Source organism: Aeromonas sp. 102P (assembly GCF_051920345.1).
Classification (GTDB): domain Bacteria; phylum Pseudomonadota; class Gammaproteobacteria; order Enterobacterales; family Aeromonadaceae; genus Aeromonas; species Aeromonas veronii.
In genome coordinates this window covers 3389900-3620585 of record NZ_JBQBCZ010000001.1, presented here as the reverse complement: position 1 = coordinate 3620585, position 230686 = coordinate 3389900, and the positions used below count along the sequence as shown (strand labels likewise).

Sequence of the window (230686 nt, the reverse complement as noted above, 5' to 3'; positions counted from 1 at the left end):
ATGCCCATGCCCGCTTTCAACAGGAGGTGGGTCAGGCGCTGCTGGAATGGATGCCGAGCAGTCCGGTTGGCACTGATCTGACGGTGAGCGGGCTGGATCTGGGCTGCGGCACCGGCTTTTTCTTGCCCCAACTGGCGAACCGTTGTCACCAGCTGGTGGGGCTGGATCTCGCCCCCGGCATGCTGGCGCAGGCCGCCTTGCGTGGCTGCGGCGCCCGCCTGCTCTGCGGCGATGCGGAGCAGCTTCCTTTCGCCGATAACGCGTTCGACTGGATTTTCTCCAGTCTGGCGCTGCAGTGGTGCGAGCGTCCGGCCCAGGCTTTCGGCGAGCTGCTGCGGGTGGTCAAACCGGGCGGCCAGATCTTTTTCTCGACCCTGCTCGATGAGTCGCTCTGGCAGTTGCGAGCCGCCTGGCAGCAGCTTGATGGTCGCGCCCATGTCAATCGCTTCCTCTGCCTGCCACAATTGGAGCAGGCGCTGGCTAGCGCTGGGGTATCTGCTCCCGAGCTGCGTTGTATCACCTGGGATCTCGCCTATCTTGAATTGCCGCAGTTGTTGCGCGATCTCAAGGGGATTGGGGCCAATCAGATCAATGACAATCAGGGGAGTGCCGCCCCGGCCGGTCTGAGCGGTCGCGCCAGATTGCAGCAGCTGGCGCAGGCGTATGAGGCGTTTCGCCAGCCCGATGGCAGGCTGGTCGCCAGTTATCGGGTGTGCCTCGGCCGCCTCAGCAAGCCTCGCTGAGCGCCGGGAATCGCATTGTGTGCAGGGTAGTCAACGGGCCCTGCCAAGGAGAGAACCGTATGAAATCATTCTTTATCACCGGCACCGATACCGATGTGGGCAAGACGCTGGTGGCGCGCACCCTGCTGCGCGAATTCAGCGCACAGGGAATCAAGTGCGCGGGTTACAAGCCGGTCTCGGCCGGATGTGCTCGCACTCCGGACGGGCTGCGCAACCTGGATGCCGTTCTGTTGCAGGAGGCGGCGAGTCTGCCGCTGCCCTATGAGGTGGTCAATCCGTTCGCCTATGAGCCGCCGATTGCGCCCCACATCGCCGCCAGCGAGGCGCGCCAGCCTATCACCATGCAGGGGTTGAGCGAGGGGCTACGCAAGATTGAACAGGCCGGGGCCGAACTGGCGGTAGTGGAAGGGGCAGGGGGCTGGTATCTGCCGCTCGATCGCAAGCATCTGCTGTCGGACTGGGTCAAGCAGGAGAACATGGCGGTGATCATGGTGGTGGGGGCCAAGCTGGGTTGCCTCAATCATGCGCTGCTCACCTTTGCCGCCATTCGCAATGATCAGCTGCCGGTGGCGGGGTGGGTAATTAATCGGCTCCATGGTTCCATGAGCCATTATCAGGAAAATCTGGACACCCTGAGGGGCTTGCTGCCAGCTCCCTTCCTCGGCGAAATTCCGTTTATAAACAATCCGCTTGAAGCCGATTTGCAGGGGCGTCTCGATATCTCGCCGCTACTTTGACGGCATATTCAGCGAACATTCATCGAATCTCCCTAGAATGTCGACATTAACATGATCAGGTGGGGATCCCGAGTGATCCCCGGTCATGTCCCTTATCTTCACAAGGAGTCTATATGAAGCGAATTATGCTATTCCTGGTGACCAACCTGGCCGTCATGCTGGTGCTGGGGGTGGTACTCAATATCCTGTTCTCGGTTCTGGGGATCAACAAGTCCAGCATTTCCGGGCTGTTGGTGTTCTGTGCCGTGTTCGGTTTTGGGGGTTCCTTTATCTCCTTGCTGATGTCCAAGTGGATGGCCAAGCGCAGCTATGGCGTCCAGGTCATCGAGCAACCCCGTAACGAGACCGAGCACTGGCTGGTGAGTACTGTGGCCCGTCAGGCCCGCGAAGCGGGTATCAAGATGCCGGAAGTGGGGATCTACGACTCTCCCGAGATGAACGCCTTTGCCACCGGCGCCCGCCGCGATGATTCGCTGGTGGCGGTCTCCTCCGGCCTGCTCTACAGCATGAGCCGTGACGAGGCGGAAGCGGTACTGGCTCACGAGGTGAGCCACGTGGCCAACGGCGACATGGTGACCCTGACCCTGATCCAGGGGGTGGTGAACACCTTCGTGATGTTCTTCGCCCGGATCGTGGCTGGCGTGATCAGCAACTTCTTCAGCTCCAACAACGAGGAAGAGAGCAGCAGCACCGGCGGTTTTGCCTACATGATCACCGTGTTCGTGCTGGAGATGCTGTTCGGTATTCTGGCCTCCATCATCGTCATGTGGTTCAGCCGTCAGCGCGAGTTCCGTGCCGATGCCGGTGCCGCCAAGCTGGCAGGTCGCGACAAGATGATTGCCGCCCTTGAGCGCCTCTCTCGCGGTGCCGAGCCGCAGCTGGAAGGCTCCATGATGGCTTTTGGCATCAACGGCAAGCGCTCCATGAGCGAGCTGTTCATGAGCCACCCGCCTATCGAGCAGCGCATCGCCGCCCTGCGTGGTTGATAGATACTGAATGACGGGGAATACCCCGAATAAAAAACGGCTGCCTTCGGGCAGCCGTTTTGCTTTTCAGCGTTCTTTAAAGCTTGAAGTGCCCCATCTCCTGGCGCAGTACCCGTGACAGCTGCTTGAGCTTGGCCGCCTCTTGGGACACGTGACGGGCGGCATCCCCCGATTGCTCGGAGAGGGAGGTGATGTTGCCGACGGTAGAGACTACCTCGTTGGCGGCGGTGGACTGCTCGCGCAGCGTGTGGCTGATCTCCCCCATCAGGCCGGTGAGGTTGGAGGCGTGGCTCTGGATGCTGGCGATCGCCTCGCCGGTCTGGTTGGCCAGCGTGACCCCACGGGAGACGTTGTTGACCGTGTTCTCCATGCTGCGGATGGAGGCATCGGCCCCGCTCTGGATCTTGCTGATCATCCCGGTGATCTGCTGGGTTGACGCCGCCGAGCGGCTGGCCAGATTGCGCACCTCGTCGGCGACCACCGCAAAGCCGCGACCCTGTTCACCGGCCCGCGCCGCCTCGATGGCCGCGTTGAGGGCCAGCAGGTTGGTCTGATCGGCGATGCCGCGGATCACCCCGATGATCTCCGAAATCTGCTGGGTATGGCCGTTGAGCTCGGAGATGGTGCTGGCTGCATCCCCCACCGTGGTGGAGATATTCTCGATGCTGCCAAGCGTCTCTTTAATGACCCCCGAACCCTCCTCCAGGGTATTGGCGGAGACCTTGCTCAGCTCGTCGGCATGGGTGGCGTTGTCGGAGAGGTGACTGATGCTCACCACCAGCTCCTCGATGGCGGCGGCCATGGTCTGGGTGCTGGTTTGCTGATCAGTGGCAAACTGGGCGGTCTGCTCGGCAATTTGGGCGATGCTGTCGGCAGAGTGGGACAACTCCTCGGTGGAGTGGGAGACCTTGGCGATGATCCCCTTGAGGGTGGTCTGCATACCGCCGAGCAGACCGATCAGGCTCTCTTTCGATCCTGGCGGCACCTTGATGGGGCGCGAGAAGTCCCCTTCCGCCATCATATGGAGATCGGTCTTGAGCTGTTCGACCGAGGTGCCCACCAGATCGAGCAGGGAGCGATAGGTGCGCCAGAGGAAGAACATCAACACCAGACCGAGGGCGATAAAGAGATAGCGCAGCATGTCGGTATTGGCGATGGCGCTCTCGACTGCCTCATGGTTGCGCTGCTCCATCATCACGTAGAAGTCATCGATAGGGGACATGATGCGTCCCTTGTTCTGGTGATAGGCTTTGTCATGCATCATGGCGATGGCTTTTTGCTGGTTGGCAACCGGGTCTCCATCGCTCTGCTGCACCAGTTTGAAGGCGGCGACCTCGGTGTTGACCAGCGCATCCGAGTTGTTTTTGGCCTCGTTCAGTTTGGCGAGTTCACCGTCGGTGAAACCGGCATCCTTCATCAGGTCGATCAGGCCACGGCGAACATTGCTGTCGGGGCGGGGATTCTGGCCGTTGGCGGCGACAAAGTCCCAGTAGATACGGTTGTAGCCATCCGGTCTCGGCTGTTCGCCGTTGCGAATGGCCAGGATCCGCATGTACTGCTGTTCGTAGGCTGGATCCTTGGTGATGACGTAGGTGCGCCCGAGTCGGGTCAGGTCATCGGAGGATTGGCGCAGTTCGTCGGCCAGCAGGTAGGAGACATATTGTTGTCGATAACTCTCTTCCAGTTGTTTACCCGCCCAGCTATAGGCGAAAAACACCAGTGACAGCAGGACCAGGGTGATGACGGATAGCAGCAGGTTGAGCTGAAAGGCGGGCTTGTTCTGTTCCATGGTATGGGCGTCCTTTCCCTATGGCTGAGTGTCGTATGGAGCATCGCCAAGTCAATGGCTGGCAAGGCTTTTTGCTCTGAGAGTATAGGAAGGGAAACTCACTGATGAAGGCCGTGGGGACAAATTAAGGGCGGATCAGGTGAACAAGTGTGGATAAAGATGACCGGGGTCAATTCCCCGGTCATCTGGGGTGGCGTGAGTTAATGCGGCCCGATCACCCGATCATAGGATTTCAAGGTCGGTGAGCGGCACGGCGCAGCAGGCAAGGATCTTGCCTTCGGCCCGCTCGGCGGCGGTGATGGCGGGGGCGTCGGGGTGATCCACCTCGCCCGAGAGCAGCGTCTGTTTGCAACTGCCGCAGATCCCGGCGCGGCAGCTCCATGGCAGCTCTACGCCTTGCTTGTTAGCCTGATCCAGCACTGTGCCCTGATTGTTGCCGGTAAAGGCTTGGGCGCCGATACGCAGTTGTACCGCCTCATGGGGGCGGGCCACCGAGAGAATAGCGCCGCCAAAACTCTCCTGTTTGATCCGTGCGGCCGGAACGCCGAGGGCTGCAACTTTGGCGGCAGCATCGGCCATAAAGCCGTGGGGGCCACAGATAAAGACCTCTTTTTCGGCCAGCTCTTTGACCAGTCGCAGATGCTCATCATTGAGTCGCCCTTGCAGCCCCTGCCAGTGATTGTCCGGCTGGCTCAGGATAATGGTGAGGGTCATCCCCTGCTGCGCCATGGCGTGCAGTTCGCTGGTGGCGGGAATGTCCGCTTCGCTGCGGCACAGGTGCATAAAGTGAACCTCTTCCAGCTCCCCGCGTAGCGCCAGGGTGCGGGCTATCGCCAGCATGGGGGTGACGCCGGAGCCTGCGGAGAGCAACAGTAGGTTGCGCTCGGACCCTAAGTGAAACTCACCAGCGGGGTTGGCGGCCAGCAGCCGGTCGCCCACCTGCAGTTGCTGGTGCAGCCAGTGGGAGATGCGACCACCCTCCACCTTCTTGACGCTGATGCTGTAACGCTCCGGATGATCTGGCGTAGAACTCAGGGTATAGCGTCGTTGAATCCGTTCATTTTTGATATCGAGGCTGATGGGCAGATGCTGGCCCGGCAGGTAGTCGGGCAGAGGCTCGCCATCGGCTGCTTCGAACCAGAAGGTCTCCAGATCCCGCGCCAGCGGTTCGCGGGCCACGCAGACCAGCTCGCGCTTCTTCGGTGCGGCGGCGGGATAGACCACCGGACGGGTGCGCTCCAGTACCTCGATCTCGCTGCCTGCCTCAATCCACCCTTCGTTCCGCGCCACCAGATTCTGGCCGAAGTAGACCTCGCCATCCTCGCCACGGCGGTAGCGGGTGAGGGTGGCCAGCGGCTCTTTCAGGGCGTTGAAGCGATCGGTGCCTGCTTCCACCGTGGTCATGATGCAGCGGCTGCAGGGCTTGACCACTTTAAATTCCACTTCGCCGATGCGGATACGCACCCAGCTGTCCTCCTCGAAGGGCTGGGTGTTACTTGCCACCAGATTGGTGCGGAATTGGCTCATCTGGTGCAGCGCATCGGAGCGCAGATTGAGATCCTCAAGGGAGGCTTGGCTTATCAGCAGCAGCGGATAACCGTCGGCAAAGCTGACCCGGGTGCCGGTCTTTTCACGAAAGCGATCAGAGGTTTCACCCAGCCAGAGCAGTTGCACCGTCTCCCCTGCCACCCGGCTCAGCCATCCATCGGCTTTGGGGTCGGTGTGCAGGGCGGTGAAGCGGTCGCTCCAGACTCCGGTAGCTTGCGGGGCGCGGCTGAAGTCGACCTCTTGCAGGGTGAGCGGTTCAAAGCCCGGATAGCGCAGTTGCAAGCCCCCTTCGATGGGGGTGGCCACGACCTGTTGCAGCTGGGGATGGGTACGGGCGGTGATAAAGGTGCCGTCCGGTTTGACCACCATGTAGCGTCGATCCCCTGCCAGTCCCTCTTCGGTCACCCGGGCGCGAGCCAGCGGCATGCCTGCAGTCGATTTGATGGGGTAGAGGTGAATGCTGTCTAGCCTGGGCATCTTCATATCCTTGTGACGCGGCGCAATCGCCTGGAAAAAGGGGAACATAACGGTTCCCCGGCGATCCGGCAATCCTTTCAAGGGGGCGGTCTATAGTTGGGAAAACAGAACAAGAGGGCATCGGGATGAAAATAAGCTGGTTGCTGGCGGGGAGCCTTTTTTGCCACGGGCTCTGGGCGCAGGAGCTGACCCTGACCACGGGAGAGTATCCCCCTTACTGCTCCGAGACGCTGAAATATCAGGGGCTTATCCCTCATGTGGTGAGCGAGGCATTCAGGAGTGAAGGGGTGAGCGTCAAGTTCCAGTTTCTTCCCTGGAAGCGGGCCTTTCGCTTGTCGGAGGAGGGAGTGGTGGATGGCACAGTCCACTGGTATGAGTCGAGCGAGCGGCGCAAAACCCATCTCTACAGCGATCCCATCCTGAGCGAAACCTACGTCTGGTTCTATCTCAAGTCCGATCCGCTGGAATGGCGCAGCTATCAGGATCTGGCGGATCGCAAGCTGGCTGCGGTCAGTGGCTATACCTACAATGCAGATTTTTTTGCAGCCATCGCGCAGGTGCCGCTGCAGGTGCAGTTCGTCACCCGGCTGCGCCAGAGCTTTGATCTGCTGCTCTCCGGCCGCGCCGACCTGACCCTGGAGAACATAGATGTCGGCTACTACTCCCTGCGTCAGTTCTACCCGGCCAGCACGGTCGATCTCTTTGCAACCCATTCAAAACCCGTGATGAAGGTCGAAGGTCACCTGCTGATCAGCCGCAAGCGTGCCAACGCTGACGAGCTGATCAAAACCTTCAATCGGGGCCTCGCCAAACTGAAAGCCAGCGGTCAGCTGGAGAAGATGTTACTTGAGTCACGTTCTGGTCTCTATGAACCATAAAGTGCAACATTTTTTGATCCTGATTCGCTAATCAGTACAAAAAAGCGGCCATTATCGACTCAGTTCCCAGTTTCTAACGCTTTCGCTTCTTCCCCATCCGGCCACCGTCCGCTTTGGCTACACGGTATCAAGCGCCATCGGGTGGGGCCTGTCACACAAAAAGAAGAAAGCAATGTATGAGCAAACAACTGGACATGACCCCATTGCCGGATCTTTCCCTGAAAACGGGAACAGGCCCGGTGCGTACTCGGCTACCCGTCTGGCGGCCGGCCCTGCCACCCTGCAATCACGCCTGCCCGGCCGGAGAAAATATCCAGGCCTGGCTCTCTTTGGCTCAGGCCGGCCGTTTTGAGGCGGCTTGGCAGACCCTGATCGAAGAGAACCCCTTGCCCGCCATCCATGGCCGGGTCTGCTATCACCCCTGCGAGAGCGCCTGCAACCGCGGTCAGGTGGATGAATCCGTCTCTATCCACGCCATCGAACGCTTCCTCGGCGACGAAGCGCTGGCCCGTGGTTGGCAGCCTGCGCCACCTGCCCCTGCCAGCGGCAAGAAGGTGCTGGTCATAGGCGCTGGTCCCTCCGGCCTCTCCTGCGCCTGGCATCTCAACCGGCTCGGTCATCAGGTGGAGATCCGCGAAGCGGGGCCGCTGGCGGGCGGCATGCTGCGTTTCGGTATTCCTGCCTACCGTCTGCCTCGCGATGTGCTGGATCGGGAGGTGGCCCGCATCGTGGCGGCCGGGGTGACGCTGACTCTCAACCACAAGGTGGAGGATGTGCTGCGTGAGCGCGATGAGGGGGGCTTTGATGCCGTCTTTATGGCCATCGGCGCCCATTTGGCCAAGCGGGTCGATATTCCGGCCCGGGAAGCGGGCAAGATCCTCGATGCGGTGAGCTTCCTCGAGCAGGCCAGTCTGGCCGAAGAACAAGGCTTACCGCCCCCCAAACTGGGACGGCGGGTAGCGATTTATGGGGGTGGCAATACCGCCATGGATGCGGCCCGTACCGCCCGCCGTTTGGGCGTTGAAGAGGCAATGATCATCTATCGCCGCGACCGGGACCATATGCCTGCCCACGCCTTTGAAGCCGACGAGGCCGAGGAGGAGGGGATCAAGATCAACTGGCTGCGCAGCATCCGCCAGCTCGACAACACCAATATCGAGGTGGAGGTGATGGCGCTGGATGCCGAGGGCAAGCCGGTGCCCACCGGCAAGTTTGAAACCCTCGAAGCGGACTCCCTTATTCTGGCGCTCGGTCAGGAGGTCGACCTCTCGGTGCTGGAGAGCATTCCCGGCGTGCGGGTCAACAAGGAGGGGGTCGTACAGGTGGCTGGCAACCTGATGACGGATGTGCCGGGTCTGTTTGCGGGCGGCGACATGGTGCCCTCCGAGCGCACCGTCACCATCGCCACCGGCCATGGCAAGAAGGCGGCGCGCCATATGGATGCCTGGCTGCGCGGTCGCCACTACCAAAAGATGGTCTCCTACCCGCTGGTGGGGCCGGAGCAGTTGCAACTCTGGTTCCAGACCCACGCGCCCGCCAGCAGTCAGCCGGTCAAACCGGCGTGGGCGCGGGATGACTTTGGCGAGATCATCGGCGGGCTGGATGAGGTGGCCGCCCGCTACGAGGCGGCGCGCTGCTACTCCTGCGGCAACTGCTTCGAGTGCGACGGCTGCTATGGCAGTTGCCCCGAACAGGCCATCGCCAAGTTGGGGCCGGGCAAAGGCTATCAGGTGGATGCCGAGCGCTGCACCGGCTGCGGTGCCTGTCACGACCAGTGCCCCTGTCACGCCATCGAGCTGCGCCAACCGGAGGAGTCCCAATGAAACATGAACTGATCATGGTCGACGGCAACGAAGCCGCGGCCCGGGTGGCGTACCAGCTGAGTGAAGTGTGTGCCATCTACCCCATCACCCCGAGCTCGACCATGGCCGAACTGGCCGATGCCTGGGCGGCGGAGGGGCAGACCAACCTGTGGGGCAACATTCCCACAGTGGTGGAGATGCAAAGCGAAGGAGGAGCAGCCGGTACGGTACACGGCGCCCTGCAGGCGGGGGCGCTGGCCACCACCTTCACCGCCAGTCAGGGGCTGATGCTGATGCTGCCCAACATGTACAAGATCGCCGGTGAATTGACCTCGGCGGTGTTCCATGTGGCGGCCCGCTCGCTGGCGGCGCAGGGGCTGTCGATTTTTGGCGACCATCAGGATGTGATGGCGGCGCGCAGCACCGGCTTTGCCATGCTCGCCTCTGGCTCGGTGCAGGAGGCGCAGGACCTGGCCTTGGTCGCCCACAGCGTCACCCTGCAGTGCCGGGTGTCCTTTATCCACTTCTTCGACGGGTTCCGTACCTCCCACGAGGTGAACAAGATCACCGCCCTGCATCGGGATGAAATTCGCGCCCTTATCGACAACGACTGGGTGCGGGCTCACCGTGCGCGGGCGCTCAACCCGGATCATCCGGTGATGCGTGGCACAGCCCAGAACCCGGATACCTACTTCCAGTCCCGCGAGAGCGTCAACCCCTTCTACGAAGCGGTACCGGCGCGAGTGCAGCAATGCATGGACAACCTCGGCGAGCTGACCGGTCGCCACTACCGGCTGGTGGAGTACCACGGCGCGCCCGATGCCACCGACGTCATCGTGCTGATGGGCTCGGGGGCGGCCACCGCCCGCACCACCGTGGATTGGCTCAACCAACAGGATCGCAAGACCGGGGTCTTGGTTGTGCGCCTCTATCGCCCCTTCCCGGTACAGGCGCTGCTCGACGCGCTGCCGCAGAGCGTGCGGCGCATGGCGGTGCTGGATCGCACCAAGGAGCCGGGGGCGGGCGGCGAGCCGCTGCTGCTGGATGTGCAGAGCGCGCTGATCGACGGCTTGCAGCGCGGCCTTATCAAGCGGTTGCCCTGGCTCAGTGGCGGCCGTTACGGCCTCTCTTCCAAAGAGTTCACCCCCGCCATGTGCGCGGCTGTGTTCGAGGAGCTGGCATCCGATGCGCCACGCCCGCGCTTTACCGTGGGGATAGTGGACGATGTGTCGGGCCTCAGTCTGGCCTGGCACCCCATCGGCGATCTGGAGCCCGCCAGCCGGGTGCGGGCGCTCTTCTTCGGCCTCGGCGCCGACGGCACAGTCGGCGCCAACAAGAACAGCATCAAGATCATCGGCGAGCTGGAGGGGTTCCACGCCCAAGGCTACTTCGTCTACGACTCCAAGAAGTCGGGATCGCGCACCGTCTCCCACCTGCGCTTTGGCCCCGAGCCCATCGACGCCCCCTGGCTTATCGAGCAGGCGAGTTTTATTGGCTGCCACCAGTGGGGCTTTGTTGAATCGGTCGATCTGCTGGAGCACGCTGCGGAAGGGGCAACCCTGCTGCTCAATGCCCCCTATGAGGCTGATAAGGTGTGGGGCCAGCTGCCCGAGCGGCTGCGAGCCCGTATCCGTGCCCTCAATATCCAGCTCTACTGCATCGATGGGGATCGGGTGGCCGAGCAAAACGGCATGGGCAATCGCATCAACACCATTATGCAGACCTGCTTCTTTGCGCTGGCCGGGGTGCTGCCACGGGACGAGGCGATAGCGCTGATCAAGGAGAGCATCGAGAAGAGCTATGCCCGCAAGGGGCCCGAGGTGGTGGCGCGCAACTTCGCGGCGGTGGACGATACCCTTGCTCACTTAAGCAAGGTGGCGATCCCTGCCGGTGACGAGCAGATCAGTGACTATCCGCTGCCACTGGCACCGGGCGGCAGCGAGTTTGTCCAGCGGGTCACCGGCGAGATGCTGGCGGGGCGTGGCGATCTCATTCCCGTCTCCATGCTGCCGGTGGATGGTACTTACCCCACCGCCACCAGCCGCTTCGAGAAGCGGGATATCGCCCGCGAGATCCCGATCTGGCAGTCCGATATCTGCATCCAGTGCGGCAACTGCGTCTTTGTCTGCCCCCACGCGGCGCTGCGGGCCAAGTTCTACCATCAGGACTGGCTGGCGACCGCCCCCGAAGCGGCCCAGTCGGTGCCCGTCACCGCCAAGGGTTTCCCCGATAGCCGCTACACCTTGCAGCTCTATCCGGAGGATTGCACCGGCTGCGGTCAGTGCGTGCAGGCTTGTCCGGTGCGGGCTGGGGCCGATGAGAGCCATGAAGGCGAGCGAGCCATCGCCATGATGGACAAGGCGCCGCATCTGGCTGGCCAGAAACAGGCGCTGCGCTGGTTCGAGAGTCTGCCGTGGCCTGCCCGCGAGCGGGTGGACTTCTCCACTGTGCGCGGTGCCCAGTTCCTCGAACCCCTGTTCGAGTTCTCCGGCGCCTGCGCCGGTTGTGGTGAGACCCCCTATCTCAAGCTGCTGACCCAGCTGTTTGGCGATCGCATGCTGGTGGCCAATGCCACCGGTTGCTCCTCCATCTATGGCGGCAACCTGCCGACTACCCCGTGGGCCAAGAACGGCGAAGGGAAGGGGCCGGCCTGGTCGAACTCCCTGTTCGAGGACAACGCCGAGTTTGGCTTTGGTTTTCGTCTCACCGCCGATCAGCATCACGGTCAGGCGGTGGCGGCCTTGCAGGCGATGAAGGGGGAACTGGGTGAGGCATTGGTCGAGTCGCTTATCAGCGCCCCGCAGCGGCTGGAGTCGGAGATCCGCGCCCAGCGTACCCGAGTGGCCCAAGTGCGCGAGCGGCTGGAAGAGGTGAAATCCGGCAAGGCCCGCGAGCTGCTGTCACTCATCGATCAGCTGGTGCGTCGTTCGGTCTGGATCATCGGCGGCGATGGCTGGGCTTATGACATCGGCTCATCGGGGCTCGATCACGTGCTCGCCTCTGGGCGCGATGTGAACGTGCTGGTGATGGATACCGAGGTCTACTCCAACACCGGCGGCCAGATGTCGAAATCGACGCCGCTCGGTGCCGTCGCCAAGTTCGCGGCGGGAGGCAAGACGCTGGCCAAGAAGGATGTAGCGTTGCAGGCCATCTCCTACGGCAACGTCTATGTTGCCCGCATCGCCTTTGGTGCCAACCCGCAGCAGGCGCTGCAGGCCTTGCGTGAAGCCGAAGCCTATCCGGGGCCGTCGCTTATCATCGCTTACAGCCACTGTATCGCCCACGGCATCGATATGGAGTTTGGTCTGACTCAGCAAAAACGCGCTGTGGCCTCTGGTCACTGGCCGCTGATGCGCTACAACCCGGTACTGCGTAGCGCGGGGCAGAACCCCTTTAGCCTCGACAGCCTACGCCCCTCCATTCCCCTTGCTGAATATCGGCAGGAGGAGACCCGTTATCGGGTGCTGGCCCAGAGCCATCCGGAGGAGGCCGAACGGCTGATGCAGGTGGCACAAAAAGTGGCGTGGCAGAAGTGGGCCACCTACGAGGAGATGGCCACCCGCGAAGCCAGCCATTTCCATCCGCCGGTGTGAGAATGGGTGAGTGAAATATAACCAAGCGGGCCATTGGCCCGCTTTTTATTAGCAGGTCATGGATGCCTATTTCTGCAATCTGATCACCATAATAATATGTGTAGTGAAGAAAGGTGTTGATATGTTGGAAGAAGCTGGGCAGGATACTTTTAATAAAATCTAATGGCTTTGTTTTATGTAATTAATTCAAAACTGGAAAAGAGGTTGGTATGCAAAACACTTATACGCTATATGTTGCGACTGCTGCATTAGCCGCAGCATGGCTTACTGCTGCGTTTGCTTTTTTCTCTCAATTAAACTCCAAGCATTCAAAAATATCTGATTTTCGACAGGATTGGATAAACAATTTACGCTCTGAAGTTTCTAACTTTATTAGCAATTTTAATAAATGTGTATTTCTTCAGAAAAAAAGAGACAGAAGCAGAGCTCAGAATGAGGAAGCCATGAGAAAGGAGTTAGATCAGCAGTTTTACGATACGTATGGATTGTTGTTGCAGAATAAAATTATGATTCATTTAAGACTTAACAAGAATGACTCTGACAAAAGATTGAAAAAGTTGAATTGCGAATTGTTAAAGTCACTGGATGACGCTGTGTTAGCGTTGAACGAAAATAGATGTCCGAATCATGATGCCATGAATGATAAAATAATTAACCCTGCTGGAGATATATTAAAATTGGAGTGGTGTAGAGTTAAGAGGGGTGAGATTGGATTTATTGTCACATATATTATGTGTTCTTTGATTTTAATCTTAGGTGTTGTTGGTTTGGCCGCAATTTACCGAACGTTACCTCAAGTACTTTATTGAAAGCATTAGGACCGTTTTCATTCAACTTCTAATGGGAGGTTGAACAACGAAGTAAAAGTAGGCACTGGCTTTTTAAGTTCAGTAGAGAGGCTTCCTTTTTATACTGTGGCAGGTAAGCTGCGGGGCAAATAGCGTCAAGCAGGAGAAGGGACGATGACAGAACAACATATCGCTGGGACGATCGGCATTCTGGGGGCGGGGTGGCTGGGGCTGCCGCTGGCGCGGACCCTGCTGGCGGCAGGCAAGCAGGTGGCGGTGACGGTCAGCAGCGCCGAGAAGGCGGCCCGTCTGCAGGGGGAGGGGATCAACGCCTATCCGCTGACGATTTCTGCCCATATGTCGGATGCGTGGCCCATCCCCTGCGAATCGTTGGTTATCTGCGTACCGCCCAGCAAGACCGATGACTACCCGCAGGCGGTGGCAAGGGCTTGCGCGTTGGCCAAAGCGAATGGCACCCGGCGGGTGCTGTTTGTCAGCGCCACCTCGGTATGGGGCGCGGGGCAGCAGGAGGGTGAACAGCCCAAACCGCGCCATGCCCGTGGTGAGCGGATGCTGGCGGCGGAGCAGGCGGTGCTGGCGGCCGGTTTCGAGTCGGTGATGATAGTGCGCCCCTCCGGCCTTTATGGCCCGGATCGCCATCCCGGCCGTTTCCTCGCGGGCAAGACGCTGGATGGTGGCGCCCAGTCGGTCAATCTGGTCCATCTGGACGATGTGGTGGCGGCTTGCATGCTGCTGCTGGATCGGGGCAAGGACGGGGATGTGTTCAACCTGAGCGCGCCGGTGCATCCGCGCCGCGAGCAGTTCTATCCCTTTGCGGCGCGCCAGCAGGGGCTGCCTGCGCCGGTCTTTATCGAGCCTGCCGGTGAATTTCAGCCCATCGACGGTCAGCTGATTTGTCAGCAGATGGGATTCAACTATCGCTGGCCCGATCCGGCCCACTGGTTTGCCGAGCTCGCCGCCTCGGGCAATTGAGGTTTGCCAAGGGGGTGATCGCCCCCTATCATGCCGCCATCCATGAGAGAGAGGCGGTAATGATGGTAGATACAAAACGTCACCCCGATGGGGAGTTGTTGCTGAGAACCCTGGCAATGCCAGCCGATACCAACCCCAATGGCGACATCTTTGGTGGCTGGATCATGTCCCAGATGGATATAGGTGGGGGCATCATGGCCAAGGAGCTGGCAAAAGGACGTATTTGTACCGTATCCGTCGAAGGCATGACCTTTCACAGTCCGGTCAAGGTGGGCGATGTGGTTTGCTGCTACGGCCGCTGCATGAAGATCGGCCGCAGCTCCATGAAGCTCAAGCTGGAGGTGTGGGTCAAGCCGGTACTGCGGGAAAACGACGCCCAGCGTTACTGTGTGACCGAGGGGATCTTCACCTATGTCGCCATCGACGAACAGGGCAAATCCCGCCCGGTTCCGGTGAGTGCCTGATTAAATCAGCCGGGCATTGATGATGGATATTTCCTGCTCAAGCCCGGTTTTTTGCCGTATCATGCGTTCCAGCATCTCTTCCGAGCCCACATATTGCAGGGTGTCAAACAGGCAGAGATCGCATTGAGGGTCCCGTCTTATCTGATAGACGGTGGCCAGCTCCACTTGATGACAATTTCCTTGTTGATCATAAAACGTCACGTTATACCGAAGTTCTTTCGCCATGAGACAAGGTCCTTCTGGTTGGGTGGAACAGGGACTATCAGCTTAGTCGGCGTGGATGACGTTTGTGATGGTCGCAACAAAAAGCAAAGGCGGGTGGTTGTTAGCCAATGAAAAATAGTTATCGCATTCTTGGCACCTCCCTGCTGACCCTGGGGTTGGTAGGCTGTTTTGAGGTGCCGGATCAGAACCATCTGGTCACAGCTCAAGGGATTGTGCCGGGACTCGACTGCCAGCGTCCGCCGCTGGTAGCGTTGGCGACCACGGCGCTGCCCCGTGAATTCGGGGTGACGGTGTGGAATCTCTACAAGGGCCAGCGTAAGAACTGGCGTGAAGGGATGGACAGTTATGCCAAGGGGCAGGATCTGGTGCTGCTGCAAGAGTCGGCCACTCGTCCCGATATGCTCGACTGGCTGCGCGCCGGTGATTTCCAGTGGCAACAGCTGCAAGCCTTCACCCAGGGCGGCGTGTCGTTCGGGGTTATGACGGTGGCCAAGACTCCGCAGGCGTTCGTCTGTGGCGTGCGCTCCCCCGAGCCTTTGCTGCGCATCCCCAAATCCGGACTGGTGAGCCTCTATCCGCTGCAGGGCGATCCTGACGGCGTCATGGTCATCAATATCCATGCGGTCAATTTCGAGCTGGGGATGGCTACCTTCCGCGAGCAGCTCAACGATCTGACTGCGCTGGTGCGCCGCCATCAGGGGCCGGTTATTCTGGCCGGTGATTTCAACACCTGGAGCGACAAGCGTCAGTTCTGGTTAAGCAAATTGGTGGACGAGCTGGGTCTGCAAGAGGCCGTGCCGGTGCCTGATCTGCGCCGCACCGCCTTTGGTCGCCCGCTGGATCACCTCTACTACCGCAATCTGGATCTGGTCGAGGTGAGTTCACCGGCCACCGACAGCTCGGATCACAACCCCATCATTGCGCGCTTTGCCGCCCAGTCGGTGACCCCCTGATCGGGGATGATGTGCGCGTGTTGCCCATAAAAAAATCCGGCGCCTGATAGCGCCGGATTTTTTTATACGATCTGGCGGTCAACCCGCTCGGGATGACCCGCTGGCATTACTGGTAGAGACCCAGATTCGCTTTGGCGTAGGCTTCGAAATCGGTGCAGCCACCGATGTGCTGCTCATCCAGGAAGATCTGCGGCACGGTATTGACCGGCTTGCCGGCGCTCTTGGCCAGATCTTCTTTGGTGATGCCTTCGGCATGGATATCCACGTAGCGGAATTTGAAGTCATCGCGCTGTTCGGTCAGCTGCTCGGCGATCTGTACGGCACGGACACAGTAGGGGCAACCCGGGCGACCAAAAATCACTGCAAACATATTTTCTCTCCGTTTTTTAAGCCGTTTATGTATGGCCGTTGATATGAGGCAGGCAACAGCATAGCCCTGCCTCGTGGCGACTTGAAGCCGAAATTATCGATACCCTGATTCGAGTGGGCCTATTGGCTCAGCTCTCATCGGCGATCTGGATCGGCTGCTGCTGATAGATGCTCTCCAGCACCCCCTTCTCGAATACGGTCCAGGGCCACGGCGCCTTGCTGGCACGGTAGCGCTCATGGGTGGCCGGATCTTGGGACAGGCCACGCTGGAACATCACGAACGCCTTGCGCTGGCCGCCTGCCGTGTCGATGAAGCCCACCAGATTGGAGGTGCCGGTGATGGTCCCTGTCTTGGCGTGCACCTTGTTCTTCATCATGGGTGCGGTGACGCTGCGGCGCCACGCCAGGGTGCCATCCACCTGAGAGCTCGGCAGCAGCTTGATGAGGCCAAGTTCGGCATCATTTTTCTGGATGAAGTTCAGCACCGACATCATCTGACGGGCGCTGATGAGATTGTGAGCGGAGAGACCGGAGCCGTCAGCCAGGGTGGCATTGCCCAGATCGATACCGTTCTTGGTCAGGATGGCGCGCACCGCCATGGTGCCGCTGCGATAGCTGCCCGGCTTGTTGTAGTAGTGACGGCCCACGGTTTTGAGGAAGGTATCGGCATAGAGGTTGTCCGATTTCTTCAGCATCTTGGCGAGCATTACCGGCAGGGAGACCGAGTAGTGGGTGCCGAGGGTCTCTGCCCCTTCCGGGGCCTTGTGGGTGACCCGCAGCAGGCCATCATGCTTGATACCGGCACGGTTCATCGCCCAGCGGATGTTGTCCCAACCCCAGGCTTCCACGTCGTGGATGGCGAAACGCAGTCCCTGCGGCTCCTTGTTCGGAGTAATGCAGCCCTTGAGCTCGTAGAAGTTGCCCTTGGCCATGTCCACTTCCAGTGCGCAGAACTGGCGCGCCATATCGCCATAGCTCATCACTTCCACGTTGTCGGCACCGATGCCGATGGGGACGCCGGTGGCCACGTTGCCCACCGCCGGTTTGCCAATCTGGGTGGCAGTGATGGTGCCGTAGGCGCAGTTCTTGTCGATGATGACCGAGGAGACGGGCGCTGCGAAGCAGAGGGTCTGATCCCCCCACGACCAGCCGTTGCCGCGCTCGTAGCCGTTGTAGGCGCCGGTGTTGACGTAGACATTGCCCTTGATGCTGGTGACGCCGAGCTGTTTGAACAGGGCCAGCAGATCCATGCGGGAGAGGGTGGGGTCGCCGACGAAGTTGATCCAGATATCGCCGTTGATGGTGTCACCCTGTTTGGCACCGGGTTGGGCCTGAATGTCAGTGGCGAAGCGGAAATCGGCACCCAGCTCGAGGCGGGCTGCCAGCGCAGTGAGCACCTTCATGGTGGAGGCGGGGGCGATCATCTGATCCGCGTGGCGGGCGAACTCGACGCCGTTATTGCCCTGCACCATGATGGCGTACTGGCCACCCTGAGGGGGCGTCAGCGGGGCGGCATGAGCCGCCAGAGAAGAAAAGAGAGCACAAAAACCAATCAACAGCCGCTGCATAACATCCTCTAACGTGACGAAGGGCCCGGCAGTGGTGCCGACCCTGATAATTCAACCAGCCGATGCGGGATCGACGGGATAACGCAATTCATGCCATGTATGCCGGTCGCCATCATGTCATCGAGTTGGCGGTACGATAGCGACCCTCATAATCAAAAATTTTCTCTTTTATCTGCCAGAAGCGACCCGATTTGCGGGCGATAACAAAATCCGGATGACGGAACTGGCTTTGCGCGGCCAGCACGCTCGCCAGGGTGGCAAATTCGGGCTCCAGCCCCGGGGCGGGCCAATGATGACGCACAAAGTGCTGTTGAAACAAGCGCCGTGCGCCCGGGGAGTGAAATCCGAAGTACTCATTGAGGGTGAGACCATCCTCATCGTGATAGATCACCTCCAGCCGATCCCCCTGTTTGCCGCGCCCTGCGGTGAAGGTGAGCCCGGCGCAGCGGATCACCATGCAATCCTTGAGATTGAGCGCCTCTTTGAGCTTGTCGTCAGGGTCCACCAGCAGCTGATCGCAGCTCTGGCAGCGGCGGGCGGCGATGTCGTTCTCCGCACCGCAGCTGGGGCAGATCTTGGCGCGAAAGCGGTAGTCACACTCTTCGCGGTTGCCCTCGTCATCTTCAAACAGCCCCTGACAGCGGCGACCGTAGTGCTCGATCACCTTGCCATCCTCATCGGTCTTGCCCCAGAAGGTGTTGGCAAAGCCGCAGGCGGGGCAGGGCACCTGCACCGGCTCGGTACCGGCGTGGGGGCGAGGTTCCCCCACTTCGGGGGCGAACAGGTTGAAGTTGTTGCCCGCATAGTCGAGTACCAGACAATCCTCCTTGCCTGGCGAGAGGCGCAGGCCCCGCCCGACGATCTGCTGATAGAGGGAGACCGACTCGGTAGGTCTGAGCATCACGATAAGATCGACATGAGGGGCATCGAAACCGGTGGTGAGCACCGCCACGTTGACCAGAAACTTGAGCTCGCGCGCCTTGAAGGCGTTGATGAGGGCATCGCGCTCCGGCCCCGGCGTTTCGCCGGTAATAAGGGCTGCCTGCTGGCCTCTGGCGCCAAGCAGGCCGTGAATTTCGCGGGCGTGTTCGACGGTGGCGGCGAAGATCATCACCCCTTGCCGGTCGGCGGCATACTCCAGCACTTGGCTCAGGATATGGGGTGTAACCCGCTCCTGACGCTTGAGCTCGCCGTTGAGATCCGCCTCGCTAAAGAGGCCGCTCTCCCTCGCCACCAGCTTGCTGAAGTCGTAGTGGACGATGGGGGCATCCACCATGCGCGGCGGCGTCAGGTAGCCGTTTTTGACCATAAAACGCAAGGGCAGCTCGAACACGCAGTCGCCAAACAGCCGTTCGCCGTGGCTCTTGACCATGCCGTGATAGTGGCGCCGGTAGATCCAGCCCAGCCCGAGCCGATAGGGAGTGGCGGTGAGACCGAGGATCTTGAGGGCCGGATTGGCGGCCTTGAGGTGGTCGATCACCTGATGGTACTGGCTGTCATCATCGAGCGAGACCCGATGGCACTCATCGATGATCAGCAGCGAAAACGCTCCGTCAAAGGCATCCAGATTGCGGGCAACCGACTGCACCGAGCCGAACACCACCTGGGCGCTCGCCTCCTTGCGATCCAGACCGGCAGCGAAGATATCGGCCTTGAGCCCCCACGCCTCGTACTTGGCATGGTTCTGCTCCACCAGCTCCTTGACGTGGGCCAGCACCAGCACCCGGCCGCGCGCTTTGCGGGCCAGCTCGGCGATCACCAGACTCTTGCCTGCCCCGGTGGGCAGCACCACCACGGCGGGATCCGGGTGTTTGCGAAAGTGGTTGATCACGGCGTTGACGGCGTCGGTCTGATAGGGTCTGAGAACGAACATGAGGGCGTGGCGTTTGGGCATGGAGCGGCGCAGGGTGGCGCCATTATAGGGTGCTTGCCGCCACAAAAACAGCGGGCCGGCATGATGCCGACCCGCAGGGTGCTTGGTTGCTGATCAATGGAACGGGAAGATGTAGTTCATCCAGCTTGCCATGCGCAGCAGTACTTTGCGCATCACAGATACATGGTGGAAGTAGTGGGTATAGATGGCAGCCTGCCCGCTGGAGCCTGCTATTACCTGATACTTGGCCCACTCGGGGTCGGTAATGGAGATGACTACCGGCAGGCGACCCGGACGCACCGCCGTGGTCTGATCCAGCAGACCGGCGTTAGCCTGCACGTTACCGGCGGCAATGGCCGGAACCACGGCTGTCACCTTGCCTTTGAAGATTTTGCCGGGTACGCCATCGATCACCACTTCGGCCTCATCACCCACCGCCAGTCGCTGCATGCTGTTCTGCCAGAACCAGCCGACGTAGGCAGTGTCATCCTTGTGGATGAAGGTCATCACCGGACGATACATGAAGGGGGTGGCGATCATTCCGGGGCGCAGGGCCAGCTGCACCACATGACCATCGCTCGGGGCATAGACCACGGTTTGGGACTGCTGGTACTTGGCTTCCATCAGCTGGGCTTGCAGATCGTTCAGGGTGGCTTTCTGCTGGTCAATCTGGGCCACGATGTCATCCACGTTGGCCTGGGTGACGTCGAGGTCGCGCTGCTTGCCCACGCCACGGCGCATCAGGTCGCTGGCACGATCCCGATCCAGCCTGGCGGAGCGCAGTCTTGCCTCAATGGACTTGAGGTGCTCGCGGTTGGATTCGACCCGTGCGGTGAGGCTATCCACTTTCAGACGGAACGGCTCATCATCAAGGCGAAACAGCACGTCGCCTTTTTTCACCGGCTGGTTGGCTTGTACCGGCACCTCAACGACCCGGCCCTTGACCAGCGGCACTATGGGGGTGGAGACGTAGTAGTTGCGCGCCATCTCGGAGTAGGGATGGTTGTAGTTCATCAGCATGATCAGGGTGCCGATGAGCAGCACGCCACCCAGTGCTGCGGTGGGGACGGTCCACTTGTTGAGCGGGATGCGGAAGATTTTGAATATGGCGACACACAGCGCCGTGTAGGTCAGGATCAGTAGCAGGTCCATGGTTTATCCCTGTTGCTCACTCTGTTCGATAGTGTTGATACGGCTCTTCAGATCCGCCAACTCCTGCTTGAGGGCCGCCAGCTCCTCTTCATCTTTTTGCAGCCGCTGGCTAAAGCCCCAGCCGCGATCGGGGCGATAGATGGTTGCCCAGATCCAGAGGAAGGGCCACAGCACATGCAGGGTAAACAGGCTGACCCAACCTGCCACGTGAATGGCATCCTGATGAGGGTGATTCCGATGTTTGGCAATCTCGTAAGGAATATCGTGGATAACGATGACTCCATAAAAAATGACCAGCCCGACAAAGACGAGCAGACCAAGTGCAAAATAATCAAGGGCCATTTATAACCTCCACTGGCATGACGCACAGCTTAATCATTGGTTCCAACAAGCACTAAAGCAATTAAGAATCACACATTTATCGTCAGTTAGCCCGGAATCTTAAAGCTATTCGCTGTATTGAAGCTGAAGCCGTCCAATAGTTGTCTTATTAGTCTTTTTGTCATTAAAAAAGGCGCCATCAGGCGCCTTTTTGTGCTGCTTTCGCTGCATTTTTTGCTGTTTTTACCCTTCGCTGGTACTGCTGACCAGCGGCTGGCGGAACTTCATCAGGAAGGCCACGGTAATGGCCGCCGTTGCAGTCAGGCCGATGATGGTGGAGGTCCCCATCTCCAGCCCGAACCCGATGGGGGCGTTGGCCAGATAGGTGATCACCACAGCGGTCATGAACATGGCGGGAATGGTGCAGATCCAGTGCAGCTTGCCCTCTTTGATAAGGTAGGCAGCCGCAGCCCACAACATGATGACGGCGGTGGTCTGGTTGGCCCAGCCGAAGTAGCGCCAGATCACCCCGAACTCAGCCTTGGAGATGATGAAGCCAAGGATAAACATGGGGATGGCGATCAGCAGACGCTTGGCCAGCGGCTTCTGGGTCATCTTCAGGAAGTCCGCCACGATCAGGCGAGCACTGCGAAACGCGGTGTCACCAGAGGTGATGGGCAGGATCACCACGCCGAGGATGGCCAGAATGCCGCCCACGGTGCCGAGCAGGCTGGTGGAGACTTCGTGTACCACGGCTGCCGGGCCGCCGTTGGCTATAGTAGCGTTGAGCGCTTCGGTGCTGTCGTAGAAGGAGAGACCCAGGGTGCACCAGATCAGGGCGATGATCCCTTCACCGATCATTGCACCGTAGAAGATGAAACGGCCGGATTTTTCGTTCTGCATGCAGCGCGCCATCAGTGGTGACTGGGTGGCGTGGAAGCCTGATACCGCGCCACAGGCGATGGTGATGAACAGCAGCGGCCAGAGCGGCAGCTCGGTCGGGTGCAGGTTGGAGAAGTCCATCCCGGTGTTGTAGAAGCCTTTGCCGGAGGCGATCAGGCCAACGATGAGGCCGACCGACATGAAGACCAGCAGGGCGCCGAAGATGGGGTAGAAGCGGCCGATGATCTTGTCGATGGGGACTATGGTCGCGAGGATGTAGTAAGCAAAAATCGCCACAATCCAGTAGACCAGATCGGTGGAGGTGAGGTTGGCGAGCAGCCCTGCCGGGCTCAGCACGAATACCACGCCCACCAGCATCAGCAGCACCACGGCAAACAGGTTCATGAAGTGCTTGGCGGCGGTGCCCAGATGCTCACCGACCACGGTTGGCACCGAGGCACCCTTGGCGCGCACCGACAGCATGCCGGAGAAGTAGTCATGTACCGCACCGGCGAAGATGCAGCCAAAGACGATCCAGAGCATGGCGACCGGGCCGTAGAGGGCACCCAGGATGGGGCCGAAGATGGGGCCGACGCCAGCGATGTTGAGCAGTTGAACCAGATAGACTTTCTTGTCCGACATCGGGACATAGTCCACCCCGTCAGCCATGGTGATGGCGGGGGTTTTCAGCTCGGGTTTCGGGCTGAATATCCGTTCGATGAATTTGCCGTATATGAAGTAGCCGGCCACAAGTAAGCCGACACAGAGGAAGAACCAGATCATTGCTACGCTCCTGCATTGTTATTTTTTAGTGTGCAGAGCGAGTCTAAAACGGTTGCGCCTGGCTGGCAGGTTAAACTCCCCGAGCGGCGCTTTGACGCGCCGAACGGTCGGCGGCTGTGATCAGGCGCACACTCCGCGGCTCAGTCCAGCCCCAGCTGATCTTTGAGCTCCTTGAGATAGCGACGACTGACCGGCACCCGGGCGCCGCTCGGGGTGACAATCTCTGCCAGCTGGTTATCCAGCAGCCGGATCTCGAAGATGGCGTTGGGGGAGACCAGATACTGGCGGTGGCAGCGCAGCAGCGGGCTCTTCTCCTCCAGCGATTTGAGGGTGAGCTGGGTGTGGAACAGCTCGCCCTGGCAGGCCACATGGACCCCGCCCAGATCGGAGAAGGCATACTCCACCTGCGCGATGGGCAGCAGCCTGACCCGATTGTGCAGATAGCCCGGAATGTGTTCGATGGTGGGGGCCAGCCGCTCGATGGGCTGCGGGGAGATATCCTGCTTGAGGCGAGCCAGCGTCTTGGCGAGCCGGGCAGGCTCCACCGGCTTGAGCAGGTAGTCGAAGGCGTTCTCTTCAAAGGCCTGAATGGCATATTCGTCAAAGGCGGTGACAAAGACGATGCGGGGCAGGGGGTCGAGCATGGCGACCAGCTCCATGCCGCTCAGCTTGGGCATCTGGATATCGAGGAACACCACGTCGGGCTTGAGGCGCTGAATAAGCGGCAGCGCCTCGATAGCGTTGGCCGCTTCCCCCACGATCTCGATGGCAGGATCGCTGGCCAGCTGCTGCCTCAGCTCTTCGCGGGCGTAGTGTTCGTCATCGACAATCAGGGTGCGGATCATGGTTGCTCCTTGGGGATGGTGAACGAGACCCGGGTCCACTGCTCAGGCTCGCAGGCAATAGTCACACCATAGCGTTCGCCAAAGGTGCTTTTCAGTCGCCGATCGACAATGGTCATGCCCAGACCGTCGCCAGCGGGATGCGCTTGCCAAGTGCCTGCATTATCTTCCACATGGATGGTGACGCAGGTGGGATGCTCTTCGGTCCAGAGGCGAATGCGCCCCTGCTCCAGCAGAGTCGAGATGCCGTGCTTGATGGCATTCTCGATCAGCGGTTGCAGGGTGAAGCTGGGCAGTCGCAGTGTGGCCAGATGGGGCGGGATTTCGTTTATCACCGTCAGCCGATCGCCAAAGCGGGCCAGCTCGATCTCCAGATAGGATTGGCAGTGCTCCTGCTCCTCCAGCAGGGTCGCAAGGCCGCTCTGGCGTTTGAGGTTCTTGCGAAAGAACAGCGACAGATGCAGCAGCAGAACCCGCGCCTTGTCCGGATCGCGCCGGGTGATGGCACTGATGGTGTTGAGGGTGTTGAACAGAAAGTGGGGGTTGATCTGGGCCTGGATAAGTTTCAGTTCGGACTGTACCAGCAGCCGCTGATGTTGCTCCAGCCGACCGGCCAGCAATTGCTGTGACAGCAGGTTGGCAATCCCTTCCCCCAGGGTGTGGTTGATCTTGAGAAACAGCCGCTTCTTTGGCTCGTAGAGCTTGATGGTGCCGATCACTCCCTTGTCCCCCTGCAGCGGGATCACCAGCACCGAGCCCAGTTGGCAAGCGGGTGAAAGGCTGCAGCGATAGGGCTGGCTGTTGCCATCGGCAAACAGCACCTTGTTCTGGGCGATGGCCTGCATGGTGATGGCTGACGTGATGGGGGTACCCGGCAGATGGTGATCTTCGCCGGTGCCGATAAAGGCGAGGATCTGCTCGGTGTCCGTGATGGCGACCGCCCCCACGCCGGTTTCCTCCTGAATGATGCGGGCAATCTTGTTGCTCGCCTCCGGGGTAAAGCCCTGACTCATGATCCCCACTGTGCGGTTGGCAATATTGAGCGCCTTGGCGGAGAAGACCCGGGAGAACTTCTCATACATCCGCTGCTGGTCGCGGATCATGCTGATAAAGAGCGCCGCGCCGCAGGAGTTGGCCAGAATCATCGGGGTGGCGATGGTGCGCACCAGCAGCAGGGATTTGTCGAACGGGGTCGCCACCAGCAGGATGATAACCATCTGCATGATCTCGGCGTAGAGGGTGGTAAAGAAGGCTATACGTGGTTCAAACAGGGCATCCGTTCGCCCCGAGCGCATCAGTCTCCAGTGCACTATGCCCCCGAGCAACCCCTCGCAGGTGGTGGAGATGGCGCAGGCGAGATCGGTAAATCCCCCCAGCGTATAGCGGTGCAGGCCGCCGGTCAGCCCCACCAGAAAGCCCACCAGCGGCCCCCCCAATAATCCCCCCAAGACGGCGCCGACCGCCCGGGTGTTGGCGATGGCATCGTCGATATCGAGGCCCACATAGGTGCCGAGGATACAAAAGCTGGAAAAGATGATGTATATCAGTATCTTGTGAGGTAGTCTCACGGAATAGTTGGCAAGCGGGCGCAGCAGCGGGCTTTTCGAGAAGAGATAGGCGATCACCAGGCTGACGCTCATCTGTTGCAGCAAGGAGAGGACCAACTGCATAAAAAACGCTCCTCATAAGCCAGCTGAAAAAATAGCCAGCCCGTGAATAAGTGTGATCAGGATCTTGTTCTGTTGGCCCAACTGGGCGCAACGGGCCGTCAGTTTGCCAGAACAAGTGGATAAAACCATATTAAATCAGCATGTTAAATTGATATTTGTGTAAGCGGCAGCGGGTTGATATTGATGGATGGAGCATGAATGTATCCGCTGGATACGCCACACGGAGGTGGCATGCTCCGCCCGGCCCCTTGGCTGGGCGTTTTTTATACATGGTCAGTTGGCAACCTTCTGATGGGGGTTTGAGCAATTATTCCGGTTTGTCCAATGAGTTATCCCCAGCTTCTGGGGATAACTCAGAATGCAAAGTAGTAGCAGAAGCGTCGGGTCAGGTTGAAGAACTGCCGTTGTCCCTCATCCAGCTCTTCCTGTTTGATAAAAGCAGTGATTGTGCGTTCATCTTCCCGCAGATCGATCATGGCGACGGCTTCCGGCCGCTGGGCCTTGATATAGGGCAGGATCTTCGGCTTGAGGGGCATGGTGGGTTCGGTAGAGAGCACCAACGCAATGCTCTCGTCCGAGAGTTTCACCAGTGATCCTGGTGGATAGACCCCCAGCACCTTGACCAGCAACTTGACCAGATTCTGGTCGAACTTCTTCTGGGATAACTTGTAGAGCTGGCTGATGGCCTGACTCGGCGCGGCCGGGTTACCGCTGTTGCGGGGATGGAGCAGCTCGTCGTAGAAGTCGACCAGCCCGATCAACCGCGCCAGCGGCGGGATCTCCCCGCCCTTGATCCCGAGCGGATAACCGCTGCCGTCGAGCCGCTCGTGGTGCAGATGGGCGACCTGACGGATTTTCGGTTCAAAGGCGTTGAGCTGGGTCAGCATCTCCAGCCCGTACTGGGGATGCATATTGAGGAAGTTCTGCTCGGCCTTGCTGAGATCCCCGCGTTTTTGGGTGATCTGGCTCGGGATCTTCAGTTCACCGATATCGTGGATAAGTCCCGCAAGCCCCGTCTCTTCCAGTTCGATGGGATTCATCCCCAGCTCGCGCGCCATCAGCATGGCAATAAAAGCCACATTGAGGCTGTGTTGCAGCAGGATATCGGTGTGGGGGCTGCGAATAAGGTGGAGCCCGAGAGGCCCTTCATGCTGACTGAGGGTGAAGGCGGCATTGCGGACGATCTGGGCTGTATTGGCCAGCCCTTCATCCGGTTTGAGGTTGAGTGCCCCGAGTGCATCACGCAGCTCGCTCATGGATTGGCCAAAGGCTTTGTCGGCGGCGCGCATGGAGCGGCGAAAGGCTTTCTCATCAAAGGGGGGCGGGCCCGAGGCAATCAGCTCTTCCAGTTCATCAAGATCAGGCCCGGCATCCGGGATATCGCCGCGCAGCAGTGGCTCGATGGGCAGATCGCTCTTGTCGGGGTCGACCATCAGCAGGGTGAGATCAAGATGACGGAGAATGTCGAGTTGCTGCTGATCCTTGATCTTGAAGGTATTGAACATAAACGGGTGGTTGGTCCATCCCGTGGGGAGATGGATATAGTGGCCTACTCTCAATTGCTCTATCGAGGCTTGGATCAGTGCCATCGGTTAACCTGCATTTCGTGAATGCCTACTCAACAAGCTAGCAAAATCCGATGGATAGACAACTAAAAATCCATTTCGGGGCCACGGAACACCCCCTGCTGTGATGGGGCGCACGAGCGCCATGCTTCTCCTCTTAATTCGCGCTTAAGTTTTACTTCCTACGCTGGCCCCGTCGTTTTTGTTGGCTTGGCCGGCCCGCTGCACTGCAGGCCGGTATGTAGGAGTTGTTTATGCGTGTAACTCTCGGTGTACTGCAGACCAATCTGTTGCTGGTACTCTTTTTCGCCCTGGTACTGAATTGGCCAATCTTTTTGCATTTCTATACGGTGCTCAGCGCCCTGACCCATGTCAAAGCCGGATTTGCCATCTCGATCCCGCTGGTGCTGATCGCGGCGCTCAATGCCGTGTTTATTCCCTTCACGTTCCGGTTTGTGCTCAAGCCCTTTTTTACCGTGCTCATTCTGACTGGCTCCATCGTCAGCTACGCCATGCTCAAATACGGCGTCATCTTTGATGCTGGCATGATCCAGAACATAGTGGAGACCAACAGTGGTGAGGCGGGGGCCTATTTGAATGGCTCGGTTGCGCTCTGGTTTCTGCTGACTGGGCTGCTGCCTGTTCTGGTGCTCTGGTCACTGCGGATCCACTATCCGGCTCGCTGGTATCAGGGGTTGGCGTTGCGGGCTGGTGCACTGGCTATCTCTCTGCTGTTTATCGGGGGCGTCGCGTCACTTTACTATCAGGATTACGCCTCGGTCGGGCGCAACAACAAGTCTCTGGCCAAAGAGATTGTGCCTGCCAACTATGTGCACGGCCTCTACAAATATGGGCGGGATGTGCTGTTTGCCACGCCGATCCCCTACCAGCATCTGGGGACAGATGCCAGGGTGGTGGCACGGGGAAGCAAGCCGACTTTGATGTTCCTGGTAGTGGGGGAGACGGCGCGCAGCCAGAACTACTCCCTTAACGGGTATGGCAAGGCGACCAACAGCTTTACGGCAAAAGAGCAGGGGGTGGTGTCGTTCAAAGATGTTCGCTCCTGCGGCACGGCCACTGCGGTTTCGGTGCCCTGCATGTTCTCCAACCTCACGCGCCGCGGCTACGATGACCAGCTTGCCAGCTCCCGTGACGGCCTGCTCGATGTGCTGCAACATGCCGGAGTCTCGGTGTTGTGGAAAGAGAACGATGGCGGTTGCAAAGGGGTGTGCCGCAATGTGCCGACCATCGAGATCCTCCCCAAATCCTATCCTGCGCTCTGTCAGGGGGAGTCTTGCTATGACGAGGTGCTGCTGGAGGGGCTGGATCAGCAGATTGCCGGCATGAAGGGCAACAAGCTGGTGGCTTTTCACCTGATGGGCAGCCATGGCCCGACCTATTTTCGTCGTTACCCTGCCAGCGAGCGCGTCTTTATGCCGGACTGTCCGCGCAGCGACATTGAAAACTGCAGCAACGAAGAGCTGGTCAACACCTATGACAACACCATCCGCTACACCGACAAGGTGGTGGGGCTGCTGATAGACAAGCTCAAGTCGCTGGAGAGCCAGTATGATGTGGGACTGGTCTATCTCTCCGATCACGGCGAATCCCTCGGGGCCATGGGGCTCTATCTGCACGGCACGCCCTACAAGTTTGCGCCGGATGATCAGACCCGGGTGCCGTTGCTGACCTGGTTCTCGCCTCAGTTACAGGCCGATCGCCAGCTTGATATGGGTTGCCTGGCGGCGGAGGCGAGCAGCCAGCGTTTCTCCCACGATAATTTGTTTCACTCCATGCTGGGGATCATGGATGTGCAGACGAGTGTTTACGACAACAAGCTGGATCTGTTCAAGCCGTGTCGGGCGGGCTAAACCGCCAGCAAGCACACAATAGAAAACGGCAGCCAGTGGCTGCCGTTTTGTTATCTCGCAAGATCAGTGTCTTACTTCTGCTCCATGATGATCTGCAGCAGATCCCCTTCCAGCAGGGCGCGCTTGACCAGTGCAAAGCCGCCATAGGTTGGCTGGTTCTGGAAGCGGGCTTTCACAATAGGCAGGCCACGGTGGAAGCTCGGCAGGGATTGATGCTCGACACAGCGACGGATGGCCGGGAAGAGGATCTCTTCGGCGGCGGTGATTTCACCGGCGATCAGCACCTTCTGCGGGTTGAACAGGTTGACCGTGATGGCCACTGCCCGTCCCAGATGCTCACCCACGTTCTCGATCACGCTGCGGGCCAGTTCATCGCCCGCCAGCGCCGCCTTGCACACCTCCTGGATGGTGATGTGCTTCTCCTGAAGCGAGCTCTGGTGGCCGCGGCTGATGAGCTCCTTCACCTTGTCGATGATCGCTTCGTTGGAGGCGATAGTTTCGAGGCAGCCGAAGTTGCCGCAGTGACAGCGCTTGCCGAGCGGCTCGACCTGGATATGGCCGATCTCGCCGACGTTGCGGTTCTGACCGAGGAACACCTGACCCTTGGTGATGATCCCGGAGCCCGTTCCCTGGTGGACACTCACCAAAATGGAGTCCATGCAGTCGCGGGACTCGCCGAAGAAGTGTTCGGCCAGCGCCAGCGAGCGGGTGTCGTTACCCACGTAGCAGGGGAGGTTGAAGTGGTTCTCAAGCAGCTTCGCCAGTCCCAGATTGCGGATCTGGTACTTGGGGGTGTAGATGACCATGCCGGATTCCGGGTTGACCAGACCCGGCATGGTCAGCGCGATGCTGATGAGGTTGCGACAACGTTCGCGGTTGGCATCGATAAAGGCGCCAATCTCTCGCAGCAGCATGTCGACCACGGGTTGCTGGTCGATCTCGGTCACCTGAATGACGTGCTGGTCGAGCTCCTTGCCATCGAGGTCATAGAGACTCAGTTGCAGGTAGCCGCGGCCAAGCTTGGCAGAGACAAACTGAAAGCGATGTTTGATGGTGGTCAGGGAGATGGCACGCCGCCCGCCGGTTGAGGCTTGCGGAGAGGTCTCCTTGATCAGGCCATGCTCGATCAGTTGCCGGGTTATTTTGGTCACGCTGGCCGGGGCCAGCTGACTCAACTCGGCAATCTTGACCCGGGAGATGGGGCCTTGCAGGTCGATGAGCCGATACACGGCTGCACTGTTGACCTGCTTGATAAGATCTACGTTTGCTATTTGTCCGCCAGTCATGATGTCACTGTTGTGTGTAGTGTCCGTTAACCACGGTCCCACGGACCGTGAAGTCCTGATCGAAGACAGTGAGGTTGGCTACTTTACCGACCTGGATACTACCGAGACGTGAGTCCCATCCAATGGCGCGAGCGGGGTAGAGGCTGGCCATTCTCAGTGCTTCATCGAGCGGTAATCCGACCTGCTTGACCAGATTTTCCACCCCCTCAATCATGGTGAGGGAGGAACCGCCGAGTGTACCATTCTCGTCGACACACTGACCATCGCGTAAAAAGACGGTGGTGCCACAAAAATCAAATTTCTCAAAGCCTTCCGGCGCTCCGGCTGCCGCGGTGGCATCGGTGACCAGCACCAGTCGCTCCCCCAGCGCCTTGTGAGCCAGACGCACGTTGGCCCAGTGCACATGGTGGCCATCGACGATGATGCCCGCATAGACATCCTTGCGATCGTAGATGGCGCCCACGACGCCCGGCTCGCGACCGTTGAGGGTCGGAGTCATGGCGTTGTAGAGGTGGGTCGCAAAGCGAATACCGTTATCGAACCCGGCCATCGCCTGATCGTAACTGGCGGCAGTGTGACCGGCCGAGACCAGAATGCCCGCTTCCACCAGACGGCGGATATGGGCCGGCTCGTTGCGCTCTGGAGCCAGGGTGATTTTGGTGATGGCATCCGCGTTGGCACAGAAGAAGTCGATCATTTCGTCCGCTGGCTGGCGAATTTGCGCGGCAGGGTGGATCCCCTTGCGCTTGAGGTTGGTGTAAGGCCCTTCCAGATGGACGCCCAGCACCTCGTTGGGGTTGGCAGCCATGTAGTCACGGGTCACCGCAACGGCCTGCTTCATATCAGCATCCGGACTGGTGATCAGGGTCGGCAGGAAGCTGGTGGTACCGGATTTGAGGTTGGCCGCCTGCATGGTTGCCAGGGTCTCGACCGTGATGTCTGTGTTGAACATCACCCCGCCACAGCCGTTGAGCTGCACATCGATAAAACCGGCGGTCAGGTTGGCGCCTTTGAGGTCAATCTGCTCGATGCCCGCAGGCAGTTCGGCCAGGTGAGAGATGGCGACAATCTTGTCGCCCTCGATAAGCACCCCGTAGCCGGTCAGCACGCAGCTACCGGTGTAGAGGGTGCAGTTGGTCAATGCGTACATGGCGACTCCTTACAGACGGCCGATGTTGGCGGCTTCCAGTTGCTGGAAGTAGCGAACGGTCTTGACCTTGAGCTCCATGGTAGAGGGCTCGTCGCACACCATCATTCCCTTCGGATGCAGTTGCAGGGTGGAGATGGTCCACATGTGGTTGACGCTGCCTTCCACGGCGGCCTGCAGGGCCAGTGCCTTGCCGTGACCGGTGACCAGGATCATGATCTCTTCCGCATCCATCAGGGTGCCGACACCCACGGTCAGGGCCAGTTTGGGCACCTGCTCCATGTCGCCACCGAAGAAGCGGGAGTTGGCGATACGGGTATCTTCGGTCAGGGTCTTGACCCGGGTGCGGGAGGAGAGGGAAGAGGCCGGCTCGTTGAATGCGATGTGGCCGTCGTTACCCACGCCACCCATGAACAGGTGGATCTTGCCGTAGGACTTGATTTTGTCTTCGTAGCGCTTGCACTCGGCCACCAGATCCTCGGCATTGCCGTTGAGGATGTTGATGTTCTCGGGACGAATGTCGATGTGGCTGAAGAAGTTGTTGTGCATGAAGCTGTGGTAGCTCTCCGGGTGATCTTCCGGCAGGCCGACGTACTCGTCCATGTTGAAGGTGACCACATTCTGGAAGCTCACTTCACCGGCTTTGTGCAACTCGATCAGGCGCTTGTAGGTGTTGAGCGGGGTGCCACCGGTGGGCAGGCCCAGTACGAAAGGGCGATCGCTGGTCGGCTTGAACGCGTTGATGCGGTCAACGATGTAACGAGCAGACCACAGGCCTACTTGGCTGGCAGATTTCAACGGGATCAGGCGCATATGGGATACCTCTGTGTCGGGTTGCGACCGGTTTGGCGGTGGCAATTGGCTAAGACGGATTTAAGTTGTTTTATAGCGTAAATAAAGATTGCGAACTAAGCCACATCTATCCACCACCTTTATCTTGTTTGGGTGATAACGATCACGATTATCGGTTTATTAATTTGCGCAGCGAAATAAAAGCCCTAGACTGCCAATCAAGCCTTGATGGCTTATGCGTCAAACGTGATAAGCACTTAATTTCTAGAAAAACATTAACTAAGGAGAGGAACCGTGAACATTCTCGGTTATTTGCAAAAGATCGGCCGTGCCCTGATGGTGCCGGTAGCGGTATTGCCTGCCGCAGCGATCCTGATGGGGGTTGGCTACTGGATTGACCCGAATGGTTGGGGTGGTGACAGCGCGCTGGCTGCCTTCCTGATTAAGGCGGGCGCAGCCATTATCGATAACATGTCCGTACTGTTCGCAGTCGGTGTCGCTTACGGTATGTCCAAGGATAAAGACGGTTCTGCTGCTCTGGCAGGTCTGGTCGGCTTCCTGGTCGTTACCACCCTGCTGAGCCCGGGCGCTGTGGCCCAGATCAAGAGCATCCCGGTGGAGCAGGTTCCTGCCGCGTTTGCCAAGATCAGCAACCAGTTCGTGGGTATCCTGTGTGGTGTTATCGCCGCTGAGCTGTACAACCGCTTCAGCAGCGTTGAGCTGCACAAGGCACTCTCCTTCTTCTCCGGTCGTCGTCTGGTACCGATCGTAACCTCCGTGGTGATGATCGTTGTATCCTTCATCCTGATGGCCGTATGGCCGGCAATCTACGGTGGTCTGGTCTCCTTCGGTGAGTCCATCGTGAGCTTGGGCTCTACCGGTGCCGGTATCTACGCCTTCTTCAACCGTCTGCTGATCCCGATCGGTCTGCACCACGCCCTGAACTCCGTGTTCTGGTTCAACGTTGCCGGTATCAACGACATCCCGAACTTCCTGGGTGGTCAGGCTACCATCGATGCCGCTCTGGCCGCTGGCAAGAGCCTGGATCAGGTGAAAGGCGTGGTCGGTATGTACCAGGCTGGCTTCTTCCCCATCATGATGTTCGGTCTGCCGGGTGCCGCTCTGGCCATCTACCACTCCGCCAAGAAAGAGAACAAAGAGAAAGTTGCTTCCATCATGATCGCAGCTGCCTTTGCCTCCTTCTTCACCGGTGTTACCGAGCCGCTCGAGTTCTCCTTCATGTTCGTGGCGCCGGTACTGTATGTCATCCACGCCGTACTGACCGGTATCTCCGTGTTCATCGCTGCCTCCATGCAGTGGATGGCCGGTTTCGGTTTCAGTGCCGGTCTGGTGGATATGGTGCTCTCCAGCCGTAACCCGCTGGCGACCAACTGGTACATGCTGATCCCTCAGGGTCTGGTCTTCTTCGGCCTCTACTACACCGTGTTCCGCGTAGTGATTGCCAAGCTGAACCTGAAAACCCCGGGTCGTGAAGATGACGAAGAGAGTGCTCCGGCTGCCGCTCAATCTACCAACCGTACCGAGCTGGCCAAGCAATACCTGGAAGTGCTGGGTGGTCAAGAGAACCTGGTCTCCATCGATGCCTGCATCACCCGTCTGCGTCTGACTCTGAAAGACCGCAGCATCGTCGATGAGCGCAAGCTGAAAGCCCTGGGTGCGGCCGGTGTGGTCAAACTCGGTGAGCAGAACCTGCAGGTGATTCTGGGCCCATTGGCCGAAATCATCGCCGGTGAGATGAAAGCCCTGCGTTAATCGAGCGACTCGCTCACCTCAAGTCTAAGTCCATTGTTGACATAACTAAGGGCCCCGCTCAGGGGCCCCATATAAAAAAGCCAAGAAAATCCAACCTTTACTTCAAATGAGAGCAGCAGTTATGAACTTGAAACATTCTCTGTTAGCCATTGCCATGTCTACCGTTTTTGTCAGCCAGGTCCAGGCAGCCGATGCCGCCAAGCAGGCCGTGGTCGACTCCCTCGCCAACAACCTGGTGGTCAAGTATGAAGTGGTCACCAACGACGGTGCTGGTGCCGGCCTCGATTGCCAGGCACTCGGTTCCGAGTGGGCGAGCTGTGGCGTTGCCAAGCTGCACCTGACCAATACCGGTGCGGACGTCACCTCCAAAGACTGGAGCATCTACGTCTCCTCCATCCGTCGTATCCAGCGTGTGGATAACGACCAGTTCACCATCACTCACCTGACCGGCGATCTCTATCGTTTGACGCCAACCGAGAAGTTCCAGGGCTTTGCCAAGGATGCCACGGTCGAAGTGCCGCTGGTGGTGGAATACTGGGTACTGTTCGAATCTGACATCATGCCGAACTGGTATGTCGCCAGCGAAGGTGCCGAGCCGAAAGTACTGGCCAGCATGAGCAACATCAATGATGCCAGCACCTACGAGAAGCCGATGCCGGCTGATGGCTGGAAGCGTACCAAGGATGACAAGAACATCCTGATGAACAGCGAGACCCGTTTCGCGGCCAACCAGACCAGCACCCTGCTGCCGGCTGGCAAGATTGACAACCAGATCCTGCCGACCCCGATGAAGCAGGTAGTCAAAGCGGGTCCGCAGGTTGACTTCTCCACCATCAAACTCAATGCCCTGGACTTGCCGAGCGATCGCGCCGAGGCCCTGAAGGCTCAACTGACCAAGCTGGGTGTTACCCTCTCCGACACCGGCTACCCGGTGACCATCAAGCTCGGCAGCAAGCTCAAGCAGGCTGAAGGCTATGACATGACCATCGGTCAGAAGGGCACCGTGATCCAGGGTCGCGACATCGACGGGGCATTCTGGGGTGCACAATCCCTGATCTCCCTGCTGGGTGTTGATGACAAGCTGGTGAGCCCGATGACCGTCGAGGATGCGCCGCGCTTTGAATACCGTGGTATGCAGACCGACGTGGCCCGTCACTTCCGCAGTCTGGATACCATGAAGAAGCTGGTTGACCAGATGTCTGCCATGAAGCTCAACGTGCTGCACCTTGGCCTGACCAACGATGAAGGCTGGCGTCTGGAGATCCCGGGTCTGCCGGAGCTGACCCAGGTCGGTAGCCAGCGTTGCCACGACGAGTCCGAAACCAAGTGCCTGATGCCGCAACTGGGTTCCGGCCCGACCAGCGATAACCAGGGTTCCGGTTTCTACAGCAAGTCTGACTACGTGGATCTGGTGCGTTATGCCAAGGCCCGCGGTGTGACCGTGATCCCCGAGATCAACATGCCGGCCCACGCCCGTGCTGCCGTGGTCTCCATGGAAGCGCGCTACAAGCGTCTGATGGCGGAAGGCAAAGAAGCGGAAGCCAACCAGTTCCGTCTGACTGATCCGGCTGACACCTCCAACGTCACCTCGGTCCAGTTCTACGACAAGATGTCCTTCATCAACCCTTGCCAGCCGGGTGCTGCCACCTTCGTGGCCAAGGTAATGGATGAAGTTGCCCAGATGCACCAGGCCGCCGGTCAGCCGCTGACCGCATGGCACTACGGTGGTGATGAGGCGAAGAACATCATGCAGGGCGGTGGCTATCAGGATCCGGCCGTCACCAAGAAAGAAGAGCTGGTCGCCTGGAAAGGCAACGTCGATTCCAGCAAGCAGGACAAGCCGTTTGGCAAGTCCCCGATGTGCCAGAAGATGATCGATGAAGGCAAGATCAAGGAAGTGGGCGAGCTGCCGGTTTACTTCGCCAAGGAAGTGGGCCAGATGGTCAAAGACCGCGGCTTCTCTACCCTGCAGGCGTGGGAAGACGGTCTGAAGTACGCCAGCGGTGCCAAAGACTTCGCCACCGACAACACCCGTGTCAACTTCTGGGAAACCCTCTACTGGGGTGGCTTCAACGAAGCGATGAAGTGGGCCCACAAGGGTTACCAAGTGGTGCTGTCCAACCCGGATTACCTCTACTTCGACTTCCCGAACGAAGTACACCCGGCCGAGCGTGGCTACTACTGGGCAACCCGTTTCAACGACACCCGCAAGGTGTTCGCCTTCGCCCCGGAAAACCTGCCGCAGAACGCCGAGACCTCGGTTGACCGCGACGGCAACGCCTTCGTGGCCAAGGGTGACCAGGATCCGGTCAAGTTCAAGGGGATCTCCGGTCAGCAGTGGAGTGAAACCGTACGTACCGACGCTCAGTACGAGTACATGGTTTACCCGCGTATCTTCTCCATGGCCGAGCGCGCATGGCACAAGGGTGGCTTTGAGCTGAACTATGTGAAAGGTCGCGAGTTCTCCGGCGAGACCAAGCATGTCAACAAGGCCACTCTGAACAAAGAGTGGAACCAGTTTGCCAACGTACTGGGTCAGCGCGTCCTGCCGAAACTGGATCAGGCCGGTGTTGAATACCGCCTCTCCGTACCGGGTGCCAAAGTGGTGAACGGTGTGCTGGAAGCGAACGTGGATCTGCCGGGCCTGCCCATCCAGTACAGCCTGGACGGTACCAACTGGAGTGCCTATGACGCCGCGGCCAAGCCGAGCGTGAATGGCAAGGTCTACCTGCGTACCACCAGCTTCGATGGCAAGCGCACCAGCCGCGTCACCGAACTGAACTGATAGCAGTCAACCGTTAACATGAGGTGGGTCGCAAGACCCGCCTTTCCCAAGGGCGATGGCGCATCGGGTTTGGGAAAGGTTGACTGTGCGTGTGAGCCTTTGTTGTGTGTAATTGTCTGTTTTGTGTTTTTCATCACTTTCAGCCCCGCCCAGTGCGGGGCTTTTTTATGCATTTGGTGTGCAATGTGCCAAGCCACGCCGTTTTTAGCGGTGCAATGGTCGGGAAATGGCCCGGAAGTGCCAAATTCAGGTTGAGACAGCGCCCGTAATAAGGGATCATACCCGGCTTGACGGCGGGGGGATGAGGGTGCCAGCCGGCACAACTTCCGCCAGTGACGCTTTTTTGAGGTGAGCCATGAGTCAGGCGAACAGCCCAACTAACTTTATTCGTCAGATCATTGATGAAGATCTGGCCAGCGGTAAGCACAGCAGCGTGCATACCCGTTTTCCGCCCGAGCCGAACGGTTATCTCCATATCGGCCACGCCAAATCCATCTGCCTGAACTTCGGCATCGCCCGCGACTATCAGGGCCAGTGCAACCTGCGTTTCGATGACACCAACCCGGTGAAGGAAGATATCGAGTACGTAGAGTCCATCAAGCAGGACGTACAGTGGCTCGGCTTCCAGTGGAACGGCGAGATCTGCTACTCCTCCGACTATTTCGACAAGCTGCACGGCTACGCCATCGAGCTGATTGAAAAGGGTTTGGCCTATGTAGACGAGCTGACGCCCGAGCAGATGCGCGAGTACCGTGGCACCCTGACTGAAGCTGGCAAGAACAGCCCGTTCCGCGATCGCAGCGTGGAAGAGAACCTGGCGCTGTTTGCCAAGATGAAGAACGGCGAGTTCGCCGAAGGCACCGCCTGCCTGCGCGCCAAGATCGACATGGCATCCCCCTTCATGGTGATGCGTGATCCGGTTATCTACCGCATCAAGTTTGCCCACCATCACCAGACCGGTGACAAGTGGTGCATCTACCCGATGTATGACTTCACCCACTGCATCTCGGACGCGCTGGAAGGGATCACCCACTCCATCTGCACCCTGGAGTTCCAGGACAACCGTCGTCTGTACGACTGGGTGCTGGACAACATCACCATCGACTGCCACCCGCGTCAGTACGAGTTCTCTCGTCTGAACCTCGAATACACCGTCATGTCCAAGCGCAAGCTGAACCTGCTGGTGACCGAGAAGCACGTCGATGGTTGGGATGACCCACGCATGCTGACCGTCTCCGGTCTGCGTCGTCGTGGTTACACCCCGGCCTCCATCCGCGAGTTCTGCAAGCGCATTGGCGTCACCAAGCAGGACAACATCGTCGAGATGAGCATGCTGGAAGCCTGCATCCGTGAAGACCTCAACGAGCATGCACCGCGCGCCATGGCCGTGCTGCATCCGGTGAAGGTGGTCATCGAGAACCTGGCTGCCGACGAAGTGCTGACTGCCCCGGCCCACCCGAGCAATGCCGAGATGGGTACCCGCGAGCTGAACTTTACCCGCGAAATCTTCATCGACGAAGCGGACTTCAAAGAAGAGGCGAACAAGCAGTTCAAGCGTCTGGTGCTGGGCAAGGAAGTGCGTCTGCGCAACGCCTATGTGATCAAGGCCGAGCGCATCGAGAAAGATGCCGACGGCAAGGTCACCTGCATCTACTGCTCCTACGACCCCGAGACTCTGGGCAAGGATCCGGCCGATGGCCGCAAGGTGAAAGGGGTGATCCACTGGGTCAGCGCCACTCACTCTCTGCCAGCGGAAGTGCGTCTCTACGACCGTCTGTTCAAGGTACCGAACCCGGGCGCCGAGGATGACTTCGAAGCTGCCCTGAATCCGGAATCCCTGGTGATCATCGAGGGGGCCCGTGTCGAGGCATCCCTGAAGAACGCCAAGCCGGAGCAGGCTTACCAGTTCGAGCGTGAAGGTTACTTCTGCGCCGACAACAAGCTCTCCAGCCCGGAGCATCTGGTGTTCAACCGCACCGTTGCCCTGCGTGACTCCTGGGGCAAAGTTGAAGGCTAACTCAGTAGGGCAGGGGAGACCCTGCCCGGTGTGATGCCAAACGGCCTGCGCCTGACAATAAAAAAGCCAGCATCAGCTGGCTTTTTTATTGTCCGTTATCTGCAAGTCACGGGCGACTTATTCGTCGTGCTTGCACTCACCAGTAGCACAGTGACCGTAGAGGTAGAGGCTGTGGTTGGTGAGACGGATATTGAATTTCTTGGCGATCTCGCGCTGGCGCTGTTCGATCACTTCGTCGGAGAACTCGATCACCTTGCCGCAGTCGAGGCAAACCAGGTGGTCGTGGTGCTCCTGAGTGGCCAGCTCGAATACCGACTTGCCACCTTCGAAGTGGTGACGGGTAACGATACCGGCATCATCAAACTGGTTGAGAACGCGATAGACGGTAGCGAGACCAATCTCTTCACCCAGGTCGATCAGTCGTTTATAGAGATCTTCGGCGCTGGTGTGCTGGCAGTCCGGCTGTTGCAGGATTTCCAGGATTTTGACCCGGGGCAAGGTGATCTTGAGCCCGGCCTTTTTTAACGCTTGGTTGTTGTCTGCCATATTCTACTTATTCGCATTCTCGAAGGTGGGGTTATTCTGATGGACTGCCGCAGGAATGGCAACCTTGAACTCGCTTGGCCTGTCATTATAGGTCGTAGCCCCCCTAAAAATAAACCCAGCAATTCAAGGGGTTTAGCCATAAATGGCCGGTTGGATTGAAATAATCAATCGTGTCGTCCGACTTGCTGGCATGGCAGATGTTGATAAGATGTAACTTTCATATTTCTGGTCGGATGAGATCCATGGATTGGCTTTTTGACAATGCGGCCTGGGTGCGCCGCGCACTCAACGCCTGGCCCCCTTTCTGGGGTGCCGGTATCAAGATAGAGACCCTGAGCGATGACTTTCGCTACTGCCGGGTGACCCTCAAATCCCGCTGGTGGAACAAGAACGCCAACCGCACCCAGTTTGGCGGCAGCATGTTTGCCATGACTGACCCCATCTATCCGCTGATGCTGATGGGCTACTTCAAGAATCGCTACTACGTCTGGGACAAGGCGGGCAGCATCAACTACATCAAGCCGGGCAAGGGCAAGCTGGTGGCCGAGTTTAACCTGACCGAGGGCAAGCTGGCCGAAATCGTGGCGGCGACTGAAGGTGGCAACAAACACTTCCCCGAATTCGAGGTGACGGTACAAGACAAGAGCGGCGAGCTGGTGGCGCAGGTCAAGCGCACCCTCTATGTGCGGGCCAAACCGGAGCACAGAGGTGAATAACAGGGGAGAATGAAGGCAGGCATCGCAACAAGCAGATACAACAAGGGCCCCGTCGGGGCCCTTGTTGTCAGAGGTATGAGGGGAAGCGGATTACTCCAGCTCGCCCAGGCACATCTCTTCGTGCAGCTGCTTGCACCAGCCCTTGACGCGCTCGGCGGTCAGCTCCGGCTGGCGATCTTCATCGATACCCAGACCGACAAAGTGCTTGTCATCGACCAGTGCCTTGGAGGCTTCGAACTCGTAGCCGGCAGTCGGCCAGTGACCGATGATGATGGCGCCTTTGGCTTCGACGATGTCACGCAGGGTGCCCATGGCGTCGAGGAAGTACTCGGAATAGTCTTCCTGATCACCGCAACCGAAGATGGCGACCAGCTTGTTGGTGAAGTCGATTTCGCCCAGATCGGGGAAGAAGTCGTCCCAGTCGGCCTGGGCTTCGCCGTAGTACCAAGTCGGGATGCCGAACATCAGCAGATCAAAGCTCTCGATGTCGGCCTTGCTGCTCTTGGCGATGTCACGGACTTCAATCAGGTTTTTGCCCAGCTCTTTCTGGATCATCTTGGCGACAGCTTCGGTGTTACCGGTATCGCTGCCAAAAAACAGACCTACACTTGCCATAGTGTTTAGTTACCCGTATTTGGTGTTAATGCTCAACGCTCAGACTGCAATGTCCACCGCAAAGGCGGACTCAATCTGTTGTTTCAGGATAGATTGGATCAGCTCGGCTCGGCTGATGTTCTGTTGTAACGCAAGTTGGTTCAGGCGCTCCAGCAACTCGGCCTCCACCTTTAACTCTACCCGCTTCAGCCCATTTTCCCGATCGCGCTTAAGCTGGTTACGCTTGTTGATCTTGAGCTGGGTCTCGCGGGGGAGTGGATTGGTCTTTGGCCTGCCGGGGCGCTTCTCATTTGCGAACAGATCCAGTGTTGTTCGATCAGTTTGCTGTTTGGCCATACATCACAGATGAAAATAAGTTAGCCGAGTCCTGAGCCTTCCCAGCCCAGTTCGATCAGCCCCTTGGCGACAAAACCCGCACAACCCAGAAACAGTACCAACCAGACGATAAAACGACCGAAACGGGGCACGTTGCCGCGCTTGAGCACGTCCTGAATGGCTAGGCCAATCAATATGAAAATGGCCACAAAGAATAACTTGAGGCCCAAACTTTCGATCAGGTCGATATGTTCACTTAGCATGGATTGCGCACACTCCTTATGACCGGCGCACTATATCACAAAGGATTTGAAACTGTTAACCGCCTGTCGACAGGAAATCCACAACCAATTTGTTGAACAGAGCCGGTTTTTCCGCATGCAGCCAGTGGCCGGTACCCGCGATGACACGCACCTTTGCCGCCGGGAATTGGGCCAGTGCAGTCTCGCTGTATTGGGGCTGCATATAGTCAGAATCCCCCCCTTTGATAAAGAGCACAGGCCCCTCGAAGCGGCGTTCATCCTCTGGCCAGCCCATGATGTTGGCGTAGTTTTGCTCAAGGGCGGGCACATTGAAGCGCCACCCCCAGCCATGCTCGCCTCTGGCGAAGGATTTGAGCAGGAACTGGCGCACCCCGGCGATCTCGATGTGCAGCGCCAGCATGGCTTCTGCTTCACTGCGGCTTTGCGGCGGCGTGCGCAGCGTGGCGTTGAGTCCGGCGAACACATTCTGGTGGCGGGAGTGGGGATAGGCGACCGGCGCCATGTCGGCTACCACCAGCCGGCTGACCCGCGCGGGCGCCAGCTTGGCGACCTGCATCGCCACCTTACCACCCATCGAGTGGCCAATCAGGGTCGCTTCGGCAATCTCCAGCCGATCCATCAGGGCTAGGATATCGGCTGCCTGGGCCGGATAGCTCATTTCGCTGCTATGAAAGGAGGCTCCGTGGTTGCGCAGATCGACGCTGACCACCCGATAGTGCTCGCAGAGGGCACGGGCAAGCAGGCCGAGGTTGTCGAGGCTGCCAAACAGGCCGTGGATCAGAATGACCGCTGGGCCCTGACCCTGCTCCTTGAAGTTCAATATGCTGTTTTGTTGCAAAATGACACCTTGTCGGTCGTGGGTGCGTATCGCTGTTTTATTTAACGCACTGGAAAGAAAAGGATTTCGTCCAATGGATTGGGATTTTATGTGGTTTTTTTTCTAAAAAATCCTGTCCGGATCGGCTATCAGTGCGGCTGATCACACACTTGGCCCGCTATTATGCCGTATTCTCGATGAGATTCATGTACATCTGCCAGCCCCTTGCTTGGGCTGTCGGGTTTGCCTATGTATAATCGCCGCATCCGAATTTCGACGAGTCCAGCGCATCCCTATGAAAACCATCGAGCTTGATGACGATCTCTACTTCTATATCGCCAGCCAGACCCGGCACATTGGTGAGAGTGCCTCCGATATCCTGCGCCGTCTGCTGGAACAGCCTGCTCACCAACGTGTGCCGGTTGCCGAGCCCGTTGCCGTCGCGCAGCCCAGTACGGTAGCCACCCAACAAGGGCTGCAAGCCTTGCTCGATTCTGGTGAGCTGCAAAAAGAAGAGAAGTCCATCAACCGCTTCATGCTGGTGCTGAGTACCCTCTACCGGGATAACCCGGAAGGCTTTACCCAGGCCACCGAAATCAAGGGGCGCAAGCGCGTCTATTTCTCGCAGGATGAGGCTCTGCGCGCCAGTGGCAGCACCACCAAGCCCAAGCCGGTACCGGAGACCCCGTTCTGGGTGATCACCAATACCAATACCAGCCGCAAGCAGAATATGGTGGCCCAGCTGATGGCCAGCATGGGCTATGGCGAAGAGGTGATCGCGCAGGTTTGTGGCGCCATTTAACGATTCTTCAAGACTCAGGCCTTGCCCGGCAAGGCCGCCATTACGCAAGGAAAACGCCATGGCTCAGCATTCCCACGCCGGTCAGCCGGCCCGTTTAAGCGACCTGACCAACATCCCCCGTCTGGTCAGTGCCTACTACCTCAACAAGCCGGACATGAGCCGCCCCGAGCAGCGAGTTGCCTTTGGTACTTCCGGCCACCGCGGCAGCGCCCTGCACAGCGCCTTTACCGAATCCCATATTCTGGCGGTGACCCAGGCGCTGGTGGAGTATCGCCAGCAGGCCGGTATCACTGGCCCGCTGTTTGTCGGCATGGATACCCACGCCCTGTCCGAATCCGCCTTTGCCAGCGCCGTCGAAGTGCTGGCGGCCAACGGCGTCGAGACCCGCATTCAGGCTGGCCTCAGTTTTACCCCGACCCCGGTCATCTCCCACGCCATCCTGCGCTACAACTCTGGCAAAGAAGGGGCCAGCAAGCCTGCTGCTCGTGCTGACGGCGTGGTGATCACCCCGTCCCACAACCCGCCGGAGGATGGTGGCTTCAAGTACAACCCGCCCCACGGTGGCCCTGCCGAAGGGGAGATCACCAAGTGGGTGGAGGACCGCGCCAACGCCATTCTGGAAGCGGGTCTGGCCGGCGTGAAACGGATGCCGTTCGCCGAGGCGCTCAAGAGCCCGTTTGTAGTCGAGCACGACTATGTCACCCCCTATGTGGATGATCTGAAGAACGTGCTGGATATGGATGCCATCAAGAACGCGGGCATCAAGATCGGTGTCGATCCGCTGGGTGGCTCCGGCGTTGCCTACTGGGACGTCATCGCCAAGACCTATGGCCTGAATATCGAGGTGGTGAACTACAAGGTCGACCCGACCTTCTCCTTCATGACCCTGGATAAAGATGGCAAGATCCGGATGGACTGCTCCAGCCCGTTCGCCATGGCGAGCCTGATTGCCCTCAAAGACAAGTTCGACATCGCCCTTGGCAACGACCCTGACTACGACCGTCACGGTATCGTCACCAAGTCCGGCCTGATGAACCCGAACCACTATCTGGCGGTGGCGATCCAGTATCTGTTTACCCATCGCACTGGCTGGTCTGCCGATGCAGCCGTCGGCAAGACGCTGGTCTCTTCTTCGATGATTGACCGGGTTGCCGGCGAGATTGGCCGTACCCTCAAAGAGGTGCCGGTCGGCTTCAAGTGGTTCGTGGATGGCCTCTACAGCGGCGAGTTCGGCTTTGGCGGCGAGGAGAGCGCGGGCGCCTCCTTCCTGCGCAAAGATGGCACCGTCTGGACCACCGACAAGGATGGTTTCATTCTGGCGCTGCTGGCGGCGGAAATTCTGGCGGTGACCGGCAAGGATCCGCAGGCTCACTACGACGCACTGGAAGCCAAGTTTGGCCGCTCCAGCTATCGCCGTATCGACGCCCCGGCCAACAGCGCCCAGAAAGCGGTGCTCTCCAAGCTGGATCCGGCACTGGTAGAAGCCTCAACTCTGGCTGGTGAGCCCATCATCGCCAAGCTGACCAAGGCGCCGGGCAACGATGCTGCCATCGGCGGCCTCAAGGTGGTGACCGAGAACGGCTGGTTCGCGGCGCGCCCCTCCGGCACCGAGTCTATCTACAAGATCTACATGGAGAGCTTCAAGGGCGACACGCACCTCGACCTCATCCAGCAGGAAGCCCAGCAGATCGTCTCTGCTGCGCTGGCCAAGGCAGGCGTCTAAATCAGGTAGCCATCCTTGAGCCCCTGATGGGGTGGAACGTTGGATATAACAAAGGAGCCATGATGGCTCCTTTTTCATTATCTGTTTTATGCCAGCGAGTTGTCAGCGCGCCGCCTTCACCGCAAGCCCCAGCTGCCATACCGCCATGGCGTAGTGGGTGCTGTGGTTGTAGCGGGTGATGGTGTAGAAGTTGGGCAGGCCGTACCAGTATTGGTAGCCGGTGCCGACATCGAGGCGCAGCAGGCTCGACTCGCTGTGGTTGCCGAGGGTGCTGGTGGGGGTGAGCCCTGCGCGGCGCAGGGAGGCGACCGGGTAGCGGGTCTGGAAGCCGTGCTCATAGCCGGGCAGTTGGCCCTGACCACGCACCGCCACCGGTTGCCCCTTCTCCCAGCCGTGGGCCTTGAAGTAGTTGGCGACGCTGCCGATGGCATCCACCGGATCCCACAGGTTGGTGTGGCCGTTGCCATCAAAGTCCACCGCATAGCGCTGGAAGCTGGAGGGCATAAACTGGCCGTAGCCCATGGCGCCTGCATAGGAGCCCTTGGGTTCGGTGGGGTCCATCCCCTCGTCGCGGGTCATCACCAGGAAGGCTTCCAGCTCGCTGGTGAAGAATTCGGCGCGACGCGGATAATCAAACGCCAGGGTGGCCAGCGCATCCAGAATGCGGGTCTTGCCCATCACCCGGCCCCAGCGGGTCTCGACCCCGATAATGCCGACGATGATCTCAGGCGGCACCCCGTAGACCTGCTCCGCCCGGTTCAGCTCGCTTGCGTATTCACGCCAGAAGTTGACGCCGTTCTGTACGTTGTCGGGGGTGATGAACTTGGCGCGATAGCGGTTCCAGGCACCGGTCGGGCCGGTGGGCTTGGCGGTGGTCGGCGCCTGGGCATCCATCAGGCGGATGATCCAGTCGTAACGCTCTGCCTGTGCCAGCACCTGATGCAGCTGGGCGTTGTCAAAACCGTGCTTCTCGACCATTTTCTGGACGAACCGGTCCACGTTGGGGCGATTGGCGAAGTCCCCCTTGCTAACCCCTTGTGTATAAACGGGTTTGCTCGATGGAGCCTGATTGATAAAGGCGCTCTTGGGCTGGGGGACGACCACGGGCTTTGGCGCTGGGGCGCTGCTGCAGCCACCGAGCAGGGGGAATAATGACAGAGTGAGAAGAGAGGCAAGGCGACGCATAGGGTTCTCAAAGAGACTGATAAAGTGTCGCAATGGTAAAACATTGTCATCCCCGTGCAAGTGTTCCGTGCGCCTTGTTTGCCGCCAATTCATCGTGCGATGGATTAGCCCTCCGGTGAGGGCTGTGTTGTTTATGGCTGGGGGGGACGCAGGGTGTGGTAACCGCTCCAGAGCCGGGTCAGGGTGGTGATGGCGCAGAGCATTGCAAAGCCGTAGGCGAGCGGGGCGAAGGCGGCGGGCCACAGGCACATCAGCACAAAGAGGGCGATGGTCTCGCTCCCCTCGGTGAGGCCACCCAGATAGTAGAGGGATTTGTGGTGGTAGACCGGATTGTCGATCCCCCGCTTGCCCGCCATGATGGCAAACGCCAGAAAGCTCGAGCCGGTACCCATAAAGGCAAATAGCAGGGTGGCGGCGGGCAGCGCATTGGCGGGGGCGGCGAGGGCAAAGCCCAGCACCACGGCGGCGTAGAAAATAAAGTCGAGGGTGATGTCGAGAAAGCCGCCGCAGTCGGTGATGCCGGTTTCCCGCGCCACGGCGCCATCGAGCCCGTCCAGCAGCCGGTTGAGCAGGATGGCCGCCAGTGCCCATGAATAACAGCCAAAGGCCAGCAGCGGCAGCGCCAGCATGCCGATGGCAAAGCCGGTGAGGCTCACCTGATTGGCACTGATCCCGGCACGGCAGAGCGGTTTGGCAAGCTGGGTGAGAGGGCTGCGGATCACGGGGATCAGATGGCGATCAAACAAGGTGAACACTCCTCGGTTAACAGTGGCATTCGGTGAGGTTGAGTATGGTGCCCGGCGCGTCTTCCGCATCGTGGGTCACCAGGATGGCGGGGATGGCCAGCGCCTTGATCTGCGCGAACACCAGCTCGCGAAAGGCTGCCCGCAGCGGCTTGTCGAGGCGGGAGAAGGGCTCGTCCAGCAGCAGGGCGTCGGGTTCGGCCAACAGTGCCCGCAGCAGGCTGACCCGCGCCCGCTGCCCCCCTGACAGCAGCAGTGGCAGCTTGTCAGCCTGATCCGCCAGCGCGACCAGAGCCAATGCGGTTACCGCCTTTTCCCGCCGCGCGCGTTTTCCCTTGATGGTCGCTGGCATGCCGAACATCAGGTTCTCCGCCACCGTCAGATGGTCGAACAGCAGGTCATCCTGAAACAGCATGCCGATGCGCCGCGCTTGCGCAGGTAAGGCGTTGAGTGGCCGCTCGCCGAGCCTTATCTCCCCCTCCAGCCGGATCGGGCCATTTTCTGTCTGCGCGCCGGGCAGTACCCCCGCCAGCCCTGCCAGCAGGGAGCTTTTACCGCAGCCGCTTGGCCCCATCAGGGTCAACACCTCGCCGGGGGCCACCTGCAGGGCGGGCAGCGAGAGCAGCAGATTTTCATCAAGGTAAAGCCGAAGAGGCGTGGTGCTCAGCACATGGCTATTTCCATCATCAGAGTTCATCGTGAGCCGCCCCCCTTGAGCGCCGGATTGATCCGCGCCGGCAGCCAGAGTGCCAGCAGGTAGATAACGAGTGGCAACAGCAGTTGCAGCAGGCCGTAGAGCCCCGCCAGCCGCCGGTTGAGGCCGCTGCCGATAGCCACCGCTTCGGTGGTGATGGTGACCACTCTACCAGCGCCAAACAGCAGGGTCGGCAGATACTGGGCCAAACTCACCGCCGCCCCGACGCCGAAGGCAAACAGCAGCGGGCGCGCCAGCAGCGGTGCTTTGACTTGCCACCAGGCTCGCCATGGCGTAGCCCCCAGCAGCAGGGCGCTCTGGGTGATCCGCTGATCGAACTGGCGATAGGGGCCGTGCAGGCAGAGATAGACATAGGGAAAGACAAACAGCAGCTGACTCCAGAGCACCCAGCCCCAGCCAACGCCGCTGCTTATCGAGCCATGTGCAAGCCAGTCCACCCCGAGCCGGATGCCAAACAGCAGGCTTGCCTGCGGCAGCAGCAGCGGCAGGCAGATAAGCCAGAGCGGCCAGGGGCGGCGGCCGGCTTGTGCCTCCAGACTGCACACCGCCATTCCCAGTGCCAGCAAGCCGCTCACCAGCGCCAGCAGTGCGCTGGTTGTCAGCAGCGGCAGCAGGGTTGGCAGCAGATCCAGCCAGTAATGACTGCTCCACTGGCTGGGCCAGAGGGCGGGAAAGGGCCAGCGGCGCGCCAGCGACCAGAGCTGCAGGGCCACCAGCACCGCCAGATTGAGGGTGATCAGAGTGAAGGCAGAGCCTGCAGCGAGCCGGTTGGCAAAGGAGTGGGGCGCCGCCCGTTTGCCATTGAGCCAGCAGCCTTTGCCCACCTCTTGATGAAGCCACTCCAGTAATCTGAACAGGGCGATGAGCAGTGCCGTGATGGCGAGCAGCAGCAGGGCGCCGCTGGCGGTGGCGCCGCGCCAGAGCAGATCCGGATCCTGATACCAAAGCCACAGCCGTACCGCCAGCGGGGCGGGGGTGTCAGGCCCGAGCAGCTGGGCGAGATCCACCACCGCCACTCCGTAGGCCGCCACCGCATAGATGGGCAAGCGCAGGGCGGGCCAGAGTGCCGGTAGCAGCAGACGCCACCAGATCTGGGGGACACTGAAACCGAGGCTTGCCCCCAGCCACTGCTGGCGTGCCAGCTTGATGGGTTGCTGTGCGGCCATGGCCATCAGCAGCAAAAAGGGGGTCTCCTTGAAAACGAGCAGTGCAATCAGCCCGAGCCCCCAAGGGTCACGAATGGTCTGCCAGTCGGGGGGGAGATCAAAACCCGTCAGCGCTGGCGAGACGAGCCGCAGCAGCCAGCCGGAGGGGGCGAGCAGAAAGGCAAAACCGATGGCAAAGGCGACGTGAGGCATAGCCAGCATGGGCGAGAGCAGACGACGGAGCAGCCCGAAAGCCCGGCTGTCGCTGTGGGCCAGCAGCAGGGCGGTCAACAGCAGACTACCGAGGGTTGAGGCGGCGCCAATCCACAGACTCAGCGCAGCTGAGTGCCATAGGCCAGGCTGCGCCAGCAGCAAGGCGAGATGAGAGGCGGTCATCCCCTCCGCCAGCAGTTGCCATAGCCCTGCCAGCAGAGGGATGACGAAGAGCGCCAGATAAATGACCGCCATCCCCGTACTCATACTGGGGTGGCGTGTCAACCGGCGCCATGGTCGGGAGAGGGCAAGTTGGTGACCAGCAGCACTCATCAGTGACCGTAACGCTCGGCCCAGGCCGCTTCCAGCTTGAGCTGCCAGCTGGGGTGAGGCTCGGCCACGGCTTTGAAGCGCAGTGCCGGTTGCCCTTTGGCGGGATCAGGCAGGGCATCGGCCCGCAGCACGCTGGGATCACCCCAGAAGGCCGGATTGGCCTTGCGCGCCTGCGCCGCCGGGCTCAGCAGGAAGTTGGCCACCACCTTGGCACCCGCACGGGCACTGGCGTTGAAGGGGATGGCGAGAAAATGGCTGTTGGTGAGCGCCCCTTTCTCCATGGCTACCGCTTCCACGCTGGGGGGCAGGGCGCCAATCTGGGCGGCGCTCTGCGCCTCCTGCGGATTGAAGCTGATAGCCATGGCCAGTTCGCCATCATCGAGCAGTTGGCGGGTTTCGGCGGCGCTGCTGGGGAACAGTTTGCCCTTGCGCCAGAGCGCCGGATGCAGCTCATCGAGCCAGGCCCAGAGCGGGGCGGTGATCCTGATGAACTCGGCATCTGTCGCCTCCCGATAGAGGGGTGCGGGGTCTGGCGTCAACTCCAGCAGGATCTGCTTGAGAAAGCTGGAGCCATGGAATTGGGGCGGCTTGGGATAGGTGAAGCGGCCGGGATGGGCCTTGGCCCACGCCAGCAGGGCTGCTGCCGAGGTGGGCGCTCTGGCGACTTCTTCGGTGTCGACCATCAGATTGAGCTGGCCGATGCCCCAGGGGGCTTCCAGCCCTTCTACCGGCAGGGTGAAGTCCTCACTCACCGGCAGGCTGCTGTCTACCAACGCCATGTTGGGGAGCTCGGTGGTAAAGGGCGCGCCGAGCAGCCCCTGCTCCTTGAGCGCCTTGAAGTTCTCGCCGTTGACCCAGAGCAGGTCGATGGGGCCGCCAGCTTGCTTGCCCGCCTGCTTGTTGGCCAGCAGCTGGCTGACGCTCTGGGCAATGTCATCCACCTTCACCTGCACCAGTTTGACCTGATAGTCGCGCGCCAGCTCCTGCCCGGCCCACACCAGATAGGCGTTGATCTCCGGGCTGCCGCCCCAGGCGTTGAAGTAGACGGTCTGCCCCTTCGCCTCCTCAAGGGTCCGTTGCCAGTTGTCATCAGGGCTGGCTAACAGAGGGCCGCTGGCCAGCAGTGGCAGGGCGCACAGCAGGGCGTTTAGCTGCTGTTTGAGCCAAGAGTTGCGGTGCGAGTTGAGGTGTGAGCCGAGCAGTGAGAATGGCTTGATCATAAACGTTTCCCTGGTTGTCAGGCGCCACGGCGCCAGCGGTGATAACGGGCCAGCAACGCCAGCACCCGGGTGGGCTGATGGGCCCGTTTCCATTCACCCGCCACATATTTGTTTCCCTCCATCAGGGTGGGATAGGCGTGAATGGTGCCGAGGATCTTGCCAAGGCCGAGGCGGTGACGCATGGCGAGTACGAACTCGGCAATCCGCTCACCGGCGTGAGTGCCCACTATGGTGGCGCCAAGGATAGTATCCTTGCCCGGCACGGTCAGCACCTCGACAAAACCCTGGCGCTCCCCATCGGCAATCGCTCTGTCCAGCTCGGCCAGCTCAAAGCGGGTCGCCTCGAAGGGAATCCCCTGCGCCTCGGCTTCCTTGCGATTGAGGCCGACCCGGGCAATCTCCGGCGTGGTGTAGGTGGCCGCCGGAATGACCCGATAGTCGGCCCGAAAGCGCTTGAACTGACCAAACAGGGCATTGACCGCCGCATACCAGGCCTGATGGGCGGCGAAGTGGGTGAATTGGTAAGGGCCCGCTACGTCTCCCACCGCCAGTATGCTGGGGAAGTTGGTGGCAAGAAAGCCATCGACTGCTAGGGTGCCGCGGGGGGCAAGCTCGACCCCCAACGCTTCGAGCCCGAAGCCGCTGACGTTGGCGACCCGACCCAGTGCCAGCAGCAGTTGATCCCCTGCAACCACCTGTGTCTCATCGCCACGGCGCAGTTGTAGCCGGATGGGGAGATCCCCATCGGCTGCGGGCAGATAGTCGGCTCGTTCGGCACGCCAGCCGGTGAGTAGCTGTACGCCATCGCGGCTCATCTGCCCGGCCAGGGCGTCGGCTACCTCTCTCTCTTCGCGGGGCAGCAGTTGCTCCGAGAGTTCCACCAAGGTCACGGGAATGCCGAGCAGGGTGAAGCTCTGGGCCAGTTCGCAGCCGATAGGGCCGCCGCCCAGTACCAGCAGCCGGCGCGGCGGGGTGCGTAGTTGCCAGAGGCTATCCGAGGTGAGGTAAGGCACCTGATCCAGCCCCGGCAGCTTGGGCACCAACGGTCGGGCGCCGGTGGCGATAACGATATGGCGGCTGGCAAGGCGCTGGCCGTTCACCTCCACCTCCCAGGGGGAGACCAGCCGCGCCTCCCCTTCTATGCACTCCACTCCAAGCCCCTGATAGCGTTCGATGGAGTCGTGGGGCTCGACCTCCTTGATAACCTCAGCCACCCGCTCCATCACGGCGGCAAAATTGGCGCGGGAGTGGCTTTGGCTAAAGCCCAGCTCGTCGGCTTTACGCTGCTCTGCGGCAAAGCGGGCGCTTCGGATCAGCGCCTTGGAGGGGACACAGCCGCTGTTGAGGCAATCGCCCCCCATCTTGTGCTTTTCTATGAGCGCCACCTTGGCCTTCACCGCTGCCGCGATATAGCTGGTGACCAACCCACCTGCACCTGCACCGATCACCAGCAGGTTGTAGTCATAGCGAGCGGGTTTACGGTAAGGGGCGAGCAGGCGCCGTTGGGCAAGGTGTGTGGTCAATTTCTTGACCAGCCAGGGCATCAGGCCGAGCAGGGTCAACGCGACCATCAGGCCGGGGGAGAGGATATTGCCGGTGCTGGTTAACTGGCCAAGCTCGCTGCCCGCCAGTACATAGACGAAGGTGCCGGGCAGCATGCCAAGCTGGCTGACCCAGTAGTAGGTGCTGACTCTGATGGGGGTGAGCCCCATCAGCAGATTGACCAGAAAGAAGGGGAAGATGGGGATGAGGCGCAGGCTCAGCAGATAGAAGGCCCCCTCCTTCGCCATGCCGGACTGAAAGGTGGCCAGCTTGTCGCCAAAGCGCTGCTCGACCCAGTCACGCAGTAGAAAACGAGCGCTGAGAAAGGCGATGGTTGCGCCTAGGGTGCTGGCAAAGGAGACCAGCAGCAGCCCCCAGGCGACGCCGAACACCGCGCTGCCACCCAGGGTGAGCAAGCTGGCGCCGGGCAGGGAGAGGGCAGTGCTCAGCACATAGATAAGCACGAACAGCAGGCTGGCCGAGACAAAGTGGCTGTCGACCCATTGCGCCACTGCCGCCTGCTGGGCCTGCAAGGCGTCCAGAGTGAGGTAACGGCCGAGATCGAGGGCAAAAAAGGTGCCGATAAGGCTCCCCATCACCAGTGCAAGCAGCAGGCGGGTCCGGTTCATCAGGCGTCCTTGCTGTCTGGCTGGGCAGGGCGTTCCGGTTGCACCGGCAGCTGGCAGAAGCCCTGCGGCGCGATATCGAGGGCGGCGTTGAACTTGGCCGACATGTTCTGAAAGGCGATAAGACCGGTCAGCTCCACCATGGCATCGTCGTCGAACCAGGGTTTGAGGCGGACCGCCTGCTCATCGCTCACCCCATCCAGCCCGGTCATCGCCTCGGTATAGTCGAGCACCGCTTTTTCCCGCTCGTCAAACAAGGGGCTTTCGCGCCAGTTGGCTAGCGCCTCCACCTTCTCGCTTGAACCTGCTCTCTTTACCAGGGTCATGGCGTTGATGTCGACGCAAAAACGACACCAGTTGAGCTGGGAGACCCGCACCGTCACCAGCGAGCGCAGCACGGGATCGATGGGGGAGCGCTTGCGGTTGATGACGCCATAGAGGGTGGCGACGGCGGCAAAGAGGCGCGGCGAGCGGCCCCAGCATTTGCCCGGAATAAGCACCTGACCATAGTTGCGTTTTTGCAGCCAGAAAAAGGGGCGGATAAACCAGGCATATTCCCGGTCGGGTTTGACCTCAACGCGCATCAGTTACCTTCTTGTTGTTTCACACTTACGGTTTCAAATTGGGTTTGTAGGCCTGGCCGAGGCGCTCATTCAGGCGGGTCAGGAAATCCTCGATCCGCGCCCGGTTGGTGCCCAGATCGCTTTGCCCCTGACGGGAGGCTGATCGCATATCGATGCGGGTCTCTTTGGGGCCAGCAAAGACCCGCAGCGCCACATCATCCTGAAAGCCGAACCAGCCGGTGGTAACCACCGCATCCAGACCGTCGGGGCTGGGTCGTACCTGCCAGCCCAGCTCCAGCATCAGTTCGTTGGCTTCAATCAGCACTTCGGCAGGAGAGGCCCTGGTAAAGAGAGGACCGGGTTTTGCCTCAACTGCTTTCAGCGGTGCGCTATTTATTGGCAGATCCTGCGCCGTTCTGAGCTCTGCCGCCCAGCGTAGCTGGGGGGGATTATAGGGATCTGTGCTCACATCGTTGATCAGCGGCATGCGCAGCGCCTGTGCCACAAATGTCAGGGGCAGCAGTAGCGGCAAGGCGCCAAGGCCGCTGGCGTAGCGGTTACGGCTCCAGGGCAGGCGTACCAGCAAGATCAGGGAAACAAGGGCTCCGATGAGACAGATCGCAAAACCGATCCACCAGGGCCAGAGATGAAGGCGGCTGCCGAGGGCGCCAGCGAGCGGGAGTAACCAGGCCAGCAGGGGCCACAAGCAAGAGCGGGGCATAGCACGGGATCCATCGTCGAATGTGGACAATGCCGAGAAGGATAAACTTAATTGCCTGATAACGTTAGTAAATTGATGAGAGTTTGCGTGGTTTTGGTCAGTTTTGCGAGGGAGATGCAGAGGTCGATGAAGCCCGCCTGACGGGAGCTTCACCGAGAAAATGGTCAGTTGCGATGACTTAGTTGCGATAGAGCACTTTGATCAGATGGAAGCCGAACTTGGTGCGCACCGGCCCCAGCAACTTGAGCAGTTCGCCCTTGAATACCGCATCGTCAAAGGGCTTGACCATATCCCCTTTGTTGAACTCCCCCAGATCGCCGCTGCGTTTTGAGGAGGCGCAGGTAGAGAAGCGCTTGGCCATCTGGCCGAAGTCGGCTCCCTTCTCGATCTTCTCCTTGATCTCCAGACACTGCTTTTCGGTCTTGACCAGAATGTGCTGGGCACAGGCTTTTTTCATCGGGGCGCTCCTGGGAGTGATGGCGAAGGTTGTTAACGCCAAGGGTGGTAGCAAATCGGGGCGCAAGAGTACCCCAATTTGCCACTGGCGTCAGCCATCACAGCCCGCCCTTTATCGGCCGTATTATTGGCGAGCGCGGGTGGCCAGCATGGCGCGGGGACGCGCTTGCCAGATGATCTCCAGCCCGAGCAGGGCGTAGAGGCTCCAGATGGCCAGCGGATTGAGCCACTCCCCCCCAGTTGCATGGTCATCAGGGCGCAGCCTGCCAGCAGCAAGGTGATGCCCGGCAGCCGCCAGTGGACGGGCAGGGGGGCCAGCAGTGCCATCGCCAGCAAAATGCCGAGGCCAAACGGCAGGTTGAGGGCGGTAAAGGCCAGCGCCTGCTGGCCACTCATGCCGGTCAGCAGGGCCAGCAGGGCGCTGCAACAGGCGAGGAAGGTGATGAACTCGAGACGATCGGCAATATAGTCAGCCATCTGTTCGCTACGTGCATGCATGATGTGTCTCCTTCAGTTGATGGTTCAAGTGTGAGGGAGGGACGTCTGCAAAGGCAGCGGGATAATTCGATTGCGCTGAACGAGCAATTCTTAATCACCCGCTACGTCGGGCTTTGGCGTGTGCCGGGCCTGTTAAACGGTGAGGGTGGGGTGATGCCGACAAACTCTGTCGTGGTGGGTTTCTGGTTGCAAAGAGAGGAGGAGAGGTGACAAATGGTGCCTGATGGTGGGGTGAGCCTTATTCAGGGCAGGTCAATTCGCTCCCATCGGGAAAGCGGGCGGCGTCATTGTCACCAAAATGTGTGATTTGTGGTCAACCTCTTAAAAGATATGGCGAATTTGCCAATGGCGCCGCGCTGTCGCTGGCCGATGCCTATGTTAGGATAAGGTTCGCCATTTTTCTGGCGCGCATTTTTGTGTCACGGCCATGCACGGCATGGCGTGCTGCGCCGCATTCGGGGTTGGCCCGAAAGGGCGCCGGTTTCCTTCACCACAGATTCAGGAATATTGACCTTTGACAGGATGCATTTCATCCCTGCTGGCAGGGCGTTCACTGTCTGGCTCTGCCTTTCGCCGCGGCCTGCGGGTTCTGGGGGTGGGCCTGTTGCTGTCGCTGCTGGCTTCGCCCGCGTTTGCCGCCAAGCTCACCTATCAGGTCAAGGGGTTGAAAGGGGAGAACAAGGATAACGTTGAAGCCTACCTCAATGCCCTGCCTGTTTATCAGGAGCGGCAATACCGCCCGGCTCGAGCCAAAATCACCGAGAGCGTGCAAAAGGCGCTGCAGGTATATGGCTACTACCAGCCGAAAATCACCCTGAGTCGCGACAAGAAGACTCCGTCCAAAGTGGTGATTGAGGTAGACAAAGGGGAGCCGGTCATCGTCTCCCGCCTCGATATTCTGCTGGAGGGGGATGCGGGCAGCGACGAGCTCTACAGCGCCCTGCTGGACAAGTTGCCCCTCAAAGAAGGTGAGCCCCTCAATCACGCCAAATATGAATCCATCAAGGCGGATCTGGGCAGCCTCGGGCTGGCCCGTGGTTACTTTGATGCCAAGCTGAGCAAGAGTCAGGTCAAGGTGTTCCCGGACAAGGGGACGGCGGAGATCTTTATTCTGTTCGAATCGGGCCATCGCTACCGTTTTGGCGAGATCCGCTACGATGCCACTCCCGAAGCGCTTCACCTTATTCGCCCGCTTATCAACATCAAGAGCGGCGATCCCTATCTCGCCATCCGTCTGGCCGAGATGTCGCAGGATGTCTCCTCCACCAAGCTGTTCCGTCAGGTCGATATCAAGCCGGTATTGAGCGAGGCGAGCAACTATCGGGTGCCCATCGCGGTGACGCTGGATAACCGGGTTGATCACGAAATCGAGACAGGTATCGGTTACGCCACCGACGTGGGGCCGCGGATGAGTGCCACCTGGGAGAAGCCCTGGGTCAACCGCTACGGCCACCGCCTGTTTGCCACCGCCAAGGTGTCGGCGCCGGAGGCCGAGCTCAGCTTCGACTACCAGATCCCGGTGGGTAACCCGCTGCGGGACTACTACTCCATCCAGACCGGCTACCAGTACAAGGACAACAACGATACCCGCTCCGATCTCACCACTATCGGTGTGCACCGCTGGACGCGGCGGCCGGAGAGCTGGGATCGGGACGTCTTTATCCGGCTGGAGAACGAGATCTATACCCAGGGTGCCGACGAGGGGAACCGCTTGCTGCTGATCCCCGGGGTCTCCTGGTCCCGACTGCGGGTGCGCGGCACCCTGGTGCCCGACTGGGGGGATCGCCAGCAGTTGACGCTGGAGTTCTCCGACCCCAGATGGGGCTCCGACATCAGCTTTATGCGGGTGTGGGGGCGCAGCAAGTGGCTGCGAACTCTTGGCGATAACCACAGATTCCTGATGCGGGCAGAGCAGGGGGCCATCATAGGTGACAGCTTCTCGTTGGTGCCGCCGTCTTTGCGCTTCTTTACCGGTGGTGATCAGACGGTGCGCGGCTTTGGTTACGAGAGCATCTCCCCCACCGGGCCGGATGGCAAGCTGACTGGTGGCCGCTACACCAGCGTGGCCAGTCTGGAATACAACTACCGCTTCAGCGAGAAGTGGCTGGGGGCCATGTTTGTGGATGGCGGCACCTCCACCACCGATTACAGCGAACCCTGGAAAATAGGTACCGGCGTCGGTGTGCGCTGGGTCACCCCCATCGGTCAGGTCAGGTTGGATCTGGCGGTCGGGGTATCGGAAGAGGACAAGCCCTTGCGGCTGCATTTCGCATTGGGGCCTGAATTATGATGTTGTCTAAACGCTTTTTTCTTTGGCCGCTGCGGCTGTATCTTGCGCGGGGGTCTGCATTGTGATCTGGCTAAAACGCATTTTTCTCTGGCTGATGGGGCTGGTGTTCCTGCTGCTCATCGGCGTCAGCCTGCTGGGCTTTACCCATCAGGGCAACAAGTGGCTGTGGCAACAGGCCAAGGGGGCGCAGCCCTCCCTCAAGGGGGAGCTGGTGGCCGGTCAGCTTGGTTATGGCTGGACCCTGGAAGGGGTCGGCTGGCAGGATGAGCTGGTGGATGTAACGGTGGATCGCGCCGTGCTCGACTGGGATCTCGGCAAGTTGCTGCAGGGCAAGCTCTGGATAAAATCCCTGGCGGTGACCCATCCGGTGGTCAAGGTAGCCGACTCCGAGCCCGCACCGGAAGAACCATCCGAACCCTTTGTCTGGCGCCCGCTGCCACTCAAAATTCAGGTCGACAGCCTCAAGGTCGCGGATCTCGATCTGGCGGTGCCCGGCGTGGCCGTGACCCTGGGGTCCCTCGATATCGGCGCCACCCTCAACCGCAAGGGGCTGATTGTACGTGGCCCGGTGCTCGATAACCTGACGGTGATGCTGGATGACGTGGCACCCTCCAACACAGCCAAATCTGCCAAGCAGCCGGCCGCTAGCGAGAAACAAGCCGGAGCTGCGGTGGCGCGCAACGACAAGGCCAGCGCCAATACCCCCAAACAGGGCAAAAGGGCGCCAGCTCCAAATACGGCAAAGGCTGCCCCCATTCTCCTACCCGCCATTCATCTTCCTTTCCCCATCCAGCTGGAAGGGGTCAGCGCGACCCGGGTGCAATATAAGCAGGGCGAGCTGACCGAAGGGCTCGACAAGCTGCTACTGTCGGCCACCGCCGTCGATGATCGTATCGAGGTGCGCGAGCTCTCGCTGCGCCACGCCATGGCTGACCTAGCGCTCAAGGGACACATCCAGCTTAGTGACGACTACCCGCTGGCGGTGACGCTGGATGCCAAGGCCCGCAAGGGGCTGCTGGATGGCGAGCTGCAGGGTGAGCAGGCCACGCTGGCGCTGAACGGTTCGGTCGGCAAGCTGGGGCTGGTGTTGTCGGCCAAGGGGCCGGTCGCCGCCAATCTCAAGGGCTCGCTGGCAGCCCTCGACCCGGATCTCCCTTTTGATCTGGCCCTCGACTGGAAGAGCCTCGGCTGGCCTCTTCACAAGCCTGCCAAAGATGAGCCGAGCTATCGGCTGGACAAGGGGAGCCTGACCGCCAAGGGCAAGCTCTCCGGCTACCAGTTTGCCCTCAATACCTCCGGCAAGGGGACCGATGTCCCCCCCTTCAAGCTTGCGCTGGACGGGAAGGGGGATCTGGAGCGGCTCAGCAAGATCGCCTTGCAGCTCAATGCCCTCAAGGGGGAGCTCAAGCTCGATGGCAAGCTCGCCTGGAACAAGGGGGTTGAGTGGCAGGGGACCACACTGTTCAAGGGGATCAATCCGGCCGAGCTGCTGCCCGAGCTGAAAGGGACGCTGGCCGGTGAGCTGGAGAGCCATTTCGTGATGAACGAAGCGGGCCACTGGGAGCTGAAACTGCCCAAGCTCAAGGTGGATGGCAAGCTCAACCAGTACCCGCTGGCCCTCAAGGGGGAGCTTAGCGGCAACGACAAGATGGAGTGGCTGATCCCGGCGCTCTCGCTGCAAAGTGGCCCCAACCAGTTGCAGGCCAAGGGCAGTATCAGCAGCGCCCAGTGGAAGCTCGATGCCAACCTGCAGGCTCCCCAGCTGGGGGGCATCTATCCCGGCCTGAAAGGGGATATCAAGGGACAGGTGAAGGTCAGTGGCAATCAGCAGACGCCAAAAATCGATGCGGATCTCGCCTCCGAGCGGCTCTACTACGCCGGCACCGACCTGAAGGGTATTAGTCTCAAGGGCAATGCGGTGATCGGCGCCAAACCGGCCGGTGAGCTCGCGTTGTTGGTGGCGCAGCTGAAACAGGGGGAAACCAAGCTCAGCCAGCTGGCCCTGAACCTCAGCGGCGATATCAGTCAGCATCTGTTGACCCTGACCATGAAGGGTGACCCTGTTGCGGCCAATCTCAAACTGGGTGGCGGCGTGCGCGGGGATCACTGGCGCGGGGCGCTCTCCGAGTTGCAGCTGAAAACCCCGCTGCGCCGTTGGGACTTGAGCTCCCCTTGGGCACTGGATCTCGATCTGCCGCGTCAGCGGCTGGCGATGGGGGATCTCTGCCTCGGCTCCCAGGGGGCCAGCCTCTGCGTCAAGGGGAGTCAGGTTTCCGCTGCACAGGGGACTCTGGAGTTTGCCCTGAGCGAGTTTGATCTCAAGCGGCTGCGCCCCTGGTTGCCGGACAACTTCCGCTGGCAGGCGATGCTCTCCGCCGATGGGCGTGCCAGCTGGCGTGGCAATCAGCCGACCCTGCATGCGGTGGTGCGAACCACGCCGGGCACTTTTGTGGCAGATGGCCTCAAGACCGACTATCAGCAACTGGCTCTGGCCCTGGATTTCGAGCGGCAGCAGGCGGCCATTCGCCTCGATTTTGCCTCCAAGCAGATCGGCAATATCGATACCGATCTGCTGATCAGGGAGCCTGCCGGTCGCGGTCTGCTCGGTGGTCAGCTCAAGTTTGACGATCTCAAGCTCAATACCTTCGCGCCGCTCATCCCTGAGGTGCGCTCCCTGCAAGGGATCATCTCCGCCGATGCCCGCTTCGACGGCACGCTGGCGGCACCCCTGCTGTTTGGCCAGCTCAACCTGCGTGACGGTGAAGTGCAGACCCACTCCGATATGGTGACCCTGACCAAGCTGGTGACCCGCCTCAAGATCGAGGGCAACCGCGCCGAGCTCGATGGCTCCATGCTTGTGGGCAAGGGGCCGCTGGCGTTGGGCGGCTGGCTCAGTTGGGCCAAGATGCCGGTCAGCGGCAGCCTCACCATTCAGGGTAAGGATCTGGAGGCACAATATCCGGGCATGGGCCGGGTCAGAGTCTCTCCCGATATCGCGGTGTCGCTGGGTGAGGAGACCCGGATTACCGGTCAGGTGGATATTCCCTGGGCGCGCATTCTGGTCAAGAGCTTGCCGGATTCGGCGGTGGCGGTCTCCGACGATGTGACTGTGGTCTATGACGATCTGCCCCCGGCTCCCAAGCAGGCAAGCCTGCCGCTGGCGATGAAGGTGGCGATCCGCCTTGGCAACGATGTGAAGCTTGATGCCATGGGGCTCAAGACCGATGTCTCCGGTGGCCTCAATATCCGTCAGGATCCCGAGAAACCGCTGGCTGGCAATGGCCAGCTGGTGCTGACCAACGGCCGCTTCAAGGCTTACGGTCAGAACCTCATCATCAAGGAGGGGCGGATCCTCTTCTCCGGTCCGCTGGATCGGCCCTTCCTCAACATCGAGGCCAACCGGGATCCCGATACCATCGAAGGTCAGGTGACGGTCGGGGTGCGGGTGACCGGCCCTGCCAGCAAGCCTGAAATCACTGTCTATTCCGAACCGCAGATGGCGCAGTCGGAACAGCTCTCCTATCTGCTGCGTGGCAAAGGGTTGCAGACTGGCGGTGAGGATGGCGGTTTCAACGGTCTGCTGGTGGCCGGCGCGGTGAGTCAGGCCAATGGCGTGGTGTCGAGTATCGGCGAGTCGCTGGGGATGAGCGATGTCTCCCTTGATACGGCGGGCAGTGGCGACAACACCCAGGTGACTTTATCGGCCTATCTGCTGCCGGGTTTGCAGTTCCAGTACGGGGTCGGGGTCTTCAGCCCCATCGCCGAGTTCAAGCTGCGCTACGAGGTATTGCCACGGCTCTATCTGCAGGCGATGAGCGGGGTGGCTCAGGCGGTCGATATCTTCTATCGCTTTACTCTGTAACGCTTCATCCCGTAACAGGGCTGATATGAACGTAAACGGGAGGCGCAGACCTCCCGTTTTTTTATTGCGCGATCGGCTGCAGGTAAATGACGATAAGGGACTGGAGTGCAGAGGGAGAATGGATTGCGGCGGGCTATAAATGTGAAAACCCGGCGCCAGGCCGGGTTTTCTGAATGATGGTGGAGGGAGAAGGATTCGAACCTTCGAAGGCAGAGCCGTCAGATTTACAGTCTGATCCCTTTGGCCGCTCGGGAACCCCTCCACGGGGTATTGCTTTCAACTTGTCGCACTTGAAATGGTGGAGGGAGAAGGATTCGAACCTTCGAAGGCAGAGCCGTCAGATTTACAGTCTGATCCCTTTGGCCGCTCGGGAACCCCTCCACAAGTGCGAGGCGCATACTAACAGATCTTCCGGTTTTGTGAACCCCCAAGCAGGATTTTTCCATTAAAAGAATTGGATTTATGGCCGATAACCAGTGAAATCGCCATTTTCGAGAGTTATCTCATGCTGCCCAGTTCAATCCGTAATCACCTGCTCGTTGATGAGGGCCAGTTGGGGCAGCGCCTCAACCGTGACCTGCAGCATGGGGATCGGGCTGATTTCCGGTTGCATCTGGCCCTGCTGACCGACGCGGTGGAGGAGCAGCCCTGGTTTGATGCCAAACCGGCGGCCACTCCCCAGAGCCGTGACTGGCGTCTGCACTTTGCGCTGAGACCGGCAGAGGTGCTGGTGGCTGAAGGGGCGGGGAGTGACTGCAGTGCCATCAATGAGCGGTTGCAGCAAGGGGGAAGCATGGTGGATGTGCGGCTCTGGCTGGCGCTGCAAACACCGCCGCTGGCGGTCAAACAGCCGCTGCTGGATGAGGCTGTCTACGACAACCTGTCACCGCTGGCGCGGGAGCGGTTGCAAGGAAAGCTGGCCGATATGCCACGCCAGGAGGATCCGCTGGTATTGCTGCCGATCCTCGACCGTTTGCAACAGGGAGTGGATACCCGGTTGCACTGGCTCAGTTGATGGCGCCTGTTCACTGACGTAACGCGATGCTTGTCGGCAAATCACAGGCAACAAAAAGGCGGGTGACCCCGCCTTTATGCTCTTTGGAATTTTTAGCCTTGCGGCATGCTATCAAGCGTCAGCTTCATCCGGTTGCGGCTGCTCTTTGAGCGCTGCATTGGCACGACGGGCAATCGGCTTTTCGGTGTGACGGTTGAGTTGGCGCTCCAGTTTTTGCCCCAGTTCGTTGATGGCGGCGTAGAGATCCTCATGCTCTGCCTGGGCAAACAGTTTGCCGTTGGGGATGCCAGCACTGGCTTCGACAGTGAACATCAGACGCTCTTTGGAAACAATCACATGGGGTGTGATGAGAGGCACCTGAAGACGTTCGAGCTTTTCAAAACGGGATTCGATGCGCTCGCGGATAGCCGGGGTGATGTCGATGATTTTGCTGGTAATTTCGATTTTCATATTGGCCCCCTTCGGGTCGTCTTGCTTGTGTCTTCACCTTCAGATTACTCATTGGTAAAGATTGAAATGTGATCTATGTCACATAACCTTCCCTTGGCTATTCGGCAACTTATAAATTGTGATCTTTTCCGGTTTCGTGCCAAAAACAGCTTGAGCTCCATGAAACTGGCAGGCAGTATGACGGGAATAGGATCGTTTCTGTCCCTTCTTGGCAGCACTTCGTGTCGACCTCATGTCCGGTTTCCACTGCTTGATATCGCATGTTTGTACTCTTCCCTCGCAACCTCTGATCTGATGAGCGGATGCTGGGGGCGTTGCTATGCCTGATTGGACATCAAACGTGGTTGGTTGTTGTGTTGGAGTGGTAAATGAAGCAGCAGGCCACGCAAGTCATGTGGTTTTTCGATCGGCAACATGATCAGTGGAGTCTCTCTGATCAGGGGGCCTACCAGCAGTGGCAAGGAGAGGGCAATCATCCCTGGGCCGCTCGCCTGTTACCGGAAGATGAGGCAGGCTTTGCCGATTTTCTTGTCCGGCTTCATGAATCACATCTGCCTGAACAGTTCATCGGTCATCTGAAAGATGATCAGGGGCAGCTCAACCATGTGCTCTGGAGTGGCCAGTTTGTGCCCACCCAGCAGATCTGCTGTGGCTGGCTGGCCCCTCTTGATACCGCCAACAGTGCGGTCTCCTCCCTCAATCTCTCTTTGCCGTTGCTGCAAACCACCCTGCTCACCCAGTTGGCGCAGGCGCTCTCTGCCCGCACCGGGCTCGATTTCTTCAATACCCTGGTCAGCCAGCTGGCCCATATCCTCAAGGTGGATGCGGTCTGGGTGGGTGAGTTGTGCGGTGCCGACCGGGTCAAAGTGCTGGCCGCCGACGGGCTGGCGCAGAAGGACTATCCGCTGGCGGGCTCCCCCTGTCAGGAGCTCTATAAGCAGGGGGCCATCTGTTTCGAGGTGATCGACGAGTCGCAGGAGTATCAACCCTGGCTGGCGGCCGGGCAGACTTATTATGGTCAGCCGCTGTTTGATGCCAGAGGCCAACTTCTGGGCCATCTGGCGCTGCTCTATTCGGCTCCGGCAGATACCAGCAACCTCACCTCGGTGCTCAATACCTTCTCGGTACGGATGGTGGCCGAGCTGGAGCGCCTGCAATCCGATGCACAAATGCGCCTCTCTGCCGTCGCATTCGAGACCCACGAAGGGATCATCATCACGGATCCTGGGTTCAAGATCCTGCGGGTCAACAACGCCTTCAGCCAGATCACCGGCTTTGACAGCCAATCGGTGCTGGGCCTGCATCTGGAAGAGGATCTCTGGCCCAATCTGGGTGGGCTCGGCTACGAGCTCAATACCCTCAGCCGCTGGCAGGGGGAGACCCAGCGTCGCCATGTCGATGGTCACACCTATCCCCAGTGGGAGATAGTGACGCCGGTGCAGGACGAGAAGGGGGTGATCAGCCACTTTGTCATCTGCTTCGAGGATATCTCCGAGCGCAAGGCGGCCGAGCGACGCATTCAGGATCTCGCCTATTACGACGAGCTGACCGGATTGCCCAATCGCCGTCAGCTCCACGAGACTCTGGTGCAGACCTTCAACGAGGCGACCCGCGATGGCTTGATTGGCGCGCTGCTCTTTATCGATCTCGACCACTTCAAGACCATCAACGACTCCCTCGGCCACGCCACCGGTGACTGGCTGCTCAAGGAGGTCGCCGCCCGTCTCAAACGGTTGGTGCGACAGGGGGATTGTCTGGCCCGCCTCGGTGGTGACGAGTTTGTTCTGTTGCTGCCATCGCTCTCGGCCAGCCCGCCCCAGGCGGAGATGCAGGCCGATATCATTGCCGAGCGGCTCATCACCGAGATTGCCGCTCCTTATACCTATGTGGGGCAGGTGCTGCACATCGGTGCCAGCGTCGGCATTACCCTGTTTCCGGATCGGGAGCAGGGGGTCGATGATCTGCTCAAGCAGGCGGATACCGCCATGTATCAGGCCAAGTCCGCTGGCCGCAAGACCCGTCGCTTCTTCGATGCCTCGATGCAGCAGCAGGCGGATCGCCGTCTGCTCATTCACAACGAATTGCGCAACGCCCTCAGCCAGCAAGAGCTGACCCTCTACTATCAGCCCCAGCATATGGTCGATGGCGGCGATATCATCGGTGTCGAGGCGCTCATTCGCTGGCAGCCGGCCGGTCGCTCGCTGGTCTCGCCGGCCGAGTTTATACCCATCGCCGAGGAGACGGACCTGATTGTCGATATCGGCAACTGGGTGCTGCACGAGGCGTGCGCCCAGTATGTGCTGTGGGAGGAGAACGGCATCCACATTCCGCAGATCTCGGTCAACGTCAGTGCCAAGCAGTTCCATGCCACCGATTTTGTCGAGCGGATCCACGATGTGTTGGCGCAAACCGGCATGGATCCGGCCTGCCTCAATCTGGAGATCACCGAGTCCGTGGTGCTGGGCCATGCCGAGGACACCATCAGCAAGATGACCGAGCTCAAGGAGCTCGGCATCAGCTTTGCCATCGACGATTTTGGTGCCGGTTACTCCTCTCTGAGCTACCTCAAGCGGCTGCCTGCCGATGAGCTCAAGATCGACCGCTCCTTCATTCAGGACATCCCGAAAGATGGCGATAACATGGCCATCGTCGAGGCGGTGATCGCCATGGCGCGACATATGGGGTTCAACGTCACGGCGGAAGGGGTGGAGTCCCGTCAGCAACTGGAGTTTCTCAAGGCGCAGGGGTGCAGTTTCTATCAGGGCTATCTCGCTTCCAAGCCGCTGCCGGTGCCCTATCTGGAGAAATATGTACAGCGGCTGACCAGACCGGAGCAACTGCGTGAAATGCAGCTGAGCGAGTCAGAAAAATAGTCCCTGCTCCCTGCTGTAGCGCTGCCCGGCAATGGGTAGAATGAGAGGCAGTAGACCCACCGCCACCGGGCGGTGTATTGCCCTCAATGGAGATGTTCAGTGAAAGCTGTATGGGGAATTGTTTTGTCGGCGCTGTTTGTGCCGACCCTGATGGCGCAGACTGCCGACCAGACGCTCTACCGTCAGGCGTATGACGCCGTACGGGCCAATGATCAGGCCCGTTTCCAGCAAATTCGTGCCCGGTTGACCCATTACCCCCTGCTCCCTTACCTCGATTACTATCAACTCGCCTTTCGGCCCGGGGCGGCCGACTACAACGATGTGACCCGCTTTATCCGCCAGCATGGAGATACCCCCCAGTCCAACCGGCTGGAGCGCAGCTATCTGACCTATCTGGCCCAGAGCCAGCAGTGGTCGCAGTTCCTGCGCTTCTATCCGGCCAAGCCGAGCTCCACCGATCTGCTCTGCATGCACTATCAGGCGCTCTATTACACCGGCAAGCCGAAAGAGGCGTTGCAGGGGGCTGGCAAGATCTGGATGAGCGGTCAATCCCGTCCGGATGCCTGCTCACCGCTGTTCCAGCTGTGGCAGGCATCCGGTCAGCGAACCCAGGAGAAGATCTGGCAGCGGATGACGCTGGCGTTCGAGGCGGAAAACCCCAATCTGATCCGCCACCTTGGCGCGACCCTGGGTAGCGGCTTGCAGAGCTATGGCGATCAGATGGTGACCCTGTTCGAGCAGCCCGCCAAGGCGATGAACCCGGCCTATTTCAGCAGCAACCCCTATTCCCGCAAGCTGCTCTCCCTCGGTTTGACCCGCTATGCCAATCAGGAGCCGGAGTCGGTGCTGCGCCAGCTTGCTCTGTTTCGCAGCCGTTTCGGCCTGACCCAGGCCGAGGTGAAACCGGTAGAGCGTGCCATTGCCCGCCGCCTGCTGCTGGATCGCTCCATAGCCCAGCGCAGCTGGGTCGACAGCACGGTGAAAAAGCTGGCGGATCCCGACATTACCGAGCTGCGGGCGCGACTGGCTATCTGGGAGCAGGATTGGCGTGGCCTCTCGGGTTGGGTGAAGATGATGCCGATGGCCCGTCAGAAAGAGGATCGCTGGCGCTACTGGATGGCGCGCTCCCTTGAGGTGCAGGGGCAGCAAAAACCGGCGCGGGATCTCTATCTGGAGACTGCCAACCTGCGCGGTTTCTACGGCTTTATGGCCGCCCAGCGCACCGGGGTGCCTTATCGCATCAAGAACCAGAGCGTCAAGCATGTACCGGACTGGCGCACGGCCAGCCAGCGCTGGCCCTTCCTGTTGCGGGTCCGCGAGCTGCTGTCGATGAACGAGATTGCGGCGGCCCGTTCGGAGTGGATCCACAATATGGATCGCAATCCGGTGGCCCAGCGCATCGAGTTTGGTCATATCGCCCTCAATCAGGGCTGGCACGAGCTGGCCATTCTCGCTAGTATTCGCGCCGAGGCGTGGGATGCCCTCGACCTGCGCTTCCCGCTGCCGCTCAAGCGCACCTTCTCCCAGATGGCGCAAGAGCGCACCATGAACACCAGTTTGCTCTATGCCATATCCCGTCAGGAGAGTGCCCTCTATCCGCTGGCCCAGTCGCCGGTGGGGGCGCGCGGTCTGATGCAGCTGATGCCGGCCACTGCCAAAGAGACAGCCGGCAAGCTGGGGGTGCCCTATCGCAACGAGCAGCAACTGTTTGATCCGACGATGAATATTCGTCTGGGAAGCGCCTATCTCAAACGCTTGCTGGATGTCTATGATGGCAACCGGATCCTGGCGGCGGCCGCCTACAACGCCGGGCCGGGACGGGTAAAACGCTGGCGAGAGCAGAGTGACAACAAGCCGATGGACGTGTGGGTCGAGAGCATCCCCTACAAGGAGACCCGCAACTACGTGCAAAACGTGTTGTCGTTCGATCTCATCTATCAGCACAAGCTGCAGCAGCCGCTGCGCTTCATGTCAGAGCGGGAGCTCAATCACGCCTATTGAGTCGGGGGCCGCCAGCCGGCCCCTGTTTTCAAATTTCCCTGCTGCCGGGTATCATCGGGTAAGGTTTTGTTACCAAAGGAAACATGCCTGGTGACCTGGCTCCGGGAATTGCATTAGGCCGCAGGGTATACTCGGGCGTCGGCACCGACAGGTTCCCCCACAATAAAGGAATGGATAGTGGCAACGATTAAAGACGTTTCTCAGCTGGCAAATGTGTCTATCTCCACCGTGTCGCGGGTTATCAACAACACGGCACAGGTAGCACCGGAAAAGCGTGAGGCCGTACTGGCGGCCATGAAGGAACTGAATTTTCGACCCAACAGTTTTGCCCAGGCACTGGTCAGCAAGCGTTCCAACTGCATTGGCGTGCTGGTTGGCGACCTCTGCGGCGGCCCCTTCTTTGCCCAGATGATGCGTGGCATCGAAACCATGGTCGATCAGGCCAACAAGTTCACCATCGTCATGTCTGGCAACCACGATATCGCGCGCGAGCGTCACGCCATTCAGGCGCTGCTGCAGCGCCAGTGCGATGCGCTGATCCTCCACAGCAAGGCGCTTCCGGACGAGGAGCTGAGCGAGCTGGCGGCTGGCTCTACCCCCATCGTTTTCATCAACCGTCAGGTGCCGGGCGCGGAAGATCGCTGCGTCTGGCTCGATAACCAGGCGGGGATCACCACCGCGTGCCAGCACTTGCTGGATGCCGGTCATCGCAACATCGCCTTTATCACCTCCGATGATGAAGAGTTTGTCGATGGTCAGCAGCGGATGGCCGGTTACACCCAAACTCTGGCGAGAGCCGGGATCGCCTTTGATCCTGCTCTCGTCAGCCGCGCCTATGCCGACGAAAATGGCGGCTATGTGGCGATGAGTGAATTGCTGGCCCGTGGTGTCGAGTTCACTGCCGTGCTCGGTTTCAACGACGGTATGGTGGCCGGCGCCATCTCTTGCCTGCTGGAGCGGGGTTACAAGATCCCGCAGCAGGTGTCGGTGGTGGGGTTCGACGATATCCCCTACGCCCGCTACATCTATCCCAAGCTCACCACGGTGCGCTACCCCATCGAGGAGATGGGTAGCCGTGCAGCCGAGCTGGCGCTGCGTCTGCTCGATCACAAGCCGGTGGACGGCCTGGCGCTCAAGTTTGAAGCCCAGCTGGTTGAGCGTGAGTCAGTCGCCTGACGTGCGGCGAGAGGTTCAGAGCAATATGGCCCCGTCGGGGCCATATCTTTATCTGCCACAGGCAAGTTCCGGTTTACCCCGCCAGGGCAATGCGCTGCTGGCGGCGCGCTTCCACCCCTTCGGCAAGGGTATCGAGCACTACCCGCGTCTGCTCCCAGCTGATGCAGCTATCGGTGATCGACTGGCCGTAGCGCAGCGGTTTGCTGCCGATATCCTGACGCCCTTCGCAGATAAAACTTTCCACCATGATGGCGGCGATGGCATGGCTACCAGCACCCAGCTGGTCGGCAATGTCACGGGCAACCAGCAGCTGGCGGGCATGTTGTTTCTGGCTGTTGCCGTGGCTGCAATCGATCATCAGCCGGGGTGACAGATGATGCTGGCGCAGCAAGTCGCCAGCCTCTGTCACATGATTGCTCTGATAGTTGGGTTGGCGGCCACCGCGCAGGATCAGATGACAGTCGGGGTTGCCATGGCTGCGCACCAGTGCCAGCTGGCCATCACCGGAAGGCTGGGTATAGAGGTGGGCCGCCCGGCTGGCGAGGATCGCCTCGACCGCGATCCGGATATTGCCGTCGGTACCATTTTTAAAACCGATGGGGCAGGGGAGAGCGGAGGCTAGCTGGCGGTGGAGCTGGGATTCGGTGGTGCGAGCACCGATGGCACCCCAGCTGATGAGATCCCCCAGATAGAGCATGCTGGTGAGATCGAGAAATTCGGTGGCACAGGCGAGCCCTTCCTGTCCAAGGGCCAACAGTAACTCCCGGGCCTGGGTTAGTCCCTTTTCCAGTTGATCGCTGCCATCGAGGTCGGGATCGAAGATAAATCCTTTCCAGCCGAGCGTCGTGCGCGGCTTTTCGAAATAGGTGCGCATCACCAGTTGCAGTTGCTCCCCGTATTGGCCCTGCAGTTCAGCGAGCCGGCCACCATAGTCGCGGGCGGCTGCCGGATCGTGAATGGAGCAGGGGCCGATCACCAGCAGCAGGCGCTCATCCTCTCCTTGCAGAATATGGCGGGCTTGCTGGCGGCTGCGTGCGATTTGGCGAGTAAGCCGTGCCGGACAGGGTCTGGCCTTTAACATCTCGTCAGGGGTGGGCAATGTGGCAAGGGGTGAAGCATTCAGAAGTGAGGTGAACATGAGCGATCCTGATGACAAATGGAAATCTGCATGCTCTTTGCTGTCCAGTGGGGATCTTCCCCTTATTCTCTTGGTTAATAGAGCGCGGGCATGGGCCCGCGCTCTGTTATATCGGCCTTGGCTACCTTAGAAGCGGGCTGAGCCGCTGACGTAGTAGCTGCGACCCGGTTCGACGTTCTGGAAGACGGTGTCTTTCTCTTGCAGACGCACGTCGGTCAGGTTGTTGATCCCCAGTCGCAGGTCAAAGTTCTCGGTGACCTTGAAGCCGGTGCCGAGATCGAAGGTCTGATAGCTGGGCAGCTTGTGCAGTACGACAACCTTGTTGACGGTCTGCTCGGCAAACTGGGTGCCGGTGTAGGTGGTGCCGACAAAGGCATTGACCCGCTCGGTGGCCTGCCAGGTGATCTTGGCGTTGGCCTTGTGCTCCGGCCGCTCGGGCAGAGCCTGACCCTGATCGCCTTCCGCCTTGAGGTAGGTGTAGTTGGCGCCAAGGTTGATATTGTCGGTCAGATCGAGCTTGCCGGTCAGCTCCAACCCCTTGGTGGTGGCTTTCTCCAGGTTGTACCAGGTGCGGTCAGTGGAGTTCGGCAGCTGTTTGAAGGTGAGCATGTCGTCGATGTCGGAGTAGAACAGGGTGGCGCTGGTTTCCCAGATCCCTTCTCCTGCGATGACACCCAGCTCGTAGTTGGTGCTGGTTTCCGGCTTGACCTTGTCACTGCCATAGATGCGGCAGCTGCCGCCGCAGCTCTCGATGCTGTAACCGTTGGAGTACTGGTGTGGTGCCGGTGCCTTGAAGGCCTGGCTGACACCGCCTTTCACTGTCACCACATCGTTCATCTCATAGACCAGATAGCCGCGCGGGGTGAAGTGGCTGCCGTAGATCTCGTGGTGATCGTAACGGCCGCCCAGCGTGAAGGTCAGGCTGTCGGTCAGGCCAATTTCATCCTGGGCGAACAGCGCCTCCTGAGAGTGACTCTCCTTGCCGCCGATATCCTTGTAGCTCACCGCATCCACCAGCTCCCGGTCCAGATATTCACCACCCAGGGTCAGGTAGTGGTTGGCCAGCGCCAGGTTGGTATAGCCCTTGAGGGTCAAGGTGTTCTCTTCCAGCTCCCGCTGCTGTGGGGCAGAGTAGCTGGTGTTGAAGTCGTCGATCTGGGAGCTCTCGTAGTTGGCCATGACGGTGGTGTCACCCCAGCTCCAGTTCCCCTTGTGAGTCAGACCAAACAGGTTGCGATCGTTTTGCTGCTGGCGGCTGTGCACCTTGTTGCCGGTTTTGCGGAAGATATCGAGAGGCCGCTCATCCTGGTTGTAGAGGTAATCCAACTCGAAGCGCTGCTGCTCATCCACCAGCCAGCTGAGGGTGGAGGCGAAGTTGCGGGTCTGTTTGGCTTCGATAAGGGGGATGCCGTCAGCAGCTTCGGTGGGGGTCCAGGCTTGACGATCATACACCTCGCCGTTCATCCGGATCAGCAGGTTGTCGGTCAGCGGGCCGGTAAAGCCCAGGTTGGTTCTGTGCTGATCGCCGCCATCCTTGCCCTCGATGGCTTTGAAGTCGGCATCGGCCGCCCCTTGCCAGGTTTTGCCCGGCTGCTTGGTGATGATGTTGATGACACCACCGATGGCATCGGAGCCGTAAAGTGCCGACATGGGGCCACGGATCACCTCGACCCGCTGGATCATGCCAAGGGGCACGGGAGTGTTGTCGAAGTTGCCGCCGCGCCACAGGGCATTGGAGGAGGAGAGGCGTTTGCCATCGACCAGTACCAGGGTGTATTTGCCGGACATGCCGCGAATGCCGATATCGCTGCGGCCATTGGTGTCAGCTTCAGCCTGAATGCCCACTTCGTGGCGCAGCAGGTCGGCAAGGTCATTGACCGGCGCGGCGGCGATCTGTTCGGCCGTGATGACAGAGATAGAGGCCGGTGCCGAGCGGGTATTGTGCGCCGTGGTGGTGACGGTGATCACCTCATCGGCTTGAGGGGCGTTGCTGGCGGCGATCGCTTGCTGGGTCAGCAGAGTGACGATGGTGGTGGCCAGCAGGCTGGGAGCAATAAAACTGGAGGTTGAGGATTTCATTATTTACATCTTCCATAATATACAAATGATAAGCGTTATCATTATCAAGTTGAATTTGCTCCGATCGCAACTCTTTTTTATCGGCGAAGTTCAGTTTCGTTCGTCACCTGCTTTTGACTAAAAAGAAGTTGATGAAATTGATTCTCATTTGTATTGATCGTTTTTTCGCTCCTTGTTAGGATGCCGTTCACCCTGACATCTGGTGAGTCAAATGACTCACTTTAAGTCGTGTCAGGCAGTGATTCATTCCAAGGAGTAGCACCGTCATGTGTGACCATGCACTGGAAGGAGAGTGGCCCGCCACAGCGGTCGGGCTGGATAAAGTGTGCTGTTTTGCCAGCGGTGACAGGGTTCTGGTCGCTTCCGGTATCCACGACAGTTTTAGCGGCATCCCACCGGAGAAGCTGCTCGCTCATCTGCGTCAGTTGCGTCAGCAGGGGATGGCCAATCCCATCGCCATCGGCGCCATTCCGTTTGATACCCAATCCCCCTGGCATCTGGTGATCCCGGCGCAATCGCAGTGGGTCAAACGAGATGCGTTGTTACCCGCCCGCTGTTGCCAGCTCCATGGCGAGGTGAGCGAAGTGACCGGCTCCGCCCACTATCAGGGGGCGGTGCGGGCAGCGTTGCAGCAGTTCAGCGAGGGGCAACTAGAGAAAGTGGTGTTGTCGCGCGCCATTGATGTGCAGAGCGCAGAGCAGACCTCCCCCGCACACGCCTATGGCTCTCTGCTGGCCCAGAACCCGGGCGCCTATGTGTTCCAGATCCCGCTGCCGGATGGGGAGACCCTGCTTGGTGCGAGTCCCGAGCTGCTGGTGTCACGCAGCGAGATGGAAGTGGTGAGCAATCCGCTGGCGGGTTCCCGTCCGCGCCACGCGTTTTCCGATCAACAGGCGGCCTGTGTCGAACTGTTGGGGGCGCAGAAGGATCGCTATGAACATGCGCTGGTGGCCGATGCGGTCGCTGCCGCCCTCGCTCCCTTCTGTCGCGAGCTGGACGTCCCTCTGGAGCCGCAGGTGATCGCCACTCCTACCATGTGGCACCTCTCGACCCGCATTGCCGGACGGCTCCATGAGCCTTCTCCCGTTCTGGCACTGGCGCTGGCACTGCACCCGACACCGGCGGTATGCGGCACGCCGCTCTCGGCTGCACGTCAGGCCATCGCCCGGCTTGAGGGATACGATCGCCGCTTCTACTGCGGCGCCGTCGGCTGGATGGATGCTGATGGCAATGGCGAGTGGGTGGTCACCATCCGCTGTGGCGTGCTGGCTGGCAGGCAACTGCGGCTCTATGCCGGCGCCGGGGTGGTGGTGGGCTCTTCGCCGGAAGCGGAGTGGCAGGAGACAGCCGCCAAGCTCGGCACCATGCTGCGCGCCTTCGGCCTCGAAAGCCGGGAGCCGGAGGTAACCGCATGAAGCTGCTGGTGCCCTTTACCCCCTGGCCCGCCGAGCTGGCAGCCCACTACCGGGCACAAGGGTGGTGGCGCGGACAACCGCTCACCGCCCTGCTCGATGACTCTGCCGAACGTTATCCCGAGCGCACGGCCCTGATCTGTGGCGAACGCACCCTCAGTTATGGCCAGTTAAAGCGTGAGGTCGATGCACTGGCGGCGCGGCTGGCCGCGCGCGGGCTGGGTCATGGCGATACCGCGCTGGTGCAGTTGCCCAACTGCGCCGAGTTCTATATCTGCTGGTTTGCCCTGATCCGCTGCGGCGTGGTGGCGGTGTATGCCCTCTACAGCCATCAACGGCGCGAGCTGGTGGCCTTTGCCCGCCAGATTGAGCCCGCCTTGCTGGTACTAAGCCCCTCTCACCCCGGCTTTGCCGGTGAAGCGGGAAGCCTCGTGGCCCTTGATGAGCTGGTATCTCCTTCCTGCCAGACACTGCAGTTCGAGCAGGCTGAAGGCTCCGATCTTCAGTCGGGATTTGCATGGCATCAGCCTGACCCCATAGCCCGTGCTGATGGTTCGCCGCCGGCGGCCACTGCACCAACCCCTACACCGACTCCAGCCGATCAGGTCGCTTTTTTCCAGCTCTCCGGCGGCAGCACCGGCACCCCCAAACTGATCCCCCGTACCCACGATGACTATGGCTACAGCGTGCGCCAGAGCGTAGAGGTGTGCGGCTGGGATGAGCGGGTGATCTATCTCTGCGCTCTGCCAGCGCCCCACAACTTTCCCCTGAGCTCCCCCGGGGCACTCGGGGTGTTTTATGCCGGTGGCTGCGTGGTGCTGGCAAAGGATCCTTCCGCCGCAACCTGTCTGCCGCTGGTGCAGCGCCATCAGGTCAACTGGGCGGCGCTGGTGCCACCGGCTCTGGCGCTCTGGCTGGAGGCGGCCAGCCACTATCCGCAGACCTCTCTGGAGTGTGTGCAGGTGGGCGGTGCGCGCCTCAGCCCGGCTCACGCCGAGGCGGTGGCGAGCCGCCTCGGCTGCCGCTTGCAGCAGGTGTTCGGCATGGCCGAGGGGCTGGTCAACTACACCCGCACCGAGGATGACCAGTGGCACATCGTCAATACCCAGGGTTGCCCGATGAGCCCGGGCGACGAGGTCGAGGTGCGGGATAGCGACGGGCGCCCCTTGCCCGATGGTGAGTGCGGCGAGCTCTGGACGCGTGGCCCCTACACCTTTCGTGGTTACTTCAAGGCCGATGCCCACAATCAGCGTGCCTTCGACCGGGACGGTTTCTACTGCACCGGCGATCTGGTCTGCCGCTTGCCCGACGGCCATCTGATGGTGGTGGGGCGCAACAAGGATCAGATCAACCGGGGCGGAGAGAAGATCGACGCCCTCGAGATTGAAGAGCTGTTGCTGACCCACCCGGAGGTACGGCAGGCGGCGCTGGTCGCCATGCCGGATCCCATGCTCGGGGAGCGCAGCTGCGCCTTTTTGATGTGCCGCGAGCCCCTCAATCTGCCCCGCTTGCGCCGTTTCCTGCGCGAGCAGGGGGTGGCCGATTACAAACTGCCCGATCGCCTGGTGCTGGTGGAGCAACTGCCCCACACCCCGGTCGGCAAGATAGACAAACAGAGGCTGCGCGAGCAGCTCGCCAAGGAGTGTGCATGACCATTCAATCCCTCGCCGCCTATCCGCTGCCCACCGCTGAGGAGCTGCCTACCGGGCGGGTGAACTGGCCTTTCGAACCGGGCCGCGCCGCCTTGCTGGTCCACGATATGCAGCACTATTTCGTCGATTTCTACGGGGTGGACAATCCGCTGATCAATCAGGTCATCGACCATATCGCCACCTTGATCCGTCAGGCGCGAGCTCTTGGCATGCCGGTGGTCTATACCGCCCAGCCCGCCGAGCAGAGTCAGGCCGATCGGGCGCTGCTCAACGACATGTGGGGGCCGGGGTTGACCCGAGCGCCGGAGCGTCAGCCGATTGTTTCGGCGCTGGCGCCCGAGCCGCAGGATACGGTGCTGACCAAGTGGCGCTACAGCGCTTTTTGCCGCTCACCGCTGGTGGAGCTGATGGCCGGATGGGGGCGGGATCAGCTGGTGATCTGCGGCATCTACGGCCATATCGGGGTGATGCAGACGGCGGTCGATGCCTTTATGCGCGATATCCGCCCCTTCCTGGTGGCTGATGCCATCGCCGATTTTTCCCGCGAAGATCATCTGCTGGCGCTCTCCTACGTCAGCCGCAATGCCGGTCGGGTGATTACCGTGGCCGAGGTGATGGCGGCCAGCAAACGCCCTCTGACTCGCGAGTCACTACGTGCTCAGGTGTTGGCACGGCTGCCCGCCGAGATGCAGCAGGAGCAGCCCACCGAGGATGACAACCTGCTCGACTACGGTCTCGACTCGCTGGCGGTGATGGGACTGGTGGAAGAGTGGCGTCAGCAGGAGCTGGTGGTGGATCTGGCCGAGCTGGCCCGCACGCCGACCCTGGCCCATTGGTGGGCGCTCCTCTCCCGTCAGCTTAATGTCAGTCAGAACACGGCTTATCAGGTTAACGAAGAGCACATCAGCGAACCGGAGTGCACCCCATGAGCGAGTGGCAAGGCAGAACCGTCTGGGTGACCGGCGCGGCGCAGGGAATTGGCCATGCGGTGGCTCGCACCTTTGCCGAGGCGGGGGCCAGCGTGGTGGCGTTCGATCTGCAACTGGCCGAGGCACTGCCCGGCAACGTGAAGGGGGTGGTGATCGATGTGAGCGACAGCGAGGCTGTGACCCGCTGCTGCGAACAGCTGCTGGACGAGGGGCTGGGGCCCGATGTGCTGGTCAATGTCGCTGGCGTATTGGCGACCGGCAGGCTCGATGAGGTGGATGACGCCCTCTTGCAGCGCACCTTCGCCATCAACACCTTCGCCCCCTTCTACCTGATGCGGGCCCTGACCCCCTGGTTTCAGGGACGGCGCAGGGGTGCCATCGTCAATGTCTCTTCCAATGCCGGTCGGGTGCCGCGAGTGGGGATGGGCATCTATGGCGCCTCCAAGGCGGCGCTGACCAGCCTCACCCAAACGGCAGGGCTGGAACTCGCCCCCTATGGGGTGCGCTGCAATCTGGTGTCGCCGGGCTCGACCCGTACCCCCATGCTGTACGGCATGTGGCAGGAGGGGGAACAGCGCGAAGGAGAGCAGCGAACCATCGCGGGTCTGCCCGGGCAATTCAAGCTGGGGATCCCCCTTGGCAAATTGGGAACTCCAGACGAGGTTGCAGCCTGCGTGCTGTTTCTCGCCTCCGATGCGGCCAGCCATATCACCCTGCAGGATCTGGTGGTCGATGGCGGTGCCACCCTGGGGGTCTAGCTGTGATCTCTCTGTAGGTTGTTCACTCGGGGCATTCCCGGAGAATTGGAGGCACCAACCAAACCAATCATCCGAGGTGCCCGAGTGAACAATCATAAAAATGCCCGATTAACCGTCTTTGGTCGACAGCTTCTTGTCCAGCGTATCCTTGAGCAGGGCCTGCGCGTTGAAGAGGCCGCTCACGCTGCCGGGGTCAGTATCCGCACCGCTTACAAGTGGCTCACTCGATATCGCCAGGAGGGACCTGATGGTTTGTACAATCGCTCTTCTCGACCCGCATCTTGCCCTCATGCCATTGATGACCAGCGCCAGCAGAGGATTATCGAACTGCGCAAGCAGCGACGGACCTATCGGCACATCAGCCAATATCTGGGCATAGGGCACAGTACTGTCGCCCGCATCTTGCAGCGCATGGGACTTCATCGATTGGCCAATCTGGCCCCAGCTGTTCCAGTACAACGCTATGAACATGAGAAACCGGGTGACTTGCTGCATCTGGACATCAAAAAGTTGGGGCGTTTCCACCGTCCCGGCCATCGTATCACCGGCGACCGCAGCAAGGACTCACGCGGCGCAGGGTGGGAGTGTGTTCATGTGGCGATTGATGACCACTCCCGTGTGGCGTTCAGCGCTCTGCATCCTGATGAAACGGGACGCAGTGCCTGCCTGGCGCTGTTACAGGCACTTCGCTACTACGCCGGGCTCGGCATTTGTTTCAGTCGGCTACTCACGGACAATGGAGCCTGTTACCGGTCGAAACGCTTCCAGAAGCTGTGTCGTCGGCTGGGGCTCAAGCATCTGCGCACCAAGCCTTACACACCACAAACCAATGGCAAAGCAGAGCGCTTCATTCAGACCGCCCTGCGTGAGTGGGCTTATGCACGGAGCTATGACTCGTCAGAGCAACGGGCAGAGCACTTGCAACCGTGGTTGCATGAGTACAACTGGCATCGTCCTCATGCCAGTCTGGGCTACCAGCCCCCCATCAGTCGTCTTCAATCTGTGAACAACCTGGTGGGTTTACACATCTAGCCCACGTGCTGCCGATCTGGCAGGCGTGACACTCTCTTTATGCAGGAGGCTTTGCCTCCTCGCTTTTCAGCCATGCGGGCAGGGGCAAGCCGCTGCCCGCCCGATGTTTGCGCAAGGACATTCCCATGGAACAGACAATGGCGATGCGCGCCACCCACCAGCGCGGTGAGCACCCGCGCTGGCCGCTAACCACAGCTCAGGCTGGCATCTGGTTTGCCCAGCAAAAATACCCGCAGAGCCCCGCCTGCAATACCGGCGAGTACTGGCTGCTGGAGGGGGCGCTGGCTCCCCATCACTTCACCCGCGCGGTGCGCCAGACTATCGACGAGATCCCCGGTCTGCACTGCGCCTTTGTGGCCACTGCTGATGGCCCTCAGATGGTGGCCAACCCCGCTTGCTGGCAGCTGGCGGAGCGGGATCTGCGCAGCGAAGCCGATCCGCTTGCGGCCGCGCAGGTCGAGATGCGTGCGCAGCTGGCCGTCCCCTTCAATCTGGCCGGGGGGCCGTTGTTTGCCACCACCCTCTATCGCCTTGGCGAGGGGCGGTGGGCCTGGTTTATTACCGTGCACCATATCGCCATCGATGGCTTTGGCCTGAGCCTGCTCTGCCAGCGGGTGGCGAGCTGGTATGAGGCGCTCTGCGCCGGCGAGCAGCCAGCCCCCTGCCGTTATGCGACCCAGCAGGAACTGTTGGCAGAAGAGGCGGCCTATCAGGATTCGCCGCGCGCCGCGCGGGATCGCGATTTCTTCGTGCAGCAGCTGGCCGGGGTGGAGAGTCCTGCGTCGCTCTCCCGCCGTCCGGCGCAAGGGCCTGGCCCCACATATCGTCTTGAACAGCGGCTTGCTGGCCACCAGTGGCAGGCACTGGTAGAGCGTGCGAGTCGCTCGGCCTGCCACCCCTACAGCCTGCTGCTGGCGGCAGTGGCCAGCTATGTGCAGCGAATGAGCGGCGCTGGCGAGGTGGTGCTAGGTATTCCGCTGATGGGGAGGCTAGGCTCAGTGGCGGCCGATACCCCCTGCATGAAGGTCAATGTGGTGCCCCTGCGCATCGAGCTGAGCGGCACCAGCCGGGTAGGGGAGTTGCTAGCACAGGTCGAGCGGCAATTTGCCGCCCTGCGCCGTCATCAGCGCTGCCGTCAGGAGTGGTTGCAACAGCGTCAGCCGGGCCAGCCGCTGTTTGGCCCTCAGGTCAATTTGATGCCCTTTGCCCGCACCCTCAGCTTTGGTGAAGGGCACAACCAGGTTCGTGGCGAGGTAGAGGTGCTGGCGGCGGGGCCGGTGGAGGAGTGCGCCTTCTACTTTGCCGAGGAGGCTGGCGCTATGACCCTGACCCTCGAAGCACATCAGGGGCGCTTCAGCCAACAGGAGAGTGAACGTCATCTGGCCCGGCTGGTAGCTTATCTGGCGGCCTGGAGTCAGGCGGGTGACGAGGCCCTGGCAGTGCGTTTGCCGCTGCTGCTGCCCTGCGAGCAGGCTGAGCTGGCGCGCTGGAACCAGACCGACCATCCGTTGCCGACCACCACCCTGAGCGCACTGCTGGCCGAGGGGCTGGCGGCGGCAGATCAGAGCGCCATCGCGCTGGAGTGTGGCGCCGAGCGCTGGAGTGTGGCCGAGCTGCGCCAGCGTACCCGTCAGCTAGCCTGCTATCTGGCGGGGAGGGGCGTGGGCCCCGGTTGTCGGGTGGCGGTAGTGATCCCGCGCTCTCCCGAGCTGATTCTCGCCCAGCAGGCCATCATGGCGGTAGGTGCCGTCTATGTGCCCGTTGACCCGGACTATCCGGCGGAGCGGATCGGCTACATTCTCGCCAGCAGCGATCCTGCGCTGGTGTTGACCAGCCGTACGCTTCAGATGCCGCTCGACGTGGCCGCGCCACTTGTCTGCCTCGATGCCCCCGGTGTGGCAGAGCAGCTGGCGGCGGTAGAGTTGGCAACGACAGCACCTTGTGAGCTGCCAGCCCCCAAACCGGAAGATGCGGCCTACATCATCTACACCTCCGGCTCGACCGGTCGGCCCAAAGGGGTGGTGGTGAGCCATGGCGCCATCGTCAATCGGCTGCTCTGGATGCAGCATATGTATCCCATCGGCCCGGCGGATCGGGTGCTGCAAAAGACCCCGGCCGGTTTCGATGTCTCCATTTGGGAGTTTTTCTGGCCCTTTATGACCGGGGCGCGGCTGGTGCTCGCCAAACCGGGCGGCCACAAGGATCCCGCCTACCTTGCCGAGCTGATTGAGCAGGCCGGGATCACCACCTTGCACTTTGTCCCCTCCATGCTGCAGATCTTCGTCGCGCAAGCCGAGCCTGCACGTTGCCGCGCCCTGCGCCAGGTTTTCTGCTCCGGCGAGGCGCTGCCTGCCGATCTGGTGCAGCGCTGGTATGGAACATTTTCAGCCCCCCTGCACAACCTCTATGGCCCGACCGAAGCTGCGGTGGATGTCACCTGGTATCCCTGCCGGGCAGACGAGGTGGTGACCAGCGTGCCCATCGGCTATCCGGTCTGGAATACCAGCATCCACATTCTCGACCCCTGGTTGCAGCCGGTGCCGCCCGGGGTGGCGGGGGAGCTCTGGATCGGCGGCGTACAGGTGGCGGAGGGCTACTTTGGCCAGCCCGAACTCACCGCCGAGCGCTTTATTGTCAACCCCTTCGGAGCGGGACGACTCTATCGCAGCGGCGATCTGGCCGCTTGGCGCGAGGATGGCGCCATCGAGTATCTGGGGCGCCTCGATTTTCAGGTGAAGATCCGTGGTCAACGCATCGAACTGGAGGAGATCGAGCAGGTGCTGCTGCGCCATCCCCGGGTGGCGCAGGCGGTGGTGCTGGCCCCCGAATTTTCCCTCGGCGATCGCCGTCTGGTGGCCTACGTGGTGGCCGCAGATAGCAGCGAGTTGACGCTGGCCGAGTTGGTACCCATCCTTGGCGCTGCCTTGCCTGACTACATGGTGCCGGGGCTCCTGGTAAACCTGGCCGAACTGCCGCTTACCCCCAATGGCAAGCTGGATCGCAAGGGGCTGCCGCTGCCCGACATGGAGTCGGCGGTGGGTCAGTCACTGCCGAAAACCCTGCTGGAGGAGCGGCTCTGTCGCCTCTTCGCCGAGATACTGGGGCTGGCGCGGGTCGGCGCCGACGATAACTTCTTTGCCCTCGGTGGCCACTCCCTGCTGGCGGCGCAGCTGGTGGTGCGTATTGAGGAATCAATAGGACAGGGTCTCACTCTGGCCAGTCTGTTCGAAGCTCCGAGCCCTGCCCAGCTGGCGCGTCGTCTTGGCGGCGAGCGGGAGGCGATGCCCATGCTGTTGCCCCTGCGGGCGCATGGTGCGCAGTCTGGCACATCGTGCCCCACTCTCTTTTGCGTCCACCCCGCAGGGGGGCTCGGCTGGTGTTATGCGCCACTGGTGCCCCATCTGCCGACCGACATGGCGGTCTATGCCCTGCAGGCGCGGGCGCTTTGTCAGCCGGATGCCCCGCTGCCCGCCAGTTTCGACGAGCTGGCACTCGACTATGTGACCGAGCTGCGTCGTCAGCAGAGCGAGGGGCCCTACTGGCTGCTCGGCTGGTCGCTCGGGGGCATGCTGGTGCACCGGATGGCCGCCATGCTGCAAGAGCAGGGACAAGAGGTGGCCATGGTGCTGCTGCTCGACGCCTACCCCTGCCTGCAGTGGCAGACCCAGCCGCTGCCCGACGAGCAGCGGATGCTCGATGCGCTGCTGCGAATGGGGGGGATTGCGGTTGCGGACGATGCGCTCGATTCCCTTACTCGTGACGAGGTGGTGGCCCGACTGGGGGCGGAGGGGAGTGCGCTGGCCATGCTCGACGAGCAGGTGGTGAGCGCCATGATTGAGCTGGTGGGCCACAACAACCGGCTGATCCGTGAGCCGGTCGACTACTGCTACCACGGGGAGGTGATCTTTATCGAGGCGTCAGCTTCTCGCCAGCCCTGGCTGGATGGGCGCGGCTGGGAGTCGCTGACAAAAGGGGAGATCCGCTATGAGCGCTTCCCCTGTCTGCATCAGGAGATGGTGCATCCCGACTGGTTGGCGAAGATCGGCGCCCTTATTTGTGAGCGGGTCGATGGGGTTGGGCAACAACCGCACATCCGGCAGGAGGGGGACGCATGACTCCGGTTGCCGCCATCCGGGAAGCCTTGCAGGCGGGCAAGCTGGTGGGGCTGGGGGAGCCGCACTGGCACCCAGATTTTATCCGGCGCCAGCACGCCTGGTTGTGTGATCCGGCGCTCTGGGGAGTCATGACCGATCTGGTGCTGGAGTGCGGCAACCGCCGCCATCAGGGCTTGCTCGATGCCTGGCTGACGGGGCAGGAGAGCTGGCAGGGGGAGCCGCTGACGCTGGCACGGCTCTATCCGGTCTGGCTTGACTCTTGCGCCTTTCCTGCCTGGATGGCCCCCGAGTTTCCGGCTCTCTTTTCCGCTCTGCGCCAGAGCAATCTGGTGCGCCCTGAACATATGCGGCTGCGGGTGCATCTCTGCGAGCCCTCATTCGAGTGGCAGGAGATGAGCCCGGAGCGGTGGCAGCAACACAACAGGGGGCGGGATCAGGCGCTGGCCGACTATCTTCTTGCACTTCCCGCCCGCGGCGTGGTGGTGCTGGCGGGGGCGCGCCATCTGCTCAAAGCCGCAGGGGATCCCCACTTTGCGCAGCCGACGCTGGGCCAGTTGCTGGAGGTGGCACGGCCGGGCTGGCTGCATGTCCTTCACCCCTGGCCAATGGTTGCTGGGAAGGGAGATGAGAAAGAGGAGCGGGTGTGCGAGTTGGCCGATATCACAACTGCTGACCTCTATCCTCACTGGCCGGTGCATCCGCCGCTGGAGACCCTCATCGATCGGTTGGTGCGCGTGGCTGACCGGGGACGGGAGATACGAATTTGCCCGACCTTGCTGGCCGAGCCCTGGCGCAGCCACTTGCTAAGCCGCGTTCACTTGCTGCCAGTTGGCATGGCCCGCCAGCTGCAACACTGGCTGGCGTAACTGCTGGTTGGAGTCACCCCTGACAGAAGTAACAGCTAACTGAAACAACCCAATGGGGGGAGCCAGGCTCCCCTTTTTCACATTTGGCATCCTGCGTTCAGCGCTGCAAAGTTGCACCATTTACGGCATACCTTGCCACTCATCGCCGAAAATTCAGCTCCTTCGCTACTTTAAAGAAGTTTCTACTGGTCTTACCTGACTAAATCCCTTTGCTTTTTATTTAACAAGGTATTTACATCTAGGTGTCACCAGCATCGGTGACGCTCACAACGGCAAGGAGCCAGTTATGACCCATGTCGACATCCCTTTCCTTCGTTACCTCGATGCGGAAGGGTGCCCGGTCGCCACCTTACCGACCTGGCTGGACAAGGCGATACTGCACACCTTCTACCGCAATATGGTGATGGTGCGCAGCTATGACAAAAAAGCGATAGCGCTGCAACGAACCGGCAAACTCGGTACTTTTCCCTCTCATCTCGGCGCAGAAGCCGTGGGGATTGGCATTGGTCTGGCCATGCAGCCGCAGGATGTCTACGTCCCCTACTATCGGGACATGCCCACCCTCTATGTGCGGGGCGTACCGATGGAGAAAAACCTGCAATATTGGGGCGGTGACGAGCGGGGGAGTTATTTTCTCAAACCCGATGGGACCCCCTCTGAAGATCTCCCCATCTGTGTCCCCATCGCCACCCAGATCACTCACGCCTGCGGCATTGCCTCTGCCTTCAAACTGCGTAATCAACCGCGCGTCGCTGTAGTCACTATCGGCGATGGCGGCACCTCCAAGGGGGATTTTCTGGAGGGGCTCAACTGCGCCGGTGTCTGGCACCTGCCGATGGTCATCATCGTCAACAACAACCAGTGGGCCATCTCGGTGCCACGCAAACTGCAATCGAGCGCTCCTACGCTGGCCCAGAAGGGGATTGGCGCCGGGGTGCGCAGTCTGCAGGTGGATGGCAATGATGTGGTGGCGGTCTACGATGCTGCCCGCAGTGCCGTCGAACGGGCCCGCAGCGGCAAGGGGCCGACCCTGATAGAAGCGGTCAGTTATCGTCTAGGCGATCACACCACGGCCGATGATGCCACTCGCTATCGCGACGGGGCCGAGGTCGAGGCCGCCTGGGCGAAAGAGCCGGTCAAGCGGCTGCGCCAGTTTATGCATAGCAAAGGGTGGTGGGATGAAGAGCAGGAGCAGAGCCTGCTGGCGGAAGCCACCCGAGAGGTGGAGCAAGCGGTCGCCCGTTATGAGGCGATGGCGCCCCAGCCGCCGGAGGCGATGCTCGATTATCACTACGCCAGCCTGCCCGCCGAACTCTTGCCCCAGCGCGAGCGAGTCATTGCCAAGGGGATGAAGCAGGAGGTTGGCCATGAGTGAGATCAGTTTGCTGGAAGCGGTCAACATGGCCCTTCACTACGAGATGGAGCACGACCCTGATGTGGTGGTACTCGGCGAGGATGTGGGAGTCAACGGCGGGGTGTTTCGCGCCACAGTGGGACTGCGCGATAAGTTCGGTTTCAAGCGGGTGATCGACACGCCGCTGGCCGAGGGATTGATCGCCGGGGTGGCGGTTGGCATGGCCACTCAGGGGCTCAAGCCGGTGGCTGAGTTCCAGTTTCAGGGTTTCATCTTCCCCGGGATGGAGCAGATCATCTGTCAGGCGGCGCGGATGCGAAACCGTACCCGTGGCCGTCTCTCCTGTCCCCTTGTCTATCGCTCCCCTTATGGCGCGGGCATTCACTCGCCGGAACACCACAGCGAGAGTGTCGAGGCGCTGTTTGCCCATATTCCGGGGTTGCGGGTGGTGATCCCCTCCAGCCCGAGGCGCGCTTATGGTTTGCTGCTCTCGGCCATCCGTAATCCGGATCCCGTGATGTTTTTCGAACCTGACCGCATCTATCGCTCGATGAAATCCGAGGTGGTGGATGACGGTGTCGGCCTGCCGCTGGATGTCTGCTTCACCCTGCGCCCGGGCCGGGATATCACGGTAGTGGCTTGGGGGGCCTGCATTCAGGAGGTGATGCGGGCGGCGAACCTGCTGGCCGAGCAGGATATCCAGTGCGAGGTGCTGGATCTGGCCACCATCAAGCCTCTGGATATGGAGACCATCCTCACCTCGGTACGCAAGACCGGCCGGTTGCTGGTGGTACACGAGGCGTGTGGCAGCTTCGGGGTCGGGGCCGAAATTGTAGCGCGTGTGACCGAGCAGGCACTTCCCTGCCTCAAGGCGCCACCCAAACGGTTGACCGGGGTGGATGCCGCCGTCCCCTACTATCGCAACGAAGCGTATTACCTCATCACCGAGCAGGATATCGCCGATGCCGCTCACCAGCTGATGGAGAACCAGTGGCTATGAAATTTTTCAAATTACCGGATCTGGGTGAAGGGTTGGCCGAAGCCGAGATCGTCGAATGGAAGGTGAGTGCCGGTGATACCGTTGCTGTCGATCAGGTGCTCTTGTCGGTGGAAACGGCCAAGGCGCTGGTGGATGTGCCCTCTCCGGTGGCCGGGGTGATTGCCCGTCTCTGCGGCGCCGAGGGAGATATCCTCCATATCGGTGCGCCGCTGGTGGAGTTCGAGGGGGGCGAAGATGATGGCACCGTAGTAGGCAAGGTGAGCGCCCATCAGCAACATATCGAGGATCACTTTGTGGTAGGGGCCATTACCCCGGGGGGATCGCTGGTGCAAGCTATGCCTGCCGTGCGCCTGCTGGCGCAGAAGCTGGGTCTGGAAATCGACCGGATCAAGGGAAGTGGCAGCGGCGGCATGGTGACCGAGCTGGATGTGCAGCAGGCATTCGAGGCCCAGCAGAGCAGTGGCAACGAATTCCTCAAAGGGTCGCGGAGGGCCATGGCCAAGGCGATGGAGCTCTCTCATCAGACTGTGGTACCGGTCAGCATCACCGACGAGGTGGATTTGCGTCACTGGCGGCCTGATGAGGATGTGACGGTGCGCCTTATCAAGGCCATTGGCGTGGCGTGCCGCGCCGAGCCCTCGATGAACGCCTGGTTCGATGGCGACACCCTGTCACGGCGTCTGTTTAAAGAGGTCAATGTGGCCATCGCGGTGGATTCAAAGCATGGCCTCTATGTGCCGGTGATGGAGAACGTGGCCGAGCGGGAGGGGGCAGATATCCGGCAGGGGCTGGATCGGATGATCGCCGATGTGAAGGCGCGCGCCGTGCCGCGCGAGATGTTGCAGGGGGCGACCATTACGCTCACCAACTTCGGTGCCATTGCAGGCCGTTATGCCAGCCCCATCGTCACGCCGCCGCAGGTGGCCATCATAGGGGCAGGCAAACTGTTCGAAAAAGTGGTGTTCATCCATGGGGAGGCTCGCCCCGTCAGGGCATTGCCGCTGTCGATGACATTTGACCACAGAGCCTGTACTGGCGGGGAGGCGGCTCGTTTTCTCAGAGCGCTGGTCGAAGCGTTGGAAGCGGCCACCTTATAACGGTTTGTGCCCTGTCATTGGCAGGGCACAAATTTGTTTGCGTAATCTACAAAGCCACGTATAATCAAAATCAGCTTGAAAGGGCGATAGTTATGTCAATGAATACGATGTTTCACATCTTGTCCTGTTGTTCATAAGTTAATCCCGTTTTTTGAGCTTTACCCGCTGAAAAGCATAAGTAATTATTTTGAATACAGGTTTAAAAGATATGTCTAACATGATCACCGGTACCGTTAAGTTTTTCAACGAAACCAAAGGTTTTGGCTTCATCCAGCAAGAAAACGGCCCGGACGTTTTCGTTCACTTCAGCGCCATTCAAGGTAACGGTTTCCGTACCCTGGCTGAAGGTCAGCGCGTACAGTTCTCTGTGACCCAAGGTCAGAAAGGCCCGCAGGCTGAGAACGTAACCGCTCTGTAATTCTTACAGAATTTAAGAAAGCCGTGGTACCTCTGGTGCCACGGCTTTTTGTTTATATGGCTTTTGCTACTAATTCCTATGTGCTGAATCATGCTGCTATCGCTCCTGCTTGCTGCCACCTTGACTCCGACGTCCGATGCGCCGGTACCGGTTCAATCCGCGATGGAAGCGCAGGTGATCTGCCAGCAATTTGTCCAGGTCCGGGTGGGCACTGCACAGCAACCCGATGAGGTAAATGCGCGACTGGTGCCTGAAAGGGAAGGGGAGTGGCTGGTGGATGGCAAAGTAAAAGGACCCGAAGGTCCTTTGCTGTTTGCCTGTCATCTGCACCAAGGGGAGCGCTGGGAGCTACTCAACTTTTCACTTTGGGCACCACAGCCGGTCAAAGCGGTTTGAGTGCGACCAGCAGATGTTGCAGGTGTTCAACCATGGTCATGCCAAACGGGGTGAGATAGCCGCCATCTTCTGCGCTGATGAGGCCCTGTTGATGCAGACGGGCTGCCGCTTGGCACAACTCTTCAGACATATCGCTGCGTAATTTAATCCCCAGGCTCATGTTGGCCGGATCAAAGCATGCCAGTATTTTCAAATCGTTCACGAATTCGTTAGAAACCTGGTCGATCCCAATCATGGATTTACTCCTTACGCTAAAGATGTATGCAAACTAGCATCCCCGGATCCACTTTAGTGGGCGCTGGCTCAAATTATTGACCTTTGACTGGATGCTGCGTTTCAAATGCTGTTTTTTTCGGCGTAATCAGATGGTTGGCTGACAGCTTCGCCAAGGGCCGAGCCGGACCAAACGTGGTAGGATAGGGCACTTCTTTATATCGGACGGTCTATTGGTGGCTGTTCGCCCTGTTCAAGGTATCGCTCATGGTCAAGATCACTCTGGTATCCCTGCTGCATTCACTTTGTACCCGCTTTCCGGTTTACCCCGCTGCTTCGTTGACGTCCCTGCTGGATGCCCATCAGGGCGAGGTGTGGTTACCTGCACGCCAGGGGGCCGACATTGCGCTGTTACGCAAGCATGCCAAGGGGGCTCATGAGCTGGCGTCACTCGATGCGGGCTGGTGCGATTTTGCCGCCAGCGATAGCGGTGATACACCCGAGCTGGATGCACTGGCCAACTACGACAGCGAGATGATGGACAACCTGCTGATGTACTGGCACACCGCCGCCAAGATCAACAGCCCGATCACCGATAACCTGTTCGAGTTGCGCCGCGAAGTGGTGGATGAGGCCCATGGTGCCAAACTCGCTGCCGCCTGGGAGCAGCAACAACAGCTGCGTTTTGAGCAGCTGATGGCGATGGCGGCCAATGGCCGGGATCTGCTCTGCTTTGTCGAGGTGGAGTCCGCCTACTGGCTGCGGCAAAAGCTGAGCGAGCAGCCTGATGTGGAGCTGATCACCCCTGCCTTGTAAAAGGGGCAATATGATGGCTGGCGGCCTCGCTATCGAGGAGGCTGCTCTATCCTTATTTGCGTCATTGTCCTCCCCATCCGGTGCCAAGGGGCTGCAAGCTGGACAAGCTGACGACAAGATGTGAACATGGCGCCCTTTATCGAGAGAGAGACTTGGCCAATGAGCTATGAACTGAGCGACACCGAGCGCAATGCTGCGCTGCAACTGAACGCTGATTACCGTTACGATCACTTCATCAGCAAGCTGGTCGAGCATGAAGAGCTGTTCGTCCTGACAGACGAGCATGGCGTCATGATGCTGACCACCGACGATGAAGATTGCATCCCGGTATGGCCGCACCCGGAGTACGCCAAGGCGTGGGCCGAAGGCGAATGGGCCGATTGCAAGCCGCAGTCCATCACCCTGAAGGTATGGCTGGAGCGCTGGGTTGACGGTATGGAGCAGGACGAGCTGTGTGTTGCCGTGTTCCCGACCCCGGATCAGGAAGGCATCGTACTGGAGCCGGCTGACGTGGCTGACGCCATTGCCGAGAAGCAGGCCAAGCGCGGCTGATCACCGAGCTATTCGCAACACCGGTTGCCAACAAAGACCCCGCTATCTGGCGGGGTCTTTGTTTTTGGTCTGTTTGCCAAACGAGTTGTGGCTATCAGGGCTGGCGATAGGTGGTGTCGATGATGGGCTCGGCCGGGAAGGTCTTGCCGCTCTTGATGGCTGCCCTGGTCTCGGATTTTAGCTCTTCATCAATCCACAGCAGACCGCCATAGCTGTAACCGCTGTTGTCGCCACCGAGGGGCCAGTAGAGTTGCTCGCTCTTGGGGGTTGCTGGTACTTTTGGCAGTTTGATCCAGCGCCATGCCCCTTCCCGGGTGTAGGGCACCTGATACGCAGGCACGAAGCTGGCCAGCTCATAGAGCCGCTGCTGGATCTGCCGTGACAGGGCAGCTTTTTTGGCAAAGTCGAACTCCTTGTCATACTGCTCCACCAAGGCCGTGATGGCATCGTCATCGATGTTCATGATGTTGTTGGTCTGGGGCTTGTTGGCGTTGACCTTGTGGAAGAACTCCCAATAGGCAGGATAGCGGCTGCCCGCCCAGGCCATCCAGGCGCTCTGGTGCTTTTTCTCCAGCATCGATTTGAAACCGGCCGATGCATCCATCAGGTTGAGCTCCAGATTAAGCCCCGCCTTCTTGGCCTCTTCCCGCAACAGCGTGAGCCGCTGGGCATGCTCTGCGGTGGTGTAGGTGATGGCGAGGGTCAGTGACTGCCCCTTGTCGTTTTGCAAAATCCCCTGCGGCCCCACTTTGTTAAAGCCTGCCTTGGCAAAGTATTCCCGCGCCAGTTTGGGATCGAACGGACGGGCCTTGATCTCGCTGTTGGTAAACTCACCCTGACCTGAGCCATAACTGTTGAGTCGCTGGTAATCCCCCCGCAGCAGGGTGGTGAGCATCTTGTCGAGGTTGAGGGCATGCTGGACCCCGAGCCGCACATCGAGATTATTCAGCTGTGGATCGGCGGTGTTGAGATAGAGCCCCATCGGCGATTGCGGAGTCTGGTTGTAGAACCAGGTGCGCGCGATATACCCCTTCTCGAACTCGGCGGTTTTGGTCTTGTCGTGCCACCAGTTGGGCATCACCAGCGGGAAGGTGTCGAGATCGCCGCGCAGGAAGTGCTGCCAGGCGATGTTCAGATCCCTGAGCACCTTGATCTCGATCCGCGCAGGATTGAAGCGATGCTGGAAGTAGCGCTCGTCATCCCCCCACCAGTGTTCAACCCGTTTGAAGGTGACCGATTTGCCCTTTTTCACCTGATCGATCTGATAGGGGCCGGTGACTGGCAACACCTTCCAGTTGTACTCCTTGACCCAGTTGGCGGTGAGCTTGATGGCGTGGCTCGGCTCCGGGCTGATGGGCAGTGACTCGAGCAGATCCTGGCGGCTCTTTTCGGTGCCGCTGGTGATGGCCAGGGTGTGATCATCAAACTTGGTGATGTCTGCTATCTGGGTGCTGTAGTAGTTGTTGTACCAGGGGTCGTTGATCTCTTTGCTGCGCATCATCTTGAGGGTAAATAGCCAGTCATCGGCGGTGACCGGCTGGCCGTCTGACCAGCGCGCCTTGGGATTGATGCGAAAATAGAGGGTCTTGTTGTCGGCGCCGAAGGCCCACTCGTTTGCCAGCATCGGCATGGGGTTGCCGGTGACGGGATGAGTGCTCAGCAGTGGCAGGTTGGTTTCCCGCACGTAACCGGCAAAGCCGCCGTTGGAGTCGGGGCCATATTTGCGCAGGGTCAGGGGGAAGCTGGTCATAAAGGTGCGAAAGGTGCCGCCGCGCTTGGCGGCCGGATCGGCATAGAGAGGATCCTGGTTGTTGCTCTCCCACTTCAAGTCGGCGGGCAGCGTGGCACTCCAGCCAAACGGGCTCCAGCACAGGGTCAGGGTGATGGCGGTGGCGCGAATGATAGGGGAGAGTCGGCGCTCCCCGGCTGTGATGGTCGATGGCATGTCCTTGCTCTCCTGAAGTCTGCTTCCTGCAGATCACACACTGGTGATGTCAGTCCCGATGGGGACTGGCTCATCATGAAAATTTTATCCTGTCAGGTCAATGAAGTAGCGTGAATTAGCGGGTGGCTTAGGCCGCAACGCAGTGCAGGGTGATCCCCTTGGCCGCGATGGCTGCCCGCATGGGGGCGGGCAGGGCATCGTCGGTAACCAGCACGTTGATCTGGCCCGGCGCGCCAAGCTGGCTCGGGTGGATGGCGCCAAATTTGCTGCTGTCGGTGATCACCACATTGGTCATCCCCTTGGCCAGCACGCTGTTGACCACGTCGGCCCGCATCATGTCGCGGCCGGTAAAGCCCATCTCGGGATGAAAACCGTCGACCCCGATAAAGGCCTTGGAGAAGTGCACCTGCTCGATGCAGAGGCGCGTGAGCGGCCCCACCACGCTCTCGCTCTGATGCTGGAACAGCCCGCCGAGCAGCACCACCTGAGCCGGGGTATCTTTGAGCAGATGGGCGATATAGCTGCTGATGGTGATGATGGTGACCCGTTTGTGCAGGGCCAGATGGCGCGCCAGCATGGCGTTGGCACTGCCCCCTTCGATAAAGACCGTTTCGCCATCTTCCACCAGCTGGGCGGCCCGCTCGGCGAGGCGCTCCTTGAGCAGGTAGTTGATGTTCATCCGGGCATCGGGGTCATCGGTCTCCAGCGCCATGGCCGAGCCGTGTACCCGTCTGAGCAGTCCCTGTTTCTCCAGCGCGGTGAGGTCGTTGCGCACCGTCACCTCAGACACACCTGTGTGTCGGGAGAGTTCACTCACGCTCATCTTGCGAGCCTGATGGACCAGAGTGAGGATCAGTTGGTGGCGTGGATTCATGGTGCGCTCGCATGCAAGGTGGTGGATAGCGGAAAGCCACCCGAGGGTGGCTTGCCAATCATATGACGTCACAGGCGCCATGGGGAGCGCCCCGTCAGAGACTGTGCTCGGTGCGGGCGATGATATCATCTTGCGCATCCGGGGATAAGGCGGTGAAGAAGGCTGAATAGCCCGCCACCCGTACCACCAGATCCCGGTATTGATCCGGATTGGCCTTGGCTGCCAGCAGGGTTTCCCGCGAGACGATGTTGTACTGCACGTGCCACCCCTTGTGCACCTCGAAGAAGGTGCGCAGCAGGCTCATCAGCTTGGCCTTGTCCCGCTCGTTCTCAAGGCTCGCCGGACTCAGCTTCTGGTTGAGCAGCACCCCGCCGAGGATGGCCGCCGTGGGCAGCTTGCCGATGGAGTTGAACACCGCCGTCGGGCCGAGACGATCCGAACCCGACGAGGGGCTGGCCCCTTCCGCCAGCGGCGTGCGGGCGTGGCGGCCATCCGGGGTGGCCATGGTGGCGGCACCGAAGGGGACGTTGGCCGAGATGGAGGAGGTGCCGGCATAGTAGGTGCCGCCGATGGGGCCACGGCCGAAGCGGGTGTTGTGCAACCCCTTAAGCTCGTCGATGTAGCTCTGGTAAGCCTGCACCAGCAGCAGGTCCACCTCGTCCAGATCGTTGCCATATTTGGGGGCTGCATTGGTGAGGCGCTGGCGCAGCTGCTCCCCCGCCAGTCCTGAAAAATCTTGCTCGAGTGCTTCGGCCAGCTCTTGCTGATCCACTATCCCCTGTTCGAACACCAGTTTCTTCAGGGCCGCCAGACTGTTGCCCAGGTTGGCGATCCCCACCTGCAGACCTGAGACCCAGTCATAGACAGCGCCCCCCTCCTTGATGGTCTTGCCGCGCTCGATGCAGTCATCCACCAGGGCGCTGCAGAGGATGTCGTGGGCCTGAGCCTCCAGCACGCTGTCGACCACACAATCGATCTCGATGGATTTGCGGGTGAAGTAGCGCACCTGATCGTTCCAGCGGGCCATCACCTCGTCAAAGTTGCCAAAGCTCCCGTCTCGCAGCGACTGGGGCTGGGGCAGGAATACCTTGCCGGTGGTGGCATCGCGGCCGCCATCAAGGGAGGCCAGCAGGATGCGGGCGAAGTTGATAAAGCTCATGCCGGTGCAGCGATAGCCCCACTTGCCGGGCACGGCGGTCTCGATGCAACCGATGGCGGCGTAGTGGTGGGCATCCTCCACGCTCACCCCGAGCTTGATGAACTCGGGGATCACCACCTCGTCGTTGTTGAAGGCGGGCATGCCAAAGCCGCAGCGGATCACCTGAATGCAGGCGTCGAGGAAATCCTCGCTCATCCCGGCATGGTAGCGCACCGAGAGGTTGGGCTGGGTGGATCTCAGCTGGCCGCAGGACTCCAGAATCGCGTAGGAGAGGCCGTTGACCGCGTCATGGGCACTGCCATCCCGCCAGTTCTGGCCGCCGATGGTGACGTTTTGATAGAGCGGGCTGCCGGCGGATGCCTTGGAGTGGGTGCCGGAGCGGATCTTGTTCACCTCCAGCAACTTGAGCCAGCACCCTTGCAGCAGCTCGATGGCGCGCGTCCGAGGCAGGGATTCCGACAATTCCACCTCGCGGCGATACCAGGGGTAGAGGTACTGATCCATCCGGCCAAACGACACCGAGTGACCGTTGGATTCGATCTGCAGGATGAGCTGGATAAAGTAGCAGAGCTGCAGCGCCTGCCAGAAGGTCTCGGGGGGCTGGTGGGCGATGTGGGCGCAGTTGAGCCCGATGGTCTCAAGCTCGTTTCGGCGCTCGGGGCGAGATTCTTGTGCTGCCATATCATGGGCAAGGGCGGCGTAGCGCGAGATGTGAGCGCTGACCGCATCCAGAGTGATGGCGACGGCGTGCAGGAACTGCTCGCGCTGCAGATCGGCCCAATCCGCCAAATCCAGCCGACTGCGCCGCTCGGCCACCTTGGCCTTGAAGCCATCGAGACCCAGCGTGAGCAGCTCCTCATAGTTGACCGCGAGGTGGGCATCCCCCGAGGTCATGTTGCCCTCGGCCTTGATGATGCCGCTCTCCAGCAGCGCTTTCTGCTCGTCGGTAAAGAGGCCGAAGCAGCGATCCTGCACCGTCTGGCCGCGCCAGAAGGGGGTGAGGGCGTGGATGATCTCCTTGTCGGTTTCGCTGACTGCAAAACCGGCGCCGGGACGGTCTGCCAGCTCGTCGATCTCCTTCTCAATCCAGCTCACCGTGTATTCGGGAAAGAGCGGCGCCGCCCGCACCTGACTGGCCTGATTGCCGACGATCAGCTCGTCGTGCTTGATCCAGATAGTGCGCTCCTTGAGGTGATGAGCCAGCGCAAGAGCGCGGCGCACCGGCAGCGGCCGGGCGAGATGAGCCTGATAGGCCGCGGTGTAGTGGCGGGCACGCTCGGTGCAGACCGGCGGCTGAACGATGTGGATCAGGCTCTCTTTGTGGGCGCGGATCCGTGGGCTCAGGGTATTGAGGTCGAGCTGGGTCATGATCTTATCCTCTGGTCACAGGGGTCAGCCCCTGACGTTGGGCGTATGCATGGGCAAAGTGGAGTAAATCGGGGTCGTCGAGCGGTGTCTCCGGCGCCTGATAGGGCAGATCCAGCAGGGCATATTTGCCCACGCCTAAGGTGTGGTAGGGGAGGAAGTGGATCTCCTGCACGGTGCCGAGACTGGCGGCGGTGTCGGTGATGGCTTCGATCGATGCGCGGTCGGCATTGAAGCCGGGAATGAGCGGCACCCGGATCTGCATCGGCACGCCGTGCTCGGCGAGGCGTTTGAGGTTCGCGATGGGCAGATCCACCTTGCCGCGGGTCCAGTGGAAGAAACGTTCTTTATCCACGTGTTTGAGATCCGCCAGCACCAGATCCAGTGAGGGGAGACTTGGCTCAATCTGGTGCCAGGGCACATGGAGGCAGCTCTCAACCGCTGTGTGCAGCCCTTCGGCATTGCAGCGGGCCAGCAGGGACGCGGCAAAGTCGGGCTGCATAAACGGCTCGCCACCGGAGAGGGTGATGCCACCGCCGCTGCGCTCGAAGAAGGGGCGATCCCGCAAGATGGTGTCCATCAGGGTGTCCAGGGTTTCATCGCGGCCGCACACCTGCAGCGCTTCGCTTGGGCAGAGGCCGCGCAGCCGTTCCATATCGCCGGCCTTGAGGGCAGAACGGCTGAGCTGGATGCCCTCGCTGTCACGCAAGATTGCCGGACAAGCCTGGCTGCAGAGCTGGCATCCCTCGATGCACTGGCGCCGGTCGAGTAGTATGTCCGGCTTGGGAGAGCGGCTTTCCGGGTTTTGACACCACAGACAGGCCAGCGAGCACCCCTTGAGAAACACCAGGGTGCGAATGCCGGGGCCATCGTGAGTTGAATATCGTTGCAGGTCAAAAATCATACCGCCTCCTTTTGTATTTGCATTCTATTTGCTTTCGTTCGAAAGTTGATTTGATTTCGATCAAGCTATTTGCAGATGTTTTATCGCTAGAATGGTGACATATTGAACATCCCGTTAAGGAGTTAGAGATGGAGCTGTATCTCGATACCGCCGATGTGGCGGCAGTGCGTCGCTGGTCACGGATCCTGCCGTTGGCCGGTGTCACCACCAATCCTTCCATTACCGCCGCCGGGGGATTGCCGCTCTGTGAGCTGCTGCCCGCCCTGCGCGACGTGCTGGGCCCCAAGGCGCGCCTGTTTGCCCAGGTGATGGCCAAAACCGAAACCGAGATGGTGCGCGAGGCATTTGCCCTGCGTGAGCTGGACCCGGATCTGGTGATCAAAATCCCGGTGTGCTCAGAGGGGCTGGCGGCCATCAAGAGCCTGACCGCCAACGGTGTGCCGACTTTGGGCACCGCTGTCTATACCCCGCTGCAGGGTTGGCTGGCGGCGGTGGCGGGGGCGGAATATGTCGCGCCCTACGTTAACCGGCTGGATGCTCAGGGGGGCGATGGCATCGCCACCGTGCAGGAGCTGCAACAGCTGCTTGCGCTGCACGCACCGAACAGCAAGGTGCTGGCGGCGTCATTCCGCACTCCCCGTCAGGCGCTTGACTGCCTGCTGGCGGGTTGCCAATCGATTACCTTGCCGCTCGATGTGGCGGAGCAGCTGCTGAACGTGCCTGCGGTGGATGCGGCGCTGGTGAAGTTCGATCAGGATTGGCTGCGCGCTTTCGGTCGCTGATCCCGGTGGCAAGCTGATTGCCGTGATTGAGGGGGGAGGGTGAAGAAGCGCGGGTGATGGGGATTGACCGACTAGACTTGAAACAGGTGGCTACATTCGCTGGCCGCCTTGCTGTCTACCGGAGGTATCCCATGAGCGACCATCTGCTACTCCCCCATGGTGAAGATTTGCGTCGTGCGGTGCTTTGGCTCAGCGAGCATCATCAGCACGATATCGCCGCCATTGAAGAGGCCAGCCTGCGTTTTGATCTCTCGCCGCTGGATGAGGAGTTTCTGATCCGGCACTGGCTCGACAGCCAGCGCCAATCATGAAGATCCGAGGTGAGGGATTAGAAGAAGTTGGCGAGGTTGATGCCAAACTCTTTGGGGTCGACCGTGTTTTCGATGCTCTCCTGCACCCCTGACTTGGCCAGATCCAGCCACTGTACGTCGAGGTAGTGACGCTGGGTGGCGTGATAGATCACCTTGACCACCGGCTTGAGCGGCTGCTGCTCGTTGCGCTGCATCACGATAGCCAGGCGCTGGTTTGAGAGCTGTACCAGGGTTCCCACCGGATAGACTCCCATGCACTTGATGAACTTGGTGACCAGTTCGGCATCAAAGTGCTGATTGATTCCCTTGAGCAGAATGCGGAAGGCCTGGGTCGGCTGCATACCCGCTTTGTAGACCCGATCCGCTGTGATGGCATCATAGACATCGACGATGCCGCTCATCCGGGTATAGAGGGAGAGCTGCTCCCCCTTGAGCCGCTGCGGGTAGCCGGAGCCATCGAGCCGCTCGTGGTGGTTGGCGGCCACCTCCAGCATGGTGGGGGTAATGCCAGGGGTATTGCTGAGGATCTCGTAACTGTGCACCACATGCTGACGCATGATGGCGAACTCCTCATCGGTCAGCTTGCCCGGTTTGTGGAGCACCTCGTCCGGGGTCATGATCTTGCCCACGTCGTGCAGCAGGCCACCCAGGGTCAGCTCTTTGAGCACGCTGCGCTCCAGTCCCAGATAGCGGCCGAAGTTGGCCAGCAGAATGGCCACATTCATGGAGTGCTCCATCAGGTAGGCATCCTTGGCGCGAATACGGGCCAGACAGAGCATGGCATCGCCGTGGGTGAACATGGTGTCCACCATCTCTTCGGCGACTTCGGCCAGCGGGGTGATGTCGATGGGCTCACCCGCTTTGAGGTGGCGAATGAACTTGCCTTGCAGCTCGCGCGCTTCCTGATAGAGGCGGCGGATTTTAAGCTCCCGCCCTTCACCGTTGGCACTGGCTCGGCGCCCTACCTGGGCGCTGTTGGCATTGAGATCGGGGGAGGTAACGGCGTCACTCTCGGCACTGCCCAGCTTGCTGCGAGCCAGATCGATGCGTACCGTGAGCACCCCCTGACGCACCAGATTGGCAATTTGCGCCACGCTGGTCACCAAGCCCATCTGGGCGATCTCCATCCCACCTGTCTGGCTGGCGATAGCAATGACATACATGCCGGGTTTCAGCTGGTTGACGGGAATGACGGGATAGGATGCTTGAGACTTCATGAGGGCTTCCTGACTCTTATTATTATGAGTATCGTTCGGATGGGTCACACCGGAGAAGTGTAACATCGGATGACCAGTTCGTCATAATTGGCACCCCTTAACAGTGGCGTTGTCGCCCCCGCCCGATATAATGACGCCCCTTTACTTGTTGGACTCCGAGGTTGTGAATGCGGCTTGATAAATTTCTGTGCGATTGTTCGGATTTGACCCGCTCGCTGGCAGGCAAACTGATCCGTCAGGGTGAGGTCATGGTGGATGGCATTGTGGTCAAGCAGCCCGCCTTTCATATCAATGAGCAGAGCCAGATCGAGTTTGACGGCGTGCTGCTGACGCTGGAGCAGCGCAACCGCTATTTCATGCTGCACAAGCCGGAAGGTTACGTCTGCTCCAACGAGGATCCGGATCACCCGACCGTCTTCTTCCTGATGGATGAACCGGCGATGGGCAAGCTGCATGTAGTGGGGCGCCTCGACCTCGATACCACGGGTCTGGTGCTGGTGACCGACGACGGTCAATGGTCCCACCGCATCACCTCGCCGCGCCACGAGTGTGCCAAGACCTATCACGTCTGGCTGGCCGATCCGGTGAGCCCGGATGCGATCGCGCTGTTCGCCGAAGGGGTCTACCTGCGTAACGAGACCGATAAAACCCGTCCTGCCCAGCTGGAAATTCTCGGCGAGTGCGAGGCCCGACTGACCATTCACGAAGGCAAGTACCATCAGGTCAAGCGGATGTTTGCCTCCATCGGCAACAAGGTCGTTGGCTTGCATCGCGAGCGGGTGGGCGGTCTGACGCTGGACGAAGATCTGGCCCCCGGTGAATACCGCGAGCTGACCGCTGAGGAGATTGCCCTGTTCTGATCAGGGATGGTGCCGGGTGTCAGTGAGTGCTGAAACCCAGCACTAGCGCCGTGCCCAGGGTGGCAATCAGTGCCCCCGCCCAGGCGGCAATGGATGGCCGCTCCCCCGAGTGCCACCACAACAGCGGCAGCAGCAGTACCGGCGTGGTAGAGGAGAGAATGGCCACCATGCCCACCTCGCCCTGCCGCAGCGCCATCAGGATCAGCGTCATCCCCAGCCCCATCGCCAGAAAACCGTTGGTGGCAATCATGGCGAGGATATGGCGATTGACCGGTTTGAGCGGCATGGCCAGCGGCAAGCGCCCCAGCCGCAGGACGCAGTGGGCCAGCAGGGCACTGCCCATCCGGATGCCCGATGCACTCACCGCATCCACCTCACCACTCATCATCACCGGCTTGGCGATGATGGCTCCCACGCTTTGACACAGTGCCGCCGTCAGGCCAAGGCCAATTCCCAGCGCCAGATTGCCACGGATCTGCTCCCACTCGTTGCTGCTACTGCGTCTGCCAAACAGGATCGCCAGCATCACGCCAGCAAAGACCAGCATGGCCCCCAGCAGTCGCCAGCCTGTCAGCTGTTCATTAAAGAGCCACAGCCCAAGCAGGGCGGAAAACAGCGCATGGCAGGAGAAGAGCAGGGCACTGCGTCTTGGCCCCAGCCGATTCATGCAGGCAAACAGCGCGGTATCGCCCACGAAGATGCCGACCAGCCCCGAGATGGCGAGCAGGGGCAGGGCGCTTGCGGTGAGGGTTTGCCAGCCACCGGTGAGCAGACTCATGGTGCCGAGCATCAGGCTGACCAGAAACATGCGCCAGCGGCTGTAGGCAAATGCGCCGAGATGACGGGCCGGTTTGACCGAAATAAGCGCTGCAACTGCCCATAAACTGGCCGACGCGAGGGCCAGCCACTCATAACCCATAAAAACTCCTGAAAAAATTAACCCGAAAGACTCCATCTCCCGGGCAAGCCCGATACAATAAGGGGCGTTTTCGGGGATAACAAGAGCGGCATCAGGCATTCATCAGGCGCGCCGTCGGCCTTCCCCTCCTGCAGTGGTGTTATTTGAGGTTTTGTCATGAGGTATGGTTTCTTCCCCAAGCTGGCACAGCGCTGGCTCTCCCCGCTATTGCTTGCCGTGCTGGCTGGGCCCCTGGCCCATGCCACCACCGTTGAGCAGCAGCCTCTGCTTGCCGATCGGCAAACCCTGGTCAAGGGCAACGGTGCCGAGCCGGAGTCACTGGATCCGGCACTGGTGCGCTCCGGTTTTCCGGGGGAGGCCGTGCTGGTCGATCTGTTTGAAGGGCTGGTCAGCGAAGATGGTCAGGGGCATATCGTTCCTGCTCAGGCCCAGCGCTGGGAGGTGAGTGACGATGGGCTGGAGTGGCGATTCTTCCTGCGACCCCAACTGAAATGGTCCAATGGCGAGCCGCTGGTGGCCGCTGATTTTGTCTATGCCTGGCGCCGTCTGCTCGATCCGGCCATCAACTCCCCTTCTGCCGGATTGCTGCTGGCCACGGGGATCAACAATGCGCAATCCATCTATGCCGGTGCGCTGGAGCTCGGCAATCTGGGCATTGAAGCGCAAAGCGATCAGATCCTGAAAATCACCCTGGAGCGGCCGGCTCCCTATTTCCTGCAGCTCATCAGTCAGCGCCCCTTTGTGCCAGTCAATCAGAAGGCGATAGCCAAATTAGGCAAACAGTGGACCGAGCCCGGCAAGCTGGTGAGCAATGGTGCTTACCGGTTGGCAAGTTGGACGCCAAACGAGCGGATAGAAGCCGAGCGCAATATCCACTACTGGGATGACCTTCACACCCGTATCGGACGGGTCACCTATCTGCCTATCACCTCGCAACATGCGGAGCGGCTGCGCTATGAGGCCGGTGAAATCCAGCTCACCAACAAGGTCTCCCTCGGCTATTACCAGAAGATGAAGCGCGAATCTCCGGAGCGGCTGTGGGGGTTGCCGCTGTTTGGCACCTATCTCTATGCGTTCAATTTGAAGCGCCCGGAACTGCAGGATGTGCGGGTGCGTCAGGCGCTCTCCATGGCGGTTGATCGACAGTTGCTCATTGGATCGGTGAGCGGGCAGGATGAACAGGCGGCATGGTCGCTGTTGCCGGAGATGCCGGGTTACCCCCGGGTGATATTGCCTGTGGCGCTTGAAGATATGCCAACCCGCCAGGCCAAAGCAGCAGCCCTGCTGTCAGCGGCCGGGTATAACAGTGCCAATCCACTCAAGCTGAGCATTACCTACAACAGCGCAGAAACCCACAAGCAGATGGCGATGGCCATTGCTGCCATGTGGCAGAAGCTGGGGGTGCAGGTCACCCTCAACAGTCTGGAGTGGGGCGCCTATCAGGTGGCCAAGGATAGCGGTGATTTTCAGGTGGCCAGAAGCTTCCTGTTTGGCGATTACGTGGAGCCGTCAGCCATGCTGGGCAGCTTCCGTTGTCAGGATCTGCGCAACGAGAGCGGCTACTGCAATCCCGACTTTGATCTGCTGCTGGAGCAGGCGGCCAATACGCTGGACAGCGCGAGCCGGGTTGAACTCTACCGGCATGCCGAACAGTTGCTGCTTGAGGAGGCGCCGATCCTCCCCGTGTATCATTACAATCAGATGAGACTGGTCGATCCCACCCTGCGGGGACTGCCCAGCCAGAATTTGAAAGGGACGATTGCCACCAAGGATCTCTATTTCAGCCCGCAGTGAGGAGCATTTCATGAAACTTGCCATCATTTCCGACATCCACGGCAGCATCATTGCGCTGGAGCGGGTGCTGACCCAACTTGAGCCCTGGCAGCCGGATCACTATCTGCTGCTCGGCGATCTGCTCAACCATGGCCCGCGCAATCCTCTGCCGGAAGGGTATAACCCGGCCGCCGTGGCTGATCGGCTCAACGAGCTGGCACCGCAGATCATCGCGGTGCGGGGCAATTGTGATTCCGAAGTGGATCAGATGCTGTTGCGCTTTCCCATCACCGCCTCCTACAACCAGTTGCTGGTCGATGAGCGGCGCTGGTTTGTAAGCCATGGCCATCTTTATCGCCCGGACGAGGTACAGCTACCGCCGGGCAGTCTGTTCCTGAGCGGTCACACCCATGTGCCGGTGCTGGAGTGGCAGGGGGAGCGGGTATTGATGAACCCGGGGTCGATCTGTTTCCCGCGCGGCGAGTTGCCTGCCAGTTACGGGTGCTATGAGGACGGGGTACTGCGTGTCAATGCGTGTGAGGACGGGCGAGAGTTGTTGCGACTGGTGCTTTAAAACGGAGTGCAAAAATGCAAGGCCTGATAAGAGATGTCAGGCCTTGATACCGTAGGAGCGGGTGCCAGAGCGAGTGTTACCCTTGGCGTCATAGGTCAGGCTGTTGCGATCGCGCAGCTGACTCAGAAAGGTTGCCAGACGACGGTTTGAGACGATGCTCAATTCTAGCAAGCGACCGTTGATATCATTTTGTGCCTGGCAAGCATCCAGTTTCGCACGAAGCTGTGCCATCTCGTCGGGATAGGCTGCCAGCTGCAGTGCCAGTTCCGGCATCTCTGCCAGTGTCTTGTCCAGCGTTTCTATCGCAGCAAGCAACTGCTGTTTGCGCTCGGTCAGTGCGGGCAGGGCCAGTGCCTGATGCTGTTCGAGCAAGCTGAACTCCTCTTCCAGAATGCCTTGCATCTGGCTGAGGTAATCATCTTGGGTGTACAGTAACGAAGGTAAATCCATCATCCCAGAACTTTGTCCAGATTGGCCTCGAAACTGAACATCTTCTTGGCCACAGCATCGCTGTTAACCTGATATTCGCCACTCGAGACGGTTTTTTTCAGCCGTTCGACCTTGCTCTCATTGCCGGTCGAGGCGGTATTGAGGTTTTGTTGCATCTTTTGCAATTGTTGCGCCTCACTGGTCAAGGAGACGGAGTCCAGCTTGACAGTAGCCGCTTTGTTTTCGGGCGATGAGGTGACTGACTTGCTGCCTGTCCCCTGGCTATTAGCGGTATTTTGCAACCGATTATTCGCCAAGTTGTTGATATTGTTGATGGCCATTTTAGTTACCTTCGTCTGCTTTAAGGTTTGCTTACCTGTTTATCGGTGCGGCAGATCAAAACTTTAGAAAAAAAGTTGTCAAGGATCCGGATTTAAAAAGTGACCGATACGGCACCTACTGCACTGACTTTACCCTCAACGGTTTTGCCGGAGCGAATATTCACGAGTTTGATGATCTCTCCGAAGCTGCCATCTTGCAAGGCTCGGGCCATGGTTTTGATCTGGAAGTTGCTATTTTCTGCCGTCAGGGTGACCTGATCCCCTTTGCACACGACACAAACCTGGCTCAAACGGATGGGTTGCCCAGGTTTTAGCTCCCGCTTGCTGCGTACTCCGACAAGAGGGGCTGTGTCAGTCAGGTAGTCGCCGCGGATCAGGGTCTGATCCTGATAGGCCAACACCAGCTGGCTTTCACTCAGCAGGTCCCCCTTGGCGATGGGGTTGGTCACAGTGACATAGGGCTTTTGAATGCTGACCCGCACCGGGAGATAGACGTCCCAGGGCCTCTCCTCCTCACACTTAAGGTAAACTGTTGTATTACGGCGAATTTCCATTTTTGCTGGTAAGCTGATAGTGAGCAGATCTTCGCAGCGGGTCAGTGGGAGCCGTTCATCCAGCGTGGCAGAGGTGACCTCGGCTCTGGCATCCAACGGAATATCCAGCTGGCTGTAAACGAACTCTTGTGCCTTTTCTTGCAGATAAGTAGTGACGTCCGAGGCGTAGCTGGAAGATATGCTGCCAAAAAAGAGGCTGATGAGTAAAAGTCGGTTAATCATTTTCGCTCGTTGGTCGATAAGTTGTTCACGCATATCACCATATTTAACTATGATTGCTTCAGAATCTGTTCGTTGTCACATCGATAGTCTGACGCAATCCATCACGCATGCATGATTAATGCCAAGCGTTTTTAGGGAGTGTTTATGGCCAGTATCCTGGACTCGGTCAACCAACGTACCCAGCTAGTGGGGCAAAACCGGCTGGAGTTGTTGTTGTTTCGTCTCAATGGACGTCAAAGATTTGGCATCAACGTATTCAAAGTGCGTGAAGTGTTGCAGTGTCCCCCCTTGACCGTGATGCCCAAACTGAACTCCTGCATCCGCGGGGTTGCACATATTCGTGGCCAGACTATCTCGGTTATCGACCTCAGCATGGCGGTTGGCAAACGCCCGATTGATGATTTGAGCAAATGCTTCATTATCATCTCCGAGTACAACCGCTCTATTCAGGGATTTCTGGTGCATTCGGTCGAGCGCATCATCAATATGAACTGGGAATCCATCCTGCCTCCGCCCAAAGGTGCGGGTCGCATCAACTACATGACAGCCGTGACTGAAGTCGATGGCGAGTTGGTCGAAATCCTTGATGTTGAGCGGATATTGAACGAAATTTCGCCGGTTGCAACGGATGTTAGTGAGGAGCTGGTTCAGGCCAGTGTCGACCACCCGACTCTGGGGCGTCCTGTTCTTGTTGCGGATGACTCATCAGTGGCACGCAAACAGGTACAACGTGCGCTTGAGGCTATCGGTGTCGAATGCGTGTTGGCAAAAGATGGCCGCGAAGCATTGAACATGCTGCTGGAAATGACCAAAAATGGTCCTATCAAGGATCAGGTTGCGCTGGTTATTTCGGATATCGAAATGCCGGAAATGGATGGCTATACCTTCACTGCCGAGATCCGGAATAATCCCAATCTCAAGGATTTGCATGTTATTCTGCATACATCGCTCAGTGGAGTATTCAACCAGGCAATGGTGCAGAAAGTTGGTGCGAACAATTTTATCGCCAAGTTCCAGCCTGATGAATTGGCCAAGGCCGTACAAAACGCACTCTAATAAAGAAGAACAGCTGCATGAAGACACTTTCGGACGACTTATACAAACAGTTCAGCAACTTTCTGGCGGTACAGAGCGGAATTGTGCTGGGGGATAACAAACAGTATCTGGTGAAGAGCCGTCTTTCACCTTTGATGGCTCAGTTTGGCATCGAGAGTCTGTCTGATCTGGTTACCCGTGCAATGAGTGTGCGAGAGCGTGACCTGAAAATGGCCGTGGTGGATGCCATGACGACCAACGAGACCCTCTGGTTTCGTGATACCTATCCGTTTCAGCTTCTTACTGACAAGATTTTCCCCGAGTTGGGGAAAAGTGGCCGCCCCATCAAGATCTGGTCGGCTGCATCCTCGTCAGGTCAGGAGCCCTATTCCATTGCCATGACGGCACTGGAGCAGCAGATGAAAAAGCCGGGGACCTTGCCTGGTGGCGTGCAGATTGTCGGGACGGATATTTCGACGACCATGCTCAATCAGTGTAAGGAAGGCGTTTACGATAGCCTTGCTCTGGCGCGCGGTTTGTCACCGGAGCGCAAGAAGATGTTTTTTGAGCCCTACGGTGACAACAAGATGCGGGTCGCTGAGCGAGTCAGAAAATTGACCACCTTCCGGCCACTCAACTTGTTGGAGAGTTATAGTCTGCTCGGCAAGTTTGACATTATCTTTTGCCGTAACGTGCTCATCTATTTTGCGCCGGAAGTGAAGTCGAAGATCCTCAACCAGTTTGCTGCCAGTCTCAATCCCGGTGGATATCTGATGCTGGGCGCGTCGGAGTCACTGGCCGGGTTAACCGATCGGTTCGAGATGATCCGCTGCAATCCGGGGATTGTCTACAAGGTCAAATAGGCCTGATGGCCTTGATATTCGGGGTCTGCCGAATATTGCCAGTACATGCAAAGAGGGAAGCTACGAGCTTCCCTCTTTCTTAATCTACAGCTCAGTCTTTCTATTTACCTACCATATCTCGCCACTGCAAAAGTGGTTGCAACCTTAAGGTGGCCAAATGATGCCGTGTGACTCAAGGCACGAGATGCTCCTGCCGTTTTCGGTCTGAAATGTACTCATACCCAAACCATCGAACTGAGTGATTTGCTTATGGCACACCTCTTGCAAACAAAATAAACCAAGCAGGAGGTGTGCTATGGCTCTTTCATTTGACAAGGCATTCGGTGTGCATCAACACACCATAAGCGTTCGCGCCAAGCGTGCTGAGGTGCTTTCCAGCAATATTGCCAACGCAGATACCCCGGGCTTCAAAGCCAGGGATATCAATTTTGCTCAGGCATTGCAGGAGGCCCAGTCGCATCAGGGGTTTGGTTTGGCAACGACCAGCGAAAAGCACTTTGCCTTGAATATGGACGCCCCAGGTACCGTGCAATATCGCAACCCGCTGCAACCGGATACCGGTGACGGCAATACAGTCGATGTGCAGCAGGAGCGCAGCGAATTTCTGCGCAATAGCCTCGAGTATCAAACCTCCCTTGAATTTATGAATAGCAAGATCAGTGGCCTGCTCAAGGCCCTGAAAGGAGAGCAGTGATGAGTTTGTTCAAGGTCTTTGACATAGCAGGCTCGGCTATGAGCGCACAGTCAGTGCGCCTCAACACGGTTGCCAGCAACATGGCCAATGCGGACAGCGTCAGCTCCAGTGTGGAAAATACTTACCACGCCAGGCGGCCAGTCTTTGCCGCCCAGCTCGATCAGGCGATGTCTGACAAGCAGGGCTCGGTCGGGGTTGAGGTGAAGGGGATTGTCGAGAGCAAGGCGCCACTGCTCAAGGAGTACAACCCCAACCACCCGATGGCGGATAAAGACGGTTTTATCTTCAAGCCAAACGTCAACATGGTTGAAGAGATGGCCGACATGATCAACGCCTCGCGCAGCTACCAGACCAACGTACAGGTTGCAGATTCGGCCAAGAAGATGCTGCAGCAGACGCTCCAGCTTGGCAAGTCCTGATAGGAGGGATGCAGCATGGTCGATACAACCAGTAATGTGAACGGCATCAGCCGTACCACGACCCAGACGACAGGCAGCACAACGGCGCCGAAGAAAGAGCTGGATCAGGCTTCTTTTCTGAAGCTGCTGACCATGCAGCTGTCGTATCAGGATCCCTTCAAGCCTGTTGATAACGCCCAGATGCTCTCCCAGATGACATCCATGTCGACCTCGGAGGGGATCAATAGCTTGTCCACCCAGATGGGCAATCTTAATACTCTGATGACATCTAGTCAGGCGCTGCAAGCCTCCGCACTGGTCGGACAAAATGTGCTGCTCCCTAGCAATATCGGTTATTTGGAGAAAGAGGGGTCCATCTCCGGGGTTGTGGCTGTCGGTGTCGAGAACAAGTATTCGAATGTGAAAATTACGGTGGAAGATGAAAAGGGCCAAGTGATCAAGGAGTTTCCTCTGGAAGGTGATTTGCGCGGCAATGTTGAATTTGCTTGGGATGGTAAAGACAAGAGTGGCAATCCGGCCAAGCCTGGAAAATACGTGATTAAAGCTAACGGCACCATGGATGGAAAGTCGGAGAGCATCTCGGCCCTGACCTATGGCAAGGTTGATAGTGTGGTCCTGGGGAACGGAACCAACCCGACTCAACTCAATCTGAGAGGTCTAGGCACTACAACGCTTAACAGTATCCTGCAAATTTCAGGATCTAATCAGAACAAACCAACAACTCAGTCAAAAACCACGTCGACAGCATCGATCTAAGGAGCTGGATATGTCATTTAACAATGCCTTGAGCGGTGTCAACGCGGCACAAAAAGACTTGAACGTCACCGCCAACAACATTGCCAACGTTAATACCATGGGCTTTAAAGAGTCCCGAGCGGAGTTTGCGGATGTTTACGCCAACTCCATCTTTGTCAATGCCAAGACCCAGGTCGGTAATGGTGTGGCGACCGGTGCGGTTGCCCAGCAGTTCCACCAGGGTGCGCTGCAATTTACCAATAACGCACTGGATTTGGCGATTCAGGGGAATGGATTCTTTGTGACCTCCGATGGCCTGACCAACCTGGATCGCACCTATACTCGTGCCGGTGCCTTCAAGCTCAATGAAAACAGTTATATGGTCAACAATCAGGGGCATTACCTGCAAGGTTATGAAATTAACGCCGATGGCACCCCGAAGGCGGTCAGCATCAATGCTACCAAGCCGATCCAGATACCGGATCGGGCGGGCGAGCCAATCAAGACCAGCAAGATTGAGGCAAGCTTCAATTTGCCGTCCAAGGCGACCCCGTTATCGGCGGGCACAATGCCGGATCCTCTTGCTGTACCTCCAATAGTTGGTAGCCTGTCGAGCTTTGATCCAAAGGACTCGAAAACGTACTCGTCCTCCACCTCTGTTGTCGTGTATGACTCTTTAGGTGAGCCCCATACCATCACTAAATATTTCGTTAAAGAAGCCAGCGATGCCGACCCGACCAAACCGGCAGATCCTACAGCATGGCGTATGTATTTATATGAGGGTGAAAAGCCTATTGATATAGCCACGGGGGTTCAGACTCAAATGGCTGCAGGTGTGCCCCAGGCACCTTTGGCTGCGCGTTTTACCTTTGGTGCCGATGGTAAAATGATTACCCCAACCACCCCTGCAACAATCCAAACGGAGCAATTGGGTGCCGCTGGTGCGGGTATTATCACTAATGGTGCTGACCCCACTCAGACTTTTGAGATTTCACTGGGCACAATAACCCAATATGCCTCACCATTTGAAGTCAATAAGTTGTCGCAGGATGGCTCCACTGTCGGCCGTTTGACCAAGGTCGAGATCACTCCGGATGGCATTGTGTCCGCGACTTACAGTAACGCCACCACCATCAAGGTGGCCATGGTCGCCATGGCAAAATTTGCCAACTCGCAAGGATTGACTCAGGTTGGCGATACCTCCTGGCGACAGTCCCTGCTCTCTGGCGATGCCTTGCCGGGGACGCCCAATTCGGGCACTTTCGGGACCATCAAATCATCGGCGCTGGAGCAGTCCAACGTGGATTTGACCTCCGAGCTTGTGGACCTGATCACTGCTCAACGTAACTTCCAGGCCAACTCCCGTTCTCTGGAGGTCAACAGTTCGCTGCAGCAAACCATCCTGCAGATCCGTTAATCTCGCAATAAATGATAATGAGAGGGGGCTTGGCCCCCTCTCTGTTTCTGTCGTATTCCCATCCTCCTTATCCCCCCATATTTCTGCTGTTGGCACTCTAATTGCATTTCTCCTGTCAGAGTCATCTGTTTGACGGAGAATTCCATGGATCACCTGCTTTATATCGCCATGTCCGGGGCCAAAGAGACCATGAACAGCCTGGCTGTTCGGGGCAACAACCTCGCCAATGCCAATACCACCGGTTTCAAGTCCGATTTCGAGCAGGCCAGAAGCATGCAGGCGTTCGGAGAGGGCTTGCCAAGCCGAGTGTTTGCCATGGCTGAGCGCCCGGGTCAGAACCTGCAGCATGGCATGCTGATGACCACCGGAAGGGATCTGGACGTGGCGGTGGATGGGCCGGGCTGGATTGCCGTGCAGGATCCCAAGGGCGGCGAGGCCTATACCCGCATGGGGAATTTGCAGGTCAATGCGACCGGCAATTTGCAGACCTCGACGGGCCTGAATGTGGTGGATGACGGTGGTCAGCCCATCGTGCTGCCGATGCCGATGGAGAAACTCGAGATCAATCGGGATGGCACCATCAGCGGTCGTCCGGAGGGGGCTGCCGCCAACTTGCCGGAAGATTTTCAGCGGATCAAGCTGGTCAACCCGGCCGCCGATGCGGTGGAGAAGGGGCAAGATGGTCTGTTTCGCCGCAAGGATGGCCAGAATGAACCCGCCTCTGCCAATGTCGGCCTGATTGCCGGCTCCCTTGAGGGGAGCAACGTCAATGTGGTGGATGAGATGACCAACCTGATCCGGCTGCAACGCCAGTTCGAAACCCAGGTCAAAATCATGAAGACGGCCGAAGAGAATGATGAAGCTCAAACCCAACTACTGCGAATCAGCTAATCAAGGAGTTACCTATGAATCCCGCACTCTGGATCAGCAAGACCGGGTTGGATGCACAGCAGACCAATATTTCGGTCACCTCGAACAACTTGGCGAACGCCAGCACCGTGGGCTTTAAAAAGTCACGGGCCATCTTTGAAGATCTGCTGTATCAAAATATCAACCAGCCCGGTGGCCGCTCTTCTGCCGATACCGAGCTCCCCTCCGGCTTGATGCTGGGGGCGGGTGCCAAGGTGGTGGCGACCCAGAAAAACCACAGCCAGGGCAACGTACAAACCACTGACAACTCGCTCGATTTGATGATCAGTGGTCGTGGTTACTTTGAAATTCAGCTGCCGGATGGTAGTGCGGCCTATACCCGCAACGGTCAGTTCACCCTTAACGATGAAGGGACCATAGTGACGCCGGGTAATGGTTACCCGCTGCAACCGGAAATCCAGATCCCGGAAAACGCCCAGAGCGTTACGGTGGGTGAAGATGGCCAGGTCTCGGTGCAGCTCAAGGGCGATGGCGCTTCTCAGGTCGTCGGTCAGATCAACATCTCCGACTTCGTCAACGCCAGCGGCTTGCAGCCGATGGGGGAGAACATGTTCGTCGAGACCCAATCCAGTGGTGCTGCCGCCCAGGGGACTGCCGGTGCCGATGGCTTGGGGGTGATCAAGCAGGGGATGCTGGAGACTTCCAACGTCAACGTGACCGAAGAACTGGTGAATCTCATTCAGGCTCAGCGGGTCTACGAGATGAACTCCAAGGTGCTCTCCGCCGTGGACGGCATGATGTCCTTCCTGATCCAGCGTACCTAATTAGGAGGTGCATGATGAAAGCCGTATGGATGCTGGGATTGTTGGTGCTGGGTGGGTGTAGCAGCACTCCCAATACGCCCAAGCCTGATGATCCCGAGTTTTCCCCCGTCTACGGGGAGTCGGAGCCGGTGTCGGTGCGGCCGACAGGGGCGATTTTCCAGCCGGATCAGGTCAATGGCATCTATTCGGATATCAAGGCGCACAAGGTAGGCGACATCATTACCATCGAGTTGTCGGAGTCGACCTCAGCCTCGAAAAAGGCCAATACCCAGAGTGGCAAGGACAATAAATTCAATCTGGATCCAGTCAAGCTGGGTGGTGTGCCGGTCACCGCCAGTCCCTATGATCTCTCTGCCTCCATTGGACAAAACAGCGCGTTCAAGGGCCAGGCCAAAGCGGACCAGAGCAACAGCTTGCAGGGTAATATTTCGGTCAGCGTGGCCAAGGTGCTGCCCAACGGCAATCTGCTGGTGCGTGGTGAGAAGTGGATCATGCTCAACAATGGCAATGAATATATCCGGATCACCGGCCTTATTCGCCCGGAGGATGTGACATCTGATAACAGCGTTTCGTCCCAGAAAGTGGCCAATGCCCGCATTTACTACGGCGGTACCGGCGATCTGGCCAATAGCCAGGAGCAAGGGTGGCTTACCAGCTTTTTCAATGGTCCCTGGTGGCCGCTCTAGGAGATGTTATGAAGTCACTCCGTCTTGTCACTCTGTTTTGCTGTCTGCTGCCCTTGGGTGTGGCCAATGCGGCCCGGATCAAGGACATCAGCTCGGTTGAAGGGGTGCGTAACAACCAGCTGATTGGTTACGGTCTGGTGGTGGGGTTGCCCGGCACTGGCGAGAAGAACAACGCCTTCACCGAGCAGACCTTCCGTACCATGCTCAACAACTTTGGCATCAAGGTGCCGGATAACATCAAGCCCAAGATCAAGGATGTGGCGCCGGTGGCGATACATGCCGACCTGCCCCCCTTCTCCAAGCCGGGCCAGACCATCGATGTGACGGTCTCTGCCATTGGCGAGGCCAAGAGCCTGCGGGGCGGCACTCTGCTGCAGAGCTTTCTGAAAGGGCTCGATGGCCGGGTTTATGCGGTCGCCCAGGGCAGTCTGGTGGTCGGTGGTCTGGGGGCCGAGGGGGCTGATGGTTCCAAGGTAGTGATCAATACCCCGACTGTCGGGCGGATTGCCAACGGTGCGACCGTGGAGCGGGAGGTGCCCAACTCCTTCAGTCAGGGGGACACCATCACCTTCAACCTTAACCGCCCCGACTTTACTACGGCGCGCCGTCTGGCCGATGTGGTCAACGATCTGGTGGGGCCCAATACCGCTCAGGCGCTCGATGCCACCTCTGTCAAGGTCTATGCCCCGCGAGATCCGGGTCAGCGCGTCTCCTATCTCGCCACCATCGAGAATCTGGAGGTGGATCCGGCCAACGAGGCGGCCAAGATCATCGTTAACTCCCGCACCGGCACCATAGTGATCGGCAGTCAGGTCAAGCTCAAACCGGCGGCCATCAGCCATGGCGGGTTGACGGTGACCATCGCCGAAAACCAGCAGGTCTCCCAGCCCAACCCGCTGGCAGGAGGAGAGACAACGGTGACCAACAACTCGACCATCAATGTCCAGCAGGAGCCGGGGCGGATGTTCAAATTTGATACCGGTGCGACCCTGGACGATCTGGTCCGGGCGGTCAATCAGGTTGGGGTCGCCCCGGGTGATTTGATGGCCATCCTTGAGGCGCTGCAGCAGGCAGGCGCCATCGAAGGGCAACTGGTCATATTGTAACAAGCGGCAAGTGGTTGCCACGGGTGGCAATGAGGTAAGCAAAATGGCGGAGTTTGACAGCAACAGCGGCATGAATCTCGGGATGGTACAGGACATCAAGAACCTGGACCGTCTGCGCCAGATGAGCCAAAGCAAAGAGGGACAGGCCGAAGCGCTCAAGAGTGCGTCACGCCAGTTCGAGTCAATCTTTACCCAGATGCTGTTTCAGAGCATGCGTCAGGCCAACGGGGTGTTGACTCAGGACAACCCGATGAATAGCAGCTATACCCAGTTCTATGAAGGGATGCTGGATGAGCAGCGGGTTGCCGACATGTCCAGCAAGGGTGGGCTGGGATTGGCTGACATGGTGGCCAAGCAGCTCTCTCCCGAGACCTTTACCCATCAGGATGGACGGGTGCTCAAGATGCCGCAGCGCACCGAACGGACCTACAAACCCTATCAGCCACCGACGGCCGCTGCCGATGATTTGATCGCGGCATCAAAAGTTGGCAAAGATTTTGCTGAAAAAGAGATGACCGAGGGGGTCAAGGAGAGCCACGCACTCACTATGCCCCGTCGAGCGCACCGCAGCATTCCGCCCATGGGGCGCATGGCCAGCGAAGAGGGCAGTGCCACCGGTAGTGGAGGCAAAGAGTTCGATACGCCGGAAGAGTTTGTCAATCGTCTGATGCCGCTGGCCAAGAAAGCGGCCGACAAGCTGGGGTTAAGCCCGGCGGTACTGGTCGCCCAGGCGGCACTGGAGAGCGGTTGGGGCAAGCGGGTGATCAAGGATGGTGAGGGGCAGGTGACCCATAACCTGTTTGGTATCAAGGCCGATCCGCGCTGGGAAGGGCCAAAGGCGGTGGTCAGCACGCTCGAGTATGAGCAAGGTGTTGCCTCCCGTCAGAAAGCGGCATTTCGCTCCTATGAGTCGTTTGAAGAGAGCTTCAACGACTATGTGGACTTCCTCACTTCCGGCTCTCGCTACAAGGGAGCCCTGGCGAAGGTGGATAGTCCTGATCGCTACTTTGAGGCGCTGCAACAGGCGGGTTATGCCACCGACCCGCACTACGCCAGAAAATTGAAACAGGTATTGCGCAGTGATGCCATTGCCCAATACAACGAGATGGAGCTGTAACGTATGGCAAGCGACCTGCTTGGGATTGGTTCATCGGGCGTGCTGGCACAGCAACGCCTGCTGCAGACCACCAGTAACAACATAGTGAACGTCAATAGCCAGGGCTATGTGCGTGAGCGTACGCTGGTGTATACCAATACCATCGGTCTGGGGACCGGTGACATCAAGACCCAGCGGGTAATCAACGACTATATGCAGGGGGAGGTGCGCCGTGATACCTCCGCCTATCATGCCTCCCTGACCCATTATGAACAGCTGGCTGGCGTTGACAGCTTGCTTGGGGATACCAGCAACAGCGTGGGGGCGGCCATCACCTCCTACTTCAAGTCATTTCACTCTGCCAATGAATCGCCTGCCGAGATCGGTGGGCGCAAGGTGGTGATGACTGAGTTGAGTGGCATGGTCAACCGTTTTCATACCCTCTCGGCGCAGCTCGACAAGCAGAACGATACCCTCAATACCCGCATTGAAGATGAAACCAAGCAGGTCAACAGCCTGCTCACCAGCATCAATGATCTTAATCAGGCCATCATCCGCACCCAGGGGTCACCCGAAGAGAACCTGATGCTGTTTGATCAGCGGGATGAGGCGATCCGCCAGCTGTCGGAGAAGATGGATATTCGCACCGTAGCCCAACCCAACGGCAGCATGCTGGTCAATATGAGCACCGGCCATTCGCTGATCCTCGATGGGGGCGTCGCCCAGTTCAAGGTGATTGCAGGAGATCCTGACTCCCGGGATCAGGAGCTGCAACTGACTCTGGGGGATAATCAGGCAACCATCGACCACGATACGTTTGGTGGCGCCATGGGGGGGCTGTTCAAGGCGCGTACCGACCTTGAGCCTACCAAGCGCGAACTGGGGCAGCTGGCCGTGGCGATGGCCGATGCGATGAACCAGCAGAACCGCCTCGGGATGGATCTGGATAACGAGATTGGCGGTGACATCTTCACCCTGCCTACCAGCAAGGGCTTACCCTACGGTAATAACACCGGGACGGTCGGGGCGAATGTTAGCTTCGTGCCGGGCAAGGGGACATCAGTGACCCCGTTTGATTACGAAGTGCGCTTTAGCAGCGCCACCGGTTATGAGGTGTTCTCGCTGGACAAGTCTGGTAATCGAACCTCTGTGGCGATTGGCACGACCCCTCCTGCAACGTTTGAACTCACGGGTCACGGCATTTCAATCGATCTCACCGGTGCGCCAGCTGCGGGTGACAGACTGTTGCTGCAACCGACCAAAAGTGCGGCCGCCGGTTTGGGTCAGCTGATCACCCGACCGGAAGATCTGGCCTTGGCCTCTCCGCTTAAAGCGGAAAAGACCACCAATAATGGTGGCGGGGCTGATATCAAACTGGGTGGTGTATTCAATACAGGTGCAGGGTCAGGTTTTGGTACCAATAGTCTGAGCCCGACAGCGCCTCAGGTCGTCAAGATTGACGCCAACGGTAACTATCAGGTGTTTCAAGCCGATGGCACTACCCTGATTGGCACTGCCCCTGCGAGCAGCAAAGGGCAAAACCTGATGTCTGCGATCGTCAACCCTTTCCCCGCCGGAGCCGCAGTCTATGCCAACCCGAAACAGGCCCCCGGCTACGAGTTCAGCATCACCGGAACGGTGAATGCTAACGACAGCTTCAAGCTCAGTTACAACAGCAATGGCTTTGCCGATAACAGCAATGGCCTGGTTCTGGCCGAGCTGCAAAACAAGGATCTGGTGCGCAAGAGCACCAATGGTGGGACGACCAACGACAAGATGACCTTCAATCAGGCCTATTCCGGGTTGGTGATGGAAGTGGGTAACAATACCAGTCAGGCAAAAACGCTGCTCAAGGCCAATGAGTCCAAGCTTATCCAGAGCACCGGCATCTTTGAAAGCGTGTCTGGGGTCAATCTGGAGGAGGAGGCGGCCAATCTGATCCGCTTCCAGCAATCCTATGCGGCATCGGCGCAAATCGTCAGCACGGCCAAAACTATTTTCGATACACTGCTCTCTTCCGTGAGGTAACGTCATGCGCATCACCACCAACATGATCTACGACCGGAATATCTATTCCCTCAACAGTGCCAACGAGCGGTTGAATACTGCCTATCAACAGCTGCAAACCGGCAATAAATTTCAGACTGCCGGCGAAGATCCTGCGGGGATGAGCCAGAAGATGGCACTGACCAAGGAGATTGACCTGTTCAAGCAGTACAGTGTCAATGGCAGCTTGCTGGAAAACAGCCTGGGGCATGAGGAGACGGTATTAACGTCGATTAACAATGCAATGCTTAGTGCCCAGACCCTGATCCAGAAGTCAAATAATGGCGCTATCAGCATGGATGATCGCAAGGCCATAGCCAGCGAGCTGGAAGGGTTGCAGCAGCAAATGTTTGATCTGATGAATAGCAAAAACTCTTCGGGTGAATTTATATTTGGCGGCAATCAGAGCAAGACCCAGCCATATATCAAAGATGCCAACGGAAAGTATATCTATCAGGGGGACCCAGGTCAGCGAAATATTCAGGTCTCACCCACAGTACAAATTGCTGCCAATGATTCCGGGCAGGATCTGTTTGAAATCGTGGCGACCAGAAGAACTGCCAGTGCAACCACCGCAAATATCAAGGTCGGAGTCGGCGATCAGGGCAACTTTGATAATTTCTATAAGTCCAATTATAACTCGGCACTGCCCAGCAACACCTATACCGTATCAACCACCATAGGCCCGCCTGATACCTATGATATCAAGGATGCCGGTGGTACTACCCTGCAAACGGGTAACTACACTGCTGGCACCAAGATCCCCTTCAATGGTCTGGAGTTGACCCTTGATTTGCCTGCAGGTGGTGCGGCTCAGCAGTTTGACCTTAATCCACCGAAGAATGACAACATATTGAATGGTATGTCGGATTTTATTACCGCCTTGCGTGATCCCGCTATTACCGCTGACAACTTTGCGCTGGAAGTAGCCGATGCTACCGTCCATATGAAAAATGCTCACCTGAATATCGATCATGGATTGGGGGAGTTGGGTGGCAGGATGAACAGTCTCGAGGCTGTCATGGATTCTAACGAGGGGTTGAGTACCCTCAACGCCGAGGCGAGAGCCAAGGTATCGGAAGCGGACCTCTATGAAGTGATTTCCGCGTTGTCAAAAGAGGATGCGGCATTGAGTGCCTCGCAACTCTCGTTCAGCAAAATAAGCCGTCTGACACTGTTTGACTATATTCGCTAATAAATAAGGGGCCCTTTGGGGCCTTTTCTTTTATCCAGGTTCTGTAAATTGGTTCCGTGTCATCTCCTGCCAATTGTAACAAGCTGTTGCCGTTGCCAACTTAATGGTGGTTGCGGGGTTGACCTCCCAGCGGGATTGGATAATCATGCCGCCCGCACAACAGAGGGTTGTGCGAATTATTTGCAGCATCTCGTTAGGCGAGGCTCCTGTATAAACACAGGCCACTGATCTCACGACGTCCAGAGACGCCCAAGATCAGGACAGTTTTCATCGGATTAAGGTGTAAACCCAAGTGGCTTCCGGCATGCCGGATACGTTATACAGTGCTAAAGCTGGTACGTGGGGATGATGACACGCCGAACGGCGTCATTTCCTGCCTATTACTCGTCAATCAAATTGCTGTTTTCTTGTCGTTGCCTCCGGCTATTTCCGGAGGCATTCAGGCTCGCCTGAAATCACATGAGGATATCTGTGATGAAGAAAACACATACCATTCTTAACCGTCACCAACTGCTCGATCTGGCCGCCCTGCAGGGTTGGCTGGAACATAATCTGGATCCGGTTCAGCGCGCCGATCAACTGCTGACCCTGCGTCCGGAAGAGCTCAACTGCATCTTTGATACCCTGCCAATTCCGCAAGGTGCCGAACTGCTCGGCTCACTCTCGGCCGAGAGTGCCGGGCGCCTGTTGCAGCGGCTCCATGGCAGCATCGTCAGCGTGTTGCAGGAGGCCATTCCCCGCCGTGATATGGTCGCCATCCTGCGCAAACTGAGTCGTCAGGATCGCACCATGTTGCTGGCTCGCTTCCCGACCCAGGCGCAGGCCATGTATTACTCCCTGCTGGATTGGCCCACCGAGTCGGTGGGGGCCAACATGCGCCACGAATATCTGGCGGTGCGGGAGGAGGACACGGTCGGTCACGCCAAACAGCTGATCCACGATGCCTGGGACAATGCCCAGCTGTTTCGCCATATCTATGTGGTCAACGGGGATGGTCGTCTGCAAGGGAGCCTCTCCCTCAAGACCTTGCTGATCGCTGACCCGCTGGCCAGTGTCGCGACCCTGATGGATCGGGAGACGGTGCGGATCAATGCCCGTGCGGATCAGGAGCTGGCAGCGCGTCTGCTGATCGACCGCGACCTGTCGGTATTGCCGGTCGAGGATCAGGGGCGACTGGTCGGTATTTTCCACGTCGATGATGCGGCGGATATTCTGGAGCTCGAATCCACCGAGGATGCCGAGATGCAAGGGGGCTCATCACCGCTCGACACCCCTTACTTGCAGGCGACGCCCTGGCAGCTGTGGCGCAAACGGGTGGGCTGGCTGCTTATCCTGTTTGTGGCGGAAGCCTACACCGGCACCGTGCTGCGGGCATTTGAGGAGCAGCTGGAAGCGGCCATCGCGCTGGCTTTCTTTATCCCCTTGCTGATCGGTACTGGTGGTAACAGCGGCACCCAGATCACCACCACCATAGTACGAGCCATGGCGGTCGGGGAGGTGAGTCTGCGCAATCTCGGCACAGTGCTGAAAAAGGAGCTCTCCACCGGTCTGCTCATCTCGGGTGCCATTGCCATGGCGGCCTGGGTACGGGCATGGAGTCTCGGCGTCGGTCCCCAGATTGGCATGGTGGTGACCTTTACCATCATCGCCATCGTGCTCTGGAGTGCCACGGTCGCGTCCATTATTCCCATGGTGCTGCGTCGTTTCCGCATCGATCCGGCGGTGGTCTCTGCGCCATTCATCGCGACACTGGTGGATGGCACCGGCCTTATCATCTACTTCGAGATGGCCAAGTGGTTGTTGCCCGAGTTGCAGTAACCGGGAGATTGAGATGAAAAAGGCAGCCAGTGGGCTGCCTTTTGTATTTATCTTTCCGGTTTAGCCGAGCTGGAACAACAGTGGCCAGCCCTGCTCCTGGCAATAACGATGCTCTTTCTCCAGATTCTGCATCAGGAGACGGTTCTCTTCGCACCAGTCGATCGGCAGGGTCACGACCAACTGATCGCCTTGCACTGCGACTTTCCACTCAGGCAGCAGGTTGTCCTGGCGCTTGTGGTGAGCGGCGACTGCGAGGCGCAGGATGCGGATGCAGCGCAGCACCGTCTGCATGTCGTGGTTGGGCAGGGGCGGCAGCTCGGAGAGTTTTAGCCCCTTGCGCTGAAAGCGTACTAGCGCGGCCAGCAGGGCCTGATCGTCCTGGTTGAAGCCGGGCAGGTCGGTGTGTTGCAGGATATAGGCGGAGTGGCGATGAATGCCGCTGTAGTTGATGGCAAGGCCAATTTCGTGCAGCCGCGCCGCCCAGCCTAGGATGGCGCGATAGGGCTCTACCTCCATCTGCCAGGGCTCTTGCAAGGCATCGAACAACGTCAGCACGCTCTGCTCCACCCGGGCGGCTTGTTTGCGGTCCATCCGGTAGTGGGTACCGAGCGCCTGTGCGGTACGCTCGCGAATATCGTGGTGCTGCAAGCGCTCCTCGAACTCATACAGCAATCCTTCGCGCAGAGCACCATCGGAGTAGTCGAGCCGCTCGATGGGCAATGAGGTAAACAGGCCAAGCAGGATGGCGACCGCAGCGGCAAACACCTCCTGACGCTCCTCGGTAAGCCCGACCAGCTTGAGGTTATCCACTCGCTTGCGCTCAATCATCAGCGCCTTGAGCCGCTCCAACCCCTCCAGCGTAATGCTGCCGTCAGTCAGCCCTTCGCCTTGCAGTACATCCCGTACCGTACGAATGGAGCCTGAGCTGCCAAGGCAGCTCTGCCAGCCCAGCTTGCGGTACTGGTTGACGATGGGGGCGAGCTGGTGCTGCGCCTCCAGCACGGCATTGGTGAAGTGCTTGTCGCTCAGCTTGCCGCTGGCAAAGAAGCTTTGGGTAAAGCTGACGCAGCCCATCTTGCGACTGGTGAGGGCCTTGTGTTCAAACCCTTCACCGATGATGAGTTCGGTGCTGCCGCCGCCGATATCGATCACCAGTACCTGGCCCTCGATATGCTGGGTATGGGCAACCCCCTGATAGATGAGCCGTGCTTCTTCCTGCCCGCTGATGATCTCGATGGGGTGGTTGAGCACCTTGGCTGCTTCACTCACAAATTCGCGCGCGTTGCTGGCACGGCGCAATGTGTAGGTACCGGCGATGCGGATCTGATCCGGCTTGATATTGGTGAGGCGCTCGGCAAACAGCGACAGGCAGGCGAGACCGCGTTCCATCGCCTCCGGGCTCATGCGTTTTTGCTCATCCATCCCTTCCGCCAGCCGCACTCGCTCCTTGATGCGATCGACGATGCGAAAACGCCCTTCGCTCAGATGGGCGATCACCATATGAAAACTGTTGGAGCCGAGATCCACGGCGGCATAGAGACTATTGTCCATTGTTTGACTCGATACGTTTGAGATAGTCGTAAATCGCCACCTGAGAGCGGATCTTGCGGCGGTTGCCCCGCTTCACATATTCGTTCTGCTGGTCGGCATCGATGACCCGCGCCTTGCAGGTATCACTCAGTTGTAGCTCGAGAATGTCCATGATGCGCTGCTTGAGCCGCTCGTCATAAATGGGGGTGCCCACCTCGATCCGGCCGTCGATATTGCGGCTCATCCAGTCGGCGCTGGAGATATAGAGCTGGGGGTTGCCCTTGTTGTGGAACACCATCACCCGCGGGTGCTCGAGGAAGCGGTCGATGATGCTGATCACCTTGATGTTGTCACTGAGGCCCGGTACGCCCGGACGCAGGGCGCACATGCCACGGATGATCATCTGGATCGGCACCCCGGCCTGCCCAGCGGCATAGAGCCGGTTGATGAGATCCTTGTCCACCAGATTGTTGATCTTGAGGATGATACCGCTCGGCTGGCCCGCCTTGGCGTTGGAGAGCTCGTTGTCGATGAGGCGATAGAGCTGACGGCGGCTGTTGATGGGGGAGACCAGCAGGTGGTTGAATTTGTAACGCTTATAGGGGTACTCGATGTATTCAAATACCCCTTCCACTTCGGCGGTGATATCCGGATTGCGGGTGAGCAGCGAGAAGTCGGTGTAGATCTTGGCGGTCTTCTCGTTGAAGTTGCCGGTACCGATATGGGCATAGCGCACCGCCTCGCCATTTTCGTGGCGGGTGATGAGGCAGAGCTTGGAGTGGATCTTGAGGCTCGGCACCCCGAACACAACCTTGACCCCGGCATCGGTGAGAATATTGGCCCAGTCGATGTTGGCCGCTTCGTCGAAACGGGCGCGCAGCTCGACCACCACGGTCACCTTCTTGCCGTTGTTGGCGGCATCGATGAGGGAGTGGATGATCCGCGACTTCTTGGCCACCCGGTAGATATTGATGCGAATGGCGCTGACCGCCGGGTCGAACGCCGCCTGGCGCACCAGCTCGGTGAAGTGGTGGAACTTGTGATACGGGTAGTAGAGCAGGATATCCTGCTTGGTAATCGCATCGAAGGCGTTGACGAAGCCGTCAAAATCGCGGCAATCGAGGGCCGGCAGCTTGGGGTTTTCCAGATAGTCACGGCCCACGTTGGGGAAGCCGATGAAATCCTTGAAGTTGTGATAGCGTCCGCCCGGCATGATGGCGTCGTAGGAGCTGATCTGCAGCTTGAGCTTGAGGAAGCTTATCATGGCAGCGGGCATCTCCCGCTCGTAGACGAAGCGCACCGGCATGGCGGTGAGGCGCTGCTTCAAGCCGTCACTCATCTTGTCCACCAGGCTCAAGTCCAGCTGGTCGGAGAGATCATATTCGGCATCCCGGGTCAGCTTCACCGCATAGGCGGCAATCTCGTCGTAGTCGAAGAAGCCTTTGAAGATCTCGTCGAGGCAGAAGCGGATGACGTTATCCAGAATGATGATCTGCTTCTTGCGGCGGGTCCCTTCCGGCGGCAGCTGGAAGAAGCGGGGCAGGTCGTCGGTCGGCACTTCCACTAGGGCGTACTGGATCACCTGACCGTTCTTCTTCATCTCGATGGCCAGATAGGTGTACTCATCCTTGAGGAATTTGACCGGATTGACCTCTTTGTTGAGCAGGATCGGGATGATGTGACGCAGCACCTTCTCCTTGAAGAAGACCCGCAGCCACTTCTGAATGGCATCGGAGAGCTGGTTCTCGTTGACCAGAAAGATGTTGTGGCGGGCCAGCGCAATCAACAGTTCTTTATAGGTGTTGTCGAACGCTTCACCGAGCGCCATCACTTTTTGCTGGATGGCGCGCAGCAGCACTTTCGCTTCATCGTCGCCACCATGTACTTCATTGATGAGGATGCGACGCTTGACGTCCGATACCCGTACCTTGAAGAACTCATCCTGGTTGGAGGAGAAGATCCCCAGAAAACGAACCCGCTCGATGAGGGGCACCGTCTTGTCCATTGCCTCTTGCAACACCCGTTCATTGAATGAGAGCCAGCTCAGCTCTTTCTCTTCATACTGCTTGTCGGTGCTCATCTTGTGCCTCTGTTTCAGGTCGCGTCTGCGCGGCAGTTATGGTGTTAATATATGACAAATAAATGACAGTATTGTTACTGCTCGCTGAACGCTTCGTCGATGTCGACCACCAGATCGTCGGAGAGGGATTCCAGCGCGGTGATAAGCGTATCCATCGCGAGCCCGTCGGGCAGAGCAACCAGCGCATGGGCATAGAAGAGCGGGGCGCCGGAGTGGGGAGCCGGTTCACAGCCAGTGGTGAGATCGGCCACGTTGATCTCGAGCTAGCGCAGGATGCTGGCTACTTCATGGACGATACCGGGGCGGTCGTTGCCGGTCACCGTCATCATGACTTGATGGGCTGGCTCGGTGGTCGGTGTCCCTTCGGCAAAGCTGATGGTCAGACCCGGTAGCAGGGCCAGTGCTTCGCACAGGCTGCGATAGTGCTCATCGGGGACAGAGACATGGAGGATACCGGCAAACTGTCCCGCCAGTTCGCTCATGGCGCTGCCCAGCCAGTTGCCCTGCTCGCGGCTGATGACTGCAGCCAGACTCTCGACGATCCCGGGTTTGTCTGCACCGATCACGGTGACCACCAATTGCTTTTGCATCCTGCTCTCCTTGAAATGGGATTTCTTGCTCTATCCCTATTGTGCCTGCTGGGGCTGGTCATATGAACCCCCGCCTGCTGACAAATAGATAAAAAGACGGGACTTTTCACTTTCTATACACGGGTCTGCTGCCTTGCTCCGTGGCGGCTGTGGTAAAGTAATTCCCCTTTCGTGTCGTGAACTGGATCGTGCTCTCATGAATACCCTTGTCCTATCGGGATTGTTGTTGCTGGCGCTGCTTGTGCTGGCGATCTTCTGGAGCAGAGGCAGACAGCAAAAGCGCCTGCCCTATGATGTGCAGGAGACCCTGTTCAGTCCCGCCGAGCGATCCTTCCTCGGGGTGCTGGATCTGGCGGTGGGTGACAAGGCCCGGGTCTTTGCCAAGGTGCGGGTGGCCGATGTGCTGACGCCGCAGGCCGGGATCGGCAAAAGCAAATGGCAGCAGCATTTCAACAAGATCAGCGCCAAGCATTTCGACTATCTGCTTTGCCACCCTGCGGATCTCTCCTTTATCTGCGCCATCGAACTCGATGACAGCTCCCATCGTCACCAGAAGCGCAAGGCGCGGGATCTCTTTCTGAAAACTGCCTGTGACAGCGCCGGTCTGCCGTTGCTGCAGATCCCGGCAAGTGCCAGCTATCTGGTGGAAGAACTGCGCGAACAGATCCTGCCGCTGCTGGTCAAAACCAGCGAACCGGTGATCGACGATCTGCCGCACGGGGCGCGCCGCGAGCCGACGTTCAACCCTCTGTTGCTGGACGGCGTGGATGTTGGTGCCGGGATGCGTGGCCGCACTCCCCATGCCGAGGCGATCTCGCCCGCGCCATTTCACGAGCCCGTCATCCAGTCCAAGGGGGGGGGTGAGGCGCCACAGAGTGAGGGTGAGCTGGTCGATAGCCTGTTCGCCGATGTAGAGGATGACGAGGAGCATGAAGTGCACCACTGCCCTCGTTGTGATGCGCCGCTGGTGGAGCGGGAGGCGAAAAAAGGCCCCCACGCCGGTCGACTCTTTCTGGCTTGCAGCCGTTTTCCCGAGTGTCGTTACGCGGCGCCGCACCACCATAATCGCCACTGAGAGCGCTTCACTGTGTCCCATGCTGCCCTCTGACGAGGGCAGTTTTCTTTCCGCTTTTGGCTGCGTTTGTTAACGGCGCCAATGCAGAAAATTCCTCGGCAAAATTTATCTAATCTCCCGTTTCTGTCGATACACTTAGCCTGAATACGACAATTTTTGACAATGTGTCGGAATTTTGGCACTTTGTGTGCCAGCAAAAAGACAGTCGGTAGCTGTTTTATCATCAAATAAAACAATAAGTTAGTTCAGGACATCGCGAGGAATGGATATGGTGGAGATGGGCGTGTTGATTGTTGATGCCGATGCGCAGCGGCGCCAACAGTTGGGAACCGTGCTCTCGTTTATGGGGATCCCGTGGCAGGAGGTGGCAGAAAGCGATCTGGATGTAGCCATCGAATCCTCCGGTCCGCTGCAAGGGGTGCTGGTGGGTGAGCTGACCGACCGTCCCTTGTCAGAGCTGCTGACCGCTTTCCCCCGTACTCCCTTCCTCTCGCTGGTTGAGGCCGATCTGCCCAACAGCAACTTTATCGGGGTCGCGCTCTCGCCCTTTACCTATGAATCCCTCACCCGTCATCTGCACTTCTGTCAGGCCTTTGTATCCTTGCATCCCCGTCAGCAGACCCATGACAAGGGGCAGGCCCTGCTGCGTTTGCTGGTGGGCAAAGGGAAGGGGATCCAGGAGGTACGCCGCCTCATCAGCCAGGTGGCCGAGACCGATGCCAACGTGCTGATCCTCGGCGAGTCCGGCACCGGTAAAGAGGTGGTGGCTCGCGCTATCCACGAACTCTCTTCCCGCAGCAGTGGCCCCTTCGTGCCCATCAACTGCGGCGCTATTCCGGCCGAATTGCTGGAGAGCGAACTGTTTGGCCATGAGAAGGGGGCGTTTACCGGCGCCATCGCAGCCCGTCGCGGTCGCTTCGAGCTGGCGCAGGGGGGCACCCTGTTCCTCGACGAGATCGGCGACATGCCGATGCCGATGCAGGTCAAACTGCTGCGGGTATTGCAGGAGCGGTTGTTCGACCGGGTCGGTGGCGGCAAGCCCATTCAGGCCGATGTGCGCATCATAGCGGCGACCCACCGGGATCTGGAGGCGATGATCCGCACTCAGGGTTTTCGTGAAGATCTCTACTACCGCCTCAACGTTTTCCCCATAGAGACGCCGCCGCTGCGGGATCGCATCGATGACATCCCGCTGCTGCTGCAGGAGCTGCTCAACCGCCATGCCGAGCAGCACCACGGTTTTATTCGGCTGACTCAGCGGGCGCTGGAGTCGTTGATGCAGTACCCCTGGCCCGGCAACGTGCGCGAGCTCTCTAACCTGCTGGAGCGACTGCTGATCCTCTACCCGCACCAGATCGTCGATGTGGCCGATCTGCCGAGCCGTTATCGCCTGCTGCCGAGCGAGCCGCGGGATGAGCGGCTGACCGAGATGGATGAACGGGATGCGCTGGCGGCGGTGTTTCAGGATCCGCCCGAGCTGGATCACGCCCTCGCCTCCTCAGAGATCCCCTCATTTTTAGAGACTCAAATAATTCCAAGTGTGCGGGTATATAAGCGGTGTTGCTTCAGGTAGTAGATAAATTTATCCATCAACAAGACCGCATTGGCTTCTTTCATTTTAGGTAGCAACTGGTAATAGATGACCCCTTGCCGAAAGAACGAATAGGTTCGGCTCTTGCTGGTATTGACCTTGATCGTTCTCTCTAGACCGACACTGTCTCCAGCCTTACCCAGCAGCGTCAGCAAGACGATGGCCAGGGCACTGAATAAAAACAGTCGGTCGCGCCGGACCGGATTACTGATGTGCACATCTCCCATACCCATGCCGAATTTGTAATCTTTGATATCACGAAAACTGGTCTCGATACCCCAGCGCTGGCCGTATAGTTGCAACGCCTTGGCGGCGCTCAGGTCGGTCCGGTTACTGGCCAGAAACCACGCGTCTTTCATGCCACTCTTATGACAACAATAGACCCGTTCGACAGGCTGTCGCTGCCCAGTTAGCTCCACCGCTTTGAGGGTTCGGGTGCGCCCGGTCGGCGTTAGCCAGTCCCGAGCTGGAACCTGCTCTACACCAGGGTAACCAACCAAAACATTTCCTTTAAATCTAATGAGATAAGCAAAGCCTAGCTCTTGCTCCAGGCGTTCGAACAGCTCCATGTAACCAAAGCCGCGGTCAGCTACTACCGTCACGAAGATACCCTCTGGCAACGTCTGCTTGAGCTTGGTGAGCAGCTCTTTCTCATGGGCATTGCGTTGCCCTTTGAGCAACGATTTCCGATGGGTTTTCCACAGCAGCGGAGTACTGCGACCGTGGTTGGTTTGCAGGCTGATAACCAAGGTACTGTGATCATCGGCATCGAATTCGGTCCAGTCCATGGAGACTACGATCTCGGTACGTTCACCGACCACATAGGGCACCCAATCGTCAAAGAGGCTCCAGACATTGAGCTTGGTGTTAGTGAGCAGGCGATCCACCTGTTTAACCGCATGTTTACGTTCGAGACCGTTGGCCAAGGAGAGGCCACTACCGATGGCGTGGATGGCCAGTGAACCTGACTCGATAACCCCGAGGGTAGCATTGGCGAGGGAAAGAACACGCTTAGCATGCATGTCCTGTCCAAATATATCGTCGATGTGGTTGAGGATTAGTTCGTGGTTAAACATGGGGATAGTCTGTTGGGTATTAGCTGGTCAAGGATGGCGATCATACCTCAGAAGCCGCGCCACGCCTCGCTCATATGAGGGGATGGTTAAGCCTCGCCTCGGCTCGCACCATGCAGCTGCCGGAGGAGGGGGTCAACCTCAAAGAGATGCTGGCCGACCTCGAAGTGGAGCTGATCCGTCAGGCGCTGGAGTCTCAGGACGGGGTGGTGGCCCGCGCCGCCGATCTGCTCGGCATGCGCCGTACCACCTTGGTGGAGAAGATGAAAAAGTACGGGATGAGCAAGGACGTCTGAGGGTCAAAGCCTTGACGCTCATGCGCAATTCATTGTTTTAATTCATATAATTTAGTGGCATGGAAATTGAATAACCTGACCCAATAGCCAGTTTGAGGTCAGGTTTATGACAATCCAGCAGCAGGACATGCCACTCCAGTCCCACGAAGTGAGCCAGCTCTATGCCATCTTCAAGGCGCTCCCCACAGGGGTGTTGCTGCTTGACGGGGCTGGGGTGGTCACGCGCGCGAATCCGGCTGCCATCTCCCTGCTGGGGGAGCCGCTGGAAGGGGAGCTCTGGCGTCATATCATTGCCCGCTGCTTCGAGCCGCGCGAGGATGATGGCCACGAGATCTCCCTGCGTGACGGGCGCCGGGTCCAGCTCTCTACCCAACCGCTGCCGGATCAGCCCGGCCAGCTGGTTTTTATCAATGACCTGACCGAAACCCGTAAACTGCAAGACCGCATCAACCACATGAAGCGGCTGTCGGCGCTGGGCAATATGGCGGCCTCGCTCGCCCACCAGATCCGCACGCCGCTCTCCGCTGCCATGCTTTATGCCGCAAACCTGGCCAACCGCACCCTCAAGCCGGAATCCCGCACTCAGTTTCAGCAAAAGCTGATGGCCCGTTTGCAGGATCTGGAGAAGCAGATCAACGACATCCTACTGTTCGCCCGCAACGGTGACAATCAGGTGGTCACTCCCATCTCGGTACAAGGGCTGCTGGCCGAAGTGCAGGCCGGAGCCGAGGCCTTCTGCCAGCAGCAGGGCTGCGAGCTGCACATGGAGGCGCCGGAGCCCGATCTCTGCCTGCTGGCTAACAGCAGTGCGCTGGCGGGGGCCATCAACAACTTGATTGCCAATGCCCAGCAGGCAGGGGCCACCTCACTCTTGGTCAGCGCGGTGCGCAGCGGTGCCCGGGTGGAGATGCGGGTCATTGATAATGGCAAGGGGATCCCTTCCCATCAGCTCGGTCAGGTATTCGAACCCTTCTTTACCACTCGCTCCCAAGGCACTGGTCTCGGGCTGGCGGTGGTGCAATCTGTAGTGCGTGCCCATCAGGGGGAGGTCGGTGTGGCCTCGGTTCCCGGTGAGGGCACCTGCTTTACTCTGTCGTTCCCCCTGCATCAGCAACCGGTGCAGCTTGGAGGTGTAGCATGACACAGGCCAGGATCCTGGTAGTTGAAGATGACAATGGTCTGCGCGAAGCGCTGGTGGATACCCTTTTGCTCGGCGGTTATGAGTGCCGTGAAGCGGACAGCGGCGAGCGGGCTCTGCTGGCCCTCTCCCGTCAGCCATTTGACATGGTGATCTCCGATATCCAGATGGGGGGGATGGACGGTCTCACTCTGCTGGCTACTATCCGCCAGCAATATCCGCAGATACCTGTGCTGCTGATGACCGCCTACGCCAATATCGACGGCGCGGTGCGCGCCATGCGTGAAGGGGCCATCGACTATCTGGCCAAGCCGTTCTCGCCGGAGGTGCTGCTTAATCAGGTCAGCCGCTATGTGCCCGCCCAGAAGGTGGAGAAACGCGCTGTGGTCTACGGGGATCCCAAAACTGCCGAGCTGTTCCAGCTGGCGACCCGGGTGGCCAGAAGCGAAGCGACCGTGATGGTGACCGGCCCGAGCGGGACGGGGAAAGAGGTGCTGGCCCGTTACATTCACGATAACTCCAGCCGCGCCGAGCAGCCCTTCGTCGCCATCAACTGCGCCGCCATTCCGGAAAACATGCTGGAGGCGACCCTGTTTGGCTACGAGAAGGGCGCCTTCACCGGTGCGGTACAGGGGTGCCCGGGCAAGTTCGAACAGGCGCAGGGGGGCACCCTGCTGCTTGACGAGATCACCGAGATGGATCAGGGGCTGCAAGCCAAATTGCTGCGGGTGTTGCAGGAGAAAGAGGTGGAGCGGCTCGGCAGTCGCAAGATGATCCCGCTGGATGTGCGGGTCATCGCCACCAGCAACCGGGATTTGAAAAAAGCGGTGCAGGATGGCCTGTTCCGCGAAGATCTCTACTATCGCCTCAACGTCTTTCCGCTGCGCTGGTCTGCCCTGTGCGAGCGGCCCGGCGACATTCTGCCGCTGGCGGAACATCTGCTGGCGCTTCATGCCAGTCAGCAGGGGCTGCCGACACCACAGTTGACGGATGCCTCGAGGGTACGGCTGCTGGCTCACCCCTGGCCCGGCAACGTGCGGGAGTTGGACAACGTGGTACAGCGTGCCCTGATCCTCAGCCCCGACGGGGTCATTGATTGTGACCACCTCATTCTGGAGGAGCTGGATGAGCAGGAGATGGAGTTTGTCAGCGTGGAGCGCAGCTATGGTGGCGATCGCCTCGGCAGCGAGCTCAAGCAGCAGGAGCACCAGATCATCCTCGACACCCTGCAAGATTGTAACGGCAGCCGCAAGGCGGTGGCCGACCGACTCGGCATCAGCCCGCGCACCCTGCGCTACAAGCTGGCCCAGATGCGGGAGGCGGGGATCGACCTGCCAGCCTGAGGCCGAGAGGGAAACCGCACTGTGTGGGGGCTGTCATGGTCTTGACGGCCCGGCTCGATTATCATGGGGCCCTTGGCGTTTTGAGCCTGGGCCCTGTTTTTATTGGTAAAGCAGGGGACCGAGCCTTAATAAGGGACCCCTATGATCTCTCATCGAAAACTCGAAACCGTACTGAACCATCTGCTCGAACCGCACGCCATCAAGGATTACTGCCCTAACGGCATGCAAGTGGAGGGGCGCGAGCGCATTCGCAAGGTGGTGACCGGTGTCACAGCCAGTCAGGCGCTGATTGACGCGGCGGTGGCTGCCGAAGCCGATGCCATTCTGGTTCATCACGGCTACTTCTGGAGCGGTGAACCGGCCCAGATCACCGGCATGAAGCAGCGTCGGCTCAAGACCCTGCTGACCCACGATATCAACCTGTTTGCCTACCATTTGCCGCTGGATGTCCACCCCGAGGTGGGTAACAACGCCCAGCTCGCCAAGCTGCTCGACATCAAGGTGCGTCGCGGTCTGGAGCCGTGGAACAGCAAGAGCGTCGCCATGGTGGGCAAGCTGGAAGAGCCGATGAGCGGCAGCGATTTTGCCAAGCTGATTGCCGAGCGCCTTGGCCGTGAACCACTCTATTGTGGCGACAGCGGCCCCGAGCTTATCCGTTCCGTGGCCTGGTGCACCGGTGGCGGTCAGAGCTACATCAATCTGGCGGCGGAGCAGGGCATCGATGCCTTTATCTCCGGTGAAGCCTCCGAGCAGACCATTCACACCGCTCGCGAGATGGGGATGCACTTCTACGCTGCGGGCCATCACGCTACCGAGCGTTACGGCGTCAAGGCGCTGGGGGAGTGGCTGGCGACTGTGCATGGGCTGGATGTGACCTTTATCGATATCGACAATCCTGTCTAAACCTATCCACGATCTGGCTATGAAACCGTGATCAAGGCTCATGTGCTGCTCGCTTATGTATACAGCAAAGAGTGCTCACGTATGTCCATACGCTCCGGTTCCTGGGCAGCTTGTAACCTTGTTGACGGTTTCTCGCTGCAGGTCGTGAACAGGTTTAAGCCTGTGCCTGTGGTGGGAAAATTCAGGAAACAAAAAGGAGGCCATCGGCCTCCTTTTTCACATTTCGACAAGGCGTCTGCTTACTCGCATGCGTAACCAGCGGGGCCCAGCAGGGCGCCATCCAGTTGCACAGCGCCGTCCACCATCTGCAGCCTGCCTTCGCAGAACCAGCGCACCACCAGCGGGTAGATGCTGTGCTCCTGCGCCTGTACCCGTGCCGCTACCTCGTCCGCAGTGTCCCCTTCAAAGATGGGCACGCGGGCCTGCAGGATAACCGGGCCACCATCCAGCTCTTCGGTGACGAAGTGGACGCTGGCGCCATGCTCACTATCACCGGCATCGATAGCGCGCTGGTGGGTGTGCAGGCCCTGATACTTGGGCAGCAGGGAGGGGTGGATATTGATCATTCTGCCGGCGAAATGGCGCACCAGATCGCCGCTCAATATCCGCATAAACCCGGCCAGCACCACCAGATCCGGCTGATAGTCTGCCATCAGCGCCAGCAGGGCGGCGTCATACTCCTCCCGGCTGGCAAACTGCTGCTGGGCCAGAATGGAGGTCGCCACGCCAGCTTCTTTGGCGCGAACCAGACCATAGGCATCGGCCTTGTTGCTGATAACGCCGACCACTTCACCGGCAATCTTGCCGCTGGCGCAGTGGTCGAGGATCGCCTGCAGGTTGCTGCCGCTGCCAGAGATTAGGACGAGGATCCGCATCATTTGATGACGACCTGCTCCTCACCGTCTGCTGCCTTGGCGATATGACCGATGTGCCATGCGTTCTCGCCTTCTGCCTTGAGCAGGGTCAGCGCCTTCTCCAGCTGGTTGGCGGGCAGGGCGATGATCATGCCGACGCCGCAGTTGAAGGTGCGATACATCTCGTGACGGGTGACGTTGCCAGCCTGCTGCAGCCAGCTGAACACCGCCGGCCACTGCCAGCTCTGCTCATCGATCACCGCTTGGGTGTTGGCGGGCAGGACACGGGGGATGTTCTCCCAGAAGCCACCGCCGGTGATGTGGGAGAGGGCGTGGATCTCGCACTCCTTGATGAGCTTGAGCACAGGTTTCACATAGATGCGGGTCGGCTCCAGCAGGGCGTTGGCCAGAGTGGTGTCACCCAGCGGCTGATGCACGTCGGCTTTGGAGACTTCCAGAATTTTACGGATCAGGGAGAAGCCGTTGGAGTGAGGGCCGCTGGCAGCCAGCGCGATCAGGGCATCCCCTTCACCGACCTTGCTGCCGTCGATGATTTCGCTCTTCTCCACCACACCGACGCAGAAACCGGCGATGTCGTAGTCTTCCCCTTCATACATACCCGGCATCTCGGCGGTCTCGCCGCCCACCAGGGCACAGCCTGATTGCTCGCAACCGGCACCGATCCCGGTGACCACCGCGGCTGCGGTGTCCACGTCCAGCTTGCCGGTTGCATAGTAGTCGAGGAAGAACAGCGGCTCGGCGCCCTGTACGATCAGGTCATTGACGCACATGGCCACCAGATCGATGCCCACGGTGTCGTGCTTCTTCAGGTCGATGGCCAGCCGCAGCTTGGTGCCCACACCATCGGTTCCGGAGACCAGGACCGGCTCCTTGTAGCCCGCAGGGATTTGACACAAGGCCCCAAAGCCGCCAAGACCACCAAGGACTTCAGGACGACGAGTGCGCTTTGACACGCCCTTGATACGTTCAACCAGTGCATTGCCGGCATCGATATCTACGCCAGCATCCTTGTAGCTCAGTGAGGTTTTGTCAGTCACGAGTATTCCCCGTCATGTAAAGAAGTGGAGGGTAAAATTCGGGGCGTATTCTAACAGTGGCGGTGAAAAACCAGAAAGGAAATCGTTTGCGCGTTTTTGCGCGGAAATGCTCTACAAGCGGTGGCTTTTGTTGTATGATTCCGCGATTTTTTTGCGGCAGGTTAGAGGAGATAATAATGAAAGTCGTTGAAGTCAAACACCCCCTGGTCAAACACAAGATCGGTCTGATGCGTGAAGGCGATATCAGCACCAAGCGTTTCCGTGAACTGGCCAAAGAAGTGGGCAGTTTGTTGACCTATGAAGCGACCTCTGACTTCGAAACCGAGAAGGTTATCATCGATGGCTGGAATGGGCCAGTAGAAGTTGACCAGATCAAAGGCAAGAAGGTAACCGTCGTACCTATCCTGCGTGCCGGCCTTGGCATGATGGATGGCGTGCTGGAGCACATGCCGAGCGCCCGCGTCAGCGTGGTCGGTATCTACCGCGATGAAGAGACCCTGCAACCGGTTCCCTATTTCGAGAAGATCGTCAGCAACATCGAAGAGCGTCTGGCGCTGGTCATCGATCCGATGCTGGCCACCGGCGGCTCCATGATCGCCACCATCGATCTGCTGAAGAAGAAAGGCTGCCAATCCATCAAGGTGCTGGTACTGGTTGCCGCGCCGGAAGGGATCAAGGCGCTGGAAGCGGCTCACCCTGACGTAGAGCTCTACTGCGCTTCTGTCGACCAGGGGCTGAACGAGAAAGGCTACATCGTGCCGGGTCTGGGCGATGCAGGCGACAAGATCTTCGGTACCAAATAAGTTTATGCCTTGACCTGCTTCCCATGTGGAAGGGGTGATCGGAGCCGGCGCATCGCCGGCTCTGCTGTTTGTGGCCGCTTGTGCCAGCCTTGCCGCAGGATGCGCCTTGCCGCTACCATAAGCACACTCTCCCATTTCGAGACTCTGTTCATGTTCAAACGTGTTGTGACCGCCCTCTGCTGCGGCTTGTCATTCATGGCCTCGGCCGCTCAGGTGACCGACCTCTATCAGGGCAAGGCACCGACCAGTGGTGACATGGTGGCCGCTCAAGGGCAGGCACTGGGTCAGGTGCTGATCAAGGTGACCGGCAAGCGCGACATCCTCACCCAGCCGGTGGTGGTCAAGGCGCTGGCGGCCCCGGGCGACTATGTCAAAAGCTATGGCTATCAGGATCAGGACTCCGTCAAGTATCTGAAAGCCGAGTTCAAGAGTGACAAGGTCAACAGCCTGGTCTCCGAGAGCCAGTTTGCCCTGCTTGGCCCAGCTCGTCCCCAAATGGCCATCTGGCTGGTGGTGGATCAGGGTGAGCGTCGCTTGCTGGCGGATCAATCCAGCGATGGTTGGGCGCAAGCCTTGCGCGAGCAGGCCCAGATGCTGGGGCTGCCCATCAGCATTCCGCTGATGGATCTCGATGACAACATGGCGGTCAGTGCCACCGACGTCTGGGGACGCTTTGCCGACCCGATTTTGCATGCGAGCCAGCGCTATGGCGCCGAGATGGTGGTGTTGGGCAAGCTGACACCGGAAGGTGACAAGTGGAGCATCGATTGGGGACTCTATGGCCCCAAAGCGGCCGGTGAAGTGGCCGAGTTGACCCGTGGCAATAACACCGGCACTCAGGCCGAAGTGGCGCAAGGGTTTGCCGATACCCTGGCGGCCTGGCTGGTGAAAAACTACGGTGCCCGCATTTCTGGTCCGGCAACCAGCCAGACCCTGGTGGTGGATGGCCTCTCCGAAGTGGACAGCATGATCGCCGTGCAGAAGATGCTGCAGGGGATGGCCAACGTCAGCAAGGTGGCGATCGGCAAGCTGGAGGGGGACCAGGTCACCTTCAACTTTACTCTGCAAGGGGATCAGGCCGAATTGGTGCGGGCGCTGCAACTTGAGAGTCGTTTGCGCAAGGTTGACGATAATGGCAGCGGTTTGCGTTACCAATGGTCGCAGCCCTGATTTTATAAGGCTTTTGTAGACCGCCCGGCTTGTCCGGGCGGTTCTCTATCAGCCTTTGCGATGATACACTTAGCCACAAATGTCACAGTCAAAGCTCAACGAGTGAAGCAACCGGCCCAACTGTCTTTAGCCGTACAACTACCGGATGATGAAACCTTCGTCAGTTTTTATCCCGGCACCAATGCTCATCTGATCACCGCCCTCAAGAATGCGGCCATCGGTCAGGGGTCGCCTTTCCTCTATTTCTGGGGAGCCAAGGGATCCGGACGCTCTCATCTGCTCCACGCCACCTGTGCCGAGGTCAACGCCCGCGATGCGGCGGCGGCCTATCTCTCCCTCGATCAGTTTGAACAGCTCGATCCCAGCATGCTCGATGCCCTCGAAAGCCTGCCGCTGGTCTGTCTCGACAGCCTTGAGGCGATCGCCGGCAATGCCGTGTGGGAGCGGGCGCTGTTCGATTTCTACAACCGCTGGCAGGAGAAGGGCGAGGGGACGCTGGTGGTCACCGGCTGCAGCGCACCGCGCAAACTGGGGCTGCAACTGCCGGATCTCGCTTCGCGCCTCGACTGGGGGGTGAGTTTCCATCTCGAAGAGCTGGATGACGAAGGCAAGCTCAGTGCCCTGCAGCTGCGTGCCGAGCTGCGGGGCTTCAAATTGCCCATCGATGTGGGCCGCTTCCTGCTCAACCGACTCTCCCGCGATATGCGCACCCTGCTCACCACTCTCAATCAGCTCGACAACGCCTCATTTCGCGCCAAGCGCAAGCTGACCATTCCCTTTGTCAAAGAGATCCTCGAGCTCTGAGCCTCTCGACTGTGTGCGGTTGTGCGCCTGACTTTCGTTTGAATTACAGATAAAAAGAAACCCCGGCTTCAGGCCGGGGTTTTGCTATTTCAAGACAGCTCTGCCTATCAGTGGAACTGATCTTCTTCGGTGGAACCGGTCAGCGCGGTGACCGAGGATTGGCCACCCTGAATGACGGTAGTCACCTTGTCGAAGTAACCGGTACCGACCTCCTGCTGGTGTGCCACGAAGGTGTAGCCACGGCTGGCGGCGGCAAATTCCGGCTCCTGCACCATCTCGACGTAGTGCTTCATCCCTTCGCCACGGGCGTACTGGTAGGCCAGCTCGTACATGTGGAACCACATGTTGTGGATACCCGCGAGGGTGATGAACTGGTACTTGTAGCCCATGTCGGAGAGCTCCTGCTGGAAGCGGGCGATGGTGGCATCGTCCAGATTCTTCTTCCAGTTGAAGCTCGGGGAGCAGTTGTAGGCCAGGATGCGATCCGGGAACTTGGCCTTGATTGCTTCGGCAAATTTACGCGCTTCGTCCAGATCCGGCTTGGCGGTTTCACACCACACCATGTCTGCGTAGGGGGCGTAAGCCAGACCGCGAGCGATGGCCTGATCGATTCCGGCACGTACCTTGTAGAACCCTTCGGCAGTGCGCTCGCCAGTCAGGAAGTCTGCATCGTACGGGTCAGCGTCGGTGGTCAACAGGTCAGCGGCGTTGGCGTCGGTACGGGCGATCACCAGAGTTGTGGTGCCGCACACATCGGCTGCCAGACGGGCGGCAACCAGTTTCTGTACCGCTTCCTGAGTCGGTACCAGCACCTTGCCACCCATATGACCGCACTTCTTGACCGAAGCGAGCTGATCTTCGAAGTGCACGCCAGCGGCGCCCGCTTCAATCATCCCCTTCATCAGTTCGAAGGCGTTAAGCACACCGCCGAAACCGGCTTCCGCATCCGCCACGATGGGCAGGAAGTAGTCGATAAAGCCCTCATCCTGCGGTCCAACCTTGTTGGCCCACTGGATCTGGTCGGCACGGGCGAAGGAGTTGTTGATGCGCTCCACCACGGACGGTACCGAGTTGGCCGGGTAGAGGGACTGATCCGGATACATGGTGGAGGACAAGTTGTTGTCCGCCGCCACCTGCCAGCCGGAGAGGTAGATCGCTTCGATCCCCGCCTTGGCCTGCTGCACCGCCTGACCACCGGTCAGGGCGCCGAGGCAGTTGACGTAGCCTTTCTTGGCGTCGCCGTGGATCAGACCCCACAGCTTGTCGGCACCACGCTGGGCCAGAGTGTGCACCGGCTGCAAGCTGCCGCGCAGGTTCACCACATCTTCGGCGCTGTAGCCGCGCTTGATCCCTTTCCAGCGGGGGTTTTCCGCCCAGTCTTTCTCGATAGCCTGGATCTGTTGCTCACGGGTCAGTGCCATATCAGTTCCCTCTTTCATTGATTTCACGTTTCCATTGACTTGTTATTGGCGAGCCCCGCTGGGGGCCCGTGATTCAGAGCCGCTCGTAACCGGGCAGCGTCAGAAAATCGATCAGGGTATCGGCGCAGGTGATCTCTTCCATCAGCTCGCCTGCCTCGGCAAAGCGTCCTGCCTGCCAGCGCGCGGCGCCCACCTCGGCTTTGACCACCTCCTGCTCCTCGGCCAGCATCTGGCGGAACAGATCCTTGGTCACTACCTTGCCATTAGACAGGCTCTTGCCGTGGCGGATCCACTGCCAGATGGAGGTGCGGGAGATCTCGGCTGTGGCGGCATCTTCCATCAGACCGTAGATGGGCACGCAGCCGTTCCCGTTGATCCAGGCCTCCAGATATTGCAGGGCGACCCGGATATTGGTGCGCATCCCTGCCTCGGTGCGCTCGCCCTCACAGGGGGCCAGCAGGTCGGCGGCGGTGATTGGGGCATCCTGCTCACGCAGCACGCCAATCTGGTTCTTGGCACCAGCCGCAATGGTGGCGTTGAACACCGCCATGGCGGTATCAGCGAGGCCAGGGTGGGCGACCCAGGTACCGTCGTGGCCGTTGTTGGCTTCGCGCTCCTTGTCGGCCTTGACCTTGGCGAAGACCTGCTCGTTGACGGCCGCGTCCTTGGCCGGAATAAAGGCGGCCATACCCCCCATCGCCAGCGCACCGCGCTTGTGACAGGTCTTGATCAGCAGCCGCGAGTAGGCGGAGAGGAACGGCTTGTCCATGGTCACCACCTGGCGGTCGGGCAGTACCCGATCCGGATGGCTCTTCAAGGTTTTGATATAGCTGAAGATGTAGTCCCAGCGGCCGCAGTTGAGGGCGACGATGTGATCCTTCATCTGATAGAGCAGCTCATCCATCTCGAATACGGCTGGCAGGGTTTCAATCAGCACGGTGGCCTTAATGGTGCCACGGGGCAGACCGAACTTGTCCTCGGTCCAGGCGAACACCTCGCTCCACCAACGCCCTTCCAGATGGCTCTGCAACTTGGGCACGTAGAAGTAGGGGCCCGAGCCTTTGGCCAGCAGCGCCTGATAGTTGTGCAGGAAGTAGAGGGCAAAATCGAACAGGCCGCCGGGGATGGGTTCGCCATCGAAGGTGACATGTTTTTCCGGCAGGTGCAGACCGCGCACCCGGCAAATGAGGACGGCCGGATTGGGGTTCAGGGTATAAGCCTTACCTTCCGGACTGGTGTAAGAAATGGTGCCGTTGACCGCATCGCGCAGGTTGATTTGGCCCTCGATCACCTTGTTCCAGGCGGGTGCCAGTGAATCCTCGAAATCCGCCATGAACACCTTGACGTTGGCGTTGAGGGCGTTGATCACCATCTTGCGCTCGACCGGGCCTGTGATCTCCACACGGCGGTCTTGCAGGTCGGCAGGAATGCCGCGAATGGTCCAGTCACCTTCACGGATGTGGGCGGTTTCCGGCAGGAAGTCCGGCAGCTCGCCACCATCGATACGGGCCTGACGTGCCACACGTTGTTTCAGCAATTCCCCTCTTTGGGGAGCAAAACGTTCCACCAGTTCGGAGACCAGAGCCACCGCGTCCGGCGTCAGAATTTGCGCGTATTCGGGCAGCATCTCGCCCTGGATGCGAAGGCGGGCGCTGCAGTGGGTCTGAGCCGGTGCCGACATAAGGTTCACTCCTTTGAGAATTACATTTTGAACTTACTAACTACGACTAAAGTCGAATCCCTGTTCCTGAAACGTTCCCGCAACAACGGGATAACACGATTGATAAGGTGCGAAATATTGTTGAGTACGTCAACAGTTTTTTTTAAACACTTGTTTTTTGGATATGGTTAAGTTGATGTTTTTTATTGCTTTATTTGGTTGGTATAAAAACTCTACGCAGATGGTTATGCTCCTGCTTTTTCCCATCGGACAACGGCTAATTTGGGCCGTTACCCTGCCCCTCATTTTGTAACTTGTTACGTAATAAAATTACAAATGCAAAAACAAATCCCGACCTAACTCCAGGCTTTGCCAAAACAGCCGTATAAAGCGCGTTTGAATGTGGCAATGAATGTTTTGCTAATGCTAGACCTGATTGGTGAACGTGCGTTTTAAACTTGGTGTGGTGACGCAGGCTCTGTTGGCACCAGCGGTTGCAACGATGGAAAGTGAAGCGCAATAACGTAGGTTTGTATCAATTGTCGGGGGGAATGCTGGAGAGGGAAGGGGGAGACGCATTAGTCAATAATACTGCCATCCTTGATAGAATTAGCAGTTTGTCGTTTTTTGCAGATTTCTCGCCAAGGGTGTGAAACTGAGTGTGTTGAACAGGCGATGCCCCAGTGATTGAGCGGCCATCTGGCCGGGCTCAATAGTCATCATCCGGTTCGGCAAGATCGATCACATCCAGCTGGATGACCTGTTCATTTTCGCTTTCGGTGTGGCAAGGGGTGTCGTGAGGAACGGAGTAAAGCGTAATGGCGGGTGCGAAATCGGTGTTCTGGTTCATGCCTGGTCCTGTGTTGCACGCAAGCCGGACAGTGATCCCTTCACTCGTGTTTCCACCTCCTTGTGTTGTCTACCGGCGGAAAGTTGCGCATCTTAATGAGTTCGGAAAAAAGATTCAAGTGGTTCTGAGTGTTTTTTGTTCTTGGTAGGCTGACGTTGTCAGGAGGATAAATCGGAGGCAAAAAAATAGCCCAGTCGTTTGACTGGGCTATTCTCGGGGAAAATGGTCGGTGTGAGAGGATTCGAACCTCCGACCCTCTACACCCCATGCAGATGCGCTACCTGGCTGCGCTACACACCGACGGAGTCAGACTCGGCTGACGGGGAGGAAGTCTAATAGCATGGCCAAACGGGTGCAACTCCTTTTTTATCATAGAGATGCCGATTGCTTCTTTATTGCTCAGTCGGGATGCGGCTTGGGTCTGACGTGCAGATTTGGCATAATCGCCGCCCTGTCACCGCGAGCTATCATGCCTGCTATCTATGGAATTATCTGACAGATGTGGATAGCTGGAATGCAAACAGCACAATTGAACAATATAAAGAGGGGATGGGCGTGAAACCATCAGAGATCCCAGAGACACCGTGTCAAACCGAGCAGGACGAACAGTGGATGCGCCATGCCATGGCATTGGCCGCCCGGGCCGAAGGGATTGGCGAGATCCCGGTTGGTGCCGTACTGGTGCTGGATGGTCAGGTGGTGGGAGAGGGGTGGAACCGCTCCATCAGCGAACACGATGCCTGTGCCCATGCCGAGGTCATGGCAATCCGGGCGGCGGGCAAACAGCTGGCGAACTACCGCCTGCTCGACACCACTCTTTATGTGACGCTGGAGCCCTGCTGTATGTGTGCCGGTGCGCTGATCCATAGCCGGGTCAAGCGGGTGGTTTACGGCGCCCGAGATCTCAAGACCGGTGCCGCTGGGTCGGTGTTCGAGATCTTGCAGGACCCGCGCCACAACCACAGTGTCGAGCTGACCGGCGGTGTGCTGGCTGATGCCTGCTCGGCCCAGTTGTCGGCCTTCTTCAAGCGCCGCCGTGCCGAGAAAAAGGCGGCCAAACTGGCGCTGCAACAATCAAACGATACCCTTTCCTGAATTATTCGGGGGCAGCGCAGGCTGCCCTTGCTGATTATCCTCATAAATATCCCTTTATAAACAATATATTGCGTTCATCTTCCTTCGAAGGGGTCCCCGCTCATTTTTCCGCTAACAACCTCGGTTAAAGCGTTCTCGATGTAACAAAACTGTCATGCAACCGCCATATAATGCCGCGAAGCCTAGCTTACATTGAGGTCTTGCATGTCATCGGAATCGTTAAACCTGGTCATGGCGGGCAGTAGAAAACGCCGGATCAAGGATAAATTGGCCAAATATGGCGTCACCACAGGCGGAGCCCTGGTACTGGTGGCGCTGCTGCTTATCTTCTTTTATCTGCTCTATGTGGTGAAACCCATCTTCAATGGCGCCTCCATGGAGCCGACCGCCTCGTTTACCCTGCCTGCCGCAGGGAAGACCGCCTGGCTCGGCGTGGAAGAGCAGAACGAGATCGGCTATCGCTTCAGCGATAAAGGGCAGGTCAACTTCTTTGCGGTGCAGGGAGATGACAAGATCAAGGTCGGCCAGTCACTGGGTCAGGCCCAGGTTGCTGGTGACATCACCACGGTAGCGACCCCAGCACCGGGTCAGCGGCTGATCGCTTACGGCTTTGCCGATGGCAAGGCGCAGGTTGTCCAGCCAGCGTTCAAGGTCTCCTATCCCAACGATGTGCGGGTGATTGAACCCAGCCTGCAATATCCCTTCGGCGAAGAGCCTGTGGTGATCGACCCGCAAGGGAAGGCACTGCAACTGATGGTGTTCGAAGCCACCAAGGACAAGATGGCGACCGCCGCCGTGACCGAAGATGGTCGTGGCGTGATGACGGTGATGAACGGTGAGGAGAACTTCATCTCCGGGGAGATTGAGTGGAGCAGTGAAAACTACACGATTCCCTCCCTGCCGCGCCATGTGGATCAGATGTTGCTGACCCCCAATCTGCGGATCCTGTTCGTGCGCGAGGGCAATCGCCTCTCCGTCTATGACATTCATAACCTGAGCGAAATCTCCCTGCGCAACGTGTTGGAGATCAATGCCCCCAACGCCAATGTGACCCGGGTTCAGCTGCTCTCCGGCGCCTCTTCACTGCTGGTGGGTAATGACAACGGCGTGATTTCCCAGTGGTTCGAAGTGGCGAAGGATGGCAAACGCCAGTTCACCCAAATTCGTGACTTCAAGGGTGATGGCGCAGTGGATCTGCTGACTCCCGAGCACTTTCGCAAAGGCTTCATCAGTGCCGACAAGGACGGCATCATCAGCTTCTTCCACGCCACCGGCGAGACCAAGCTGCTGACCGAGACGGTGGAAGGGGGCGAACTCTCTGCCCTGGCCATCTCCCCCCGTCACAACCTGTTGCTGATGCAGCAAGGGAACAGCTTCAAGCTCTTCTCGGTGGAGAACGAACACCCCGAAGTGACCTGGTCTGCCCTCTGGCAACAGGTGTGGTACGAAGGCTATCCGGAGCCCCAGTATGTGTGGCAATCCACCTCCGCCAGCAACGACTTTGAAGCCAAGCTGAGTTTGGTGCCGCTGGTATTCGGTACGCTGAAAGCCTCTTTCTACGCCATGGTGTTTGCTGTACCGCTCGGCGTGGCCGGTGCCATCTATACCGCCTACTTCATGTCGGCGGGGCTGCGCAAATACGTCAAGCCGACGGTCGAGATCATGGCGGCGCTGCCGACTGTTATCCTGGGTTTCCTGGCGGGTCTGTGGCTGGCGCCGATCATCGAGGGGGCGCTGCCCGGGGTGATCCTGCTGCTGATATTGCTGCCGATGGGGATGCTGCTGACTGCATTGCTCTGGAACTATCTGCCGGAGCGCGGCAAGTCCTGGCTGCCGGAGGGGTGGCACGCCATCCTGCTGATCCCGGTGCTACTGCTGATTGGCTGGGGGGCCTTCGCCCTGAGCCCGCTCATCGAGAATGCTTTTATGCACGGCGATTCGCGCATCTGGCTGACTCACGAAATGGGCATCAAGTTTGACCAGCGCAACTCGCTGGTGGTCGGTATCGCCATGGGCTTTGCGGTCATCCCCACCATCTTCTCTATCGCTGAAGATGCGGTCTTCTCGGTGCCCAAGCACCTGACCCAGGGCTCGTTGGCGCTGGGGGCCACCCCGTGGCAGACCCTGAGCCGGGTGGTGATCCTCACCGCGAGCCCGGGCATCTTCTCTGCGGTGATGATGGGCCTTGGCCGCGCCGTGGGCGAGACCATGATCGTGCTGATGGCTACCGGCAACACCCCCATCATGGACTTCTCCATGTTCCAGGGGCTGCGCACCCTCGCCGCCAACATCGCGGTAGAGATGCCGGAATCGGAAGTGGGCAGCTCCCACTATCGGGTACTGTTCCTCGCGGCCTTCGTCCTGTTTGTGTTCACCTTTTTGTTCAACACCCTGGCCGAGTTTGTCCGTCAGCGGTTGCGTGAAAAATACAGCTCGATGTAAGGGGCGACTCTGTAATGGACAAGGAATCGACAATGGGTAAGTGGTTTAAATCAGGGGCCCCCTGGATCTGGATGACCGGCGGTGCCGTCAGCCTGAGTCTGGTGGCGGTACTGGGTCTGCTGCTGCTGATCGGCTGGCGTGGTCTGGTCTACTTCTGGCCGCACCCCATCTATGAGTGGCAGCTTGAAGACGCAAATGGCAACAAGAGCGTACTGATCGGCGAAATCAACGATCGCGAGCAGGTTCCGGTGGAGCGACTGCGCGCCGCAGGGCTGCCATTGGAAGGGGAAGAGCGCGAGCTGCTGACCCGCTATCTGGTCAAGACCGGCAACCGCGAGTTTGTTGACCTCGATTTTCGCTGGGTGCTGGAGACGGACATCAAGTCCCAGAGCCAGCCGGCTGAGCTGGCCATGGTTGAGCGTGCCACCAACGGCAACTTCTATGGCTATATCGTCGGGGTGAAAGAGGATGGCCGCGAGCTCACCTCTGATCTGCATCCTGCCCTGCAGCGGGTGCTGGCGCGAGCCAATGCCCTTTCAGAACAGGCCAACGATCTGCAAAAAGGGGACATCGGCAGCATCAACTATCAACTGGAGCGGCTGCGCCTGAAAGAGCGCAAGGCCGAGCTGGATGACAAGCTGACCGATCAGCTCAAAGCGGAGCTGGCCAGTGAGCGTCAGGCCCTCAACGATCGTTATCAGGTGCTGGAAAAAGAGCTCTTCTCTCTGCGTAGCCAAGCCGATCGCGACGCCATCACCGTCAAGGATATGCGTGGCGAGCTGGTGACCATGCCGATGTCCAAGGTACTGGACGTGGTATGGCCCAACGACATGAGCCTGCTGGCCAAGGTGGGTCACTGGTTCCATCAGATTGGCAAGTTTGTTTCCGGTGAGCCTCGCGAAGCCAACACCGAGGGCGGGGTGTTCCCGGCCATCTTCGGTACCGTCTTCATGGTGTTCCTGATGGCGATCATCGTGACCCCGCTGGGGGTGGTAGCGGCAGTCTACCTGCACGAATATGCGGGCAAGAACAGCCTGACCAAGATCATCCGCATTGCGGTGATCAACCTGGCGGGCGTGCCCTCCATCGTCTACGGCGTGTTTGGTCTGGGCTTCTTCGTCTACACGCTCGGTGGTTCGCTGGATCAGCTGTTCTACCCGGAAGCGCTGCCGAGCCCGACCTTTGGCTCACCCGGCGTGATCTGGTCGGCGCTGACCCTGGCTATCCTGACCCTGCCGGTGGTGATTGTCTCCACCGAAGAGGGGTTGGCGCGGATCCCGAGCACCATCCGTCAGGGCTCGTTGGCACTGGGTGCCACCCAGGCCGAGACCCTGTGGCGCATCGTGCTGCCGATGGCGAGCCCGGCCATCATGACCGGCCTTATTCTGGCGATTGCCCGTGCAGCCGGTGAAGTGGCGCCGCTGATGCTGGTGGGGGTGGTAAAACTGGCACCGACCCTGCCGATGGATGGCAACTTCCCGTATCTGCATGTGGAGCGCAAGTTCATGCACCTGGGCTTCCACATCTATGACGTCGGCTTCCAGAGCCCCAACGTCGAGGCGGCCCGCCCGCTGGTCTACGCCACCTCCTTCCTGCTGGTGACGGTGATCGTGGGTCTGAACCTGACCGCTATCGGTATTCGTAACCACTTGCGCGAGAAATTCCGGTCGCTGGAGCATTAATCCGGCGCCGCTTGAGTGATACAAGAGTGAGATAACAGAGGGGCGGCCGAGCGCGAGCCGCCATCTCTCTGCACCAATACGTGAGGGGCGCCGGCAGCAGTCCGGCCACTCCAGATTGATTTTGAGGTAACAGATGATCAACGTAACGACCACGTCTACCCAGCACACCGCGCTGGACCTGCTCAACCTTACTCCGGAGCAGACCGCGCTGGAGGTGAAGGATCTCAACCTGTACTACGGCAGCAAGCAGGCGTTGTTCAACGTCAACATGAAGATCCCCAAAGGGCAGGTGACCGCCTTTATCGGCCCGTCAGGCTGTGGCAAATCGACCCTGCTGCGCTGCATCAACCGGATGAACGATCTGGTGGAGATCTGCCGCATCGAGGGGGAAATTCAGCTGCACGGCCACAACATCTATGACAAGAGCGTTGATGTTTCCGCCCTGCGCCGTCAGGTGGGCATGGTGTTCCAGCGCCCGAACCCGTTTCCCAAGTCCATCTACGAGAACGTGGTCTATGGTCTGCGCCTGCAGGGGATCAACGATCGTCGCACTCTGGATGAGGCCGCCGAGCGCTCCCTACGCGGTGCGGCCCTGTGGGACGAGGTGAAGGATCGTCTGCATGACAACGCCTTCGGTCTCTCCGGTGGTCAGCAGCAGCGTCTGGTGATTGCCCGAGCCATCGCTATTGAGCCGGAAGTGTTGCTGCTCGATGAACCGACCTCGGCGCTCGACCCCATCTCCACCCTCACCATTGAGGAGCTGATCAACGAGCTCAAGAGCCAGTTCACCGTGGTGATCGTGACCCACAACATGCAACAGGCTGCGCGAGTGTCGGATCAGACCGCTTTCATGTATATGGGCGAGCTTATCGAGTACTCGGATACCAACACCATTTTCACCACCCCGGCCAAGAAAAAGACCGAAGATTACATTACCGGTCGTTACGGCTAAGGAGAGGAGAGGATGAATCTCAGCAAACAGATTGGCAGTCGGTTCAACGGCTAAGGCATAATCGGAGCAATCAAGGATTATTTGTATGGACAATATGAACCTCAATAAACACATCTCCGGTCAGTTCAATGCCGAGCTAGAGAGCGTGCGCAACCAGGTGCTGGTGATGGGCGGTTTGGTGGAGCAGCAGCTCACCGACGCCATCGCGGCGATCCACGATCAGGATCTCGATGCGGCGCGCAAGATCGTGGCCAACGACCATAAGGTCAACGCCATGGAAGTGGCGATCGACGAGGAGTGCACCCGCATCATCGCCAAGCGTCAGCCGACAGCCTCCGACCTGCGACTGGTGATGGCCATCATCAAGACCATCACCGATCTGGAGCGCATTGGCGACGTGGCCGACAAGATCGCCCGCATGCTGACCGACAACGCCAACAAGCCGCAGCCGCCGCTGGTGTCGCTGGAGAACATGGGCCGTCGTACCATCAAGATGCTGCACGATGTGCTCGACGCCTTCGCCCGCATGGATCTGGATGCGGCGCTGGCGGTCTACAAAGAAGATGACAAGGTAGACCGCGAGTACGAGTCCATCATCCGCGAGCTGATGACCTATATGATGGAAGATCCCCGCACCATCCCCCAGGTTCTCAACGTGCTGTGGGCGGCGCGAGCCATCGAGCGGGTCGGCGATCGCTGCCAGCACATCTGCGAGTACATCGTCTACTACGTGAAAGGCAAGGATGTGCGCCATACCAAGGCGGACGATCTGGGCACCCTGCTGGGCAAGGGCTAACCGGAAGTGAATAAAAAGGCGCGTGAAGCGCCTTTTTTGTTGCATAACTGGTCGGAGTAAGATAAAGCCCCCAACTGGCTGTTTTCTGATAGAATACTCCCCCTGTGTGAGTCCCGGATGGGCTCACGGTCCGGTCTCCCGGGCCCAGTTTGCCGTCTTGTGCTAAGGCGGGTGTAGCAATAGGTTAATCATGAGTTTTGCCGATAGTTTGTTCTTTTTAATGCTGCTGGTTGGCGGCAGTGTGTTCTTCTCCCTCTCCGAGATCTCTCTCGCCGCGTCTCGCAAAATCAAATTGCAGGTGATGGCGGATGAAGGTAATCGCCAGGCCGAAAAGGTGCTGGCCCTGCAGGCCCAGCCGGGCAACTTTTTCACCGTGGTGCAGATTGGCCTCAATACCGTCGCCATTCTGGGCGGTATCCTGGGTGAGTCTGCCCTCAACCCCGCCATCAAGGGGATTGTCTCCCAGTTCTACCAGGGCCCCTGGCTTGGCGAGATCAGCTCCGGTGCCTCCTTCGTGTTTGTCACCGGCATGTTTATCCTGATCGCTGATCTGATGCCCAAGCGTCTGGCCATGACCATGCCCGAGCAGATTGCCGTGGTGGTGGTGCGCCCGATGCTCTTCTTCGTCACCGTGTTGATGCCGCTGGTGTGGGTCTTCAACGGATTGGCGAACTCCCTGTTCCGTCTGATGCGTGTCTCCACGGTGCGCAACGACGAGATCACCTCCGACGATATCTATGCGGTGATGGATGCCGGTGCCGAGGCGGGGGTTATCCAGCGCGAGGAGCATCAGCTCATCGAGAACGTGTTCGAGTTGCAGTCCCTTGGTGTCACCTCTGCCATGACGGCCCGCGAGAGCCTTATCTACTTCACCCTGCAAGAGAGTGAAGAGAGCATCAAGGCGAAGATCGCCGAGCATCCCCATAACAAGTTTCTGGTCTGTGACCACAACCTCGACAGCATCAAGGGCTTTGTCGATGCCAAAGAGCTGCTGATCCGCGTTATCGGTGGCCAGAGCATCGACCTTATCGGTGGCAACCTAGTGCAGAACGTCATCATCATCCCCGATACCCTGAACCTCTATGAGGCGATGGAGTACTTCAAGAATCATCGTGGTGACTTTGCCGTGGTGATGAACGAGTACGCGCTGGTGGTGGGGATTGTCACCATGAACGACCTGATGAGTACCGTCATGGGCGAGTGGGCGACCCACGTGGTGGAAGAGCAGATCGTCCAGCGCGACGAGAACTCCTGGCTGGTGGACGGGGTCACCCCCATCTCCGACGTGATGCGCGCCTTCGATATCGAAGAGTTCCCCGAGAACCAGAACTACGAGACCATCGCCGGCTTTATCATGTATATGCTGCGCAAGATCCCCAAGCGCACTGACTCGGTCAAATATGCCGGTTACAAGTTCGAAGTGGTCGATATCGACAGTTACAAGATTGACCAGCTGCTGGTTACCCGGGTCGAACCGGCTGTGGCCGAGAAGCCAGCTCAGGAATCGTAAAAGGAGCGATATAAGAGTCATGAAGATGCAGTCTCATTCCCGTGCGCTGGCCTGTATCGCGCTCGCCCTGGCACTGGGTGCCTGTAGCCAGAGTGCGCCGCGCAAAGCCACAGTGGCAGCCAAGCCGGTAACCCCCAAGCCTGCCGTGGTCGTGCCGCAGCCGGATCCCGACGCGGTGGTACAAAGCGGCATGGCCGAGCCGAGCCCGGTCTTTGACGAGCAGTACCATGGCCCGGATCAGGGATCGCTGGAGTCGGTGACCGCTCTGTTTGCCCGTGGCTACATCGAGTCCGCCATGCGCGAGACCATGCTGGCGGCGGTGCACAACGACTATCCGCTGCTCGGCATGCGGGATGTGCGGTTGACCGATCCGGTCTCCAAATTCCTCACCTCCGAGCATGCGGCCACCACGGCCCATGACTACCTCTATGCAGGCGTGCAGCGTCGCCTCGGTCGTCCGCTCAGCCCTGCCCAGTGGGAGCAGATCTGGCGCGGTTTGCCGCAGCAGGGTCGGGTCTCCGACTGGGTCAAACAGATCAAGCGAGTGCTGGCCGGGCGTTAAGTTACCAGCGGATCAAGATTGTGATGAGGCCACCTTAGGGTGGCCTCTTGCATTTCTGCGTTTGCCTCGCCGTTTGCACGCTGATTTCTGCTGATACTGATTGCCGCCCGTGGCACTTTGTTTTATCTTGCTTTGGCCATCTAAACATCTATATGTTTTTATGGCTACCTAATAAAAGGGCTTCCCAGGATGAAGCAGGACGATCTGCAGCGATTCGATGCGAAACCGCAGATCAACAAAACAAACAGATAAATACGCAAATAAACAACGCACATAACAAAGAGACACGACAGATGGAAACCAGGGAATTGTGGGTGCTGGATGGGGGCATGGGGCGCGAGCTGGCACGGCGGGGGCACCGTTTCGTCAACCCGAGTGGTCGGCGCTGGCCTTGATGGAGGCGCCAGAGACGGTGCGTGACGTGCATCAGGCCTATGTGGCGAGCGGGGCCAGGGTCATTACTACCAACAGCTATGCACTGGTGCCGTTTCATATCGGCGATGAGCGTTTCTTTGCCGAAGGGGAGGGGTTGGCGGCGCTGGCCGGTCAGCTGGCCCGCGAAGTGGCTGACGAGCAGAAGGGCGCCGTGCAGGTGGCGGGTTCTCTGCCACCGTTGTTTGGCTCCTACCGTGCCGATTTGTTCAAGGCGGACAGGGTGAGCGAGCTGGCGACGCCGCTTATCCGGGCGCTATCCCCTTATGTGGATATCTGGTTGGCCGAGACCATGAGCCTGATTGCCGAGCCACTGGCCTTGAAAGCGCTATTGCCTGATGACGGCAAGCCGTTCTGGGTCTCCTTCACGCTGGAAGATGAGGCGCCGGGCAACGAGCCGCGACTGCGTTCCGGCGAGCGGGTGGCTGATGCGGTGACCACGTTAGTGGCGGCCGGGGTCGATGCCATCCTGTTCAACTGCTGTCAGCCCGAGGTGATCGAGGGGGCGCTCAAGGTGGCAAGTGCTGCGTTGCAGGCAGAGGGTCGCAGCGACATCCGCCTCGGAGCCTATGCCAACGCTTTCCCGCCGCAGCCCAAAGAGGCCACCGCCAACGACGGACTGGACGAAATCCGCGCCGATCTGGGGCCGCTGGATTATCTCGGCTGGGCCGAGCGCTGGCGCGCGGCCGGGGCGAATTTGATCGGCGGTTGCTGCGGTATCGGTCCCGAGCATATTCAGGCGCTGAGCCGCCGGTTGCGCTAAGGAGCTTCCATGAAAGAGAGCAAGATTGGGCTCTGGTCACTCACCGCGCTGGTGTTCAGCTCCATGGTGGGGGCGGGGATTTTTAGCCTGCCCCAGAACATGGCCGAGGTGGCTGGCGCCCGCGCCGTGCTGATCGGTTGGGGCGTGACGGGTGTGGGCATCCTGGCGCTCGCCATGAGTTTTCTCTATCTGTCGCGACTCAGGCCCGATCTCGACGGCGGCATCTACAGCTATGCCCGCGCCGGTTTTGGCGATCTGGTGGGCTTCTTCTCCGTCTGGGGTTATTGGCTCTGTGCCACCATCGGCGTGGTGGGTTATCTGGTCATTGCCTTTGCGGCGCTGGGCAGCTTCGTCGATACGCCGGAGCAGATCTGGTTTGGTGACGGCAATACCCTGGCGGCGTTTGTCGGCGAGTCCTGCATCCTCTGGGCTGTGCACCTGCTGGTGGCCCGCGGCGTGCAGCAGGCGGCGTTGTTCAATCTGGTGGCGACCCTGGCCAAGAGCCTGCCGCTGCTGCTGTTTATTCTGTTTGCCTGCTACTGGTTCGATCCGGTCACCTTCGTGGCGGATCAGCAGGGCAGCACCCTGGCGGTGCCGGTCTCCGAGCAGGTGCGCAACACCATGCTCATCACCCTCTGGGTCTTCACCGGTATCGAGGGGGCAGCGGTGCTGTCGGCCCGCGCTCGAAACCGGCAGGATGTGGGCACTGCCACCGTGCTTGGGGTGGTGCTGGCGCTGCTGCTCTATGTGCTTATCTCGGTGCTGGCGCTGGGGATATTGAGTCGGCCCGAGCTGGCGGCGCTACCCAACCCCTCCATGGCAGGGCTGATGGCCCAGATGACCGGCTCCTGGGGCAAGCTGCTCATCAGCGTCGGCCTGATTGTCTCGGTGCTTGCCTCCTACGTGAGCTGGACCCTCTTCTCGGCGGAGGTACCGTTCAGCGCGGCCCGCCACGGTGCGTTTCCTGCTATCTTCCGGCGCCAGAACCGCAACGGGACGCCTATCGCATCGCTCTGGCTCACCAGCCTGACGGTGCAGACTTGCCTGCTGCTGGTATGGCTGCTCGGCAAGGGCTACACCAGTCTGCTGCTTATATCGACCTCGATGATTTTGGTGCCTTACCTGCTGATCGGCCTGTTCTTGCTCAAGCTTTCGTTCAGCAAGGAGGAGGAGAGTGGGCAGGGGCGAGGCCTGATGCGGGCAGTGGCGCTGGTGTCGAGCGGTTACGGCTTCTGGCTGCTCTATGCTGCCGGGGTGGAGTATCTGTTGCTGTCGTTGTTGCTGTACGGGCCGGGTCTGCTGCTGTTTCTCTACAGCCGCCGTCAGCTGGGCACAGATCTTTGCCTGAGTGGCCGCGAGCGGCTGTTGGCCGGAGTGACCTTGCTGAGCCTGATCCCCGCCGTCTGGTCGTTCGCCCATCTCTGACATCGAAGATGTGACTGATCATAAAAGAGAGCGCCGCCGTGGCGCTCTCTTGTTATCAGGGACTGGTTATCAGGGGCTTGCTATCCGGGAGTTGCTATTCGGGGCGAAGGCTCAGCGGCTGGCAGGTCCGGCCGGTTTGCCAAACAGCACCGCGAGTTTTTGTCGCCACGGCAAGCCACGGGCGTCATGCAGCATGTCGCGCCACTCGTGGAAGGTGAGAGTGAGGGGGTTGAAGCTGTGGATCGGCTTGGTGATGCCAAAGCGACACGGCTCGGCCGGGTCCTCCTCGACAAAGGTGCCAAACAGCCGATCCCAGATGATCAGCACCCCGGCAAAGTTGCGGTCTATGTACTTGGCGTTGCTGGCGTGATGCACCCTGTGGTGGGAGGGGGTGTTGAAGATCCACTCAAGCCAGCCGAGTTTGCCTACCACCTGGGTGTGGACGAAAAACTGGAAGCCCAGACTCAATAGCACGGTGGCGACCACCGCCTCGGGCGGAAAGCCGATGACAATCATCGGGATCCAGAACAGCCACATGCCGGAGATGGGATACATCAGGCTCTGGCGAAAGGCAGTGGAGAGATTGAGCCGCTCCGAGCTGTGGTGCACCACGTGGGAGGCCCACAGCCAGCGAACATGGTGGCTGGTGAAGTGGAACAGCCAGTAGCAGAGATCCTGCAACAGGAACAGCAGCAATACGCTCCAGAAGGTGATCTCGATGTCGAACAGTCGCCAGCCCCAGAGGGTGTCATACAGATAAGCAATGGCGATGGCCGCCAGCGCGTCGCCCCCTTGGTGCATCAGGGCCAGCGTGGCGTTGGCGAACAGATCCCGCCACTGGTAGGTGGCGGTGGGAAAGGCCGCGCCATGTTTGCGCAGGTAGAGCATCTCCCAGCCGATAAAGGCCAGAAAAATCGGGGAGAGGTAGAGCAGAAGCAGTTGCACATCCATATGCGGCCATCCATTCAGAGCAATTGCTCCCCAGCATAAAGGATGGCTTTAATATTTCATTAACATTTTTCAACCAACGAAGAGATGGCATGAAATATGGCGCGGCAGCAGAGGAAGGCGCGCTGGATGGCTATGCTTGATGGAGGCTTTTTCAGGAGGTGCTGGCTTATGCGCGTCTGGTGTTGCTTGTTGTTGGGGTTGTGCATGATGGCGCACGCCAAGACCCGGGTCGAGATCCTGGCGGATGCCGCCTATCCCCCCTACTCCTGGCAGGAGGGGGAGGAGGTCAGGGGGATCTATGCCGACATCATCCGCGAGGTGACCTCTGCCATGCCTGACTATGAGGTGGTGCTCAAGCCCATGCCGTGGCGGCGCGGTCTGAGCATGGTGGAACAGGGGACAGCCTTCGCCATTTTTCCACCCTACTACATGCCCGATACCCGCCCTTACATGTGGCCCTACTCCCAGCCGATGCTGGATGAAGAGCTGGTGGTGATGTGCGGTGCCAGTGTGGCGGCCAATACCCCGCAGGCCAGGTTTCCGCTCGACTATCACGGTTTACGCTTTGGCATGAACGCCGGTTTTGCCGTCGGCGGCGATGCCTTTTGGCAGGCGGTAAAAGAGAAGCAGATCGACGTGGAGGAGGTGAAAAGCAATCGGGAGAACCTGCTCAAGATTGTCCGCGGCCGGGTCGATTGCACCATCAATGATCGCCTCTCCCTGCTCTATGAGTTGCTCAACATGATAAAGGCCGATCAGCTGGCGGTGGCCGATATGTCCCTGCTCAAACAGGGGCCGGTGCTCAGCAAGGAGCAGGGGTTTCTCGGCTATAGCCGCAAGGGGGAGTACCCCTACAAACAGGCCTTTATCGACCAGTTTGACAAGGAGCTCTATCAGCTCAAAAAACGTGACGGGGTGAAAGTGATCGTGGAGCGCTATCTGGGAAAGTCCCCGCGCTGAGCCGATGAGATGGGCACTCGGGTTCAGCTGGGTTGAGTCTGCTCAGCGTGATGCACAAAAAGAGAGCTGAGGTATCCTGATTTTCACAGACAGTTCCGATTGTTACGATGAGACAATCGGGGGTATTGAATGAAATAGAGAGAACACAATTCACCAGAGTTTCGGGCAGAGTCGGTTCGACTGGTGTTGGAGCAAGGCCTTGGCCAAGCTGAAGCCGCCAGAAGGTTGGGTATAGCCAAGGGCACACTGAGCAACTGGGTGGTCGCAGCCAAAGAAGGAAAGGATACACATCGGCCCGCGTTCTGCCAGCCGAGCTGGAGGCTGAAGTGGCCCGGCTACGCAAAGCTCTCGCACAAGCCAACATGGAGCGCGACATCATAAAAAAGGCCGCCGCGTACTTTGCTCAGGAGTCACTGCCAAGTACGCGTGGATAGCCAACCAGCAGGACTTCTATCCCGTTTCCATGATCTGGAGGTATCTCGTGCGGGCTTCTACCACTGGCTCCAGCGTCCACCGTCACAGCGCCAACAAGAAAATGAACGACTCAAGGTCGCCATTCGGGCTGCTCACAGCAAGATACGGCAGACCTATGGCGAAGCGCGTTTACAAGCTGAGTTGGCCGCCGAAGGATTTTACGCCGGACGGGACCGGATTGGGCGATTGCGCCGTGAAATGGGGTTGTCTTGCAAACAAAAGCGCAAATTCAAGGCGACAACCCATTCTTCTCATTCCCTGCCGGTGGCGGAGAATCTCCTTGGTCAGGTTTTTGCGCCGACGAAGCCCAACGAAGTCTGGACCGGTGATATCACCTATATCGCTACCGACGAAGGCTGGCTTTATCTGGCTGGTCTCAAGGATGTGTTTACCTGTGAGATAGTGGGTTATGCGATGGAAGAACGAATGACCACCGGGTTGGTCAGTCAGGCGCTGTTTCGGGCTGTGCAGCAGAAGAGGCCGCCCGTAGGGCTTATCCATCACACAGACTGGGGCAGTCAGCACTGTGCCAAGGCTTACCGGGCTCTCTAGGTACAATTTGGCATGCAGACCTCCATGTCACGCAAGGGGAACTGCTTCGATAATGCCCTGATAGAAAGCTTCTGGGGGTCTCTTAAAAATGAACTGGTTCACCACCATAGATTCAAGACGAGAGCAGAGGCCAAGGCAGCGATCCAGGAATACATAGAGATTTTTTACAACCGCCAACGTCGGCATTCACGACTTGGCAATGTCAGCCCGGCGGAGTTTAACAAGAGGTATTGGAGAACAGCTCAGGCTGCTTGATCCGAGACTGTCCGATCTTGCCAGGACACCCCAGCTCGACCAGCGCCAGTTTAAAAGTCAGCGAGTAATCGCGCTGTGTCCGTTTCACACCTTGTCCCATCGGATTCTCCATTTATTGGGGGGAAAGGTGTAAACCATATTTAGGACGGGACCGTAACAAACAAAAAAGGAAGATGCCTGAGTATCTTCCCTTGAGCGTTGCTACTTTTGCAGGATTAGCCGTGTTGGCGGCGGTCGTTGGCCTGGGCCAGTAGCATGCGGCTTTCACGCAGGAACTGGTCGGCATGCTCGCCGAAGAAACCGGAGACTTGCGAGAAGGCATCGATGAAACCGTCCCTGTCCCCCCGTTCCAGCAGCCCCAGCGCTTCGCCGAAGTTTTGGTAGTAGCGACGGATCATCGCCAGATTCTGCGGTGACGACAAAATGATGTCGGCATAGAGGTGGGGATCCTGAGCGAACAGCCGCCCCACCATGGCGAGTTCCAGCCGGTAGATGGGGGAGCTCAAACTCAGCAGACGATCCAGATTGGCCTGCTCCCGGGAGAGGTGCCAGCCATAGGCAAAGGTGGCGAAGTGACGCAGTGCCTGAATGAGGGTCATCGCCTCATCGTGGGCCTTGGCTTCCACCTGTTGCAAGCGGGCGCCCCAGATGGTCATCTGATCCAGCAGCCATTGGCTGGCGGCGGGGTCACGACCCTGGCAGCAGACGATCACCTGCTTGGCGAGACTCGCCACATCCGGCCCGAACATGGGGTGCAGTCCCAGTACCGGCCCTTGGTGCACCGCCAGCATATGTTCGAGCGGCGCCGCTTTCACGCTGGTGACATCGACCAGCAGGCAGTGGGCGGGCAGGTTGCCGAGGCGGTCGATGATCTGGCAGGTGATATCGATGGGCACCGCCACCATCACCAGACCTACTCCGGCGAGGATCTGGTCAGCGCGCGGCCAGTCGGCTTGTTCCAGCGTCTCGACCCGATAGCCTGAGAGGCTGAACATATGACCGAACAGCCGACCAAGCTGGCCTTCACCGCCGATGATGACCACCTTGCCAAGATCCGGCTTTATGCATTTGAAGCCTGTATCTTTCTCGCTGGCATAAGATTCACGCATCACCCGGCGCAGCACGTCTTCGATGAGATCGCCGGGCACCCCCAACTGCTCGGCCTCGGCGCGGCGGCGGGCCAGCATGCTCGCTTCCCGATCCGGTGCATAGATGGGCAGGCCGTGGCGGCTCTTTACTTCACCCACTTCTCCCACCAGGGCCAGACGGGCGGCCAGCAGATCGATCAGCTGCTTGTCCACCGCATCTATCTTGTCCCTGAGTACATTCAACTCTTCAGCCATATCCAGTCCCTGCTAGCGCCGCAGCGGCGGCGCCCTGAAAATCAAGATGCAACAAGGTATCACGGCATGAGCGGTTTGATGCCACCAGCGGTGATACCTCGATTGTTCAATAGGTTACGACAAGATACCACGGCTTATCGTGCAGTTCTGCCCTTGAGGGGGTCAGCCAGCTGGTTGTGGCAGCGGGCCAGCAGGGTAGCGGTGGTGTCCCAGTCGATGCAGGCATCTGTGATGGAGACCCCGTAGCGCATCTGCTCCTTGGGCTGCTCGCTGGACTGGTTTCCCTCGAACAGGTTGGATTCGAGCATCACCCCGATGATGGAGCGGTTGCCCTCCTGGATCTGGTGGATGACGTTGTCGGCCACCTTGGGCTGCAAACGGTGATCCTTGCTGGAGTTGCCGTGGCTGCAATCTACCACCAGACCGGGCAGCAGGCCCGCCTTTTCCAGTGCCTCTTCCGCCAGCGACACGTTGACCGAGTCATAGTTGGGATGTTTGCCGCCGCGCAGGATCACGTGGCCATCCGGGTTGCCCTGGGTCTGCAGCAGCGCAACCTGGCCCTGCTGGTTGATCCCCATAAAGGCGTGAGGGGAGGAGGCCGCCTGCAGCGCATTGATGGCAGTCCCCAAGTTGCCGTCGGTGCCGTTCTTGAAGCCGACCGGCATGGAGAGGCCGGACGCCATCTCCCTGTGGGTCTGGGATTCGGTGGTGCGGGCGCCGATGGCTGACCAGGAGAAGAGCTCGGCCAGGTATTGCGGGCTGATGGGATCGAGCGCTTCTGTGGCCAGCGGCAACTCCAGCTCCGCCAGCCAGCAGAGCAGCTCGCGGGCACGGTGCAGCCCCAGCTCCACATCGAAGGTGCCATCCAGATTGGGGTCGTTGATAAAGCCTTTCCAGCCTACCGTGGTGCGCGGCTTCTCAAAGTAGACCCGCATGACAATGTAGAGAGAGTCCTGATAGGCATCATGCAGCGCTTTGAGTCTGGTTGCGTACTCTTTGGCGGCGTCCATGTCGTGGATGGAGCAGGGACCACAGATCACCAGCAAGCGGTGATCGCGACGGTGAATGATGTCGGCGATGGTATTGCGGGCCCCTTGCACGAATGCCAGCGCCTTGTCGGAGATGGGTAACTTCTCCTTGAGCTGGGCAGGCGTGATCATCACTTGTTCGGACTGGATGTGGATGTTGTTCAGGGGGTCTCTTTGCATGATTTCATTCTCTCTACTGTATTAAGCCAAAAGCGATTGTACCGATATGTTTACGTTGGTACCTGCCTTGTTACGCAACCGCCCTCACCTTACCAAGGAAAAACAAACAATCAAGTGAAACTAGCGGATTTACCGCTAAAAAGTCAGATAAAGGAGCTGCTATATAGTGCGAACAGGAATAATACAGAGAGGTTTTCGGAGGGTTAATGGTTATTTTGTAATTTAATGTTTACAGTTTGAGGGTGTGAAGGCTGCGTTGCCCAGCTGTTTACCCACAGTAAATGGTATCTCTGGGAGACTGCAACGCGATGGCAATGATGGTGTGAGGTGGCTATCTGGTCAGCCATAGAAAGAGGGAGCCATAATGGCTCCCTTTGCGGTAGGAAGGGGGATCCCGTCTGGCTGCGGATCAGCGCTTTTGTTTTCCCTGCAGCTCTTTGTTCAGGCGAGTGAGCATCCCCTGGGTGACCAGCACTATGCCCTGCTCGGAGCGGTGGAAGCGACGTGCATCTTCATCGGCGTTTTCACCTATCACCGTGCCTTCCGGCAGTTTGCACCCCTTGTCGATCACCACCCGGCGCAGTCGGCAACCGGCACCTATCTCAACTCCCGGGAAGATAACGGCCTGATCCAGGGTGCAGAAGGAGTCGACCCGCACATTGGTAAAGAGCACCGAACTCAGGATGAAAGAGCCACTGACGATGGTGCCCCCGGCAAACATGGAGTTGATGGTCATGCCGTGCTGGCCGTTTCGGTCCTGCACGAACTTGGCGGGAGGAGTCATGTTCTGACTGGTCCAGATGGGCCAGTCCTGATCGTAGATATCCAGCTCAGGCGTGACGGAAGCGAGATCCATATTGGCTTCCCAAAAGGAGTCCACGGTGCCCACATCGCGCCAGTAGGGGCGGCGATCCGGACAGCAGCCGACACAGGACATGCCAAACGGGTGAGCGAATGCGGTGCCCTCTTTCACCACGCGGGGGATCACGTCCATGCCGAAATCGTGATGGGACTGCTCGTTGGCAATGTCCTCTTCCAGCAGCTGATAGAGATACTCCGCATCGAAGATATAGACGCCCATGGAGGCCAGCGCGGTGTCGGCCTTGCCCGGCATGGCGGGCGGGTTGGCGGGCTTTTCGACGAAGGCATTGATCTTGCGATCATCATCCACCGCCATTACCCCGAAGGCGCTTGCTTCACTGCGTGGCACCTCGATGCAGGCAACGGTCACCTTGGCGCCCATATTGACGTGATCGAGCAGCATGGCGGCGTAATCCATCTTGTAGATGTGGTCGCCTGCCAGCACCACCACATATTTGGGGGCGTGATCGCGGATGATATCCAGATTCTGGTAGACCGCATCGGCGGTACCCCGATACCAGTTCACCTCATCCACCCGCTGCTGGGCAGGGAGCAGATCGATAAACTCGTTCATCTGGTAGCGCAGGAAAGACCAGCCCGATTGGAGATGGCGCAACAGGCTGTGGGATTTGTACTGGGTCACGACACCGACCCGACGGATGCCGGAGTTGATGCAGTTGGAGAGCACGAAATCGATGATGCGGAATTTGCCGCCGAAATGAACGGCAGGTTTTGCACGGTTGTCGGTTAACTGTTTGAGGCGACTACCCCGCCCTCCTGCGAGTACCAAAGCCATGGTCTCGTTCAGCAACTGTCTGGATTTTGCTGTATTGGCAGGTTGTAACAACATCTCATATCCCTTTGTAGATAAATCACTACAATGTTGCCTCCTTTGAGCCCTCAAGAAAGTGCTTTCAGTCACATTTTATGGTTTCTGACGTAATAAAATGACCTTTTTGTTATTAAAAATGACGGGTTGATCCGTCATTGCTTTCAATATGGTCAGTTGTCAATTGAAGCGAGCCGAGCAACAAAAGGGACGGCGAGAGACCGAGAGGAGGGATGAAAAAGCCCCTGCCAATGGTTGGCAGGGGCCCGGTTTGTTGAGACCCGGTAAGCCGGGCCTGGTTAACAAGGTTCAGGCTGCGTTGGCCAGTGGCTCCTCGCTCTTCTTCTGGTAGGCCTGAGGGGTGAGCCCAAGCAGCTCCTGCACGGTCGAGGCGACGGTAATGGAGGAGACGGTGCCCACCAGGATCCCGGCAAACAGGGTGAAGGAGAAGCCGTAGAGGGCGTCACCGCCAAACAGCAACAGAGCGCCCACGGTAAACAGGGTGGTGCCCGAGGTGATCATGGTGCGACTGAAGGTCGCCTTGATGGCCACATCGGAGCACTCGTGGATGCCCATCTGGGTACGCGAGCTCAGCAGATCCCGCAGCCTGTCCGAGATGACGATGCTGTCGTTGAGGGAGTAGCCGATCACCGCCATCAAACCGGCGATGATGTTCAGATCGAATTCGATCTGAAAGAGTGACAGCAGCCCCAGCGCCACGATGGCGTCATGGACCACCGAGAGCAGGATGCCGATGGCCTGACGCCACTCAAAGCGAAACGCCAGATAGGCCGACATCGCCAGCGAAGCCACCAGTACCGCCAGCATCCCCTGCTGGAACAGCTCGGCACCCACCTGAGGACCGACGATGGTGGTGCGCAGCAACTCGACCGGCATCCCCAACTGCTGGGTCAGCATGGTGGTGAGATCTGCCGCGGGCCAGGGCAGTTCGTGGGGGGGCAGCTTGATCAGCCACTCGCCGGGAATACCGGCCGAGCTCAGCTCAACGGCTCCCGCCAGCGGGGAGACCAGCATGGCATTGAGCTCATGGGCCTCTTTCAGGGTCTGGATATGAAACTCCAGCAGGATCCCGCCGGTAAAATCGAGCCCCAGAGTGAGGCCGTTCACCAGCAAGATGGCAACGCTGGCCACGGTCAGCAGGATGGAAGCCCACAGGCCAATATAACGCCAACGGGTCAGCCCCATGGCAACGATCATTCTCAACATAATTATCTCCTTGGCCAGCCAGCACCAGGCTGTTGGCCCATCACGACGTGTCGCGACACGCCGGGAAAATAGTGTTCTGCTTTGGCCGCTCCGGCCATATCCATAGCCGATGGCGCAGCCAAAGCCGCTCATCAGAGGGACGGCTGTCCCGTTACACCTTCAGCGTGCGCTCGCTGCTGCGTCCCCACAGGGGGTTGATGATGGCGCGTGTCCCCCAGATCCCGGTGATCATGCTGGAGAGCAGACCCAGGATGAGGGTGATGGAGAAGCCCTGCAGCGGCCCGGAGCCGATGGAGTAGAGCACCACGGCGCAGATGAGCGTAGTGATGTTGGCATCGAAAATGGTGTGGAAGGCCGAGCGATAGCCAAAGTCGATGGCGTTGGCCAGTGAGCCACCCTCTCGCAGACGGTCCCTGATCCGCTCGAAGATCAGCACATGGGTATCCACCGCCATGCCCACCGTCAGCACCAGACCGGCGATCCCCGGCAGGGTCAGCACGGCGCCCGGCAGCACTGCCAGCATGCCGACCTGCATCAACAGGTTGGCGACCAGCGCCGTGATGGCAACCCAGCCGAATTTGCGGTACCAGGCCATCATGAACAGCATCATGCCTGCCATGCCGAAGGCCAGCGCGGTGAAGCCCGCCTCGATATTCTGCATCCCCAGCGTCGGGCCAATGGAGCGCTCCTCCAGGATCTTGAGCGGGGCGGTGAGGGCGCCGGCACGCAGCAGCATGGCCAGCTCTTGCGCCTCCGGCAGACTGCCAATGCCGGTGATGCGGAACTGGTTGCCAAGGGCGGTCTGGATGGTGGCGACGTTGATCACCTCGCTCTGGGCGCGCAGTTTGCCCTGGGCGTTGGTCTTGTACTCGGTGAAGACGGTCGCCATCGGCTTGCCCACATGCTGGCGGCTGAACTGGTTCATCTTGCTGCCACCCAGGGTGTCGAGCACGATATTGACCTGGGGTTGACCCATTTCGCCCATGTTGGCGCGGGCATCGACGATGTGCTCGCCGGTGAGTACCGGCTTGCGCGCCATGCCAACAGCCTGACCGTTGCGATCGGCGATATAGAAATGGCTGTCGGCTTTGGCCTCGTAGAAGGCCAGCGAGGCGGTGGCGCCGATCACCTCTTTCGCCTGCTTGGGGTTATGTACCCCAGGCAGTTCGATACGGATACCATCCTGCCCCTGGCGCACCACCGAGGCCTCGACGATGCCGAGCTCGTTGATCCGTTTTTTCAGGATCGACAGGTTCTGGGTCACGGCGTTGTTGACCAGCAGGGTACGCTCCGCCTCGCTCAGCACCAGTTTCAGATCATTGCCGGAGCGGGTCAGCTTCCACTGATCCTGACGGGTACCGGCACTCTCTTTGATGATAGAGAGCCAGCTCTCCTGTTCGGCGACCTCCGGCAGGGTGACGGTTACGGCGCCCTGTGCCGTGCGCGTGACGCTGGCGCCGCGCAGGTTGGCTTCACGGAAACGGGTGCGCAGGGTGTCCACCAGATTCTTGGTCTGATTGTCGATGACAAAGTCCACGTCCACCCCGATCAGCAGCTGGGAGCCGCCACGCAGGTCGAGCCCCAGCTTGATGGGATCGGCGCCGAGGCGAGTGATCCATGCCGGCGCGTTGGAGTGAAACTCCAGGGTCAGGGCGGCACTGTCGACCCCTTGCTGCTCCAGCAACTGCTTGGCGCGCTGCTGTTCGCCCTGGCTGGCAAAGACCAGCTCGACTCGCTCAGGTTGCTCGATCACCTTGACCGGTGCTAGGTGCTTGTCGCTCAGCAGCATCTGTTGCTGGGTGGTCAGGCGCTGCTGTCCGTGCAGGCCGAGGGAGGGCTGCTCACCGAAAAAGGTGGGCAGGGAGTAAAAGGTAAAGGTCAACAGCATCAACAGCAGCAGTGCGTACTGCCACTTGCTCATGCGGTTGAGAACGGTGCGATTGCTCTTTCTCATGGCAAACAAGCCTCTGTCAGGAGAATGGTGCCCGGGCCGATAGCAACAAGGCTCGGCAAGGCGCAAAAAATGGGATGCATCAGATGCGGATCAGGCGGCCGCCGGATCCGTCAGGAAGAGGAGATGAGCAAACAGTGGATGTGCCAACCCCCCCGGGGTCAGGCGCTCAGATAGCTCTGGGTGAAGCGGTATTGCAGATGTTGGCGCTGTAGATGGCGCCGGTGGATCGCGCCAAAGCGATCGCGAAAACTCTGTTTGTGATAGAGCTCGGGTGCCAGCATTAGCCAGCCGAGCAGCAACAGCAGGATGGCTTGGGCCGACCAGCTCTGGATCAGCTCGTAGACCACACTCTTGGGCTGGTTGTCACTGCGCAGGGATTGTTCGAGACGCAGCAGGTGATTCTGATGGCTGCCGACAAACTTGATGATGCCATCATCGCTGTCGCTAAGCTGATTGAACACCTGAGTCTGCTGCTGTTCACTGTGGGGAGATGCGGGTAGCAGCGAGCCTTCCATTCGGGCGATGGAACAAAGCAGGGTGAGGGCGATAACCAGAGTTACCAGCACCAGTTTTACTTTGTCGATAAGGCGCAAAAGTTAATTCCCGATAAATAGGAAGGGCAAACTACCATAAGCGCCCGGTTTGAACAAGGTTGCTCGGGCGCACGGCACCATTCGGTGCCGTTTGTCAGCTGCCGCTCATCTGCTTGAAGTCGCGGGCGTAGCCCTTGAGCAGGGAGTAGAGATGGGCCCGCTGGGAGATATCCAGCGACTGGCTCATGGTGCTCAGCCAGTTGACGGTACGCTGGCGCGACTGTTCGGTATAGCCGGTAAAGCGGCCATCCATCAGCCCATCCCCCTCAGCCAGCAGGTCAGTCAGCTCGCGGGTAAAGTCGGGACTCTGGCGCTGCTTCATCAGCCTGTCCAGCTCCTGGGTCCAGGACTCCTGAAACTCGAGCCAGGGGGGCATCAGCTCGTATTGCCATTCGGCCCACTGGGCCACCAGTGGTGCCTGTGCCGGTTTCACCTCGCCAATCCAGAACTCGAGCCGCTTGTTCATCTTGTCGCGAAACTCCGCCAGCATCTGCTCTTTGGGCTCAGTGGCAAAGTCCTTTTGTCGCTCCTGTTGCCGCTTGACCCGATCGGTCATAAAGCGGGCTACCTGCTCGTCGGTCAGGGTGCGCGCCAGCCTGACCGCGCGGGGGATAGTGTTTTCAAGGGTACGGGTCAGACTCTGCTGCACCGCATCGAGATTGGTCGAGATCTGCTCCGGCGTCATGGGGCTGGCCACCGCCTTGGCCAGTGCATCGAGATCCCTGGCGTAGCGAGGCAGCTCGTGCTGGCGGTGCCAGGCCATCAGCCCCTTCACTTCGCGGCTGAGCAGATCCTTCTGCGAATAGGAGAGGGCAAAGTAGTCATCCAGCTGCCAGATGATGGCGGTATCGAGCCAGTAGTAGATCACCCGGGTGGAGCAGCCGGTCAGCAGCAGGCCGATCAGCAGCAGACCCCAGGTTTTCGGCTTGTGCCAGCGCACCTTGTTTATCATCTGTTACTCCAGTCGTTGCCGGTTGATGGCGATCAGGGTGTCATAGTCGAGTGAGGGCTGTTGCTCTGCCATCAGCAGGGCCCAGAGCAGGCCGATATAGTCGACCCAGGGTAAAAATGCCTCGCTCTGAAAATCGGGCCACTGGTGGCGCGGCACGGCCTGCAGATAGTGCGCTTCCAGCTCGTCACGCCGCTCGGCGGGCCACTCATGGGTGCGCTGGATGCTGGCGAGCTCAAAGCCGGGGTGACCTGCCGCGCCATACTCCCAGTCGATGACCCAGGGTTTGCTTCCCAACAAGTTAGCCGGATTGAGATCATGGTGGCAAGGGCGCCAGCAATCATTTGGCTCACTGCTGGCGAGCAAGCCCCGCTCCAGGGCGGGCAGCCAGGAGGGAATGTGGGCCAGTCGGGCGCGATAGCCCGCGGCGTGGGCTCGCACCGCCATCACCACCTCAGGCAGCGGCAGGCGATGGAGCTTGCGCAGCACCTCAGCCAGCAGACGGGGCTGATCGGCTGCCGGTGGTGCCGCGAGCACCCAGTTTGGCTCATCGCACCATTCGAGCAGCATCAGACCGCTGGCGGGATCGCCATAGTGGCAAGACAGTGCCAACCCTTCGGCCATCGCCCCCTGATAAAGCTGCCACTCGGTGGGACGGTCGATACCAAGGCGCACCGGGTCGGAGTGGCCCTGACGCAAAAAGTAACTGCGCCCCGAGGGGAGGCGCAGTCGATAGTTGCAGTTGGTCAGGCCTAACCCAAGTGGTTCCAGCTGCCCCTCCCGCCAGGGGGCGGGCAGGCTGGCCAGTAGCGGATCACAGTTGCCTGTCTGCGGGAGCCTGTTACCAGCCAAAGGTGGATTTCTTCGCCTGTTTGCGGATCTCTTTCTGATCGGCCCACAGCAGTTCGCCGTTTTGCAGATCCATCAGGTTCATGGTCATCTGGTAGTAGACATCCTTCACCTTGCCATTGTCTTTGACGATGCTGGCGAGGTTGCCATAGACCATGTAGCGGGCACCGGTCTGCTTGCCCAGACGCACCATGGAGGCAGGATCCACCATGCCGCTGCTCTGCTGGTATTCGAGCTGCTGCTTGACGGCGGCCACCTTGCTCATGTCGACGAAGCGGAACTTGCCGGCCCGCAGCAACTTGGTGCGGATGGTATCGGTGATGGCTTCGGTATCGATGTGCTCGGAGGTCTTGTTGCGGATAGAGTCCATAAACATCACCGGACGACCGCCTGCGGTGATCTCGCTGGTGGCTGGCGACGCCAGCATGGAGTCCGCCATCTTGTCGGCGATGGCCTGCAGGTCGCTTGAGCCGTAATCGACGGTGACGGTTTCGGTTTCGGTCGGATCGCCATAGCTGACGGTGGTGCTGGAGCAGCCGCCCAAGAGCAATGCAGAGGTCAATATCAGCAGGGCATGATTCATTTTCATCAGTTGGATTCCTCAATCACTTCGCGTACGTAAATCCGGTAACCCTGCGCCGCCGGGCTGGGCGCCAGGGCCGAGAGGGTGCGGGTCTGATAGCCATGCAGCTTGATGGGGGTCCAGCCGCGGCCATCGCTGGCGACCTCCTGACCGGCCTCATCATACCAATAGAAGATATATTGCAGCTTGTTATCGCCGCGCTGGGTGCTGGCGGCGGCCACATTGACCTGCAGCAGGCCATTTTGCTGGCGGCGGCTCAGCTCGGTCAGGGTGACGTTGACGTTTTGATGCTGCTCCAGCGTGGGTGCACCGCCCGCCGGGCCATAGAGCGCCACGCCTGAGGTGTTGGTGGCGCAGCCGGTCAGCAGCAGCGCGAGCCCGAGGGCCAACCCGTATGCTTTCATCTTGCTCTCCTTAATCGGGGTGAGTGGGGCCGCGTGTGTGCCTGCCCGGTTAATTGTCTTGCTCATCTCTCTTCGCCGTCTGCTCAGAGCGGCATCACCCGGGTGGTCAGACCGGCGCCGAGGCGCTGTACCCAGACCAGGGTGATGCGTCCCTTGTGGATGGTGAGCGGCAATTGCCGCTGGGCTGCCCCCGCGCCCAGGGTGAGATTGATGTCACCTGCCGGCACTATTCCCTGCCAGCTCGATGCCTGAGCTGGCAGCGTCAGCCAGCTGCGGGTATCGGCCCGCTCCGAGAGGGTGTTGAAGATCCCCACCAGAATATTGCCCACATCCCCTCCCTCTTTGGCTGCGGTGCGGCGCATCTGCTCCTTGGCCACCAGCCGCAGCGCCTGGCGGGTCAGCATGCCGGGCAGCCGCTCTTGCAGATCTTTGGCGGCCAGCGCTTCCAGCCTGACCAGCTCGCTGGTCTGCCAGGCCCGCTTGCCGACTTCCACCGTCAGCGGGCCGGTGTTGCTGGCCCGATTATCGTAATAGGGGATGGCGACGGTAAAGGTGCGAAAATCGCCGCGGGAGGTGGAGATGGGGAGCGGCAGGAACAGTTCGCGCCGTGCCGGGATCAAACCATCTTCAAACAGCACCACCAGTTGGCCTTGATCTTTTGCAAGCGGCGGTGCTTTGCGGCCTATCTTTTTCTCGGTCTCGCGGATCTCGTCCGGTGAGCCACGCAGCCGCGCCAGACGCAGCAAGGCATCTTGCAGGCTACGGTTGTCCGGCGCTATCTGGTAGCCGCGCTGATAGTCGACCCAGGCATCGTTGAGATCCCCGGCCGCCTCATAAAGCACGGCGGAAAAATAGAAGGTGTAGGCGTTCTGAAAACCGTTTTTGACCTTGCCGATCAACCGGTTGAGATCCGGTGCGCCGCGCGACATCAGTTGGCGCATCTCACCTTCAGCCCTGGCCTCTTCGCTCTCATCCTTCGCCTTGCGCACCTCATCGGCTCGCCGTTTCAGAGCCTGCTCCTGTACCTGATTGGCCCGGCGTACCTCCACCAGGGCGCCATCGGCATCACCCCGTTGCAGATAGTTGAGGGCCAGATAGTGATGCAGCATGGTGCGTTCGTAATCGGGAGTACGATAGGCCATCGACTGGTCGTTGGTGAGCAGACTGCCCACCTGATCCAGACCGTGGCTCAGCCGGTATTCGGCCTGATTGTCCTCCCACTGAAGGCGGCTGTCGGCGGCGGTGAACGCCTGCTTGCTGCCCGCATCCTGACCGGCGAGCCAGGCAATTCGCCCCTGTTCGAGCCGATCCAGTACAAAGGTGTCATCCCCAAGGGTGGAGTCGCGCACCTCGGGCAGCGCCTCGGCGGCATGGCCCAGCAGCAGCTGGTTGCGCAGGGGCACCATCTGATCGGAGTAGGAGACGAACATATCCTGCCAGCGGGAGGCGCAGCCTCCCAGCAACAGCAGGGCGCCGCAGAGCAACAGGGCGCTGCGGCAGGTAGAGGCGTGGCGATTCATTACAGGCTGAGCAGCGGTCCCAGCGGCTGGCCACCGACCAGATGCATGTGGATGTGGTAGACCTCCTGCCCGCCGTGGCGGTTGCAGTTCATGATGAGGCGGTAGCCATCTTCGGCGATGCCAGCCTCAGCGGCCAGTTTGCGGGCCACGGTGAACATCCGGCCAAGGGCCAGTTCATGTTCGGCTTCCACGTCATTGACGGTGGGGATCAGCACATTGGGGATGATCAGAATATGGGTTTTGGCCTTGGGCTGGATATCCCGGAATGCGGTGACCAGATCGTCTTGATAAAGGATGTCGGCGGGGATCTCTTTACGGATGATTTTGCTGAAAATGGTTTCTTGCGCCATGGCTAACTCCCTTATATGAAACAGAAAATTGAACTAGAACCCCAAGCGGCTCCCGAAAGGGGGGCGAGCAGCACGCCAAGTGTGACACAAGCCGACATTTGACACAGCTGATGTCCCATTCCCTTCATTTATTGTTAAAAATACCGATAGCCAGAGGGACGTCATCTGCAACGCCTGTTCAGGGTGGTCTGCAGGGTATCAAAAGGACGGGGTACTCAGGCAAGGGACTTTTGCATATACAGCGGGACAATAATGAAACAAACAATGTCGGATCTCTCCATCTTGCAGCGAGTCTACCTTGGCTTCGCGATCCTGGTGGCCGTGATGGTGGCCAGTTCACTGCTCACATTTCGTAGTCAGGAGACCCTGGGGAACGCACTGGAGCAGGTTACCCAGCAGTCTATGCCGCTGGTGATTGCCAGCAGCCAGACCCAGATCACCCTGCTCAGCGCCAACAAGTGGCTGGGGGATGTGCTCACCGAGCAGGACCCCAAACAGCTGCCGGCCGAAGTGGCCGAACTGAAACAAGCCAAGGCCGCGGTGGGCAAGAGCCTCGACGTCTTGCGCCAGCAGGTCGCCCACCACCCCGAACTGCAAGGGGAGATGAGCAACCTCAGCCAGCAGGTCGACAGCTACCTGCAACTGACCGATACCCTGCCCGGCGAACACGAGGCGCTGCTCACCCGACTGCACAAGGTCAATCTGGCCAAGGGGCAGTTTCAGGTCAGTCTGCCCCAGTTCAAGAAGAGTCTGGGTGACATGATGGTCACCATCGACGACAGCTTTATCAAGATGCTCTCCGAGACCCTGACCACCAAGCTCTCCGCCATTGAACTCTCCACCATGGACGCCCTCAATCAGACTATTCCGGCTCCCATCGAAGGGGCGCTCAAGCGCAACAAGATGCAGATCGAGGGGTTCAACAGCACCATCAAGGATCTCCAGGGGGAGCTCAAGAACTTCGAGAACGACATGGGCCACTATGTTCACGGCTTCGTGCGCGACACCACCGCAAGCGAAGGGGTGCTCTCCCAGTATCTGGCGCTGATGAAGCAGCAGGAACAGATGCGGGAGAAGAGCAAGCAGGCCAGCGCCCTGATCGTCGAGATCCAGAACCGGCTTGAGCGGATCACCGGCCAGAGTCAGCAGCTGATGAGTCAAAGCATTCAGCACGCCAAAGCCACTCAGAGCCAGAGCACTCTGACCCAGGGAACCAGCATCGTCGTCGCCATCCTGATCGCCATGCTGGTGGCTTATACCCTGGGCAAGGCCATTCGCCGTCCGCTCAGGGAGTTGCTGCGGGTGCTGACCGAAGTGACCCAGGGCGACATGACCCAGCGCATCGGTTTTCGCAGCAAGAACGAATTTGGTCAGCTGGGCAGCCAGATCAACCTGCTGATTGCCCAGATGGGGGAGGTGCTGGCACAGCTTTCACAAGCGTCGGCCCAGCTTAACGATGCCGCCCACGGCAATCGCCACACCACCGAATCGGTGCGGGCGGATCTGGAGAAACAGCGGCAGGAGACCGCCTCGGTTGCCGCCGCCATGACCCAGATGGAGGCCTCGGTGCGGGAGGTGGCGCAGGCTGCCAACCAGACTCTGGAGCGGGTGCAGGATGTGGAGAAGGCCTCCGAGATGGGACGCAAGGTGATGGCAGGCAATATCACCACCACTCATCAACTGGCGGGCAAGCTGCAACAGACCGGCAAGGTGATTGGTGATGTGAGCGCCATGAGCAGCCAGATCGGCAATATCCTCGATGTCATTCGCGGCATCGCCGAGCAGACCAATCTGCTGGCCCTCAACGCTGCCATCGAAGCGGCGCGGGCCGGCGAGCAGGGGCGCGGTTTTGCGGTGGTGGCCGATGAGGTGCGCAGTCTGGCGGGGCGCACCGCCCAGTCCACCAGCGAAATCCAGACCATGATCGAGAACCTGCAGCAGGGGGTTGCCAAGGCGGTGACCGTAATGCAGGAGTGCTCTCGCGAGATGGATAGCTGCGTGGATCAGAGCTCTCACGCCAACAACGCCATGGAGGAGGTGCAGGGGATTGTGGTGCTCATCAGCGACATGTCGAGCCAGATCGCCTCTGCCGCCGAGCAGCAGCAGGCCACCAGCGCCGATATCGCCACCAACCTCAACCGCATCTCCGATATCTCGGATCTCAACTATCAGGGGATCGAGCGGGTAGCCGAGACCAGCCAGCAGCTGGACTCCCTTGCCGAGCAGCAGGAGAGCCTGGTCAAGCGCTTCCGTCTCAGCGCCTGATGGTCGAGAGTTGAAACAACAAGGCCCCGCAGATGCGGGGCCTTCTCTTTATTGCTGCAGCGACAAGGGGATCAGGCGTAGGCAATCGCACCCTTGCCGACCCCTTCATAGGCGACAATCTTGACGAACTTGTCGCCCACTATCTTCTTCACTTCGCGAGCAATGTAGCAGGCCAGCAGCTCGACCGTGGTGTCGGTGTCGATCATCTCCACCTCGGCGGTGGGGATGGCCAGCTGGAACAGCCCTTGCGGCGCCACATATTTGAAGCCGGTGTGATGCTCGCCAAGCAGGGCATTGGCGCGAGGGCTCAAAGCGAGCTCGGTCAGCGCCACCTTGTCCTCCTCGGTGCCGAGGTAGATATCCCCCCAGCGTTCGGCCCAGTTGAGCTCCAGCTCCTGGTCGCGCTCGCCATCGACGTGGATCTCGATGGGGGAGCGGTGGCCGTGGGCGATACGCTGGCAGTTGCCATCATGCTTCTTCAGACCGTGGCTGTAGTGGTAGAAGGCTCCGGTGATCGCCTCCTGACGCAGGGTCAGGGAGAGATCCTTGATATTGCCCGGCAGCCGTTTGGCCAGTACCGCCAGCAGGTAGCGGGTCACCGACTCTTTATCGACTTGCGGGGCAGGGATAAAGGCAAAGCCCTGGGATGGGCAGCGCAGATGGATGGAGCGACCCGGGCGCAGCAGATCCACTGTGCTTTCGTCACCATCCAGTGTCTCGACGTGGATCAGCGGGCACCCGGTCGGCACCAGCAGCTTGTGGTCCACCTCTTCATCGATGATCGACTTGATCAGCTTCTTTACCCGGCCAAAGTCCAGCAGCATGCTCATTTCGTTGAGCTCACCGCTCATTTCGATATCTACCAGCCAGCTCTCCCCCACCATGCCGCGGCGTTCGCAGAGGTAGCTGGAGTCGATCACGGTCAAATCTCTTACAAATAACTTCATCAGTCAGGCCTTGCTACAGAGAAAGGGCAGTTTTGCGCTATTATGACCCGCGATTATCGGCAAAGGAACTGGAACCCCCCATGAACAAACTGCTTATCAAGAATGCCACCTTGGTCAACGAAGGCCGTATCTATGCCTCCGATGTGTTGATCGAGGGGGAACGGATTGCCCGCATCGCCCCGGATATCGAGGCGCCCGATGCGCTGGTTATCGATGCCGCAGGTCGCCATCTCATCCCCGGAATGATCGATGATCAGGTCCACTTCCGGGAGCCGGGATTGACCCACAAGGGGACTATCGCCAGCGAATCCCGCGCCGCCGTCGCCGGTGGCACCACCAGTTTCATGGAAATGCCCAACGTCAATCCCCAGACCACCACCCTCGACGCCCTCGAAGCCAAATACCAGATCGCCGCCAACTCCTCCGTCGCCAACTACAGCTTCTATCTCGGCGCCACCAACGACAACCTTGAAGAGATCAAGCGTCTCGACCCCAAGCAATCCTGCGGGGTCAAGGTGTTTATGGGCTCCTCGACCGGCAACATGCTGGTGGACAATCAGGAGACCCTGGCGGCCATCTTCCGCGAGAGCCCGGTGATGATCGTGACCCACTGCGAAGACACCCCGACCATCGCCAAGGCGGAAGAGGCAGCACGGGCCAAGTGGGGCGAGAATGTGCCGATGGGCGAGCACGGCCGCATTCGCAGCGACGAAGCGTGCTACAAATCCTCCAGCATGGCGGTGGCGTTGGCCAAGCAGTACGGTGCCAAGCTGCACGTGCTGCATCTGACCTCGGCCAAGGAGCTGTCGCTGTTTACCGCCAGCCACGACCTGAGCGAGCTGAAGGACAAGAACATCACCGCCGAGGTGTGTGTTCACCACCTCTTCTTCAATGAAGCCGATTACGAGACCCAGGGCAGCCTGATCAAGTGCAACCCTGCGGTGAAGAGTGCCGCCGACCAGCAGGCACTGCTGGATGCGGTACGCAACGACGTGCTCGACATCATCGCCACCGACCACGCGCCCCACACCTGGGAAGAGAAGCAGAACAGCTACTTCAAGGCGCCGTCCGGTGTGCCGCTGGTGCAGCACTCTTTGCAGGCGCTGCTGGAGCTCTACCACAACGGCGTGTTTACCCTGGAGACCATCGTCAAGAAGACCTCCCACGCGGTAGCCGAGCGCTTCCAGGTGCAGGATCGCGGTTATATCCGCGAGGGGTATTTCGCCGATCTGGTGCTGCTGGATCTGGGCAAGCCCTATGTGGTCAACGATGACAACATCCTCTACCACTGTGGCTGGTCGCCCTTCAACGGCTACCGCTTCCACAGCACGGTGGAGATGACGCTGGTGAACGGCCAGATCGCCTGGCAAAACGGGCAGGTGACTGACCAGATCCTGGGCAAGCGGCTGACCTTTAACCGCTGATTGTTCGTAAAGCAGGCGAACGCACCGTGGCCGAGGAATTGACGGTGTTTCCCTGTTGACAGGGCAGGGTCATCTCCATAAACTCTGCCCCCGTCAGCCGAGCTGACTCCGTCGGTGTGTAGCGCAGCCAGGTAGCGCATCTGCATGGGGTGTAGAGGGTCGGAGGTTCGAATCCTCTCACACCGACCAAATTCCCCGGAAAAGGCCTTGTCAAACGACAAGGCCTTTTCTTTTGCCTGCAATTTGCCGCACAGGCGCGAAGCCAGTGGTGATGGCTTGCGTGAGCAGATTGTGGAGCCACCGCGCTTTATGGTGTAGTAACAACTCTGTTGCTCATTTGCCTGTCGAGGCCTCTCGTGTCTGCATCCGTATCTAAACCCTGTTGTCTGCTGATGCTCACCCTGCTGCTGGTGGGCTGCGCCACCCCTTACGAGAGTGAAAAGTCATTCTGGAACGGCCAGACCGGTTTCTCCCAGACCCGGCTTGGCCCGGACAAGTGGCAACTGGAGTTTGTCGGCAACGATCTGGTGGACAGGGAGACCGCCCGCAAATATGTGCTCAAGCGGGCAGGGGAGCTGGCATTGGCAGAGGGTTACTCCTGGCTCAAGGTCGATGAGCTGACCATTAACCGTGATGCCGTCAGGGTGACCCCATCACGGCCGATCTTCGGCTTTGACGAGGATGAACCGGATCTCTTTATGGCCCAGATGCAGGTGCAGCATACCATCTCGGCGCTGCTCACTTTTCGCCTGTTGCCACGGGCACTCGATGAGCGAACTCTGAATGCGAAATATCTCGCCGAAATCAAAATAAACAGTGATTAATATTGGTGGTTTGCAAGATCCATATCACATACACCTAATGGCAGGATAAAATTCTGGATAAAGCCTCTAGATTTACCCCCTGCTTTTAGCAAATGCCCCGTAAACCCTCGCCCAATCGGGCGGGGATATAAGGGGAGCTAATCTGGTGTTTTCTGCGATGCCACATACGCCTTCAGCGTTTCGATAGTGGCCCCTCCTGCGCTACAGGCAAAGTAAGAGCGTGACCACAGCATCCCACTATTGCTCTGTTTCCGTAGATGCGTATTCAAAATCCGCACATGGCGGCTGCTGATTGACTTTAAATTGTTGACCAGCACGCTGATGGACAGCTTGGGCGGATAAGCAACGAGAAGATGAACGTGATCGGCTTCTCCATCCATCTCCAAAATCTCCACCTCCAACTTCTCGGCTGCGGACAAAAACGCGTGGCGCATCTGTTCGATCATGGTGCCGTCGAGCAGTTTGCGGCGGTACTTTGTGGTGAAGATTAAATGCACAACCAGCTTGCTGACGGAATGACGTTTGCGCAGATAGCCAGTGAAATCAATGTTGTGCTCACTCATTTGAAATGTCTCGAATTAAAGCATATAGTGCCTGAACTTTATCAGTGAGCAGTGACCGTGAAAAGAGCTACTAAAGTACGCCTTTACCCAACAAACGAACAGGCTACATTTTTAAATGCCCAGTTCGGAGCTGTGCGGTTTGCGTACAACAAGGCTCTTCGTATTCAACGGCACATGTTCAAGCGCCGTGGTGTATCCCTGAAGCCCAAGCGTGACTTGAAACCGCTACTAGCGGTGGCAAAAAAATCGCGCAAATATGCCTGGCTCAAAGAGTACGATTCCCTCGCCTTGCAACAGGCAGTGATCAATCTGGACAAAGCATTTGCCAACTTTTTCAACCCTAAGCTCAAGGCTCGGATGCCGACTTTCAAGAGCAAACGGGGCAGGCAATCGAGCTACCACCCCAACGGGAAGGTACTGGCCGATGCTATCCAGCTACCGAAGATGACGCCGATCAAAGCAGTGCTCCACAGGGACATCAAAGGAACAATCTCTAGCATCACGATCAGCCGTGGCCCGACAGGGAAATACTACGCGTCAATTCTCAGTGATGATGGCTGCGAAGCGCCCGCCAAGCCGACACTCATCACAGATGTGACAGGCTGCGACATGGGGCTGTCTCACTATCTCATCGCGTCCAACGGCAAGAAGATCGACAACCCGCGTCACCTTATCAATGCCAGCCGCAATCTGCGGCGCAAGCAAAAATCGTTATCTCGCAAAAAAAGAGGCAGCGCCAACCGAGCGAAGGCACGGATACAGCTGGCCGCCCTGCACGAACGTGTAGCCAACGCCCGCGCCGATTTTCAGCACAAACTCTCCCGAACGATGGTTGACGAAAACCAAGCGGTCATCGTAGAGACATTGAAATCAGCGAACATGATGAAGAATCACAACCTAGCCAGAGCCATAGGAGATGCGGGCTGGCATGGATTTATCATGAAGCTGGAGTACAAAGCAGAGGCGCAGGGGAGACACGTGGTCAAGCTAGACCAATGGTTTGCCAGCTCGAAACTGTGCAGCTGCTGCGGGCACAAGATGCCTGAAATGCCATTGCATCAGCGCAGTTGGGCTTGCCCAGCATGTAATGCGGAGCATGACCGGGATATCAACGCGGCCATGAACATCCGACAGCAAGGCATATTGGAATTAAAAGCGGCGGGACACGTCGTTTCTACCCATGGAGGCCAGCGTAAATCTGCCAATTCGGCAGTAGCGGCCTAAGAAGTGGGAAGCCTCGCCGCTTGCGGCGGGGAGCAGTCACGCATTCTCCCAGCATACCAGCCGCCAGGAATCAACGGCTCGGATCACAAAAACGGACTGTAGTGGCTCCCACGCCACTGTTTACGGCTTGCACCAATCAAAACCGGGACTCCCCCATGAAAATGAATAAACTGACGGTCGCCATCCTCATCTCCATGATGTTTGGCATCCTCACCGGCCAGGGCTATCGGATGTTTGCCGCAGATCAGGCTGCGGATTTCGCCAATAACATCACGATCCTGACCGATATCTTCCTGCGCTTGATCAAGATGATCATCGCTCCCTTGGTCTTCACTACCCTGGTGGTCGGTATCGCCAAGATGGGCGACACCCGCACCGTGGGTCGTATCGGTGCCAAGACCCTCGGCTGGTTCATGCTGGCCTCCCTGATGTCCCTGAGCCTGGGTCTGGTGATGGTGACCCTGATGCAGCCGGGTGTGGGTCTCTCGCTCTCCCTGCCCAATGACACCGCCAGCTCGGGCATTGCTGCCGGTGCCATTACCCTGAAAGATTTTGTGACCCACGCCATCCCCAAGAGTGTGGTCGAGGCGATGGCCACCAACGAGATCCTGCAGATCGTGGTCTTCTCCCTCTTCTTCGGTCTGGCTGCCGCCGCGCTCGGCGATCTGGCCAAGCCGGTAGTGGTGCTGATGGCCAGCGCTGCCGAGATCATGCTGAAAGTGACCGGCTATGTGATGAACTTTGCGCCGTTCGCGGTGTTTGGCGCCATCGCCGCCATGGTGGCCAAAGAGGGGCTGGGTATTCTGGTTACCTACGGCAGCTTTATGGCCCAGTTCTATATTGCGCTGGCCTGTCTCTGGCTGCTGCTGATCGCCATGGGCAGCGTCTTCCTGCGTGGTCGCGTCATCAAGCTGTTGGCGATGATCCGCGAACCCATCCTGCTGGCCTTCTCGACCGCCAGCTCCGAAGCGGCCTATCCGAAGACCCTGGATCGTCTGGAGAAGTTCGGTTGTGACAAGCGCATTGCCAGCTTCGTGTTGCCGATGGGTTACTCCTTCAACCTCGACGGCTCCATGATGTACTGCACCTTCGCGGTGATGTTCATCGCCCAGGCGTATGGCATCGAGCTCTCCATGGCCCAGCAGATCACCATGCTGCTGCTGCTGATGGTCACCTCCAAGGGGATGGCCGGGGTACCGCGCGCCTCTCTGGTGGTGATTGCCGCCACCCTGAACCAGTTCCATATTCCGGAAGCGGGTATCCTGCTGCTGCTGGGGATCGACCACTTCCTCGACATGGGCCGCTCTGCCACCAACGTGCTGGGCAACGCCATCGCCGCCAGCGTGGTGGCCAAGACCGAAGACAGTCTGGGTGAAACCGTCGCGCTGGGCGAGAGTGAGCCAGCCAAAGCCTGATCACAACGCCATGAAAAATAAACAACAACGGCCCGCCAATGCGGGCCGTTGTTGTTTATGGCTCGTCTACACTGCTAGATAGTTTTCATCTGGAGTGTACGGTTATGAACATTGCTCGTCGGCTTCAACTGATAGCGCTGCTGGTTATGCTGGCGCTTGTTTTCCTCAGCTGGTTCAGTATCAACCGCCTTGGGGCTGGCAATCGAGACTTGAGCTATGTGACGGACAATACGGTGCCCAGTATTTCGCTGATTAAGGAAGTGCAGGCCGATTTCTATGAATTGCACTCGCTGGTACAAACGCATGTGCTCAATACCGACTCAAGCAGGATGCAGCAGATTGAAACGGGTATCACCGAGATACGGGGACAAATCAATTCGCTGCTCGACAAATATAAGGCAGAGATGCTCTCCAATGATGAAGATCGGCGCCTGACTGACGATGATCAACGCATTGTCGCGCAATATTATCAGGAGATAGACAAGGTTCTGCAGCTCTCTCGCCAAAACAAGAATGATGAAGCCAGAGACATGCTGGCGGGAGAGGCATACGGACTGTTCAAGCAATTTGCCAAGGCAATCGAGCTTCACGTCAACTTCAATATGGATTTGGGACTGGCGCTCAAGAAGCAGGGTCAGGAGAACTACGACAACAGCCTGCAAACCCTGTTGTTGATCGCCGGTGGTGCCACCGTGCTGACGATGGGGCTGTTTGTCTGGTTGTTCAATCAGGTGGCCAATCCCCTTCGCACCGCCATGGATACCCTGACCCGGATCCAGCGCGACCTCAACTTTACCCTGAGAGCTGATGTGAAACAGCAGGATGAGATTGGCCTGACCCTCAATGCGGTCAACCGGCTGCTCGATACGCTGCAACAGACATTTACCGAATTTTCCGTCGGCAGCTTGCAGATCAAGAGCACTGCCGAATCCCTCTCTCAGGCAGCGCAACACTTGGCCAGCTCGGCTAATCAGGCCAATGATGCCACCAGTCAGATAGCCGCCGGTGTGGAAGAGATGACGGTCAGCATCACAGATATCTCCCAGCGCACTCAGGAGACGAGCCGCATCACCAACGAGTCGGGGCAACTGGCGACCGAGGGGGGCCGGACCATCGAGCGCACCGTTCATGCCATCAACGAGATCGCCGACTCCATTCGGCAGGCCTCGGCCGAGGTCATTGCGCTGGGTGAGGGCATTTCGCGCATTGGCGGTGTGGTCAACGTGATCCGTGATGTGGCGGGGCAGACCAACTTGCTGGCCTTGAACGCGGCCATTGAGGCGGCGAGGGCCGGAGAGTCCGGCCGTGGCTTTGCGGTGGTGGCAGATGAAGTGCGCAAACTGGCTGAGCGCACAGCCCAATCCACCCAGGAGATCTCCGCCACCGTAGAGGCGATCCAGCAGGAGTCGAACAATACGGTCTCCCGCATGCATCTGGTGGAGGAGAAGGTGAGCCAGGGGGTCACTATGGCGACAGAGAGTGGGGCCATTATTGCCGAGATCCGCAGTGCGTCGCACCGGGTGATGGAGCAGGTGGGCGAGATCACCAATGCCATCCGCGAGCAGAGTTCGGCCGCCGAGTCGATCGCTCATCAGGTAGAGCAGATTGCTCAGGTCGTGCAGCAAACCAGCAGCACAGCGGAGGAGACCTCAGCCGCAGCCGAGGAGCTCAATGTCACCACCGAGAGCATCCACCAGCAGATATCCCGCTATCGCATTCAGTAACGCCGAGAGTTGTTATCCATACGCTATCCCCGCCAGCCAGCTGGCGGGGATTTTTTTATATGGCTTGCTTAGAAGCCTGAGCCCGGTTGCTGCAAAAATGCCGCCTCTTCCGGTGTGCTGGTGCGACCGAGTATGTCGTTGCGGTGGGGGAAGCGGTCAAAGCGTTCGATGATCACCTGATGGCGGCGGGCAAAGTCGGCAAATCCGGCAAAGGTGGCCTGCGCCGGTGTGCCAGCCTGCTCGGCAGCGAGTGCCTCGAACAGCGCCACACTTCTGGCCTGTTGTTCGCGGGATTCGGCATGTTCCAGCGGCAGATAGAAGAAGACCCGCTCCAGTGGCGAGAGGGATTTGTCCGCCCCGATGGATAGCCCTTTCAGGCAGAGATCCCTTGCCAGCGGATCCCGGGCAAAGGCCGCAGGCGTGCCGCGATGGATATTGCGGGGCAGCTGGTCGAGCAGCAGGATCAGCGCCAGCCTGCCGTGGTGCAGATCGGCCCAGTCGGCCAGCTCCCCGTTGGCGGCCGCCTCTGCTTGCGCGCCAAATTGCTTGGCCAGCAGGGCATCCATTTCGCTGCTTTTCCCCCACCAGAGCGGGGCTTGCCGTGTGGCCCGCAGGACATCATCGGCCTCGTCGCCAAACCAGAAATCGATCAGAGGTTGCCAGGGTTGCATGGGAACTCCTTGAGGTGATTCAGAGGGAACCAGGAACAAATGGCTCAGGGGTGCTGCCGAAACGGCGGCTTCTCGTTACACTGTGCCATCTTTTGCCCGAAAGACGTAACCCCCGATGGCGAGCGCCGGATTTTTGGCTCGGCCGATGATGTCCTGCGATCGCCATGAGGTGGTCCTGTTGACCTTGGTGGTTATCGGGACGTACACCTCTCTCCCGGGGGTTGTTCTCACTGATATAAGGAATCTTTGATATGGCCGGAACCAGTTTATTGGCCCTGCTCGATGATATTGCCAGCGTGCTTGATGACGTGGCGCTGATGACCAAGATGGCGGCCAAGAAGACCGCCGGGGTGTTGGGTGATGATCTGGCCCTCAACGCGGAGCAGGTCTCCGGGGTGCGCGCCGAGCGGGAGTTGCCGGTGGTGTGGGCGGTGGCCAAGGGGTCATTTCGCAACAAGCTGATTCTGGTGCCCGCCGCCATCGCCATCAGTGCCCTGGTGCCCTGGCTTATCACGCCTCTCTTGATGCTGGGAGGCGCTTACCTCTGCTTTGAGGGGGCCGAGAAGCTGGCCCACAAGTTTCTGCCCCATGAGGCGAGTGAGGGGGAGGCACACACTGCTCCTATTCCCGATGATTTGGCCGCGTTTGAGCAGCAGAAGGTGAAGGGAGCGATCCGCACCGATTTTATTCTCTCTGCCGAGATCATCGTCATCGCCCTTGGCACGGTACAGGGAGCAAGCCTCGCGCTGCAGCTCTCGGTAGTGGCGGGCATCGCCCTGCTGATGACCATCGGGGTCTACGGGTTGGTGGGGCTGATCGTCAAGCTCGATGACATCGGTCTGCATCTGCTGCAAAAAACCGATGGCAGCGCCCTGCGCCGCGCGGTGGGGCAGGGACTGCTGGTGACGGCGCCCCGCCTGATGCACCTGCTGGCACTGGTCGGCACCATTGCCATGTTTATGGTGGGTGGTGGCATTCTGGTGCATGGCTGGCCTTTTGCCCATCACCTGATTGAAGGCGCAGCCGCTGTTGTCGCCACCCTGCCAACAGTAGGGGCCGTACTGGCGGCGGTGACGCCGACGCTGCTCAACGCCGTGGCCGGTGTGGTGGCGGGTCTGCTGCTGGTTGCCGTGATGACGCTGGTGAGCCGTCTTGCCCCGGCCAAGGGATAAGCGAGCTTGCGGGCCATTTTCTCTTTTTCCTCTCTTCATTTTTTGGCCCTCGGGTTGCACGGTCTCTGACTTGCTGCCCGCAGGTCTATTGCGCCTCCCGATAAAGGCCTTTGCGAGAAGCTATGTATCAACAACAGTGGAATAACGACCATATCTACCCGGGCCTCGACAGCACCGAGCTGGAAGCGGACATGCGCGCAGCCCGCCACGCGCTGGAAGAGCTGGCCAGCTATATGGCGGGTCTGGACGGGGTGCGCGACGATGACGCAGCGCTGCTGGATTTCTTGCGGGAAGTGCGGCTGCGCGCCCGTGATATTCGCCATATCGGCTGGAACGTCGCCATTCTGGCCGCATGCCGCGGCAGTCAGGATGCGCGGGATCCGCAGGCCAAACAGCTGGCGTCCCGTGCCCGCGCCCTCAACGCCGATCTGTTCAAGATCCTGGCGCCGGTGGAAGATCTGATGCTGGCGTTGCCGGAAGAGAAATTCGCCGCGCTGATGAGTGATCCACTGCTCGGTGAGGAGGCGTACCGCCTGCGCCACGAGCGTCGTTTGCAGGATCAGCGCCTGCCGGTGGCGGCGGAGCAACTGGTGATCGGTCTGGGCACCGATGGCCTGCACGCCTGGGGCAACCTCTACAACGATCTGGTGGGCAAGATCCGCTTGACCATTGATGGCCGCGAGATGGGGCTGGCCGAGGCGAGCAATCTGCTCTCCAGCCCGATACGTGCGCTGCGTTTAGAAGCCTTTGATGCCATCAGCGCCGGTTGGGAAGGGGAGCAGGAGACGGTTGCCGCTATCCTCAATGCCCTCAACGGCTGGCGGCTGGAGCTGGCCCGTCAGCGTGGCAACACCCGTGTGCTCGATGCGCTGGATCTCTCTTGCCACCAGAGCCATATCGAGCGTGCCACCCTCGATGCCCTGATGAGCGAAACCTGGCGAGCCCGTGGGTTGGGTCAGCGCGCCCTGGGGCTGATGGCTGAGCGCCTTGGTCTCGACGATCTGGGGCCGGAGGATCTCTTTGCGCCGCCGCCAGCTTCCAGCAGCCGTGACATTCCTTTTGATGAGGCGATCGAGTTGATTGCCGATGCCTTTAGCCGATTCGATCCCGAGATGGGGGCGTTTGCCCGCATGATGGCCGAGAAGGGGTGGATTGATGCGGCGCCCACGCCAAATCGCCGCACCGGCGCCTACTGCACCAAGTTTGCCGAACCGGTCGAACCGCGGGTCTTCGTTACCTATGCCGGTACCATGGACAACGTCATTACGCTAGCCCATGAGCTGGGCCACGCCTGGCACAACTGGGTGATCCGCGATCTGCCGATGAGTCAGCGCAGCTACCCCATGACGCTGGCGGAGACCGCCTCCATCTTCGCCGAAACCCTGGTGCGCAGCGCCCTGTTCGAGCAGGCGCAAAGCCCGGAAGAGCAGCTGGCCATCACCTGGGCCGAGGCCGACGGCGCGGCCACCTTCCTGGTCAATATCCCGGCTCGCTTCGATTTCGAGCAGGCCTTGGTGGCCGAGCGGGCGCAGGGTTATGTGTCGGCAGAGCGGCTCAAGGCGTTGACCGACGAGGCGTGGGGACGCTGGTATGAGGGGAGCCTGACCCGCTATCACCCCATGTTCTGGGCGGCCAAGGCGCACTTCTCCATCGCGGGGCTGGGCTTTTACAACTATCCCTATCTGTTCGGTTATCTGTTCAGCCTCGGGGTCTATCAGCAGTTGATGAGCCGCAAGCCGGCGGGGAAAGAGGGCATTGCCGAGGCGTATCGTGCCTTGTTGCGCGATACCGGCCGGATGAGCGCCGAAGATCTGGTAGCCAAGCATCTGGGGCAGGATATCCGTGAGGCCGCCTTCTGGCAGGGGAGTCTGGCACAAGTAGCGCAGGCGATAGAACGCTTCGCACAGTTGCCTGCCTGATTGGGTCAGCGGTGATATGAACAACAGGCCCCCGGACAGTCTCTCTGTCCGGGGGCCTGTTTGTTATGCCTGTTCTTGCTGCGGTTTGATGGGGCCAACGAACAGGGGGCGGGTCTGGTGAGTCAGATCCGGCTGATAGCCGTTGAAGAAGAGGTTGAGCAGCACCGAGCTGATGGTGGCCAACAGAATACCGCTATGAAAAAGCGGTTGTAGCTGCGCCGGAAGTTGTTGGAAAAAATTCCCGGAGACCGTCGGGATCATGCCAATTCCGAGACTGATGGCGACGATATAGAGGTTGTGACGGTTGCTGTTGTAATCGGTGCGCGCCAGGATGCGAATGCCGGTGGCCAGCACCATGCCGAACATCACGATACCGGCGCCCCCCAGCACGAAGGGCGGGATGGAGGCGACCAGCACCGACATCTTGGGGATGAGGCCAAAGGCGAGCAGGATCCCCCCCGACATCACGCAGACCCAGCGACTCGATACCCCGGTCACGCTCACCAGACCGATATTCTGGGAGAACGAGGTGTGGGGGAAGCTGTTGAATATTCCACCAATAATGGTGCCGATGCCATCCACCCGCAGCCCGCGTACGATATCACCGCGCCTGGCCGGATGGCCGACGATGTCGCCAAGGGCCAGAAACATCCCCATGGATTCGATAAAGGTGATGAGCATGATCACCGTCAGGGTGGCGATGGAGATGGGATCGAAGGTGGGCCAGCCGAAGGCGAAGGGCACTATGGGGGCAAACCAGGCTGCCTCGCCGAGGCCATCGAGGCTCACTTCGCCCATGGCGATGGCCACCACGAAACCGAAGATGATCCCCAGCAGCACCGAGATATTGCTGAAAAAGCCCTTGGTGAAGCGGGTCACCAGCAGGATAAAGACGAGCACCAGAAAGCTGGTGCCGATGTAGCGCAGGCTGCCATATTCCGGATTGCCCTTGCCTCCCGCCATCCAGTCGATCCCCACCTGCATGATGCTGATCCCGATGGAGGTGATAACCACCCCGGTCACTACGGTGGGGAAGAGCGGCATCAGCCGACCTATCAGCGGCACCAGCAGGGTCGAGATGATACCGGCGGCGATGGTGGCACCGAAGATGCCCGTCAGCCCCAGATCCGGGTTGGCTCCGATGGCCAGCATGGGCATCACGGCGGCAAAGGTGACCGACATGATGACCGGCAGCCGGATCCCGGCAAAGCGGCCAATCCCGACACATTGCAGCAGGGTGACGATGCCGCAGCAGAAGAGATCCGAACTGATAAGGTAGGAGATTTGATCCTTGGGCAGCCCCAGACTGCCGCCAATCACCAATGGCACCGCCACGGCGCCGGCGTACATCACCAGCACATGTTGCAGGCCCAGGGTAAAGAGTTGGCCCATGGGGAGCATGCGCTCCACTTCATCCACCGGGCGCTTGCGCGCACCTGGTTGGGGGGAGGGGGGATTGGTCTCGTTCATGAACAGATCACTCCTTGAAGCCCGCGCAACTGCTACAGGCAAGATAGTGAAAGCCGCAGCTTTCCCGGTCATTGATCTCGTGTATTGACAGAGGAGCCAGATCCCTCGGCAGTAGTGAGAGGGATCCGGGGCAGCACGGGTCAGTGCACAAAACATGCACAACGCTGCTCACGAGAGAAAACGTTTGGCGATAACGCCTTGTTTTTGCGGGATGAGTCACATACCGGCCAGATAAGTGTCCGGCTGCTGGCAGGGGAAGGAGGTGAGGGCATCTCAGATTGGTAAGGGGTTTATCATTATTGGTCTGGCGATCTCACTTTGATAGTCGGGCACCATAACGTTGCTCGCAATGCGCCCCTCTGCATGTGACGGCACTCGCGGGCCGCAGGGCGCAATCGGGGGCGGGGGCGTGATCCAAAGCAAGAAAGTTAGATGTTTTGGTGGCGCACGGGGCCGCCGCTGGGGTAGTTTCGATAAAACCGACACAGATCCTGAGGTCTTATCCATGATCATCTATCTGCATGGCTTTGATGCCACCAGCCCAGGCAATCACGAGAAAGTGCTGCAGTTGCAGTTTATTGATGATGATGTGCGTTTCGTGCACTACAGCACGGTTCACCCCCGTCATGATATGAGCCATCTGCTCAAGGAAGTGAAAAAACAGCTCGATATGAGTACCGATCCCAAACCGCTGATCTGCGGCGTGGGTCTTGGTGGCTACTGGAGCGAGCGGATCGGCTTTCTGTGCGGCATTCGCCAGGTGATCTTCAACCCCAACCTCCATCCGGAAGAGAACATGCAGGGCAAGATCGACCGGCCGGAAGAATATGACGATATCGGTACCAAGTGTGTAACTGAATTTCGTAAGAAAAATTCAGGAAACTGCCTGTGTATCCTTTCCGTTCAGGATGAAGTGCGCGATAATCGGGACACTGAACGTGAATTGAAGAACTATTACGACATCGTGTGGGATGAGCGCGAGACTCATAAGTTCAAAAATATCTCGCATCATCTGCAGCGGATGAAGGCCTTCAAAGAAGCCTGATCCATCACGTCGACCGATTTCGTTTTAGGGAGCCAATGGCTCCCTTTCGTTTTGAGGAACCGAGGAAAATCATCATGATGAATATTGTCGTTGTAGGCGGCGGCGCCGGTGGCCTGGAGCTGGCCACCAGTCTGGGTCGCAAGCTTGGCAAGAAGAACAAGGCCAAGATCACTCTGGTCGATCGCAACCGCACCCACCTGTGGAAACCCCTGCTGCACGAAGTGGCCACCGGCTCCATGGATGCGGGCATCGATGCCCTGAGCTACCAGTCTCACGCCAAGAACCACGGTTTCGACTTCCAGCTCGGCACCCTGACCGACATCAAGCGTGACGATAAACGCATCGTGCTGGCCCCGATCCACGACGACAATGGCGACATCGTGGTCAACGAGCGCGAGCTGCCCTACGACTATCTGGTGATGGCCATCGGTTCTGTCTCCAACGACTTCAACACCAAGGGCATCAAGGATAACTGTATTTTCCTCGATAGCCCCTCCCAGGCGCACCGTTTCCACAACAGCATGATGAACCGCTTCTTGCAGTTCGCCACCGAATATAAGCCGGGCGATAAGGTGAAGATTGCCATCGTCGGCGGCGGCGCCACCGGCGTCGAGCTCTCTGCCGAGCTCTACAACGCGGTCGAGCAGCTCTACGCCTACGGCTTCAAGAACCTCACCACCGACAGCCTGAAGGTGACCCTGGTGGAAGCGGGCCCGCGCATTCTGCCGGCTCTGCCGGAGCGCATCAGCGGCGCCGCCCATCAGGAGCTGGTCAAGCTGGGTGTGGACGTGCGTACCGCCACCATGATCACCGAAGCGACCAGCGACGGTCTGCACACCAAGGATGGCGAGCTGATTGAAGCGGATCTGATGGTGTGGGCGGCCGGTATCAAGGCACCTGACTTCATGAAGGATATCGCTGGTCTTGAGACGAACCGCATCAACCAGCTGGTGGTGAAAGAGACCCTGCAGACTACCCGTGACGAGAGCATCTTCGTTATCGGTGACTGCGCTGCCTGCCCGCAGCCGGATGGCAAGTTTGTGCCGCCGCGCGCCCAGTCTGCCCACCAGATGGCCAGCCAGGCGTTCAAGAACATTCTGGCCAAGATGAACGGCGGCGAGATGAAGCCCTACCTCTACCACGACCACGGTTCGCTGGTCTCCCTCAGCCGCTTCTCCACCGTGGGCAGCCTGATGGGCAACCTGATGCGTGGATCCATGATGGTCGAGGGCTACATTGCCCGTCTGGTCTACATCTCCCTCTACCGGATGCACCAGATCGCCCTGCACGGCTATGTCAAGACCGGCCTCATCATGCTGGTGGGTCGCATCAACCGTGTGCTGCGTCCGACCCTGAAGCTGCACTAAGCCAAGGTTTGACAGAATTCGGAATACCAAAAGGAGAGGCGATGGCCTCTCCTTTTTTATGGGCGCAGATCAGGAAAGAGAGCGTTACTTGCCCAGATAGGTACGGTCGAAGAAGGTATTGACCCAGTGAGGGCGGTAGATGGCCAGCACCGTCATCGCCATGCCGTTGAGCAGGGCTTCGGGGAACAACAGCAGTGGCCAGATGGAGAGGTAATCCGCCGTGATGGTGTGCCAGGGGTAGCTGTCACTCAGCCCCATCAGCAACGCACTGGCGGCCACCTTGACCGAGATGGTGATGGCGCCGCCGAGAAAGGCGGCCACGAAGATATAGACAAAGAGATGGCGCGGCAGCCAGGCCCAGCTGGCCAGAAACAGCAGCCAGCTGGTGGCTACCGGCAGGGCGATGCCAACCAGTGCCTGCCAGCCAAAATCGGCCAGATTGGTGACACCGAAGTAACCGAGCACCAGCAGGGTCAGGCAGGGGGCGAGCAACGCCAGTCGCCAGCCCAGCAGCAGGGTGAGGGAGGTGAGCCCGAGAAAATGGACCTCCAGCCCCTCATGCAGACCGGCCCTTAGATACCAGAGCGGCACCAGCGCGATGGCACTCCCCAGCAGCAGGTGCTGATAGAGGGGGTTGTCATAGAGGGTTTGCCACAGGGAGCGGCGCAGGCTGAAGGCCAGCAGTACCAGCCAGATCAGGAGGGCGGCGAGTTGTCCTTCACTCATCTTGTCGTCCATTTATGCAGTAGAGTCCGGGCGGTCTTCCCGACCGCCCATAGCAGAGCAGGCTGACGAGTCAGCCTGCTTTTACCATCAATATTTGACGTTGTTGTGGTACTTGCCGAGGATGCCCTTGACCCGTTCCATGGTCTCCTTGCTGGGGGGCTTGATCCCGCTCAGCTCGTACGGATCGCCCAGCACGTCCCACTTGTGTTTGCCCAGCTCATGGTAGGGGAGCAGCTCCACCTTCTCCACGCTCTCGCCCAGCTCGGCGATGAACTGGCCCAGCCCTTCGGCGCTCTCGTCGTCATCGCTCCAGGTCGGTACCACCACGTAGCGGATCCACATGGTCTTGCCTTTGGCCGCCAGATAGCGGGCAAACTCCAGGGTGTATCTGTTGCTGACGTGAGTCAGCGGAATGTGTTTCTCGTCATTGATCTGTTTGATGTCGAGCAGCACCAGATCGGTCTGGTCGAGTAGCTTGTCCACCTGTTCGTCGAGATGACGGACGAAGCCGTTGGTGTCGAGACAGGTGTGGATCCCTTTCTCTTTGCAGGCGGTAAAAAGTTCGGTAATGAAAGCCGGTTGCAGCATGGCTTCACCGCCGGACGCTGTCACGCCACCGCCGGAGGCATTCATGAAGTGGCGATAGCTGGTGATGTCACTCATCAACTCCGGTACGGTCACTTCGCGGCCACCTTCGGTATCCCAGGTATCGCGGTTGTGGCAGTACTTGCAGCGCATCAGGCAGCCTTGCATGAATACGATAAAGCGTATTCCCGGGCCATCGACAGTGCCGCAGGTTTCGACGGAATGGATCCGGCCAACGGTGCCGTGAGCTCCGGCTGGCTGGCTGATTTCAACGGCAGGGATCCGATTAATGACAGACATAAACAACTCCAACGATTCGAGCAGGCCGTTATTTTATTACATAAACCCCTATTGATCCTACACCTTTAGTCCGGCGCCCGGCTGCCAAGCAGCTGCTCCAGCCCCTTGACGGTGAGCGGCCGACTGGTGAGAAACCCTTGATAATGCTGGCATCCCAGTGCTTTGAGGATGGTCAGCTGCGCTTCCTCTTCCACCCCTTCGGCGGTGACGGTAAAACGGAAGACCTGGGCCAGATCGAGTATCGCCTTGACGATGGCTCTGTCCTGTTCGCTGTGTACCAGGGTTTGAATGAAGCTTCTGTCCAGCTTCACCTCGTCTGCGGGCAGATCCCGCAGATAGGCCAGAGACGAGTAGCCGGTGCCGAAGTCATCGATGGAGATGAGGATGCCGAGCTCCTTGAGCTGGCGCATTCTGGCAATACTCTCCTGCCGATTCTCCAAGACTACCGATTCGGTCACCTCCAGCAGCAGGCGGGAGGGGGGCACACCGGTGTCGCGCAAGATGTACTCCACCTGTTGCACGAAGCCCTGGGTGTGGAACTGGCGGGCACTGACGTTGACCGACAGATGGGGGATCTGCAGGCCACGGTTGAGCCAGAAGCTGTATTGGGCGCAGGCGGTCTTCATCACCCAGTAGCCGATCTCGAGGATCAGGCTGGTCTCTTCGGCGATGGGGATAAACTCCCCGGGTGGCACCATGGTGCCGTCGCTGCGCTGCCAGCGCAGCAGCGCCTCGATACCCGACAGCGAGCCATTGTCGACCCGGTATTGCGGTTGATAGTGGAGTTGCAGCTCGTGGTGACGCAGGGCATCGCGCAGCTCATTGGTGAGGGTCAGCCGGTTCTTCTCATGCTGGGCCATCGCCTCGGTAAAAAAGACGTAGTGGCCCTGACCGGCGCGCTTTGCCATGTGGGTCGCGGTGTCGGCCTGTTGCATCAGGACCAGATGATCCATCTCGTTGCCGGAGAAGAGGCTGATCCCCACCGAGGCGCTGCAGTGCAGCTTGTGATCGCCGATGTCAAACGGGGTGCGAAACAGCCCCATCAGCTCGCGGGCGAAGTGCTCTGCCAGAATTTTGGCGGTGACCTCGCCTTGTCCGAGCTGGGTAAAGAGCAGGGCAAACTCATCCCCCGAGATGCGCGCCTGCACCAGATTGTCCTGGGGCAGCTCCCTGAAACGTTGCACCACGGCCTGCAGCAGCAGATCGCCGCAGGCGTGACCAAGGGAGTCGTTGATCGACTTGAAGTTGTCGAGATCCACCAGCAGCAGGGCGCCCCACTGGCCGTTGGGGGCGCTCAGGGTCTGCTGCAAAATATGGTTGAGGCTGCGCCGGTTGTGCAGACCGCAGAGATCGTCGTAGTAGGCGAGCTGCTCGATATGTCTGGCCGCCTCTTTTTCCTGTGTGATGTCGTAGAAGCTGCAGATGAAGTGGCTGAGCTCCCCCTGCTCATCCTTGACGCCGTTCACCATCAAGCGCACCGGAAAGAGGTGACCATCCTTGTGCAGGCAGCGCTCTTCCCCAAGCCAGAACTCCTGCTCGTTGACGGTGCGGCTGACATCCTCCTTGAGATGATCCCCGTAGTAGGTGGGGCGCAGCTTGCGAATGGAGTGACCGATAACCTCTACCTCGCCAAATCCGGTGATCCGGCTGAAGGAGTGGTTGACCTTGAGGATGATGCCGTTGTGATCCATCACGATCAGCCCATCGTGGGTATTAAAGGCTACCTCGGCCAGTCGCAGGGCATCGTCGGTGGCGAGGCGCTTGAGTTCGATGGCGGCCCGCTCGTGCTGGCTGCTCAACAGATCCAGCAGGGGCTCGGGCTCCTCAAGGGGGGTATCGAGCAGCAGGGTGATCTGGCCAATGGGGGCGCCGCTCTGGCCATGGAGTGGAATGCCGATGTAGGCGCTGGCATTGAGGGCCAGCAGCCGGGTCGCCTTGGGATAGCGCACGGGCAGATCTTCCACATAGATGGCCTGACCATGCTGGAACAGCTCCTGAGCGGGGCCGGGGTCGAGCTGGATGGGCTTGAGGGTGGAGCAGATCTCCTCGTTGATGACGCAGCGGGGGATGATCCAGAGATCCTGACCGCGGGGCTGGAACTCGCCGATCCAGCCCACCCGGGCACCGCTGGCGCTCATGGCCCAGCTTACCAGCGTCTTGCAGTAGTCGATGCCGGTCTGCTGGTGCAGCTCGGGCGGGAGGGCCAGCTCGGCGCAGCGCTCTTCCGGTTGCGGTTGCCAGTGGCCGAGCAGCTGGGCACTGCTGCGCACCAGCTGCAACATCTCCTCGCTAAGCGGGGTGGGATCGAGATACTCCAGACTCAGCACCCCGAACAGCTTGTCCTGCTCCAGCAGGGCACCATCAAGGCGTGAGCGCACACCGGCACTGGTCAGATAGAGGTGATTGCTCAGCATCGGCTGGTGGGTGGCCTCCGAGAAACTCAACGCTTTGCGGGTACGCAGGGCGCGGATATAGCGGCTGTCACCACGAATGGGGTAGAGCGCCTCGACCCCCAGGGTGAACACAGGGGTGAGTTGTTCGCTGCCGAGATCGCCGTTGGCCTGATAGTGCCAGAGGATGAGCCGATCGGCCCCCAAGCTCTCTTTAAGGGCCTCGAGCAGGGGCGCATACTGTTGCTGGCTCGCCATCTGGCTGAGGCGCGGCAGTTGCAATGCCAGATCGGCGATGGGCTCCTGACGAAGGTTCTGCAGACAGATGAGCCAGAAGCCATCCTGCTCGTGAGCGAGGGCGATGTGCCAGAGCTGGCTGGCAAAGCGCACGGTGATCTTGCCGCCATGGCCGTTGGCCAGCAGTTGTTCGATGGGCAGGCGCAGGGCATCGGGCAGCTGGGCAGGCCAGGGAGCACGCGGCTCGTCGAGCCAGTAGAGCGGGGTTTGCATCACGTCGGTCAGGGCGACCAGCCGTTGACTGCGCAGGTCCAGACGGAAAAAGAGCGGCGTCTGGAGGGCAGGAGGAAGATGACTGAGTGCGGTAGACGACATGAACAAACAACATCCTGTTAAGCAACCGTCGGGGTTGCAAGAATACTGCAAAATGGTGTGAAACAAAATTTCATTGAATTCTAAATTAGAAAAGTCTAATTTATTGCCCATTATCATGTATGAGGAGTCTTGCAGATGAAACGGATCCTGATTATCGGTGGTGTCGCGGGGGGCGCATCGGCGGCGGCTCGTGCTCGTCGTTTGAGTGAAGAGGCAGAGATCGTGATGTTCGAGCGGGGCGAGTTTGTCAGCTTCGCCAACTGCGGTCTGCCCTATCACATCGGGGGCGATATCCCCGACCGGGATGCCTTGCTGCTGCAGACTCCCCAGAGTTTCAAGCGCCGTTTCAACGTCGATGTGCGGGTCTTCCACGATGTGATTGAGATCGACAAGGCGGGCAAGACCTTGCTGGTGCGCAACCTGCAAACCGGTGAAGAGCAGCGCGAGCATTACGATGTGCTGCTGCTGAGCCCGGGGGCGGCGCCGATCCGTCCTCCCTTCCCCGGTATCGACAGCCCCCATGTCTATACCCTGCGCAACATCCCGGACATGGATCGCATTCTGGCGGCCCTGCATCACGATCAGCCGCGCCACGTTACCGTGGTGGGTGGCGGCTTTATCGGGCTGGAGATGATGGAGGCGCTGCATCAGCGCAAGCTGGATGTCACCCTGCTGGAGCTGGCCGATCAGGTGATGGCTCCGGTGGACAAGGAGATGGCCAACATGCTCCATGCCCGCATCCGGGAAGAGGGGATCGACCTTCGCCTGCGCACCGGCCTCACCGCCATCGAGAGTCTGGATCTGCCTGCCGAGAAGACCTCCGCCGTACCGACCGCCAAAAGCGGTGGCCTGCGCCTGACCCTCAATGACGGTTCCCATCTTGATACCGGTCTCTTGATCCTCGCCATCGGCGTCAAGCCGGAAACCCTGCTCGCCGCCAAGGCGGGGCTGGAGCTGGGCCCACGGGGCGGCATCAAGGTGGATGCCGGGATGCGTACCTCGGATCCCTTCATCTACGCGGTGGGGGATGCGGTGGAAGAGATTGACTTCGTCACAGGCGAATCTGTGCTGATCCCGCTGGCGGGCCCCGCCAACCGGCAGGGGCGCATCGCTGCCGACAACATGCTGGGCCGAAGCGAAACCTACAAGAAGACCCAAGGCACCGCCATCTGCAAGCTGTTCGATCTGGCGGTGGCCAGCACCGGCCTCAACGAGAAGCGACTGGTGCAACTGGGATTGCCGTTCGAGAAGGTTTATGTCCACCCGGGCAGCCACGCCGGTTACTACCCGGGCGCCCATCCGGTCAGCCTCAAGCTGCTGTTTGCCCCGGATGGCAAGATTTATGGCGCCCAGGCCATCGGCAAGGATGGCATCGACAAGCGCATCGACGTGCTGGCGGTGGCCCAGCGTGCCGGTCTCACCGTGTTTGATCTGCAGGATCTGGAGCTCACCTATGCGCCGCCCTTTGGATCGGCCAAGGATGTGATCAACATGGCGGGCTTCGTGGCAAGCAACCACCTGAAGGGGGACACCCTGCTCTGCCACGTGGCCGAGGTACAGGCTCGTAACCCCCATCAGCTGGTGGTGGATGTGCGCAATGGCCCCGAGCTCGACAAGCTGGGCCGCATTCCGGGGGCGCTGCATATCCCCCTCGACGAGTTGCGTGGCCGCCTCCATGAGCTGCCCAAAGAGAAAGAGCTGCTGATCAGCTGTCAGGTCGGGCTGCGTGGTCACGTCGCTTGCCGCCTGCTGAGTCAGCACGGCTTTAAAGTGAAGAATCTCTCCGGCGGCTTCAAAACCTGGCAGATGGCCACCGCCGAGTAACCGTTTTATTTCTGTGCCTGTTTGCCCCTCTCCCTTGTGCGTGCAAGATGAGGGGCTTTTTGTTTCTGCTTTTCGCCCTTCTTGCATTCCCCTCGTTGCTGCAATATTTCGACACACTTTATTTCCTGTGCCGGACAAAATTAACGTTTTGTTCAGGGGATGGGTGCTATAACCCCTGCCTCGTTCATGATGAACCGTGTAGTAGGGAGAGTGACATGCTGGATATGCTGATGGCCATTTGGCATCAGGATTTTGACGCCCTGGTTCAGATGCAGGCGGTACCCCTGCTGAACAGTTGTCTGATGCTGGTACTGCTGCTGGAGTCCGCATTCGTCTTCCTGCCCCTGCCGGGGGACAGCCTGGTACTGCTGGCCGGTGGGTTGGTGGGCATGGGGGTGTTTGGCCCCGAAGTGACTCTTGTCTATCTGCCGTTGGCTGCTGGCATAGGTTCCGTGCTCGCCTACTGGCAGGGACGGGCCCTGCAGCGCACCTGCTTTATGGATCATATCGAACGGATGTTGCCTCCCGACAGCCTGCCCAAGGCGACCCGGCTGCTGAAAAAGTACGGTTTTCTGGCGATGTTCTCCTCCCGTTTTATCCCGTTCGTGCGGGTGCTGACCCCCATGCTGATGGGGATTGGCCGCTTGAGCGTGCTGCGGATGTGCGTGGCCAGCTTTGCCAGTGCCTTTATGTGGGCGCTCTGCCTCAGTTTGGTGGGCAAGCTGGCGATGAATACCCCCTTCTTCCTCCACCACAGCGAACTGTTGACCCGGGCCCTGCTGATTACCTCGCTGGTGCTGTTTCTGGCGGCCGTCATGGCCATCCTGTTTCGCTGGTTCAAAGGCGGAGCGAAAAATGAGACCAGCCATGACTAGATGACAACTCTTGCCGCACTGGATCAGTGGGCAAGGGGGTTCTCGTGCTGCAGGGGGGCGGAATTGTGCCCATTCGGGTAATGAGCTTTGTGTCGGGTGAGCAGGATGCCTTATCCTGTTTCCAGCCACGCTGCGTTTGCAGCGCTCCAACTCGGGATGGAACCTATGCGCCTCTTCGACTCTCCCTCTGCTTCTCACCGCTCTACCGCTGAAACTGGCGCTCTGCGCCGCCGCTGGTCAACCCTGCTGCTTTGCGGGGTGGTCGGTTTGCTGTCTGGCTGCGGCCCTGCCAAGCCCACCAGCCAAATATCGACCACAGAATCCACAGCCCAGCAGGAGGCCGGGGCGCCAACTTCTGTAGTGCAGGCCAATGCCCGCCAATATCGGGATGCCCCGGCGCTGGCGCTGGTCTTCTCCGGCCCCCTGTCGCCCAAGGCCAATTGGCAGAGCTGGCTCGGGGTCAGTGAGGGGGGCAAGCAGGTGCAGGGGGAGTGGATCCTCGCCGACGATGGTCGCACCCTCTATTTCCCGAACGTGCAGCCCGATAAAAGCTATGAAGTGAGCCTCAAGGCGGGGCTGGGCCCATCCCCTCAGAGCTGGACCCTCAAGACCCGGCCGCTGGAGGCGGGAGCCTCCTTTACCGCCAGTGGCATGGTATTGCCGCTGCGCCAAGAGCTGCGCCTGCCCATCAGCGCGGTCAATGTGGATGAGGTCAATATCGACTTCTTTCGGGTCGATGCCGAATACCTGCCCCGTTTCCTGGCCGAGTATCGTCCCGGTTCCGGCATGGGCAACTGGGAGCTTGAGCAGATCACCCAGCGGGCCAAGCGGGTATTCAGCGGCCGCTATGCGCTGGAGCTCGATGCCAACCGGCGCGAGACCCGCCTCATCAATGTGAAGGAGCCGCAGCTGGCTGAGGCTGGCGTCTACTTTGCGGTGATGTCGCCCCTTGGCAACTACGACTGGCGCAAGGAGACCACCTATTTTGCGGTGAGCGACATGGGGCTCAGTGCCCGCCGTTACCGCGATCAGCTGGAGGTGTTCGTGAGTTCCCTGGCCAGCGCCGACCCGCTCAAGGATGTGCAGCTCTCCCTGCTCGACGAGAAAGGCAACCGGCTGCAGGTGCAAACCACGGATCCACAGGGCCATCGCCGCTTCGATCAGGTGCAGGGTGCTCGCTTGCTGCTGGCCGAGCAGGGCAACCATCTGGCGGTGCTGCGTCTCGATGGGGCTGCGCTCGACCTCTCCACCTTCGATCTCGGCACCCAGCCCTGGCAGGCCCAGCAGTTGTATCTCTTTAGCGGGCGAGACCTTTATCGCCCCGGCGAGCGGCTCGACAGCGAGATCCTGCTCAAGGGGCAGGATGGCCAGCTGTTGCCCGGTATGGCAGTGGAGCTGGAGGTGAAACAGCCGGATGGTCAGCTGCTCGAACAAAAGCGGCTGCTACCGGACAATCTTGGCGCGGCCCACTACGGTCTGCGCCTGCCGGACGATGCGCCGCTCGGGCGCTGGACCATCAACCTCAAGACCGCCGCCGGCAGTCGTTTCGAGTGGCCTTTTCTGGTGGAGGAGTTTTTGCCGGAGCGGCTCAAACTGCAGCTTGGCAAGGGGCCGGATGGTGAAGTCACGGATCTGGACGCCGCCCTGACTCTGCCACTGCAGGGGGACTATCTCTACGGTGCACCGGCGAGCGCCACCAAGGCGAAGGCGGAGGTGAAGATCAGCCGCGCCACCATGCCCTTTACCCAGTGGCAGGAGTTCACTTTGGGGGATGTGCTGCTCGCCGAGCAGGCCAAGGATCTCGAGCCCCTCAATCTCACCCTCGATGCGCAGGGGCAGGGGACTTTTTCGCTTGCTGATGAGCTCGATGGGGTGCGAACCCTCGGGCCGCTGGAGGTGGCCTATCGGGTGTCGCTCTCCGAGCCCGGTGGCCGCGCCGTCAATCGCAGCCGCACCCAGTATGGCTGGCCTGCGGGCAGCCAGTGGCCGGCACTCAAGGCCGATTTCGTGGCGGATCGGGTGGAAGGGGGCAAGCCGCTCCCCTTCCAGATCCTCAACCTCGATGAGCAAGGTCAACCGGTGGCGGGGGCGGTGAAGGTGCGCCTTATCAACGAGTACCGCGACTACTACTGGCACTACGCCGATGGCGAGGGGTGGAAGTACGAGTTCAACAGCCAGCCTTATCTGGAGCAGGAGCAGACCCTGCAGCTGGATGGCAAGGGGCCGACCCCCCTAAGCTTGCAACTCGCCGCGGGCTGGTATCGATTGGAGGTGGAGAACAGTCAGGGCCATCAATCCAGCCTGCGGGTTGAGATCGGCAGTTACGCCTGGGGCGGCGGTGGCGAGCAGGCGCGGCCTGACAAGATTGCCATCACCCTCGACAAGCGCGCCTATCAGGCGGGCGACAAGGCCAAAGTGACGCTGGTGGCCCCGCGCCCCGGCAAGGGGTTGTTGCTGGTGGAAGATGGCGACGGCCTGCGCTGGTGGCAGCGTATCGAGCTCAAGGGGGCCGGCGGTGATGCCAAGGATGCCCGCGGCGAGTTCGAGATCCCGGTCAGTCCCGAGTGGCAGCGCCATGACTTGCATATCTCGGCCCAGATCGCCGCGCCAGACAGCGCCTCCAAACCAGTCGGCAAGCAGCAGGGGCAGAGCCTGCGCTCGGTCGGCCTGGTGCCGCTCACCCTGGATCGGGAAGCGCGCCGTCTGCCGCTTACCCTGAGCGCGCCGGACAAAGCGGTGCCGCTCACCCGGCTGGAGGTGACCGCCACCTCCACCCCCAACAGTCAGGGCCGCGTGGTGCTGGCCGCGGTGGATCGGGGCGTGCTCAACATCAGCGATTATCAGCCGCTCGACCCGTTCGAGATCTTCTTTGGTCGCAAGCGCTTCGCCCAAGATTTGTTCGACAACTATGGCCAGGTGATCCCGCCGCAAGATGGCAAGCTGGCCCGCCTCAACTACGGGGGTGACCGGGCGCCGCTGAAAAAGGGCGGTGCGCTGGAGAGCCGGGTCGAAATAGCTGCACTCTGGAGCGGCGAGGTGAGTTTTGACGAGCAGGGCAAGGCGGTGATCCCGCTCGATCTGCCCAACTTCAATGGCGAGTTGGCGCTGATGGCGCTGGCCTGGAACGAACAGCAAGTCGGGGAGGCCGAGCGCGCCGTCAAGGTGGTGGCGCCCTTGGTGGCCGAGATTGGCTGGCCGCGCTTTGGCGCCAGAGGGGATGAGACCCGGGCGCTGGTGCAGCTGCGCAACATGAGCGGCGAGGATCAGACCCTCTCCCTTGCCTGGACCCTCAATGGCGGGCTGAAAGCAAACGGTGAGCTGCCCGGCACCCTTTCCCTTAAAAATGGCGAGGAGCAGTGGCTGACCCTGCCGCTCACCGTGACCGGGGCAAGCGGCGTGGCAAGCCTGCAGTTGGCGGCCAGCGGCAAGGATTTTGCCATCAGCCGCGACTGGACTCTGCCGCTGCGCTCCCCCTGGCCGGCCGAGACTCGCCAGCGCTACCAGATGCTGGCCTCCGGTCAGCAGATGAGCTTTGCGCCAGCTGAGCTGGCCGGGCTGGATCGTGCCAACCTGCAGGGGCTGCTCAGCCTCTCCGGCACTCCGCCCTGGGATCCGGCAGCCCAGTGGCAGGCGCTGGCCGATTACCCCTATGCCTGTCTGGAGCAGACTTTGTCCCGTGCCTGGCCTTACTTGCTGACCACGGCCGATGAGCGGGCCGCCTGGAGCAAACCCGCAGAGGGCAAGAAAGCGGCGAGTGAGGCGGATGTGCAGCGCGCCCTGCTGCAACGGTTGCAGCGGTTGCAACTACCAAGCGGCGGGTTTGGCCTCTGGGATGGTCGCTCTGACGAAGAGCAGTGGCTCACCGCCTATGCCGCCGACTACCTGCTGGCGCGCAAGGAGGCAGGCGACGCTGTGCCGGAGGCAATGCTCAATCAGGCGCTGAACCGGCTGCAAAGCTATCTCACCGACAGTCAGTATGGTGAGCGCTGGAGCAGTGCCCCCGAGCACAGCCGGTTGGCCTATCAGGCTTACAGCGCCTATGTGCTGGCCCGGGTGGGCAAGGCGCCGCTCGCTACCCTGCGCCTTATCTGGGAGCAGCAGGCCGATCACGCCCGCTCCGGTTTGCCGCTCTTGCACCTCTCGCTGGCACTCTCGGCCATGGGAGATGAGCAGAACGCCGCCAAGGCCCTCAGCCGGGCATTGGCGACCGAGCGCGGTGATGACTATCTCGGGGATTACGGCTCGCCGCTGCGCGATGAAGCCCTTGAGCTCTCCTTGCTGCGCCAGCACAAGCTGGCTGCGGAGCGCTGGCCAGCCCTCAGTGCCAAGGTAGCCGATACCCTGGCACATCGTCAGTGGCTCAGCACTCAGGAGCGGCTCGCCCTGCTGCGACTCGCCCGCTTCGATCCGGCCGCCGACTGGCAGGCCAGGGTAACCTCCTCTCTTGGCAGTGGATCCCTGAGCGGTTCGGCTCCGCTGCAGCAGGGCGCCCCCGAGGCGCTGGCGGCGAGCTCCGTCACCAACGAGGGCAGGGGGTCCCTCTATGTACAGCGCACACTGGTAGGTTACCCCGAACAGGCACCGGCACGGATCAGCAAGGGGATGAGCGTGACCCGCAGCTGGTTCAACAGCGACGGTCAGCCGTTTGATCCCGCCAAGGTGAAGGTGGGCGATCTGGTGGTGGTGCGGCTCAACGTCAGTAGCGAATCGGCGGTGCCCGATGCCCTGCTGGTGGAGATGGTGCCCGCTGGCTTCGAGCTGGAGAACCCGGCCCTTGGCAACAGCATCAAGCTGGAAGAGCTCTCCATTGAGGGGAAACCGGCGTGGCAGAGCGAGTGGAACGACTATCTCAAGCATCAGGAGTTTCGCGATGACCGCTACACGGCGGCGCTGGATCTGAGCGAGGGGAGCAACCAGCAACTGGTCTACCTGATGCGGGCGGTGACGCCGGGTCGCTATCAGGTGCCGCCGACCCAGGTGGAGGATATGTACCGCCCCGAGCTGCGGGCTGTGGGTGAGGATATCCATGAGGTGATCATCTCTGAGTAACATTCCCTCCCTTGAGCGGGTTCGCCCGCTCACTTTCTGGCAGCGTGGCTGGCTGAAATTAGGTCGCACTGGCCACGCTGGCTGGCGCTGGCTTGGTCGCCTGCCACGCTGGCTGCGTTGCTCGGTGCTGGGCGTTGTAGCACTGCTGCTGTCATTGCTGGCGCTGGATCGCATTTTCCCGCCGCCACCACTCGACCCCGCCTATGCGCGGGTGGTGCTAGACATGAAGGGGCGGCCGCTGCGCGCCTTTGCCGATACCAGCGGCGTGTGGCGCTACCCCGTGACCCTGGAGCAGGTCTCCCCCCGCTATATCGAGGCGTTGCTGGGTTACGAGGATCGCTACTTCTGGCGTCATCCTGGGGTTAATCCGGTGGCCATGGTGCGCGGGGTCTGGCAGTGGCAGCGCTATGGGCGGGCTGTGTCGGGCGGATCGACCCTCACCATGCAGGTGGCGCGCCTTATCGAGCCCTACCACAGGAGCGTGCCCGGCAAACTGCGTCAGATGGCCCGTGCGCTGCAACTGGAGTGGCACTACGACAAGCGCACCTTGCTCACCGTCTACCTCAACCGGGCGCCGTTTGGCGGCAACCTGGAGGGTGTGCAGGCGGCAAGTTTTGCCTACCTTGGCAAGAGTGCGGCCAAGCTGACCTATGCCGAGGCGGCGCTGCTGGCAGTGCTGCCGCAGGCTCCCAGCCGCAACCGGCCGGACCGGCATCCCGAGCGGGCTCGCGTCGCCCGTGACAAGGTGATGCAGCGACTTGTGGCGCAAGGGGTCTGGCCCGAGCCGGTGTGGTTGGAGGGACGTATCGAGCCGGTGCTGGCCCGCGGTCACTTCACGCCGATGGAGGCGCCGCTCTTTGCCCGCCTCGCCGCTGACAATCAGACCGGGGCGCTGGTGCACACCACCATCGACGGGGATCTACAGCGCTGGCTGGAGGGACGGGTGGCGAGCTACATTCGCCGCTTCCCCGAGCAGACCTCAGCGGCGTTGCTCTTGGTAGACAACAAAACCATGGCGGTGCGCGCCTATGTGGGTAGCGCCGAGTATGGCAATTTGCGCCGCCACGGTTATCTCGACATGGTGCAGGCAATCCGCTCTCCCGGCTCCACCCTCAAGCCCTTTATCTACGGTCTGGCCATGGATGAAGGGTTGGTGCACTCGGCCTCCCTGCTTTCCGATGCGCCGAGGCTGGGCTCGGATTACAGACCCGCCAACTTTTCCGGCGCCTTTCAGGGGCCGGTGACGCTCGCTCAGGCACTGCAGCAATCCCTCAACGTGCCGGCGGTGCAGGTGCTGGAGGCGCTCGGGCCCGACAAGCTGGTCAGCCGCCTCGACAACGCCGGGGTGCGGCTGGCGCTCTCCGACAAACCCAATCCGGCCATTGCGCTGGGGGCTGCGGGCATTCGACTCGAGCAGCTGGTGGCGCTCTACAGTGCGCTGACCCGGCAGGGGCAGGTGGCGATGCCGGTCTGGCTGGCGGGGCAGCAGGCGGTGTCACGCCCCTTGCTGAGCCCGGGATCGGCCTGGATCATCTGGCAGATCCTGAGCGCGCAGGGACGGGCTGATCAGCCCTTTGCCAGCGAGGCGACCGGCCGGGTCAACAGGCTGGCCTGGAAGACCGGTACCAGCTACGGCTATCGTGACAGCTGGGCGATGGGGGTCTCCGGTCGCTGGACCATCGGCGTCTGGCTGGGGCGCCCCGACGGTACCCCTATGCCCGGTTTTTACGGCCAGAGCGCGGCGGTGCCGCTGCTGCTTTCGGTCTACTCGCGACTGGCTGACAACAGCCCTCTGCCGGCACAGCCCAACACGGTGAGCGAGGCCGAGATTTGCTGGCCGCTGGGGCGCAAGGCGAACGCGACCCTGCCTGAAGCCTGTTTGCAGCGCCAGAGTGCCTGGTTGCTGGAAGGGCGCGATCCCCCCACCTTGCCGGATCCCATGGACTGGCCCTCGCCGCTGCGGCAAGTTGCACTCACTGCCGAAGGCAAGCCGACGCTGACCCGTTGCCCCGATGCGGCACAATCCGGTTTTCGGGCCCTCTGGCCGTTGTCGTTGGAGCCTTGGCGGTCCCCCAGCGAGCGGCGGCAGTCGCTGCTCGCCAGCAGTTGTGCAGGGGAGGGGCAGAGCGCCGAGCTGCAGGCCCCCATTCGCATCGTGGCGCTGGGGGAGGGCAACCTTATCCGCAGTCAGCGCTATCGGTTGCAGCCCAAGGTGCTGGGCGGTGTCGGCAAGTCGGCCTGGTTTCTCAACGGCCAGCGACTGCGCTGGGACGGGGATCAGGTGCTGAGTGTGGCGGGTCGTTATCAGCTGGTGGTGGTGGATGAAGCGGGCAACAGCGATCGTATCGAGTTTCGCGTGGTGCATCCTGACAGTGATGCTGGCACCATCACCCGTTGATCGTTTTGCCGACAGCCATTGAGGTGAATGTAATTAACCATTTGAAATGCATCAATATTTGATTGGATGAATTAATTTATGAATAATTACGAGTTCATTCAAATCCAATCGGGAGTTCTCTTTTGCTGCGTGTTCTGTGTCCCTTGCTGGTGCTGATGAGTTCGGGTTGTGCCACAACCAATCATGGTGATCACCATGTTTCTCCTGAACGTACCGGGTTCTATTCACCTTTCGAACCAGCTTCCGAGAGTTTTGCGCGTTGCTATCAGAAACAGTTTGCCTGTACCCCTTCCAATATCCGCCGTGACAGGGCGATGGAGGCGCGCAGGAAGGCGCAAGAGCGGGCCAATCATCGTGGTGATGATTGGTAGGCCGCAGATAACGAGAGGGGTTGGCAAATGCCAACCCCTTTTTCATTCCGCCCATTCAGCCCGGTTGGCGCAGATGGCCGAGCCGGGTGAAGAAGTGCTGGCTCTTGCGCTGGTGAAAGTGGCTCTTCTTGATGGGATGGAAGATGAGGTTGCTTTCGGGGTGGCTCGCCTTTAACTGGTGGAGCATGGCTACGGCGGGCAGGCTGGTGCTGACCAGGGTGGTGAGTGGCATGCTGAGGGTCTCGGGCCCGAGCAGTTGATTGAGCCCTTGCTGAGCCTGCTCAAAGCGGGTCAGGGCCGCCGGGTCGGCATAGCCGCTACCCAGCATGGCGAGCAGGTTGTCGATGGCCAGATGAAATTCGGCCAGCTGTTGGCGAAAGCCGCTGCGCCCGCGCAGGGCAATCAGCTCTGCAAACGGAATGTCGGCCAGGTGAGTGGGCACTTGCAACGGGATCTCGAGGTGGAAGCAATCCTGACCACCGCGATTGTGGTAGCGGGATTCGAGCAGATGGAGCAGGCGGTCGAGATAGTCGTGATCGGTAATAAGCGCCCCGTCATTGGCGAGTGCCCACTCACGGGCGAGACGCATGGAGAGCAGGTTGGCAAAGCGCCGCGCCATTCTGATCCCCCCTTCATCCCGGGTCGCAAAGCCGTGAGTAAGGCAAAAGCCGTGCAGCCGCTCCAGCCCCGCCTGATCCGGGCAGAAGCAGTCGTGGTTGGCCTCCTGACGCCAGCGACCAATCAGCTCCTTGTTGCCAAACACCTTGTGGCGGACGAAATCGGGGGCCACCAGGCCGCTTATCTGGTTCTCCAGTTGCGGGGTAATGGCGGCAAAGAAGGCGGCATCGGGCCGCTCGGCCAGCAGATCGGTCTGCTGTTGAAGGGTATCGAGCAGGGCGGTGAGACCGCTCTTTTCGCTGACGGTGAAGACGAAGGCGAGCCGCTCCAGATAGAGCAGGGCAAATTTGAGCCAGAGCTCGTCGCGTACCTCCATGCCGGGGTAGTAGATATAGGTCTTCATCGGATCAGTCTGTTGTCAAAAACCTGGCGAGGATCAGGGTCGGGAATATACGCAAGATTGGCGCTGCACGGCAAACACTGCGTGGGGTAATGTGAGCAAACGCTCATCCAGTAGGCGCTGGCCACAAAGTTCTGATATAATTCGCGCCCTTAAATCAAGGTCACCCGAGTCATTACCATGAAGTTCATTATCAAGCTGTTCCCGGAAATCACCATCAAGAGCAAGTCGGTTCGCCAGCGCTTTATCAAGATCCTGCAGGGCAATATCCGCAACGTCCTGCGCCGCTTCGACGACGATGCCCGAGTACGGATGGATTGGGACAAGCTGATCGTGAGCTCCCGCAATGACCAGTTCCGCGAGCAGGCTATCGAAGCTTTGGCCTGTATTCCCGGCATTCAGGCCTTCCTCGAGGTACAAGCCAGCAAGTTTACCGATCTGCACGACATCTTCGAGCAGGTGAAAGCCGTTTGGGGCGACCAGCTCAAGGGGAAAACCTTCTGCGTGCGCGCCAAGCGCCACGGCAAGCACGAGTTCTCCTCTCTCGAGATTGAGCGCTACGTGGGTGGTGGTTTGAACCAGCACTGCGAAAGCAACGGCGTGCGCCTCAAGAACCCGGATGTGAAGATCAACCTCGAGATTGACGGCGAAGAGCTCTTCATTGTCAGCGCCATCCATCAGGGGCTGAGCGGCATGCCCATTGCCACCCAGGAAGATGTGCTGAGCCTCATCTCCGGCGGATTTGACTCCGGCGTGGCATCGTTCCAGTTCATCAAGCGCGGCTGTCGCGTGCACTACTGCTTCTTCAATCTGGGCGGCGCAGCTCACGAAATCGGCGTCAAGCAGGTAGCCTATCACCTGTGGAACCGCTTCGGTTCATCCCATCGGGTGCGTTTCACTGCGGTCGACTTCGAGCCGGTGGTTGCCGAGATCCTAGAGAAGATCGATAACGGTCAGATGGGGGTGGTGCTCAAGCGGATGATGATGCGTGCTGCCGCCAAGGTGGCCGATGAATTCCAGATCCCGGCGCTGGTGACCGGCGAGTGCGTGGGTCAGGTCTCCAGCCAGACTCTCACCAACCTGAACGTGATCGACCGGGTCACCGACAAGGTGATCCTGCGCCCGCTCATTACTTGGGACAAGCCGGATATCATCAGTGAAGCCCGCCGCATCGGCACCCTGGAGTTTGCCGAGACCATGCCGGAGTATTGCGGTGTCATCTCCAAGAAGCCGACCGTGAAGGCCGAGCTCTCCCGCATTGAAGAGGAAGAGGCCAATTTTGACTTCTCCATTCTGGACAAGGTGGTCTCTGAGGCCCGTTACCTCGATATCCGTCGTATCGGTGAAGAGACTGCCGCTGAAGTACAAGAGGTGGAAACGACTCAGGTGCTGGGCGCTGACGAGGTGATCCTGGATATCCGCTCTGCCGACGAACACGATGAGAAGCCGCTGGTGGTGGAAGATCGTGAAGTGCTGCATATCCCCTTCTTCAAGCTGGCTACGGCCTTTGGCGATCTGCCCAAAGAGAAGACCTACCTGCTCTACTGCGATCGCGGCGTGATGAGCAAGCTGCAGGCGCTCTATCTGAAAGAGAAGGGCTTTGACAACGTCAAGGTGTACCGCCCATAAGCGTGTTTTTTACCTTCAATAAAAAAATCCGGCCAATGTGCCGGATTTTTTTATTTCACAGAGTGAGCAATGACTATCAGGGACAGGGAACCGGAGTGAAGGAGTCTTGCCCCTGACAACGCCAGCCCATTTCCGCCTCCCGCATCTGCCACAGGTTGTTGCTGCGATAGAGGGTCAGGATGTAGATCATGTCGCTCTTGCTGCCGTCGAGGGCGACCGAGAGCACCAGATCATTGTCCAGCTGCTGGGCATGGATGCGGCTGGGCGTGTCACCATGACCGACGAATCGCAGAGCTACCTCACGGTAGTCATTAACCCAGTTTTGCTGTTGATGGCTTGCCTGGCGTATCTGCTGGTTGAACTGCTGCACCGGCGCCGAGGCCAGTCGTCCAAATACCACTTGTGCTTCGGCGTGGGCTGCCGTCACGTTCGCCAGGATAAGGGTGGTAAGCATACCGATTTTGCGCATGAGAAGTTCCGGCTAACAACGACTGCTTCTATGACAACAGAAAAGCCTATTTGGTTCAACGCGTGGCCCACAGCGACATGATGACGCTGTGGGCCTGCTCTCAATTGCGTTGAAGGGAGAAGGTCGGTAGCGAAAGATGCCAGTAGATAGCCGCGACCCGCAGGCCAAACACGGCCGTCATGCAGATGAGCATGGCCGTTACCCTGTCCATGTTTGCCTCCAGCGCCAGGGTATAGAGAATGCCGCCAAGGATACAGGCGGTGGCATAGATCTCTTTTTGCAGCACCATGGGGACCTCCCGCGCCAGTACATCGCGGATCATGCCACCGGCTACCCCGGTCATGGTGCCCATGATCACGGCAATCAGCCCCGGGGTGCCGAAGTTGAGGGCCTTCTGGGCACCGATCACGGTAAAGAGGGCCAGTCCGAAGGCATCCGCCACCGGCAGTACATACCAGGGCATCCTGCGGGGCAGTTTGACCATCCACATACCGATCAGCGCCGTCGCAATGACGACCCAGATATAGAGGGGATCGCGCACCCAGAATACAGGGGTGGCTCCCAGGATCATGTCACGGATGGTGCCGCCGCCGATGGCAGTGACCGCCGCCAAAACCATGACGCCAAACCCGTCCATTCTGAGTCGGCCAGCCACCAATACCCCTGAAAACGCGAATACCGCAGTACCAAACATGTCGCTGATGTAAACAATCTGCTCAACCAGTGTCTGCATGGAGAACAACTCACGCCAAATTGTTGATGGGGCCGCGATTTTAGGGGCTGGTGAGCCCAATCGCCAACAGTGCTCGACAAAATTGAGAGTCGGGACGGATTTTTTCTCGCGGCATGAACCGGGCGAGGCTCGTGCGTGCCCGTAGCTCTCCGCCGTTGGCGGGCTTCAGAAGGTTGAGCTCATCACAGGTTTAGGTCCGATTTTTTCCTTAAGTTTCCCCTCGACTCGCCGATATATAAGGTAAGCGGCGTTAATGCGATGAAGCGTTGAAAAAATGCTAAAGACATCCAAAAACGAGCCGTTAAATAAGACGCATCGGGCAAAGAAAATAATAAAGCCAGAGCAAATAGAAGAGTAAATTTAATAGCTTAGGAGAATAGTCATGGGCCTTTTTATCAACACTAACGTTTCATCACTCAACGCTCAGCGTAATATGATGAACGCGACCAAATCACTGGATACTTCCTACACTCGACTGGCATCTGGTTTGCGTATCAACAGCGCCAAAGATGATGCCGCGGGTCTGCAAATTTCCAACCGCTTGACCTCTCAGATCAACGGTCTGGACCAAGGTAACCGTAACGCTAATGATGGTATCTCTCTGGCACAAACTGCGGAAGGGGCCATGGATGAAGTGACCGGCATGCTGCAGCGTATGCGTACTTTGGCACAACAGTCGGCTAACGGTTCCAACTCTGCCAAGGATCGTGAAGCACTGCAAAAAGAGGTCGATCAACTGGGTGCTGAAATCAACCGTATCTCTACCTCTACCACATTTGCAGGGACCAAACTGTTGGATGGCTCTTTCAGTGGTATTTTTCAGGTGGGAGCCGATGCGAATCAAACTATCAGCTTTAGTCTGAGTCAAAATGCGGGTTTTAGTATCTCGGGTATTGCCGAAGCAGCCAATACAACAATAACAGCGGCGAGTGGGGGTGCTCTGGCTGTTTCCCTCATCTTTACTAGCGGATCTACAGCTGGTGGTATTAGCATCAGTACTCAAACAAATGCTCAAAACGTTTTGGCTGCAACCGATGCCATGTTGGCAGTTGTAGATGGCAAGCGTGCTGAGCTGGGGGCAGTACAGAACCGGATGGATTCGACCATTCGCAACCAAGCCAATATCTCGGAAAACGTCAGCGCAGCTCGTTCCCGTATCCGAGATGCAGACTTTGCCATCGAAACTGCCAATATGACCAAGCAGAATATCCTGCAGCAGGCAGCTTCCAGTATCCTGTCTCAGGCCAACCAGAGACCTCAGTCAGCACTTCAACTGCTGCAAGGCTAACAAAAGAAAACAGGGCGGTTGTTCAGGCCGCCCTGGTCAAGAGATGGAACAAAGGGGTGTTCGGGTCGCACTCTGTTCTATCGGGAGAGATATAATTCTCTACTAGTAATGCCAAGTGTTGTCCAGCTGTTCAGTTCTGTCACGCTTGGTCATATTCTCCTGAGCATATGCTCATCTTTAGGCCGGTTTACCGGCCTCTTTTTATTGTGTCGCCAAATTGACGTCACTCTGTCTAAGCATGAACCGTGCCAATGTACCTCATGCCGTAAACTGGGTCATCATCAGCGGTGAGTTGCATGGTGATGCTGCTCAATTCATGTTCTGTTGCCGCCAGCCGGATAAAAGTTGCCGCTTTAGGCAACAATTTTCCTAAAGCTTGTCTCTGCGCTGCCGTTAAATAAAGTGAAGCAATCGAGGGGTGTTCGGAATCCAACGTTTGCACTACTGCGGGTGGCCTGTTCGTTCAAACAGACACCCGCCTGAAGAGACAGGAATGTTCAACCTTCTCTTCAAACGGTGGGACGTCGTGCGGTTTTGACGACGCAACCCGCAGTCGCATGTTCTTCGGGAGAATTTATTATGGCCATGTTCATTAACACCAATACGTCATCACTGAACGCCCAGCGTAATTTGATGAATACCACCAAATCTCTGGATACCTCGTACACGCGTCTGGCATCCGGTCTGCGCATCAACAGCGCAAAAGATGATGCGGCGGGTCTACAGATCTCCAACCGTTTGACTTCCCAGATCAACGGTCTGGATCAGGGTAACCGAAATGCTAACGATGGTATCTCTTTGGCTCAGACTGCCGAAGGGGCCATGGATGAAGTCACCGGCATGCTTCAGCGCATGCGTACGTTGGCTCAGCAATCCGCAAACGGTTCCAACTCAGCTAAAGATCGTGAAGCTTTGCAAAAGGAAGTTGACCAACTTGGCTCTGAAATCAACCGGATTTCGAAAGACACGACTTTTGCCGGTACCAAGCTCTTAGATGGTAACTATAGTGGTATCTTTCAGGTCGGTGCTGATGCTAACCAAACAATCAGTTTCAGTTTGACCCAAAATGCTGGTTTTAGTATCTCTGGTATTGCAGAAGCGGCAAATACAACGGTCACTGCTGCAAGTGGTGGTACTTTGGCCGTGTCCCTTATTTTTACTAGTGGATCTACTACGGGTGGCATCAGTATCAGTACTCAGACGAATGCACAGAACGTATTGGCAGCGGTGGATACTATGTTGGGGGTAGTCGATAGCAAACGAGCCGAGCTTGGTGCGGTACAAAACCGATTAGATTCGACTATTCGTAACCAAGCTAATATCGCGGAAAACGTTAGTGCCGCTCGTTCTCGCATCCGTGATGCCGACTTTGCAACCGAGACTGCTAACATGACCAAGCAGAATATTCTGCAACAGGCCGCATCCAGTGTCTTGGCTCAGGCTAACCAGAGACCGCAGTCTGCTCTTTCCCTGCTTGGGTAATGAGTAGACCAAGCTGACTAAGATGGGAGAGATAAGATGGCAACCGAAATAGGCAATCTGTCATCTGCCAATGGCGCTTCCTTACAGCTAAATGACAAGAGCGGCCAAGTGGCCGCTCAACTGCTTTCTGGCGTGGTAGAGGATGCCGGGACTTTACAGCAGAAAAGTCAGGAGCAGCCCAAGGAAACTGAGCTTCAACAAGTGCATAGTCGGGCAGATATTGAAAAACAGGTACAAAACTTGCAAGAGTTTGGGAAATTGCAAGGATGGACAGTTAATTTCAGCATGGAGAAAGAGTCTGGCCAGATGGTAATAAAGGTAATGGACTCTGATACCCGCACGGTGATCCGCCAGATCCCTACGGAAGAGTTGATTGCTATCCACAAGCGGATCCAGGCGTTGCAGCAAGGTGAAGCAGGGGCAAACCCTAAACGCGGGCTTTTGTTTGATCGCGAGATTTGAATCGAATTGATGAGGAGAAGATAACATGGCCATTACTTCTGCCGGGGCGGGCTCTGGGCTTGATCTTGAGAGTGTGATCTCTGCTAGCGTGGCTGCCAAGAAGGCCCAGTTACAGAAACCCATTTTGACCAAGCAAAACAGCACCCAGATCAGCATATCTGGTATAGGTCAGCTGAAGTCATCCCTCACCGCATTCACTGATATTCTCGATACTTTGAGCAAACCAGGGGCTTTCAACAAGCGAGCCGTCACCATAACCCAAGATAAAGATAACCCGGTGATGAAGGTGGAGAGTAAAAGTGGTGGCTCCAATGGCCAGTACAATATTACAGTCAATAAATTGGCTACCACTAGCCGTGTCGAAGGTGAATTTGCCAGTTCGACTACCTCACTTGTAACTCAAGATGGTCAATTAACTTTTAAAGCTGGTACCAAGGAGTTTAAGGTTGATGTCAAAGCAGGGGATACACTGCAAGACATTCGTAAAAGTATCAATAGCAATGGAGATAACTTCGGTCTTAGTGCAAATATCGTCAATACTGCAGATGGTAAGGCGAAATTTGTTATTGACTCCGGTATGTCTGGAGATGGCAACGATTTGGTGATCTCTGGCAATAATTCTGAGCTTGATATATTTGCAACTGGTGCTGCTGGTTCTGTGATGAGCCAGAAGCAAGCCGCTAGTAGTGCTGAAATTACTGTTGATGGTAATACACTGAAAAGTGATACCAATGTGTTTGACGACTCTATTCAGGATTTGAAATTAACAGTTTTACGTGTATCCGATAAAGAGAGTGATGGCACGACTCTGAAATCCAATAAAGTCGCGATAACAACAGATAAAACTGCGATTCAGGATATGGTCAAGCAGTTTATTGATGGTTATAACGCGCTTCAAGATAAAATGGATGCGCTGGGCAAGCGTAATAGTATTGTTGGTGGAGTTCGACAAGATGATGGTGGCGCGCTTGCTGGTGATACGAGCACACGTACCATTAGCAGTTTTATGGCTAATACTGTAACAAATAAAGCTGGTACCAGTACGACTTACTCAACCATCTTCGAAGTAGGTATTAAGATGGACAACAAAGGCAAGTTGTCTCTGGACAAAACAAAATTTGATGAGGCCGTTGATAAAAACTTTGACCAGGTCGTTGGGCTTTTCGGTGGAGAAAAGGGCATTGCTGCAACCTTGAACGCAGGTTTAAAAGAGTATTCCAAGTCTGGCGGTATGCTGGATCAACGTACAGATGTTTTGAATGCTGATCTGCGTAGCTTGAATCAGAAGCAGGCCACATCAAATGCTCAATTGGTTAAATACGAAGCTTCACTACGTGCTCAATATGGTAGCCTGGATGCCTTGTTAGTGAAAATGAATCACTCTGCGTCAGCGCTGCAATCATTACAGATTAATAACAAGAAATAAATTGATATTACGAGGAGTAGGCGATGTACCAGCGTAATCTAAAAGCATATAAGGCAACCAGTGTCGCTGCTGACTTGGCTGTTGCTGATCCTCATCGTGTGATTCAACTCATGATGCAAGGTGTACTTGAGCGTTTGGCTCAAGCCAAAGGGGCAATTGAGCGTCGTGATATGGAAGCAAAATCTACAGCAGTATCGAAAGCTCAGGGGTTATTACATGGTTTGCAGGATGCACTTGATATGAGTCAAGGGGCTATTGCTGAAGATCTATATAGCCTCTATTCCTATATGGATGAACGAATTTGGGATGCGAGCTTGGCATTGGATGCGACCCCGATTGAAGAGGTCATGGCTTTGATGGTAACTATAAAATCTGGTTGGGATCAGTTACCCGAGTCTGCTAAACAACAGGGCTATCAGATGAGACAGCAACTGGGTGAGTTGTAATGACCACTTTAGCCTCTCTGCAACAAGCACTCACAGAAAACTACGAGCAACTTCAATATCTATTAGCCAGAAAAAGCTATGTTGACGCACTGAGCTGTATGGATTACCGGATTTCTTTGATTGATCGTTTGCTACATCTCGTTGAAAGTGAGCCTTCACTGAAACAAGATGCCACTGTACTGGCTACATTACTTTTTCGACAAGAAGAAAGCATGAAAAAAGTGGCATCTGATCACCATCAACTCATTTTCAATAAGTTATCTGCGATCGGGCTAGCGAGTAAAGCAAAACGAATTTATAGTGCGAATCGCAAGGAGTTCTGATGTCGGAAAATATTGATGATATTTTGAAAAAAGCCGAAGGTGTTGCTTTAAGACTAAAAGAACGTACAGAGCAAGAAGCTGCCATGTCGGTGGCCTTACCACTTCGTTTCTCTCAGAATATTGCTGCATTTCGTAAGTATATCCCCCATATTGCAGATATGTATGAGTCATATCAACCAATCCGACCATTTCGTTTCTTTTGTAATGAAAATGGCCAGCCAAATATGGTTTGGATTGATGATGATGTCGCGGTATATGGTGATGAACCGTATCTTATTTGTGAGACGTTGGTTAAAGAGTTCATGGATAAAGGAGGCTTATCCAAGTTCTCATTTAGTCAAGAAGCCAATCCACTCGGATTTATGCATGTTGAGTATCTTAATAAACTCAATGCTTATCTTGATGATATTGCTATTCGAGAAGAACCATTAAAAAAAGTACCAACTGAAGTTCCTACCGCACTAGTGTTTGGAGTTGGGTTGGGTTATCACCTTGGTTATCTTTATGAACAATGTAAAATTGGAACTTTATTTCTTTTTGAACCAGATTTAGATCTTTTTTATGCATCTCTTTTTTGTTTCGATTGGGCACCTCTGCTTGATTATCTACATCAAGAGAATCTTGGTTTACATATTCTGTTAGGGCAGGATGAAGAAACTATTTTTAGTGATTTTTCAACAGCAATTCATAAGCGAGGATCTTTTCTTATTGCTAATGCCTTTATTATGTGGGGCTATCAGAATGATAAAATTAAGGAGTTGATGGAGAGTATTCAAAAGCAATTTTATTTATTAGTAATGGGATGGGGTTTTTTTGATGATAACCTCATTGCACTTTCTCATGCTGTAGATAATATTCAGCGCTCAGTACCATTTATTAATAATGAGAATAAACTACCAACAAAGTATCAACGCATCCCAATTTTTGTGATCGCTAATGGCCCATCCCTAGATACTTCCCTCCCTGTTATTGAAAAAAATAGAGATAAAGCTATCTTGATCTCTTGTGGTAGTGCTATATCAGCTTTGCATAAAGTTGGTATAAAACCAGATATTCATGTTGAAACAGAACGGACTAAGATTGTCTATGATTTTCTAGCCAACTTGGATGATCCCGATTATCTGAAGGACATTTTCTTTCTTAGCACAGATGTAATTCACCCTTACTGTTCTACGTTATTTGATAATTCTGCTTTGTTTTTTAAGGCTAGTGAGCCAGGTGTTATTCTTTGTCATGTTAACTTCCCTAACTTAAGAAAATATACATCTATTGGCGGAGTCAACCCATTAGTTGGGAATGTTGGTGTGAGTGCACCAGTTCACCTTGGGTTTAAGAATATATATCTGTTTGGTCTTGATAATGGCTACAAGCAAAAAGGGTATCATCATTCAAAGTATAGTGCTTATTATAATAGCAAGGAAGGTGCTGATGCACTTGGTGATTTAATGTATGGAGATAGTCAGTGGCAGCATGAAGGTAACTTTGGTGGTGTCGTAATAAGCAATGCCATGTTTAATACTTCCCGAATAGTAATTGAACAAGTATTAGCTGCGAATGAATATGTTCAGTGTTTTAACTGCAGTGATGGCGCTAAAATTGAAAAAGCAAGAGCACTTCCTGATAGCGAGATCAGTTTTTCAAAAGTAATAGATAAAACAGAGATAATTCAACAAATTATGCAGTTATCTGCCCCTATCCCTTTGTCAAAAGAAGATTTCAAGCCATATCTTGATATTGATTTTTTTGATGTATTGGTCGATAAAATGATGAGTGAGTGGCAACATGAGTTTTCATCTAGAAATGAAATTAATCAGTTGATGTTGTGCAATATGGGTTATCTCTCACAGATTGCAGTAACTCGACAAAAACATATATCTCAGATCATGATTGGCTCAATGAACTATGTGTTTACTCTATTGAGTTCCATTCTTTACTCTTTTGAGGGAGAGGAGAAAACAATAGAACTGATGAGGCCAGCGATCTGCTTATGGTTAGATTTTTTAGCAAAAGCAAAAGAAATGTATCCAAGATCTTTCGATAGTGTTGATATGGTTGATAACGAAATTATGTCATTTTTTAGAAAGTAATGATGTTTCTGATGTAGTGAACAATGCATTATTCTTTTTGTGGGAGGCTAATGCCTCCCTTTTTTATTATTAATTTGGGTGGGGATATGGATTTTTTGCATCAAGAAGCTGCGAGTCTTTTTTCAATAGTTGAACAGAAACCAATGCATCTGGTTCCAGCTCGTGAGTACCGTCATGATGCATGACGTGCTCAAATACTCGACAATAACTTGGGTGCCAACTGAACATATTACTGTAATTCATTTTATAGCTAAATAGATTGGCATGATGTTGGTAGTCATTTCGATAGTGCCCTGTCGGAGGACAAAAATCGTAAACAGCCATTATGCCCTTGTCTACGAGCAATCTGTCACTATTAGCCGCAATGGTGAACAAATCCTGTGGGTCGCATAGATATAAACAAAAACCGAAAATAATCAGGTCGACAGGTTTAATATCAGGTAAACCATCTGCAGTTCCAACGCTTAGATTTAATTTGGGATAGCTCTTAGCCCCATCCTCAATCGCTGTTTGTGATGGATCTATTCCATAGCAGGTGGCACCATAATAATTAGCCAGCTGTGCCAATCGCCAACCATTGGCGCAGCCAATTTCAAGAATTCTTTTCGGTTGGTAGCCGATGTTTTGTAGTGCTATGAATATGGGGTCATTACTCAGAGATTTTTGATTGATGCAGAATTTATTCCTCTCATACCATGCATCAGCCTCTTCTTTCATGAATACGCTTTTTTGTTTCATATAAAATACCTTGTAATATGAGTGTTATAACTTAATTCTTTAAGGTTTTATAAGAAATCATCGAGATGAACGGCTTTTCCACGCTTAATATCTTGGCGAACTTTTTTCCCTAATATTAGTGGCAATGCTTCAGGTGGCAACCCATAGCCTGGCCGGATCCGTCGGATGTGTTCCGGCTTTATGATGGTGCCCGCAGGGATGTCAGTAACAAAATACAAAGAACGACGAAATCTCAGGTTTGCCTGTTCAGCATGGTTACCACCACTTTCTCCGGACCCCACAGCTTGCCAGCAGAGTTTTGCCTGGCTACAGAGTTCTTTCAGTTCATGTGGTTCAATGGAGAACTCGGCATCCGGGCCGCCATCAGCGCGAGCCAAGGTCAGGTGTTTCTCTATGGCTACAGCGCCCAATGCTATTGCCAGCTGAGCGGCGGTATTTCCCAGCGTGTGATCAGAGAGACCAACGGGTACTGAAAATGTCTCTGCCAAGCGGGTAATCCGCTTGAGATTGATATCAGCAAGAGGGGTTGGGTAGCCACTGACGCAATGAAGTAGCAGGATCTGTGGGCAGCCATTTTCACGCAAAATGGTCAGGGCCTTGGCAATTTCAATTTCATTCGACATGCCAGAAGAGATAATGACCGGCTTTCCTTGCTGAGCTATGTAGCTGAGCAGGGGAAGGTCGGTAATTTCGAATGAGGCAATTTTGTATGCGGGAGTACCCAGTTCTTCCAAAAAATCAACAGCACTCTCATCGAAGGGAGTTGAAAAAATGGTCAATCCGCGTGACTTCGCTCGTTCAAAGAGAGGTCGGTGCCATTCCCACGGGGTATGTGCCAGGGTGTAAAGCTCGTAAAGTGTATAACCATTCCATAATCCGCCCTCGATGTGAAAGTCGGGCAGATCACAGTTGAGTGTCATAGTGTCGGCTGTATAGGTCTGTAGTTTGATTGCATCAGCACCAGCATCAGCTGCAGCATCTACTAATGCTAATGCTCTGCCTAGATCCCCGTTATGATTACCAGATAACTCGGCAATAATGTAAGGTGGGGAATTCTGATCAATCAGACGGCCATTTATTGAGAAAGGAATCATAGATAAATACTCACGTGGTCTATTTATATTTGTTAATTTATCTTTTTTTTAAGAAAAATTCCATAATTGCAACAGAAATAGAGGATATGTTTTGTCTTTCCATTGCAATGAAATCAATAATTATGCTCCTAGGGATAAAAATAATTGATTCATACTCAAAAGAGCGGACTGTTGTAAAGCAGTGATTAATCGTATCTTGGCTTGCATCGCTATACATATAAATACCAATATCTAGCACAGATGCTTCATGGTCAATAACATAGCAAAAAGGAGTTATTGTGCGAAGCATATCTGGGTTTATCCCCATTTCTTCATATAGCTCAGTCAGCAATTGTTGCTTGAAGTCATATATATTCAGGTTGTTTGTTATGGACGCATCCAACCCACCACTTGGTACTAACTCCCAGAGTTCTGCATCTTGGGTTGTGAATTTGGCTCGTTTTCCAAAAACAAAACCATCTTTGCATTCCAGAATGCCAGAAACTGCAATGGGCATTATTTGAATTTTTTCAAGAAGCCCCGGATGGCTTTTTTTTGAAAAGAAAAATTTGTAATTATCGATGACTGATGTAATTTTGTTTGATGAGTCTGATATGCAAGAGAGTATATTTCCATCGAAAAGGCGACTGTTCTTTCTTTGCGCTTCACGCCAAATTTTATCGACTATAGTAAGCAGTGCATCATCATGTTTAGCTCGATCTTTTTCTATGAGAAGCACTGCGTTATCTGAAAGCTCATGCACGCTTAGCATATTATATCTTCCCTTAAAGTGGAATCTTATGCTATCTTAACAGATAGTATGTATGGAGGTAAACTTATGAAAGATAAGTTTGATTTGATTCAGATTCATGAGCATTGGAAAAATTGGGCTATTACCTATGGCACCGAGCTCCGGGCTACCACTAAAACGGGAACAGCAAAACTAATCGAGTTGGCTGAATTAAAAAAAGCCATTTCATCTTTGAAAGAGTCGCTCCCAATTAACTCGAGAATCTTGGAGATCGGTTGTGGCAACGGTCACAATATTTTTTCTTTGTATGAAGTCTTTCCTAATTATAGATACCAGGGGATAGATTTTATTGAAGAAATGATTATATCGGCGGAGCAACTTAGGCAAAGCAAACTAATCGATAATGAATCAATATGTTTTTATGTGGGTAATGTTCTCAATTTGGAATGTCCGGTTGAGAAATACGACTTAATTTTTACTGTTCGATGCTTGATAAACCTAAATACAGACTCGCTGCAAATGAAAGCCATTGCTAATATAGCAGAAAAAATAAAATCAGGTGGGTATTTTTTGATGCTTGAAAATTCTATAGGCTCTTACTCGAGACAAAATCATTTGCGAACACTTGTTGGTCTTGAGGAGAGAGAACCAGCGGAATTTAATCACTTTATGAATGAAAAGCTGGTTCATGATGAATTAAAATCGTTGGGTTTCGTTGAAATTAAAAACAGCTGTTTCTCAACATTGCATGATATCGTTCTTTATGTTCTTTTGCCCATGATTAATGGTGGCAAAGTCGACTATGAAAACCCCATGGTTGAAGCTGCTGCAAAATTATCATGTGCTCTAACTGAAGATAACTATGGAATGTTAGGAGATTATGGCCAAAACAGATTGTATCTATATAAAAAACAATAATGTTTGGTCAAGGTAAATGCATGAAAGGGATTTTTTTTGACTTTGATGGAACATTGGTTCAAAATTTGGAATCAATGTTTCATGTTTATTCTTTATTCCTGTCTCGAAGGGGAGAACCGGCGTCTAAAATTGAATTTGAAAAGTTAAATGGCCCTCCTTTAATCGAGGTTGTTCGTTGTCTAAAGAAGTGGCGCAATTTACCTGAAAGCAATCAATTATTGCTTGCTGAGTATAATGATTTGATAGATGAATCATATATTAATTCTCCCCCTAGTGTAGGGGCGATAAAGTTGATTCATGAGGCGGTGAAGCATTCGTATCGTTTAGTTATAGTGACATCGAATAAGAGAAGTAGAGTTGAGGCATGGTTAGCTCTGAATGGCTTGACGGACACCTTCTATTTAATTATCGATGGCGAAGATGTTCGTAATGGGAAGCCTCATCCTGAACCATATCTGCTTGCACTGAAAAAATCTCGGTTGTGTCCTAGCAATGTTGTTGCGGTGGAGGATTCTATCCAAGGTGCTACATCTGCTCTCCAGGCAGGTCTAGTTACTTATTTACTTACAGACTCGTTGGATATTCCACAAGAAAAGAATGACTTTAAATGCATTCGTTCTCTATCAGATTTGACAATTTCATTATTTAGTGAAAAGTAATTGTGGTTTTGAGTGGTAGATATATTTAGGGATAAATGGATTATTTCAATGTAATTATTGAAGTCTGGTATGTAACATATACAAGTTAACTAAATAGTGCGCATAGAATAAAATCATTGTTGTATGCGCACTTATGGATATTTTTGTTAGTCAGCGAACTTTAAAAACAGGTTGAATTGGCTCACCGTCAAGATTTTTTTCTATTGTCATTTTACTATCATGATCTATCAGCGCAGGTAGTATTTCAGTATATACTTTCAATATGTGATTGATATCCGCGTAGGTATGAGAGTAGTTGAGGTTATGACTTCCTAGTGTCAGGATACCTCGCTTACATAACTCTTGCATCAGATAGCTTTTCAATAACCAACTTGAGTGATTGTAAGAGTCAGAGATTAACAGAAAACACCATGTAGGGTGTCCCGCAGTTTTTATCCATTCTGGTGCTTTTATATCAGTTAATATGGTGTTCAAGCCATCAAGGAGAAATTGTCCTCGTTCTGTTAGGCAAGCAGGTATATCGTAATGACGCATTTTTTTGATGACGGCCTTAGCTGCAGCTAAAGCAATAACATCGCCGCCAAAAGTTCCTGAGAAAAAAATGTCTTCCATACGCTTCATATACTTCTTACGCCCGACGACGGCAGATATCGGGAATCCATTCGCCATACCCTTGCCAAAAGCTGCAAGGTCTGGCGTTACTCCGAATAGAGTTTGCGCCCCTCCAAGATGATTTCGAAAGCCGGTAATTGTTTCATCAAAGATAAGAAGCGTACCATGTTCATCACAGAGCTGACGTAGACCGGGCAGAAAATCCGGGGTTGGCCAGGTTACATTCATCGGTTCCAGAATGACGGCTGCAAACTCGCCCGGGTGAGCTTCCAGCAGACGCTGCAGCGAGGCAAGATCGTTGTAGTCAAATCTGTGCGTCAACTCTCTCACGCACTCGGGGACCCCCAAATGGCGGGTTGTCGAGCCTATATACCAGTCTTGCCAGCCGTGGTAGCCACAAACGGCTACCCGCTCGCGGCCTGTGACCGCACGGGAGAGCCTGATACAGGCTGAGGTGGCATCAGTCCCGTTTTTGCCAAAGCGAACCATTTCGGCGCAGGGGATGAGCTCAATGAGCTGTTCAGCGACTTCGGTTTCCAGCCGGTGAGGAAGGGAGAAGATCGAGCCCAGATTGAGCTGTTCCATTACCGCTTCATTCACATCCGGATCACAATATCCAAGACTGATGGCCAGCAGGCCGCTGGCGAAATCAAGATACTCGTTGCCATCTACATCCCAGACATGTGCACCTTTGCCGCGCTCGATAAAGAGTGGGGCGGCGCCATAGGGAAAACAGAGGCGGCTTTTGGAGAAGGTTTGGGAGCCGAGTGGAATGCTCTGTTCCGCCCGAACCGAGAGAGCAAGTGAATGTTGATAACGTGAGGTCATATGTGATTCTCCTTGGCTAGCGAATTAGCCAATCCTTCGTTGCGTTGGTGCCGGGTATTCAGTGTTGCCAATTCCGGCTGCTGCGCCAGCAGGGCGAGGATATCGTCGGTCGTAAAGGTTGGGTTGGCAGGATAGAGAGCCTGATAAATTCGCTCTACCAGTTCAAAGTCGGCAGGCTCATCGACAGTCCAGCGCAGGTGGGCCAGCGAAGGCGAGCGCTGCAGTTCGCCGATAGAAAACTGTTCGGAATGACAGCGAACGTAATAGGTGACATGTTCCCGCTCGGTCTGCGTGGCGGCCTTTTCCTGCAAGGTTGCCAGAGTCGCTCCACTCATGATCTCGGCATCCAGCCCATCCGGATAACTGGGATTGCCGCAGTTGCTGCTGTAGTCGAACATGCCCGAGAGATGGAGGGCTATCAGCTCGTCTATTACCATAGGATCAGCCAGTGGGCAGTCACCGGTGAGACGCACAACATGGGTCGGACTGTAGGGTTGGGCCGCCAGATAGAAACGCAGCAACACATCGTCAAGAGGACCGCAGAAACAGGGGATATTCAACCTCTCGCACAGCTCGGCAATGGCGCGATCTTCAGACTGATCGCTGGTGGCAACCAGCAGCTTGTCCAGTAGCTTGCTCTGTTGCAACCGTTCAATCTGCCTTGCCAGCATGGGTTCGCCCAGCAGTTCCTTTAGTACCTTGTTGGGCAGGCGGGAAGAACTGGTTCTGGCCTGCAGAATACCCAAGATCATCGTGTTCTCCAGAGTCCGGGGTTGATAAGTTCCTGTTCCATAGACGCCAGGTGTGCGATATCGGCCTCGTAGCACTCGTGCTGTACTTGACTGGCCGCAACGATGGCGGCCAGCTCTTGGGCATGACAAACACCGACAACAAAGCGGCTCACCTGTGGTAGGGCTGTCATGATGGAGAGGGCTCTGCCAAGCGGGGCCACCGAGGGATGCCAGTGGTCAAACCGTTCAAGTGCGGTAGCGAAACGCTGAAAATAGTCAGGTCGCTGCGCTGGTTGCATCAATAACAGGCCCTGTAAAAAGAGCGAGCGAACATGGATTTCACACCCCATATCTACCAGTTTGTCGAGCCATCCAGTGCGTAAAAAGCGTTGATCGAGCAAATTGGCAGGTAATTGCACCAGTTCCAGAGGATAGCCAGCTGCGCTCCAGGTATCGAGCTCCTCCGGTGAGTAGACGGAGATCCCGAGTTTTCCGATCGCGCCCTGTTGCTGCAAATCGGTGAGTAACTCGAACAAGGCAGGTGAGGCATCTTGGCTACGGTGCAGCAGCAAGCCATCGAGCCGTTTTCGCCCCAGCCAATGCAAGCTGTTGTTGAGCGCGGCCTTAACATCGGACAGCAGTAGCCCTGGTGCCAGCTTGTCGATGAGAGTGAAGTCGGTGATATCTCTTTGCCCCAGCCTCTGCTCGGCATTGCCATAGGCTTGCGCCGTATCCAGGGTATCGATACCTGCTTGACGAGCTAACGCAATGATCGCGTCGAGTTCCTCATCGCTGACTTGTCCGTCGTGATTGCTGATCCCGTAATCCAGACCGAATTGCACTGTGCCCAGAGCTAGCCGCATAGAGCCTGCTCCAGCGCATCTACGACCTGTTGCTGCTCTGAAAGAGTCAGAGCCGGGAACAGTGGAAGAGAGATTGCTCCCTGATAGTAGGCTTGTGCGCCCGGATAGTCTGCTGGGTCATGTCCCAGCCCACGGTAGTAGGGCTGGGCTGGGATAGGAATATAGTGAACGTTGACGCCAATGCCGGCAACACGCAGGCGGGCAAACACCTGATCGCGTTCAGCCACCTGAATGACATAGAGGTGATAACCGCTCTGGCGATTATTACTCTGCTGCAACGGCTGGACTGGCAAGAGGGATAACAGCGCGTCATATCGCCTGGCAAGTTCACGACGCTGGGTAATGAACTGATCAAGACGGCTCAACTGACTAAGCCCTAGTGCCGCCTGAATGTCGGTCAAGCGATAGTTGAAGCCCAGAAGTTGTTGCTCGTAATACCATTCTCCGGGAGAGGGCATGAACAGCGCTTGCGGATCGCGAGTTATCCCGTGGCTGCGATATAGCCGCAATTGGTCGGCCAGCACCGGATCCTTGGTGGTGATGGCGCCTCCTTCTGCGGTCGTAATCGGTTTGACTGGATGAAAGCTGAAGACCGTCATATCGCTGTGACGGCAACTACCGATAGGTGACCCCTGATAGTGGGCACCCAGTGCATGGCAGGCATCCTCGATCAGAACGATTCCGTACTGGCGACAGAGCGCACCGATCTCTTCGAGATCGCAGGGCTGTCCGGCCAGATGTACAGCAATCAGCGCTTTTGGAAGGGAGTGGGTGCGCACAGCTTGCTGCAGTTTCTTATCCAGTGCCACTACATCGAGGTTACCGGTAGCAGGGTCAACGTCGACAAAATCAACGTTGGCATTGCAGTATCGAACGCAGTTCGCCGAGGCAACAAAACTGACCGCAGAAACCCAAACTGTATCTTTGGCGCCAATATCCAGAACTGCGCAGGCCAGATGAAGCGCAGTGGTGCCGTTACTGCAAGCAACCACATGCGGCACTTGGCAGTAATCGGCCAGTCCTTGTTCGAAAGCGGGAACAGCTTGGCCTTGGGTCAGATAATCAGATTTCAGTACGGCAACGACGGCTTCTATATCGGCATCGCTGATCGATTGGCGTCCATAAGGGATCATTCGGACAACACCTGCTGGTTCATGCTCTGTAGTTCAGCTATCGACAGAAAATGCTGATTATTTAGAGAATTGTATTCAAAACCTGGAGTAACCAGCGTGGCTGTTTCGCCCAGAGCATTAATGCTGAAATCATTGTTGCGGCTGGTGAAGCTGATGCTGGGGGCAATCACGTAGTAGTCGCTGAACTCATAGGTGTGGAAAGAGTCGTCTGCCGGGCACATTACCTCGTGGAGCTTCTCTCCGGGACGAATACCGATAATCTCCTGCTTGAGCGACGGGGCCATAGCAGTAGCAAGATCGGTGATCCTGACCGAAGGTATTTTAGGTACGAACAACTCTCCGCCACGCATGCGCTTGAAATTGTGCAACACAAAATCCACCCCTTGCTGCAGTGTCAGCCAAAAGCGGGTCATCTCAGGATGGGTGATGGGAAGCGTATTGGCGCCGCTCTTGATCAGATTGTCGAAGAAGGGTACGACCGAGCCCCGTGAGCCGACCACGTTGCCATAACGCACGACCGAGAAGATGGTGGGATTCTTGCCTGCCATATTGTTGGCGGCGACAAAGAGCTTGTCAGAGCAGAGTTTACTTGCACCATAAAGGTTGATCGGGTTGGCGGCCTTGTCCGTGGAGAGTGCGATCACCTTTGAAACGCCATTATTGATGGCAGCCTTGATGACGTTTTCGGCACCCCCAATGTTGGTTTTGATGCATTCCATCGGGTTGTATTCAGCGGCCGGTACTTGTTTGAGCGCTGCAGCATGTACCACGAAATCGACATCGCGCATCGCCATATCAAGGCGTTCTCCATCGCGCACATCGCCGATAAAGTAACGCATGCAGGGATCATTGAAACGCTGCTGCATTTCAAACTGCTTGAGTTCATCACGGGAGTAGACGATCAGTCGTGCAGGCTGGTAACGGGAGAGCACGGTTGCAATAAACTTTTTGCCAAATGACCCGGTGCCACCGGTAACCAGGATTGTTTTTCCATTAAACATGACGGTGTCCCATGATGAAAATTGGTATCTATAGAATTCTAAAGCACTTTTTATGCCATTTGCAGACGTATATTGGCAGGCGTGATCTGAATGGCTGTTTTTTGGCTACTTGCTGTTGGGTTGGGTAATAGCTTGGCAAACCTGCTCCACTGCATTGAGGGCTCTCGGGGTGAATCGGTGCAGCTCATCCGAGTTGATCAAATCGAGTCGCTGATGCTGCACCGCGTCGAGATTAGGCCACTTCAGCCAGTGATGCAGAGCGTCAGGATCTTGACTCCCTGCCAGGATCAGCGATGGATTGGCTCTGATCACCTGTTCCATGTCCACTTGAGGGTAAGGAGTCTTGGCATTCGCCATGACGTTGACTCCGCCGCAGAGTTCGATGGCCTGCGCAGGCCAGGCGTTACCGCTCACGCTGGTGAGCGGCGGGTACCAGAGCTGGTAGAACACCTTGACGCCGGTTGGTTGGCCATAGCGCTGTTGCAGGGAATGCAGGCGTGCCAGATAGCGATCGGCGGCTTCGTTGGCACTCTTTTCCACCCCCAGCAATTTGCCGAGAGCCCGCATCTCTATGGCCAGCGAGGCAAAATCGGTGGGCTCCGAGTAGAAAACCGGGATACCCAGCTGCTCCAGCGGTGCCAGCATACGTGACTGGGCCGATCGCCAGCCCAGAATCAGGTCCGGTTTTTGCGCCAGCACAGCCTCGACATTGATGCTGCGATAATTGGCCACCTTGGGCTTGTTTTTCACCTCTGCGGGATAGTCGGAGGCATCGTCGATGGCCACCAGCTTGTCACCGGCACCGATGTCATAAAGCAGCTCGGTAAGATGGGGTACTACGCTCACCACCCGGCTCGGAGTGGCGGCCTGCAGCGCAGCGGGCAACCAGGCAAGCAACACGCAGGGCAGCCAGATAGGCAATCGCAACCATCTAACCATGAAATAACCCTGCCACAGTGACAAGCAGCGCGAGCATCAACCAGCCCCAGCCAATTCCTTGCAGAATATTGAGCACCTTGCGCGGTGACTCACCGTCGGGGTCATCACCGCTGCCAAGTATCGACCAGCGTTGCAAGGTTCCCTGATAGTAGCGGGGGCCGCCAAGGCGGATCCGGCACTTGTCAGCAAGTAGCGTCAACAGCATCCCGATGGTGGGATAGGGCCAGAGCGCACCATTGCGCACCAGCTGTGCGGCCTGTTTGAGACGGCTTGCCAGCAGTGGCAGCCCCAGCAGCAAAATGACGGAGGCATTGAGCCCCTGATAGAGGGCGCTGGCAGCTCGGCCAAAATAGCCAAACGCGGGATCCTTCATGCTCCAGCCCTGGCTCATCAGCTGTACCAACCGCCAGAGCAGGGCACCCTGTACCCCGGCGAGGGCATACCCCAGCAGCGGGCCAGCCCATTGGCCCACCAGACGCAGGGCGCAGCTCTCCGTCACCGCTTTGGCGAGCCCCATGGTCGAGAGTTTACCGGTCTCCCGCTTGAGCCAGGGAGTCGCCTGCAATCTCGCCAGCGGCAGGGTCTCCTGCGTGGCGAGCGAGCGGGTGGCATGGGCGAGTTCGCGCAGTGGACGGGATTCGAGCATCAGCAGCAGGAACAGCAGGTCGAAGATCGGCTCGCTCAGGGCCAGATTGCGCAGCGACCAGAGCCCGGCGGCGCAGGGGAGCCAGACTACCAGCATTGCCAGCAGTCCGGCCTGCATTTGCTGGCCGGGTGAACCATCGGGTCTGTGTACCTTGTGCCCCAGCCGGGTCAGCAGGGGCGTGACGGCCGAAAGACGCAGATGGGATGGCCACGGGATCACCGCCTCCAGCAGAGCAGCACCTACCAGAATGGCCGCCGTCGTCGAAAGGAGGGCGTCGGCCATCAAATCAAGCGAGCCGGTCTCGATCACAGCTTGCCGAGCATCTTGATGATCACTTCGGCGGAGTGCTTGCCGGCCACTTCGATAAAGGCATCGAAGGATTCAACCTGTTCCTTGCCGGCGATATCGGACATGGCGCGTACCACCAGATAGGGCACCTTGAACATGTGGCACACCTGACCGAGCGCGGCACCTTCCATCTCGACCGCCAGCATCTGCGGGAAGTCGGCGCGAGCCTTGGCGATGGCGTCCGGTTTGCACATGAACTGATCGCCGGTGCAGATAAGGCCGACCTTGGTCTGGTGCTTACCCTGCTCGGCGATGCAATCCTGAGCGACCGCGATGAGCTTCTCGTCGCAGGGGAAGGCGGCAGGTTGCTGCGCCATCTGGCCCATCTCGTAACCAAAAGCGGTCACGTCGACATCGTGGAAACGCATCTCGCTGGCGATCACCACATCACCGATATGCAGGTCCTGGGCAAAGCCGCCCGCAGAGCCGGTATTGATGACGCAGTCGGGGGAAAACTTTTCCAGCAGCAAGCTGGTGGCCACGCTGGCGGCGACCTTACCGATACCGGAGCGGGTCAGGATCACCTCTTTGCCTGCCAGCATCCCTTGATAAAACTCGCAGCCGCCCAGTTGCAGGGTGGTGGGGTTACTCATCTGGCTGCGCAGCAGGGCTACTTCTTGCTCCATGGCGCCGATAATACCTACTTTCATTGCTGACCTCGTCTTGATAGCCGTGTGGCTGAATTTAAGTTGCTGTAGATCATAACAAAAGATGGCGTCGGCGCCGAGAGGCGCAAGCGAAAGGAGAGATGAAACGCGGCGCTCCATATGGGAGCGCCGCGGGTGACAAAAAGCATTGATGAGGCGCGGCGAGGGCCTTTAGCCGAGCGCGGTATCGAGGGTCATCATCAGGGCAAAGCCTGCCATCAGGCCGAGGGTGGCATAGGTCTGGTGACCGTTGCGGTGAGTCTCCGGAATTACCTCGTGCGAGACCACAAACAGCATGGCGCCGGCGGCGAGCCCAAGCCCGATGGGGTAGGCGATGGCCAGGCCGCTGGAGAGCCCCACCCCGAGCAGGGCGCCAACCGGTTCGAGCAGGCCGCTGGCGATGGCGACCAGCACCGCCACCGAGGGGCGAAAACCGGCGGCGCACATGGCCAGCGCCACCGCCAATCCTTCCGGAATATCCTGCAGTGCGATGGCAGTGGTAAGCGGCAGCCCCACCGACATATCCCCCTGCGAGAAGCTGACCCCGATGGCCATCCCCTCCGGCAGGTTGTGCAGGGCGATGGCAAAGACGAACAGCCAGACCCGGGAGCAGCTCTCATGGCCGGGGCCGCAGGGGCCGGTCTTGTCATGCTCGTGGGGGGTGAACTGATCCAGTCCCAGCATCAACAGCACCCCGAGGGTCATGCCGACCACCACCACGGCGGCGGCGCTAAAGCCGTTGCCGGTAATCCCCTCGGCGGCCTCCAGCCCCGGCAGCAGCAGGGAGAAGGCACTGGCCGCCAGCATCATGCCGGCGGCAAAGCCCAGCATGGTGTCCTCTACCTTTTGCGGCACCGCTCGCAGGAACAGAGCGGGCAGGGCGCCGATGGCGGTGGCGGCAAATCCGGCGGCACCACCGACAAGGCCATAGCGCACGCCGCTGGTTACCTCGCCGGTAGCGAGCATGATGAGACTTTGCAACAGCAGCAACAAGACGGCAGCCAGCGCGATAAAGAGGCCGAGAGCAGTGAGTGGGCGACTTTGCATCTGGCTGCGCAGTTGCTGTGACCAGGATAACGGGGGGAGAGCTGAGAGATGGTCCATGGCATGACCTCGAGTGTGCAAAGTGGATGGTGGCATTACATCCACTTGGCCGCCCCTTGTCCATGCCTGCAAGGCGATTGCCACTATCGAGAAAATGGCGTCAGGTGAATATGAAGTTTTTTGTGATCCGGCTTCGATTGTTGGTTTTTTTAAGTTGCTTTTAATTTTTAAAGAAAAATGAGGGTGTGGTCGCTTTGTGCTAGAGTGCGCGCCTTTGCGGAACCCTATCTTCCCGGTGTTCTGCATTCTTTCCCGTCAGGAAGGTCCGGGGATTTGCTCATAGGGACGTGATCGCCACACTCCATTCGCCTGTCAGCAGTAGAGGATCACCCGCCACTATGTTTTACAAGAATCTCTCCATCGGCAAAAAGATTGCCGTGGTTTTTGCGGTCATTGCCGCAGTCAACGTTCTCTTCGGTGTTTTTCTCTCCAGCGAATTGCGCGGTGTGCGTGATCGGGTGCTGAACTTTACCGACTCTACACTGCCGAGTGTCCTGTCGGTTGAAACCCTGCTCTATGATGTCTCCTATGTCCGTCGTGCCCAGTTCGCCTTGCTGATGGTGAACGATGCCGCTGATCTGCAAGCTCGCCGCAGCCGGATCCAGCAGAATATCCAGAAAGTAGACAACGCATTTCACGCCTATGAGGCGACTGTCGGTGCTGATCATGAGCGTCAGGTGTTTAATCAGGCTAAACAACAGTGGCTCAATTACCAAGGTGCAGTGAACGAGTTTGATCAACTGCTGGTACAAGGACAACAAGAGCAGGCCAAGGCACAGTTATTTGCCTCGAATGCGGCTTTTGGATCTCTGGAGCGGGCAGTTAATGCTCTGATCGATGTGAACCTCGGTTTTGTGAAGGAAAACCGCAGCAGCTTGCTTGGCAGCGTCAGCATGGTGACCACTTTCGCCATGGTGAGCATTGGTGCTCTGCTGGTGTTCATGGTGGTGATGACCTGGTTCCTGACCCGCCAGATCTGCTTGCCGCTGCAAGCGGTAGTGGCTCAGGCCAACGCCATTGCCGCCGGCGATCTGACTCATCAGCTGGAGCGTCAGCATATCGGCCGTGACGAGCTGGGCATGCTGGCCAAAGCTTCCCTCAAGATGCAGGACAACCTGCGTGGTCTGATTGAAGAGGTGGTGGCTGCGGTTACCCAGTTGGGGGCGGCGATTGACGAAGTAAGTGCGGTTTCCGAACAGTCTGCCAAGGGTATTCAGAGCCAGCAGCAAGAGATTTCGCTGGTGGCGACGGCCATGACCCAGATGAAAGCGACCGTTGCTGATGTGGCGGGCAATACAGAGCACACTTCTGAATCTGCCAGTGCGGCTAATACCTTAGCCCGCAAAGGTAATCAGGATGTGCAGCGTTCGCTGGTGGCGATCACCCGTGTGGCGGAAGAGATTGAGCAGGCTGGCACGCTGGTGGCCGAACTGGAGCGTGAATCCGCCCAGATCAACGTAGTGGTCGATGTCATTCGCAGCATTGCCGATCAGACCAATCTGCTGGCTCTCAATGCCGCCATCGAGGCAGCCCGTGCCGGTGAACAGGGCCGAGGCTTTGCGGTGGTTGCCGATGAGGTCCGCACCCTGGCGGGCCGCACCCAGGCCTCTACCGGCGAGATCGTCGCCATCATCGAAACCCTGCAGTCTCGCGCCAATCAGGCGAAAGAGGTGACCGGACTGAGCTGTGACATGATCCGCCAGTGCGTCACCCAAAGTGAGCAGACCGGTACCGGTATCCAGCAGATTGAAGAGGCGGTGGCGCAGATCGCCGATATGGCGATCCAGATTGCCAGCGCCTGTGGTGAGCAGGATGCGGTGTCTGATGAGCTGGGTCGCAATGTTGAGCGGATCAACGAATCCGCCAATGAGGTGGCGCAGGGGGCGGATCATACTGCCCGCGCGTGTCTGGAGCTGAGCCAGCTGGCGGTGGGTCTGAAGCAGACCATCGGTCGCTTCCGTCTCGCCTGATAAGGGGGCTGGAGTGCTCCGGCCTCTTTATTCATAAACGTCGGGGCGCTTTGCCTGCCCTCACGACACCCGGCCATGTGCCGGGTGTTTTTTTATCTGGCGATGGGTACGAGGCCAGATGGTTGGGGTTCTTCGCAAGAGGATGAAGGTCAGGGCAAACAGGGGGGGGCAGATAATTATCCCGGCCTGTGCGCGGTGATATTCAAGAAGGTTGGTTAAGGCGTATTTGCTAACGAGAGAAGGGCGACGAACTGTTTTGGGGATGGGGAACGGGGCGAGCTGATGGTGTGCCCGCTGCGGGGAGGAGAGAATAAGCAGTGAGCTGGTGTGGCCTGACAGGGCATATCGCAGCAATAAAAAAACCGGCTTGCGCCGGTTTTTTATATTGGTGAAGGCTGGGGAGCTGCCTTATTTGGCCAGAGACTCCGGCAGTTCTTCACGGATCTTGCCCAGCATCTCTTTCAGGACGCGCGGGTTGGCAACCACGATGTTGCCGGAGTTTTCGTAGTTGTGACCACCTACGAAGTCGGTGACGATGGCACCAGCTTCTTTGGCCAGCAGTTCACCGGCAGCGGTGTCCCAGGGCTTGAGGCCGATTTCCCAGAAACCGTCGACGCGACCGGCAGCCACGTAGGCCAGATCCAGTGCGGCAGAGCCGGAGCGACGGATGTCGGCACATTCGATGAACATGCTCTGGAACATCTTCAGGTAGGACTCGATGTGGTGCTTTTGTTTGTAGGGGAAACCGGTAGCCAGTACGGTGCCAGCCAGCTCTTTGGCTTTGCCGACACGGATACGGTAGCCGTTCAGCTGGGCGCCGCTACCACGGGTAGCAGTAAACAGCTCGTCACGGATGGGATCGTAAACAACGGCTTGTTCGGTTTTGCCTTTTACGCGCAGGGCGATGGAAACGGCAAAGTGCGGAATGCCTTTGACAAGGTTGGTCGTGCCATCCAGTGGGTCAATGATCCATTGGTAGTCCGGATTGGTACCGGCAATCTCACCAGACTCTTCAGCAACAATGCTGTGCTCCGGGTAAGATTTTTTGATGGTGTGAATGATGGCCGCTTCGGCTTCACGGTCAACGTTGGTCACGAAGTCATTGCTGCCTTTTTGGATAGCCTCAATGTTCTCGGGCTGGGAGAAGGCTTTTACTACAACTTGACCGGCGTTGCGCGCAGCGCGCACGGCGATATTCAGCATCGGATGCATAGGTTCACCACTGGATGTTAAAGAACGGGGGATAAAAGGACGCGGTATGATACCAGTATTTTGTGCGATGGCAACTGTTATCCCCCTACGACCAATTGATTACCACTGCCAGATTTGACGGCTCCAATATAGACCAGATCTGCGCTAGTCTTATCCCAGCAGCCGGATACAGGCTGTCATGAGCATAGGGATGTGAACCATGAATTTGTCATTAGTGAGTCAGAACGTGTCAGCGGCCAGCGAGGGACTGTTGGCCATCTTGCGGTCATCACCCGAGTATGGTGATCACTTTGCCCACATCACCGTGACCCCCCTGGCCCAGTGGCAACCGGCCAAGACGGAGGCGGCGATCCTGCTGATCGACGGTGATGCGCCCTGGCAGGATGCCGGATTTGCCCGGGGAGAGGATGAGACGATCGGTTTGCCGGTCTTGCCGCTGCTGATCCGCAAGGGGGACAAGGAGCTGACGGTCTGCGGGCCGGATGTGCGTGACCCCCGTTTCTATTTTGTCTCAAACGGCATCGTGCTGGATGAGTCGGAGCTGGCCGAGCCTGCCTGCAGCCGGGTGCTGTTGCGCAAGCTGGAGTCCTACTTCCCGCTGCTTTCCCGCCTGATCATGCTGCGCCAGCGCAAGCCGGTCGCCGTGATCAACTAATATCTACCATTGCCAGAGCGCACCAGCGGCGCACCGTGGCCTTATTTGGCCTATGGTGCGCCGCTTTTTAATGGTCTGGAGCCGGTCACTTGTTGCAAGATGAGGTGGCTATGGTGTTGCACCCTGTTAAAACTGTGCAATCTGGCTATGACCAACAAGGAGTGAATCATGATCGATTTTTACACCGCCGCGACCCCCAATGGTTTCAAAGTGGCGATCGCTCTCGAAGAGCTGGGTTTGCCCTATCGGGTCATTCCCCTCGATTTGTCGGCACTGGATCAGAAGAAGCCCGAGTTTCTTGCCATCAACCCAAATGGCCGCATTCCGGCTATCGTCGATCGGGATAACGACGATTTTGCCGTATTCGAGTCGGGCGCCATCCTCATCTATCTGGCGGAGAAAGCAGGCAAATTGTTGCCGGCCGATCCTAAACGACGCTCTCAGGCCATCCAGTGGCTGATGTTCCAGATGGGCGGGGTAGGACCCATGATGGGGCAGGCCAACGTCTTCTACCGCTATTTCCCCGAGAAGATCCCCGCCGCCATCGAACGCTACCAGAAGGAGGGGCGCCGCCTGTTCGAGGTGCTCGACAGCCATCTGGCTCATCACGAATATCTGGCGGACGAGTACAGCATCGCCGATATCGCCACCTGGCCCTGGGTGCGGATTTATGACTGGAGCGGCATCTCCATCGAGGGGTTACCCCATCTGCAAGCCTGGATGGATCGGATGGCCGAGAAGCCTGCCTGCCAGAAGGGGATCACCATACCGCCGCGCAAAGAGCAGCCGGATGAGCTGATCAAGCAGGCACAACAGATGGTAACACGTTGATTTTGAACCGCAGACGGGGCGTATTGCCCCGTAGTATTAGAAAAACTAAGGCAAGCCGATTATAAAGATTCGTTCGTTTTCTGTGAGCTGAATCACTATGATGCCCCCATACCACCAAACGTCCTGTGCGGTGGCTTGGCGGGCTCCCCGCCTACTGTTTCCAACATTGTTTTTGAGTGCATCACAGCCTCTGTGATCAGATTCCTCTGGGCCATTTTGTGCCAGAGGGGCGGCAGCATTTTTTCGATTTTTTGGGACTGATATGGATCGGCACAGTTTTTATCCGTTGTTTTTATTGACCATTCTGATGGTCGCTGTGGGCCAGATGACCCAGACCCTTTATGTTCCCTCCATTCCCATGATGGCGGGGGACTTCAATGTGGCCTCGGGCCAGTTGCAGGCGGTGATGGCCTGTTACCTGATCCCCTATGGCCTCTCCCAGTTTGTCTATGGGCCGTTGTCGGATCGTATCGGCCGTCGCCCGGTGCTGATCGTCGGCATGATGGTGTTTCTGGTGGGCACCCTGATCATTCAGGTCATCTCCCATTTTGCCGCCCTGCTAGTGGGTAGCTTTATTCAGGGGCTGGGTACCGGTGCCGGTGGCGCCATGAGCCGTACCGTGATGCGCGATCGCTACAACGGCGCCGAGCTCAACCGCGCCAACAGTCTGGTGAGCATGGGGGTGATCTTCTCCCCGCTGCTGGCACCGGTGCTGGGGGGATGGCTGACCGAGCTGTTCAACTGGCGCGCCGGTTACTGGTTCCTGTTCGGTTTTGGTGCCGTAGCCACCCTGGCGATCATGGCCTGGTTTGGTGAGACCCTGCCTGCTGCTGCCCGTCAGCCGCTGCGCGTCGGTGCGGCCTATCGCCACGTGCTGGGCAACCCCAAGTTTCAGGGCAACCTGCTCTGCCTGATGGCAACCTTTGCCGGTTTGGCAGTGTTCGAGGCTGCGGCCGGTGTGCTGCTGGGCGATGTGCTGAAACTGAGCGCCCGTACCGTGAGCGTGCTGTTCGTGCTGCCGCTGCCCGGCTATCTGTTCGGTGCCTGGCTCTCTGCCAAGCTGAGCTTCCGTTTGACTCAGGGCAAACTGATGCGTCTTGGCATCGCCTTTCTGGCGCTCGGCTCCCTCATCATTCTTGTGCCGGGGCTGTTCGGGGTGGTGAGTGCCGCCTCGCTGGTCGGTGGTGCGGCTGTCTACTTCATCGGTAGTGGCATTCTCTACCCGACCGCCACTTCCTGTGCCATCGAGCCCTTCCCGGGTCAGGCCGGCACCGCGGGGGCCATTCTCGGCGGGATGCAGAATCTGGGGGCCGGTGTGGTGACCCTGCTGGCGGCCGGTTTCCCGATGACCGGTCAGGTGACGCTGGGTGCCATCATGACCCTGATGGTGCTGATCGTGGCGCTGAGTTTTGTCTGGCTGCGCCACCACGGCTCGCCGCACGAGCAGATGGCCATCTAAATTTGCTTGCCAGTTGCAAAACAAAGCCCGCCTGTTTGGCGGGCTTTGTCGTTATGGCAGTGTCCGTTTCACACCTTGTCCCATCGGGTTCTCCATTTATTGGGCGGAAAGGTGTAAACCATATTCAGGACGGGACACAGACAAAGAAAAAGCCCGTCACGCTGGTGACGGGCTTTTGCTGTTGGTACCCCGAGATGCCGTTGCCGGTTTGGGCCCTTGAACCGTCGGTTCAAGGCGGGGATCGGATCTGACCGCAGGCTTCTCGGTCGTGCCGAGCATGCGCAATAGCCAGAAGGCAGATCCCCTGTTTGGTATGAATATCGGCTCGGGGACTTGAACCGGCTGACAAACATCCCAGGGAATTTTAAAACGGTTTGCGATTAGGGCTGCTGCCCCTCTTCGCTGGAATCACCATATTGTCCGTGCTCGATCAGGGCCGCTTCGATGGTGCGCTGCAGCATCTTGATCCGCTTGTCCATGGTCTCAGAGTATTGGTGGTTCTTCTCTTTTTCAAGGCAGAGCTCATGACAGAAATTGAGCGCCGCCATGATAGCCAATTGCTCGTTGCTGGAGACTTTGGAGCGTTGACGCAGGTCGATCAACTTGTCGGTCAGCTGCTCGGCGGCCTGGCGCAGGGCATCCTGCTGTCCCAAGGGACAGGATACCTTGTAGGGACGTCCCAAAATGACGATTTCTACGGCCTCTGTGCTCATGCCTTCCTCAATACGGCGGAGCTGATTTCCGCCTTTATCCACGTGGACAACTGGGCGGGACTATATAGCGCAGATGCATAAGTTTCAAGGCCTTGCTGGCTCTGCAAGAGGGAGAATGCTAGGATCCTGACCATTAATTCTGCAAATTTGACTGAACTTTGAGCGGATCCTCGATGAGCAAAACGAACCCCCTTAAATATGCGGCAGTGGCCGACATCATGGAACAACATGAGCTGATGGCCAGCGCAGTAGAGGCCCATGGTGTGATCTGCGGTCTGGTGTGCGGCGGTGTGGCACTGGACGACAAGAGTTGGCTGCCCCATTTCAACGATCTGGTGAACGACGGTTTCGGCCTGCCGGCCCCGGTGCGCCAGGTGATGACCGATCTTTATCACAATGTGGTCGAGAGCCTGATGGCCCAGAAGGGCGTCGAGCTGCTGCTGCCAAGCGATGATGCTCCCCTCGACGAGCGCATCGATTCACTGGTGGATTGGTCACAGGCATTTCTGGCCGGTTTTGGCGTGGTGCAGCAGGAGCTCTCCCGCGCGTCGGAAGAGCTGCAGGAGATGATCCAGGATATCGCCAGCATCACTCAGGTCTCCGCCGAGTTCGATCAGGAAGATGACGAGAACGAAGCCTCCTTCCTGGTGCTCTACGAACACGTCAAACTGGGGGTCATGATGGCCTTCGAAGAGTTTGGCAAGCGCCCCGATGCCCCGAGCGCGCCGCCGACCCTTCATTGAGGTGCGGGTCAACGAGACCCTTACTGAATCTGCAAGAGCGCCTGATGGCGCTCTTTTTTATTCCCTTGTGGTAGCTAACCCTGTGAGGCGCAACCGGTTTTTTGCCGGTGACCTCGCATTCGGCCAGCGGCTTTGTGATAGCATGAGGCCACCTTTTTCACTTCTTCCTCTCTGCTTATGTCTCAATCTGATGTGCGACAGGTCGATGTCACCCTGGTCGGCGGTGGAATGAGCGGTGCCGTGCTGGCCCTCTCGCTGGCAGCCCTGCTTCGATCCGATGGCTCCCCCCTCGAGATCCTGCTGCTGGAGGCAAGCGTCCCCGAACAGCACACCCATTCAGGGTTCGACGCCCGCGCCATTGCGCTTTCGGCCGGTACCTGTGATGCGCTGTTGCGACGCGGACTCTGGCCGCTGTTTGCCCCCCATTGCGCCCCCATTACCCAGATTCATGTCTCGGATCGGGGCCACTTCGGTCAGGCTCGCCTGTCGGCCGCTGAATACGGTCTGCCCGCGCTGGGCCAGGTGATCGAGCTTGCAGCTGCCGGTCATGAGCTGCAACGGGCGATGGCGGCCTCGCCCAATATCCGGGTCTGTTGTCCGGCACGGGTGAGCGAGATTGTGCCCGATGAGGAGAAGGTGACCCTCACCCTCGAGAGCGGTGAACAGATTGAGACCCGCCTGCTGGTGGCGGCAGACGGCGGCAACTCCTTTGTGCGTCAGCACTTCAAGTTGCCGGTGATCCGCCACGACTTTGAGCAGCACGCCATCATCGCCACGGTCAAAACGGCGCAAGACCCTGAGGGACGCGCCTTCGAGCGCTTTACCGAAGGGGGGCCGCTGGCCATGTTGCCGATGCAGGAGGGACTCTCCTCG

At 58.4% G+C, this 230686-nt stretch carries 190 protein-coding genes, 4 tRNA genes, 1 other RNA gene, 6 pseudogenes and 1 riboswitch (2 of these 202 cut by a window edge); of the genes and pseudogenes, 107 read left to right on the top strand and 94 right to left on the bottom strand.

From position 1 onward, the window contains the following. The 3 genes from bioC to htpX form a co-directional block, all read left to right on the top strand. Window positions 1-743 carry the 3' portion of a malonyl-ACP O-methyltransferase BioC gene (bioC, locus tag ACTG1K_RS16840; RefSeq protein ID WP_429150448.1) on the top strand. 73 nt of this gene lie to the left of the window's left edge, so 743 of the gene's 816 nt are visible here — the last part of the coding sequence; its start codon lies beyond the left edge, outside the window; the stop codon is at window positions 741-743. A gap of 59 nt (window positions 744-802) precedes the next feature. Continuing rightward, window positions 803-1480 (top strand): dethiobiotin synthase, encoded by a 678-nt coding sequence (gene bioD, locus ACTG1K_RS16835; protein WP_005337893.1) that lies wholly within the window; start codon window positions 803-805, stop codon window positions 1478-1480. Between the two features lie 113 nt (window positions 1481-1593). Beyond that, window positions 1594-2466: a protease HtpX gene (gene htpX, locus ACTG1K_RS16830; protein WP_005337890.1), complete on the top strand. Its 873-nt coding sequence runs from the start codon at window positions 1594-1596 to the stop codon at window positions 2464-2466. A 76-nt stretch (window positions 2467-2542) separates the two neighbouring features. Here htpX and ACTG1K_RS16825 read toward each other — a convergent pair whose 3' ends face one another. Beyond that, window positions 2543-4255, bottom strand: coding sequence for a methyl-accepting chemotaxis protein (locus ACTG1K_RS16825; RefSeq protein WP_101530507.1), 1713 nt, complete (start codon window positions 4253-4255; stop codon window positions 2543-2545). Between the two features lie 222 nt (window positions 4256-4477). Then, on the bottom strand, window positions 4478-6328 hold the full coding sequence (locus tag ACTG1K_RS16820) for an MOSC N-terminal beta barrel domain-containing protein (protein ID WP_429150450.1): 1851 nt from the start codon (window positions 6326-6328) through the stop codon (window positions 4478-4480). 77 nt (window positions 6329-6405) lie between these two features. Between ACTG1K_RS16820 and ACTG1K_RS16815 the strand changes: the two genes are divergently transcribed. The 6 genes from ACTG1K_RS16815 (at window position 6406) to yciA (ending at window position 14798) form a co-directional block, all read left to right on the top strand. Then, window positions 6406-7158 carry a substrate-binding periplasmic protein gene (locus ACTG1K_RS16815; protein WP_101530508.1) on the top strand — a complete coding sequence of 251 codons (753 nt, stop codon included), beginning with the start codon at window positions 6406-6408 and terminating at the stop codon, window positions 7156-7158. A 176-nt stretch (window positions 7159-7334) separates the two neighbouring features. Then, window positions 7335-8981 carry an NAD(P)-binding protein gene (locus ACTG1K_RS16810; protein WP_101530509.1) on the top strand — a complete coding sequence of 549 codons (1647 nt, stop codon included), beginning with the start codon at window positions 7335-7337 and terminating at the stop codon, window positions 8979-8981. Next, window positions 8978-12553, top strand: coding sequence for a pyruvate:ferredoxin (flavodoxin) oxidoreductase (gene nifJ / locus ACTG1K_RS16805; protein WP_429150452.1), 3576 nt, complete (start codon window positions 8978-8980; stop codon window positions 12551-12553). Before ACTG1K_RS16810 ends, nifJ begins: the two co-directional genes overlap by 4 nt. A 209-nt stretch (window positions 12554-12762) precedes the next feature. After that, window positions 12763-13362 (top strand): hypothetical protein, encoded by a 600-nt coding sequence (locus ACTG1K_RS16800; RefSeq protein ID WP_267518065.1) that lies wholly within the window; start codon window positions 12763-12765, stop codon window positions 13360-13362. Window positions 13363-13515: 153 nt separating this feature from the next. Further along, window positions 13516-14334: an SDR family oxidoreductase gene (locus ACTG1K_RS16795; protein WP_101530948.1), complete on the top strand. Its 819-nt coding sequence runs from the start codon at window positions 13516-13518 to the stop codon at window positions 14332-14334. A 59-nt stretch (window positions 14335-14393) separates the two neighbouring features. Continuing rightward, the gene (yciA, locus tag ACTG1K_RS16790; protein WP_005337875.1) at window positions 14394-14798 is read left to right on the top strand and encodes an acyl-CoA thioester hydrolase YciA; all 405 of its coding nucleotides are present in this window, start codon (window positions 14394-14396) and stop codon (window positions 14796-14798) included. Here yciA and ACTG1K_RS16785 read toward each other — a convergent pair whose 3' ends face one another. Next, window positions 14799-15023, bottom strand: a complete 225-nt coding sequence (locus ACTG1K_RS16785) for a hypothetical protein (protein ID WP_005337874.1) — start codon at window positions 15021-15023, stop codon at window positions 14799-14801. A gap of 107 nt (window positions 15024-15130) precedes the next feature. Here ACTG1K_RS16785 and ACTG1K_RS16780 point away from each other — a divergent pair, with 107 nt between their 5' ends. Further along, a complete protein-coding gene (locus ACTG1K_RS16780; protein WP_005350508.1) occupies window positions 15131-15976 on the top strand; it encodes an endonuclease/exonuclease/phosphatase family protein in 846 nt (281 codons plus the stop codon). Between the two features lie 106 nt (window positions 15977-16082). Here ACTG1K_RS16780 and ACTG1K_RS16775 read toward each other — a convergent pair whose 3' ends face one another. From ACTG1K_RS16775 to ACTG1K_RS16735, 9 genes are all read right to left on the bottom strand, one after another. Next, window positions 16083-16379 (bottom strand): GrxA family glutaredoxin, encoded by a 297-nt coding sequence (locus tag ACTG1K_RS16775; protein ID WP_223849348.1) that lies wholly within the window; start codon window positions 16377-16379, stop codon window positions 16083-16085. Window positions 16380-16473: 94 nt separating this feature from the next. Then, window positions 16474-17913, bottom strand: a complete 1440-nt coding sequence (gene dacB / locus ACTG1K_RS16770) for a D-alanyl-D-alanine carboxypeptidase/D-alanyl-D-alanine endopeptidase (protein ID WP_005350510.1) — start codon at window positions 17911-17913, stop codon at window positions 16474-16476. Window positions 17914-18025: 112 nt separating this feature from the next. After that, entirely contained in the window at window positions 18026-19786 is a 1761-nt protein-coding gene (locus tag ACTG1K_RS16765) for a DEAD/DEAH box helicase (protein ID WP_101530967.1), read from the bottom strand. Between the two features lie 114 nt (window positions 19787-19900). Beyond that, complete coding sequence (locus ACTG1K_RS16760; protein ID WP_064336863.1) at window positions 19901-20938, bottom strand: HlyD family secretion protein; 1038 nt, start codon at window positions 20936-20938, stop codon at window positions 19901-19903. A 3-nt stretch (window positions 20939-20941) separates the two neighbouring features. Next, window positions 20942-21280, bottom strand: coding sequence for a DUF3302 domain-containing protein (locus ACTG1K_RS16755; protein ID WP_005337862.1), 339 nt, complete (start codon window positions 21278-21280; stop codon window positions 20942-20944). 222 nt (window positions 21281-21502) lie between these two features. Continuing rightward, complete coding sequence (locus ACTG1K_RS16750) at window positions 21503-22924, bottom strand: carbon starvation CstA family protein (RefSeq protein WP_376896150.1); 1422 nt, start codon at window positions 22922-22924, stop codon at window positions 21503-21505. A gap of 140 nt (window positions 22925-23064) precedes the next feature. After that, a complete protein-coding gene (gene btsR, locus ACTG1K_RS16745) occupies window positions 23065-23769 on the bottom strand; it encodes a two-component system response regulator BtsR (protein ID WP_164537186.1) in 705 nt (234 codons plus the stop codon). Further along, entirely contained in the window at window positions 23766-25436 is a 1671-nt protein-coding gene (locus ACTG1K_RS16740; RefSeq protein ID WP_376896152.1) for a LytS/YhcK type 5TM receptor domain-containing protein, read from the bottom strand. Before ACTG1K_RS16740 ends, btsR begins: the two co-directional genes overlap by 4 nt. Before the next feature lie 353 nt (window positions 25437-25789). Next, window positions 25790-27025 carry an HD-GYP domain-containing protein gene (locus tag ACTG1K_RS16735; RefSeq protein ID WP_031227798.1) on the bottom strand — a complete coding sequence of 412 codons (1236 nt, stop codon included), beginning with the start codon at window positions 27023-27025 and terminating at the stop codon, window positions 25790-25792. Window positions 27026-27255: 230 nt separating this feature from the next. Between ACTG1K_RS16735 and ACTG1K_RS16730 the strand changes: the two genes are divergently transcribed. Continuing rightward, the gene (locus ACTG1K_RS16730; RefSeq protein WP_440006083.1) at window positions 27256-28872 is read left to right on the top strand and encodes a phosphoethanolamine transferase; all 1617 of its coding nucleotides are present in this window, start codon (window positions 27256-27258) and stop codon (window positions 28870-28872) included. A 71-nt stretch (window positions 28873-28943) separates the two neighbouring features. On the opposite strand, the gene nagC is transcribed toward ACTG1K_RS16730, so the two are convergent. Genes nagC through nagB form a run of 3 tightly spaced genes read right to left on the bottom strand, consistent with a single transcriptional unit; the run spans window position 28944 to window position 32118 of the window. After that, window positions 28944-30158: a DNA-binding transcriptional regulator NagC gene (gene nagC / locus ACTG1K_RS16725; RefSeq protein WP_120415258.1), complete on the bottom strand. Its 1215-nt coding sequence runs from the start codon at window positions 30156-30158 to the stop codon at window positions 28944-28946. Between the two features lie 4 nt (window positions 30159-30162). After that, a complete protein-coding gene (nagA, locus tag ACTG1K_RS16720; RefSeq protein WP_040066105.1) occupies window positions 30163-31308 on the bottom strand; it encodes an N-acetylglucosamine-6-phosphate deacetylase in 1146 nt (381 codons plus the stop codon). Between the two features lie 9 nt (window positions 31309-31317). Beyond that, on the bottom strand, window positions 31318-32118 hold the full coding sequence (gene nagB, locus ACTG1K_RS16715) for a glucosamine-6-phosphate deaminase (RefSeq protein WP_005334308.1): 801 nt from the start codon (window positions 32116-32118) through the stop codon (window positions 31318-31320). A gap of 273 nt (window positions 32119-32391) precedes the next feature. Here nagB and nagE point away from each other — a divergent pair, with 273 nt between their 5' ends. From nagE to glnS, 3 genes are all read left to right on the top strand, one after another. Beyond that, a complete protein-coding gene (gene nagE, locus ACTG1K_RS16710) occupies window positions 32392-33870 on the top strand; it encodes an N-acetylglucosamine-specific PTS transporter subunit IIBC (protein ID WP_058056009.1) in 1479 nt (492 codons plus the stop codon). Window positions 33871-33991: 121 nt separating this feature from the next. After that, window positions 33992-36655 (top strand): beta-N-acetylhexosaminidase, encoded by a 2664-nt coding sequence (locus ACTG1K_RS16705; protein WP_429150458.1) that lies wholly within the window; start codon window positions 33992-33994, stop codon window positions 36653-36655. Between the two features lie 355 nt (window positions 36656-37010). After that, window positions 37011-38672, top strand: coding sequence for a glutamine--tRNA ligase (gene glnS, locus ACTG1K_RS16700; protein ID WP_005334302.1), 1662 nt, complete (start codon window positions 37011-37013; stop codon window positions 38670-38672). Window positions 38673-38789: 117 nt separating this feature from the next. On the opposite strand, the gene fur is transcribed toward glnS, so the two are convergent. Beyond that, window positions 38790-39218 carry a ferric iron uptake transcriptional regulator gene (fur, locus tag ACTG1K_RS16695; protein ID WP_005334301.1) on the bottom strand — a complete coding sequence of 143 codons (429 nt, stop codon included), beginning with the start codon at window positions 39216-39218 and terminating at the stop codon, window positions 38790-38792. Between the two features lie 242 nt (window positions 39219-39460). On the opposite strand from fur, the gene ACTG1K_RS16690 reads away from it, so the two are divergent. Beyond that, window positions 39461-39934: a DUF4442 domain-containing protein gene (locus ACTG1K_RS16690; RefSeq protein ID WP_005334300.1), complete on the top strand. Its 474-nt coding sequence runs from the start codon at window positions 39461-39463 to the stop codon at window positions 39932-39934. A 90-nt stretch (window positions 39935-40024) separates the two neighbouring features. On the opposite strand, the gene fldA is transcribed toward ACTG1K_RS16690, so the two are convergent. Genes fldA through ACTG1K_RS16670 form a run of 4 tightly spaced genes read right to left on the bottom strand, consistent with a single transcriptional unit; the run spans window position 40025 to window position 41965 of the window. After that, a complete protein-coding gene (gene fldA / locus ACTG1K_RS16685) occupies window positions 40025-40549 on the bottom strand; it encodes a flavodoxin FldA (protein WP_005334298.1) in 525 nt (174 codons plus the stop codon). A gap of 39 nt (window positions 40550-40588) precedes the next feature. Then, window positions 40589-40885, bottom strand: coding sequence for a LexA regulated protein (ybfE, locus tag ACTG1K_RS16680; RefSeq protein WP_005334297.1), 297 nt, complete (start codon window positions 40883-40885; stop codon window positions 40589-40591). 20 nt (window positions 40886-40905) lie between these two features. Continuing rightward, window positions 40906-41127, bottom strand: coding sequence for a DUF2788 domain-containing protein (locus tag ACTG1K_RS16675; protein WP_005334296.1), 222 nt, complete (start codon window positions 41125-41127; stop codon window positions 40906-40908). Between the two features lie 55 nt (window positions 41128-41182). After that, window positions 41183-41965 carry an alpha/beta fold hydrolase gene (locus tag ACTG1K_RS16670; protein WP_240533593.1) on the bottom strand — a complete coding sequence of 261 codons (783 nt, stop codon included), beginning with the start codon at window positions 41963-41965 and terminating at the stop codon, window positions 41183-41185. A 274-nt stretch (window positions 41966-42239) separates the two neighbouring features. Between ACTG1K_RS16670 and seqA the strand changes: the two genes are divergently transcribed. Further along, on the top strand, window positions 42240-42746 hold the full coding sequence (gene seqA, locus ACTG1K_RS16665; protein ID WP_440006080.1) for a replication initiation negative regulator SeqA: 507 nt from the start codon (window positions 42240-42242) through the stop codon (window positions 42744-42746). A 58-nt stretch (window positions 42747-42804) separates the two neighbouring features. Continuing rightward, on the top strand, window positions 42805-44469 hold the full coding sequence (gene pgm, locus ACTG1K_RS16660; protein ID WP_440006078.1) for a phosphoglucomutase (alpha-D-glucose-1,6-bisphosphate-dependent): 1665 nt from the start codon (window positions 42805-42807) through the stop codon (window positions 44467-44469). A 102-nt stretch (window positions 44470-44571) separates the two neighbouring features. On the opposite strand, the gene mltB is transcribed toward pgm, so the two are convergent. The 10 genes and pseudogenes from mltB to ACTG1K_RS16610 form a co-directional block, all read right to left on the bottom strand. Further along, a complete protein-coding gene (gene mltB / locus ACTG1K_RS16655) occupies window positions 44572-45654 on the bottom strand; it encodes a lytic murein transglycosylase B (protein WP_440006076.1) in 1083 nt (360 codons plus the stop codon). A gap of 131 nt (window positions 45655-45785) precedes the next feature. Next, window positions 45786-46400: a CDP-alcohol phosphatidyltransferase family protein gene (locus ACTG1K_RS16650; protein WP_421271635.1), complete on the bottom strand. Its 615-nt coding sequence runs from the start codon at window positions 46398-46400 to the stop codon at window positions 45786-45788. Window positions 46401-46416: 16 nt separating this feature from the next. Further along, window positions 46417-47067 carry an ATP-binding cassette domain-containing protein gene (locus tag ACTG1K_RS16645; RefSeq protein ID WP_330125023.1) on the bottom strand — a complete coding sequence of 217 codons (651 nt, stop codon included), beginning with the start codon at window positions 47065-47067 and terminating at the stop codon, window positions 46417-46419. A gap of 23 nt (window positions 47068-47090) precedes the next feature. Further along, complete coding sequence (locus tag ACTG1K_RS16640) at window positions 47091-48725, bottom strand: ABC transporter permease (RefSeq protein ID WP_440006074.1); 1635 nt, start codon at window positions 48723-48725, stop codon at window positions 47091-47093. Window positions 48726-48802: 77 nt separating this feature from the next. Next, window positions 48803-50023, bottom strand: coding sequence for an ABC transporter substrate-binding protein (locus ACTG1K_RS16635; RefSeq protein WP_440006072.1), 1221 nt, complete (start codon window positions 50021-50023; stop codon window positions 48803-48805). A gap of 17 nt (window positions 50024-50040) precedes the next feature. After that, on the bottom strand, window positions 50041-52194 hold the full coding sequence (locus ACTG1K_RS16630; RefSeq protein WP_440006070.1) for an FAD-dependent oxidoreductase: 2154 nt from the start codon (window positions 52192-52194) through the stop codon (window positions 50041-50043). Beyond that, complete coding sequence (locus ACTG1K_RS16625; RefSeq protein WP_100654088.1) at window positions 52194-52775, bottom strand: carboxymuconolactone decarboxylase family protein; 582 nt, start codon at window positions 52773-52775, stop codon at window positions 52194-52196. Before ACTG1K_RS16625 ends, ACTG1K_RS16630 begins: the two co-directional genes overlap by 1 nt. A 25-nt stretch (window positions 52776-52800) precedes the next feature. After that, entirely contained in the window at window positions 52801-53475 is a 675-nt protein-coding gene (locus tag ACTG1K_RS16620; protein ID WP_429072011.1) for a DUF1499 domain-containing protein, read from the bottom strand. A gap of 178 nt (window positions 53476-53653) precedes the next feature. Then, on the bottom strand, window positions 53654-53932 hold the full coding sequence (locus ACTG1K_RS16615; protein ID WP_167564965.1) for a peptidylprolyl isomerase: 279 nt from the start codon (window positions 53930-53932) through the stop codon (window positions 53654-53656). Between the two features lie 123 nt (window positions 53933-54055). Then, window positions 54056-54429, bottom strand: a pseudogene (locus tag ACTG1K_RS16610) (hypothetical protein). A gap of 514 nt (window positions 54430-54943) precedes the next feature. Here ACTG1K_RS16610 and tamA point away from each other — a divergent pair. Together tamA and tamB are read left to right on the top strand one after the other, a co-directional pair. Continuing rightward, entirely contained in the window at window positions 54944-56719 is a 1776-nt protein-coding gene (tamA, locus tag ACTG1K_RS16605; RefSeq protein WP_440006067.1) for an autotransporter assembly complex protein TamA, read from the top strand. A gap of 61 nt (window positions 56720-56780) precedes the next feature. Continuing rightward, window positions 56781-60581, top strand: coding sequence for an autotransporter assembly complex protein TamB (gene tamB, locus ACTG1K_RS16600; protein WP_440006065.1), 3801 nt, complete (start codon window positions 56781-56783; stop codon window positions 60579-60581). A gap of 177 nt (window positions 60582-60758) precedes the next feature. Here tamB and ACTG1K_RS16595 read toward each other — a convergent pair. After that, window positions 60759-60843 (bottom strand) — tRNA-Tyr (locus ACTG1K_RS16595). 34 nt (window positions 60844-60877) lie between these two features. Further along, window positions 60878-60962: transfer RNA gene (locus tag ACTG1K_RS16590), tRNA-Tyr, on the bottom strand. A 124-nt stretch (window positions 60963-61086) separates the two neighbouring features. Here ACTG1K_RS16590 and ACTG1K_RS16585 point away from each other — a divergent pair. Beyond that, the gene (locus ACTG1K_RS16585) at window positions 61087-61596 is read left to right on the top strand and encodes a VC2046/SO_2500 family protein (protein WP_201903705.1); all 510 of its coding nucleotides are present in this window, start codon (window positions 61087-61089) and stop codon (window positions 61594-61596) included. A gap of 111 nt (window positions 61597-61707) precedes the next feature. Here ACTG1K_RS16585 and hpf read toward each other — a convergent pair whose 3' ends face one another. Continuing rightward, window positions 61708-62046: a ribosome hibernation-promoting factor, HPF/YfiA family gene (gene hpf, locus ACTG1K_RS16580; RefSeq protein ID WP_005334257.1), complete on the bottom strand. Its 339-nt coding sequence runs from the start codon at window positions 62044-62046 to the stop codon at window positions 61708-61710. Between the two features lie 368 nt (window positions 62047-62414). Between hpf and ACTG1K_RS16575 the strand changes: the two genes are divergently transcribed. From ACTG1K_RS16575 to ACTG1K_RS16565, 3 genes are all read left to right on the top strand, one after another. Beyond that, on the top strand, window positions 62415-64919 hold the full coding sequence (locus tag ACTG1K_RS16575; protein WP_021231088.1) for a putative bifunctional diguanylate cyclase/phosphodiesterase: 2505 nt from the start codon (window positions 62415-62417) through the stop codon (window positions 64917-64919). 99 nt (window positions 64920-65018) lie between these two features. Next, window positions 65019-66920, top strand: a complete 1902-nt coding sequence (locus ACTG1K_RS16570) for a transglycosylase SLT domain-containing protein (RefSeq protein WP_040066126.1) — start codon at window positions 65019-65021, stop codon at window positions 66918-66920. Between the two features lie 177 nt (window positions 66921-67097). Beyond that, entirely contained in the window at window positions 67098-68096 is a 999-nt protein-coding gene (locus ACTG1K_RS16565) for a LacI family DNA-binding transcriptional regulator (RefSeq protein ID WP_005350588.1), read from the top strand. 73 nt (window positions 68097-68169) lie between these two features. Here ACTG1K_RS16565 and ACTG1K_RS16560 read toward each other — a convergent pair whose 3' ends face one another. Together ACTG1K_RS16560 and ACTG1K_RS16555 are read right to left on the bottom strand one after the other, a co-directional pair. Further along, window positions 68170-69234 (bottom strand): 3-deoxy-7-phosphoheptulonate synthase, encoded by a 1065-nt coding sequence (locus tag ACTG1K_RS16560; protein ID WP_338771646.1) that lies wholly within the window; start codon window positions 69232-69234, stop codon window positions 68170-68172. 126 nt (window positions 69235-69360) lie between these two features. Beyond that, window positions 69361-71313, bottom strand: coding sequence for a TonB-dependent receptor domain-containing protein (locus ACTG1K_RS16555; protein WP_236357321.1), 1953 nt, complete (start codon window positions 71311-71313; stop codon window positions 69361-69363). Between the two features lie 266 nt (window positions 71314-71579). Here ACTG1K_RS16555 and ACTG1K_RS16550 point away from each other — a divergent pair, with 266 nt between their 5' ends. The 12 genes from ACTG1K_RS16550 to ACTG1K_RS16495 all read left to right on the top strand — a co-directional run bounded on the left by ACTG1K_RS16550 (window position 71580) and on the right by ACTG1K_RS16495 (window position 86342). Continuing rightward, window positions 71580-72728 carry an isochorismate synthase gene (locus ACTG1K_RS16550; RefSeq protein ID WP_440006063.1) on the top strand — a complete coding sequence of 383 codons (1149 nt, stop codon included), beginning with the start codon at window positions 71580-71582 and terminating at the stop codon, window positions 72726-72728. Continuing rightward, window positions 72725-74377: a (2,3-dihydroxybenzoyl)adenylate synthase gene (locus ACTG1K_RS16545; RefSeq protein ID WP_440006061.1), complete on the top strand. Its 1653-nt coding sequence runs from the start codon at window positions 72725-72727 to the stop codon at window positions 74375-74377. The genes ACTG1K_RS16550 and ACTG1K_RS16545 overlap by 4 nt, the downstream gene beginning before the upstream one ends. Beyond that, complete coding sequence (locus ACTG1K_RS16540; protein ID WP_440006059.1) at window positions 74374-75306, top strand: isochorismatase family protein; 933 nt, start codon at window positions 74374-74376, stop codon at window positions 75304-75306. The genes ACTG1K_RS16545 and ACTG1K_RS16540 overlap by 4 nt, the downstream gene beginning before the upstream one ends. Continuing rightward, the gene (gene dhbA, locus ACTG1K_RS16535) at window positions 75303-76064 is read left to right on the top strand and encodes a 2,3-dihydro-2,3-dihydroxybenzoate dehydrogenase (RefSeq protein ID WP_440006058.1); all 762 of its coding nucleotides are present in this window, start codon (window positions 75303-75305) and stop codon (window positions 76062-76064) included. Before ACTG1K_RS16540 ends, dhbA begins: the two co-directional genes overlap by 4 nt. A gap of 84 nt (window positions 76065-76148) precedes the next feature. Then, entirely contained in the window at window positions 76149-77096 is a 948-nt protein-coding gene (locus tag ACTG1K_RS16530; protein WP_440006056.1) for an IS481 family transposase, read from the top strand. A 125-nt stretch (window positions 77097-77221) separates the two neighbouring features. Continuing rightward, window positions 77222-81211 (top strand): amino acid adenylation domain-containing protein, encoded by a 3990-nt coding sequence (locus ACTG1K_RS16525; protein ID WP_440006054.1) that lies wholly within the window; start codon window positions 77222-77224, stop codon window positions 81209-81211. After that, the gene (locus tag ACTG1K_RS16520; protein ID WP_157161065.1) at window positions 81208-82077 is read left to right on the top strand and encodes a hypothetical protein; all 870 of its coding nucleotides are present in this window, start codon (window positions 81208-81210) and stop codon (window positions 82075-82077) included. Before ACTG1K_RS16525 ends, ACTG1K_RS16520 begins: the two co-directional genes overlap by 4 nt. Before the next feature lie 286 nt (window positions 82078-82363). Beyond that, window positions 82364-83452 (top strand): pyruvate dehydrogenase (acetyl-transferring) E1 component subunit alpha, encoded by a 1089-nt coding sequence (gene pdhA / locus ACTG1K_RS16515; RefSeq protein ID WP_064338306.1) that lies wholly within the window; start codon window positions 82364-82366, stop codon window positions 83450-83452. Continuing rightward, window positions 83445-84431: an alpha-ketoacid dehydrogenase subunit beta gene (locus tag ACTG1K_RS16510; RefSeq protein ID WP_268011315.1), complete on the top strand. Its 987-nt coding sequence runs from the start codon at window positions 83445-83447 to the stop codon at window positions 84429-84431. Before pdhA ends, ACTG1K_RS16510 begins: the two co-directional genes overlap by 8 nt. Continuing rightward, entirely contained in the window at window positions 84428-85528 is a 1101-nt protein-coding gene (locus ACTG1K_RS16505) for a dihydrolipoamide acetyltransferase family protein (RefSeq protein WP_216979084.1), read from the top strand. The genes ACTG1K_RS16510 and ACTG1K_RS16505 overlap by 4 nt, the downstream gene beginning before the upstream one ends. Window positions 85529-85736: 208 nt before the next feature. Continuing rightward, window positions 85737-85946 carry a cold-shock protein gene (locus ACTG1K_RS16500; protein WP_005302803.1) on the top strand — a complete coding sequence of 70 codons (210 nt, stop codon included), beginning with the start codon at window positions 85737-85739 and terminating at the stop codon, window positions 85944-85946. 90 nt (window positions 85947-86036) lie between these two features. Then, complete coding sequence (locus tag ACTG1K_RS16495) at window positions 86037-86342, top strand: hypothetical protein (RefSeq protein WP_440006051.1); 306 nt, start codon at window positions 86037-86039, stop codon at window positions 86340-86342. Here the strand turns inward: ACTG1K_RS16495 and ACTG1K_RS16490 are convergent. After that, window positions 86329-86577: a TIGR02647 family protein gene (locus ACTG1K_RS16490; RefSeq protein WP_005334209.1), complete on the bottom strand. Its 249-nt coding sequence runs from the start codon at window positions 86575-86577 to the stop codon at window positions 86329-86331. The genes ACTG1K_RS16495 and ACTG1K_RS16490 overlap by 14 nt on opposite strands. A 245-nt stretch (window positions 86578-86822) precedes the next feature. On the opposite strand from ACTG1K_RS16490, the gene ACTG1K_RS16485 reads away from it, so the two are divergent. Both ACTG1K_RS16485 and ACTG1K_RS16480 read left to right on the top strand, forming a co-directional pair. Continuing rightward, window positions 86823-87371, top strand: a complete 549-nt coding sequence (locus ACTG1K_RS16485) for a hypothetical protein (RefSeq protein ID WP_245095173.1) — start codon at window positions 86823-86825, stop codon at window positions 87369-87371. A 159-nt stretch (window positions 87372-87530) separates the two neighbouring features. Then, entirely contained in the window at window positions 87531-87923 is a 393-nt protein-coding gene (locus tag ACTG1K_RS16480; protein ID WP_005334204.1) for a DUF2750 domain-containing protein, read from the top strand. 94 nt (window positions 87924-88017) lie between these two features. On the opposite strand, the gene ACTG1K_RS16475 is transcribed toward ACTG1K_RS16480, so the two are convergent. From ACTG1K_RS16475 to ACTG1K_RS16460, 4 genes are all read right to left on the bottom strand, one after another. Continuing rightward, a complete protein-coding gene (locus ACTG1K_RS16475) occupies window positions 88018-89868 on the bottom strand; it encodes an extracellular solute-binding protein (protein WP_440006049.1) in 1851 nt (616 codons plus the stop codon). Between the two features lie 127 nt (window positions 89869-89995). Next, a complete protein-coding gene (locus tag ACTG1K_RS16470) occupies window positions 89996-90742 on the bottom strand; it encodes a DeoR/GlpR family DNA-binding transcription regulator (protein WP_005350628.1) in 747 nt (248 codons plus the stop codon). 94 nt (window positions 90743-90836) lie between these two features. Continuing rightward, window positions 90837-93269 carry a formate C-acetyltransferase/glycerol dehydratase family glycyl radical enzyme gene (locus ACTG1K_RS16465; protein ID WP_440006047.1) on the bottom strand — a complete coding sequence of 811 codons (2433 nt, stop codon included), beginning with the start codon at window positions 93267-93269 and terminating at the stop codon, window positions 90837-90839. A 4-nt stretch (window positions 93270-93273) separates the two neighbouring features. Beyond that, the gene (locus tag ACTG1K_RS16460; RefSeq protein ID WP_252656798.1) at window positions 93274-94170 is read right to left on the bottom strand and encodes a glycyl-radical enzyme activating protein; all 897 of its coding nucleotides are present in this window, start codon (window positions 94168-94170) and stop codon (window positions 93274-93276) included. Window positions 94171-94298: 128 nt separating this feature from the next. On the opposite strand from ACTG1K_RS16460, the gene fsa reads away from it, so the two are divergent. Then, on the top strand, window positions 94299-94952 hold the full coding sequence (gene fsa, locus ACTG1K_RS16455) for a fructose-6-phosphate aldolase (protein WP_252656797.1): 654 nt from the start codon (window positions 94299-94301) through the stop codon (window positions 94950-94952). Window positions 94953-95083: 131 nt separating this feature from the next. Next, window positions 95084-95263, top strand: coding sequence for a hypothetical protein (locus ACTG1K_RS16450; protein ID WP_005344504.1), 180 nt, complete (start codon window positions 95084-95086; stop codon window positions 95261-95263). 17 nt (window positions 95264-95280) lie between these two features. On the opposite strand, the gene ACTG1K_RS16445 is transcribed toward ACTG1K_RS16450, so the two are convergent. After that, entirely contained in the window at window positions 95281-96480 is a 1200-nt protein-coding gene (locus ACTG1K_RS16445; RefSeq protein ID WP_005350638.1) for an HD-GYP domain-containing protein, read from the bottom strand. A 167-nt stretch (window positions 96481-96647) separates the two neighbouring features. On the opposite strand from ACTG1K_RS16445, the gene rsuA reads away from it, so the two are divergent. Beyond that, window positions 96648-97340, top strand: coding sequence for a 16S rRNA pseudouridine(516) synthase RsuA (rsuA, locus tag ACTG1K_RS16440; RefSeq protein WP_064336826.1), 693 nt, complete (start codon window positions 96648-96650; stop codon window positions 97338-97340). A gap of 19 nt (window positions 97341-97359) precedes the next feature. Here rsuA and ACTG1K_RS16435 read toward each other — a convergent pair whose 3' ends face one another. After that, on the bottom strand, window positions 97360-98259 hold the full coding sequence (locus ACTG1K_RS16435; protein WP_019446127.1) for a DMT family transporter: 900 nt from the start codon (window positions 98257-98259) through the stop codon (window positions 97360-97362). A gap of 156 nt (window positions 98260-98415) precedes the next feature. On the opposite strand from ACTG1K_RS16435, the gene ACTG1K_RS16430 reads away from it, so the two are divergent. After that, window positions 98416-100053, top strand: a complete 1638-nt coding sequence (locus tag ACTG1K_RS16430) for a peptide ABC transporter substrate-binding protein (RefSeq protein WP_440006044.1) — start codon at window positions 98416-98418, stop codon at window positions 100051-100053. Between the two features lie 10 nt (window positions 100054-100063). Continuing rightward, window positions 100064-100606 carry a phosphodiesterase gene (gene yfcE / locus ACTG1K_RS16425; RefSeq protein WP_407970096.1) on the top strand — a complete coding sequence of 181 codons (543 nt, stop codon included), beginning with the start codon at window positions 100064-100066 and terminating at the stop codon, window positions 100604-100606. A 36-nt stretch (window positions 100607-100642) separates the two neighbouring features. Here yfcE and ACTG1K_RS16420 read toward each other — a convergent pair whose 3' ends face one another. The 3 genes from ACTG1K_RS16420 to flgA all read right to left on the bottom strand — a co-directional run bounded on the left by ACTG1K_RS16420 (window position 100643) and on the right by flgA (window position 102152). Then, entirely contained in the window at window positions 100643-101059 is a 417-nt protein-coding gene (locus tag ACTG1K_RS16420; protein WP_407970097.1) for a flagella synthesis protein FlgN, read from the bottom strand. Further along, the gene (gene flgM, locus ACTG1K_RS16415) at window positions 101056-101376 is read right to left on the bottom strand and encodes a flagellar biosynthesis anti-sigma factor FlgM (protein WP_440006042.1); all 321 of its coding nucleotides are present in this window, start codon (window positions 101374-101376) and stop codon (window positions 101056-101058) included. Before flgM ends, ACTG1K_RS16420 begins: the two co-directional genes overlap by 4 nt. 92 nt (window positions 101377-101468) lie before the next feature. Further along, the gene (flgA, locus tag ACTG1K_RS16410) at window positions 101469-102152 is read right to left on the bottom strand and encodes a flagellar basal body P-ring formation chaperone FlgA (RefSeq protein WP_005334175.1); all 684 of its coding nucleotides are present in this window, start codon (window positions 102150-102152) and stop codon (window positions 101469-101471) included. A 144-nt stretch (window positions 102153-102296) separates the two neighbouring features. Between flgA and ACTG1K_RS16405 the strand changes: the two genes are divergently transcribed. The 14 genes from ACTG1K_RS16405 (at window position 102297) to mgtE (ending at window position 116956) form a co-directional block, all read left to right on the top strand. After that, window positions 102297-103208, top strand: coding sequence for a chemotaxis protein CheV (locus ACTG1K_RS16405; RefSeq protein ID WP_005334174.1), 912 nt, complete (start codon window positions 102297-102299; stop codon window positions 103206-103208). Between the two features lie 17 nt (window positions 103209-103225). Further along, entirely contained in the window at window positions 103226-104050 is an 825-nt protein-coding gene (locus tag ACTG1K_RS16400; protein ID WP_005350656.1) for a CheR family methyltransferase, read from the top strand. A 295-nt stretch (window positions 104051-104345) separates the two neighbouring features. Then, entirely contained in the window at window positions 104346-104744 is a 399-nt protein-coding gene (gene flgB / locus ACTG1K_RS16395; protein WP_005334169.1) for a flagellar basal body rod protein FlgB, read from the top strand. Beyond that, on the top strand, window positions 104744-105163 hold the full coding sequence (flgC, locus tag ACTG1K_RS16390) for a flagellar basal body rod protein FlgC (RefSeq protein ID WP_005350658.1): 420 nt from the start codon (window positions 104744-104746) through the stop codon (window positions 105161-105163). The genes flgB and flgC overlap by 1 nt, the downstream gene beginning before the upstream one ends. Before the next feature lie 15 nt (window positions 105164-105178). Beyond that, the gene (locus ACTG1K_RS16385) at window positions 105179-105919 is read left to right on the top strand and encodes a flagellar hook assembly protein FlgD (protein ID WP_425854420.1); all 741 of its coding nucleotides are present in this window, start codon (window positions 105179-105181) and stop codon (window positions 105917-105919) included. Window positions 105920-105929: 10 nt separating this feature from the next. Then, a complete protein-coding gene (gene flgE / locus ACTG1K_RS16380; protein WP_103250540.1) occupies window positions 105930-107315 on the top strand; it encodes a flagellar hook protein FlgE in 1386 nt (461 codons plus the stop codon). Between the two features lie 144 nt (window positions 107316-107459). After that, entirely contained in the window at window positions 107460-108206 is a 747-nt protein-coding gene (flgF, locus tag ACTG1K_RS16375) for a flagellar basal-body rod protein FlgF (protein WP_005334159.1), read from the top strand. Window positions 108207-108220: 14 nt separating this feature from the next. Further along, a complete protein-coding gene (gene flgG, locus ACTG1K_RS16370) occupies window positions 108221-109009 on the top strand; it encodes a flagellar basal-body rod protein FlgG (protein ID WP_005334158.1) in 789 nt (262 codons plus the stop codon). Window positions 109010-109023: 14 nt separating this feature from the next. Continuing rightward, on the top strand, window positions 109024-109695 hold the full coding sequence (gene flgH / locus ACTG1K_RS16365) for a flagellar basal body L-ring protein FlgH (RefSeq protein WP_127006858.1): 672 nt from the start codon (window positions 109024-109026) through the stop codon (window positions 109693-109695). A gap of 8 nt (window positions 109696-109703) precedes the next feature. After that, entirely contained in the window at window positions 109704-110801 is a 1098-nt protein-coding gene (locus tag ACTG1K_RS16360) for a flagellar basal body P-ring protein FlgI (RefSeq protein WP_227273396.1), read from the top strand. A 43-nt stretch (window positions 110802-110844) separates the two neighbouring features. Beyond that, window positions 110845-111918, top strand: a complete 1074-nt coding sequence (gene flgJ, locus ACTG1K_RS16355) for a flagellar assembly peptidoglycan hydrolase FlgJ (RefSeq protein WP_064338291.1) — start codon at window positions 110845-110847, stop codon at window positions 111916-111918. A gap of 3 nt (window positions 111919-111921) precedes the next feature. Then, window positions 111922-113925, top strand: coding sequence for a flagellar hook-associated protein FlgK (gene flgK / locus ACTG1K_RS16350; protein ID WP_307895146.1), 2004 nt, complete (start codon window positions 111922-111924; stop codon window positions 113923-113925). A 4-nt stretch (window positions 113926-113929) separates the two neighbouring features. Continuing rightward, window positions 113930-115138: a flagellar hook-associated protein FlgL gene (flgL, locus tag ACTG1K_RS16345; RefSeq protein WP_440006038.1), complete on the top strand. Its 1209-nt coding sequence runs from the start codon at window positions 113930-113932 to the stop codon at window positions 115136-115138. A 182-nt stretch (window positions 115139-115320) separates the two neighbouring features. Beyond that, window positions 115321-115490, top strand: a riboswitch (M-box (ykoK) riboswitch). A gap of 122 nt (window positions 115491-115612) precedes the next feature. Continuing rightward, window positions 115613-116956, top strand: coding sequence for a magnesium transporter (gene mgtE, locus ACTG1K_RS16340; RefSeq protein ID WP_203116249.1), 1344 nt, complete (start codon window positions 115613-115615; stop codon window positions 116954-116956). A gap of 60 nt (window positions 116957-117016) precedes the next feature. Here mgtE and ppx read toward each other — a convergent pair whose 3' ends face one another. The 3 genes and pseudogenes from ppx to ACTG1K_RS16325 all read right to left on the bottom strand — a co-directional run bounded on the left by ppx (window position 117017) and on the right by ACTG1K_RS16325 (window position 121156). After that, entirely contained in the window at window positions 117017-118507 is a 1491-nt protein-coding gene (gene ppx / locus ACTG1K_RS16335) for an exopolyphosphatase (protein WP_204483821.1), read from the bottom strand. Then, complete coding sequence (ppk1, locus tag ACTG1K_RS16330) at window positions 118497-120566, bottom strand: polyphosphate kinase 1 (RefSeq protein WP_005350671.1); 2070 nt, start codon at window positions 120564-120566, stop codon at window positions 118497-118499. The genes ppx and ppk1 overlap by 11 nt, the downstream gene beginning before the upstream one ends. A 74-nt stretch (window positions 120567-120640) precedes the next feature. Next, window positions 120641-121156, bottom strand: a pseudogene (locus tag ACTG1K_RS16325) (glycine cleavage system protein R). Window positions 121157-121352: 196 nt separating this feature from the next. Here ACTG1K_RS16325 and ACTG1K_RS16320 point away from each other — a divergent pair. Together ACTG1K_RS16320 and ACTG1K_RS16315 are read left to right on the top strand one after the other, a co-directional pair. Then, window positions 121353-122231, top strand: a complete 879-nt coding sequence (locus ACTG1K_RS16320) for a DUF2726 domain-containing protein (RefSeq protein ID WP_374885246.1) — start codon at window positions 121353-121355, stop codon at window positions 122229-122231. A gap of 268 nt (window positions 122232-122499) precedes the next feature. Beyond that, window positions 122500-123714 (top strand): annotated as a pseudogene (locus tag ACTG1K_RS16315) (sigma-54 dependent transcriptional regulator); the annotation flags it as partial. A gap of 41 nt (window positions 123715-123755) precedes the next feature. Here ACTG1K_RS16315 and ACTG1K_RS16310 read toward each other — a convergent pair. Then, window positions 123756-124898 (bottom strand): IS4-like element ISAs18 family transposase, encoded by a 1143-nt coding sequence (locus ACTG1K_RS16310; RefSeq protein ID WP_041204923.1) that lies wholly within the window; start codon window positions 124896-124898, stop codon window positions 123756-123758. 101 nt (window positions 124899-124999) lie between these two features. Between ACTG1K_RS16310 and ACTG1K_RS16305 the strand changes: the two are divergent. The 4 genes and pseudogenes from ACTG1K_RS16305 to ACTG1K_RS16290 form a co-directional block, all read left to right on the top strand. Continuing rightward, a pseudogene (locus tag ACTG1K_RS16305) lies at window positions 125000-125191 on the top strand (helix-turn-helix domain-containing protein); the annotation flags it as partial. A gap of 106 nt (window positions 125192-125297) precedes the next feature. Next, window positions 125298-126332, top strand: a complete 1035-nt coding sequence (locus ACTG1K_RS16300) for a sensor histidine kinase (RefSeq protein WP_005334126.1) — start codon at window positions 125298-125300, stop codon at window positions 126330-126332. Continuing rightward, window positions 126329-127672 (top strand): sigma-54-dependent transcriptional regulator, encoded by a 1344-nt coding sequence (locus ACTG1K_RS16295; RefSeq protein WP_111899698.1) that lies wholly within the window; start codon window positions 126329-126331, stop codon window positions 127670-127672. Before ACTG1K_RS16300 ends, ACTG1K_RS16295 begins: the two co-directional genes overlap by 4 nt. 141 nt (window positions 127673-127813) lie before the next feature. Further along, a complete protein-coding gene (locus ACTG1K_RS16290; RefSeq protein WP_421298560.1) occupies window positions 127814-128575 on the top strand; it encodes a Nif3-like dinuclear metal center hexameric protein in 762 nt (253 codons plus the stop codon). Between the two features lie 239 nt (window positions 128576-128814). Here ACTG1K_RS16290 and purN read toward each other — a convergent pair whose 3' ends face one another. Further along, window positions 128815-129453 (bottom strand): phosphoribosylglycinamide formyltransferase, encoded by a 639-nt coding sequence (gene purN / locus ACTG1K_RS16285; RefSeq protein ID WP_005350686.1) that lies wholly within the window; start codon window positions 129451-129453, stop codon window positions 128815-128817. Next, the gene (purM, locus tag ACTG1K_RS16280) at window positions 129450-130487 is read right to left on the bottom strand and encodes a phosphoribosylformylglycinamidine cyclo-ligase (protein ID WP_021231046.1); all 1038 of its coding nucleotides are present in this window, start codon (window positions 130485-130487) and stop codon (window positions 129450-129452) included. The genes purN and purM overlap by 4 nt, the downstream gene beginning before the upstream one ends. A gap of 176 nt (window positions 130488-130663) precedes the next feature. Here purM and upp point away from each other — a divergent pair, with 176 nt between their 5' ends. The 3 genes from upp (at window position 130664) to hda (ending at window position 133264) form a co-directional block, all read left to right on the top strand. Continuing rightward, complete coding sequence (gene upp / locus ACTG1K_RS16275) at window positions 130664-131290, top strand: uracil phosphoribosyltransferase (protein WP_005334115.1); 627 nt, start codon at window positions 130664-130666, stop codon at window positions 131288-131290. Window positions 131291-131440: 150 nt separating this feature from the next. Then, window positions 131441-132460 carry a DUF2066 domain-containing protein gene (locus ACTG1K_RS16270; RefSeq protein WP_270656641.1) on the top strand — a complete coding sequence of 340 codons (1020 nt, stop codon included), beginning with the start codon at window positions 131441-131443 and terminating at the stop codon, window positions 132458-132460. 102 nt (window positions 132461-132562) lie between these two features. Continuing rightward, window positions 132563-133264: a DnaA inactivator Hda gene (gene hda / locus ACTG1K_RS16265; RefSeq protein WP_021231044.1), complete on the top strand. Its 702-nt coding sequence runs from the start codon at window positions 132563-132565 to the stop codon at window positions 133262-133264. Window positions 133265-133371: 107 nt separating this feature from the next. Here hda and aceA read toward each other — a convergent pair whose 3' ends face one another. The 4 genes from aceA to ACTG1K_RS16245 form a co-directional block, all read right to left on the bottom strand. Beyond that, complete coding sequence (aceA, locus tag ACTG1K_RS16260) at window positions 133372-134685, bottom strand: isocitrate lyase (protein WP_005344572.1); 1314 nt, start codon at window positions 134683-134685, stop codon at window positions 133372-133374. A gap of 73 nt (window positions 134686-134758) precedes the next feature. Further along, window positions 134759-136366, bottom strand: coding sequence for a malate synthase A (gene aceB, locus ACTG1K_RS16255; protein WP_270656643.1), 1608 nt, complete (start codon window positions 136364-136366; stop codon window positions 134759-134761). Window positions 136367-137054: 688 nt separating this feature from the next. Then, the gene (locus ACTG1K_RS16250; RefSeq protein ID WP_005334106.1) at window positions 137055-137195 is read right to left on the bottom strand and encodes a hypothetical protein; all 141 of its coding nucleotides are present in this window, start codon (window positions 137193-137195) and stop codon (window positions 137055-137057) included. Between the two features lie 223 nt (window positions 137196-137418). Beyond that, a tRNA-Pro gene (locus ACTG1K_RS16245) sits at window positions 137419-137495 on the bottom strand. A gap of 249 nt (window positions 137496-137744) precedes the next feature. Between ACTG1K_RS16245 and tadA the strand changes: the two genes are divergently transcribed. From tadA to ACTG1K_RS16200, 9 genes and pseudogenes are all read left to right on the top strand, one after another. Further along, window positions 137745-138290, top strand: coding sequence for a tRNA adenosine(34) deaminase TadA (gene tadA / locus ACTG1K_RS16240; protein WP_180349337.1), 546 nt, complete (start codon window positions 137745-137747; stop codon window positions 138288-138290). Between the two features lie 204 nt (window positions 138291-138494). Then, a complete protein-coding gene (locus ACTG1K_RS16235; protein ID WP_184232272.1) occupies window positions 138495-140732 on the top strand; it encodes an ABC transporter permease subunit in 2238 nt (745 codons plus the stop codon). 32 nt (window positions 140733-140764) lie between these two features. Beyond that, entirely contained in the window at window positions 140765-142414 is a 1650-nt protein-coding gene (gene pstA / locus ACTG1K_RS16230; protein ID WP_440006034.1) for a phosphate ABC transporter permease PstA, read from the top strand. A gap of 133 nt (window positions 142415-142547) precedes the next feature. Next, entirely contained in the window at window positions 142548-143366 is an 819-nt protein-coding gene (pstB, locus tag ACTG1K_RS16225; protein WP_005334102.1) for a phosphate ABC transporter ATP-binding protein PstB, read from the top strand. An 85-nt stretch (window positions 143367-143451) separates the two neighbouring features. After that, the gene (gene phoU / locus ACTG1K_RS16220; protein WP_005334097.1) at window positions 143452-144162 is read left to right on the top strand and encodes a phosphate signaling complex protein PhoU; all 711 of its coding nucleotides are present in this window, start codon (window positions 143452-143454) and stop codon (window positions 144160-144162) included. A gap of 190 nt (window positions 144163-144352) precedes the next feature. Next, window positions 144353-145672 carry a hemolysin family protein gene (locus ACTG1K_RS16215; RefSeq protein ID WP_005334094.1) on the top strand — a complete coding sequence of 440 codons (1320 nt, stop codon included), beginning with the start codon at window positions 144353-144355 and terminating at the stop codon, window positions 145670-145672. Window positions 145673-145691: 19 nt separating this feature from the next. After that, window positions 145692-146234 (top strand): hypothetical protein, encoded by a 543-nt coding sequence (locus ACTG1K_RS16210; protein WP_440006032.1) that lies wholly within the window; start codon window positions 145692-145694, stop codon window positions 146232-146234. Window positions 146235-146527: 293 nt separating this feature from the next. Next, window positions 146528-147429: pseudogene (locus ACTG1K_RS16205) on the top strand (homocysteine S-methyltransferase family protein). Window positions 147430-147438: 9 nt separating this feature from the next. After that, window positions 147439-148854: a basic amino acid/polyamine antiporter gene (locus tag ACTG1K_RS16200; protein ID WP_440006030.1), complete on the top strand. Its 1416-nt coding sequence runs from the start codon at window positions 147439-147441 to the stop codon at window positions 148852-148854. Between the two features lie 111 nt (window positions 148855-148965). Here ACTG1K_RS16200 and ACTG1K_RS16195 read toward each other — a convergent pair whose 3' ends face one another. Beyond that, window positions 148966-149805, bottom strand: coding sequence for a sterol desaturase family protein (locus ACTG1K_RS16195; RefSeq protein WP_236340889.1), 840 nt, complete (start codon window positions 149803-149805; stop codon window positions 148966-148968). 168 nt (window positions 149806-149973) lie between these two features. Between ACTG1K_RS16195 and ACTG1K_RS16190 the strand changes: the two genes are divergently transcribed. Further along, complete coding sequence (locus ACTG1K_RS16190) at window positions 149974-150765, top strand: substrate-binding periplasmic protein (RefSeq protein WP_005334089.1); 792 nt, start codon at window positions 149974-149976, stop codon at window positions 150763-150765. A 180-nt stretch (window positions 150766-150945) separates the two neighbouring features. Further along, window positions 150946-152046, top strand: a pseudogene (locus ACTG1K_RS16185) (IS3 family transposase). Between the two features lie 215 nt (window positions 152047-152261). Here the strand turns inward: ACTG1K_RS16185 and tyrA are convergent. The 12 genes from tyrA to hinT all read right to left on the bottom strand — a co-directional run bounded on the left by tyrA (window position 152262) and on the right by hinT (window position 164716). Beyond that, the gene (tyrA, locus tag ACTG1K_RS16180; protein WP_440006028.1) at window positions 152262-153389 is read right to left on the bottom strand and encodes a bifunctional chorismate mutase/prephenate dehydrogenase; all 1128 of its coding nucleotides are present in this window, start codon (window positions 153387-153389) and stop codon (window positions 152262-152264) included. 134 nt (window positions 153390-153523) lie between these two features. Next, window positions 153524-154597: a 3-deoxy-7-phosphoheptulonate synthase gene (locus ACTG1K_RS16175; RefSeq protein ID WP_139407255.1), complete on the bottom strand. Its 1074-nt coding sequence runs from the start codon at window positions 154595-154597 to the stop codon at window positions 153524-153526. Between the two features lie 409 nt (window positions 154598-155006). Continuing rightward, window positions 155007-156308 carry a glucose-1-phosphate adenylyltransferase gene (gene glgC / locus ACTG1K_RS16170; RefSeq protein WP_005334047.1) on the bottom strand — a complete coding sequence of 434 codons (1302 nt, stop codon included), beginning with the start codon at window positions 156306-156308 and terminating at the stop codon, window positions 155007-155009. A gap of 288 nt (window positions 156309-156596) precedes the next feature. Continuing rightward, the gene (gene secF, locus ACTG1K_RS16165; protein WP_258720374.1) at window positions 156597-157514 is read right to left on the bottom strand and encodes a protein translocase subunit SecF; all 918 of its coding nucleotides are present in this window, start codon (window positions 157512-157514) and stop codon (window positions 156597-156599) included. 151 nt (window positions 157515-157665) lie between these two features. Beyond that, window positions 157666-159468, bottom strand: coding sequence for a protein translocase subunit SecD (gene secD / locus ACTG1K_RS16160; protein WP_440006025.1), 1803 nt, complete (start codon window positions 159466-159468; stop codon window positions 157666-157668). Window positions 159469-159626: 158 nt separating this feature from the next. Next, the gene (locus ACTG1K_RS16155) at window positions 159627-160061 is read right to left on the bottom strand and encodes a hypothetical protein (protein WP_429150498.1); all 435 of its coding nucleotides are present in this window, start codon (window positions 160059-160061) and stop codon (window positions 159627-159629) included. A 94-nt stretch (window positions 160062-160155) separates the two neighbouring features. Then, a complete protein-coding gene (locus ACTG1K_RS16150; protein WP_429150496.1) occupies window positions 160156-161013 on the bottom strand; it encodes a DUF6279 family lipoprotein in 858 nt (285 codons plus the stop codon). 3 nt (window positions 161014-161016) lie between these two features. Further along, window positions 161017-161862: a phosphotransferase gene (locus tag ACTG1K_RS16145; RefSeq protein WP_429150494.1), complete on the bottom strand. Its 846-nt coding sequence runs from the start codon at window positions 161860-161862 to the stop codon at window positions 161017-161019. Then, on the bottom strand, window positions 161852-162448 hold the full coding sequence (lpoB, locus tag ACTG1K_RS16140) for a penicillin-binding protein activator LpoB (RefSeq protein ID WP_005334041.1): 597 nt from the start codon (window positions 162446-162448) through the stop codon (window positions 161852-161854). The genes ACTG1K_RS16145 and lpoB overlap by 11 nt, the downstream gene beginning before the upstream one ends. Continuing rightward, window positions 162448-162846: a YcfL family protein gene (locus tag ACTG1K_RS16135; protein ID WP_108612840.1), complete on the bottom strand. Its 399-nt coding sequence runs from the start codon at window positions 162844-162846 to the stop codon at window positions 162448-162450. Before ACTG1K_RS16135 ends, lpoB begins: the two co-directional genes overlap by 1 nt. A gap of 83 nt (window positions 162847-162929) precedes the next feature. Beyond that, window positions 162930-164366 carry a COG3014 family protein gene (locus tag ACTG1K_RS16130; protein ID WP_440006022.1) on the bottom strand — a complete coding sequence of 479 codons (1437 nt, stop codon included), beginning with the start codon at window positions 164364-164366 and terminating at the stop codon, window positions 162930-162932. Then, entirely contained in the window at window positions 164366-164716 is a 351-nt protein-coding gene (hinT, locus tag ACTG1K_RS16125) for a purine nucleoside phosphoramidase (protein WP_005334033.1), read from the bottom strand. Before hinT ends, ACTG1K_RS16130 begins: the two co-directional genes overlap by 1 nt. Before the next feature lie 252 nt (window positions 164717-164968). Between hinT and ACTG1K_RS16120 the strand changes: the two genes are divergently transcribed. Continuing rightward, the gene (locus tag ACTG1K_RS16120; RefSeq protein ID WP_440006020.1) at window positions 164969-166981 is read left to right on the top strand and encodes a methyl-accepting chemotaxis protein; all 2013 of its coding nucleotides are present in this window, start codon (window positions 164969-164971) and stop codon (window positions 166979-166981) included. A 71-nt stretch (window positions 166982-167052) separates the two neighbouring features. Here ACTG1K_RS16120 and ACTG1K_RS16115 read toward each other — a convergent pair whose 3' ends face one another. Further along, window positions 167053-167928: a 6-pyruvoyl trahydropterin synthase family protein gene (locus ACTG1K_RS16115; RefSeq protein ID WP_440006018.1), complete on the bottom strand. Its 876-nt coding sequence runs from the start codon at window positions 167926-167928 to the stop codon at window positions 167053-167055. A gap of 80 nt (window positions 167929-168008) precedes the next feature. On the opposite strand from ACTG1K_RS16115, the gene ACTG1K_RS16110 reads away from it, so the two are divergent. The 3 genes from ACTG1K_RS16110 (at window position 168009) to ACTG1K_RS16100 (ending at window position 170176) form a co-directional block, all read left to right on the top strand. Next, window positions 168009-169352: a dihydroorotase gene (locus tag ACTG1K_RS16110; protein WP_005353068.1), complete on the top strand. Its 1344-nt coding sequence runs from the start codon at window positions 168009-168011 to the stop codon at window positions 169350-169352. 112 nt (window positions 169353-169464) lie between these two features. After that, a tRNA-Pro gene (locus tag ACTG1K_RS16105) sits at window positions 169465-169541 on the top strand. Between the two features lie 203 nt (window positions 169542-169744). After that, the gene (locus ACTG1K_RS16100; RefSeq protein ID WP_041235087.1) at window positions 169745-170176 is read left to right on the top strand and encodes a CC0125/CC1285 family lipoprotein; all 432 of its coding nucleotides are present in this window, start codon (window positions 169745-169747) and stop codon (window positions 170174-170176) included. A gap of 137 nt (window positions 170177-170313) precedes the next feature. Here ACTG1K_RS16100 and tnpA read toward each other — a convergent pair whose 3' ends face one another. Next, the gene (tnpA, locus tag ACTG1K_RS16095) at window positions 170314-170739 is read right to left on the bottom strand and encodes an IS200/IS605 family transposase (protein ID WP_440005151.1); all 426 of its coding nucleotides are present in this window, start codon (window positions 170737-170739) and stop codon (window positions 170314-170316) included. Window positions 170740-170790: 51 nt separating this feature from the next. Between tnpA and ACTG1K_RS16090 the strand changes: the two genes are divergently transcribed. From ACTG1K_RS16090 to ACTG1K_RS16080, 3 genes are all read left to right on the top strand, one after another. Then, window positions 170791-171963, top strand: a complete 1173-nt coding sequence (locus ACTG1K_RS16090; protein ID WP_440005152.1) for an RNA-guided endonuclease TnpB family protein — start codon at window positions 170791-170793, stop codon at window positions 171961-171963. Window positions 171964-172118: 155 nt separating this feature from the next. Continuing rightward, complete coding sequence (locus ACTG1K_RS16085; RefSeq protein ID WP_005334018.1) at window positions 172119-173378, top strand: dicarboxylate/amino acid:cation symporter; 1260 nt, start codon at window positions 172119-172121, stop codon at window positions 173376-173378. Window positions 173379-173482: 104 nt separating this feature from the next. Beyond that, window positions 173483-175102, top strand: coding sequence for a methyl-accepting chemotaxis protein (locus ACTG1K_RS16080; RefSeq protein ID WP_440006016.1), 1620 nt, complete (start codon window positions 173483-173485; stop codon window positions 175100-175102). A 68-nt stretch (window positions 175103-175170) separates the two neighbouring features. Here ACTG1K_RS16080 and ACTG1K_RS16075 read toward each other — a convergent pair whose 3' ends face one another. Then, the gene (locus ACTG1K_RS16075) at window positions 175171-175773 is read right to left on the bottom strand and encodes a DUF924 family protein (protein ID WP_440006014.1); all 603 of its coding nucleotides are present in this window, start codon (window positions 175771-175773) and stop codon (window positions 175171-175173) included. Between the two features lie 251 nt (window positions 175774-176024). Here ACTG1K_RS16075 and ACTG1K_RS16070 point away from each other — a divergent pair, with 251 nt between their 5' ends. Both ACTG1K_RS16070 and ACTG1K_RS16065 read left to right on the top strand, forming a co-directional pair. After that, window positions 176025-176945: a DUF808 domain-containing protein gene (locus ACTG1K_RS16070; RefSeq protein ID WP_076492155.1), complete on the top strand. Its 921-nt coding sequence runs from the start codon at window positions 176025-176027 to the stop codon at window positions 176943-176945. A gap of 122 nt (window positions 176946-177067) precedes the next feature. Next, complete coding sequence (locus ACTG1K_RS16065; RefSeq protein ID WP_440006012.1) at window positions 177068-178864, top strand: M3 family oligoendopeptidase; 1797 nt, start codon at window positions 177068-177070, stop codon at window positions 178862-178864. A 63-nt stretch (window positions 178865-178927) separates the two neighbouring features. On the opposite strand, the gene ACTG1K_RS16060 is transcribed toward ACTG1K_RS16065, so the two are convergent. After that, complete coding sequence (locus tag ACTG1K_RS16060; RefSeq protein WP_440006010.1) at window positions 178928-180334, bottom strand: nucleobase:cation symporter-2 family protein; 1407 nt, start codon at window positions 180332-180334, stop codon at window positions 178928-178930. Window positions 180335-180839: 505 nt separating this feature from the next. On the opposite strand from ACTG1K_RS16060, the gene ycfP reads away from it, so the two are divergent. Beyond that, window positions 180840-181379: an alpha/beta hydrolase YcfP gene (ycfP, locus tag ACTG1K_RS16055; protein WP_005334000.1), complete on the top strand. Its 540-nt coding sequence runs from the start codon at window positions 180840-180842 to the stop codon at window positions 181377-181379. Between the two features lie 74 nt (window positions 181380-181453). Next, window positions 181454-182746 (top strand): NAD(P)/FAD-dependent oxidoreductase, encoded by a 1293-nt coding sequence (locus ACTG1K_RS16050; RefSeq protein WP_158109325.1) that lies wholly within the window; start codon window positions 181454-181456, stop codon window positions 182744-182746. Between the two features lie 84 nt (window positions 182747-182830). Here ACTG1K_RS16050 and ACTG1K_RS16045 read toward each other — a convergent pair whose 3' ends face one another. The 3 genes from ACTG1K_RS16045 to ACTG1K_RS16035 all read right to left on the bottom strand — a co-directional run bounded on the left by ACTG1K_RS16045 (window position 182831) and on the right by ACTG1K_RS16035 (window position 187359). After that, entirely contained in the window at window positions 182831-183472 is a 642-nt protein-coding gene (locus ACTG1K_RS16045) for an energy-coupling factor ABC transporter permease (RefSeq protein ID WP_257699128.1), read from the bottom strand. An 87-nt stretch (window positions 183473-183559) separates the two neighbouring features. Continuing rightward, complete coding sequence (gene pflA, locus ACTG1K_RS16040; RefSeq protein ID WP_005333994.1) at window positions 183560-184357, bottom strand: pyruvate formate lyase 1-activating protein; 798 nt, start codon at window positions 184355-184357, stop codon at window positions 183560-183562. A gap of 65 nt (window positions 184358-184422) precedes the next feature. Further along, window positions 184423-187359 carry a sensor domain-containing phosphodiesterase gene (locus ACTG1K_RS16035; protein ID WP_440006007.1) on the bottom strand — a complete coding sequence of 979 codons (2937 nt, stop codon included), beginning with the start codon at window positions 187357-187359 and terminating at the stop codon, window positions 184423-184425. A gap of 135 nt (window positions 187360-187494) precedes the next feature. Here ACTG1K_RS16035 and ACTG1K_RS16030 point away from each other — a divergent pair, with 135 nt between their 5' ends. The 4 genes from ACTG1K_RS16030 to pbpC all read left to right on the top strand — a co-directional run bounded on the left by ACTG1K_RS16030 (window position 187495) and on the right by pbpC (window position 197505). After that, window positions 187495-189183: an FAD-dependent oxidoreductase gene (locus tag ACTG1K_RS16030; protein ID WP_005344666.1), complete on the top strand. Its 1689-nt coding sequence runs from the start codon at window positions 187495-187497 to the stop codon at window positions 189181-189183. A 215-nt stretch (window positions 189184-189398) separates the two neighbouring features. Continuing rightward, the gene (locus ACTG1K_RS16025) at window positions 189399-190058 is read left to right on the top strand and encodes a DedA family protein (protein ID WP_440006005.1); all 660 of its coding nucleotides are present in this window, start codon (window positions 189399-189401) and stop codon (window positions 190056-190058) included. A 165-nt stretch (window positions 190059-190223) separates the two neighbouring features. Continuing rightward, window positions 190224-195107, top strand: coding sequence for an alpha-2-macroglobulin family protein (locus tag ACTG1K_RS16020; protein WP_440006003.1), 4884 nt, complete (start codon window positions 190224-190226; stop codon window positions 195105-195107). Between the two features lies 1 nt (window position 195108). Next, the gene (gene pbpC / locus ACTG1K_RS16015; protein ID WP_440006834.1) at window positions 195109-197505 is read left to right on the top strand and encodes a penicillin-binding protein 1C; all 2397 of its coding nucleotides are present in this window, start codon (window positions 195109-195111) and stop codon (window positions 197503-197505) included. A gap of 426 nt (window positions 197506-197931) precedes the next feature. Here the strand turns inward: pbpC and ACTG1K_RS16010 are convergent, their stop codons facing one another. Further along, a complete protein-coding gene (locus ACTG1K_RS16010) occupies window positions 197932-198897 on the bottom strand; it encodes a hypothetical protein (RefSeq protein ID WP_204381845.1) in 966 nt (321 codons plus the stop codon). A gap of 177 nt (window positions 198898-199074) precedes the next feature. On the opposite strand from ACTG1K_RS16010, the gene thiI reads away from it, so the two are divergent. After that, on the top strand, window positions 199075-200523 hold the full coding sequence (gene thiI, locus ACTG1K_RS16005) for a tRNA uracil 4-sulfurtransferase ThiI (protein WP_425854374.1): 1449 nt from the start codon (window positions 199075-199077) through the stop codon (window positions 200521-200523). A gap of 76 nt (window positions 200524-200599) precedes the next feature. Here the strand turns inward: thiI and ACTG1K_RS16000 are convergent, their stop codons facing one another. Both ACTG1K_RS16000 and ACTG1K_RS15995 read right to left on the bottom strand, forming a co-directional pair. Continuing rightward, complete coding sequence (locus tag ACTG1K_RS16000; RefSeq protein ID WP_005361529.1) at window positions 200600-200992, bottom strand: hypothetical protein; 393 nt, start codon at window positions 200990-200992, stop codon at window positions 200600-200602. 100 nt (window positions 200993-201092) lie between these two features. Further along, a complete protein-coding gene (locus ACTG1K_RS15995; RefSeq protein WP_005333975.1) occupies window positions 201093-201725 on the bottom strand; it encodes a trimeric intracellular cation channel family protein in 633 nt (210 codons plus the stop codon). 382 nt (window positions 201726-202107) lie between these two features. On the opposite strand from ACTG1K_RS15995, the gene ACTG1K_RS15990 reads away from it, so the two are divergent. Beyond that, complete coding sequence (locus tag ACTG1K_RS15990) at window positions 202108-203013, top strand: flagellin N-terminal helical domain-containing protein (RefSeq protein ID WP_047437434.1); 906 nt, start codon at window positions 202108-202110, stop codon at window positions 203011-203013. A gap of 232 nt (window positions 203014-203245) precedes the next feature. Here the strand turns inward: ACTG1K_RS15990 and ACTG1K_RS15985 are convergent, their stop codons facing one another. Further along, window positions 203246-203446, bottom strand: a complete 201-nt coding sequence (locus tag ACTG1K_RS15985; protein ID WP_422840623.1) for a hypothetical protein — start codon at window positions 203444-203446, stop codon at window positions 203246-203248. Between the two features lie 146 nt (window positions 203447-203592). Between ACTG1K_RS15985 and ACTG1K_RS15980 the strand changes: the two genes are divergently transcribed. Genes ACTG1K_RS15980 through ACTG1K_RS15955 form a run of 6 tightly spaced genes read left to right on the top strand, consistent with a single transcriptional unit; the run spans window position 203593 to window position 209239 of the window. Further along, window positions 203593-204495, top strand: a complete 903-nt coding sequence (locus ACTG1K_RS15980) for a flagellin N-terminal helical domain-containing protein (RefSeq protein WP_047437437.1) — start codon at window positions 203593-203595, stop codon at window positions 204493-204495. 36 nt (window positions 204496-204531) lie between these two features. Continuing rightward, complete coding sequence (locus ACTG1K_RS15975; protein ID WP_227096252.1) at window positions 204532-204957, top strand: flagellar protein FlaG; 426 nt, start codon at window positions 204532-204534, stop codon at window positions 204955-204957. A 25-nt stretch (window positions 204958-204982) separates the two neighbouring features. Continuing rightward, window positions 204983-206383: a flagellar filament capping protein FliD gene (fliD, locus tag ACTG1K_RS15970; RefSeq protein ID WP_425854371.1), complete on the top strand. Its 1401-nt coding sequence runs from the start codon at window positions 204983-204985 to the stop codon at window positions 206381-206383. Between the two features lie 23 nt (window positions 206384-206406). Next, window positions 206407-206829, top strand: a complete 423-nt coding sequence (fliS, locus tag ACTG1K_RS15965) for a flagellar export chaperone FliS (protein WP_047437446.1) — start codon at window positions 206407-206409, stop codon at window positions 206827-206829. After that, a complete protein-coding gene (locus ACTG1K_RS15960; RefSeq protein WP_101529423.1) occupies window positions 206829-207152 on the top strand; it encodes a hypothetical protein in 324 nt (107 codons plus the stop codon). Before fliS ends, ACTG1K_RS15960 begins: the two co-directional genes overlap by 1 nt. Next, on the top strand, window positions 207152-209239 hold the full coding sequence (locus ACTG1K_RS15955; RefSeq protein ID WP_440005998.1) for a motility associated factor glycosyltransferase family protein: 2088 nt from the start codon (window positions 207152-207154) through the stop codon (window positions 209237-209239). The genes ACTG1K_RS15960 and ACTG1K_RS15955 overlap by 1 nt, the downstream gene beginning before the upstream one ends. Before the next feature lie 69 nt (window positions 209240-209308). Here ACTG1K_RS15955 and ACTG1K_RS15950 read toward each other — a convergent pair whose 3' ends face one another. From ACTG1K_RS15950 to ACTG1K_RS15940, 3 genes are read right to left on the bottom strand one after another with little or no spacing between them, the layout of a single operon-like run. Further along, window positions 209309-209977, bottom strand: a complete 669-nt coding sequence (locus ACTG1K_RS15950) for a class I SAM-dependent methyltransferase (protein WP_425854368.1) — start codon at window positions 209975-209977, stop codon at window positions 209309-209311. A gap of 47 nt (window positions 209978-210024) precedes the next feature. Then, window positions 210025-211071, bottom strand: a complete 1047-nt coding sequence (gene pseI, locus ACTG1K_RS15945) for a pseudaminic acid synthase (protein ID WP_425854366.1) — start codon at window positions 211069-211071, stop codon at window positions 210025-210027. Window positions 211072-211108: 37 nt separating this feature from the next. Further along, window positions 211109-211822: a hypothetical protein gene (locus ACTG1K_RS15940; RefSeq protein WP_259587048.1), complete on the bottom strand. Its 714-nt coding sequence runs from the start codon at window positions 211820-211822 to the stop codon at window positions 211109-211111. A 66-nt stretch (window positions 211823-211888) separates the two neighbouring features. On the opposite strand from ACTG1K_RS15940, the gene ACTG1K_RS15935 reads away from it, so the two are divergent. Together ACTG1K_RS15935 and ACTG1K_RS15930 are read left to right on the top strand one after the other, a co-directional pair. Next, window positions 211889-212719, top strand: coding sequence for a class I SAM-dependent methyltransferase (locus ACTG1K_RS15935; protein WP_259587051.1), 831 nt, complete (start codon window positions 211889-211891; stop codon window positions 212717-212719). 20 nt (window positions 212720-212739) lie between these two features. Beyond that, window positions 212740-213378 (top strand): HAD family hydrolase, encoded by a 639-nt coding sequence (locus tag ACTG1K_RS15930; protein ID WP_422840628.1) that lies wholly within the window; start codon window positions 212740-212742, stop codon window positions 213376-213378. 150 nt (window positions 213379-213528) lie between these two features. On the opposite strand, the gene ACTG1K_RS15925 is transcribed toward ACTG1K_RS15930, so the two are convergent. The 9 genes from ACTG1K_RS15925 to ACTG1K_RS15885 all read right to left on the bottom strand — a co-directional run bounded on the left by ACTG1K_RS15925 (window position 213529) and on the right by ACTG1K_RS15885 (window position 222230). After that, window positions 213529-214818 (bottom strand): aminotransferase class III-fold pyridoxal phosphate-dependent enzyme, encoded by a 1290-nt coding sequence (locus tag ACTG1K_RS15925; protein WP_259587058.1) that lies wholly within the window; start codon window positions 214816-214818, stop codon window positions 213529-213531. Next, window positions 214815-215570, bottom strand: coding sequence for a glycosyltransferase family protein (locus ACTG1K_RS15920; RefSeq protein WP_259587061.1), 756 nt, complete (start codon window positions 215568-215570; stop codon window positions 214815-214817). The genes ACTG1K_RS15925 and ACTG1K_RS15920 overlap by 4 nt, the downstream gene beginning before the upstream one ends. Next, complete coding sequence (locus tag ACTG1K_RS15915) at window positions 215567-216412, bottom strand: aldo/keto reductase (RefSeq protein WP_106843016.1); 846 nt, start codon at window positions 216410-216412, stop codon at window positions 215567-215569. Before ACTG1K_RS15915 ends, ACTG1K_RS15920 begins: the two co-directional genes overlap by 4 nt. Next, on the bottom strand, window positions 216403-217545 hold the full coding sequence (pseC, locus tag ACTG1K_RS15910) for a UDP-4-amino-4,6-dideoxy-N-acetyl-beta-L-altrosamine transaminase (protein ID WP_259587078.1): 1143 nt from the start codon (window positions 217543-217545) through the stop codon (window positions 216403-216405). Before pseC ends, ACTG1K_RS15915 begins: the two co-directional genes overlap by 10 nt. After that, window positions 217542-218546, bottom strand: a complete 1005-nt coding sequence (gene pseB / locus ACTG1K_RS15905) for a UDP-N-acetylglucosamine 4,6-dehydratase (inverting) (RefSeq protein ID WP_259587092.1) — start codon at window positions 218544-218546, stop codon at window positions 217542-217544. The genes pseC and pseB overlap by 4 nt, the downstream gene beginning before the upstream one ends. A gap of 105 nt (window positions 218547-218651) precedes the next feature. Further along, entirely contained in the window at window positions 218652-219485 is an 834-nt protein-coding gene (locus ACTG1K_RS15900; protein ID WP_259587095.1) for a cobalamin-binding protein, read from the bottom strand. Continuing rightward, window positions 219478-220440 (bottom strand): cobalamin biosynthesis protein CobD/CbiB, encoded by a 963-nt coding sequence (locus ACTG1K_RS15895; RefSeq protein WP_425854362.1) that lies wholly within the window; start codon window positions 220438-220440, stop codon window positions 219478-219480. The genes ACTG1K_RS15900 and ACTG1K_RS15895 overlap by 8 nt, the downstream gene beginning before the upstream one ends. After that, entirely contained in the window at window positions 220437-221129 is a 693-nt protein-coding gene (gene mtnN / locus ACTG1K_RS15890) for a 5'-methylthioadenosine/S-adenosylhomocysteine nucleosidase (RefSeq protein ID WP_440005992.1), read from the bottom strand. Before mtnN ends, ACTG1K_RS15895 begins: the two co-directional genes overlap by 4 nt. Window positions 221130-221297: 168 nt before the next feature. After that, window positions 221298-222230: a ZIP family metal transporter gene (locus tag ACTG1K_RS15885; protein WP_111899764.1), complete on the bottom strand. Its 933-nt coding sequence runs from the start codon at window positions 222228-222230 to the stop codon at window positions 221298-221300. A 338-nt stretch (window positions 222231-222568) separates the two neighbouring features. On the opposite strand from ACTG1K_RS15885, the gene ACTG1K_RS15880 reads away from it, so the two are divergent. Then, a complete protein-coding gene (locus tag ACTG1K_RS15880; protein WP_160881958.1) occupies window positions 222569-224200 on the top strand; it encodes a methyl-accepting chemotaxis protein in 1632 nt (543 codons plus the stop codon). Between the two features lie 408 nt (window positions 224201-224608). Here the strand turns inward: ACTG1K_RS15880 and suhB are convergent, their stop codons facing one another. Next, window positions 224609-225412 carry an inositol-1-monophosphatase gene (suhB, locus tag ACTG1K_RS15875; RefSeq protein ID WP_005352992.1) on the bottom strand — a complete coding sequence of 268 codons (804 nt, stop codon included), beginning with the start codon at window positions 225410-225412 and terminating at the stop codon, window positions 224609-224611. Window positions 225413-225611: 199 nt separating this feature from the next. Here suhB and ACTG1K_RS15870 point away from each other — a divergent pair, with 199 nt between their 5' ends. From ACTG1K_RS15870 to emrD, 3 genes are all read left to right on the top strand, one after another. Next, window positions 225612-226067, top strand: coding sequence for a hypothetical protein (locus ACTG1K_RS15870; protein ID WP_005352991.1), 456 nt, complete (start codon window positions 225612-225614; stop codon window positions 226065-226067). Between the two features lie 168 nt (window positions 226068-226235). Further along, window positions 226236-226898 (top strand): glutathione S-transferase family protein, encoded by a 663-nt coding sequence (locus ACTG1K_RS15865; RefSeq protein WP_005333923.1) that lies wholly within the window; start codon window positions 226236-226238, stop codon window positions 226896-226898. A gap of 262 nt (window positions 226899-227160) precedes the next feature. Continuing rightward, entirely contained in the window at window positions 227161-228357 is a 1197-nt protein-coding gene (gene emrD / locus ACTG1K_RS15860; protein WP_440005989.1) for a multidrug efflux MFS transporter EmrD, read from the top strand. Between the two features lie 182 nt (window positions 228358-228539). On the opposite strand, the gene ssrS is transcribed toward emrD, so the two are convergent. Next, a non-coding RNA gene (ssrS, locus tag ACTG1K_RS15855) (6S RNA) lies at window positions 228540-228721 on the bottom strand. Window positions 228722-228737: 16 nt separating this feature from the next. Beyond that, a complete protein-coding gene (gene zapA / locus ACTG1K_RS15850) occupies window positions 228738-229070 on the bottom strand; it encodes a cell division protein ZapA (protein ID WP_005333910.1) in 333 nt (110 codons plus the stop codon). A 173-nt stretch (window positions 229071-229243) separates the two neighbouring features. Between zapA and ACTG1K_RS15845 the strand changes: the two genes are divergently transcribed. Then, the gene (locus ACTG1K_RS15845) at window positions 229244-229813 is read left to right on the top strand and encodes a UPF0149 family protein (RefSeq protein WP_160882024.1); all 570 of its coding nucleotides are present in this window, start codon (window positions 229244-229246) and stop codon (window positions 229811-229813) included. 177 nt (window positions 229814-229990) lie between these two features. Then, on the top strand, window positions 229991-230686 hold the 5' portion of the coding sequence (gene ubiH / locus ACTG1K_RS15840; RefSeq protein ID WP_440005987.1) for a 2-octaprenyl-6-methoxyphenyl hydroxylase. 528 nt of this gene lie beyond the right edge of the window; only the first 696 of its 1224 coding nucleotides appear in the window; the start codon lies at window positions 229991-229993; its stop codon lies off the right edge, out of view.

What these genes read in the sequence shown, in the direction of transcription:
- bioD (WP_005337893.1), top strand. Translation starts at nt 803, where the DNA reads ATGAAATCATTCTTTATCACCGGCACCGATACCGATGTGGGCAAGACG.
- htpX (WP_005337890.1), top strand. Translation starts at nt 1,594, where the DNA reads ATGAAGCGAATTATGCTATTCCTGGTGACCAACCTGGCCGTCATGCTG.
- ACTG1K_RS16825 (WP_101530507.1), bottom strand. Translation starts at nt 4,255, where the DNA reads ATGGAACAGAACAAGCCCGCCTTTCAGCTCAACCTGCTGCTATCCGTC.
- ACTG1K_RS16820 (WP_429150450.1), bottom strand. Translation starts at nt 6,328, where the DNA reads ATGTTCCCCTTTTTCCAGGCGATTGCGCCGCGTCACAAGGATATGAAG.
- ACTG1K_RS16815 (WP_101530508.1), top strand. Translation starts at nt 6,406, where the DNA reads ATGAAAATAAGCTGGTTGCTGGCGGGGAGCCTTTTTTGCCACGGGCTC.
- ACTG1K_RS16810 (WP_101530509.1), top strand. Translation starts at nt 7,335, where the DNA reads ATGAGCAAACAACTGGACATGACCCCATTGCCGGATCTTTCCCTGAAA.
- nifJ (WP_429150452.1), top strand. Translation starts at nt 8,978, where the DNA reads ATGAAACATGAACTGATCATGGTCGACGGCAACGAAGCCGCGGCCCGG.
- ACTG1K_RS16800 (WP_267518065.1), top strand. Translation starts at nt 12,763, where the DNA reads ATGCAAAACACTTATACGCTATATGTTGCGACTGCTGCATTAGCCGCA.
- ACTG1K_RS16795 (WP_101530948.1), top strand. Translation starts at nt 13,516, where the DNA reads ATGACAGAACAACATATCGCTGGGACGATCGGCATTCTGGGGGCGGGG.
- yciA (WP_005337875.1), top strand. Translation starts at nt 14,394, where the DNA reads ATGATGGTAGATACAAAACGTCACCCCGATGGGGAGTTGTTGCTGAGA.
- ACTG1K_RS16785 (WP_005337874.1), bottom strand. Translation starts at nt 15,023, where the DNA reads ATGGCGAAAGAACTTCGGTATAACGTGACGTTTTATGATCAACAAGGA.
- ACTG1K_RS16780 (WP_005350508.1), top strand. Translation starts at nt 15,131, where the DNA reads ATGAAAAATAGTTATCGCATTCTTGGCACCTCCCTGCTGACCCTGGGG.
- dacB (WP_005350510.1), bottom strand. Translation starts at nt 17,913, where the DNA reads ATGCAGCGGCTGTTGATTGGTTTTTGTGCTCTCTTTTCTTCTCTGGCG.
- ACTG1K_RS16765 (WP_101530967.1), bottom strand. Translation starts at nt 19,786, where the DNA reads ATGTTCGTTCTCAGACCCTATCAGACCGACGCCGTCAACGCCGTGATC.
- ACTG1K_RS16760 (WP_064336863.1), bottom strand. Translation starts at nt 20,938, where the DNA reads ATGGACCTGCTACTGATCCTGACCTACACGGCGCTGTGTGTCGCCATA.
- ACTG1K_RS16755 (WP_005337862.1), bottom strand. Translation starts at nt 21,280, where the DNA reads ATGGCCCTTGATTATTTTGCACTTGGTCTGCTCGTCTTTGTCGGGCTG.
- ACTG1K_RS16750 (WP_376896150.1), bottom strand. Translation starts at nt 22,924, where the DNA reads ATGATCTGGTTCTTCCTCTGTGTCGGCTTACTTGTGGCCGGCTACTTC.
- btsR (WP_164537186.1), bottom strand. Translation starts at nt 23,769, where the DNA reads ATGATCCGCACCCTGATTGTCGATGACGAACACTACGCCCGCGAAGAG.
- ACTG1K_RS16740 (WP_376896152.1), bottom strand. Translation starts at nt 25,436, where the DNA reads ATGCAGTTGGTCCTCTCCTTGCTGCAACAGATGAGCGTCAGCCTGGTG.
- ACTG1K_RS16735 (WP_031227798.1), bottom strand. Translation starts at nt 27,025, where the DNA reads ATGGCACTGATCCAAGCCTCGATAGAGCAATTGAGAGTAGGCCACTAT.
- ACTG1K_RS16730 (WP_440006083.1), top strand. Translation starts at nt 27,256, where the DNA reads ATGCGTGTAACTCTCGGTGTACTGCAGACCAATCTGTTGCTGGTACTC.
- nagC (WP_120415258.1), bottom strand. Translation starts at nt 30,158, where the DNA reads ATGACTGGCGGACAAATAGCAAACGTAGATCTTATCAAGCAGGTCAAC.
- nagA (WP_040066105.1), bottom strand. Translation starts at nt 31,308, where the DNA reads ATGTACGCATTGACCAACTGCACCCTCTACACCGGTAGCTGCGTGCTG.
- nagB (WP_005334308.1), bottom strand. Translation starts at nt 32,118, where the DNA reads ATGCGCCTGATCCCGTTGAAATCTGCCAGCCAAGTAGGCCTGTGGTCT.
- ACTG1K_RS16705 (WP_429150458.1), top strand. Translation starts at nt 33,992, where the DNA reads ATGAACTTGAAACATTCTCTGTTAGCCATTGCCATGTCTACCGTTTTT.
- glnS (WP_005334302.1), top strand. Translation starts at nt 37,011, where the DNA reads ATGAGTCAGGCGAACAGCCCAACTAACTTTATTCGTCAGATCATTGAT.
- fur (WP_005334301.1), bottom strand. Translation starts at nt 39,218, where the DNA reads ATGGCAGACAACAACCAAGCGTTAAAAAAGGCCGGGCTCAAGATCACC.
- ACTG1K_RS16690 (WP_005334300.1), top strand. Translation starts at nt 39,461, where the DNA reads ATGGATTGGCTTTTTGACAATGCGGCCTGGGTGCGCCGCGCACTCAAC.
- fldA (WP_005334298.1), bottom strand. Translation starts at nt 40,549, where the DNA reads ATGGCAAGTGTAGGTCTGTTTTTTGGCAGCGATACCGGTAACACCGAA.
- ybfE (WP_005334297.1), bottom strand. Translation starts at nt 40,885, where the DNA reads ATGGCCAAACAGCAAACTGATCGAACAACACTGGATCTGTTCGCAAAT.
- ACTG1K_RS16675 (WP_005334296.1), bottom strand. Translation starts at nt 41,127, where the DNA reads ATGCTAAGTGAACATATCGACCTGATCGAAAGTTTGGGCCTCAAGTTA.
- seqA (WP_440006080.1), top strand. Translation starts at nt 42,240, where the DNA reads ATGAAAACCATCGAGCTTGATGACGATCTCTACTTCTATATCGCCAGC.
- pgm (WP_440006078.1), top strand. Translation starts at nt 42,805, where the DNA reads ATGGCTCAGCATTCCCACGCCGGTCAGCCGGCCCGTTTAAGCGACCTG.
- mltB (WP_440006076.1), bottom strand. Translation starts at nt 45,654, where the DNA reads ATGCGTCGCCTTGCCTCTCTTCTCACTCTGTCATTATTCCCCCTGCTC.
- ACTG1K_RS16640 (WP_440006074.1), bottom strand. Translation starts at nt 48,725, where the DNA reads ATGGCGGTCATTTATCTGGCGCTCTTCGTCATCCCTCTGCTGGCAGGG.
- ACTG1K_RS16635 (WP_440006072.1), bottom strand. Translation starts at nt 50,023, where the DNA reads ATGATCAAGCCATTCTCACTGCTCGGCTCACACCTCAACTCGCACCGC.
- ACTG1K_RS16630 (WP_440006070.1), bottom strand. Translation starts at nt 52,194, where the DNA reads ATGAACCGGACCCGCCTGCTGCTTGCACTGGTGATGGGGAGCCTTATC.
- ACTG1K_RS16625 (WP_100654088.1), bottom strand. Translation starts at nt 52,775, where the DNA reads ATGCGCGTTGAGGTCAAACCCGACCGGGAATATGCCTGGTTTATCCGC.
- ACTG1K_RS16620 (WP_429072011.1), bottom strand. Translation starts at nt 53,475, where the DNA reads ATGCCCCGCTCTTGCTTGTGGCCCCTGCTGGCCTGGTTACTCCCGCTC.
- ACTG1K_RS16615 (WP_167564965.1), bottom strand. Translation starts at nt 53,932, where the DNA reads ATGAAAAAAGCCTGTGCCCAGCACATTCTGGTCAAGACCGAAAAGCAG.
- ACTG1K_RS16585 (WP_201903705.1), top strand. Translation starts at nt 61,087, where the DNA reads ATGCTGCCCAGTTCAATCCGTAATCACCTGCTCGTTGATGAGGGCCAG.
- hpf (WP_005334257.1), bottom strand. Translation starts at nt 62,046, where the DNA reads ATGAAAATCGAAATTACCAGCAAAATCATCGACATCACCCCGGCTATC.
- ACTG1K_RS16575 (WP_021231088.1), top strand. Translation starts at nt 62,415, where the DNA reads ATGAAGCAGCAGGCCACGCAAGTCATGTGGTTTTTCGATCGGCAACAT.
- ACTG1K_RS16560 (WP_338771646.1), bottom strand. Translation starts at nt 69,234, where the DNA reads ATGTTCACCTCACTTCTGAATGCTTCACCCCTTGCCACATTGCCCACC.
- ACTG1K_RS16555 (WP_236357321.1), bottom strand. Translation starts at nt 71,313, where the DNA reads ATGAAATCCTCAACCTCCAGTTTTATTGCTCCCAGCCTGCTGGCCACC.
- ACTG1K_RS16550 (WP_440006063.1), top strand. Translation starts at nt 71,580, where the DNA reads ATGTGTGACCATGCACTGGAAGGAGAGTGGCCCGCCACAGCGGTCGGG.
- ACTG1K_RS16545 (WP_440006061.1), top strand. Translation starts at nt 72,725, where the DNA reads ATGAAGCTGCTGGTGCCCTTTACCCCCTGGCCCGCCGAGCTGGCAGCC.
- ACTG1K_RS16540 (WP_440006059.1), top strand. Translation starts at nt 74,374, where the DNA reads ATGACCATTCAATCCCTCGCCGCCTATCCGCTGCCCACCGCTGAGGAG.
- dhbA (WP_440006058.1), top strand. Translation starts at nt 75,303, where the DNA reads ATGAGCGAGTGGCAAGGCAGAACCGTCTGGGTGACCGGCGCGGCGCAG.
- ACTG1K_RS16525 (WP_440006054.1), top strand. Translation starts at nt 77,222, where the DNA reads ATGGAACAGACAATGGCGATGCGCGCCACCCACCAGCGCGGTGAGCAC.
- ACTG1K_RS16520 (WP_157161065.1), top strand. Translation starts at nt 81,208, where the DNA reads ATGACTCCGGTTGCCGCCATCCGGGAAGCCTTGCAGGCGGGCAAGCTG.
- pdhA (WP_064338306.1), top strand. Translation starts at nt 82,364, where the DNA reads ATGACCCATGTCGACATCCCTTTCCTTCGTTACCTCGATGCGGAAGGG.
- ACTG1K_RS16510 (WP_268011315.1), top strand. Translation starts at nt 83,445, where the DNA reads ATGAGTGAGATCAGTTTGCTGGAAGCGGTCAACATGGCCCTTCACTAC.
- ACTG1K_RS16505 (WP_216979084.1), top strand. Translation starts at nt 84,428, where the DNA reads ATGAAATTTTTCAAATTACCGGATCTGGGTGAAGGGTTGGCCGAAGCC.
- ACTG1K_RS16500 (WP_005302803.1), top strand. Translation starts at nt 85,737, where the DNA reads ATGTCTAACATGATCACCGGTACCGTTAAGTTTTTCAACGAAACCAAA.
- ACTG1K_RS16495 (WP_440006051.1), top strand. Translation starts at nt 86,037, where the DNA reads ATGCTGCTATCGCTCCTGCTTGCTGCCACCTTGACTCCGACGTCCGAT.
- ACTG1K_RS16490 (WP_005334209.1), bottom strand. Translation starts at nt 86,577, where the DNA reads ATGATTGGGATCGACCAGGTTTCTAACGAATTCGTGAACGATTTGAAA.
- ACTG1K_RS16485 (WP_245095173.1), top strand. Translation starts at nt 86,823, where the DNA reads ATGGTCAAGATCACTCTGGTATCCCTGCTGCATTCACTTTGTACCCGC.
- ACTG1K_RS16480 (WP_005334204.1), top strand. Translation starts at nt 87,531, where the DNA reads ATGAGCTATGAACTGAGCGACACCGAGCGCAATGCTGCGCTGCAACTG.
- ACTG1K_RS16475 (WP_440006049.1), bottom strand. Translation starts at nt 89,868, where the DNA reads ATGCCATCGACCATCACAGCCGGGGAGCGCCGACTCTCCCCTATCATT.
- ACTG1K_RS16470 (WP_005350628.1), bottom strand. Translation starts at nt 90,742, where the DNA reads ATGAATCCACGCCACCAACTGATCCTCACTCTGGTCCATCAGGCTCGC.
- ACTG1K_RS16465 (WP_440006047.1), bottom strand. Translation starts at nt 93,269, where the DNA reads ATGACCCAGCTCGACCTCAATACCCTGAGCCCACGGATCCGCGCCCAC.
- ACTG1K_RS16460 (WP_252656798.1), bottom strand. Translation starts at nt 94,170, where the DNA reads ATGATTTTTGACCTGCAACGATATTCAACTCACGATGGCCCCGGCATT.
- fsa (WP_252656797.1), top strand. Translation starts at nt 94,299, where the DNA reads ATGGAGCTGTATCTCGATACCGCCGATGTGGCGGCAGTGCGTCGCTGG.
- ACTG1K_RS16450 (WP_005344504.1), top strand. Translation starts at nt 95,084, where the DNA reads ATGAGCGACCATCTGCTACTCCCCCATGGTGAAGATTTGCGTCGTGCG.
- ACTG1K_RS16445 (WP_005350638.1), bottom strand. Translation starts at nt 96,480, where the DNA reads ATGAAGTCTCAAGCATCCTATCCCGTCATTCCCGTCAACCAGCTGAAA.
- rsuA (WP_064336826.1), top strand. Translation starts at nt 96,648, where the DNA reads ATGCGGCTTGATAAATTTCTGTGCGATTGTTCGGATTTGACCCGCTCG.
- ACTG1K_RS16435 (WP_019446127.1), bottom strand. Translation starts at nt 98,259, where the DNA reads ATGGGTTATGAGTGGCTGGCCCTCGCGTCGGCCAGTTTATGGGCAGTT.
- ACTG1K_RS16430 (WP_440006044.1), top strand. Translation starts at nt 98,416, where the DNA reads ATGAGGTATGGTTTCTTCCCCAAGCTGGCACAGCGCTGGCTCTCCCCG.
- yfcE (WP_407970096.1), top strand. Translation starts at nt 100,064, where the DNA reads ATGAAACTTGCCATCATTTCCGACATCCACGGCAGCATCATTGCGCTG.
- ACTG1K_RS16420 (WP_407970097.1), bottom strand. Translation starts at nt 101,059, where the DNA reads ATGATGGATTTACCTTCGTTACTGTACACCCAAGATGATTACCTCAGC.
- flgM (WP_440006042.1), bottom strand. Translation starts at nt 101,376, where the DNA reads ATGGCCATCAACAATATCAACAACTTGGCGAATAATCGGTTGCAAAAT.
- flgA (WP_005334175.1), bottom strand. Translation starts at nt 102,152, where the DNA reads ATGATTAACCGACTTTTACTCATCAGCCTCTTTTTTGGCAGCATATCT.
- ACTG1K_RS16405 (WP_005334174.1), top strand. Translation starts at nt 102,297, where the DNA reads ATGGCCAGTATCCTGGACTCGGTCAACCAACGTACCCAGCTAGTGGGG.
- ACTG1K_RS16400 (WP_005350656.1), top strand. Translation starts at nt 103,226, where the DNA reads ATGAAGACACTTTCGGACGACTTATACAAACAGTTCAGCAACTTTCTG.
- flgB (WP_005334169.1), top strand. Translation starts at nt 104,346, where the DNA reads ATGGCTCTTTCATTTGACAAGGCATTCGGTGTGCATCAACACACCATA.
- flgC (WP_005350658.1), top strand. Translation starts at nt 104,744, where the DNA reads ATGAGTTTGTTCAAGGTCTTTGACATAGCAGGCTCGGCTATGAGCGCA.
- ACTG1K_RS16385 (WP_425854420.1), top strand. Translation starts at nt 105,179, where the DNA reads ATGGTCGATACAACCAGTAATGTGAACGGCATCAGCCGTACCACGACC.
- flgE (WP_103250540.1), top strand. Translation starts at nt 105,930, where the DNA reads ATGTCATTTAACAATGCCTTGAGCGGTGTCAACGCGGCACAAAAAGAC.
- flgF (WP_005334159.1), top strand. Translation starts at nt 107,460, where the DNA reads ATGGATCACCTGCTTTATATCGCCATGTCCGGGGCCAAAGAGACCATG.
- flgG (WP_005334158.1), top strand. Translation starts at nt 108,221, where the DNA reads ATGAATCCCGCACTCTGGATCAGCAAGACCGGGTTGGATGCACAGCAG.
- flgH (WP_127006858.1), top strand. Translation starts at nt 109,024, where the DNA reads ATGAAAGCCGTATGGATGCTGGGATTGTTGGTGCTGGGTGGGTGTAGC.
- ACTG1K_RS16360 (WP_227273396.1), top strand. Translation starts at nt 109,704, where the DNA reads ATGAAGTCACTCCGTCTTGTCACTCTGTTTTGCTGTCTGCTGCCCTTG.
- flgJ (WP_064338291.1), top strand. Translation starts at nt 110,845, where the DNA reads ATGGCGGAGTTTGACAGCAACAGCGGCATGAATCTCGGGATGGTACAG.
- flgK (WP_307895146.1), top strand. Translation starts at nt 111,922, where the DNA reads ATGGCAAGCGACCTGCTTGGGATTGGTTCATCGGGCGTGCTGGCACAG.
- flgL (WP_440006038.1), top strand. Translation starts at nt 113,930, where the DNA reads ATGCGCATCACCACCAACATGATCTACGACCGGAATATCTATTCCCTC.
- mgtE (WP_203116249.1), top strand. Translation starts at nt 115,613, where the DNA reads ATGAAGAAAACACATACCATTCTTAACCGTCACCAACTGCTCGATCTG.
- ppx (WP_204483821.1), bottom strand. Translation starts at nt 118,507, where the DNA reads ATGGACAATAGTCTCTATGCCGCCGTGGATCTCGGCTCCAACAGTTTT.
- ppk1 (WP_005350671.1), bottom strand. Translation starts at nt 120,566, where the DNA reads ATGAGCACCGACAAGCAGTATGAAGAGAAAGAGCTGAGCTGGCTCTCA.
- ACTG1K_RS16320 (WP_374885246.1), top strand. Translation starts at nt 121,353, where the DNA reads ATGAATACCCTTGTCCTATCGGGATTGTTGTTGCTGGCGCTGCTTGTG.
- ACTG1K_RS16310 (WP_041204923.1), bottom strand. Translation starts at nt 124,898, where the DNA reads ATGTTTAACCACGAACTAATCCTCAACCACATCGACGATATATTTGGA.
- ACTG1K_RS16300 (WP_005334126.1), top strand. Translation starts at nt 125,298, where the DNA reads ATGACAATCCAGCAGCAGGACATGCCACTCCAGTCCCACGAAGTGAGC.
- ACTG1K_RS16295 (WP_111899698.1), top strand. Translation starts at nt 126,329, where the DNA reads ATGACACAGGCCAGGATCCTGGTAGTTGAAGATGACAATGGTCTGCGC.
- ACTG1K_RS16290 (WP_421298560.1), top strand. Translation starts at nt 127,814, where the DNA reads ATGATCTCTCATCGAAAACTCGAAACCGTACTGAACCATCTGCTCGAA.
- purN (WP_005350686.1), bottom strand. Translation starts at nt 129,453, where the DNA reads ATGATGCGGATCCTCGTCCTAATCTCTGGCAGCGGCAGCAACCTGCAG.
- upp (WP_005334115.1), top strand. Translation starts at nt 130,664, where the DNA reads ATGAAAGTCGTTGAAGTCAAACACCCCCTGGTCAAACACAAGATCGGT.
- ACTG1K_RS16270 (WP_270656641.1), top strand. Translation starts at nt 131,441, where the DNA reads ATGTTCAAACGTGTTGTGACCGCCCTCTGCTGCGGCTTGTCATTCATG.
- aceA (WP_005344572.1), bottom strand. Translation starts at nt 134,685, where the DNA reads ATGGCACTGACCCGTGAGCAACAGATCCAGGCTATCGAGAAAGACTGG.
- aceB (WP_270656643.1), bottom strand. Translation starts at nt 136,366, where the DNA reads ATGTCGGCACCGGCTCAGACCCACTGCAGCGCCCGCCTTCGCATCCAG.
- ACTG1K_RS16250 (WP_005334106.1), bottom strand. Translation starts at nt 137,195, where the DNA reads ATGAACCAGAACACCGATTTCGCACCCGCCATTACGCTTTACTCCGTT.
- tadA (WP_180349337.1), top strand. Translation starts at nt 137,745, where the DNA reads ATGGGCGTGAAACCATCAGAGATCCCAGAGACACCGTGTCAAACCGAG.
- ACTG1K_RS16235 (WP_184232272.1), top strand. Translation starts at nt 138,495, where the DNA reads ATGTCATCGGAATCGTTAAACCTGGTCATGGCGGGCAGTAGAAAACGC.
- pstA (WP_440006034.1), top strand. Translation starts at nt 140,765, where the DNA reads ATGGGTAAGTGGTTTAAATCAGGGGCCCCCTGGATCTGGATGACCGGC.
- pstB (WP_005334102.1), top strand. Translation starts at nt 142,548, where the DNA reads ATGATCAACGTAACGACCACGTCTACCCAGCACACCGCGCTGGACCTG.
- phoU (WP_005334097.1), top strand. Translation starts at nt 143,452, where the DNA reads ATGGACAATATGAACCTCAATAAACACATCTCCGGTCAGTTCAATGCC.
- ACTG1K_RS16215 (WP_005334094.1), top strand. Translation starts at nt 144,353, where the DNA reads ATGAGTTTTGCCGATAGTTTGTTCTTTTTAATGCTGCTGGTTGGCGGC.
- ACTG1K_RS16210 (WP_440006032.1), top strand. Translation starts at nt 145,692, where the DNA reads ATGAAGATGCAGTCTCATTCCCGTGCGCTGGCCTGTATCGCGCTCGCC.
- ACTG1K_RS16200 (WP_440006030.1), top strand. Translation starts at nt 147,439, where the DNA reads ATGAAAGAGAGCAAGATTGGGCTCTGGTCACTCACCGCGCTGGTGTTC.
- ACTG1K_RS16195 (WP_236340889.1), bottom strand. Translation starts at nt 149,805, where the DNA reads ATGGATGTGCAACTGCTTCTGCTCTACCTCTCCCCGATTTTTCTGGCC.
- ACTG1K_RS16190 (WP_005334089.1), top strand. Translation starts at nt 149,974, where the DNA reads ATGCGCGTCTGGTGTTGCTTGTTGTTGGGGTTGTGCATGATGGCGCAC.
- tyrA (WP_440006028.1), bottom strand. Translation starts at nt 153,389, where the DNA reads ATGGCTGAAGAGTTGAATGTACTCAGGGACAAGATAGATGCGGTGGAC.
- ACTG1K_RS16175 (WP_139407255.1), bottom strand. Translation starts at nt 154,597, where the DNA reads ATGCAAAGAGACCCCCTGAACAACATCCACATCCAGTCCGAACAAGTG.
- glgC (WP_005334047.1), bottom strand. Translation starts at nt 156,308, where the DNA reads ATGTTGTTACAACCTGCCAATACAGCAAAATCCAGACAGTTGCTGAAC.
- secF (WP_258720374.1), bottom strand. Translation starts at nt 157,514, where the DNA reads ATGTTGAGAATGATCGTTGCCATGGGGCTGACCCGTTGGCGTTATATT.
- secD (WP_440006025.1), bottom strand. Translation starts at nt 159,468, where the DNA reads ATGAGAAAGAGCAATCGCACCGTTCTCAACCGCATGAGCAAGTGGCAG.
- ACTG1K_RS16150 (WP_429150496.1), bottom strand. Translation starts at nt 161,013, where the DNA reads ATGATAAACAAGGTGCGCTGGCACAAGCCGAAAACCTGGGGTCTGCTG.
- lpoB (WP_005334041.1), bottom strand. Translation starts at nt 162,448, where the DNA reads ATGAAAATGAATCATGCCCTGCTGATATTGACCTCTGCATTGCTCTTG.
- ACTG1K_RS16135 (WP_108612840.1), bottom strand. Translation starts at nt 162,846, where the DNA reads ATGAAAGCATACGGGTTGGCCCTCGGGCTCGCGCTGCTGCTGACCGGC.
- ACTG1K_RS16130 (WP_440006022.1), bottom strand. Translation starts at nt 164,366, where the DNA reads ATGAATCGCCACGCCTCTACCTGCCGCAGCGCCCTGTTGCTCTGCGGC.
- hinT (WP_005334033.1), bottom strand. Translation starts at nt 164,716, where the DNA reads ATGGCGCAAGAAACCATTTTCAGCAAAATCATCCGTAAAGAGATCCCC.
- ACTG1K_RS16120 (WP_440006020.1), top strand. Translation starts at nt 164,969, where the DNA reads ATGAAACAAACAATGTCGGATCTCTCCATCTTGCAGCGAGTCTACCTT.
- ACTG1K_RS16115 (WP_440006018.1), bottom strand. Translation starts at nt 167,928, where the DNA reads ATGAAGTTATTTGTAAGAGATTTGACCGTGATCGACTCCAGCTACCTC.
- ACTG1K_RS16110 (WP_005353068.1), top strand. Translation starts at nt 168,009, where the DNA reads ATGAACAAACTGCTTATCAAGAATGCCACCTTGGTCAACGAAGGCCGT.
- ACTG1K_RS16100 (WP_041235087.1), top strand. Translation starts at nt 169,745, where the DNA reads ATGCTCACCCTGCTGCTGGTGGGCTGCGCCACCCCTTACGAGAGTGAA.
- tnpA (WP_440005151.1), bottom strand. Translation starts at nt 170,739, where the DNA reads ATGAGTGAGCACAACATTGATTTCACTGGCTATCTGCGCAAACGTCAT.
- ACTG1K_RS16085 (WP_005334018.1), top strand. Translation starts at nt 172,119, where the DNA reads ATGAAAATGAATAAACTGACGGTCGCCATCCTCATCTCCATGATGTTT.
- ACTG1K_RS16080 (WP_440006016.1), top strand. Translation starts at nt 173,483, where the DNA reads ATGAACATTGCTCGTCGGCTTCAACTGATAGCGCTGCTGGTTATGCTG.
- ACTG1K_RS16075 (WP_440006014.1), bottom strand. Translation starts at nt 175,773, where the DNA reads ATGCAACCCTGGCAACCTCTGATCGATTTCTGGTTTGGCGACGAGGCC.
- ACTG1K_RS16070 (WP_076492155.1), top strand. Translation starts at nt 176,025, where the DNA reads ATGGCCGGAACCAGTTTATTGGCCCTGCTCGATGATATTGCCAGCGTG.
- ACTG1K_RS16065 (WP_440006012.1), top strand. Translation starts at nt 177,068, where the DNA reads ATGTATCAACAACAGTGGAATAACGACCATATCTACCCGGGCCTCGAC.
- ACTG1K_RS16060 (WP_440006010.1), bottom strand. Translation starts at nt 180,334, where the DNA reads ATGAACGAGACCAATCCCCCCTCCCCCCAACCAGGTGCGCGCAAGCGC.
- ycfP (WP_005334000.1), top strand. Translation starts at nt 180,840, where the DNA reads ATGATCATCTATCTGCATGGCTTTGATGCCACCAGCCCAGGCAATCAC.
- ACTG1K_RS16050 (WP_158109325.1), top strand. Translation starts at nt 181,454, where the DNA reads ATGATGAATATTGTCGTTGTAGGCGGCGGCGCCGGTGGCCTGGAGCTG.
- ACTG1K_RS16045 (WP_257699128.1), bottom strand. Translation starts at nt 183,472, where the DNA reads ATGAGTGAAGGACAACTCGCCGCCCTCCTGATCTGGCTGGTACTGCTG.
- pflA (WP_005333994.1), bottom strand. Translation starts at nt 184,357, where the DNA reads ATGTCTGTCATTAATCGGATCCCTGCCGTTGAAATCAGCCAGCCAGCC.
- ACTG1K_RS16035 (WP_440006007.1), bottom strand. Translation starts at nt 187,359, where the DNA reads ATGTCGTCTACCGCACTCAGTCATCTTCCTCCTGCCCTCCAGACGCCG.
- ACTG1K_RS16030 (WP_005344666.1), top strand. Translation starts at nt 187,495, where the DNA reads ATGAAACGGATCCTGATTATCGGTGGTGTCGCGGGGGGCGCATCGGCG.
- ACTG1K_RS16025 (WP_440006005.1), top strand. Translation starts at nt 189,399, where the DNA reads ATGCTGGATATGCTGATGGCCATTTGGCATCAGGATTTTGACGCCCTG.
- ACTG1K_RS16020 (WP_440006003.1), top strand. Translation starts at nt 190,224, where the DNA reads ATGCGCCTCTTCGACTCTCCCTCTGCTTCTCACCGCTCTACCGCTGAA.
- ACTG1K_RS16010 (WP_204381845.1), bottom strand. Translation starts at nt 198,897, where the DNA reads ATGAAGACCTATATCTACTACCCCGGCATGGAGGTACGCGACGAGCTC.
- thiI (WP_425854374.1), top strand. Translation starts at nt 199,075, where the DNA reads ATGAAGTTCATTATCAAGCTGTTCCCGGAAATCACCATCAAGAGCAAG.
- ACTG1K_RS16000 (WP_005361529.1), bottom strand. Translation starts at nt 200,992, where the DNA reads ATGCGCAAAATCGGTATGCTTACCACCCTTATCCTGGCGAACGTGACG.
- ACTG1K_RS15995 (WP_005333975.1), bottom strand. Translation starts at nt 201,725, where the DNA reads ATGCAGACACTGGTTGAGCAGATTGTTTACATCAGCGACATGTTTGGT.
- ACTG1K_RS15990 (WP_047437434.1), top strand. Translation starts at nt 202,108, where the DNA reads ATGGGCCTTTTTATCAACACTAACGTTTCATCACTCAACGCTCAGCGT.
- ACTG1K_RS15980 (WP_047437437.1), top strand. Translation starts at nt 203,593, where the DNA reads ATGGCCATGTTCATTAACACCAATACGTCATCACTGAACGCCCAGCGT.
- ACTG1K_RS15975 (WP_227096252.1), top strand. Translation starts at nt 204,532, where the DNA reads ATGGCAACCGAAATAGGCAATCTGTCATCTGCCAATGGCGCTTCCTTA.
- fliD (WP_425854371.1), top strand. Translation starts at nt 204,983, where the DNA reads ATGGCCATTACTTCTGCCGGGGCGGGCTCTGGGCTTGATCTTGAGAGT.
- fliS (WP_047437446.1), top strand. Translation starts at nt 206,407, where the DNA reads ATGTACCAGCGTAATCTAAAAGCATATAAGGCAACCAGTGTCGCTGCT.
- ACTG1K_RS15960 (WP_101529423.1), top strand. Translation starts at nt 206,829, where the DNA reads ATGACCACTTTAGCCTCTCTGCAACAAGCACTCACAGAAAACTACGAG.
- ACTG1K_RS15955 (WP_440005998.1), top strand. Translation starts at nt 207,152, where the DNA reads ATGTCGGAAAATATTGATGATATTTTGAAAAAAGCCGAAGGTGTTGCT.
- ACTG1K_RS15950 (WP_425854368.1), bottom strand. Translation starts at nt 209,977, where the DNA reads ATGAAACAAAAAAGCGTATTCATGAAAGAAGAGGCTGATGCATGGTAT.
- pseI (WP_425854366.1), bottom strand. Translation starts at nt 211,071, where the DNA reads ATGATTCCTTTCTCAATAAATGGCCGTCTGATTGATCAGAATTCCCCA.
- ACTG1K_RS15940 (WP_259587048.1), bottom strand. Translation starts at nt 211,822, where the DNA reads ATGCTAAGCGTGCATGAGCTTTCAGATAACGCAGTGCTTCTCATAGAA.
- ACTG1K_RS15935 (WP_259587051.1), top strand. Translation starts at nt 211,889, where the DNA reads ATGAAAGATAAGTTTGATTTGATTCAGATTCATGAGCATTGGAAAAAT.
- ACTG1K_RS15930 (WP_422840628.1), top strand. Translation starts at nt 212,740, where the DNA reads ATGAAAGGGATTTTTTTTGACTTTGATGGAACATTGGTTCAAAATTTG.
- ACTG1K_RS15925 (WP_259587058.1), bottom strand. Translation starts at nt 214,818, where the DNA reads ATGACCTCACGTTATCAACATTCACTTGCTCTCTCGGTTCGGGCGGAA.
- ACTG1K_RS15920 (WP_259587061.1), bottom strand. Translation starts at nt 215,570, where the DNA reads ATGATCTTGGGTATTCTGCAGGCCAGAACCAGTTCTTCCCGCCTGCCC.
- ACTG1K_RS15915 (WP_106843016.1), bottom strand. Translation starts at nt 216,412, where the DNA reads ATGCGGCTAGCTCTGGGCACAGTGCAATTCGGTCTGGATTACGGGATC.
- pseC (WP_259587078.1), bottom strand. Translation starts at nt 217,545, where the DNA reads ATGATCCCTTATGGACGCCAATCGATCAGCGATGCCGATATAGAAGCC.
- pseB (WP_259587092.1), bottom strand. Translation starts at nt 218,546, where the DNA reads ATGTTTAATGGAAAAACAATCCTGGTTACCGGTGGCACCGGGTCATTT.
- ACTG1K_RS15900 (WP_259587095.1), bottom strand. Translation starts at nt 219,485, where the DNA reads ATGGTTAGATGGTTGCGATTGCCTATCTGGCTGCCCTGCGTGTTGCTT.
- mtnN (WP_440005992.1), bottom strand. Translation starts at nt 221,129, where the DNA reads ATGAAAGTAGGTATTATCGGCGCCATGGAGCAAGAAGTAGCCCTGCTG.
- ACTG1K_RS15885 (WP_111899764.1), bottom strand. Translation starts at nt 222,230, where the DNA reads ATGGACCATCTCTCAGCTCTCCCCCCGTTATCCTGGTCACAGCAACTG.
- ACTG1K_RS15880 (WP_160881958.1), top strand. Translation starts at nt 222,569, where the DNA reads ATGTTTTACAAGAATCTCTCCATCGGCAAAAAGATTGCCGTGGTTTTT.
- suhB (WP_005352992.1), bottom strand. Translation starts at nt 225,412, where the DNA reads ATGCATCCGATGCTGAATATCGCCGTGCGCGCTGCGCGCAACGCCGGT.
- ACTG1K_RS15870 (WP_005352991.1), top strand. Translation starts at nt 225,612, where the DNA reads ATGAATTTGTCATTAGTGAGTCAGAACGTGTCAGCGGCCAGCGAGGGA.
- ACTG1K_RS15865 (WP_005333923.1), top strand. Translation starts at nt 226,236, where the DNA reads ATGATCGATTTTTACACCGCCGCGACCCCCAATGGTTTCAAAGTGGCG.
- emrD (WP_440005989.1), top strand. Translation starts at nt 227,161, where the DNA reads ATGGATCGGCACAGTTTTTATCCGTTGTTTTTATTGACCATTCTGATG.
- zapA (WP_005333910.1), bottom strand. Translation starts at nt 229,070, where the DNA reads ATGAGCACAGAGGCCGTAGAAATCGTCATTTTGGGACGTCCCTACAAG.
- ACTG1K_RS15845 (WP_160882024.1), top strand. Translation starts at nt 229,244, where the DNA reads ATGAGCAAAACGAACCCCCTTAAATATGCGGCAGTGGCCGACATCATG.